The 215,242-nt window shown below is 47.7% G+C and carries 207 protein-coding genes, 1 pseudogene and 3 riboswitches (1 of these 211 only partly in view); of the genes and pseudogenes, 29 read left to right on the top strand and 179 right to left on the bottom strand.

Going from position 1 to position 215,242, the window contains the following annotated elements:
• Positions 1 to 41 precede the first annotated feature (41 nt).
• The 54 genes from C7R93_RS16045 to C7R93_RS15780 all read right to left on the bottom strand — a co-directional run bounded on the left by C7R93_RS16045 (position 42) and on the right by C7R93_RS15780 (position 50,748).
• The gene (locus C7R93_RS16045) at positions 42 to 1,142 is read right to left on the bottom strand and encodes a glycosyltransferase family 4 protein (protein WP_106839741.1); all 1,101 of its coding nucleotides are present in this window, start codon (positions 1,140 to 1,142) and stop codon (positions 42 to 44) included.
• 27 nt (positions 1,143 to 1,169) lie between these two features.
• Complete coding sequence (locus tag C7R93_RS16040; RefSeq protein WP_106839740.1) at positions 1,170 to 1,907, bottom strand: WecB/TagA/CpsF family glycosyltransferase; 738 nt, start codon at positions 1,905 to 1,907, stop codon at positions 1,170 to 1,172.
• A gap of 125 nt (positions 1,908 to 2,032) precedes the next feature.
• On the bottom strand, positions 2,033 to 2,491 hold the full coding sequence (fabZ, locus tag C7R93_RS16035; protein ID WP_106839739.1) for a 3-hydroxyacyl-ACP dehydratase FabZ: 459 nt from the start codon (positions 2,489 to 2,491) through the stop codon (positions 2,033 to 2,035).
• 167 nt (positions 2,492 to 2,658) lie between these two features.
• Positions 2,659 to 3,180, bottom strand: a complete 522-nt coding sequence (locus C7R93_RS16030) for a CDP-alcohol phosphatidyltransferase family protein (RefSeq protein WP_039960720.1) — start codon at positions 3,178 to 3,180, stop codon at positions 2,659 to 2,661.
• A 127-nt stretch (positions 3,181 to 3,307) separates the two neighbouring features.
• Complete coding sequence (locus tag C7R93_RS16025; RefSeq protein WP_106839738.1) at positions 3,308 to 3,565, bottom strand: DNA-directed RNA polymerase subunit beta; 258 nt, start codon at positions 3,563 to 3,565, stop codon at positions 3,308 to 3,310.
• 33 nt (positions 3,566 to 3,598) lie between these two features.
• Complete coding sequence (locus C7R93_RS16020) at positions 3,599 to 4,432, bottom strand: flagellar hook-basal body protein (protein WP_106839737.1); 834 nt, start codon at positions 4,430 to 4,432, stop codon at positions 3,599 to 3,601.
• Positions 4,433 to 4,447: 15 nt separating this feature from the next.
• A complete protein-coding gene (locus tag C7R93_RS16015; protein WP_106839736.1) occupies positions 4,448 to 5,437 on the bottom strand; it encodes a flagellar hook-basal body protein in 990 nt (329 codons plus the stop codon).
• Between the two features lie 6 nt (positions 5,438 to 5,443).
• The gene (gene mreB, locus C7R93_RS16010) at positions 5,444 to 6,460 is read right to left on the bottom strand and encodes a rod shape-determining protein (protein ID WP_017252335.1); all 1,017 of its coding nucleotides are present in this window, start codon (positions 6,458 to 6,460) and stop codon (positions 5,444 to 5,446) included.
• Between the two features lie 81 nt (positions 6,461 to 6,541).
• Entirely contained in the window at positions 6,542 to 6,826 is a 285-nt protein-coding gene (spoIIID, locus tag C7R93_RS16005; protein WP_003388385.1) for a sporulation transcriptional regulator SpoIIID, read from the bottom strand.
• Between the two features lie 180 nt (positions 6,827 to 7,006).
• A complete protein-coding gene (locus tag C7R93_RS16000; protein WP_106839735.1) occupies positions 7,007 to 7,735 on the bottom strand; it encodes a M23 family metallopeptidase in 729 nt (242 codons plus the stop codon).
• 87 nt (positions 7,736 to 7,822) lie between these two features.
• The gene (spoIID, locus tag C7R93_RS15995; RefSeq protein ID WP_106839734.1) at positions 7,823 to 8,839 is read right to left on the bottom strand and encodes a stage II sporulation protein D; all 1,017 of its coding nucleotides are present in this window, start codon (positions 8,837 to 8,839) and stop codon (positions 7,823 to 7,825) included.
• 172 nt (positions 8,840 to 9,011) lie between these two features.
• Positions 9,012 to 10,337: a UDP-N-acetylglucosamine 1-carboxyvinyltransferase gene (murA, locus tag C7R93_RS15990; protein WP_106839733.1), complete on the bottom strand. Its 1,326-nt coding sequence runs from the start codon at positions 10,335 to 10,337 to the stop codon at positions 9,012 to 9,014.
• 18 nt (positions 10,338 to 10,355) lie between these two features.
• Entirely contained in the window at positions 10,356 to 11,099 is a 744-nt protein-coding gene (locus C7R93_RS15985; protein WP_106839732.1) for a YwmB family TATA-box binding protein, read from the bottom strand.
• 98 nt (positions 11,100 to 11,197) lie between these two features.
• Positions 11,198 to 11,428, bottom strand: coding sequence for a DUF1146 family protein (locus tag C7R93_RS15980; RefSeq protein WP_106839731.1), 231 nt, complete (start codon positions 11,426 to 11,428; stop codon positions 11,198 to 11,200).
• A gap of 104 nt (positions 11,429 to 11,532) precedes the next feature.
• Positions 11,533 to 13,065, bottom strand: a complete 1,533-nt coding sequence (nuoN, locus tag C7R93_RS15975) for an NADH-quinone oxidoreductase subunit NuoN (RefSeq protein WP_106839730.1) — start codon at positions 13,063 to 13,065, stop codon at positions 11,533 to 11,535.
• 3 nt (positions 13,066 to 13,068) lie between these two features.
• Positions 13,069 to 14,601, bottom strand: coding sequence for a complex I subunit 4 family protein (locus C7R93_RS15970; protein ID WP_106839729.1), 1,533 nt, complete (start codon positions 14,599 to 14,601; stop codon positions 13,069 to 13,071).
• Complete coding sequence (gene nuoL, locus C7R93_RS15965) at positions 14,594 to 16,507, bottom strand: NADH-quinone oxidoreductase subunit L (RefSeq protein WP_106839728.1); 1,914 nt, start codon at positions 16,505 to 16,507, stop codon at positions 14,594 to 14,596. Before nuoL ends, C7R93_RS15970 begins: the two co-directional genes overlap by 8 nt.
• 27 nt (positions 16,508 to 16,534) lie before the next feature.
• Positions 16,535 to 16,846, bottom strand: a complete 312-nt coding sequence (nuoK, locus tag C7R93_RS15960; RefSeq protein ID WP_007722089.1) for an NADH-quinone oxidoreductase subunit NuoK — start codon at positions 16,844 to 16,846, stop codon at positions 16,535 to 16,537.
• Positions 16,843 to 17,352 carry an NADH-quinone oxidoreductase subunit J gene (locus C7R93_RS15955; protein WP_106839727.1) on the bottom strand — a complete coding sequence of 170 codons (510 nt, stop codon included), beginning with the start codon at positions 17,350 to 17,352 and terminating at the stop codon, positions 16,843 to 16,845. The genes nuoK and C7R93_RS15955 overlap by 4 nt, the downstream gene beginning before the upstream one ends.
• A gap of 1 nt (position 17,353) precedes the next feature.
• Complete coding sequence (gene nuoI / locus C7R93_RS15950) at positions 17,354 to 17,767, bottom strand: NADH-quinone oxidoreductase subunit NuoI (protein WP_007722093.1); 414 nt, start codon at positions 17,765 to 17,767, stop codon at positions 17,354 to 17,356.
• 102 nt (positions 17,768 to 17,869) lie between these two features.
• Complete coding sequence (gene nuoH, locus C7R93_RS15945) at positions 17,870 to 18,880, bottom strand: NADH-quinone oxidoreductase subunit NuoH (RefSeq protein ID WP_208637827.1); 1,011 nt, start codon at positions 18,878 to 18,880, stop codon at positions 17,870 to 17,872.
• Complete coding sequence (locus tag C7R93_RS15940) at positions 18,877 to 20,025, bottom strand: NADH-quinone oxidoreductase subunit D (protein ID WP_106839725.1); 1,149 nt, start codon at positions 20,023 to 20,025, stop codon at positions 18,877 to 18,879. Before C7R93_RS15940 ends, nuoH begins: the two co-directional genes overlap by 4 nt.
• A gap of 3 nt (positions 20,026 to 20,028) precedes the next feature.
• Positions 20,029 to 21,318: an NADH-quinone oxidoreductase subunit C gene (locus C7R93_RS15935; RefSeq protein ID WP_106839724.1), complete on the bottom strand. Its 1,290-nt coding sequence runs from the start codon at positions 21,316 to 21,318 to the stop codon at positions 20,029 to 20,031.
• Positions 21,315 to 21,833 carry a NuoB/complex I 20 kDa subunit family protein gene (locus C7R93_RS15930; protein WP_007725455.1) on the bottom strand — a complete coding sequence of 173 codons (519 nt, stop codon included), beginning with the start codon at positions 21,831 to 21,833 and terminating at the stop codon, positions 21,315 to 21,317. Before C7R93_RS15930 ends, C7R93_RS15935 begins: the two co-directional genes overlap by 4 nt.
• A complete protein-coding gene (locus tag C7R93_RS15925; RefSeq protein WP_007725457.1) occupies positions 21,824 to 22,195 on the bottom strand; it encodes an NADH-quinone oxidoreductase subunit A in 372 nt (123 codons plus the stop codon). Before C7R93_RS15925 ends, C7R93_RS15930 begins: the two co-directional genes overlap by 10 nt.
• 302 nt (positions 22,196 to 22,497) lie before the next feature.
• Positions 22,498 to 23,238 carry a DUF6042 family protein gene (locus C7R93_RS15920; protein WP_106839723.1) on the bottom strand — a complete coding sequence of 247 codons (741 nt, stop codon included), beginning with the start codon at positions 23,236 to 23,238 and terminating at the stop codon, positions 22,498 to 22,500.
• A 221-nt stretch (positions 23,239 to 23,459) separates the two neighbouring features.
• The gene (locus C7R93_RS15915; protein WP_017252349.1) at positions 23,460 to 23,858 is read right to left on the bottom strand and encodes a F0F1 ATP synthase subunit epsilon; all 399 of its coding nucleotides are present in this window, start codon (positions 23,856 to 23,858) and stop codon (positions 23,460 to 23,462) included.
• Between the two features lie 27 nt (positions 23,859 to 23,885).
• Positions 23,886 to 25,295 (bottom strand): F0F1 ATP synthase subunit beta, encoded by a 1,410-nt coding sequence (gene atpD / locus C7R93_RS15910; protein ID WP_007725462.1) that lies wholly within the window; start codon positions 25,293 to 25,295, stop codon positions 23,886 to 23,888.
• A 48-nt stretch (positions 25,296 to 25,343) separates the two neighbouring features.
• Complete coding sequence (gene atpG, locus C7R93_RS15905) at positions 25,344 to 26,207, bottom strand: ATP synthase F1 subunit gamma (protein WP_106839722.1); 864 nt, start codon at positions 26,205 to 26,207, stop codon at positions 25,344 to 25,346.
• 74 nt (positions 26,208 to 26,281) lie between these two features.
• Positions 26,282 to 27,793, bottom strand: a complete 1,512-nt coding sequence (atpA, locus tag C7R93_RS15900) for a F0F1 ATP synthase subunit alpha (RefSeq protein ID WP_106839721.1) — start codon at positions 27,791 to 27,793, stop codon at positions 26,282 to 26,284.
• Between the two features lie 44 nt (positions 27,794 to 27,837).
• Positions 27,838 to 28,365: a F0F1 ATP synthase subunit delta gene (locus tag C7R93_RS15895; RefSeq protein WP_106839720.1), complete on the bottom strand. Its 528-nt coding sequence runs from the start codon at positions 28,363 to 28,365 to the stop codon at positions 27,838 to 27,840.
• On the bottom strand, positions 28,362 to 28,865 hold the full coding sequence (gene atpF, locus C7R93_RS15890; RefSeq protein ID WP_106839719.1) for a F0F1 ATP synthase subunit B: 504 nt from the start codon (positions 28,863 to 28,865) through the stop codon (positions 28,362 to 28,364). Before atpF ends, C7R93_RS15895 begins: the two co-directional genes overlap by 4 nt.
• A gap of 175 nt (positions 28,866 to 29,040) precedes the next feature.
• Positions 29,041 to 29,271 (bottom strand): F0F1 ATP synthase subunit C, encoded by a 231-nt coding sequence (atpE, locus tag C7R93_RS15885; protein ID WP_017252354.1) that lies wholly within the window; start codon positions 29,269 to 29,271, stop codon positions 29,041 to 29,043.
• A 44-nt stretch (positions 29,272 to 29,315) separates the two neighbouring features.
• The gene (gene atpB, locus C7R93_RS15880) at positions 29,316 to 30,110 is read right to left on the bottom strand and encodes a F0F1 ATP synthase subunit A (protein WP_106839718.1); all 795 of its coding nucleotides are present in this window, start codon (positions 30,108 to 30,110) and stop codon (positions 29,316 to 29,318) included.
• A gap of 113 nt (positions 30,111 to 30,223) precedes the next feature.
• Positions 30,224 to 30,592 (bottom strand): ATP synthase subunit I, encoded by a 369-nt coding sequence (locus C7R93_RS15875; protein WP_007725476.1) that lies wholly within the window; start codon positions 30,590 to 30,592, stop codon positions 30,224 to 30,226.
• 13 nt (positions 30,593 to 30,605) lie between these two features.
• Complete coding sequence (locus C7R93_RS15870) at positions 30,606 to 30,779, bottom strand: AtpZ/AtpI family protein (RefSeq protein WP_307724157.1); 174 nt, start codon at positions 30,777 to 30,779, stop codon at positions 30,606 to 30,608.
• A 165-nt stretch (positions 30,780 to 30,944) separates the two neighbouring features.
• On the bottom strand, positions 30,945 to 32,135 hold the full coding sequence (locus tag C7R93_RS15865; RefSeq protein ID WP_106839717.1) for an acetyl-CoA C-acetyltransferase: 1,191 nt from the start codon (positions 32,133 to 32,135) through the stop codon (positions 30,945 to 30,947).
• A gap of 148 nt (positions 32,136 to 32,283) precedes the next feature.
• A complete protein-coding gene (locus C7R93_RS30685; RefSeq protein ID WP_244191559.1) occupies positions 32,284 to 32,946 on the bottom strand; it encodes an ABC transporter substrate-binding protein in 663 nt (220 codons plus the stop codon).
• Between the two features lie 47 nt (positions 32,947 to 32,993).
• Positions 32,994 to 34,271 (bottom strand): AraC family transcriptional regulator, encoded by a 1,278-nt coding sequence (locus tag C7R93_RS30680; protein WP_244191558.1) that lies wholly within the window; start codon positions 34,269 to 34,271, stop codon positions 32,994 to 32,996.
• A 99-nt stretch (positions 34,272 to 34,370) separates the two neighbouring features.
• Positions 34,371 to 35,189 carry a malonyl-ACP O-methyltransferase BioC gene (gene bioC / locus C7R93_RS15855; protein WP_106839716.1) on the bottom strand — a complete coding sequence of 273 codons (819 nt, stop codon included), beginning with the start codon at positions 35,187 to 35,189 and terminating at the stop codon, positions 34,371 to 34,373.
• The gene (locus tag C7R93_RS15850; protein ID WP_106839715.1) at positions 35,170 to 35,895 is read right to left on the bottom strand and encodes an alpha/beta fold hydrolase; all 726 of its coding nucleotides are present in this window, start codon (positions 35,893 to 35,895) and stop codon (positions 35,170 to 35,172) included. Before C7R93_RS15850 ends, bioC begins: the two co-directional genes overlap by 20 nt.
• Before the next feature lies 1 nt (position 35,896).
• Positions 35,897 to 37,090 carry an 8-amino-7-oxononanoate synthase gene (gene bioF, locus C7R93_RS15845; RefSeq protein ID WP_106839714.1) on the bottom strand — a complete coding sequence of 398 codons (1,194 nt, stop codon included), beginning with the start codon at positions 37,088 to 37,090 and terminating at the stop codon, positions 35,897 to 35,899.
• A gap of 15 nt (positions 37,091 to 37,105) precedes the next feature.
• Complete coding sequence (gene bioB / locus C7R93_RS15840) at positions 37,106 to 38,101, bottom strand: biotin synthase BioB (RefSeq protein WP_106839713.1); 996 nt, start codon at positions 38,099 to 38,101, stop codon at positions 37,106 to 37,108.
• Positions 38,102 to 38,120: 19 nt separating this feature from the next.
• The gene (gene bioD, locus C7R93_RS15835; RefSeq protein ID WP_106839712.1) at positions 38,121 to 38,843 is read right to left on the bottom strand and encodes a dethiobiotin synthase; all 723 of its coding nucleotides are present in this window, start codon (positions 38,841 to 38,843) and stop codon (positions 38,121 to 38,123) included.
• A gap of 5 nt (positions 38,844 to 38,848) precedes the next feature.
• Positions 38,849 to 40,222 (bottom strand): adenosylmethionine--8-amino-7-oxononanoate transaminase, encoded by a 1,374-nt coding sequence (gene bioA, locus C7R93_RS15830; RefSeq protein ID WP_106839711.1) that lies wholly within the window; start codon positions 40,220 to 40,222, stop codon positions 38,849 to 38,851.
• Between the two features lie 481 nt (positions 40,223 to 40,703).
• Entirely contained in the window at positions 40,704 to 43,868 is a 3,165-nt protein-coding gene (locus C7R93_RS15820) for a phosphodiester glycosidase family protein (RefSeq protein ID WP_106839709.1), read from the bottom strand.
• A 225-nt stretch (positions 43,869 to 44,093) separates the two neighbouring features.
• Complete coding sequence (gene wecB / locus C7R93_RS15815; protein ID WP_106839708.1) at positions 44,094 to 45,242, bottom strand: non-hydrolyzing UDP-N-acetylglucosamine 2-epimerase; 1,149 nt, start codon at positions 45,240 to 45,242, stop codon at positions 44,094 to 44,096.
• Positions 45,243 to 45,260: 18 nt separating this feature from the next.
• Complete coding sequence (upp, locus tag C7R93_RS15810) at positions 45,261 to 45,890, bottom strand: uracil phosphoribosyltransferase (protein WP_106839707.1); 630 nt, start codon at positions 45,888 to 45,890, stop codon at positions 45,261 to 45,263.
• Positions 45,891 to 46,072: 182 nt separating this feature from the next.
• Positions 46,073 to 47,323 (bottom strand): serine hydroxymethyltransferase, encoded by a 1,251-nt coding sequence (locus C7R93_RS15805; protein WP_106839706.1) that lies wholly within the window; start codon positions 47,321 to 47,323, stop codon positions 46,073 to 46,075.
• Positions 47,324 to 47,381: 58 nt separating this feature from the next.
• Complete coding sequence (locus tag C7R93_RS15800) at positions 47,382 to 47,951, bottom strand: TIGR01440 family protein (protein WP_106839705.1); 570 nt, start codon at positions 47,949 to 47,951, stop codon at positions 47,382 to 47,384.
• A complete protein-coding gene (gene rpiB, locus C7R93_RS15795) occupies positions 47,952 to 48,407 on the bottom strand; it encodes a ribose 5-phosphate isomerase B (RefSeq protein ID WP_007725502.1) in 456 nt (151 codons plus the stop codon).
• Between the two features lie 140 nt (positions 48,408 to 48,547).
• Positions 48,548 to 49,018: a low molecular weight protein arginine phosphatase gene (locus tag C7R93_RS15790; protein ID WP_106839704.1), complete on the bottom strand. Its 471-nt coding sequence runs from the start codon at positions 49,016 to 49,018 to the stop codon at positions 48,548 to 48,550.
• A gap of 33 nt (positions 49,019 to 49,051) precedes the next feature.
• Entirely contained in the window at positions 49,052 to 49,612 is a 561-nt protein-coding gene (locus tag C7R93_RS15785; protein WP_106839703.1) for a manganese efflux pump MntP, read from the bottom strand.
• Positions 49,613 to 49,668: 56 nt separating this feature from the next.
• Entirely contained in the window at positions 49,669 to 50,748 is a 1,080-nt protein-coding gene (locus C7R93_RS15780; protein ID WP_106839702.1) for an L-threonylcarbamoyladenylate synthase, read from the bottom strand.
• A 230-nt stretch (positions 50,749 to 50,978) separates the two neighbouring features.
• Here C7R93_RS15780 and C7R93_RS15775 point away from each other — a divergent pair, with 230 nt between their 5' ends.
• On the top strand, positions 50,979 to 51,776 hold the full coding sequence (locus C7R93_RS15775) for a DUF3298 and DUF4163 domain-containing protein (RefSeq protein WP_106839701.1): 798 nt from the start codon (positions 50,979 to 50,981) through the stop codon (positions 51,774 to 51,776).
• A 58-nt stretch (positions 51,777 to 51,834) separates the two neighbouring features.
• Here C7R93_RS15775 and spoIIR read toward each other — a convergent pair whose 3' ends face one another.
• From spoIIR to C7R93_RS15700, 16 genes are all read right to left on the bottom strand, one after another.
• Positions 51,835 to 52,617: a stage II sporulation protein R gene (gene spoIIR, locus C7R93_RS15770; protein WP_106839700.1), complete on the bottom strand. Its 783-nt coding sequence runs from the start codon at positions 52,615 to 52,617 to the stop codon at positions 51,835 to 51,837.
• Between the two features lie 111 nt (positions 52,618 to 52,728).
• Entirely contained in the window at positions 52,729 to 53,619 is an 891-nt protein-coding gene (gene prmC / locus C7R93_RS15765) for a peptide chain release factor N(5)-glutamine methyltransferase (RefSeq protein ID WP_106839699.1), read from the bottom strand.
• On the bottom strand, positions 53,603 to 54,679 hold the full coding sequence (prfA, locus tag C7R93_RS15760) for a peptide chain release factor 1 (protein WP_106839698.1): 1,077 nt from the start codon (positions 54,677 to 54,679) through the stop codon (positions 53,603 to 53,605). The genes prmC and prfA overlap by 17 nt, the downstream gene beginning before the upstream one ends.
• A 235-nt stretch (positions 54,680 to 54,914) precedes the next feature.
• Positions 54,915 to 55,412 carry a sporulation protein gene (locus C7R93_RS15755; RefSeq protein ID WP_106839697.1) on the bottom strand — a complete coding sequence of 166 codons (498 nt, stop codon included), beginning with the start codon at positions 55,410 to 55,412 and terminating at the stop codon, positions 54,915 to 54,917.
• A gap of 86 nt (positions 55,413 to 55,498) precedes the next feature.
• Entirely contained in the window at positions 55,499 to 56,074 is a 576-nt protein-coding gene (locus C7R93_RS15750; protein WP_106839696.1) for a thymidine kinase, read from the bottom strand.
• 28 nt (positions 56,075 to 56,102) lie between these two features.
• The gene (locus C7R93_RS30675; RefSeq protein ID WP_244191563.1) at positions 56,103 to 56,384 is read right to left on the bottom strand and encodes an FAD-binding domain-containing protein; all 282 of its coding nucleotides are present in this window, start codon (positions 56,382 to 56,384) and stop codon (positions 56,103 to 56,105) included.
• On the bottom strand, positions 56,377 to 56,502 hold the full coding sequence (locus C7R93_RS30670) for a deoxyribodipyrimidine photo-lyase/cryptochrome family protein (RefSeq protein WP_244191557.1): 126 nt from the start codon (positions 56,500 to 56,502) through the stop codon (positions 56,377 to 56,379). The genes C7R93_RS30675 and C7R93_RS30670 overlap by 8 nt, the downstream gene beginning before the upstream one ends.
• Before the next feature lie 223 nt (positions 56,503 to 56,725).
• Positions 56,726 to 56,923: a 50S ribosomal protein L31 gene (rpmE, locus tag C7R93_RS15740; RefSeq protein ID WP_007725524.1), complete on the bottom strand. Its 198-nt coding sequence runs from the start codon at positions 56,921 to 56,923 to the stop codon at positions 56,726 to 56,728.
• A 105-nt stretch (positions 56,924 to 57,028) separates the two neighbouring features.
• The gene (locus C7R93_RS15735) at positions 57,029 to 58,294 is read right to left on the bottom strand and encodes a radical SAM family protein (protein WP_106839753.1); all 1,266 of its coding nucleotides are present in this window, start codon (positions 58,292 to 58,294) and stop codon (positions 57,029 to 57,031) included.
• A gap of 70 nt (positions 58,295 to 58,364) precedes the next feature.
• Positions 58,365 to 59,267 carry a M23 family metallopeptidase gene (locus tag C7R93_RS15730; protein WP_106839695.1) on the bottom strand — a complete coding sequence of 301 codons (903 nt, stop codon included), beginning with the start codon at positions 59,265 to 59,267 and terminating at the stop codon, positions 58,365 to 58,367.
• Positions 59,268 to 59,343: 76 nt separating this feature from the next.
• Positions 59,344 to 60,624, bottom strand: coding sequence for a transcription termination factor Rho (rho, locus tag C7R93_RS15725; RefSeq protein WP_017252384.1), 1,281 nt, complete (start codon positions 60,622 to 60,624; stop codon positions 59,344 to 59,346).
• Between the two features lie 67 nt (positions 60,625 to 60,691).
• Positions 60,692 to 61,654: a class II fructose-bisphosphatase gene (gene glpX, locus C7R93_RS15720; RefSeq protein WP_106839694.1), complete on the bottom strand. Its 963-nt coding sequence runs from the start codon at positions 61,652 to 61,654 to the stop codon at positions 60,692 to 60,694.
• Positions 61,655 to 61,682: 28 nt separating this feature from the next.
• Positions 61,683 to 62,966: a UDP-N-acetylglucosamine 1-carboxyvinyltransferase gene (locus C7R93_RS15715; protein ID WP_106839693.1), complete on the bottom strand. Its 1,284-nt coding sequence runs from the start codon at positions 62,964 to 62,966 to the stop codon at positions 61,683 to 61,685.
• 79 nt (positions 62,967 to 63,045) lie between these two features.
• The gene (gene fsa / locus C7R93_RS15710; RefSeq protein WP_007725535.1) at positions 63,046 to 63,690 is read right to left on the bottom strand and encodes a fructose-6-phosphate aldolase; all 645 of its coding nucleotides are present in this window, start codon (positions 63,688 to 63,690) and stop codon (positions 63,046 to 63,048) included.
• A 14-nt stretch (positions 63,691 to 63,704) separates the two neighbouring features.
• Positions 63,705 to 64,559: a class II fructose-1,6-bisphosphate aldolase gene (fba, locus tag C7R93_RS15705; protein WP_106839692.1), complete on the bottom strand. Its 855-nt coding sequence runs from the start codon at positions 64,557 to 64,559 to the stop codon at positions 63,705 to 63,707.
• A 103-nt stretch (positions 64,560 to 64,662) separates the two neighbouring features.
• Positions 64,663 to 65,037: a response regulator gene (locus tag C7R93_RS15700; RefSeq protein WP_007725537.1), complete on the bottom strand. Its 375-nt coding sequence runs from the start codon at positions 65,035 to 65,037 to the stop codon at positions 64,663 to 64,665.
• A 171-nt stretch (positions 65,038 to 65,208) separates the two neighbouring features.
• On the opposite strand from C7R93_RS15700, the gene C7R93_RS15695 reads away from it, so the two are divergent.
• Positions 65,209 to 66,003 (top strand): lipid II flippase Amj family protein, encoded by a 795-nt coding sequence (locus C7R93_RS15695; RefSeq protein WP_106839691.1) that lies wholly within the window; start codon positions 65,209 to 65,211, stop codon positions 66,001 to 66,003.
• A gap of 72 nt (positions 66,004 to 66,075) precedes the next feature.
• Here the strand turns inward: C7R93_RS15695 and C7R93_RS15690 are convergent, their stop codons facing one another.
• The 18 genes from C7R93_RS15690 to speE form a co-directional block, all read right to left on the bottom strand.
• A complete protein-coding gene (locus C7R93_RS15690) occupies positions 66,076 to 67,671 on the bottom strand; it encodes a CTP synthase (protein ID WP_106839690.1) in 1,596 nt (531 codons plus the stop codon).
• Between the two features lie 206 nt (positions 67,672 to 67,877).
• Positions 67,878 to 68,438: a DNA-directed RNA polymerase subunit delta gene (gene rpoE / locus C7R93_RS15685; RefSeq protein ID WP_106839689.1), complete on the bottom strand. Its 561-nt coding sequence runs from the start codon at positions 68,436 to 68,438 to the stop codon at positions 67,878 to 67,880.
• 256 nt (positions 68,439 to 68,694) lie between these two features.
• The gene (gene icmF, locus C7R93_RS15680; RefSeq protein WP_106839688.1) at positions 68,695 to 71,946 is read right to left on the bottom strand and encodes a fused isobutyryl-CoA mutase/GTPase IcmF; all 3,252 of its coding nucleotides are present in this window, start codon (positions 71,944 to 71,946) and stop codon (positions 68,695 to 68,697) included.
• Positions 71,947 to 72,066: 120 nt separating this feature from the next.
• Positions 72,067 to 72,699 carry a TetR/AcrR family transcriptional regulator gene (locus C7R93_RS15675; RefSeq protein ID WP_106839687.1) on the bottom strand — a complete coding sequence of 211 codons (633 nt, stop codon included), beginning with the start codon at positions 72,697 to 72,699 and terminating at the stop codon, positions 72,067 to 72,069.
• Positions 72,700 to 72,870: 171 nt separating this feature from the next.
• Entirely contained in the window at positions 72,871 to 74,013 is a 1,143-nt protein-coding gene (locus tag C7R93_RS15670; RefSeq protein ID WP_106839686.1) for an acyl-CoA dehydrogenase, read from the bottom strand.
• Between the two features lie 36 nt (positions 74,014 to 74,049).
• Positions 74,050 to 75,192, bottom strand: a complete 1,143-nt coding sequence (locus tag C7R93_RS15665) for an acyl-CoA dehydrogenase (protein WP_106839685.1) — start codon at positions 75,190 to 75,192, stop codon at positions 74,050 to 74,052.
• 31 nt (positions 75,193 to 75,223) lie between these two features.
• Positions 75,224 to 76,075, bottom strand: coding sequence for a 3-hydroxybutyryl-CoA dehydrogenase (locus C7R93_RS15660; RefSeq protein ID WP_106839684.1), 852 nt, complete (start codon positions 76,073 to 76,075; stop codon positions 75,224 to 75,226).
• A 15-nt stretch (positions 76,076 to 76,090) separates the two neighbouring features.
• Positions 76,091 to 77,269, bottom strand: a complete 1,179-nt coding sequence (locus tag C7R93_RS15655) for an acetyl-CoA C-acetyltransferase (protein ID WP_106839683.1) — start codon at positions 77,267 to 77,269, stop codon at positions 76,091 to 76,093.
• A gap of 161 nt (positions 77,270 to 77,430) precedes the next feature.
• On the bottom strand, positions 77,431 to 78,546 hold the full coding sequence (locus C7R93_RS15650) for a hypothetical protein (RefSeq protein ID WP_106839682.1): 1,116 nt from the start codon (positions 78,544 to 78,546) through the stop codon (positions 77,431 to 77,433).
• Complete coding sequence (locus C7R93_RS15645) at positions 78,543 to 79,082, bottom strand: sigma-70 family RNA polymerase sigma factor (RefSeq protein WP_106839681.1); 540 nt, start codon at positions 79,080 to 79,082, stop codon at positions 78,543 to 78,545. Before C7R93_RS15645 ends, C7R93_RS15650 begins: the two co-directional genes overlap by 4 nt.
• A 113-nt stretch (positions 79,083 to 79,195) precedes the next feature.
• Positions 79,196 to 81,271, bottom strand: a complete 2,076-nt coding sequence (locus C7R93_RS15640) for a heterodisulfide reductase-related iron-sulfur binding cluster (RefSeq protein ID WP_106839680.1) — start codon at positions 81,269 to 81,271, stop codon at positions 79,196 to 79,198.
• A gap of 268 nt (positions 81,272 to 81,539) precedes the next feature.
• A complete protein-coding gene (gene kamA / locus C7R93_RS15635) occupies positions 81,540 to 82,904 on the bottom strand; it encodes a lysine 2,3-aminomutase (protein ID WP_106839679.1) in 1,365 nt (454 codons plus the stop codon).
• A gap of 164 nt (positions 82,905 to 83,068) precedes the next feature.
• Positions 83,069 to 84,487, bottom strand: a complete 1,419-nt coding sequence (locus tag C7R93_RS15630) for a sigma-54 interaction domain-containing protein (RefSeq protein ID WP_106839678.1) — start codon at positions 84,485 to 84,487, stop codon at positions 83,069 to 83,071.
• Between the two features lie 75 nt (positions 84,488 to 84,562).
• Complete coding sequence (locus tag C7R93_RS15625) at positions 84,563 to 84,955, bottom strand: hypothetical protein (RefSeq protein ID WP_106839677.1); 393 nt, start codon at positions 84,953 to 84,955, stop codon at positions 84,563 to 84,565.
• A 75-nt stretch (positions 84,956 to 85,030) separates the two neighbouring features.
• On the bottom strand, positions 85,031 to 85,444 hold the full coding sequence (locus C7R93_RS15620; RefSeq protein WP_106839676.1) for a YwiB family protein: 414 nt from the start codon (positions 85,442 to 85,444) through the stop codon (positions 85,031 to 85,033).
• Positions 85,445 to 85,502: 58 nt separating this feature from the next.
• On the bottom strand, positions 85,503 to 86,744 hold the full coding sequence (locus C7R93_RS15615; RefSeq protein ID WP_106839675.1) for an MFS transporter: 1,242 nt from the start codon (positions 86,742 to 86,744) through the stop codon (positions 85,503 to 85,505).
• A gap of 174 nt (positions 86,745 to 86,918) precedes the next feature.
• Positions 86,919 to 87,788: an agmatinase gene (speB, locus tag C7R93_RS15610; RefSeq protein WP_106839674.1), complete on the bottom strand. Its 870-nt coding sequence runs from the start codon at positions 87,786 to 87,788 to the stop codon at positions 86,919 to 86,921.
• Between the two features lie 19 nt (positions 87,789 to 87,807).
• The gene (gene speE, locus C7R93_RS15605) at positions 87,808 to 88,641 is read right to left on the bottom strand and encodes a polyamine aminopropyltransferase (RefSeq protein ID WP_039960982.1); all 834 of its coding nucleotides are present in this window, start codon (positions 88,639 to 88,641) and stop codon (positions 87,808 to 87,810) included.
• A gap of 196 nt (positions 88,642 to 88,837) precedes the next feature.
• Here speE and C7R93_RS15600 point away from each other — a divergent pair, with 196 nt between their 5' ends.
• The gene (locus tag C7R93_RS15600; RefSeq protein ID WP_106839673.1) at positions 88,838 to 90,889 is read left to right on the top strand and encodes a transglycosylase domain-containing protein; all 2,052 of its coding nucleotides are present in this window, start codon (positions 88,838 to 88,840) and stop codon (positions 90,887 to 90,889) included.
• A gap of 52 nt (positions 90,890 to 90,941) precedes the next feature.
• Here the strand turns inward: C7R93_RS15600 and C7R93_RS15595 are convergent, their stop codons facing one another.
• The 16 genes from C7R93_RS15595 to C7R93_RS15515 all read right to left on the bottom strand — a co-directional run bounded on the left by C7R93_RS15595 (position 90,942) and on the right by C7R93_RS15515 (position 111,894).
• Positions 90,942 to 91,199 carry a hypothetical protein gene (locus tag C7R93_RS15595; protein ID WP_106839672.1) on the bottom strand — a complete coding sequence of 86 codons (258 nt, stop codon included), beginning with the start codon at positions 91,197 to 91,199 and terminating at the stop codon, positions 90,942 to 90,944.
• Between the two features lie 238 nt (positions 91,200 to 91,437).
• Complete coding sequence (locus tag C7R93_RS15590; RefSeq protein ID WP_106839671.1) at positions 91,438 to 91,935, bottom strand: YwhD family protein; 498 nt, start codon at positions 91,933 to 91,935, stop codon at positions 91,438 to 91,440.
• 81 nt (positions 91,936 to 92,016) lie between these two features.
• Complete coding sequence (locus C7R93_RS15585; RefSeq protein WP_106839670.1) at positions 92,017 to 92,349, bottom strand: hypothetical protein; 333 nt, start codon at positions 92,347 to 92,349, stop codon at positions 92,017 to 92,019.
• A gap of 26 nt (positions 92,350 to 92,375) precedes the next feature.
• Complete coding sequence (locus C7R93_RS15580) at positions 92,376 to 95,156, bottom strand: lipase/acyltransferase domain-containing protein (protein WP_106839669.1); 2,781 nt, start codon at positions 95,154 to 95,156, stop codon at positions 92,376 to 92,378.
• A 66-nt stretch (positions 95,157 to 95,222) separates the two neighbouring features.
• Positions 95,223 to 99,134: an ABC transporter permease gene (locus tag C7R93_RS15575; protein WP_244191556.1), complete on the bottom strand. Its 3,912-nt coding sequence runs from the start codon at positions 99,132 to 99,134 to the stop codon at positions 95,223 to 95,225.
• 92 nt (positions 99,135 to 99,226) lie between these two features.
• On the bottom strand, positions 99,227 to 100,111 hold the full coding sequence (locus C7R93_RS15570; protein ID WP_106839667.1) for an S-layer homology domain-containing protein: 885 nt from the start codon (positions 100,109 to 100,111) through the stop codon (positions 99,227 to 99,229).
• Positions 100,112 to 100,156: 45 nt separating this feature from the next.
• Positions 100,157 to 100,537: a thioredoxin family protein gene (locus tag C7R93_RS15565; RefSeq protein ID WP_106839752.1), complete on the bottom strand. Its 381-nt coding sequence runs from the start codon at positions 100,535 to 100,537 to the stop codon at positions 100,157 to 100,159.
• A gap of 183 nt (positions 100,538 to 100,720) precedes the next feature.
• Positions 100,721 to 101,251, bottom strand: coding sequence for a YwgA family protein (locus tag C7R93_RS15560; protein ID WP_106839666.1), 531 nt, complete (start codon positions 101,249 to 101,251; stop codon positions 100,721 to 100,723).
• Positions 101,244 to 102,539, bottom strand: coding sequence for an HD domain-containing protein (locus C7R93_RS15555; RefSeq protein WP_106839665.1), 1,296 nt, complete (start codon positions 102,537 to 102,539; stop codon positions 101,244 to 101,246). Before C7R93_RS15555 ends, C7R93_RS15560 begins: the two co-directional genes overlap by 8 nt.
• A gap of 135 nt (positions 102,540 to 102,674) precedes the next feature.
• Positions 102,675 to 105,785, bottom strand: a complete 3,111-nt coding sequence (locus tag C7R93_RS15550) for an efflux RND transporter permease subunit (RefSeq protein ID WP_106839664.1) — start codon at positions 105,783 to 105,785, stop codon at positions 102,675 to 102,677.
• Positions 105,782 to 107,014: an efflux RND transporter periplasmic adaptor subunit gene (locus C7R93_RS15545; protein WP_106839663.1), complete on the bottom strand. Its 1,233-nt coding sequence runs from the start codon at positions 107,012 to 107,014 to the stop codon at positions 105,782 to 105,784. The genes C7R93_RS15550 and C7R93_RS15545 overlap by 4 nt, the downstream gene beginning before the upstream one ends.
• A gap of 34 nt (positions 107,015 to 107,048) precedes the next feature.
• The gene (locus C7R93_RS15540; protein ID WP_106839662.1) at positions 107,049 to 107,672 is read right to left on the bottom strand and encodes a TetR/AcrR family transcriptional regulator; all 624 of its coding nucleotides are present in this window, start codon (positions 107,670 to 107,672) and stop codon (positions 107,049 to 107,051) included.
• Between the two features lie 127 nt (positions 107,673 to 107,799).
• Positions 107,800 to 108,528, bottom strand: coding sequence for a bactofilin family protein (locus tag C7R93_RS15535; RefSeq protein WP_106839661.1), 729 nt, complete (start codon positions 108,526 to 108,528; stop codon positions 107,800 to 107,802).
• 14 nt (positions 108,529 to 108,542) lie between these two features.
• The gene (locus C7R93_RS15530) at positions 108,543 to 109,166 is read right to left on the bottom strand and encodes a YhbD family protein (protein WP_106839660.1); all 624 of its coding nucleotides are present in this window, start codon (positions 109,164 to 109,166) and stop codon (positions 108,543 to 108,545) included.
• Positions 109,167 to 109,291: 125 nt separating this feature from the next.
• Entirely contained in the window at positions 109,292 to 110,224 is a 933-nt protein-coding gene (locus C7R93_RS15525; protein WP_106839659.1) for an RluA family pseudouridine synthase, read from the bottom strand.
• 557 nt (positions 110,225 to 110,781) lie between these two features.
• Complete coding sequence (locus tag C7R93_RS15515) at positions 110,782 to 111,894, bottom strand: aminopeptidase (RefSeq protein WP_106839658.1); 1,113 nt, start codon at positions 111,892 to 111,894, stop codon at positions 110,782 to 110,784.
• Between the two features lie 573 nt (positions 111,895 to 112,467).
• Here C7R93_RS15515 and C7R93_RS15510 point away from each other — a divergent pair.
• Both C7R93_RS15510 and C7R93_RS15505 read left to right on the top strand, forming a co-directional pair.
• Positions 112,468 to 113,715, top strand: coding sequence for an MDR family MFS transporter (locus C7R93_RS15510; protein ID WP_106839657.1), 1,248 nt, complete (start codon positions 112,468 to 112,470; stop codon positions 113,713 to 113,715).
• A gap of 79 nt (positions 113,716 to 113,794) precedes the next feature.
• Positions 113,795 to 114,442, top strand: a complete 648-nt coding sequence (locus C7R93_RS15505) for a hypothetical protein (RefSeq protein WP_106839656.1) — start codon at positions 113,795 to 113,797, stop codon at positions 114,440 to 114,442.
• A gap of 55 nt (positions 114,443 to 114,497) precedes the next feature.
• On the opposite strand, the gene C7R93_RS15500 is transcribed toward C7R93_RS15505, so the two are convergent.
• On the bottom strand, positions 114,498 to 117,233 hold the full coding sequence (locus C7R93_RS15500; RefSeq protein ID WP_106839655.1) for a DUF4855 domain-containing protein: 2,736 nt from the start codon (positions 117,231 to 117,233) through the stop codon (positions 114,498 to 114,500).
• A gap of 75 nt (positions 117,234 to 117,308) precedes the next feature.
• The gene (locus C7R93_RS15495; RefSeq protein ID WP_106839654.1) at positions 117,309 to 118,466 is read right to left on the bottom strand and encodes a THUMP domain-containing class I SAM-dependent RNA methyltransferase; all 1,158 of its coding nucleotides are present in this window, start codon (positions 118,464 to 118,466) and stop codon (positions 117,309 to 117,311) included.
• A 202-nt stretch (positions 118,467 to 118,668) separates the two neighbouring features.
• On the opposite strand from C7R93_RS15495, the gene C7R93_RS15490 reads away from it, so the two are divergent.
• Positions 118,669 to 119,475, top strand: coding sequence for an Fpg/Nei family DNA glycosylase (locus C7R93_RS15490; RefSeq protein WP_106839653.1), 807 nt, complete (start codon positions 118,669 to 118,671; stop codon positions 119,473 to 119,475).
• An 18-nt stretch (positions 119,476 to 119,493) separates the two neighbouring features.
• On the opposite strand, the gene C7R93_RS15485 is transcribed toward C7R93_RS15490, so the two are convergent.
• The gene (locus tag C7R93_RS15485) at positions 119,494 to 120,402 is read right to left on the bottom strand and encodes a GNAT family N-acetyltransferase (protein WP_106839652.1); all 909 of its coding nucleotides are present in this window, start codon (positions 120,400 to 120,402) and stop codon (positions 119,494 to 119,496) included.
• A gap of 144 nt (positions 120,403 to 120,546) precedes the next feature.
• On the opposite strand from C7R93_RS15485, the gene C7R93_RS15480 reads away from it, so the two are divergent.
• Positions 120,547 to 120,951 carry a 2Fe-2S iron-sulfur cluster binding domain-containing protein gene (locus tag C7R93_RS15480; protein ID WP_106839651.1) on the top strand — a complete coding sequence of 135 codons (405 nt, stop codon included), beginning with the start codon at positions 120,547 to 120,549 and terminating at the stop codon, positions 120,949 to 120,951.
• Positions 120,952 to 120,998: 47 nt separating this feature from the next.
• A complete protein-coding gene (locus C7R93_RS15475) occupies positions 120,999 to 121,640 on the top strand; it encodes a thiamine diphosphokinase (RefSeq protein ID WP_106839751.1) in 642 nt (213 codons plus the stop codon).
• 67 nt (positions 121,641 to 121,707) lie between these two features.
• Here C7R93_RS15475 and C7R93_RS15470 read toward each other — a convergent pair whose 3' ends face one another.
• Positions 121,708 to 122,397 carry a uracil-DNA glycosylase gene (locus C7R93_RS15470; protein WP_106839650.1) on the bottom strand — a complete coding sequence of 230 codons (690 nt, stop codon included), beginning with the start codon at positions 122,395 to 122,397 and terminating at the stop codon, positions 121,708 to 121,710.
• Between the two features lie 223 nt (positions 122,398 to 122,620).
• Between C7R93_RS15470 and C7R93_RS15465 the strand changes: the two genes are divergently transcribed.
• The 5 genes from C7R93_RS15465 to C7R93_RS15445 all read left to right on the top strand — a co-directional run bounded on the left by C7R93_RS15465 (position 122,621) and on the right by C7R93_RS15445 (position 126,760).
• The gene (locus C7R93_RS15465; RefSeq protein ID WP_106839649.1) at positions 122,621 to 123,136 is read left to right on the top strand and encodes a stalk domain-containing protein; all 516 of its coding nucleotides are present in this window, start codon (positions 122,621 to 122,623) and stop codon (positions 123,134 to 123,136) included.
• Positions 123,137 to 123,339: 203 nt separating this feature from the next.
• On the top strand, positions 123,340 to 124,236 hold the full coding sequence (locus tag C7R93_RS15460) for an arylamine N-acetyltransferase (protein ID WP_106839648.1): 897 nt from the start codon (positions 123,340 to 123,342) through the stop codon (positions 124,234 to 124,236).
• Between the two features lie 370 nt (positions 124,237 to 124,606).
• Positions 124,607 to 125,437 (top strand): hypothetical protein, encoded by an 831-nt coding sequence (locus tag C7R93_RS15455; RefSeq protein ID WP_106839647.1) that lies wholly within the window; start codon positions 124,607 to 124,609, stop codon positions 125,435 to 125,437.
• A 72-nt stretch (positions 125,438 to 125,509) separates the two neighbouring features.
• Positions 125,510 to 126,034, top strand: a complete 525-nt coding sequence (locus tag C7R93_RS15450) for a hypothetical protein (RefSeq protein WP_106839646.1) — start codon at positions 125,510 to 125,512, stop codon at positions 126,032 to 126,034.
• Positions 126,035 to 126,436: 402 nt separating this feature from the next.
• Positions 126,437 to 126,760: an antibiotic biosynthesis monooxygenase family protein gene (locus C7R93_RS15445; RefSeq protein ID WP_106839645.1), complete on the top strand. Its 324-nt coding sequence runs from the start codon at positions 126,437 to 126,439 to the stop codon at positions 126,758 to 126,760.
• 56 nt (positions 126,761 to 126,816) lie between these two features.
• On the opposite strand, the gene C7R93_RS15440 is transcribed toward C7R93_RS15445, so the two are convergent.
• From C7R93_RS15440 to C7R93_RS15425, 4 genes are all read right to left on the bottom strand, one after another.
• Positions 126,817 to 128,268 (bottom strand): sigma-54 interaction domain-containing protein, encoded by a 1,452-nt coding sequence (locus C7R93_RS15440; protein WP_106839644.1) that lies wholly within the window; start codon positions 128,266 to 128,268, stop codon positions 126,817 to 126,819.
• 26 nt (positions 128,269 to 128,294) lie between these two features.
• Positions 128,295 to 129,503, bottom strand: coding sequence for a trans-sulfuration enzyme family protein (locus C7R93_RS15435; protein WP_106839643.1), 1,209 nt, complete (start codon positions 129,501 to 129,503; stop codon positions 128,295 to 128,297).
• Between the two features lie 219 nt (positions 129,504 to 129,722).
• A complete protein-coding gene (locus C7R93_RS15430) occupies positions 129,723 to 131,444 on the bottom strand; it encodes a GMC family oxidoreductase (RefSeq protein ID WP_106839642.1) in 1,722 nt (573 codons plus the stop codon).
• A gap of 15 nt (positions 131,445 to 131,459) precedes the next feature.
• Positions 131,460 to 132,203: a gluconate 2-dehydrogenase subunit 3 family protein gene (locus C7R93_RS15425; RefSeq protein ID WP_208637826.1), complete on the bottom strand. Its 744-nt coding sequence runs from the start codon at positions 132,201 to 132,203 to the stop codon at positions 131,460 to 131,462.
• A gap of 156 nt (positions 132,204 to 132,359) precedes the next feature.
• On the opposite strand from C7R93_RS15425, the gene C7R93_RS15420 reads away from it, so the two are divergent.
• Positions 132,360 to 133,055, top strand: a complete 696-nt coding sequence (locus tag C7R93_RS15420) for a hypothetical protein (protein ID WP_106839640.1) — start codon at positions 132,360 to 132,362, stop codon at positions 133,053 to 133,055.
• A 40-nt stretch (positions 133,056 to 133,095) separates the two neighbouring features.
• Here the strand turns inward: C7R93_RS15420 and C7R93_RS15415 are convergent, their stop codons facing one another.
• The 8 genes from C7R93_RS15415 to C7R93_RS15375 all read right to left on the bottom strand — a co-directional run bounded on the left by C7R93_RS15415 (position 133,096) and on the right by C7R93_RS15375 (position 141,314).
• The gene (locus C7R93_RS15415; RefSeq protein WP_106839639.1) at positions 133,096 to 133,947 is read right to left on the bottom strand and encodes an alpha/beta fold hydrolase; all 852 of its coding nucleotides are present in this window, start codon (positions 133,945 to 133,947) and stop codon (positions 133,096 to 133,098) included.
• A gap of 16 nt (positions 133,948 to 133,963) precedes the next feature.
• Positions 133,964 to 134,752: an energy-coupling factor transporter transmembrane component T gene (locus C7R93_RS15410; RefSeq protein ID WP_106839638.1), complete on the bottom strand. Its 789-nt coding sequence runs from the start codon at positions 134,750 to 134,752 to the stop codon at positions 133,964 to 133,966.
• 1 nt (position 134,753) lies between these two features.
• Positions 134,754 to 135,569 carry an energy-coupling factor ABC transporter ATP-binding protein gene (locus C7R93_RS15405; RefSeq protein WP_106839637.1) on the bottom strand — a complete coding sequence of 272 codons (816 nt, stop codon included), beginning with the start codon at positions 135,567 to 135,569 and terminating at the stop codon, positions 134,754 to 134,756.
• Positions 135,566 to 136,408, bottom strand: coding sequence for an energy-coupling factor ABC transporter ATP-binding protein (locus C7R93_RS31215; RefSeq protein WP_106839636.1), 843 nt, complete (start codon positions 136,406 to 136,408; stop codon positions 135,566 to 135,568). The genes C7R93_RS15405 and C7R93_RS31215 overlap by 4 nt, the downstream gene beginning before the upstream one ends.
• Positions 136,405 to 137,010, bottom strand: coding sequence for a QueT transporter family protein (locus C7R93_RS15395; RefSeq protein ID WP_106839635.1), 606 nt, complete (start codon positions 137,008 to 137,010; stop codon positions 136,405 to 136,407). The genes C7R93_RS31215 and C7R93_RS15395 overlap by 4 nt, the downstream gene beginning before the upstream one ends.
• Before the next feature lie 483 nt (positions 137,011 to 137,493).
• Positions 137,494 to 138,828: an APC family permease gene (locus tag C7R93_RS15385; protein ID WP_106839633.1), complete on the bottom strand. Its 1,335-nt coding sequence runs from the start codon at positions 138,826 to 138,828 to the stop codon at positions 137,494 to 137,496.
• 121 nt (positions 138,829 to 138,949) lie between these two features.
• Positions 138,950 to 140,617: a glutamine--tRNA ligase/YqeY domain fusion protein gene (locus C7R93_RS15380; protein ID WP_106839632.1), complete on the bottom strand. Its 1,668-nt coding sequence runs from the start codon at positions 140,615 to 140,617 to the stop codon at positions 138,950 to 138,952.
• A gap of 79 nt (positions 140,618 to 140,696) precedes the next feature.
• Positions 140,697 to 141,314: an SET domain-containing protein gene (locus C7R93_RS15375; protein WP_106839631.1), complete on the bottom strand. Its 618-nt coding sequence runs from the start codon at positions 141,312 to 141,314 to the stop codon at positions 140,697 to 140,699.
• Between the two features lie 253 nt (positions 141,315 to 141,567).
• Positions 141,568 to 141,656: riboswitch (cyclic di-GMP riboswitch) on the top strand.
• A 181-nt stretch (positions 141,657 to 141,837) separates the two neighbouring features.
• Between C7R93_RS15375 and ggt the strand changes: the two genes are divergently transcribed.
• Both ggt and C7R93_RS15365 read left to right on the top strand, forming a co-directional pair.
• Positions 141,838 to 143,556, top strand: coding sequence for a gamma-glutamyltransferase (gene ggt, locus C7R93_RS15370; RefSeq protein ID WP_106839630.1), 1,719 nt, complete (start codon positions 141,838 to 141,840; stop codon positions 143,554 to 143,556).
• Between the two features lie 91 nt (positions 143,557 to 143,647).
• Positions 143,648 to 145,636 (top strand): methyl-accepting chemotaxis protein, encoded by a 1,989-nt coding sequence (locus tag C7R93_RS15365; protein ID WP_106839629.1) that lies wholly within the window; start codon positions 143,648 to 143,650, stop codon positions 145,634 to 145,636.
• Positions 145,637 to 145,700: 64 nt separating this feature from the next.
• Here C7R93_RS15365 and C7R93_RS15360 read toward each other — a convergent pair whose 3' ends face one another.
• From C7R93_RS15360 to C7R93_RS15295, 14 genes are all read right to left on the bottom strand, one after another.
• Positions 145,701 to 146,420, bottom strand: coding sequence for a glycerophosphodiester phosphodiesterase (locus C7R93_RS15360; RefSeq protein ID WP_106839628.1), 720 nt, complete (start codon positions 146,418 to 146,420; stop codon positions 145,701 to 145,703).
• Positions 146,421 to 146,450: 30 nt separating this feature from the next.
• Positions 146,451 to 147,779, bottom strand: a complete 1,329-nt coding sequence (locus C7R93_RS15355; RefSeq protein ID WP_106839627.1) for an ABC transporter substrate-binding protein — start codon at positions 147,777 to 147,779, stop codon at positions 146,451 to 146,453.
• A 31-nt stretch (positions 147,780 to 147,810) separates the two neighbouring features.
• Entirely contained in the window at positions 147,811 to 148,638 is an 828-nt protein-coding gene (locus C7R93_RS15350; protein WP_007720517.1) for a carbohydrate ABC transporter permease, read from the bottom strand.
• A gap of 26 nt (positions 148,639 to 148,664) precedes the next feature.
• Positions 148,665 to 149,621: a carbohydrate ABC transporter permease gene (locus C7R93_RS15345; protein WP_106839626.1), complete on the bottom strand. Its 957-nt coding sequence runs from the start codon at positions 149,619 to 149,621 to the stop codon at positions 148,665 to 148,667.
• Complete coding sequence (locus tag C7R93_RS15340) at positions 149,621 to 150,688, bottom strand: ABC transporter ATP-binding protein (RefSeq protein ID WP_106839625.1); 1,068 nt, start codon at positions 150,686 to 150,688, stop codon at positions 149,621 to 149,623. Before C7R93_RS15340 ends, C7R93_RS15345 begins: the two co-directional genes overlap by 1 nt.
• A gap of 6 nt (positions 150,689 to 150,694) precedes the next feature.
• The gene (locus tag C7R93_RS15335; protein WP_106839624.1) at positions 150,695 to 151,357 is read right to left on the bottom strand and encodes an HAD family hydrolase; all 663 of its coding nucleotides are present in this window, start codon (positions 151,355 to 151,357) and stop codon (positions 150,695 to 150,697) included.
• Positions 151,335 to 151,934, bottom strand: coding sequence for a glycerol-3-phosphate responsive antiterminator (locus tag C7R93_RS15330; protein WP_106839623.1), 600 nt, complete (start codon positions 151,932 to 151,934; stop codon positions 151,335 to 151,337). The genes C7R93_RS15335 and C7R93_RS15330 overlap by 23 nt, the downstream gene beginning before the upstream one ends.
• A 528-nt stretch (positions 151,935 to 152,462) precedes the next feature.
• Complete coding sequence (locus C7R93_RS15325) at positions 152,463 to 153,185, bottom strand: nucleoside phosphorylase (RefSeq protein ID WP_106839622.1); 723 nt, start codon at positions 153,183 to 153,185, stop codon at positions 152,463 to 152,465.
• Position 153,186: 1 nt separating this feature from the next.
• The gene (locus C7R93_RS15320) at positions 153,187 to 153,855 is read right to left on the bottom strand and encodes a sulfite oxidase-like oxidoreductase (RefSeq protein WP_106839621.1); all 669 of its coding nucleotides are present in this window, start codon (positions 153,853 to 153,855) and stop codon (positions 153,187 to 153,189) included.
• Between the two features lie 40 nt (positions 153,856 to 153,895).
• Entirely contained in the window at positions 153,896 to 154,810 is a 915-nt protein-coding gene (locus C7R93_RS15315; protein ID WP_106839620.1) for an ABC transporter permease, read from the bottom strand.
• Entirely contained in the window at positions 154,797 to 155,867 is a 1,071-nt protein-coding gene (locus tag C7R93_RS15310) for an ABC transporter permease (RefSeq protein WP_106839619.1), read from the bottom strand. Before C7R93_RS15310 ends, C7R93_RS15315 begins: the two co-directional genes overlap by 14 nt.
• Positions 155,842 to 157,371, bottom strand: a complete 1,530-nt coding sequence (locus C7R93_RS15305; protein ID WP_106839618.1) for an ABC transporter ATP-binding protein — start codon at positions 157,369 to 157,371, stop codon at positions 155,842 to 155,844. Before C7R93_RS15305 ends, C7R93_RS15310 begins: the two co-directional genes overlap by 26 nt.
• Before the next feature lie 106 nt (positions 157,372 to 157,477).
• Positions 157,478 to 158,506 carry a BMP family lipoprotein gene (locus tag C7R93_RS15300; protein ID WP_106839617.1) on the bottom strand — a complete coding sequence of 343 codons (1,029 nt, stop codon included), beginning with the start codon at positions 158,504 to 158,506 and terminating at the stop codon, positions 157,478 to 157,480.
• Between the two features lie 200 nt (positions 158,507 to 158,706).
• Positions 158,707 to 158,829: riboswitch (SAM riboswitch) on the bottom strand.
• A gap of 110 nt (positions 158,830 to 158,939) precedes the next feature.
• Entirely contained in the window at positions 158,940 to 160,415 is a 1,476-nt protein-coding gene (locus C7R93_RS15295; RefSeq protein ID WP_106839616.1) for a methyl-accepting chemotaxis protein, read from the bottom strand.
• Between the two features lie 155 nt (positions 160,416 to 160,570).
• Between C7R93_RS15295 and C7R93_RS15290 the strand changes: the two genes are divergently transcribed.
• Positions 160,571 to 161,188, top strand: a complete 618-nt coding sequence (locus C7R93_RS15290) for a DUF3298 and DUF4163 domain-containing protein (protein ID WP_106839615.1) — start codon at positions 160,571 to 160,573, stop codon at positions 161,186 to 161,188.
• A 201-nt stretch (positions 161,189 to 161,389) separates the two neighbouring features.
• Complete coding sequence (locus tag C7R93_RS15285) at positions 161,390 to 161,803, top strand: MarR family winged helix-turn-helix transcriptional regulator (RefSeq protein WP_106839614.1); 414 nt, start codon at positions 161,390 to 161,392, stop codon at positions 161,801 to 161,803.
• Between the two features lie 49 nt (positions 161,804 to 161,852).
• Here the strand turns inward: C7R93_RS15285 and C7R93_RS15280 are convergent, their stop codons facing one another.
• The 3 genes from C7R93_RS15280 to C7R93_RS15270 form a co-directional block, all read right to left on the bottom strand.
• Complete coding sequence (locus C7R93_RS15280) at positions 161,853 to 162,128, bottom strand: hypothetical protein (protein ID WP_106839613.1); 276 nt, start codon at positions 162,126 to 162,128, stop codon at positions 161,853 to 161,855.
• Positions 162,103 to 162,555 carry a hypothetical protein gene (locus C7R93_RS15275; RefSeq protein ID WP_244191555.1) on the bottom strand — a complete coding sequence of 151 codons (453 nt, stop codon included), beginning with the start codon at positions 162,553 to 162,555 and terminating at the stop codon, positions 162,103 to 162,105. The genes C7R93_RS15280 and C7R93_RS15275 overlap by 26 nt, the downstream gene beginning before the upstream one ends.
• A 67-nt stretch (positions 162,556 to 162,622) precedes the next feature.
• Complete coding sequence (locus tag C7R93_RS15270) at positions 162,623 to 164,056, bottom strand: NAD(P)/FAD-dependent oxidoreductase (protein ID WP_106839612.1); 1,434 nt, start codon at positions 164,054 to 164,056, stop codon at positions 162,623 to 162,625.
• A gap of 52 nt (positions 164,057 to 164,108) precedes the next feature.
• Positions 164,109 to 164,208, bottom strand: a riboswitch (purine riboswitch).
• Positions 164,209 to 164,497: 289 nt separating this feature from the next.
• Here C7R93_RS15270 and C7R93_RS15265 point away from each other — a divergent pair.
• Together C7R93_RS15265 and C7R93_RS15260 are read left to right on the top strand one after the other, a co-directional pair.
• Entirely contained in the window at positions 164,498 to 165,685 is a 1,188-nt protein-coding gene (locus C7R93_RS15265; RefSeq protein ID WP_106839611.1) for an amino acid deaminase/aldolase, read from the top strand.
• On the top strand, positions 165,673 to 166,989 hold the full coding sequence (locus tag C7R93_RS15260; RefSeq protein ID WP_106839610.1) for a D-arabinono-1,4-lactone oxidase: 1,317 nt from the start codon (positions 165,673 to 165,675) through the stop codon (positions 166,987 to 166,989). The genes C7R93_RS15265 and C7R93_RS15260 overlap by 13 nt, the downstream gene beginning before the upstream one ends.
• Positions 166,990 to 167,064: 75 nt before the next feature.
• On the opposite strand, the gene C7R93_RS15255 is transcribed toward C7R93_RS15260, so the two are convergent.
• Positions 167,065 to 168,474 (bottom strand): amino acid permease, encoded by a 1,410-nt coding sequence (locus C7R93_RS15255; protein ID WP_106839609.1) that lies wholly within the window; start codon positions 168,472 to 168,474, stop codon positions 167,065 to 167,067.
• A gap of 72 nt (positions 168,475 to 168,546) precedes the next feature.
• On the bottom strand, positions 168,547 to 169,311 hold the full coding sequence (locus tag C7R93_RS15250; protein WP_106839608.1) for a dimethylarginine dimethylaminohydrolase family protein: 765 nt from the start codon (positions 169,309 to 169,311) through the stop codon (positions 168,547 to 168,549).
• A gap of 346 nt (positions 169,312 to 169,657) precedes the next feature.
• On the opposite strand from C7R93_RS15250, the gene C7R93_RS15245 reads away from it, so the two are divergent.
• The 3 genes from C7R93_RS15245 to C7R93_RS15235 all read left to right on the top strand — a co-directional run bounded on the left by C7R93_RS15245 (position 169,658) and on the right by C7R93_RS15235 (position 172,568).
• A complete protein-coding gene (locus tag C7R93_RS15245) occupies positions 169,658 to 170,398 on the top strand; it encodes an IclR family transcriptional regulator (protein WP_106839607.1) in 741 nt (246 codons plus the stop codon).
• A gap of 58 nt (positions 170,399 to 170,456) precedes the next feature.
• Positions 170,457 to 172,091, top strand: a complete 1,635-nt coding sequence (locus tag C7R93_RS15240; protein WP_106839606.1) for a M20/M25/M40 family metallo-hydrolase — start codon at positions 170,457 to 170,459, stop codon at positions 172,089 to 172,091.
• A 90-nt stretch (positions 172,092 to 172,181) separates the two neighbouring features.
• Positions 172,182 to 172,568, top strand: a complete 387-nt coding sequence (locus C7R93_RS15235) for an OsmC family protein (protein ID WP_106839605.1) — start codon at positions 172,182 to 172,184, stop codon at positions 172,566 to 172,568.
• 261 nt (positions 172,569 to 172,829) lie between these two features.
• On the opposite strand, the gene cls is transcribed toward C7R93_RS15235, so the two are convergent.
• Positions 172,830 to 174,278 (bottom strand): cardiolipin synthase, encoded by a 1,449-nt coding sequence (gene cls / locus C7R93_RS15225; protein ID WP_106839749.1) that lies wholly within the window; start codon positions 174,276 to 174,278, stop codon positions 172,830 to 172,832.
• An 82-nt stretch (positions 174,279 to 174,360) separates the two neighbouring features.
• Complete coding sequence (locus tag C7R93_RS15220) at positions 174,361 to 175,305, bottom strand: aminopeptidase (protein ID WP_106839604.1); 945 nt, start codon at positions 175,303 to 175,305, stop codon at positions 174,361 to 174,363.
• A 293-nt stretch (positions 175,306 to 175,598) separates the two neighbouring features.
• Between C7R93_RS15220 and C7R93_RS15215 the strand changes: the two genes are divergently transcribed.
• Entirely contained in the window at positions 175,599 to 176,882 is a 1,284-nt protein-coding gene (locus C7R93_RS15215; protein WP_106839748.1) for a haloacid dehalogenase-like hydrolase, read from the top strand.
• Between the two features lie 39 nt (positions 176,883 to 176,921).
• Here C7R93_RS15215 and C7R93_RS30660 read toward each other — a convergent pair whose 3' ends face one another.
• The 5 genes from C7R93_RS30660 to C7R93_RS15190 all read right to left on the bottom strand — a co-directional run bounded on the left by C7R93_RS30660 (position 176,922) and on the right by C7R93_RS15190 (position 180,642).
• On the bottom strand, positions 176,922 to 177,290 hold the full coding sequence (locus C7R93_RS30660; RefSeq protein WP_244191554.1) for a hypothetical protein: 369 nt from the start codon (positions 177,288 to 177,290) through the stop codon (positions 176,922 to 176,924).
• A 6-nt stretch (positions 177,291 to 177,296) separates the two neighbouring features.
• A complete protein-coding gene (locus C7R93_RS15210) occupies positions 177,297 to 178,379 on the bottom strand; it encodes a DUF4179 domain-containing protein (protein ID WP_244191553.1) in 1,083 nt (360 codons plus the stop codon).
• Complete coding sequence (locus C7R93_RS15205; protein WP_106839603.1) at positions 178,372 to 178,944, bottom strand: RNA polymerase sigma factor; 573 nt, start codon at positions 178,942 to 178,944, stop codon at positions 178,372 to 178,374. Before C7R93_RS15205 ends, C7R93_RS15210 begins: the two co-directional genes overlap by 8 nt.
• Positions 178,945 to 179,090: 146 nt before the next feature.
• Positions 179,091 to 179,498: a hypothetical protein gene (locus C7R93_RS15200; protein WP_106839602.1), complete on the bottom strand. Its 408-nt coding sequence runs from the start codon at positions 179,496 to 179,498 to the stop codon at positions 179,091 to 179,093.
• A gap of 424 nt (positions 179,499 to 179,922) precedes the next feature.
• A complete protein-coding gene (locus C7R93_RS15190) occupies positions 179,923 to 180,642 on the bottom strand; it encodes a hypothetical protein (RefSeq protein ID WP_106839600.1) in 720 nt (239 codons plus the stop codon).
• Between the two features lie 198 nt (positions 180,643 to 180,840).
• Here C7R93_RS15190 and C7R93_RS15185 point away from each other — a divergent pair, with 198 nt between their 5' ends.
• On the top strand, positions 180,841 to 181,791 hold the full coding sequence (locus C7R93_RS15185) for a hypothetical protein (RefSeq protein ID WP_106839599.1): 951 nt from the start codon (positions 180,841 to 180,843) through the stop codon (positions 181,789 to 181,791).
• A 344-nt stretch (positions 181,792 to 182,135) separates the two neighbouring features.
• Here C7R93_RS15185 and C7R93_RS15180 read toward each other — a convergent pair whose 3' ends face one another.
• The 7 genes from C7R93_RS15180 to C7R93_RS15150 form a co-directional block, all read right to left on the bottom strand.
• Positions 182,136 to 182,540, bottom strand: coding sequence for a hypothetical protein (locus C7R93_RS15180; protein WP_106839598.1), 405 nt, complete (start codon positions 182,538 to 182,540; stop codon positions 182,136 to 182,138).
• Between the two features lie 271 nt (positions 182,541 to 182,811).
• A complete protein-coding gene (locus C7R93_RS15175) occupies positions 182,812 to 183,354 on the bottom strand; it encodes a DUF4309 domain-containing protein (protein WP_106839597.1) in 543 nt (180 codons plus the stop codon).
• A 565-nt stretch (positions 183,355 to 183,919) separates the two neighbouring features.
• A complete protein-coding gene (locus C7R93_RS15170; protein ID WP_106839596.1) occupies positions 183,920 to 185,173 on the bottom strand; it encodes a hypothetical protein in 1,254 nt (417 codons plus the stop codon).
• Positions 185,174 to 185,261: 88 nt separating this feature from the next.
• Positions 185,262 to 186,014, bottom strand: coding sequence for a C39 family peptidase (locus C7R93_RS15165; RefSeq protein WP_244191552.1), 753 nt, complete (start codon positions 186,012 to 186,014; stop codon positions 185,262 to 185,264).
• 487 nt (positions 186,015 to 186,501) lie between these two features.
• A complete protein-coding gene (locus tag C7R93_RS15160) occupies positions 186,502 to 186,813 on the bottom strand; it encodes an aspartyl-phosphate phosphatase Spo0E family protein (RefSeq protein WP_106839595.1) in 312 nt (103 codons plus the stop codon).
• A gap of 506 nt (positions 186,814 to 187,319) precedes the next feature.
• Positions 187,320 to 187,979 carry a hypothetical protein gene (locus C7R93_RS15155; RefSeq protein WP_106839594.1) on the bottom strand — a complete coding sequence of 220 codons (660 nt, stop codon included), beginning with the start codon at positions 187,977 to 187,979 and terminating at the stop codon, positions 187,320 to 187,322.
• Between the two features lie 11 nt (positions 187,980 to 187,990).
• On the bottom strand, positions 187,991 to 188,233 hold the full coding sequence (locus C7R93_RS15150; protein WP_327951463.1) for a matrixin family metalloprotease: 243 nt from the start codon (positions 188,231 to 188,233) through the stop codon (positions 187,991 to 187,993).
• 210 nt (positions 188,234 to 188,443) lie between these two features.
• Here C7R93_RS15150 and C7R93_RS15145 point away from each other — a divergent pair, with 210 nt between their 5' ends.
• Positions 188,444 to 188,944, top strand: coding sequence for a hypothetical protein (locus C7R93_RS15145; protein WP_069849758.1), 501 nt, complete (start codon positions 188,444 to 188,446; stop codon positions 188,942 to 188,944).
• Between the two features lie 77 nt (positions 188,945 to 189,021).
• On the opposite strand, the gene C7R93_RS15140 is transcribed toward C7R93_RS15145, so the two are convergent.
• From C7R93_RS15140 to eutL, 26 genes and pseudogenes are all read right to left on the bottom strand, one after another.
• Positions 189,022 to 189,321: a hypothetical protein gene (locus tag C7R93_RS15140; protein ID WP_069849760.1), complete on the bottom strand. Its 300-nt coding sequence runs from the start codon at positions 189,319 to 189,321 to the stop codon at positions 189,022 to 189,024.
• A gap of 97 nt (positions 189,322 to 189,418) precedes the next feature.
• Positions 189,419 to 189,901: pseudogene (locus C7R93_RS15135) on the bottom strand (ISL3 family transposase); the annotation flags it as partial.
• A 996-nt stretch (positions 189,902 to 190,897) separates the two neighbouring features.
• Positions 190,898 to 191,362 carry a hypothetical protein gene (locus C7R93_RS15125; protein WP_106839591.1) on the bottom strand — a complete coding sequence of 155 codons (465 nt, stop codon included), beginning with the start codon at positions 191,360 to 191,362 and terminating at the stop codon, positions 190,898 to 190,900.
• A gap of 189 nt (positions 191,363 to 191,551) precedes the next feature.
• Positions 191,552 to 192,055: an SMI1/KNR4 family protein gene (locus tag C7R93_RS15120; protein ID WP_106839590.1), complete on the bottom strand. Its 504-nt coding sequence runs from the start codon at positions 192,053 to 192,055 to the stop codon at positions 191,552 to 191,554.
• 717 nt (positions 192,056 to 192,772) lie between these two features.
• Entirely contained in the window at positions 192,773 to 193,354 is a 582-nt protein-coding gene (locus C7R93_RS15110; protein WP_106839588.1) for a hypothetical protein, read from the bottom strand.
• A 96-nt stretch (positions 193,355 to 193,450) separates the two neighbouring features.
• On the bottom strand, positions 193,451 to 193,753 hold the full coding sequence (locus C7R93_RS15105; RefSeq protein WP_106839587.1) for an aspartyl-phosphate phosphatase Spo0E family protein: 303 nt from the start codon (positions 193,751 to 193,753) through the stop codon (positions 193,451 to 193,453).
• 248 nt (positions 193,754 to 194,001) lie between these two features.
• Positions 194,002 to 195,354 carry a helix-turn-helix domain-containing protein gene (locus C7R93_RS15100; RefSeq protein ID WP_106839586.1) on the bottom strand — a complete coding sequence of 451 codons (1,353 nt, stop codon included), beginning with the start codon at positions 195,352 to 195,354 and terminating at the stop codon, positions 194,002 to 194,004.
• Between the two features lie 172 nt (positions 195,355 to 195,526).
• Positions 195,527 to 196,858 (bottom strand): helix-turn-helix domain-containing protein, encoded by a 1,332-nt coding sequence (locus C7R93_RS15095; protein ID WP_106839585.1) that lies wholly within the window; start codon positions 196,856 to 196,858, stop codon positions 195,527 to 195,529.
• A 192-nt stretch (positions 196,859 to 197,050) separates the two neighbouring features.
• A complete protein-coding gene (locus C7R93_RS30655) occupies positions 197,051 to 197,227 on the bottom strand; it encodes an aspartyl-phosphate phosphatase Spo0E family protein (RefSeq protein ID WP_244191550.1) in 177 nt (58 codons plus the stop codon).
• 272 nt (positions 197,228 to 197,499) lie between these two features.
• Positions 197,500 to 197,625, bottom strand: coding sequence for a hypothetical protein (locus C7R93_RS30930; protein WP_279629448.1), 126 nt, complete (start codon positions 197,623 to 197,625; stop codon positions 197,500 to 197,502).
• Between the two features lie 156 nt (positions 197,626 to 197,781).
• Positions 197,782 to 199,155, bottom strand: a complete 1,374-nt coding sequence (locus tag C7R93_RS15085; protein WP_106839583.1) for a helix-turn-helix domain-containing protein — start codon at positions 199,153 to 199,155, stop codon at positions 197,782 to 197,784.
• Positions 199,156 to 199,633: 478 nt separating this feature from the next.
• A complete protein-coding gene (mdh, locus tag C7R93_RS15080; protein ID WP_106839582.1) occupies positions 199,634 to 200,575 on the bottom strand; it encodes a malate dehydrogenase in 942 nt (313 codons plus the stop codon).
• 20 nt (positions 200,576 to 200,595) lie between these two features.
• Positions 200,596 to 201,537, bottom strand: coding sequence for an ethanolamine ammonia-lyase subunit EutC (gene eutC / locus C7R93_RS15075; protein ID WP_106839581.1), 942 nt, complete (start codon positions 201,535 to 201,537; stop codon positions 200,596 to 200,598).
• Positions 201,538 to 201,557: 20 nt separating this feature from the next.
• Positions 201,558 to 202,919: an ethanolamine ammonia-lyase subunit EutB gene (locus tag C7R93_RS15070; protein WP_106839580.1), complete on the bottom strand. Its 1,362-nt coding sequence runs from the start codon at positions 202,917 to 202,919 to the stop codon at positions 201,558 to 201,560.
• 20 nt (positions 202,920 to 202,939) lie between these two features.
• Complete coding sequence (locus C7R93_RS15065; RefSeq protein WP_106839746.1) at positions 202,940 to 204,400, bottom strand: ethanolamine ammonia-lyase reactivating factor EutA; 1,461 nt, start codon at positions 204,398 to 204,400, stop codon at positions 202,940 to 202,942.
• A 142-nt stretch (positions 204,401 to 204,542) separates the two neighbouring features.
• Entirely contained in the window at positions 204,543 to 205,139 is a 597-nt protein-coding gene (locus C7R93_RS15060; RefSeq protein ID WP_425266735.1) for an ANTAR domain-containing response regulator, read from the bottom strand.
• The gene (locus C7R93_RS15055) at positions 205,105 to 206,565 is read right to left on the bottom strand and encodes a sensor histidine kinase (RefSeq protein ID WP_106839578.1); all 1,461 of its coding nucleotides are present in this window, start codon (positions 206,563 to 206,565) and stop codon (positions 205,105 to 205,107) included. The genes C7R93_RS15060 and C7R93_RS15055 overlap by 35 nt, the downstream gene beginning before the upstream one ends.
• Positions 206,566 to 206,658: 93 nt before the next feature.
• Entirely contained in the window at positions 206,659 to 207,102 is a 444-nt protein-coding gene (locus tag C7R93_RS15050) for a EutP/PduV family microcompartment system protein (protein WP_106839577.1), read from the bottom strand.
• Entirely contained in the window at positions 207,099 to 207,440 is a 342-nt protein-coding gene (eutS, locus tag C7R93_RS15045) for an ethanolamine utilization microcompartment protein EutS (RefSeq protein ID WP_007720097.1), read from the bottom strand. The genes C7R93_RS15050 and eutS overlap by 4 nt, the downstream gene beginning before the upstream one ends.
• A gap of 2 nt (positions 207,441 to 207,442) precedes the next feature.
• Positions 207,443 to 207,730, bottom strand: coding sequence for a EutN/CcmL family microcompartment protein (locus tag C7R93_RS15040; RefSeq protein ID WP_007720099.1), 288 nt, complete (start codon positions 207,728 to 207,730; stop codon positions 207,443 to 207,445).
• 4 nt (positions 207,731 to 207,734) lie between these two features.
• Positions 207,735 to 208,559: a hypothetical protein gene (locus tag C7R93_RS15035; RefSeq protein ID WP_106839576.1), complete on the bottom strand. Its 825-nt coding sequence runs from the start codon at positions 208,557 to 208,559 to the stop codon at positions 207,735 to 207,737.
• 15 nt (positions 208,560 to 208,574) lie between these two features.
• Positions 208,575 to 209,351 carry a phosphate propanoyltransferase gene (gene pduL, locus C7R93_RS15030; protein WP_106839575.1) on the bottom strand — a complete coding sequence of 259 codons (777 nt, stop codon included), beginning with the start codon at positions 209,349 to 209,351 and terminating at the stop codon, positions 208,575 to 208,577.
• A 9-nt stretch (positions 209,352 to 209,360) separates the two neighbouring features.
• Positions 209,361 to 209,648, bottom strand: coding sequence for an ethanolamine utilization microcompartment protein EutM (gene eutM, locus C7R93_RS15025; RefSeq protein WP_007720104.1), 288 nt, complete (start codon positions 209,646 to 209,648; stop codon positions 209,361 to 209,363).
• 49 nt (positions 209,649 to 209,697) lie between these two features.
• Positions 209,698 to 211,191, bottom strand: a complete 1,494-nt coding sequence (locus tag C7R93_RS15020; protein ID WP_106839574.1) for an acetaldehyde dehydrogenase (acetylating) — start codon at positions 211,189 to 211,191, stop codon at positions 209,698 to 209,700.
• On the bottom strand, positions 211,191 to 211,676 hold the full coding sequence (locus tag C7R93_RS15015) for a BMC domain-containing protein (protein WP_106839573.1): 486 nt from the start codon (positions 211,674 to 211,676) through the stop codon (positions 211,191 to 211,193). The genes C7R93_RS15020 and C7R93_RS15015 overlap by 1 nt, the downstream gene beginning before the upstream one ends.
• 35 nt (positions 211,677 to 211,711) lie before the next feature.
• Positions 211,712 to 212,362: an ethanolamine utilization microcompartment protein EutL gene (eutL, locus tag C7R93_RS15010; RefSeq protein ID WP_106839572.1), complete on the bottom strand. Its 651-nt coding sequence runs from the start codon at positions 212,360 to 212,362 to the stop codon at positions 211,712 to 211,714.
• 328 nt (positions 212,363 to 212,690) lie between these two features.
• Here eutL and C7R93_RS15005 point away from each other — a divergent pair, with 328 nt between their 5' ends.
• The 3 genes from C7R93_RS15005 to C7R93_RS14995 all read left to right on the top strand — a co-directional run.
• Positions 212,691 to 213,551, top strand: coding sequence for a hypothetical protein (locus tag C7R93_RS15005; RefSeq protein WP_106839571.1), 861 nt, complete (start codon positions 212,691 to 212,693; stop codon positions 213,549 to 213,551).
• 283 nt (positions 213,552 to 213,834) lie between these two features.
• Positions 213,835 to 214,245, top strand: a complete 411-nt coding sequence (locus C7R93_RS15000) for a hypothetical protein (RefSeq protein WP_106839570.1) — start codon at positions 213,835 to 213,837, stop codon at positions 214,243 to 214,245.
• A 281-nt stretch (positions 214,246 to 214,526) separates the two neighbouring features.
• On the top strand, positions 214,527 to 215,242 hold the 5' portion of the coding sequence (locus C7R93_RS14995) for a hypothetical protein (protein ID WP_106839569.1). The gene runs 136 nt beyond the window's last position; the window shows 716 of its 852 coding nt (coding positions 1-716); its start codon is at positions 214,527 to 214,529; its stop codon lies beyond the right edge, outside the window.

Below are 215,242 nucleotides of genomic sequence, written 5' to 3'. Positions count from 1 at the left end.
TTTCTTGGGTAACAGTTCAGATGCTAGGGTTCTGTTTATTTCTAATTCGTCCGACGCTGTTGATCGGTCTGTTTAATTTTAATCCGTCGATACGTATTGATCAGTGGACGGTGACGGCGGCTAACGAGTCCAACAATCTCCGTTCCAAGATGAATGACGATCAACAACGCAACCATGACGATAATCGTAGTCCACTTCGTCGTCTTCGTCAGCAGAATCGCCATCATTCCAAAGAAAATGCTGATCGAGTAAATCGTGAGTACAGTCGAGCGGTGCGACAGCCCCATGTTCAGCAAACAGTGATGCAAATGCCCTTTGTCTGGGCTCGAAATCGGCTTTTTGTTCACGATCCTGCGCACGATGGCGAAGAACGTATCCCAAAGCGGTACACCCAGCACGACGATTGGAATGATAAAGGAAACGAACAACGCTTCTTTAAAGCCCATGATCGACAGAGCTGCCAGGTTGAAGCCCAAGAATAGCGAACCAGTGTCGCCCATGAACAGACGAGCCGGATGAAAGTTAAAGTAGAGAAAGCCCAGGATCGCTCCGAGGAGCACGAAACAGTAGGTCGCTACCTTGTAATCATCCATCAACAAGGCCATGACACCCATTGTCCCTGCAGCAATCGCAGACACACCTGCTGATAGGCCATCGAGACCGTCAATCAGGTTCACTGCATTCGTTACACCGACAATCCAAAACATCGTGATCGGAATCGCGAGCCAGAAGAGCCAGCCACTACTGAAATCAATACTTCCGCTATACGGCAGATTCACGACGCCGATTTTCAAACCAAAAGGAACGACGACAATCGCTGTTGCGACTAGCTGTCCAAGCAGCTTCCACTTCGGCGAGAGCTGGTATTTGTCATCGAGCATGCCAACGACCATAACGATCGTACTTCCGATGAAAATTCCCAACATTTCCGATAGGCTTGTATACGGGACAAAAAGGAAGAACGCAACCAAGTAACCGATATAAATAGCCAAGCCACCCATACGTGGCATGATTCGCGTGTGTACCTTGCGCTGGTTCGGGGCATCCACTGCTCCTACTTTTACAGCCAGGTTTTTTACATACGGTGTTGCAATAAACGATATGATCAGCGAAGTCAGAAATCCGAGGATTAGTGTAGACATCGACTGTTCTCCTCTCTACGGATGCATCTAGGAACGGCTACTCCATTTTTCTTTCAATACGGTTAGAACAAACCGGGGAATAGCCAGTTGACGCTTCCAGCGAGAAGGCTCGGAAGCAAGTCGATAAAACCATTCCAAATGCAGTTTTTGCCAGATCTCGGGAGCGCGCTTCACTTTCCCGGAAATGACGTCAAAGCTTCCGCCTACCCCCATCATCAGGGAGGCATTTAACTGATCGCGATACTTCGCCATCCATTCATCCTGTCTGGGCGCACCCAGTGCCGCGAACAGAAGCTGCGGTTTCGCTTCGGCAATTTCTTGTACAATTTGAGTTTCTTCCTCTGGGCGAAAATAGCCATCCCGACATCCGACGATTCGGGCGTTCGGATAACGAGCACTCAGTATGTCTTTTGCCAAATGAATGACATCTGGCTTGGCACCGAGTAAATACACGCCCCATTGATGTTGATCGGCTTTCGCCATGAATGCTTCCAGAAGCTCTACACCGGTAACGCGCTCGTAAATCGGCTGATTCGTCCATTTGGCGGCGTATACGATTCCGATTCCATCTGGAACAACATAGGCTTGTTCTACAATAGAACGGAAAGCGCGATTCTCTCTCGCTACCATGACGATTTCCGGATTGGCGGTTACCACGTGGGTCTTTTGACCGCTTTGTATTCGCTCTGTTATATGATCGACAGTCTCACGGAAACCGCGAGTCGTAAATGGCACATCTAATATGGTTGCGACCTGTTTGGTCATTTCTTCACCTTCAAGTGCTTGTTAGTAAATGAATGTTTAAAAAGTCGACTTTTTAAACTACCTATTCAATGCATGGAGTTGCCCATTAGCCATTTTACCCGAAAAGAAAGGCACATTCAAGATGATCATGAATGTGCCTTATTTCCTGCCGTCAGGGCAAACATCAATCCACCCTCTGCTACTACTTTCCCATTTACCAGTGCTTTTCCATGTCCTTTGCCGACGGTACCACGCACACGAGTAAGCTCAACCTCAAGCACCAACGTATCTCCCGGCTTCACTTGATCTTTGAAACGGAATTCATCAATACCTGCGAACAGTCCAATTTTTCCTTGATGTTCCTCCATACTGAGCATCGCTACTGCTCCAACCTGCGCCAAAGCTTCCACAATAAGGACACCTGGCATAACTGGATAACCCGGAAAATGACCTTGGAAAAATGGTTCATTTACTGTTACATTTTTAATCCCTACCGCTTTTTTGCCTAGCTCCAGCTCTTCAATTCTGTCGATCAACAAAAACGGGTAACGGTGCGGTATGATTTCCTGAATTTGCATAATATCCAAAGGCGCTTTGATTTCCATTATGTATCGCTCCATTTCCATACTTAACTAGACTTGTCTATGCATGAATACCCTTTGACCTACGAAACAATATACATAACTCCCGCCACGTCTAAACGGACAAGCGGGGTTAAGATAAAAGGGGCACTTCCTTCCTCCCCAATGAGCGGGAAGTGCTCTTTTTCCCCTTACACGCGGTTCAATAGTCGAGCCTTTGCCAGATAAATCGCGCTCACGATAAATGAGAACGCTATAACTGACCAAAGTATCGCTTCACTGTACTCATAGCGATACATAACCAGTGGGATGACAACATACAAAAGAACGGTTGTCAGCTTGCCGTAGGCGTTTGCCGGAACGGTTTTTTTCCCGCGGAAGTGATAAACAGCTCCTGCTACTATCATTGCCAGATCGCGCACAAAGAAAAACAGGGCGGCCCATATACTGATTCGATCAGTCAAAAATAATGAGGCGATGACCGCCAACATCATTAACTTATCTGCCAGAGGATCTAACATCATTCCGATGGTGGTCACAAGCTTATGCTTCCGCGCGATGTACCCGTCGGCAATATCGGTCACTCCCGCCAAAATTAAAATGCCTAAAGCAATTTCAACATGATACGGAAACTCCGAAAAAAAGACGTACAGGTACAAAGGGATGAGCACGATGCGAAAGATCGTAAGCAAATTAGGAAGATTCACGGACATCCCTCCGTATTCCAATCGTCACTTCCTTTTTCAACCACTCGCCCTATTATACTCTGTGGACAAACACCACAACAAGTCCTCGAAAAAATAGGAGCCCCAACCATAGGTTCGGGCTTGTCCTGCTTCGTTATTTCGTTTCTTCAAACATTAAATCCCACATATGTTTGTAGGTTCCCAGCTCGAATACGTCAGACATCGGCTTTTTGCCAACCCCACCGTATCCGATCATCAGACCAATGACCAGTGAGAAAAACAGCAGGAGTGGGACCAGCACCATCTTGGCAACTCTCAGTCGCCAATTCTTGCCGCTCCGTTCCCGCTCTTTTCCTTTTGTCTTAACTTCTTCGGTCTGACGCGGGAAACGTTTGCTCTTCCCTTGTTCCATGCTCCTCTCCTCCGTCATGTTGATTAATATGGGTTATCTGCTTCTCAGTTGGTTGGCAATGCCCATCATTTGATCACTGATGCCGATTGCGCGTGAGTTCAATTGATACGCGCGTTGAATGTTCACCAGTTGGGACATTTCCTCTGTCATGTTGACGTTGGATGATTCGAGAGCACCTTGGCGCAATGTTACACCATTATCATATGCACTGGTGTATTTAGTTTGTGGTCCTACCCGGAAAGCCAATTCGGCATCAAACAGATTCTCACCGACTTGCTTTAGCTGATCAGGGTTTTCTACATTCCATACACCAATTTTTACAGGGGCCGGCATTCCATCCGCACTGAAAGTACCATCAGGAGAAATCTCAATGTTTTTTACTGGCTCCGGGAATACGATATTCGCTCCATCTTCGTCTGTCAAAATATGACCCGAACTGGTGTGCAATACATATCCATTATCATCAGCATCAAAACTGAGCTTAAAAGAGCCATTACGAGTAAATCGGCTTTCTTCATCAACGGTAATGTTATTCGCATCTTTGATTTTACGAGTGACCAAAAAATAGCCATCTCCTTCAATCAAAACGTCTGTCGGCACATCTGTCTGCTTGAGACTGCCTTGACCGAGATCCAGCTTGGTCATAGCAAGATGGGCTCCACTACCTACTCTCAGCCCCACTGGTGAATTACGATTTTGGTTGTCCGCTGCCGGCTGCTCGTTCATTGAGTCTGTGAGGAGCTCGGAAAACGATGCGACCCTGCGCTTGTACCCAATCGTATCAATGTTCGACAGGTTGTTGGCTGTATTGTCCAACGCTTGCTGAATACCGCGCATAGCTGATGTGGAAATATTAAGCGACTGCATCCTTCCTACCTCCTATTATCCATTAACTCGACCAATTTCATTAGCAGCCTTTTCTAGCGTACCATCAATCGTGGTAATCACCCGTTGGTTCGCTTCATAGGCGCGAAGCACACTCATCATACTCGTCATGGTTTGACCTGGGTCTACATTCGAACGTTCACGCCAGCCCTGTTGTGTACCGAAACGTCCTTCGACCATAGGAGTATTGTATGTACCTGCTGCTATGGCAGCCTGATCGTTGGCTTCAGCCAAGTCAATCCCTTCTACCGCTATGTCGCCTTCGAATCGAAAAACATTCGTTCCTTCTCGTACGAGCTTCAGCGGATCGGTTACCACAGCAAGTCCCAATCTAGCATGAGTAGGAAGCGCCGTATACTGTTCTACTTTTGTAAGTGGATCAATGGTAACTTGCATTAATTCGCCACGCTCGGTAATTTTCAGGTTTTGCCCGACATTGGTACCGAGTGCGGGATCATGGTTGATACGAATCGCCTGATTAGAACTATCCAGTACATAATACCCTTCCGCTGTCACCAGATAACCTTCCGCATTCACGCTCCAGTTACCATTTCTCGTATAGCGGATATCCTCTTGCTGCACTGGCGTTGCTAAATTTGCTTGTTCAATCCGAGCCACACTGTAAAACAACCGCCGCTCATTCCCATTCTGATCCGGCTGAATATTGTCCATCAGCGCAAGATCATACGGATTGCGTGTCTCTTCAATATCCCCCTGCGCAAAATTCGGTAGCGCTTCCGACATGTATACCCCTGTGTTCAAACGCCCGATCATGGCAGGCTGTCCAGGCATAGTAGGGATACCGGGAACATCCAGTCCTTCCTGATCATTCATGCGGGAGAGCAATTGCTCCGGAAATGCACGCATGACACCCACGTCCTGTTTGAACCCGGGTGTATTGATATTTGCTAAATTGTTCGCCAGCGATTCTTGCCTGTTCTGCAAAGCCAGCATGCCAGATGCAGACGTATACAAGCCTCTGATCACGTAATCTTACCCCCTGAATAATCGCTTATTCGAGTGAGCCGGCATCTTGTCCAAATAGTCCAGCATCATTCCTGTTCCTTTTGCAACGCACATCATTGGCTCTTCCGCTACCAGCACAGGAACCTTCAGCTCCTCTGCCAGAATCTCGTCAATCCCGTGCAATAATGCGCCGCCACCGGTCAGGAAAACACCCTTATCAATTATATCGGCAGAAAGCTCCGGAGGTGTTCGTTCTAAAACAGATTTTGAGGCTTGTACAATCGCACTCACCGACTCAGCCAGGGCTTCCTGGACTTCAGTGGAGCGAATGGTAATCGTTTGCGGCAAGCCGCTTACCATGTCTCGACCCCGAATGTCCATTTCGTCCTGGCGTCCGCCGGATACGGTTCCAATCTGAACCTTGATATCTTCAGCCGTACGCTCTCCAATCAGCAATTTGTATTTATTTTTTATGTAACGCATAATAGCCACATCGAATGTATCGCCTGCTATTTTAATGGAGGAAGACGTGACAATATCGCCCATCGACAATACCGCTACATCGGTCGTTCCCCCACCGATATCCACTACCATATTACCGGACGGCTGAAAAATGTCCATTCCTGCCCCAACTGCGGCAACTTTCGGTTCTTCTTCGATAAATACTTCTCTTGCTCCACCGCTGCGCTCAGCTGCTTCGCGAATTGCTTTTTGCTCAACAGACGTGATGTTGGTCGGGCAGCAAATCAAAATGCGCGGACGGGCGAACATGCTCTTTCCACCAATTTTGTTCAAAAAGTGCTTCAGCATAGCCTCTGTGATTTCAAAATCCGCGATAACCCCTTCTCGCAAAGGTCGGATCGCTACGATATTTCCTGGGGTGCGGCCTACCATGCGATAGGCTTCATTTCCTACGGCCAAAACTTTTCTGGTTTTACTATCTATTGCCACGACAGATGGTTCGTCTAGGACAATTCCCTTGCCTTTTACAAAAACCAAGACATTGGCCGTGCCCAAGTCGATTCCGATATCTTTGCCAAACATGAAAGGTCCTCCCTGATTACCAGTTACATTTCTACCTAATATCATAGGCTCTTCTACGTGAGAGGACAAGGAAATTCTTTCTTACACACTCTCCTCCTGTTCTACTCGTACTTTTTTACTACGCCTTTTGTACTTGATCTTGGTCGCTTCGCCTCCTCGAAGATGTCTGATGGCTTTGTGATATTCCAAAATTTCCTTAACCTGGTTCGCCAACTCCGGATTTATCTCAGGTAGCCGCTCAGTCAAGTCCTTGTGCACTGTACTTTTCGAAACACCGAACTCTTTGGCGATCATCCGAACCGTATTTCTTGTCTCTACAATATATCGGCCGATTTTGATGGTCCGCTCTTTGATGTAGTCGTGCACATTACTCGCCTCCTTGTATCTACATTGTCTGATACAATATATGGGTGCGTAGGGACACATATTCTACGTTTCCAAGCCTGACAAGCCAGCACGGCCGCATCTTTTTTCAACAGGTTGTACCACACGCAAAAAAACACCCGCAATTGTTGTATTTTGCAGGTGTTTTTCTAAATTCATTGGTTATTGATTTTTTACTTCCGATTCAGCCTGAATCAAGTATTGCTCTGGATTGACAGGCTGGTTATCGATCCGAACTTCGAAGTGAAGATGTGCGCCAGCGTCTTTTTCAAAGGTGTTGCGCCCAGCAGACCCGATTACTTGACCTTGTGTTACTTCATCGCCCGGTTTGACAGTTACGCTTTCCAGGCTTTGATAGACGGTAATCATTTTGTCTGCGTGCTCGATCTCAATCTCGTTGCCGACAAGTGGATCGTTCACCACTTTTACTACTTTACCCGCAAGAGCTGCAATCACATCAAAGCTCTTTCCATCCGTGGATACGAGGTCGATACCTGTGTGCGGATAGAAGGTGTTGTCGAAGCTCACCAATGCTTTTTGCTGGTTGTCCTTGGAGGCTTTCTCATCGTAGTAGTTCATGCCCACATTGTACTGTACGCCTTTTCCTACTGGCCAAGCGAGTGGTTTTACGCCACTTGTAGCAGGTACCGCTTCTTCGTTTTGCGGTGTAGTCGTCTCAGGAGCTGCAGGAGTTGTCACTGCCACGCCATCTGTGCCATTAGTCATTTTGGATACCGTGTTCATGACATTGCCCTGATACCACATCACAAAAGCGAGAATGATTGCTGCGGTGCCGATGTAGATTGCAGGAAACGCCCATTTCTTGCCCAAAACTTTTTTCCAAGAACTTGCCTTCTTGAATGGAATTGGTTGATTTTTTTGATCTTCCATTTTATTCATCACCTCATCCCTCAGTATCGCCAGAATTTTGGCGTATAAACCTGAGAGAGTAGGGAAAAGTAAAAATTTGCTTTTCTTTTAAGCTGGGATCACTTTTATATACGCTTGCAGACTTATCCCTTGGTAGAAGTGCTTGACGATTTGCTCCGCGCTTTTGCCGCTTTTGGCCATTCCATTTGCCCCCCACTGGCTCATCCCGACACCATGACCGTACCCTTTGGTCGTAATAAAAACCTGATTGCCGCGCAAGTCCAATGTAAAGGAGGAAGAGTTCAGGTTGAGCTTTTCACGAAATTCTCGTCCGGAAAATTCCTTGCCACTTATGGTGATCGTTCCTACGCGATTTCCGGTTGTACGTGATTCGATCCGATACCAGGAACCATTGGAGGAGGCCTCCTGCGTGAGCTTGACGCCCAAATTCTTTTCTAGTTCCCCCGTGGACATGACGACGGTTTCCTCATAGCGAGGAGATTGAATATCCCACGGACTCGCAACACTCTTCAAATAAGGAATGGGTTTTTCCCAATATTCATCCGAGTTTTCTGTAAAACCATTACTGGTGGAAAAAAACGTCGCGTCAATGGGCTCGTTCTGGTAGGTCAGGATTATCCCTGCTGTCGCCATAACTGCTTGCTGAATGCGTTTGTTTTTCCATTCATACTGATCTCCCCAACGCTCACGCCGCTGCTTTTCATCCATATAGACTTGATGCTGCACTGTATCCAAGACCTCACCGCCTGATGGGACATCATCAAACTTGCCCTCTTTTAATCGGCGCACAATATAGGTCCTGGCCGCCAACGCCTGTGCTTTTAAAGCCTCCAGCTCAAACTCGGCTGGCATTTCCGCCGCTACCACTCCGGTAATATACATTTCTAGCGGAAATGTTTCCACGACCTTTTTTTCTGTACGGTACACCTTTACCGGCAGAGAGGAAGCTGCTTCTTTCATCGCCGGTATGGAGGGTTCCGAGACGGTCACAGTAGGCTGACTGACAGGGCTCATTGCTGGTGAAAACCAAAAGACCAAAGCTGCAGGCATCATGACGAGCAAGATCGGCAAAGCGATAAACCACATAAGTAGATAGCGTTTCATGCAAGAGATCCTCCCCGTTACGTACTAGACACGAAAAGTCTGAATAACCTACTAAAGTCTATGTACTGTAACAGAGCGGTAGAACGAGAGAATGAGAGAGTCGAGAGAACGAAAAAAAGACCCCCTGCATACGCAGAGAATCTTTCGTTTTGCCATATGGTTGACGCATTTATCAAGCAAAATTAGGAGAGAAGCTTACTTTGATGGTTTCGGAAACTGCTTTTTCACGAGCCTTTTCTTCTGGAACCACGCGTTCTACATCTGCTCCCAAAGCCAGCAGCTTTTCCGTAAAGTTCACGTAGCCACGGTCAATATGGTGCAGGGCAGAAACCTCAGTCTCTCCCTCAGATACGAGCCCAGCCAGTACAAGTGCTGCACCCGCACGCAAGTCAGTTGCTGCTACCTTGCTTCCTGTCAGCTTGGAACCGCCTTCGACAATGGCACTGCGGCCTTCGATCTTGATATTCGCATTTATGCGACGGAACTCTTCCACGTGCATGAAGCGGTTCTCAAATACCGTTTCGGTCACGATGCTCGTTCCTTCCGAAACAAGCAAAAGCGCCATCATTTGCGACTGCATATCCGTTGGGAAGCCAGGATATGGCAACGTTTTGAGGTCAACTGCTTTCAATGCGCCTGTGCGGCGTACACGAATGCCGTTTTCTTGCTCCTCAATGTCCACGCCCATTTCACGAAGCTTGGCGGTCACGGATTTGAGATGATCGCAAATCGCACCTTCCACAAAGACATCCCCACCGGTAATCGCTGCAGCCACCATGAAAGTTCCTGCTTCAATACGGTCAGGAATGACACAATGTGTGCAGCCCTTCATCTTTTCCACGCCTTCGATGCGGATTGAGCCTGTACCCGCTCCGCGGATTTTTGCTCCCATCCTGTTCAGGAAGTTCGCCAAATCAACGATCTCCGGCTCTTCTGCCGCATTTTCGATCAATGTGGTTCCCTCTGCCAAAGCAGCGGCCATCATAATATTTTCTGTTGCACCAACGCTAGCAATATCCAGGTAGATTTTCGCACCCTTCAATCGTCCTTCTACCGTCGCTTCAATAAACCCTTGTCCGATTTCGATTTTGGCTCCCATAGCCTCAAACCCTTTTAGGTGCTGGTCGATTGGGCGCGTACCAATGGCACAGCCACCCGGAAGAGCGACACGAGCTTGTCCTTTTCTGGCTAAAAGCGGCCCCATCACGAGGAAGGATGCGCGCATTTTGCGGACCAGTTCATAGGACGCTTCAACACTCGTAAGCTTGGAAGCATCGATCGTCAGCACTTCGTGATCATATGTAAGGGAGATTCCCATCGATTTCAAGAGGTCGCATATCGTCCGGACATCGTCAAGGCCTGGTACGTCTGAGATGACGCAAGTCCCTTCTTCTGCCAAGATAGATGCTGCAATAATAGGGAGTACGGCATTTTTGGCGCCAGATACTTTTACATTTCCAGCCAATGCCTTACCACCACGGACAATAATTTTATCCAATGTGTACCCCTCCGCGTGCTAATATTCCACAGTGATGATTGGTGTACCTACCGTAATCCATGTCCCAGAATGGCTATCACGATGCGTAGCCACCTGTAGATTCATCTTTTGACCGTTTAACGCGATGAATGATTCCCACATAGGGGTATACCCTGAAATACTGACAACCGTTTCATCTTGCAAACGTTCCAATTCTGTCGCCTGGAGAGTACCAAAAATCGACAATATTTTACCCTCCTGTTGGTCAACACCCATCTTAACATTGTACAATCCGCGAATACAAGTGCTAATTTGCGGAATAAAGTCGGCGCTTTGCAGGGCATTCGTGAAGGTTTCCTGTACTTGTCCAATATATAGTAGCGAATCACGGTTTCCAGATAACTGAAGTACTAGATATACAGAAAATGCTCCATTTTTAGGAACTCCTGTCACCTCGTAGCTCAGATCCACGCCGTTTTTTGTGTATGTAGTCCTATATGCGAACATGTTGTGTTTACGCGATTGTTCGCTTGGGGAAAACGGAATCTCAAGTTGTTGTGCCCATTTCGTCGCCAACTCTTTTACTTGTTCAGGTCGCAGGCCTTCCCCTATCGCCGTACGCATACGTACCTGAACCGATACACCCGTTGCGCCGGTTTCTTCTAGTACTTTCATCATTTCGGTCGCAACCGGCTGTTCTTCCTTTGCTTGTGCAGGCATCCAATACACGGCTCCCATCACGAGCAATAGAGCCAGCACGAACCAACCAGACCATTTCCCCATTGATACCCTCTCCCTATGCTTACATGTATCTCTTTGTACTTCTCATTTTGTACATGTAGCTGGGTGGATATACCAGCGAATCGTCGTCTTTCTCGTATTTAGTTGAACAAATTCCCGAATGTCAGGGACCAGCCCAAGTAATCAAGGAAAAAGCGGGACAGTTCATATCCAATCACAATGGAAAGAAAAATTTGCAACAGCTTCGCCTGAGCACCATTTGGTTTTTTCAAAATCTTATCAAAGCGAAAAGATTGCAACGCCCACCAAGCGAGCGCAATAAACGCAATCGATAAAATGATGCTCAACAAGCCATATACTTCTTGTGGCATGCTAGTTACCTCCTCATTACCCATCCGAGAATCATAGAAAAAGGGACGGCCCGATCACGAGCCATCCCTTCTATTGTACCTGATGTGCTATTCAGTTACGAGTATCACTGAGAGCTGGGAGAGAGCATGTTCCCAAAATCAAAGGACGGATTGAAATGAATCTGGATATAGTCGGTGACCAGACCCGGAAAAGCACCGAAGAATACAGTAGCGATTGCCATGATGAGAATAAACGTCCAGATGCCTTTGGGCACAACCATAGGTGCTTCGGTTGTCCCAGTACGCATGTACATCTGACGAATAATCCCAAAGTAGTAGTAGTAGGAAATGACGCTGGTGATGATCATGATCGCCGCCAGCCAGTAGTTTTCTACCACTAATGTACCCATGAACAGATAGAACTTCCCGAAGAAACCAACCGTAATCGGGATACCTGCCAAGGACAAGAGGAAGATGCTCATCGCGATTGCCATCACTGGTGAGCGATGATACAATCCGGCAAATCCTTTCAAATCCTCTGTCTCTTGCTCACGAGATACTACCATGATCACAGCGAAAGCACCAAAGCTGACGAGCAAGTAACCGAACAGATAGAAGATCACTTCACTGAAAAAGAGAGAAGTCGGCGGTACAAACGGTACGAGCAAATAGCCCGCTTGCGCAATACCTGAGTAAGCCATCATACGCTTGACGTTTGTCTGTCTGAGCGCCATCGTGTTCCCGATAATCATCGAGGCCGCTGCCATCAGCCCCAGATAGAGGCTTCCCTCTTCGAAAAAGAACCGTCCTGATCCTGTTCCATCGGAAACGTTGAAAAACGAGATCATCATCACTCGAAAGATCAGCGCGAACCCTGCTGCTTTTGACACAACTGCCAAGAAAGCAGTGACCGGGGTAGGAGCACCCTGATAGACATCTGGCGCCCACATGTGGTTAGGCGCTGCAGATATTTTGAAGGCAAGACCTACTGCGAGAAACGCAAACGCCGTATAGACGAGGAACTGGTAGCCCGCCATTCCCGCTTCTGCCAATCGGAACGAGATTTCATAAATATGTGTGGTTCCCGTGAGTCCGTACACGTACGACATCCCAAACAGGAGCACAGCCGTGGCAATACTTCCCGAAACGACGTATTTGAACGCCGACTCGTTGGAGAGCTGCGATTTTTTTCGTAAACCGACCAGTACATAGGACGAGAGAGACAATAGCTCCAGTCCCACAAACAAGGTAATCAAGTCAGCTGACGAAGCCATGACCATAGCCCCGAGAAGCCCGGTCAGCAGCAAATAATAATATTCGCCTCTGTCCTGAATTTCCCCTGATTTTAGATAAGACAGGGAGATGAGAATAGCAAAAGCTGTCCCTGCCAGAAAAATCAGCTTGAACGCATTGCCGTAATCATCGATTCGGATCATGTCAATCATGTAGCTGTATGGCTTATCGAGAGCATTCATATTGATGATCACAAAGATCGCCGCTATGACGGTTCCCAGGAAGGATAGCCAACCGATGACCTGCTTGCCGAGACGCTTGCCCGCAAAAAGATCCAACAGTGATAAAAAGGTAGCAAAGCCAAGAATGATAAACTCGGGCAGAAGGTAGCTCCAGTCATATGAGAAAATATCTTTAACTTCCATGGATTACCCTCCTATTCCCGTTACGATAGGTACGATCGTTTTCAGCGCCTGCTGCATCGGATTCCCCAGAACTGCCGGATAAACCCCGATGAGAATAATACATCCCAACAGGACCACCATCGGAATGACTTCCATCGGCTGTGCATCAGCAAGTCCTGTACATCTACCAGGAGTAGGGCCAAAAGTTGTTTTCATGATCGCTCTGAGCAAATAAACCGCGGTGAGGACAATCCCGATCGCACCCACTGCTGCCAATACTGGCAAACGACCAAACAGACCGAGGAAGGCAAAGAACTCACTAATGAATCCGGACATGCCCGGAAGTCCGAGTGAAGCCATCCCGCCTGCCAACAATACGCCGCTGACAAACGGCATGGACTTGGATAAACCGCCCAAATCGTCGAGCATCGATGTCTGCGTCCGATCCCAAATGACACCGATCAAGAAAAAGAGCAGTGCCGAGATAAAGCCGTGGGATACCACCTGGAACATCGCTCCCTGAAACCCGATCGTGTTCATCGATGCGAAACCGAGCAAGACGATGCCCATATGGCTGATACTGGAGTAAGCCAGCACCATTTTCAAATCCTTCTGTACAAAAGCCAATACCGCTCCGTACAAAATGTTGATGATCCCTAAAACTGCCATTGTTGTAGAGAATTCATTGGCCTGCTCTGGGAAGAAGCCGACTCCCATCCGCAAAAGACCGTAAGCCCCCATCTTCAGCAAAATACCAGAGTGAATCATGACGATAGAAGGTGGAGCCTGTACGTGTACGCGTAGCATCCACGTGTGGAACGGAAATACTGGCAGCTTGATCGCAAAAGCGATAAATAGCGCTAGGAAGATTCCAAAACGCATTTCCGGTGTAAGGATTTCGGTAATCGGATGCCCTGGTGTCGTCAAGATCGCCGTGATTTCATCCATATTGAGCGTCCGCATGATGACAAAGATAACGATGAAAGCAAGCAGCATGATCCCTGAACCGATTCCGTTATACAAAAGGAATTTGTTCGCCGCCTGCTCACGCTCCCCATATCCCCAAATCCCGATGAGGAAGTACATCGGTACGAGTGTCAACTCGAAGAAAATGAAGAACAGAAACAGATTGTCTGCAGCAAAGACTCCCAACATGCCAATCAACAGCAGGTGAAACAGGATAAAATACTCCTTCTGCCTCTTCTTGATCTGCCACGAAGCAATTGCCGCGAGGGTACCGATAATCGCCGTCAATAATATCAATGGCATCGAAATACCATCTACGCCGAGTTCGTAGTTGATCTCAAAAGCAAAGACGGAACCTGCCTGAGCCATTCCAATCGGAATCGAAATCCAACTGTACTTTTCCACGAACTGCAAGTTGGCTGTCTCGTAATCAAACATGCCGAACATCCAACCTGCCAAGATAAGTGCCGGCAACGTTCCAAAAATCCCGACCTGCTTGATCACACCTGCCTGTCGACTGGGAATAAAAGCCATGACGAGAATCGCCAGCAGCGGAGAGAACACCAGTGATGACAAAAGGATATTACCCAAAGAGTCCACCTCCCTTGGCCGTCAAACTGATGGCGATGATTAATAGCAACAGACCGAATATGACCATTGCCCCATAGGACTGAATCTGCCCACTTTGTACTCTTGCGTGCAAATAGCCGATTCCTTGGGTGATTTTTGCTGTCAATCCAACCAGACCATCCACAATATACTTGTCAAATACATCCAGAACAAATCCAAGCCAGCCTAATGGACGAACAATGACGTTGTGATACAGCTCATCGATGTAGTACTTCTTATATGAGAGCTGATAGAGCCACGGCATTGCTTTTGGAATACTGTCCGAGGAGATTGATTTCTTGCCGTACATCAAGTAAGCCAGTACGACTCCAAGAATGGAGATCAACAGTGCCACAATCTGCAACCAAGCAGCCGCGTGCTCTGTGCCTTCCCCAAAAATGCTCGTGATTGCCGTCCCTGTGTTCGTTGACAATAACCAATCAGAGAGTAACGGCGCGTATGGCGTATTCACAAAGCCTGCGACAACCGCAAGCAATGCCAAGACCAAAAGCGGACCTGTCATGACACTTGGAGATTCGTGTGCTTCGTGCTTACCACGTGCCTTCCCTGCAAATGTCAGGAAGAACAAACGGAACATATAGAATGCAGTAAAGAATGCTGCTAGTAGCGCGATGAACAGCAAGTCGTAGCGGTGCGCTCCGTAAACAGCCCCCAGGATAGCTTCTTTCGACCAGAAACCAGCGAACGGAAAGATCCCTGCAATAGCCAAGCAACCGATCAAGAAAGTCAAAGCGGTGATCGGCATCTTTTTCCACAAGCCACCCATTTCGAATACATCCTGCGTATGTACAGCATGGATGACACTACCTGCTCCAAGGAAGAGCAGTGCTTTGAAAAAGGCGTGCGTCATCAAATGGAAGGAACCTGCTACATAACCTGCAGCACCCGCTACACCCAATGCCAGCATCATGTACCCGAGCTGACTGACTGTGGAATAAGCCAAGACACGCTTGATATCCCGTTGGGTCAAACCAATGGAAGCTGCAAATATGGCGGTGAATCCTCCTACATACGCTACGACTGTCAAAGCGGTATCGGAAGCGATGAACAGCGGATAGGTAGCAGCGACCAAATAAACACCAGCCGCGACCATCGTAGCCGCGTGAATTAATGCAGATACAGGTGTTGGACCTTCCATAGCATCAGGCAGCCACGTATGAAGCGGAAATTGACCTGATTTTCCCATGGCCCCGACGAAAATGAGGATCGCCGCAAGCGTAATCATCCATGGTTCCAGACGTCCGAGCGCGATACTCTCAAAAATAGCTCCGTACTCGAAACTTCCGGTCCACCAGAACAAAAGACATATCCCAATGAACAGACCAAGGTCCCCGATGCGTGTAACGATAAAAGCCTTTTTGGCGGCCGCTTTTGCCTCTGACTTGAAGTAATAGTAGCCGACGAGCAGGAAGGAGCATACCCCTACCAGCTCCCAGAAAATATACACTTGTAACAAATTTGGCGAGATAACTAATCCCAGCATGGAGAACGAAAACAGTGCCAGATATTGATAAAACACCGGAAAGCGTTCATCCCCATGCATGTAGCCCTTGGAATAGATTTGAACCAATAGACTGACCAATGTCACAATGACGAGCATCATAGCATTCAGCGGATTCACTTCGAATCCCATGTTGATCACGATATCGCCAATATGCAGCCAATCTATCACATAATTGTAATCGGTACCCCCACCCTGGAATCTCTCCCAAAAGATGAGCACTGCGATTCCAAAAGAAACAGCCGTCAGGGTAATGCCCACTATGGCCGCTCCTTCTTTCAATTGGCGACCAAATGAGACGATCACGATGAAAGCAAGAAGCGGAAACAGAGGGATCAGCCAGGCATAGTGCATTAGAGTATCCATCTTTGTCCTCCTTTTCAGGTTTCCCTCTTATCGTTTCATTTGGTCCATTTCATCTACATTCACAGTCTCCTTGTTGCGGTACAGCGCAATCAGAATTGCCAACCCTACGGCAACTTCGGCAGCTGCAACCGTCATCGTGAACAAGGTAAAGATTTGTCCTGTCACGGATGGATACAGTCCGAATTTGGAAAAGGCGACCAGGTTAATATTTACAGCATTCAGCATCAGCTCGATTGATAACAAGACGACGACTGCATTTCGCTTCGTCAATGCGCCGTACAAGCCTACACAAAAGAGAATCAGAGCGACCATTAAGTAGGAGGAAATGCTTACTGTCATTCGTTATCCCCCTCCTTTTTCGCCATGATGATCGCACCGACCAACGCGACCAACAACAGAACAGACAACAGCTCAAATGGTATGACGAATTTGGTGAACACTTCGATACCAATTTCTTTTGCATTGTCTACAGGAGCCTCTGCAGGTGGCGGTGGCGCAGGCCACGGTGTATTTTGCACACCCCAGAACAATAATCCAAACAGAACGATTACGAAGAGCAGGACAAAACGGTTTTTCCATGTCCGGCCTGTTCCTTCATCGTTCGCATCGTGCTTGGTCAGCATGATTCCAAAGAGCATCAGAATGGAGATAGCCCCTGAATAAACCAAAATTTGCGCAACCCCGACAAACTCCGCTCCCAGCAAAACAAACAGACCTGCAATGCTGATAAACGTAACACCCAATGAGATGACCATATGGACGACGCGCGTAAAGCTGATCATAAACACCGCGCCACCGATCGTCAGGAGGGACAGGATAAAAAAGGCAACAAATTCGCCTGTCATATTAATTCTCCTCCCTGACGTTCGTATTGTTGTCGTCCAGCCATTTCAAGTTCTTGTACAATTCGTCCCGGCTATAGGCAGCCAGTTCGAAGTTGTTTGTCATCACAATCGCTTCTGTCGGACAAACCTCTGTGCATAGATCGCATAAAATGCACAGCTCAAAATTGATATCGTACGTATCGATAATCTTTCCTTTTTTCTCCGGATCAGGATGGGGCTTCCCTGTCAGTTGAATACACTCTGTCGGACAAATGCGTGCGCATTGGTTACAGACGATGCATTTTTCAGGAGAAAAGTGCTGAATACCGCGAAAGCGAGGCGGCATTGGAAAGGGCACATCCGGATAGAAGTGGGTTACTTTTTTCTCCGTGAGCTTTTTAAATGTATACCCCAGGCCTTTGGCCAGTCCTAGCATGTGTGTCACCCCTCAGGATTTGAGAACTTGGCTGCACCACGTTTTTGGCGAAGCCTGCGCTATGGAAACAATGGGACGTAGTCGTTTTCGATCAACTCGCTACTAGAACATGCCATTTTGGTAAGAAACCACTACGGCTGTGAGCAGGATGTTGAACAATGCCACGGGCAACAGCACTTTCCAGGCAAACGACATCAGTTGATCGACACGTAAGCGCGGCATCGTGGCGCGAATCCAAAACTGGAGGAAGACGTAAAGAGAAAACTTAAGGATAAACCAGACGATTCCCGGAATGAAATCCAGCGATGGATGAATCGGCAACCATCCACCAAAAAAGAGAATCGTGATCAAGGCACCCATCCCGAACATGTACACATACTCCGCCAACATGAACATCGCAAAACGGAAACCGGAGTACTCGACGTGGTAACCGCCAACAAGCTCCGACTCTGCTTCCGGCAAGTCAAACGGCGTTCGATTTAGCTCAGCTTGGGCAGCAATGATAAATACAGCAAATCCGATAAACTGCGGAACAATATTCCAGACATCCCGCTGCGCCTCGACAATATCTTTGAGATTCATGCTGCCCGTCAATAGAACGATACCCACCACGGACATGACCAGCGGTACTTCATAGCTGATCATCTGCGCAGCGGAGCGGAGACCCCCGATCAGCGAGTACTTGTTATTCGAGGCCCAGCCAGCCGTGATCACGCCTAGTACTGTGATCCCAGACAAGGCGATATAGTACAGCAGTCCTATTCCCAGATCAGCGAACTGAATGCTTTCCGTAAAAGGCATGACCGCCAATACGGCAAAAGCAGGGGCATAGGCCAATATAGGCGCTAAAGTGAACAACGCTTTGTCAGCGTGCTGCGGACGAATATCTTCCTTTAATAGCAGCTTGGCAACATCCGCAACCGTCTGGAGAAGTCCCAATGGTCCTACTCGATTCGGCCCGATGCGCAGCTGCATCCACCCAATCACTTTACGCTCAAAGTAAATGGCGTACGTAACGAATCCCAACACGACTGCAAGCAGTAAAACTGCCGCAACGATAAACCAAAGCGTGGACCCCCATGAGGGGGCTTGCTGCAAGAGAGTATTCATCAACAATCAACCTCCCCGAGCACGATGTCGATACTGCCCAGGATTGCAACCATGTTCGAGAGGTTTTCCCCTTGCAACAGCTTAGGCAGAATTTGCAGATTGGTAAACGACGGTCGTCTAAACTTCAATCTCCACGGTTTATCCTTACCCTGACTGGCAATGTAGCAGCCAATTTCTCCGCGAGGTGACTCGATTCGCACATAAGTCTCCCCAGCAGGCGGGCGAATCACACGTGGCACTTTCCCCATTACTTCGCCTTCGCTCGGAAATTGCTCTAATGCCTGCTCAAGAATCCGCAGCGATTGCTCGATTTCTGCCATACGTAGGTGATAGCGCGCCATACAATCGCCCTCAGTTGCTGTCGGCACATCAAATTCAAAACGATCGTAGATGCAATACGGCTCATCCTTGCGCAGGTCCCACTTGACTCCAGTCGAGCGGAGCATCACGCCAGATAACGAGTAATCCAACGCAGTTTTTGTATCGAACTTGCCAATTCCATTGAGTCGGCTAATAAAAATCTCGTTACCCGTCACCAGCTGGTGGTAGTTATTCAATTCTTTCTTCATGTACTGGACAAATTCTTTGGCTTTGTCGATCCAGCCTGGAGGTGCATCCCATTTCACTCCGCCTACGCGCATGTAGTTAAAGGTCATCCGCGCCCCGCATAGCTCATTAAACAAATCCAGTATCGTCTCCCGATCACGGAACGCATACAGGAAGGGCCCCATCGCTCCAATGTCCAAAAGAAACGTGCCCCACCAGACCAAATGACTCGCCACCCGATTCAGCTCCATCGCAATCAGTCGCAAAAACTGAGCTCGCTCTGGAATCTCCAACCCCATCATCGTTTCTACTGCGTGACAGAGAACGTAGTTGTTGGTCATGGCGGAAACGTAGTCCATACGGTCTGTATAGGGAATAATTTGTGTATAGGTCAAGTTTTCTGCCAGCTTCTCTGTTCCTCGATGCAAGTAGCCCATCACCGGAATGGCTTCTTTAATGGTTTCCCCATCGATTTTTACTACCAGGCGAAATACCCCGTGTGTACTTGGATGCTGTGGACCTACGTTTAATAACATCTCTTCCGTACGAAGTCCTGTTTCAGAAGAGGTATCAACATGAGTCGTGAGGATGTTATGGTTCATCTGCTAAACCTCCTCGTCGTATTGCACATAATCTTTGCGCAGCGGATACCCTACCCAATCATCCGGTAACAGGATTCGACGTAAATCCTTATGTCCCGGGAAATGAATACCCAAAAGGTCAAAAGTCTCTCTTTCATTCCAATTTGCGCCATGCCAGAGGTCCATTACAGAAGCAACTTTTGAATCTTCTCTGCTCGTTTTGACCTTTACTGCCAAGCTTTGGCGATTTTTGTAGGAATAAAAGTGGTAGTATACCTCCAGGCGATCCTCGTAATCGACACCGTGAAGATCGGACAGGTACTCAAAGCTCAATTGCTCGTCATCTTTTAAAAATTGGGCAATCTGGTGCCAACGTTCGTTTTGAATGGTGAGGGTCGGCACTTCCTTTGCCAGCTCGTTAATATACGAGGCCTCGATGACTTCCTGTCCAAATGCTTCTGATATTCGTGACACGTATTTATCAAGATAGGGCTGGTTTTTGGAAGGTGCTTTTGGCGCTTCCTCTGCCGGAGCCTCATCTCCAGTCGCCTGCGATGCTTTTGCCTTCGCTGCAGCAGCGGCGGCTGCTTTGGCTTTTGCTGCGGCAGCTGCCTTTGCCTTGGCATCGTCATCACCGGATTCATCGCCGCCTGCTTCCCGTGCGGCTTTTGCTTTTGCAGCGGCGGCTGCGGCAGCCTTGGCTTTTGCGGCAGCTGCGGCCTTCGCCTTGGCATCCGCATCTGGAGCTGAATCCGCTGTATCGGCACCATTTTCCGCAGCTTCTTTTACTTCCTTCGCTGCTTTTGCCTTTGCAAGAGCTTCTGCGGCAGCTGCTTTCTTGGCTGCGGCTTTTTCCTCAGGTGTCATTTCGGATACAGGCTTTGCTGGTGGTGGAGAAGCTTCTGCCTGTTCCTTTGCTGCCTTTGCCTTGGCGATTGCTTCAGCCGCTGCTGCTTTCTTCGCTGCGGCTTTTTCCTCTGGCGTCATTTCAGATACAGGCTTTGCTGGTAGAGCAACTGCTTCTGATTGTTGCTCGGCAACTGGAGTTTCCACTTCCGCAGCCTCTTTTGCTTCCTTCGCCGCTTTTGCCTTGGCAATTGCTTCAGCTGCAGCTGCTTTCTTCGCTGCGGCTTTTTCCTCTGGCGTCATTTCAGACACAGGTTTTACTTCCAGAGCAGAGACTTCCTCTTGTGGCTCTTGAGATGCCTGTGCTTCCTGTTCTCTTAATTTTCGCAAAGATTCAGCCTTGGCACGGGCTTCAGCCGCTGCCGCTGCCTTTTCCTCCGGCGTCGGCTTGCGTTTCTCGTCGCTCATAGATTGGTCACCTGCTTCCCAGTCTTCGCTTCGTAACGGATTTTTTCTTGGAGCTTATTGATTCCGTAGATCAAAGCGGCAGGGTTAGGTGGACAACCCGGAATATATACGTCGACAGGTACAATCTGGTCTACACCTTTTACTACGCTGTACGAGCGCACGTATGGACCTCCCGCTGTCGCACAGGAGCCCATGGCAATCACCCACTTTGGTTCAGGCATTTGATCATATAGCCTGCGCAGTAGTGGTGCCATCTTTTTCGTGACGGTTCCGGCCACGATCATGACATCAGATTGTCTTGGGGATGCTCGAAAAATAACGCCAAACCGGTCGAGGTCATAACGCGCTCCACCCGTTCCCATCATCTCGATCGCGCAACAGGCCAAGCCAAAGGTTAATGGCCACAACGAGTTGCTGCGAACCCATCCCTTCACTGTTTCCAATGTCGTGAACATGACGTTGCGATTCAATTCCTCTTGTAATTCAGGCGCAATGCTTGTCAGGTCTAGTTCCATTCCAGCACCTTCTTTCTCCACGCGTAAATCAATCCTACGATGAGCAAGGATATAAAGATGACCATCTCAACTAAGGCGAAAAGCCCCAGTTCTTTGTAAGCGACGGCCCACGGATACAGAAAGAGTGTTTCTACATCAAAGATGACAAACATGAGGGCAAAGATGTAATACTTCACGTTGAAACGCACCCAACTGTCACCAACAGGAATGTTACCGCTTTCATAAGTAGTTTGCTTCTCCCGTGTCGGTTTCTTTGGACGAAGCAATGGACCAACAAAACTGACTGTAGCCACGGGCAACAACACACCTAAAATCAAAAAGATCGCGACAATCACATAATTGTTGGTATAGATGTCACTCACCCACGTTCCCTCCGCTCTTGAGAAAGGTATGAATCGTCTTGCGCTGTCCTCCAGAAGAAGTCGAGACTCCCTCAAAAGGGTACTGCTCGCAGCATCAAAGGTGTAGGTATGAACGCTGTCGCATATCGACACTGCTAGAAAAAAATACCTTTATCATTATAGCAAATTGCCAATAGGGTGTCTAACGAAAGCCTTCCTTTTATCCCATATAAAGGGAAAAACTCAGAGATTTCTCCCTGAGTTTTTCCAGCATAGTATGATGACCAAACGAATATGCCCGTCTGGACCTCTCATTCTCTTAATTATTGAACGTTCTTAGAAAATTGCTGTCCGAGGAAATCCTCGTAAATGCGCTCCCATACAATCGTAAAGTTCATCTTCTCGTCTTCTGGGATCTCCAGCATATTTTCAATCGCTTCTTCCATATATGGAGTCAGCTTGATCAGAACCTCTGCCAGCATCTGGTCATTGGTGTTCAGTAATTGCTTCATTTCTGCTTTGGATATGCTAAACGTATTTTCTTCTTGCTCGTGCAGCTTCATCACGAGGCGGCTAAACATCGGATGAACCAATGCTTCCAGTTTAACATGAGCCAATGCAAGAGATTCTGCTTCACTCAGCTTGAACAGCTCGGATGCATCTGGGAATGGATAAACCGGTACATCCCAAGCATCTCCATTATCAATTACCAGACCCCACTTCACGAAAAGCTCAATAGCCTCGTCAAGAGATGTCGGATATGCATAATCGGAACGGCTCATGAATGCTTTGAATCTGTTCAAGAGGTTCACGTAGCCTTTGAAATCCTCTTCAGACTTAAAGCCTTCTTGAACAGGCTCAGTGAATGTGCTCTTCAATGCATCGAATTCGTTCAGAGCTTTTCTCATTTCTTCTTTTGTCTCATGCTTGGTTACTACATAGCACATTGCCTGGAACAGAACATTCATTTCATGAGATAGCACGCTTGTCCAGCCATTAGCCGCAAAGCTGCTAGGAATCACTACGCCATCTTGATTGTGGCGGATATCGCGAACGGTTTGCATCAATTACACTCTCCTTTAATCCCAATAGCCAATGCCGCTTTTTCCCGCTGTTTTTCATGCTAACGTAGCTCGTCGGCAGGGCATTAGGTCTATTATACACAGAAACATTAGGCAATTACCAACTGGAAATATCATGCCCGATTACCATGGCTCATCATTCATCCCATATAACCGAAAAATCCCCGCAGCCACATGGGCGCGGGGATATCTAAGCTTACGCTTTACTTCGCTACGTCGAGACGTGCCATCGCACGTTGCAGCGCGCGTTCTGCACGCTTGACGTCGAGCTCGGCATATTTCTCAGCCAAACGCTTTTCAGCACGCTCTTTCGCTGCCTTCGCGCGTTCAACATCGATGTCTCCCGGCAATTCAGCCGTTTCAGCAAGGATGGTCACTTTATCGCCGCGAACTTCCATGAAGCCGCCGCTAACAGCCATCTTTACTTCTTTATCGCCTTCTGTCTTAATCCGAACTGGCGCTGTTTTCAGCGGGGTTACCAACGGCACGTGGTTCGGCATAATACCGATTTCCCCTTGCAAGCCGCGAGCAATCACCATTTCAGCCTGACCGCTGTAGACAACCCGTTCAGGAGTTACGACTTCAACTGTCATCTTACTCACTTACTCGTCTCCCCTTTCCAGGGTGTCTTACGCCATTTTCTTCGCTTTTTCTACCGCTTCTTCAATTGTACCTACGTACAGGAATGCGCCCTCTGGCAGGTGGTCATGCTTACCTTCGAGGATTTCCTTGAAGCTGCGAACAGTTTCTTTCAATGGCACGTATTGGCCTGGGTTACCAGTGAACTGCTCGGCAACGTGGAAGGACTGGGACAAGAAACGTTGAATACGGCGTGCGCGTCCAACTACTTGCTTGTCGTCGTCGCTCAACTCGTCCATACCGAGAATCGCGATGATATCTTGCAGTTCTTTGTAACGTTGCAGGATTTTTTGAACGCTACGAGCCACATCATAGTGTTCTTGTCCTACTACATCAGGAGCCAGAGCACGGGAAGTGGATGCGAGTGGGTCTACCGCAGGGAAGATACCCAACTCAGCGATGGAACGCTCCAAGTTCGTTGTAGCGTCCAAGTGAGCAAACGTAGTAGCAGGAGCCGGGTCAGTGTAGTCATCCGCTGGTACGTAGATCGCTTGAATGGACGTTACGGAACCTTTTTTCGTAGAAGTAATACGCTCTTGCAGCTGACCCATTTCGGTAGCCAATGTTGGCTGGTAACCTACCGCAGATGGCATACGGCCCAAGAGAGCAGATACCTCAGAACCCGCTTGAGTAAAGCGGAAGATGTTATCAACAAAGAGAAGAACGTCGCGGCCTTCTTCATCACGGAAGTATTCCGCCATAGTCAGACCAGTCAACGCTACACGAAGACGTGCACCAGGCGGTTCGTTCATCTGACCGAATACCATCGCGGTTTTCGGCAGTACGCCTGCGTCTTTCATCTCGTGGTACAGGTCGTTACCTTCACGGGTACGCTCACCTACACCTGCGAATACGGAAATACCACCGTGCTCTTGCGCGATGTTGTTGATCAGCTCTTGAATAGTAACGGTTTTACCTACACCCGCACCACCAAACAGACCGATCTTACCACCCTTGATGTACGGAGCCAAGAGGTCAATAACTTTGATACCTGTTTCCAGGATCTCAACAGTCGTTGCTTGGTCTACGAACTCAGGAGCTTTACGGTGAATTGGGTCGCGACGATCTACTTGACCAAGTTCTTGCAGGTCGATCGGCTCACCCAATACGTTAAATACGCGTCCAAGTGTAATTGCACCCACTGGAACGGAGATAGCTGCACCGGTATCTACTGCTTCCATGCCACGAACCAAACCGTCAGTGGAAGACATCGCAACGGTACGAACCAAGTTATCGCCCAAATGAGTAGCAACCTCAACAGTCAAGTTGATGTCGCGCTCACCAGCGCTTTGTGCTTTATGTTGAATCTTGATCGCATTGTAAATGGCAGGCAGGTGTCCGCGGTCGAACTCGACGTCAACAACCGGACCCATTACCTGAACCACGCGTCCATTCGCCATCTTACTTCTTCCCTCCTGTAAAGCTAAATTGGGAGCTATTCGCTGCCACTAAGCCTGTGCGTTTGCACCTGCAACGATCTCGGAAATCTCTTGTGTAATGGCTGCCTGACGAGCACGGTTGTAGCTCAACGTTAAACGGTTGATCATATCCGTAGCATTGTCTGTCGCGCTGCCCATTGCCGTCATACGGGAACCTTCTTCGGAAGCTTTTGCTTCGAGGAGTGCACTGTAAACCAGTGTTTCCGCATATTTCGGCAACAGATCCGCCAATACTTCTTCCGAGGACGGCTCATATTCGTAATTCAATTCGCGCGCATTGTTGCTCTCGGGAGCTTCCAATGGCAGTAATTGTTTTACGGTAGGTATTTGCGAAATTGCACTTTGAAACTTGTTGTAGCACAGGTACAGTTCGTCAATCTGCTCGTTCTCGAACATTTGGACTGCTGCACCGGCAATTTTCTTGATATCAGCAAAGGCTGGGCTGGCTGGCAGACCTGTAACTTCCTCCAAAAGCGGGTAGTTCCGTTTGCTGAAGAAGTCACGACCTTTGCGGCCAATCACAAAAATACCGTACTCATCCTTGGACTTGTGCTTCTCGTTAATGGTATTTACCACTTTACGGAGAATGTTGGCATTGTAACCCCCAGCAAGTCCACGGTCGGAAGTGATGACAATATAACCAGTCTTTTTCACCGGACGATTTTGCAACATTGGATGTTTGGAACTAGAGTTCCCACTCGCGATGCTTGCGATCACTTCTTGGATCTTGTCAGCATACGGGCGTGCCGCCTCAGCTTTATCCTGGTTACGGCGAAGCTTTGCAGCCGCCACCATTTTCATCGCTTTCGTGATTTGGCGCATATCTTTTTTACTTTTGATACTGCGTCGAATCTCACGTATTCCTTTAGCCACTCGTTTTCACCACCTTGAGGACGCATGCACGGGCAAATGGCCCGGCATGCATCTGATGTCTATCAGGTTAACGATTAGCGAGTTACCGAAAAGCCTTTTTTGAACTCTTCGATCGCTGCGTTGAATTCTTTTTCATCTGGAAGGTCTTTCGTTGTGCGGATGTGCTCCAACAGTTGCGGTTTGTTGGAATCCAAGAAAGACAACATCTCTTTCTCAAAGCGGCGCACTTCTGCAATTGGAATGTCATCCAGGAAACCTCTTGTAGCGCTATAGATAGAAGCAACTTGCTTCTCAACAGACATTGGATCGAACTGACCTTGTTTCATGATTTCCATCAAGCGCTCACCACGGGTCAGACGAGCTTGGGTCGCTTTGTCCAGATCGGAACCGAACTGAGCAAACGCAGCCAACTCACGGTATTGAGCCAACTCGAGCTTGAGTGGACCTGCTACCTTTTTCATCGCCTTGATTTGCGCGGAACCACCTACACGGGATACAGAAAGACCGGTGTTAACCGCTGGACGTTGACCTGCGTTGAACAAGTCTGTCTCCAGGAAGATCTGACCGTCCGTGATGGAGATCACGTTGGTTGGAATGTACGCGGAAATGTCACCCGCTTGGGTTTCGATGAATGGCAGAGCCGTAATGGAACCCGCACCCAACTCATCAGACAGTTTCGCAGCGCGCTCCAGCAAGCGGGAGTGCAAGTAGAATACGTCACCAGGATATGCTTCGCGACCTGGAGGACGGCGGAGCAAGAGGGACATTTCGCGGTATGCAGAAGCCTGTTTGGACAGGTCATCGTATACGCACAGAACGTGTCCGCCTTTGTACATGAAGTACTCAGCCATTGTTACACCAGTATAAGGAGCTAGGTACAACATTGGAGCTGGGTCAGACGCAGTTGCAGAAACGATGATGGTGTAATCTAGAGCACCTGCTTTACGCAGTGTTTCTACGATGTTTGCAACGGTGGATTGCTTTTGACCGATTGCAACGTAGATACAAATCATGTCTTTACCTTTTTGGTTGATGATCGTGTCGAGCGCCACTGCTGTTTTACCAGTTTGGCGGTCACCAATGATCAACTCACGCTGTCCACGACCAACTGGGATCATCGCGTCAATCGCTTTGATACCTGTTTGGAGTGGCTCGTGTACGGATTTACGCGCCATAACGCCAGGAGCTGGGCTCTCGATTGGGCGGAAACCGTCATTTGCAATAGGGCCTTGACCATCGATTGGTTGACCCAGTGGGTTTACAACGCGGCCGAGCAGCGCTTCCCCTACTGGAACTTCCATAACGCGGCCGGTACGTTTTACAGTGTCGCCTTCCTTAATGTCGCGGAAAGGTCCCATAATAACGACACCCACGTTATCTTCTTCCAAGTTGAGTACCATACCCATTACGCCATTTTGGAACTCGAGAAGCTCCCCTTGCATGGCCTTTTCCAAACCGTGAACACGAGCAATACCGTCACCTACTTGGATGACTGTGCCTACATCCACAACTTCGATTTCAGATTTAAAGTTAGCGATCCGCTCTTTAATGAGGGAGCTAATCTCTTCTGGTCTGATTGCACTCACGAAAATTCACCCCATTCATCCAACTTCTTAAAAGCCATCGAACTTTACGCCTTTTGCGCAAAGGTTTCCAACTTCGTTTTCAGACTGCCATCATACAGACGGTCGCCAATTTTGATAATAATGCCGCCGAGAATCGCTGGATCTACAACTGCTGTCATACGCAGCTTTTTGTTCAGCGTTTGACCGAACTTCTCAGCCAGCTCATTTTGTTCTTCAACAGAAAGCGGCTTTGCACTTGTCAAAATTGCATCTGCGAATCCACGAGCTTCGTTCGCCAATTGTACAAAAGAACGGTAGATATCAACCAGGTCAACTTCGCGTCCGTTCTCAATCAGGACGTTCAGGAAATTGAAGGTTTCTTCCCCTACATGGCTTTTGAACAATTCGTCAGCGAGCTGGCTTTTCGCATCTGCTGCGATGTGCGGGTGCAACATGATCTTTTTCAGATCTTCATTGCCTTCAACCGCTTCCACGATCGCACTCAGGTCTTTCTCCACCTGATCAATCTTGCTACGCTCACTCGCTACTTCAAAGAGAGCGCGAGCATAACGTTTCCCTACTGCGCTACTCATAGGCGATCTCCCACTTGTGCGAGAAATTTGTCAACAGTAGACTTTTGAGCTGCTTCGTCCAGTTCTTTCTCGATGATCTTGGAAGCCAAGAGCACAGAAAGACCAGTCATTTGCTCACGCAGTTCGAGTTTTGCTTTTTCTACTTCACGAGCCAGTTCAGCGCTTGCATCTGCTTTCATGCGCTCAGAAGCTGCTTGTGCTTCAGCAACGATTTTGCTTGCTTCATCAGACGCTTGCTTTGCAGCACGGTCGATGATCGCTTTGGATTCAGCGCGAGCTTCATCCAAAAGACGGCGTTGTTCAGCCAAAAGCTTTTCGGATTCCTTGTGGTTGCGTTCCGCAGTAGCGAGCTCGTTCTCAACATGAGCACGGCGCTTTTCCAATACGCTCGCAATCGGTCCTGTTGCATATTTGGAAACAACGATCAACAGCAAAACGAAAATAATCACCTGGAGTAGTAATGTGCCCCATTCCAGGGATACGGCTCCAAACTCAACCATTTTTAGTTCACTCCTTCCTGACAAACGAAAGATTCTGCAATAAGTTCTTTGCGTACTTACCAGAATTATTACTAGAAGACTTCATTGCCAAGCTTTGGCCGAAGCCTGATTTTTCCCTACTAAAAGATAGGCGAAGGTGACCCCTCCGCCTATTTAATACTGTTCAACTGTTCGCTTAGCCCAGACGTCCCATCAAGATGAAACCTACAGCTACCGCGATAATTGGAATCGCCTCTACGAGACCCATACCGAGGAACATGATACCCATCAGGTTACCACGAGCTTCAGGTTGACGAGCAACACCTTCAATTGTTTTAGAGATTACGTTACTTGCACCAAAAGCACCACCAAGTGCTGCCAAACCGAAAATAAGACCCATAGCAATAGCTACACCCATAACTTCCATGTTAAAAATACCTCCCTAAATTGTTGTTAACAAAAAACTAGATTTTAGTGTTCATCATTCACAAGTTGTGAAATGTAAACCATAGAAAGAGTCAAGAAAATGAACGCCTGAATTGCACCTACGAAGACGGAGTAGCCGAGCCAAATAAACAATGGTGCCGCGGCCAAAATCCCCCCACTCAATAGGAAGGCAATCATGATCTCTTTTGCAAAGAGGTTACCGAACAAACGCAAAGGAAGCGTCAGTGGCTTAATGATAAACTCCTCAAGAATGTGGATCGGGTTGAGGAATACGTGTTTAAACCAACCACCTGGACTTTTCTTGATGCCGAGGTAGTGGGAGTAGAGCAACACTACCAATGCCAAACCAAATGTTACGCTTGGTGTAGCAGTTGGAGACTTCCACCAGATTACATGAGCTCCTTTATCACCCAGCTCGTGCTCAACGGTTGCGCGCTTCTTCGCTTCGGCTTCTGGCGTAGGAGCAATCGTCAGCATCTTCATAACACTTTCGCTGATTTCACCTTTGTGCACTGTGGTGACGTTGGCGATAACACCTAGCTGGTTCCCAATGAAGATGTAGAGAAACAACGTAATACCAAGCGTCATCATCATCATGACTTTCTTGTGATCCATGTATCCTGAAGTAACATTCTTGACAAAGTCAAAAATCCACTCAACTGCATTTTGCTTAGCACCAGGAACTCCGGTTTCCAGCTTTCGTGTCATTACAAACAGGAAGATAAACACAAGCAGTGCGGTAAGAACCATCATGAGAATCGTAGCGATGTCAAATACCATGCCGCCTAACTCAAATCGTAACGTATAATGATGACCCATCTTTTCACCCCTTTCCATCGATAGATAGAGGTTGTCCGAAACTATGTCTACACATTGCTATCGAACGCTCTCTGGTTAATCACTTCATTAATAAGGAAATGCTGGTAACAAATCTATTTTGAATTGCGGAATACGAGTAGATAGCTGATCCCTTGGATCAAAAACAGCCCAAGTAGAACCCCTGATAATGTGAACATATGAGGGAAAAGAAAAGTAGTATAGGCGGCTAGCCCGGCAATCATGAACCGAAGCATCGTGCCCGTTCCTTTTGGTCTGACATTAGGGTCATCTGCCATTTGCCCAACAACCCAGACCTTACTTGCGAGAACGCTGGTATTAATAATTCCTGTCACTGTTCCAAGCAACAAGCTCTGCAAGAAAACCTTGTGTTCAGGCAATACAACCATCAGTATCACAAACAATGCCATACACCATAAAGAATAGCGAAAAGTCTTTCGCATCGCTAAAGCAAACGCTTCCATCGTTCGTCACCCCCTACAAATATGGGCGAATGAGTCGATAGACAGTGTATACACCAACAGCAATCCCTGTAATCAAGCCAATGAGCAAGAACCAAGGATCAGTCGCTAGTAGGCGATCCGCGTATCTGCCGATCATAAAACCGGCAACCACACAAATGGCAAAGTCAAGACCAAGTACGCTGACCAAACCAAGTGCTCGCCATGGATTGTCAAGTTTCGCCAGTTTATCCTTCTCCTTTCACATAAGGAGAGGGCACACAATTTCCAAATGCCCTCATCCATATTAACGAAGATTTATTCCCTTTGTCAACGCAAGCGTTTCTGTGTACACAAAGCGTTCACAATTTAAAAATTAAATTTTCTCGACAATTGTGGAGACCCCTTGTCCACCGCCGATGCAAAGAGTTGCTAACCCATATTTTGCCCCTTCACGCTTTTGCAATTCATGCACCAGCGTGACCAAAATTCTCGCGCCACTCGCACCGATTGGGTGACCCAAAGCAATGGCTCCGCCGTTGACATTCAGCTTCTCGCGATCAAAGCCTAGTGCTTTGCCAACAGACAGTGATTGAACGGCAAACGCTTCGTTCGCTTCGATCAAATCGATGTCAGCAATCGACAGACCCGCTTTTTCCAGTACGCGTTTGGTCGCAGGAACAGGACCGTACCCCATGATGCTCGGATCGACACCGGCACTCGCATTGGCTACGATACGGGCGAGAGGCTTCACTCCCAGCTCTTCCGCTTTCTCGCGTGTCATGATTAAGAGAGCTGCTGCTCCATCGTTGATGCCGGATGCATTTCCTGCTGTCACGGTTCCATCCTTTTTAAATGCAGCCTTCAGCTTGCCTAGAGCTTCAGCTGTCACGCCAGCACGCGGGAATTCGTCCACAGCAAACAGCACCGGGTCACCCTTTCGCTGCGGGATCGGAACCGGCACGATTTCTTCTTGAAAACGACCACTAGCGAGCGCTTGCTGAGCCTTTTCCTGGCTCCACGCTGAAAATTCATCCTGCTCTTCGCGTCCGATTTCATATTTGGTGCAAAGATTCTCCGCTGTGATGCCCATGTGATAGTCGTTGAAAGCACACCACAGTCCGTCGCGAATCATAGAGTCCACGACTTTTTGATCGCCCATGCGATACCCTGAGCGAGCACCTTCCATTAAGTATGGTGCCTGGCTCATATTTTCCATCCCACCGGCCAAGACAACTTCTGCCTCGCCAGCAAGGATTGACTGAACAGCCAGATGAACGGCTTTGAGACCTGAACCACAAACCTTATTGATTGTCAGGGAGGGAACTTCATGAGCAAGGCCCGCGTGAATAGAAGCCTGACGCGCTGGGTTTTGACCCAAGCCTGCTGACAGTACGTTCCCCATAATCACTTCATCGACCGCATCCTTGGAAACACCTGCACGCGTAAGCGCTGCTTCCAGTACAATCCCGCCCAGCTTTGTCGCGCTGACACCTGCAAGCGTTCCTTGAAAGCTACCTATAGCAGTGCGTACAGCACTCGCAATGACGATTTCTCTTTGACTCATCTTCCACACACCCCTTGAATACACAGGATAGGCAACCCTCTTAAGATTCCATCTTTTCATGATAATTCCTGCCAGGAAATCGCTTTCTTTTCCAGTTCATGAAAAACCGTCACGGCTCTTGGGAGAAGAGGGTGACGGTCTGTATGATTTATAGCAGTACTTCTGCAATTTCATCGACGATATTGTTGATGGCAATCGGGCCGTAGTAGGCGATCCACACGGTTGTGTTTACCTCGTACACCTTATTTTCCTTGGCGGCTTTTAGCCCTTTCCAAATGGAGCTATTTTTGTACTCGTCCGTTAATGCTTGATTCGCTTTGTCTGTTACGACAAATATGTGATCGGCATTTACCTCTGGCAATACTTCCAAAGAAATCATCGTAGCTGTATCTGATTTATCCATCGCTGGCTTGGGAGGAGTCAGGCCCAAATCGGAATACAATATTGCAGCCGTACGGTGTTCAACTGTGTGCAGTCGAATGGCATTGTCACGAGGACGAATAAGTGCAACGGACTCACCCTTGAGCTTGTTTGCGAGTTCTGCTTTCAATTTGTTCGTTTTCTCTTGGTAGTCTTTTACGATTTGCTCAGCTTCTTGTTCTTTTTCGAGAATTTTTCCGAAGGTAATTAGCGTCTCTCGCCAGTCTTCGTTTCGGTCAAACATGATGGTTGGAGCGATTTTGTTCAAATTATCATAGATTTTATCCTGGAACTCCGTGCATATGATCAAGTCAGGCTCCATAGCAACTACCGCTTCTGAATTCGGCTCGTCTTTTGTTCCGAGCACGTGAACATCTTTTAGCTTGTCCATGAGATACTCTGGAAATTTCGAACCGTCCCCCGTTGTAATGACACTACCTACAGGCAATCGCCCAAGGCAATCATTTGATCTACATATTGCGTATCAAGCACAGCGATTCTGACTGGTTTAAAATCAAGCGTCAGCTCGCCTTTCATATGCTTGATCGTACGTGTCTCGCTTTTCTTCACTTCTTGATCCGCACTAGATTGCGTTGTATTCGACTGCGTCGCTACCTGATTCGAAGCGCCTGTTGCTGTACTTCCCGAATTACTAGAATTTGTTCCGCCCGCTGAGCAGGCTCCGAGCAGCAAGGTAAGGCTAAGCATCAGATTCAGCGCCAGCATCGCTTTTGTACTCTTATACATCGGTACGGCTCCCCCATCTCTTGATCGCAAATGATTTTGATTTTCATTTTCAATGTGATCATTATATTTCCACAGCTTTTGACCAGCAATGGAATATCGCGACAAGAGTAATGGACTTTGGCGACGAATTTCCGATGTCAGCGGATTTTCCTTATAAGCAGACGGGGGGAAGCCTGTATATTTTTTAAAAATACGACTGAAATAATAGCTGTCTGTATAACCTACTGATTCCGCTACCTCTTTTAGCCCCATGTTCGTTTGACGCAGCAATTCCTGCGCTTTTTGAATGCGCACCTGGATCAGATAGTCGATAGGGCCGACCTCCAGCTTGGTTTTAAAGGTGCGTTGCAGGGATCGGGGGCTACAGTTTAATAGCGTGGCAAGATCATCGAGTGTGAAAGCCTCTGCGTAGTGCTCCTCGATATACCGAACGGCCTGCACGACCAAATTCGGTACCGTTACCCCGATTCCTTGCGACTGCATCTGTGCCATCAGCTCACATACCAGTTGATAAAGCAGGGCTTTGGCTCGAAGCTTGTCCAGGTTGCCGTTCTGATTCCACACTTGCTGCATACGTGATATTGCGACAAATACATTAGCCTGATACATGGGAGTAAAGCCGTATTGGATGTGAAAAGGTTGTGTTTTATCCAGTAAACGCAGCTGCTCCTGCCGACAAGGCAACGGCAAATGAGCTTTGTACAAAATCAAATAGTATTCCAGCTCATCCTTTATTTCCTCGATATCCACATAAGTACCTTTGCCAGCATGGGTCATATAACAATTCTTGATAGCATGCACATTCCCATCAAGACGAATCAGTCCACTTCCTCTCACCGAAAAAAGAAAGGCGCTTGCTGGCAATTGATAGGATCGCAGCTGCTCTCCGGCTCGCATGACGATATGCCGTACATCATGTAGTCGTACAGTTGCCTGATTCCATAACAAAATATGATCATCCACGTTCATTGTCTGGCGCTCAACTCCTTGTTAGCCCTCCCATCTTTCTTCTCTTCATTCTATTTGATAATCATTCTCATATCTATAGCAAAAATCAATTCAAGCACACTACATGGATGAAATCGCGCGAACGTAAATAGCTTCGTAGGTGACAGGGATGCCCGTTTCTCTTTTATGCGTTTGCTCATAGTAACGTATCATTTCTGCAAGTAGCTTTCTGCGCCCAAGACCGCTCCCCTGCTCCATACTTGCACTAGCGCCCACAGCTTTTACGGCATGCAGAAAATCCCTTACACTCGGGTAAGTAAGCCTTTCATACTTTCTAATTACCTCGATATCCGTAAACTCTGCTTGCTCCAACAGCTCGTACCAATCACGTGCAGAGAGAAACTCCAAGCCATGGCGTACTCCCTTCTCCCCCAAAATCGCATGAGCATTCGCAAACGAATCATGCAGCTCCCAAAAAGTATCGGGGCCAAATGTTGAAAAAACCAAAGGTGCTCCGGGCTTCAGAATTCTTCCCAGTCCTTTTAGCGTATGCGCTGGCTTGGCAAACCACTGAAAACACGCTCCTGAAACCATCAAATCCTTTGACTTTGCCGGTTGTTCCCAAACCCATTCTTCGGCATCGGCTTGAAAAAATGAGCAAATCATGCCGTCCTTCTCCAGATTGTTCTTCGCCTGCTCCAGCATGCCTGACGCAATCTCTACCGCTTCGTAATGGGCAACAGAAAAACGGCTGCGAATGACGCGGGTTAATCTCCCTGTCCCACAGCCAATCTCCAAGATGTTTCGCACCTCGTTCTCGTTCGTTATTTCTGTAATCATTTGACTCAAATGATCGACCATCTTCTTTTGCACGAGTGCGTATTTTTCGTATGAGGCAGCCTTTTCACTGAATCGGCTGCTAATTGCCCTCTTCTGCAAGCTGCTCCACCATCCTCTTTAGCGAATCTCCTACAGCCTCCGGAACAAATACATGCGGGGCATGACCACAGTCAGGAATTCGCACGAAATTCGCACCTACAAGCCTACTCGCTAGTTCTTCCCCGGCTGCGAGCGAACAAATAGCATCCTCTGTTCCATGAATGACGAGAGTAGGAGCTGTCAGGGAAGACAGGAACGGGCGGCAATCCTCTTCTTCTAAATAGGTCAAGCCCGCGATCAACGCTGCCGTACTCCACTTCTGGCTGTCCATCCCCACGTGCAAGCCTATTTGCTCACGCTCTCCTGGTGTTAGCATCTGTTCGACAAATGCGTCCATCACCCGCTCGCGTGCTACGGAAAGCTGCCTTTTCATCCTTTGCAAAACAACAGGATGCCACCCTTTGCGAAGGTCAGGCTGTTCGCAGGTAAAGCGTGCTGTGGTGCCTATCAGAACAAGTCCTGAGACCGGGTACTGGGCAGCGAGGCGCATTCCGAGCATCCCTCCCATGGACCACCCCACCACAATCAGTTCCTGAGCGGAAAGAGAGCGAAGTTCCCCCTCTACCTTCTCGAAAAATTGCATGGGCACAGTGACGTCCGAAAAATCGGGCGTGATATGCTCATAGGAAGGAAATTGTGAACGTACAGCATCCCAAGAGCTATCCGACATCCCCCAGCCTGTTAGCCACAACATTACTTTTCTCACGTTACCGTCCCTCCCTTTGAAGCTCGTTCCTGATTTCGCTCACTTGCTCGCAAGCCCACTCCAGCTCTTCGCGCGTATGGTCAGCCATCACCGCAAAACGGATACGAGCGGTTCCTGCTGGTACAGTAGGCGGTCGAATAGCAACTGCTGCAATCCCTCGCTGCCGAAGCCTTCTGCTAAATTGCAACGTCCAATCATTCTCTCCTAACGTAAGCGGGATGATTGGCGTATCTTCTTCGTCTACGGTAAACCCGTGTGAGCGAAGCAACTGGCGAAACACGAGCGCATTCTGCCTCACCGCTCTTCTGCGCCAAGACTCTGTTTGCACCAAAGACAAGGACGCCAGATTCGAACCAATCACAGCAGGGGGCAGGGCAGTCGAATACACGAGCGAGCGTGCTTTTGTCATCAAATAACGAATGATGATCTCATCTGCACATACGTATGCCCCATAAACACCAAATGCCTTGCTGAAGGTTCCCATCAAAACATCGACTTTTCCGGAGATGCCCAGCTCATGGCACAAACCCTGCCCTTCTTCCCCACGCACTCCCCCTGCATGGGCTTCGTCAACCATCAGCATGGCATCGTAGCGATCTCGCAGTTGTACTAATTCAAGAAGGGGAGCTTTATCTCCATCCATGGAGAATATGCTGTCCGTGACAATCCACTTCCGTCTTGCATCCTGATGCTTTTTTAGCAAAAATTCCAGATGCTCCATGTCGTTATGCCTGTACCGAAAATGCTCCGCCCGACTGAGCACGATCCCATCGACGATGCTGGCGTGATTCAATCGATCACTAAAAACAGCGTCGCCCCTTCCGGCAAGCGCTGCAATTACCCCCGTATTTGCCTGATAGCCGTTTGCAAAGACAAGCGCACCTTCTCTCTGCTTCCACGCCGCCAATTGTTGTTCCAACTCGTCATATAACGCGTAGTTGCCATGGACAAGACGAGAGGCAGTTGCTCCTGCCCCCCACTCCGCTGCCGCCTTCTTGCCAGCTTCCACGATTCGTTGATCGTGGGCCAAGCCCAAATAATTGTTCGACGACAGGTTTAATAATGGTTTCCCTTCGACTTGAATCCACGTGCCTGCACGATCACAGACTGACTCTACGGTGTTCCATTGTCTTGCCAGCGATTGTTTCCGCAGTGAATCATATTCTTCTTCCAACCATGTGTATCGTTTGTTCATGGCAGACCTACTGTCCTACAGCGCACACAGCTCGATTTCAAACCCGAGGTCTTCAATCATCTGATGGTCTGTCGTGATTTCCTGCCCAGGCGTCGTCAAATAGTCGCCCACGAACAATGAGTTAGCCGCATACAAGGAAAGCGGCTGCAAGGTACGCAAATTCACTTCGCGACCACCTGCAACGCGAATTTCTTTGTCCGGGCAAATAAATCGGAACAAGGCGAGAACACGTAGAGCCTTCATTGCCGGGGTGCGTCCTTTATCCTCCAATGGGGTTCCTGGAATCGCATTTAAAAAATTGATCGGAATAGAATCTGCGTCGAGATTGCGAAGGGCAAATGCCATGTCAACGATCTCCTCATCACTCTCCCCCATGCCGATGATCACGCCTGCGCATGGCGACATCCCTGCTCTTTTCACGGTGTCTACTGTCTGTACACGTTGATCGTACGTGTGCGTCGTCGTTATCGATTCGTAATGGTTGCGACTCGTATTGAGATTGTGATTGTAGCGGTGGACGCCTGAATCTTTTAAGCGGGTTGCTTGTTCGTCGCTTAATATCCCTAAGCAAGCGCAAATTTTCAGTGGCATCGTCTCACGGATTTCTTTGACCGCCTCTATGACCTGCCCCAGCTCTTTTTCAGTGGGACCGCGTCCTGAGGCGACGATACAGTATGTACCTGCTTGCCGATTCATGGCTTCTCGCGCACCTGCGAGCAATGTTTCCTTGTCCAGCATCGTGTACTTGGATACGGGAGCATTCGAAACAATCGATTGCGAGCAGTAACCGCAATCCTCTGGGCATAGGCCACTCTTGGCGTTAATGATCATGTTCAGTTTGACCTTTTTTCCGAAAAAGTGCTTCCTGACGCGGAAAGCTTCGTTCATGACCAGCAGCAGCTCATCATCTGGCGCTTGCAACACCTTCATTGCCTCTTCCTGGGTAAACAGTTCTTTGCCAATCGCCTTATGAGAGTATCCCTTCCAATCCAGACAGGTGCTTTGCTCCATTTTCTCGTCTCCTCTTTTTTTATGATTTATGGCTCCACTGACACAACTGTCCGATGTCTACACATTCATGGATCAGCTTTGTCAATTGCTGGCGCTCTAACGGTTGGTTTATCCATGGAAGTACGCCCCATACGGGAACTCCCCCATAGCTCTCAATCATGCTCGCGTTTGTTTTGACACTCTCATCGGTGACACCAGCTGAGTTGCTTTGATTCAGGATGACACCTACCACCTCGATCCCGAGTTCCCGAGCATACCAAACGGACAAGAGCGTATGATTAATTGTGCCGAGCCCAGCCCGAGCCACGATGAGCATGGGCAGATTCAATCGAACAGCGAGATCGGCCATCGTTTCGGTTCGAGTCAATGGTACAATCAGACCACCGGCTCCTTCGACAAGAAGTGCCGGATAACGTTCCATCAGAGGTCGCCCTGCAGCGATTACTTCCTCCACGGTCAAGCTTTTCCCCTCTGCTTCAGCAGCGAGAAGAGGGGTAAGCGGCGCCTCAAAACAGAGCGGGGCTATCTCCTCACACGAGTCAGGCACTCCGCTCCACGATCTCAAGTGCCTAGCGTCACTGTTTTCATCATGCGCTCGTGCACCTGACTGGACTGGCTTCCAAACCCCTATGTTCACTCCAGTCTCACGCAACACGGATGCGATTCCGGCAGTCACAACCGTTTTGCCTACCCCTGTATCTGTTCCTGTGACGAACAATCCGCAAAAGGGGCGCTCCGACATGCCTATCACTCCCCTGTCGTTACATCCTGAATTGATTCAGCCAAAATCCGAACCATGTCAGCCAATTCTTCGGTTGTAGATACGAGCGGCGGGATAAAAACGATGACGTTGCCCAACGGTCGTGTCAAAAGTCCTTTTTCTCTCGCTACCTGACAGACACGCACACCGATGCGCTCATTCCAGTGATAAGGCTCCTTCGTCTCTTTATCCCGAACCAGCTCGATTCCCGCCATCAAGCCTTTTTGCCGGATTTCTCCTACATGGGGCAGGTCGTACAGTGGCCCTAGCAATTGATCCAGATCGATTGCTTTTTGTGCTACATGTTGAACGACTCCGCGCTCCTCCATCAGCCGCAGATTGGCGAGAGCAACTGCACAGCCAAGTGGATTTCCCGTGAACGAATGTCCGTGGAAAAAGGTTTTCTGTTCCTCGTAGTCGGCGAAAAAGGCATCGTAAATCTGCTCAGTTACTAAGGTAGCGGCTACAGGCAAATACCCTCCCGTAAGCCCTTTGGCAACTGCCATGATGTCTGGCACGACCCTGTCATGCTCACAAGCGAACATTTTGCCCGTGCGTCCAAATCCTGTCGCTACTTCGTCTGCGATCAAGAGTACATCATGAGCGCGCAAAAGCTCTGCGATTTTTTTCAAGCAGCCATCCGGCATGATAATCATGCCGCTTGCTCCCTGCACGACAGGCTCCACGATCATCGCCGCAATCTCATGAGCTCTTTCCGCAAGCAAACTTTCCAGACTGCTCAATGTAGCCTGAACGGCTGCTTCTTCGCCGCCTTGCCTGTATGGATACGGGTATGGAATGGCATGTGGAGAAAAGAGCAGCGGTTTGTAGACCTGATGGTAGAGAGGAATTGCTCCAACACTGGTAGCTCCGATCGTATCCCCGTGATAGGCATTGTTCATCGTGATAAACGAATGCTTGCCGGTCTGCCCTCGATTTTGCCAGTATTGGAACGCCATTTTCAGCGAGATCTCGACCGCCGTTGCCCCGTTGTCAGAATAGAAGACTTTGCTCAATCCTTTTGGAGCAAGGTGGATCAGCTTTTCCGCCAATAGAATGGATGGCACATTTGCCATGCCTAGCAAGGTAGAATGGGCAATCTGGTCGAGCTGCTCTGTGATCGCCTGATTCAGCTCGGGAACGTTGTGGCCATGGACGTTCAACCACACAGAGGAAAAACCGTCGTAGTAAGCCTTGCCGTTCACATCGAACAGCTTGATCCCTTCTCCTCTCGCAATAATTAACGGCTCCTGTGCGACGTAGTCTTTCATCTGGGTGAAGGGATGCCAAACGTATTGCTTGTTTTTGGCGGAGAGCTCTGCATAATTATTTAACAACCAAATCACAACCTTGGTTAACATATATTTGTTAACTGTTATTTTAAATTGGTTAACTCATTTTAGCAAAGCTTTTTTCTCGACCTTGAAAAATTAAGATCTAAGATGGTTCTTTTGGTTTGAGTCAGCATTGTGGAGGAGAAGAAAAAGCACAGTTCTCTTCGACTCTGACACGCCAGCATCGGGGATTGACTGTCCGTCTCCACTTCAAAAAGGGGACCGTCGAGCCAAAGCCACCCTACGGGCGGAAGTTTCTCAAGGAAGAAGTGTTCGACAAGCGTGGTCCCCTTTTTGAAGTTCCGACTGGGTAGGCGTTGTCAAGGTCTGCGAGCCCTGTGCTTTTTCTTCTCAGCAGCTTTGTCAGTTCATCGATACCTTCCAAAACTTAGGAAGACCATCCATAAATCACTGGCTCAAACTAATAAACGGCTTTATAAATTCTTATAGACAAAAAAAGGTCAAGCTCCTCTGTGTTAAAGAAGCTTGACCTTTCATACTGATATTCTTATTTGTCTTGATGCAGGATGCGATACAGTGCAACGACACACACTGCTCTCGTCGTCGGTTTATTCGGCTGATAATTTCCTCCGACTGGATCAATCAGACCGAGTCCGACCATGTTGTTGATGGATGTAGATGCCCAGGATGGCCAGGTCCCTTTATCAGAGACCGTTTTCGTCGCTCCCTTTTTATTCACGAGGCGATCGAGAATGACTGCGGCCTCTGCGCGAGTCACCGGCTGATCCGGACGGAAGGTGTTATCGTTATACCCCTTCACCAGGCCTTTGGAAACAGCAACCTGTACGGCACCTTGCGCATAGGAAGGCACCTTATCCTTGAAATTCAGCTTTGGTGAGGAAGGGAGCTCCCATTCAAAAGTGCGCGCGAGCAGTGTGACGAATTGTGCTCTTGTCAAGGAAACCTCTGGACCGAACGTCGTCTCCGTCAAACCCTTCACGTAGCCCTTTTCCGCCATGTATGTGATTTCTGCCTTGGCTGAATGCTTTGCAATATCTGTGAATCCAGCGCTGCTCGTGCCTGCATTGTCCAGGTAGTACGGAATATACTTGCCGTAGCTGTTGACTTCATATACCCACTGACCTTGTGCATTCACGGTTCCCATAAGCGGATCCAATGTATTGTTTACTTCGTTTACGTACAAGAGTCCAACGCCTTTTCCAGCGAGCCATTGCTTCGGTGCCAAGGTCAATTGAATCGAAGAAGTGGATATCGCGTCCTCTTGTCCTGCTTTTAGTTCGCCCGGCTTAATCGCAAACGAATAATCAGCAGGCACATAACCTGGCATTGGCTGGGTCACGATCGACTCCACATCAATCAGCGCACTATCTAGGTACGATGCGGTATTTTCAAAGGAATAATGGAGATCGAGCTCCGCTCCGAGTGACATGCTGCCTGGCAGTTCAGGAACAACGGTCGCATCGCTCGGTTGACCTGTCTGGTTGCCCAAGAGGAGCGAGAATTCGTCGAAGTACAGTGTCCCTTTGTCGTGTGTAATACCATCATTGGCTTGGTCAACGACATACACACTCTTCAGTTGCAACGGATACGCAACATTGCTCGGGAAGTAGCCTTTGACCTGCTTCCAGCCTGTCCAATTGATCTCTTTTGCCAGATCGACATAAACTGCTTTTCCGTTCGCATCCACTACTTCGGCACGGAGCCAATGTCCGCTGTTGTCACCATTGACCCACAAGCCCAACCCGAGCGGCTTGCCAGGAATGGTCACAGGTTTCGCTCCCATAACACCGTACGAAATCCGCATGTTGTTTGCTGGAGCTCCAGAGAAGTTATACACCAGCTTCGCTGCCTTTTTCGTGCGGAATGTCTGATCGGAGACAAGCGCGAACGAACCTGCGGAACTAATGCTGGTTGGATTGGCTGCATGGTACAAGCCAGCCTGATTATCAAAGGTGAGCCATGGCTGTTCAAATTGTCCGACGGCAAATGGTACGGTTGTCGCCACGCCATCATACGTAATCGTCAGGTTTCCGGTGCCCGGCTCATTGCCTGCTACCAGTTGCAGATTGTCGTTGATCGTCGCTACAGAAGAATCGACACTCGCTTTTACGCTAAGTGGCGTCGCTTGTACGGTAGAGCCCTTCTTCGTTTTGATTTTGACATCGAGATTAATGGATTGTCCCGGTGCAATCGTAATTGGATTCGGGGAAACGACGATTTGCTGGACATCATTGCCGGAAATGACTTGAATGTCTTTATTTTGCGTCACATTGCCCAATCGCGCAGTCAATGTGATCTTGCCGGAGCGAGCTGGTGTGAATTGCTTGCCATTTACGGTTCCTGCTTCGGACTGACTGCCATCCCAACTCACATCGCCTGCATTGATCGCGTACGGTTGGTAATGAACGTCATATCCTTTGGATGCGCTGAGCGAGATGGTTTGTCCGATAAGCACATCTGCTGGTACATCGATTTGGAAGCCTCTCAATTCTCCAGCAGGTGCCGTGTTGTATACGGCCAGTCCAGTAGGCACTCGACGCTCAGCACCGCCGCTCGGCTTATTCGACAGATTCGCGTGTGTCTCACCCAGCATGCGAGCTGACATGGTCGTAGAGCCGCCACCGTCAAAGTTTACAGCCCGATAAGAGCCGAGCTCCGCCATGATTTTTGCCAGTTCGTCCAAATAAACACCTTGGCTCGCATCGATTGTGACCATGTACAAGGTCTTCCCATCCTGGGAAACACCGACCGCTGTGCGCGCCGTTTTGTTCGTGATGGACTTGTCCGCCTGAAAGGACGACAGTGCTTTCCCTTGATCGACTAAAAGGACATTACCACCCACCGCATGGTTTAAATCGAGTGTTTGCGGTGTCGTTTGATACTCAACTGTTGCAGTAGCGCCTACTGGGAAGTTTTGTTTGAGAAATGCTCCTGCTGCTCCATGTCCCCAAAGGACATAGCCGTTGTAAGGTATGTATACGCCAGGTTGATTCAAACGAACTTCCTTGGCTACGTTGTCTACAAACAGAATCTCGACGACATCTTTGTAGCCCGATATCGTCCCTAAACTGGTTTTGCCAAAGGAAGGGGTATAGACATTCAGCTGATTTTGGTGACTTTTTCGTCCATCACTTGGGTTGTACTCTTCCTTGTTGACTCCCTGAATCGAATAGGTAGCGCCATTAGGAGCAGTAACCTTGCCGCCAAAACCAAACTTATCGACGATGGCCATCTTGTCTCCCGTCAAGCCCAGCGCGTACCAGTAAGAGACCAAGCCCATGGATGAAATGAGTTCGTCGTCTTTCATGACAATGCCAAACGGCGCTCCCCGCTTCGACATGTTAAAAAAGTCGGCATTGATCGCTGCTACAGCTCCTGTTTCACGCGCCATTTGTGTAACCGTCTGCCTGTCTGTCAGCTTGCCTTTCGTTCCGTATACCGGTTTGACCTCAACGTAAGGATTATTCATGTCAACCTTAGTCACCATGATCGTGACTACTTGGTTGGCAAATGATTTCGTATATTTCTGCAAAGTGGTCCCCTCACCAATTGGGGTTTGCCACATCATATTCAATGCACTGGTTTCCGCTCTGGCGTGTGCGACATTGGTCGCAAACGGCACAAACGGAACAAAAGCTCCCCAGGCCATGGTCGTGGCCGTGAGCAGCGTCACTATCCTTTGCGCTCTCATGTTGGTAACTCCTCTCCGTATTCCAAACTCTGTCTTTCTATCATCTAAGCTCAGCAACTAAATATTAGACGCAAAAGGTCATGGATAGTTTCGCCAATTCTCTCGATTCTCTATTAGAAAAACATACCAAATCGTCAGTCTTCGAAACCTAAAACTTCCCCGCTTCCAACAAGAAACCCGCCCGGTTTTGACGAACGGTACCTGGCGGGTTTTCCTAGCTGTATGTTACTGACCTGGTTGGAAAGGCTCTGGTTGTTCAGCTCGCAAACCAAAATGATAGAGGATTGCTTCTACGATACGACGGGAAGCCTCGCCATCCCCGTATGGGTTGACAGCGTGCGCCATTGCATCGTAAGCCGCTTGATTGGTCAGCAGTTCTTTTGCCATTGCATAAACTTGCTCTTCGTCGGTTCCTACGAGCTTCAACGTGCCTGCTTCAATCCCCTCAGGACGTTCTGTCGTATCGCGCAGAACCAGTACTGGTACGCCAAGAGACGGCGCTTCCTCCTGCACCCCGCCAGAATCGGTCAGGATGAGATGGGCACGACGAGCGAAGTTGTGGAAATCAAGTGCATCCATTGGTTCGATCAACGAAATGCGATCGTGGTTTCCGAGAATCTCCTGCGCCACTTCTTGTACGGCCGGATTCAAGTGAACCGGATACACAACAGCAATCTCAGGATGCTCATCTACCAGTCTTCGAACAGCACGGAAAATACGGCGCATCGGCTCGCCCAAATTTTCGCGACGGTGAGCCGTCATCAGCACCAGCTTCTGACCAGCTACGCGATCAAGCACCGGATGCGTGTAATCCTCGCGAACCGTTGTTTTCAGCGCATCAATCGCTGTGTTTCCTGTCACGTAGATGCTCTTTTCCGGCTTTGCTTCGCGACGAAGATTGTCAGCCGATCCATCTGTCGGAGAGAAGTGAAGGTCAGCCATTACACCTGTCAACTGACGGTTCATTTCTTCCGGAAACGGCGAGTACTTGTCCCAAGTGCGTAGACCCGCTTCCACATGTCCGATCGCAACTTGATTATAAAAAGCAGCCAGACTCGCAACAAAAGTGGTTGTCGTATCCCCGTGTACGAGGACAATGTCCGGTTTTACTTCCTTCATTGTTTCGTCCAGACTCTCCAATGCGCGAGTGGTCACACCCACCAGCGTTTGGCGATCCTTCATGATGTTCAGATCAATGTCTGGTTGAATATCAAAAATGTCCAAAACCTGATCGAGCATTTGACGATGTTGGGCAGTCACGCAAACGATCGATTCGATCTGTTCGCTGTGCTTGTTCAATTCATGGACAAGCGGCGCCATTTTGATCGCTTCCGGACGTGTGCCGAAGACCGTCATTACTTTTACAGTTTTCATCCGTTTTTCCCTCTCCGACTACTTCGTGCCGTACAAGCGGTCACCCGCATCGCCCAAGCCTGGCACGATGTATCCATGGTCGTTTAAATATTCATCAACAGCTGCTACGTAAATATCTACATCAGGATGCTCGTCCTGAACCAGCTTGATGCCTTCTGGAGCAGCGATGAGGCACATCAGCTTCAAGTTTTTCGCTCCACGTTTTTTTAAAGCGGTAATAGCAGCAACAGCAGAGCCACCAGTCGCCAACATTGGGTCAGTTACGATCAACTCACGCTCAGCAACATCGGATGGCAGTTTCACATAATACTCAACAGGCTGCAGGGTTTCCGGATCACGGTAAAGACCTACGTGTCCTACTTTGGCAGCAGGGATCAGCCTCATCAGCCCATCCACCATACCAAGACCAGCGCGCAGAATCGGTACCAGCCCTACTTTTTTACCGGCAATTACATTCGACTGACAGGTAGCCACTGGCGTTTCGATGGTGGTTTCCTCCAACGGCATATCACGGGTAATTTCATAGCCCATCAGAGTGGTCACTTCATCTACCAGTTCGCGAAATTCCTTGGTCCCTGTATTCTTGTCACGAATATACGTAACTTTATGCTGAATCAGCGGATGGTCAAACACATATACACGGCTCATGTCATTTCCTCCGTTTCCCTATCAATACATCCTTTCTATAATAGCTGGTGAGAGTGGTGCCGTCAATTTGCCTAATCTTCGCACTTTTATTGCATCCTCGATCCCTGTCAACAGCGAAGAAGTGGAAAAAAAGCAGACCCGTATGGGAAAAATTCCACTGGGTCTGCTTCTCGTTGCCTGGATTAAATATTCAAGCCTTCATACATCGGGAAACGTTGGCACAAAGCTGCCACACGTTGGCGTGCTTCCTCGTGCTTCGCAGCATCCTCTGGGTTTTTCAATGTCAGAGCGATAATCGCTGCTACTTCTTTCATTGCTTCCTCATCAAAACCGCGGCTTGTTACTGCTGGCGTACCCATGCGCACACCGCTTGTGACAAACGGGCTTTGTGTATCGTAAGGAATCGTATTTTTGTTCGTGGTAATGCTTACTTCGTCCAACAGATGCTCGGCTACTTTACCTGTCAGGCCGATTTTGCTTACATCAATCAATACGAGGTGGTTATCCGTTCCGCCGGAAACGAGCGTCAGACCTTCAGCAGTCAGCGCTTCAGCAAATGCACGTGCATTCTTGATGATGCGAGCTGCGTAATCCTTGAAATCTGGTTGCAGGTTTTCGCCGAAGGCAACTGCTTTCGCTGCGATGACATGCATCAACGGACCACCTTGAACGCCTGGGAACACGGATTTGTCGATGCCTTTCGCAAATTCTTCTTTGCACAAAATCAAACCGCCGCGTGGTCCACGCAAAGTCTTGTGCGTCGTAGAAGTAACGAAATGCGCGTGCGGTACTGGGTTTGGATGCAGACCTGCCGCAACCAGACCAGCGATGTGCGCCATGTCCACCATGAAGTAAGCGCCCACTTCATCCGCGATTTCACGGAACTTGGCAAAATCAATCGTACGCGGATAAGCACTCGCACCAGCAACAATCAGCTTTGGCTTGTGCTCCAACGCTTTTGCACGAACATCCTCATAGTTGATCAGGTGAGAGTTTTCGTCTACACCGTAATCAACGAAATTGTACAGCGTACCGGAGAAGTTCACTGCACTACCATGCGTCAAGTGACCACCGTGGGACAGGTTCATTCCCAGTACGGTATCGCCTGGCTGAAGAATAGTGAAGTATACAGCCATGTTCGCCTGAGCACCGGAGTGTGGTTGTACGTTTGCATGCTCAGCGCCGAAAATTTCTTTTACGCGGTCGCGCGCGATGTTTTCCACGATATCCACATACTCGCAACCACCGTAATAGCGGCGGCCTGGATATCCTTCTGCATATTTGTTCGTCAGAACGGTTCCCATTGCTTCCATAACTGCGCGGCTTACGAAGTTCTCAGAGGCAATCAGCTCAATCTTGTCGCGTTGTCTTCCGAGCTCCAATTGAACGGCTTCCAATACTTGCGGGTCTTGTTTACGTAAAAAATCTAGCATAATAGTTTCTCCTCCTTAAAAGTTCGTGATCAAAAAGTGGGCTTGTCCCACATTCTTTTTACGTACAGCTTTCATTCGGTGGTGTCTTCTCATACACGGCACGCGGCCCGCCAATCAGCTTGGGACGTGTTCGCGCTGCCGTAACATGTGCTTGTCCAACGAGGCGCTGTGTCGGACGCACAGGTACTGCCACATGCTTCAAATGCATGCCGATAAGGGTATGACCGATATCAATGCCTGCATGCGCACGGATTTGTTCTACAACGGCTGCATCCGAGAACTGTGTAAATGCATGCGCGGCCATCGCCCCTCCAGCAGTTGGAACCGGAACAACCGAGACCTCTTCCAGTCCGTACCGCAATGCGACATCACGCTCAACGACCAGAGCCCTGTTCAAATGTTCACAACATTGAAAGGCAACAGCAAAGCCGCGCTTCTCTGCAATAGATTGGATCCCACGATACAGAGCTATCGCTACATCTTGGCTGCCAGCTTTACCGATATGCTCCCCAAGTACTTCGCTGGTACTGCAGCCGATCACCATGAGTTGTCCGGCCCCAAGCTCTGCCAAATCGGCTACTTCTTCGACAATTTCACTGATTTGTTTTTCGATAGCGGATAAATCCACTTACTTCACTCCCGCATGCTTCGCTTCAATTTGGGAAATTTTTTCCACACGACGCTCGTGGCGACCACCTTGAAACTCTGTTTCCAACCAAATTTTCACGATATCAAGCGCAAGACCCGGTCCAATAACCCGCTCCCCCATCGCCAACACATTGGTGTTGTTATGCTCACGGGTAGCGCGTGCAGAAAACGTATCATGCACAAGTGCACAACGGATGCCGGGAACCTTGTTGGCTGCGATCGACATGCCGATACCTGTTCCGCAAACGAGAATGCCTCGATCAAACTCCCCCGCTGCCACCTTTTCCGCTACTGGCAAAGCATAATCGGGATAATCAACCGATTCCTCGCAGGTGCAGCCGAAGTCTTCCGTCTGGATGTTCATGGAGGCCAGCAGAGTCTTGATCTCCTCTTTTAGCTTGTATCCACCGTGATCAGCAGCAAGTGCTACTTTCATCTGTCATCCCTCGCTTGTCTCATAATCTTCGTCTAGTATACATCAAAAAACGATAAGTAAAAAGTGAACATTTTTATCAAATCACTAAAAAATCGTTCGTACTCTCGCAAAAAACAAGGCCCCGGCTATACACCAGCACCTTATTCATCCACTGATTTACGAAGGCCCGGGTCCTTCAGCATCATGGAAAGCCTTTCGAGTGATTCATCGATTTCTTCGGCACACCTGCGATAATCCATCAGTGATCCCCCATACGGATCAGCAATATCACTAAAGCCTTCTATCCCAACGAACTCTTGTAGGGTATGCACCTTTTCAGCCGCTGAGGGGAAATACGTCAAGATCGCGCGCTTGTGACCGTGCGTCATCGTCAAAATGACATCAGACCATTCAATCAGCCCTTCGTCTACCTTGCTGGCCTTATGATCGTGGGTAATCCCTCGCTCTTCTAATACTTGTTTGGCGTGCAAAGAGGCATCTTGACCGGCGAATGCCGCCACTCCCGCTGAGCGTATTTCAAGCCCCTGCCCGTCTGTCTTCACACGAAACATCGCTTCTGCCATTGGGCTTCGGCACGTATTTCCCGTACAGACGAAAAGTATCCGTTTCACGTATCGTTCCTCCTCTCCTATTAATTAGTCAGGTTATATCATAAATTTTAACCCAAAACCAAACAAAATAAGTCCACCTACTAATTCGCTATAATCCCCAAGCCACCCTCCCACACTCCTGCCTAACAATAAACCGAAGTAGGACATGGTGGCACCCATTATTCCAAAAAGAGAGATGGCCAAAATTCTATTGACCTCGATCAAGCCGAACGAGAAGCCGACGGTGAAAGCATCCAGGCTGACACTTAATGCGAAGAGCATAAGTCCGAACCCTTTTGTCTTCAAAACACTTTTTTGATCCCCTTGAATGAAGCCATTCCATAGCATATGCAAGCCGATGATCATCAGGACTCCGCCGCCAATGAACACGGCTATATCTCCAACCAAATCGGACAAATACGCTCCAACGACAATCCCGATGATCGGCATCATAATATGAAACAGTCCGATGGTGATACTTACTTTAATAATCTCTCGTAACCGAATCCCAACCATTCCTACGCCAATTCCCAACGAAAAGGCATCCATGCTTAAGGCGAACGCAATAATGAGCAGCGTCAAAAATTGCCCCCATTGGAATAACACCTGGTCCAAGCAGCTCCCCTCCCGTCTCTTCACCTTATGCGGACAAGGGGGAGTTTAGGACAGGTTTACACGGACAAGACACGGCCTCCAGCAGCCTTTTCCAAACGATTCATCACAGCCATACCCAACCCGTTTCGCGGGAAAGTCTCCCCGACAATATACTGCACCTCTTGATCGTCGAATTCCCGCAGCACTGCATACAGCTGTTGAGCAACTACTTCCAGATCCGATTGAGATCCGACCACAAGAACGACATCTGCCGCCGTGTGGCTTTGCCAAAAGGGAGCTGTTTCTTCCGTTGCCAGCACACCCGTTTTTTGACCATGCTGCTTCGCGTGTTGCAGCATATCTTCCATTTTCGCCCGAACTTTTTCACTCTTTCCTGACACTAACCACATTTCCCCTTCTGGGGCGTAGTGCGTATATTTCATCCCTGGAGAGCGCGGTGCCTCGGCTGCTCCCACTTGAAAAGAAGGGTCCAGCTCTACGCAGCCAATCACTGGTTCCATTTGCTCCCGAGTAATGCCGCCTGGGCGCAGAATCATGGGCGGGTCCTGCGTAACATCAATAACAGTAGACTCTACCCCAACACCTGTTGCCCCACCATCGACCACACCTGCTACTCGTCCATCCAAATCAGCCAATACATGCGCCGCTGTCGTTGGACTCGGACGACCAGAGCGATTGGCACTCGGTGCTGCAATCGGCACTCCTGCTTCCTTGATCAAAGCCAAGGCAATCGGATGGTCAGGCATGCGAACCCCGACTGAATCCAGTCCTGCCGTTACCAGCGAAGCTACCTGATCTGTTTTTGGCAAAATCACCGTCAAGGGACCTGGCCAAAACGCCTCCATCAGCTTTTTCCCTTTCTCCGGAACTTCACTTGCTACCGTGGACAACTGGTCCCATGCTCCAATATGTACAATCAGCGGATTATCGCTGGGTCTGCCTTTTGCTGTAAATATTTTTTCCACTGCTTCATTTGATAATGCATTCGCTCCCAAGCCGTAAACCGTCTCCGTGGGAAACGCGACAACTGCCCCTTCTCGAAGAAAACGGGCTGCATCCACAATCTGTGCACAACTATGCTGATTTTCCACATCGTTATCCACAGACCAGACTTGTGTCACAAAATTCATTTCCATCGTTAAAAAATCCTTTCTCTAGCTCGTTTCTTTGTAAGGAGTGCCTTAAGTATAGATGTGCACCAAAAAGTTTTCAACAGGCTGTGGGTAACTTGTGAATAACTTTTCTGAACAGCGTGGAAAACGGAACATTGTTACCTTTTTTTAACTTCATCCGTCTCAACCTTGTAGTAGAATGAACACGAAAACAAAACAATAACTTTCCCTTTATCGAAAGGACCGTGAATGATATGTCATCTTTTAAATCCTTAGCTTCCAGCCTGCTTGGCACAGCTGTATTGTTAACAGCTGTCGCTGCTCCAGTATTTGCAGCACCTGCTTCACCTGCAACCTCCACAAAGCCTGCTGTACAAGCGCCAAAGCCACAAGCTAACGGTGTGGTGTTCACACCAAAAACCATTACGGTCAATACAAAGGAATTTCAAGGAAAAGTATCCATCCCAGTGATTAGCGGGATGAAGGATAAAGCTTTTGAAGCAAAACTGAACGCTACTCTGTTGAAAGAAGCGCAAACAGGCTTGGCGGAAGGGCAAAAAGCCGGCAAAGAAGATGCGGCAGAAGCGAAAAAACACGGATGGGAACCCCGCCCTCATGCACTCGACATCTCCTATGAGGTACACAATGCTGGCAAGCTCGTTTCTTTCTCCGCACAGACATACATTTATACAGGCGGAGCACATGGCATGACGGATGTTACGTATTACACCATCGATAATCAAGCCAAGGCAAAAGAGCTGAAGCTGGCTGACCTGTTCCAGCCTGGCTATGACTACCGTACTATTCTCAATCAAATCATTTCGCAACAAATTAAAGCGGAGACCCAGGCAGACGGATTTAATCCTTATGATGGATTCGAAAGCATCAGAGAAGACCAAGGCTTCTCCTTTAAAGACGGCAACCTGGTGATTCATTTTGGTCAATACGAAATTGCCGCTTATGCAGCAGGAATGCCAGAGTTCGCGATCCCTGCACATCGTTATCAAGGTCTGTTGAAGCCTGAGATTCGTGAGGCTTTGTTCAAAAAGTAATCGCAGCAATTCAAAACGACACCTGCACATGCGGCGGGTGTCGTTTTTTATGTCCAGCTTAGGAGAGCCAGCTCTCGATTTTTTCCCATAAGTAAAATCGTACTTCTACCTCAGGAACAGAGGCAGTTGCTTCTTCTGCTTTTTCTACCTCTTCGGACTCTTCTACCTCTACTTTTGTTTGCTCAGCGTCCACCTTATTTGACTCAGAAATTAGCCCTACTTCGTTCTCTTCTGGGGTTAAGACCGCTACCTGCTCTCGATCCAATCGATCATAGTCTTCTTCCTGCTCAGATATGGATGCTGTCTTTTGCTCTGATTCTTCAGGCTCTGGAGTTGGCTCGGCTTGTACAGCATCACCATTGGACATGTCAATAAAGCAGAGCGGCGGGAAAAGGACACACCACCAGTTTTGACCTTTTGCTCCTCCAATTTGTACGCGGACCGCTCGGTAATTACCCGCAGGATACACATAGGAACCGTACAGCTTCGTCGGAAAAGGGACTTCTCCGAAATCGACTACAGCGTTGTACGAAAAACCGCGTTCCTTAATCGTCTTGTCTACGACTTGTTGAAGGACAGGCAATTGTGCTTGAATCACTTGCTCTGCTTCCTCCAAAGACTCGATATCATCCGCCCACGTATTCATCTGAGCGATAATCGCATCTCTGACTTCTCGTTTTAACCATTGATCTTGGACAGAATCGCTGTTCGCAATAATGCGCAAGCGAACGGATTCCTGAGGGATCGGCCCATTATCCAACACATTGGCCGAAGTAAGCTGCCCCTCCCAGCTCATCATTAGCATAAACAGGCTAAATGCCATTAACATGATTCGTTTCATCGTTATCCGTCTCCCTCTATACTGATCTTCTCTCTTTAGCAATCAGTATGGACGGATTCACACGATTTCAAACATTCATTCCATATATAAAAAAGGCGAGACGAACAAGTGCTATCGTCTCACACCGATAACGACTCGCTCGATCCCCGCCAAATCCGGAACAATCTCTACATCATCCATGACACCAGATGCCCTCATCAATGCCGCTACATCCCCAGCCTGATAAATGCCTACCTCAAACGCTACGACTGCTCTTTCTTTCAATAGATTCGGCAGCGCCTCACACAGTCGACGATAGCAATCCAGACCATCTTCGCCGCCATCCAAAGCCAAGCGAGGTTCGTGTACGCGCACTTCATCGTCCAGCTTCTCGACATCGCGACTCGGGATATAAGGTGGATTGGATACGAGGATATCTACCTTTTCGCCTGCGTTCAAAAGTGGCTGCACCAAATCCCCTTGTAGAAAGCGGATGTCTGCACCAAGACGACTTGCATTTTCTCGAGCGATTGCCGTTGCCTCAGGAGACAAATCTACCGTAGTCACGCGCCATTGCGGTTTTTCTAACGCGAGTGTAATGCAGATGGCTCCACTCCCTGTTCCGATATCCACTACGGCTAGTTCTTCACGCTCAGGCCAGAGCTTCACAGCAGCATCCATCACTTGCTCCACCAGTATTTCCGTCTCTGGCCTTGGAATCAGCACACCTGGTCGCACCGTAAAGGGACGCCCGTAAAACTCCTGTTCGCCAAACATATATTGCAAAGGCTCGTTATTCGCCCTGCGCATGCACAGTCCGTCGAGCTTCACCAATGTTTCTGCATCGATTGAATCTGTCATCGCCATTAAAAAGCGCGTCCGATCCCAGTCGAGACAATGGCGGATCATTAGCTCCGCTTCGAACAAAGGATCCTTTGTCCCTTTTTCCCGCAAAAAGGAAGAAGCCCGTAATAGGGCTTCTCGAATCGTCGTGACATCAGACCAATCAAGCTGAGTGTGCATGGCTTTTCAAAAGCTCCGTTTGTTCATGCATGATCAGGTTGTCGATCACTTCATCCAATTCGCCTTCCAATACCGATTCCAGTCGGTGCAGGGTCAGACCGATGCGGTGGTCGGTCACGCGGCTTTGTGGATAGTTGTACGTGCGGATGCGCTCGCTTCGGTCACCAGTACCCACCAAGCTTTTGCGCGTAGCATCTGCTTCCGCATTTTGTTGTTGCATGTAGAAATCATAGAGACGAGCGCGCAATACACGCAGCGCTTTGTCTTTGTTGGAATGCTGGGATTTCTCATCCTGACAAGAAACCATGATGCCTGTAGGAATATGCGTTACGCGAACCGCCGACTTGGTCGTGTTAACGCTCTGACCGCCCGCACCACTGGAGCAGAACGTATCGATGCGGATATCTTTTTCATGTACTTCTACTTCCACGTCTTCTGCTTCTGGCAGAACCAGTACAGTCGCAGTAGAGGTATGGATGCGCCCGCCGGATTCAGTAGCTGGAATGCGTTGTACACGATGCGCGCCGCTTTCGAATTTCATTTTGCTGTAAGCACCACGGCCGGACAGTGAGAAGACAATTTCCTTGTATCCACCGATATCGGTTGGGCTTGCCTCTAGTACTTCAATTTTAAAAGCGTTGCGCTCTGCAAAACGTGTGTACATACGGAAAAGTACAGCGGCAAACAGTGCAGCTTCATCACCGCCCGCAGCACCGCGGATTTCCACAATCACGTTTTTCTCATCGTTCGGGTCTTTTGGAAGCAACAGGATCTTCAAGCGTTCTTCCAGTTGCTCCTTGCGTGCTGACAATTCATTGAGCTCGAGCTTGACCATTTCACGCATCTCGTCATCCAGCTTCTCTTCCAGCATCGCTTTGGCGTCATCGATTTGACTCACCACTGATTTATATTCACGGTATGTCGTTACCGTCTCTTCCAACGAAGATTGTTCCTTGGACAGTTCACGCAAGCGTTTAGTATCACTAATGACGTCGGGGTCACATAGGAGATTGGTTACTTCTTCAAAACGCTCTTCAACTGCAGATAAGCGTGTAAACATTTGTATTTCACCCCATCGCAAAGAATAATAGCCTTTTGGCGCAGGCGAAGCCTTGGTAGCATTTATGTCGATATGAATTGCGATAAATTATGTTCTACCAAAAAAACGGTTATAACAGATAAATTATAGGAGGAATGGCGCAAGAAGTCAAAGTACAATATTACTGGAAATGTTTTACGTGATGCCAAACAGGCCCGGCAATGCCGAGCCTTGCTACATACGTCCTGCTCACCTGTCAGCGATGGTAACCATCATGCGAGGTTAAGTGAAAATCGTAGTTTGGAATTCTTTCTCGAAGAAGCGAAATCACCTGCTGCTCGATGGTACGCGCTTGATTCGCAGTGATGTTATGCACAAGGTCAAGAGTAACATATGCATTGGCATCGCTGAGTGTGATGCGCGCATTTTCCACACCTTTCACCGACATGGCGATCCTCTCCATATTGGTCACTTCGACGGGCGTATTGCGTACATTCAATTGACCGGTAACCATATTCGGATTTTGATTGCGCCCCATCAACGAATCACGATCCATGGCGACAGGTGCGCGTCCTTGCAATGTGTCGCCACTTTGATCCCCTTTTATCGTAGCACGGTGCTGCGTGTTTCTCATATCTGTACCATAGCTTTGTTGCTTCGTTGTGTTTCCACCGCAGCCGACGGTGAGGGCAGAAGTCAGTGCCACCAAGCCCAGTATGACCAACGAGCTTCGCCAAATAGGCTGTGTCCGCATGAAAAAGCCACCTCCTGTTTTGCTTAGTCTGTGCATCGCCTCTTGGGCTCATGCACGGGACAAACAGGGGGTGGCTTACACTTTCTTTATTCGGAAGCTGGAGGCGTATAGTAATGCTTGCGACAGACGCTGCTGTATGTATCATTTCCAGCAATTTCAATGGTCTCCCCGGAGTAGACGGGTTGTCCATTTTTGAACTTGAGAATATGCGTCGCCTTTTTATTACAGTAAACGCAAACGGTTTTAATCTCTTCTACCTTGTCAGCCTCACACAACAGGGCGGCGCTGCCAGGGAAGAGCTCATTCTTGAAGTTTTTCAACAAGCCATAGACGATTACAGGGATGCCCAGCTTGTCTACAATTCTGACGAGCTGATCTACATGGTGGCGGCTAATGAACTGAGCCTCGTCAACCAATACGCAATGCGGCTTAACTGACTCTGCCTCTACGATTTGATACAGATCGGTCTCTTCGCTAATCGGAATGGCTTCCCGGCTAATCCCAACACGCGAAGCAACTTTTCCCACGCCATAGCGATCATCCACTGCTGGAGTAAACACTACTACTTTTTTCCCCGATTGCTCGTAGTTGTGAGCAACGGTCAATAATTGAATGGATTTGGAAGCGTTCATCGCTCCATACCGAAAATATAGTTGTGCCACGTCTCTATCTCCCTTTGCCTAAAAGTCGTTACTCAGTCTTTGCATGGCGGTCTTTTGCCTCCTGAAACAAGGCCATGGTCAGCTTTCTTCTTTGTGCATGGTCCACACAAGGAATCGGGTAGTCGAAGCCAATCTTGCAGCCTGCTTGCTCTTGGATATGCTCCGGCATGTCCCACGGTTTATGAATATATTGTAGAGGTACTTCACGCAATACGGGAAGATATTTTTTGACGAATGCACCGTCTGGATCAAACTTTTCCCCTTGTGTGACAGGATTAAAAATCCGAAAGTACGGTTGCGCATCAGTCATTGACAATCGGGTAGCCCGTCTCCCCTTCATACCAGCGGGCAAAAGACAGCCGGGAGGTCGCATTCATCCCTGGCATGTCGCGTTTTTCTTTATAAGAATAAATAATTGCTGCAATCATTTACGTGCCGACAGCTCCCCGAACTGCTCCCTTTCCCACTCGGTGCCGATCGGTCGTTTTCGTCCAAACGCTTCCACAGTAGGAACTGGCTCAATCGCCAACTCAGATCCCGACGGAACCAGATTACGGCAGTCATCGTTTAGTCATCCCGAAAAAATCAGTGCCAGAAAAAGACAAAACCAGGCAGATTGCTCTACCTGGTTGTTCCCATACACTCTGATTATTACAGATTGTATTTGCGTTTGAAACGGTCTACACGGCCGCCTGCATCAACGAATTTTTGTTTTCCTGTGAAGAAAGGATGGCAGTTGGAGCAGATCTCCACTTTCAGCACTTGTTTCACGGAACCGGATTCAAATTCGTTACCACATGCGCAGCTAACAGTTACTACGTTGTACTTAGGATGAATGTTTTGTTTCATCTTATCTACACCTCTTTCCGCCCTGAATCGTTTGCCGAAACAGAGTTATATCAACACATATCAGATAGTAGCATGCCCACTGCCGAAATGCAACAGGTTGGCTGATTACGCCATGTTTTTCCTACGTTGGAGCTGATCTGGAGGAATGTGTGTAAACGAACCGATCACCACATCTGGCAGCTCCTGCTGATAAATTTCGATGGCTTGCTTCATGCCGAAGACTTCGCCTTGCGCTTTTGGAATCATCGACAAGTAGCTCTCTGGATCGATATTCAGATTCCGCAGCTGAATCAGCTTGATGCCTGTTCTGCGGATGAACTCGATCATCGCTTCCATTTCCTCTTCGCGGTCAAACACGCCAGGGAAGCACAAGTAGTTAATGGACGTATACACACCCTTGGATGCAGCGTACTCAGCAGAACTCGCTACATTCTCCAACGTGTAGTTGCGCGGACGGTAGTAGGCATTATAGTGTTCGTCAATCGCACTGATGATACTCACGCGCATCAGATCAAGTCCCGCGTCGACAATGCCTTTGATATGATCCGTCAAACCCGCATTCGTATTGATGTTGATAAAGCCCAAATCTGTCGTTTCCCGTACACGACGCATTGCCGGAACGATAATGGATGCCATCGTAGAAGGCTCACCCTCACAGCCCTGTCCGAAGCTGATGATGCTCTCCGGTGTCTTCAAGTGGTGCAGCATGACTTCCACCAGCTCGTCCTCTGTCGGCTTGAAGTTCATCCGCGTCTGTGGAGAAGGGAATCCACTGTCATCTGGTTGCTCGGAAATACAGCCGTAACAACCCGCATTACAGGTATAGGAAACAGGCAAGCTGCCTTCCCAGCGGTTGAAAAAGTTATTGGAGGCCGTCAAGCATTCGTACTCCAACGCACAGTGGGACAAGTGGTTCAAAATGCGGTTTTGCGGAAACGTCTCCAACGTCTTTGCCACTCGCTGGCGCAGTTCATCCATCGGAAAGTTCAACGGGTCCCATTTGTAGATATCGTCACTCGCTCGACCCGTTACCCAGAAACGGTTATCCTTCCAAACAACTGCGGAATAGCCGAACAACGGCAGCTTGCTTTCCTTGTTCGTTTTCACGTAGCCTGGCAGCAAGAGCCTTGTAATTCCTTGTGGAACCAGTGCACCAACTGCCGTACAGCCATCTAACTTAACCATTTCACCTGTGTCAGGGTCCATCCCGATCGGCTCAGTGTCCGGCAAACTGACCAACGTCGAGCCTTCCGGGAGCGGGATCAGTTCTTCTTCCAGAATTTCTGTCAATATATCTCCGTTACGAGCCACTGCAAAAAGACCTGGGTGGTCGTATACATTGCCTTTTTCATCTGCGTAAACTAAATACATGGGAAAATCGCCTCGCTTCTTTGCTTTGCCCATTGTATCGCATTGAAAAAGCAATGTAAATTGTATAGGGTTACCTACCAAGATAGGGAAGCGGATTGATCGGCACATCATCCTGTCGCACTTCAAAGTGCAAATGGTAGCCCGTAGAGTTACCTGTTTGCCCCATGTATCCGAGCATCTCACCAGCTTCTACGGTTTGACCTGGAGACACTAGCAGCAGACGCATATGGGCATAAAAGGTTTGCAAGCCGTCTCCGTGATCGATCACGACCATCCGACCGTACCCAGAGCGATTGGCACCTGCCTCCACTACGACGCCTGCCCTCGCTGCCAAAATCGGTGCCTTCGATTCCTGTTCATTCCACAAATCCACGCCCTTGTGTGTTTTCCCCCACCGTGCACCAAAGCCACTTGTAATCGTAGCCTCTCTGACAGGCCAATCTAATCCGCCGCGAATCCTCGCGACGACTTGCCGACTAGCTGCTTGCACGGCACCTCGTTTCTGCTGCGGATCGTTACCCAACATCGGATTGCCTTTTGCGATAGGGACATACACGACCTGTCCTACATACAGGTTGTCCGACAGCCATTTTAGTAGCGGATTTCGTTCGATTAACGATTCCCGACTCACACCGTACCGCCTTGCTATGTAATCCAATGTTTCTCCTCGTTTCACCATATGTCCAACTTCATCACGCTTGATGATTAACTTCATGCCTACGCTTAACAAGTGGGGATTCGTAATGCTATTTGCCTCTACCAGTTTTTTTAAAGTAAGACCGTAGCGCTGGGCAATACTGGATAGCGTATCCCCTTGGCGAACAGCGTACACGACTGAATTTGCTTTTGTTGCTGGTGCAGGTGAAGCCAGACTGGCATACGGATTAAACGCTTGAAATAGCGCTTGCTCCACGACCGCTTTTTTCGCTTCCATCTGTGACTCCACCGGAGCGCTAACTTGCACGTACTCCACGAAGCATCTCCTCCTTCTTTTCCAGCTCCCCTTCCTAACGGTATGCCAACGCCACAAAAAAAATGACGGTGAGTCATCATGAACTCACCGTCGTGCTAGCTGCTTTCCCTCTGCCCTGTTGCTTGGACTCAAGGGTTTGCAAAAATTCTTCGTTTGTTTTTGTATCAGCAAGCTTTTTAATAAAGGAGTCTACAAACTCATTTGTTTCATTCATGTTCTTCCGGATCATCCACAGCTTATCCAGCTCTTCTTTCGTGAGGAGAAGCTCTTCGCGGCGCGTACCCGAACGGCGGATATCGATCGCCGGAAAAATTCTGCGCTCCGCCAGCTTGCGATCCAAATGAAGCTCCATGTTTCCGGTACCTTTGAACTCCTCATAGATCACATCATCCATACGGGAGCCGGTCTCTACCAAAGCAGTCGCCAAAATGGTCAAGCTGCCGCCTTCTTCAATATTCCGCGCTGAACCAAAAAAGCGCTTCGGACGATGGAAAGCTGCCGGATCAATACCACCGGACAATGTTCGACCACTTGGAGGAATAACCAGGTTGTAGGCACGAGCCAGACGTGTAATGGAATCCAGCAGGATCACCACGTCTTTTTTGTGCTCAACCAGTCGCTTTGCGCGCTCCAAAACAAGCTCAGCAACTTTGATGTGATTCTCAGGCAACTCGTCAAAAGTTGAGGCAACTACCTCTCCTTTGACAGATCGCTGCATATCCGTTACCTCTTCCGGACGCTCATCAATGAGCAGGACAAACAAGTGGATATCCGGACGGCTTTCGGTAATGCTGTTGGCGATCTCTTTGATCAGCATAGTTTTCCCCGCTTTTGGCGGAGCCACAATCAATCCACGCTGACCAAGTCCAACAGGAGAGAGAAGATCCATCAGGCGAGTGGAAACACGCGCAGGGGCTGTCTCCAGTACTAGCTTGGTTTGAGGATACAACGGTGTCAATGCGGGGAAATGAAGACGCTCTGCGGCTGTCTCAGGGTCTTCTCCGTTCACTGCCTCTACTTGAAGGAGTCCAAAATAACGTTCATTCTCCTTAGGTGGTCTTGCTTTTCCTGATACCACATCCCCCATCCGCAGATCAAAACGGCGAATCTGCGACTGGGAGATGTAGATATCTTCCGAGCTAGGGAGATAGTTAATGGGACGGAGGAAGCCGTATCCCTCCGGCAATATTTCGAGAACCCCCTCCATAAACATGAGGCCATCCCGCTCCGCCCGCGCTCGAAGAATCGCAAAAATCAATTCCTTCTTCTTCAGCTGGGAGTAGTACGGGATATGGTATTCCTTGGCCAGCTTATAGAGGTCGGTCAGCTTCTTTTCTTCTAGTTCAGAAAGTAACATACATCCACCACTCTTTATTTACTCTTGAAAAAACCTAGTTCAACAAATAAATGCGAAAATTGTTTTCTTACAAACCGTTCATCGGATTGCGTTCTAAGCGGTGGTTCCCTTCAATGAAGCGTACCGTTCCGGTTTTTGCACGCATGACAACGGAATTGGTCGTCGCACGAGTTCCTTGGAAGCGTACCCCTTTGAGCAACTCCCCATCCGTCACACCTGTCGCTGCAAAAATGGCGTCATCACCTTTCACCAAGTCATCCATGAACAGTACTTGATGAGGGTTAGTCAATCCCATTTTGACACAGCGTTTAATCTCTTCTTCATTTTGCGGTAAGAGCTTACCCTGAATCTCTCCCCCGAGGCATTTCAAGGCAACAGCTGCCAGAACACCTTCAGGAGCTCCACCAGAGCCGAACAAAATGTCCACACCTGTATCCGGGAAAGCGGTATTGATCGCAGCAGCTACGTCTCCGTCTGAAATGAGGCGAATGCGAGCACCTGCCTCACGAATTTCATGAATGACCTTAGAGTGACGATCACGGTCAAGCACAATAGCGACCAAATCACTGATATCTTTCCCCTGTGCTTGCGCTACCGCTTTCAGGTTATCGCGAACCGGTGCGTTGATGTCAACCTTGCCCACGGCTTGTGGTCCTACTGCCATTTTCTCCATATACATGTCAGGAGCATGCAACAAATTTCCCCGGTCTGCAATGGCAATGACCGAAATCGCTCCCCACGTACCTTTTGCAAGGATATTTGTTCCCTCCAAAGGGTCAACAGCAACATCGACTGCTGGAGCTACTCCTTGTCCAAGACGCTCACCGATATACAGCATTGGCGCTTCGTCCATTTCGCCCTCGCCAATTACTACGACGCCATCCATCGGCACTTTCATAAATTCATTACGCATTGCGGTCGTTGCCGCATCGTCAGCCTCATCTTTTTTTCCGAGACCCATCCAACTGGCAGAAGCCAAAGCAGCGGCTTCGGTCACACGTACCAGTTCAAGTGTTAAACTGCGTTCCATTCTGGAAGACTCCTCTCCTGGTGATTGGTTAACGCTGGTGGTTTTCCATGCTCTGCAAGCCCATCCGAGTAATATCGGCTCCCAATGCTTGCAGTTTGCCCACCAAGTTTTCGTAGCCACGATCTATATGTTCAAGTCCTTCTAATTCTGTGGTGCCATTCGTTGCCAAACCGGCAATGAACAAAGCTGCTCCCGCACGCAAATCCGAAGCTACCACCTTGGCACCATTCAGTTTGCTTCCGCCTTCAATGACAGCGGATCTTCCTTCAATCTTCAAGGAAGCTCCCATACGGCGCAGTTCATCTACATGTCGAAAACGCGAGCTGTAAATATTGTCGGTCACGATGCTTGAGCCTTTGGCAAGAGTCAGCAAGGTCGTGATCGGCTGCTGTAAATCCGTTGGGAAACCCGGATACGGACTCGTTTTCACGTCAATCGATCGATAAGAATCATGTCCAATGACTTGAATACTGTCATCCTGTTCGACCACTTGCGCACCGATTTCGCGCAACTTGGCCGTTACAGACTCCAAATGCTTTGGAATGACATTCTCCACCATCACATTGCCGTTCGTAGCCGCTGCCGCAATCATGTACGTCCCCGCTTCGATCCGATCGGGGATGATCGTATGACGGCATCCGCGCAAGCGCTCTACGCCTTTAATGCGGATCATGTCTGTTCCAGCGTCTTTGATGTTTGCTCCCATATTGTTGAGCAAAGTCGCTACATCGACGATCTCAGGCTCACGTGCAGCGTTTTCAATAATCGTCACACCATCTGCTTTGGCAGCAGCCAGCATGATGTTAATGGTCGCACCGACACTGACCAGATCGAGATAAATTCGCGCACCCTGCAAACGTCCATTTTGGGCACGAATGGTCATGACGCCGTTTTTGTTCTCCACCTCGGCGCCCATCGCTTCAAAGCCCTTGATATGCAAATCTACTGGACGCGGGCCCAAATCACAGCCACCTGGCAAACCAACCTGCGCTTCACCGAACTTGGCGAGCAAGGCTCCCCATAAATAGTACGAGGCACGAAGCTTTTTGATACGACCATTTGGCATGAGCATCAGCTGCATCATGCGTCCATCAATTTCCATCCAATCTTCTTCAAACAGCACGTCAGCTCCCATTTCCTGCAAGAGCTCGTGATAAATACCTACATCCTGAATACGGGGGAGATTCTCAATAACAACGGGTCCATCTGCCAGCAACGCGGCTGGGATGAGTGCGACTGCGCTGTTTTTTGCTCCGCTGATGGTCACCGTCCCCGCGAGCGGTTTTCCACCGTTGATGATCAGCTTATCCATGCTTTGCTCTCCTCAGGCTTAATCGGGAAAGAAGCACCTTCCCCAATGGAAAAGGTGCTTGGACTTTCAACACGTGTCCTTATTTTTGCATGCTTGCCCAGTCAGCGAGGAATTTCTCCAAGCCACTGTCCGTCAGTGGATGGGCAATGAGTTGTTTGAACACTTTTGCTGGAATGGTAGCGAAGTGAGAACCACGGCGAGCTGCCTCCGTTACGTGAACGGGGTGGCGCACAGATGCCGCAATGATTTCGGTATCGATACCATGCACAGAAAAGATTTCTGCAATATCTTCGATCAGTTGCATGCCGTCTTGGCCAATATCATCCAAGCGTCCCAAGAACGGAGACACGAAGCTAGCGCCTGCGCGCGCAGCCAAAAGTGCCTGGTTCGCAGAGAATACCAGCGTTACGTTTGTTCTGATTTTGCGCTTAGCAAAATACTTGGTTGCCTTCAAACCTTCTGCAGTCATCGGCAGCTTGATGACGATATTTTTGGAGAGAGCAGCGAGCTTCTCACCCTCTTCGATCATGCCTTTTGCATCTGTGCTGATGACTTCGGCACTGATCGGACCGTCAACAATATCAAGAATTTCTTTCAGCGTTTCTACAAAATCACGCCCTTCTTTGGCAACCAAGGACGGATTTGTTGTTACTCCCGCTACAACTCCCCATTCGTGAATCTCGCGGATTTCTTCAACGTTTGCTGTATCGATCAAAAAACGCATGATTAGCCTCCCAGTTACGCGCGGTTGCTGCTTCCGAACAAGCGCATTTTTCCTTTAACAACTTCCTTGATCGCATCGCGAGCAGGGCTCAGGTATTTGCGTGGGTCGATCTCATTCGGCTTGGCAGCCAATACTTTGCGAACCGTTTCCGTGCATGCGACTTGGCTTTCTGTATTTACATTGATTTTTCCTACGCCCAAGCGAATCGATTCGATAATCGCATCGTCTGGTACGCCGGAACCACCATGAAGAACGATTGGCGCTCCAATGTTGCTCGCTACTTTTTCGATGATGTCGTAGCGAATTTTTGGAACTCCTTTGTACATACCGTGTGCTGTACCTACAGCAATCGCTACGTAGTCTACTTTAGTTTCGTCCCAGAAGCGGATTGCTTCCTCAGGATTTGCCAGGGTAGCATCTTCCTCGTCAACAGACAGGTCGTCTTCCACCCCACCGATGGTACCGAGTTCACCTTCTACCGATACGCCAACAGCGTGAGCAGCCTCTACAACCTGTTTGGTCAGGCGAAGGTTATCTTCAAACGAATGATGGGAACCATCGAACATAACAGAAGAGAACCCAGCGCGAATGCACTTCATTACCATGTCGAAGTTGCTACCATGGTCAAGATGCAAAGCAACAGGAACTCCTGCGCGTTCAGCAGCCACTTTTGCAATCGCTACTGTATAATCGATCCCCATGTATTTCAGTGCTCCCTCAGAAACACCAAAGATCACAGGCGATTTTTCTTCCATCGCAGCTTCAGTAATCGCTTGAGTAAACTCCAGATTGTTCAGGTTAAATTGTCCGACGGCGTATTTATGCTTTTTGACGTCTTCGGTAAAAGCGGTCATAGGTACCAGTGGCATTTTGTAAATCCTCCTCTAGCAGACTTCAGTCATGTGGCTTATTATACCACAGACAAGCATTTGTTAACAGGGACGCTTGTACCCTGACCTTAGCAGTCAGTTCCTAGCAAGCTAATTGCTGATGCACTGCCATTCGTAGTTCATCGATATCAAATGGCTTCGTAAAATGAGTCAAAGCTCCCAGTTGTGTTGCTTCTTTGATCATGTCCAGCTCTCCGTAAGCTGTCATCATGATGACTTTGATTTCCTGATTGATCTTCTTGATGTGTTTCAAGATCTCAATACCATCCATCCCAGGGATCTTCATGTCGAGGATAACCAAATCTGGCGATTCTTTTTCCACGATTTCTAATGCCATTTTCCCGTTTGCCGCCTGAAAGGTCTTGTACCCTTCTTTTCCTAGCACCTCATACAGTAAAATGCGAATCCCATACTGGTCATCCACAACCAGTACCTTTTTATCTTGTTTGTCGAACATTCTGATTCCCCCCTGACGAATGCGTTTTCTTAATTACTATGGGTTCGCCTAAAATCAGGAAACTCCTTCACCTTTTTTACTTAACGTCCGCTTAAAATTTCCCATAGGCCTTATTTCGAGTATAATGGGAAAAACCAATTTCCCCTACACACAAGGAGTCAGATACTCAATATGGATGCTCTGTGGCTGATTTGCTTGTTAACATTTATTATCCATACGACAGAGACACTTACCTACGGAATCCGTTTTGCAGGGGTACAAACGGGCAGGATTGCTGTAGCAATGTCTCTGGTCGGAATCGTATTGCTCCTGTCCCGTACTTCCAACCTGATTCAAGGGCCATTCACTGGGGGTTTGATGGATCAAGCCGCTATTGAGCACTTTGATCCTAGCACGCAATTGCATGTGATCATTGCCGCGTCCTCGCTTGGAACCTTAGCGGCTATTGTATTGTTTCCCACTTTTGTCCAAATATCGAAACGGTTGATCTCGCACTTAGAAATAGCGGGCTCGATTCCGCAAATGATTCGCACGGCGGTTACCGTCGAAAGCATCCGACGTGTCCATCATCATGTCCGGATTCCTAGCTGGCAAGCCATCTCTCGGTTTCGAATCAAAGGAGTTCCCAAACGATTACTGCTATTAAATGCATTTGGGACAGCTATCTACACAAGCAGCGTACTGTCCGTATTGTATGCGACATTGCTAGCCCCGGATTACAAAGCAACCGTTTTGATGTCTTCCGGGTTAATCAACGGTTTTGCCACGATTTTCATGACGATTCTGGTAGACCCGCAAATTGCCCTTTTGACAGAAAAAGCAATGCAAGGGAAAACCTCGCAGGAATCGATTCGTGACATGTACCTGTGGCTGATGCTTTCACGTTTTATCGGAACGATTTTGGCTCAATTCCTGCTCATTCCCGCCGCCTACTGGGTAGCCTGGCTCTCGCCCTTGTTTCACTGATCTGTTTTTAATAGCACAAGACGCACCAGCGACTCTACATCGCGGGTGCGTCTTTCTATTTATCGACCTATGTTATTTGTTCAGGGAAGCCTTCACGAAGTCACGGAACAGTGGCTGTGGACGGTTCGGACGGGATGTGAACTCTGGATGGAACTGTGTCGCTACATACCATGGATGTTCTGGAACTTCCACGATTTCAACCAGACGACCATCTGGAGTTGTACCCGCAAAACGCAAGCCCATTTGCGCCAATTGATCACGGTATTGGTTATTTACTTCATAACGATGACGATGACGCTCATAGACCAAGGTACTTCCGTATGCAACCTCAGTCAGCGTGCCCTCTTCCACTTTGGTTGGACCGAGACCAAGACGCATTGTACCGCCCTTGTCCTCGATATCTTTTTGCTCTGGCAAGAGGTCAATCACCGGATACGCTGTATTCGGGTTGATCTCGGAGCTGTTTGCGCCGTCCATACCCGCTACGTGGCGAGCGAACTCGATCACAGCGATTTGCATACCCAGACAAATTCCGAGGAATGGTACTTTATTTTCACGAGCATAGCGCGTAGCGATGATTTTACCTTCGATACCACGATCGCCAAAGCCGCCTGGTACGAGGATACCATTTACATCACCGAGCAGTTCGCCAACATTTTCTGGCGTAACTTCTTCCGCGTGCACCCATTTGATTTCTACTTTGGAGTCGTTCGCATAGCCACCATGGTACAGCGCTTCTGCTACAGACAAGTACGCATCATGCAATTCTACATATTTACCAACGATTGCAATGGTAGTCGTTTTGGACAGATTTTTGATTTTCGATACGAGCGATTTCCACTCGGTCATATCCGCTTCCTGGCAATTCAGACCCAAGTGGCGGCATACATAATCGTCCAAGCCTTGTGCTTGCAATTGCAGTGGTACATCGTAAAGACTATCAGCGTCTACACATTCCACTACCGCATTTTTATCGATATCACAGAACAGAGCCAACTTGTCTTTCATGTCTTGCGTCATCGGTTGCTCCGTACGTGTCACGATCACATTTGGTTGAATACCCAAGCTGCGCAGTTCTTTCACGCTGTGTTGCGTAGGCTTGGTTTTCATTTCACCTGCTGCCTTGATATATGGTACCAGGGTTACGTGAATGTACATGACGTTTTCACGACCGATGTCACTTTTGATCTGGCGGATGGATTCAAGGAATGGCAAGCTCTCGATATCCCCAACAGTTCCACCGATCTCGGTAATCACTACATCTGCACCGGTTTCGCGACCTGCACGGAAAATGCGATCTTTGATTTCGTTCGTGATGTGAGGAATAACTTGAACGGTTCCTCCCAAATAGTCGCCACGGCGTTCTTTGGCGATGACTGTAGAGTAAATTCTACCCGTTGTCATATTGGAGTTCGCGCTCAGGTTGATATCGATAAAGCGCTCATAGTGGCCCAAGTCCAGGTCTGTTTCCGCACCATCGTCCGTTACGAAAACTTCCCCGTGCTGATACGGACTCATCGTTCCCGGGTCAACGTTGATGTATGGGTCACACTTCTGGATGGTTACTTTCAGACCCCTATTTTTCAAGAGTCGGCCCAGAGAAGCCGCTGTAATTCCTTTTCCCAACGAGGATACAACCCCGCCTGTCACAAAAATATACTTCGTCATCGTTAACGTCCCCTCTTTCCCTCACCCTTAAGTTGTTATAAAAATCGAATGAAGACGGCTCCAAAAAAAAGAAAAACAAAAGCGAGTCCTATCCCGTTAAAGAAATGGGGTAGGGGCACTTTTGTTTTATAGTTTCCCATATTTGATCCTTCTTCATGTGAAGCCCAAGGAGTATTTTATCTGTCCCTCAGGCGGAAGTCAAGAACCTATTTCTCTTCTTCGTCGTCGATCTCTTCGTCAGATTCCTCTTCCGCAAGCTCTTCGTCCTCTTCGAACATCTCATCATCTTCGTCTTCGAGTTCTTCCTCTTCGATTTCTCCATCGATTTCTTCTTCTTCGATTTCAGAATCTTCGTCGACGAATTCCTCTTCGTCCTCAAAGATGACCACATCGTCGTCCTCGTATTCTTCGACACCTTCGTCTTCGGAATCGTAATCGTCGAAGTCGTCTTCCGTGACGATTTTCTTCTTCTTCGTTCCGCCACCCTCTTGGGTTTCTTCCACGGTGTCGGTTGGGTACCAGCGTTTCAATCCCCATACATTGTCACCGAGGCACACGAAACGGCCATCAATGTTAATTTCTGTGTATACTTGCGCGATGATTGCCATGAGTTGTTCATCTGTCAGCTTGCGCACTGCAACCAGTTCATTCATCAGCTCGCGGAAGTTGTAAGTGCGGTTAGTTTCACGCAAAATTTCATACGCAATGTCAACTAACGCCATCTCACTCAGTTTCTCGGAATCAATATGAGCAAACAATTGACTCACTCAGGGCACGTCCTTTCCATATAAAAACGATTGATTTGAATACTGACCCGGTGCCCTGTTCGGGGACGCAGGCTTGTATAAGTCATTCATAAATGATATCGATTTCTTCGATTGTACATCGTACAACATAAGAAGGCTATCATACAGTATTCCTTATTTTAGACGAAAATGCAAGGCTTTCAAACAGGGGCTGACTAATTCTTGTCGACACCAAAACCAAAGACATCCCTCGGCAATCGCTACCGAGGGATTTGTCTTACATATTTCTACGGTACTGGCCGCCTACTTCATACAAGGCAGCACTGATTTGTCCAAGCGATGCTACTTTGACCGTCTCCATCAGTTCGGCAAAGATGTTCTCCCCCGCCATAGCCACTTCCTGAAGACGTCGCAGAGCAGCCGTAGACACATCCTTGTGGCACTCCTGGAAGGCTCGCAGGTTCACGATTTGCTGTTCTTTTTCCTCTTCGGTTGCCCGAGCCAATTCAATCTCGTAATCGTCCTCGGACGCATTCGGATTAATAAAGGTGTTTACCCCAATAATTGGCAGCTCACCTGTATGCTTTTTCATTTCGTAATACATGGACTCATCTTGAATTTTTCCGCGCTGGTATTGGGTCTCCATCGCCCCCAGAACGCCTCCACGAGAACTGATACGCTCGAACTCTTGCATGACAGCTTCTTCCACCAGATCGGTCAGCTCATCGATGATAAATGCACCTTGCAGCGGGTTCTCATTTTTGGCGAGTCCCATTTCCTTGTTGATGATCATCTGAATCGCCATGGCGCGTCGCACAGAGTTCTCTGTCGGGGTCGTAATCGCTTCATCGAACGCATTCGTATGAAGAGAATTACAGTTGTCATAAATCGCAATCAAGGCCTGCAAAGTCGTTCTGATATCGTTGAAATCCATCTCCTGCGCGTGCAAGGAACGGCCGGATGTCTGGATGTGGTACTTCAGCTTTTGACTGCGGTCATTAGCACTATAACGGTTTTTCATCACGGTTGCCCAAATCCGACGAGCCACTCGTCCAATCACGGTGTATTCTGGATCGAGACCATTGGAGAAGAAGAAAGACAGGTTGGGCGCAAAGTCATCGATGTTCATTCCGCGGCTCAAATAGTACTCTACATAGGTAAATCCGTTAGACAGCGTAAACGCAAGCTGCGTAATCGGATTCGCCCCCGCCTCCGCAATATGATAACCGGAAATCGACACGGAGTAGTAGTTCCGCACCTTCTGGTCGATAAAATACTGCTGGATATCCCCCATCATTCGCAAGGCAAATTCTGTCGAGAAGATACACGTGTTTTGCCCCTGATCCTCTTTCAAAATATCTGCCTGAACGGTTCCGCGAACAGTCGACAGCGTGTACGCTCTGATTTGCTTCGCTTCGTCCTCGGTAGGCTGACGCCCTTCTTTTTGGACAAAAGCACCCAGTTGCTGCTCGATCGCCGTATTCATGAACATGGCCAAAATCATGGGTGCAGGACCATTGATCGTCATGGACACCGAAGTGCTGGGTGCACAAAGATCAAAGCCGGCGTACAGCTTTTTCATGTCATCCAGGGTGCAAATGCTGACCCCACTCGTACCGATTTTCCCGTAAATATCAGGACGGTAGTCAGGGTCCTCACCATACAGCGTAACCGAGTCAAAAGCCGTGCTGAGTCGCTTCGCCTCATCATTTTGAGACAGGAAGTGAAAGCGCCTGTTCGTCCGCTCGGGAGTACCTTCGCCTGCAAATTGTCGCTTGGGATCTTCTCCCTCGCGTTTAAATGGAAATACTCCTGCCGTATACGGGAATTCACCAGGGACATTTTCTTTTAACGACCACTTTAAAATTTCGCCCCAATCCTCGTAATCTGGGACGGCGACTTTTGAAATGCGTGTCCCCGACAACGATTCGCTGAAAAGCTTGGTGATCAATTCTTTATCGCGAATTTTCGTAACGAATTGATCCTTCCGATACGCTTCCTTGAGCTTCGGCCAATTATCGAGGATACGCCGGCACTCCGGATGCAGCTTTTCTTCAAAGAGAACGATTTGTTTATCAAGCACCACCGCCAGCTCGGCAGCTACAGAATCGCCCGAGGCAAGCACCGTCTCCTTTGCGCCCTGCAATTGAAACAGTTTGCGTGCAATCACCGACTGCTCTTCGGCATAGACCCGGTATTGCCGGACAGTATTGGCAATGTCTTGCAAATAATTGATTTTCTCTGTCGGAATCAACGAAGTTTTATGAATATGAACCGGAGTCGTATCCAAATGATTTACAGACCAGTCAACGCCAGTCTTTTCTACAATTCGATGCATCAGGGCAGCAAACAACACATTCGTTCCCGGATCGTTAAACTGGCTCGCAATCGTACCATATACAGGAACCTTCTCATCCGGCAGCTCAAAAAGCTGGTGATTGCGTCGATATTGCTTACGAACCTCGCGAAGAGCGTCCTCCGAGCCTTTGCGCTCAAATTTGTTGATCGCGATCACATCAGCAAAGTCCAGCATATCAATCTTTTCTAGCTGGGATGGTGCCCCGAATTCACTGGTCATGACGTACATGGAGACGTCGCACACTTCAGTGACCTGCGCATCCCCCTGACCGATCCCGCTCGTTTCCACAATAATCAGATCGAAGTGGGCAGATCGCGTTACTTGAATCGCGTCTTTTAAGGCCGCTGACAGCTCCATTCCCGATTTGCGGGTGGCGAGACTGCGCATGTAAACGCGCGGCGTCGAATTGGCATTCATGCGGATGCGGTCACCTAGTAACGCTCCGCCTGACTTTTGCTTGGACGGATCGACAGACAAGATCGCGACCGTCTTCTCAGGATAATTGCGAATAAAACGACGAACAAGCTCATCAGTCAATGAGCTTTTGCCCGCTCCACCCGTACCCGTAATTCCTAATACCGGAATGGTTGAATCGGCTTCCACTAAACTTGTGCGGAGAGGTTCTGTCCATTCGGGCTGGTCCACTGTATACTCTGCAACGGAAATAAGCCGGGCAATCGCCTGGTGGTTTTGCTCGCGCAAGCCTGCTACTTCTTCCTCCAACTGCTTGACGGTCGGGAAATCGCTATGTCTGATCATATCGTTTATCATGCCCTGCAAGCCCAATCGTCTGCCGTCATCCGGCGAGTAAATTTTACAGACTCCGTACTCTTCTAATTCCCGAATCTCGCGTGGAACGATAACGCCGCCACCGCCGCCAAAAACACGGATATGCTCTGCTCCCCGCTCGCGTAATAAATCAATTACGTATTTGAAATACTCCACATGACCGCCTTGGTAGGAGCTGATGGCAATCCCTTGCACATCCTCCTGGACAGCGGCTGTTACAATATCGTCAACAGAGCGGTTGTGTCCGAGATGGATCACTTCTACTCCCGACGATTGTAAAATACGGCGCATGATATTAATCGAGGCATCGTGACCGTCATACAGACTGGCTGCGGTCACAAAGCGAACCTTGTTTTGCGGACGATACACTTCCGTTTCCATCGTTCCACTCTCCTTTTCATAAGCTTAAAAAGAGGAAAAACAGGGCCAAGCAGATCAAGGCGCGGTAGACGCGAGGCATGCTTGGCACCCTATGTTTTCCAGACTTTTTAAACTCTCTTCTTAATCGGAGACACTGATTTCGCGCAGCAGAAGCGCGATCTGCTTCTCTGTGTACTCCTCAATGGTATAGTGCTTTTTCAATGCCCAGCGGCGGAAGACCCACATTTCGCCCAGCACCATGATATTGTCCGCCATCAGCTTGACGTTCTTTTCGTCTATGCGCAGCGAACCGTCAGCAATCCCTTTTTCCAGAATTTCGACGAAAATATGCGAAATGGCTTCTTCACGCCCCAACACGTAGCGGAGTGTTTCTTTTGGCAATGATTTGGCTTCCTGATAAATAAGCAAGACGCGGTCGCTCATCTGATCCATCACGCGGATCAGGCTCTTTAGTGCTACCTTTAATGTTTTCAAACCAGTTCCGTTGAAGTTGATCGCTTCACGCAAGCGCGTCTCCATCTCCGCATGAATGGCATCACAAACAAGATAGAGCACGTCTTCTTTTGACTCGATATACTCATACAGCGTACCAATACTAAACCCAGACGCCCGGGCAATTTCCCTTGTCGTCGTTTTATGAAAGCCTTTATTAATGAAGAGATGAACGGCAGCCTCAATAATCTGCTCTCGTCTTCTCTCGATCAGTTTTGGGTCCTTTACTAGGGACGGTATCGCTTTTCTCTTATCAGACACTCCAAAATCCACCTTTCCAACCGACTGAGCGTTTGGTCAGACGCCTCATAGAAAAGAAGGCGCAAACACTCTACTTTTGTATCATTCGCAGATCATTATACGCGAGTAAGAGCACAAAGCCAAACTTTTCTTTTCTACGTTTTCAACCGTGTTGGAAGACTGGACCACTTCCTACTCTTTTAGTAGGAAGTTGCTGATCACGACACGCTGGATTTCATTTGTTCCTTCATATATTTGTGTAATTTTGGCATCGCGCATGAAGCGCTCCACAGGATACTCACGCGTATAACCGTAGCCACCAAAAACTTGAACTGCCTCGGTAGTCACTTCCATCGCTGTGTCCCCGGCGAAAACCTTGGACATGGCCGATGCTTTACCATAAGGAAGACCTTGATCCTCCAACCACGCTGCTTGGTAAGTGAGCAAACGGGATGCTTCGATCTTGGTTGCCATGTCTGCAAGCTTGAACTGAATTGCCTGCAAGGAAGCGATTGGTTTGCCGAACTGGTTGCGTTCTTTGGCATAGTTCCGCGCATGCTCGTATGCACCTTGTGCAATTCCCAATGCTTGAGCGGCGATACCGTTTCTTCCACCGTCCAACGTCATCATCGCGATCTTGAAGCCTTGGCCTTCTTCGCCCAGTCTATTTTCTACCGGCACGCGCACATCTTCAAAATTGACCGCAAGTGTTGGCGAGGAACGGATACCCAGCTTTTTCTCCTTTTTCCCCATTGTGAAGCCGTCCATGCCTTTTTCTACGATGAAGGCCGTGATGCCTTTATGCTGCAACTCTGGTTGAGTGACCGCGAATACGATGTAGATTTCGGCTTCGCCCGCATTGGTAATGAAAATTTTGGTGCCATTTATAATATAGTGATCACCATCGCGTACGGCTGTCGTGCGCATTCCAGCAGAATCAGAGCCAGAACCCGCCTCGGTCAAACAGTACGCGCCCATCTTCTTACCTTCTGCTAATGGACGCAAAAACTTTTGTTTTTGCTCCTCTGTCCCGAACTTGTAAATCGGCCAGCTCGCCAAGGAAACATGTGCGGACAGTGTCACACCGATGGAAGCATCCACACGGGAGAGTTCTTCCACTGCAATAACGTAGCTCAGGTAATCTGCACCTGCACCTCCGTATTGTTCCGACCAAGGAATTCCTGTCAGTCCAAGCTCAGCCATTTGCTCAAAAATGGAACGATCAAAGCACTCTTCTTCGTCGCGCTCGGCTGCTGTCGGAGCTACTTGATTCTCTGCAAAGTCGCGAATCATTTTGCGCATCATGTCATGTTCTTCCGTCAGTTGGAAATTCATATGGCTCACTCCCCCATGTCTTTTTCATCTGTCTATTTAATCAGCAAGCAAATGCTTGGCGATAACGATTCGTTGAATTTCGTTGGTGCCCTCATAGATTTGCGTTACTTTCGCATCCCGGAATAGACGCTCCACCGGATATTCTCTGGTGTAGCCATAGCCCCCAAAGATTTGCACGGCTTCAGTGGCAAGCTCCATCGCGGAGTCTGTGGCAAAACGCTTTGCCATCGAGGCTTCCATTCCACAAGCGATTCCTTGACTGCGCAGCCACGCCGCTCGGTATACCAGCAACCGGGCTACTTCTGCTTTCGTCGCCATGTCAGCCAGCTTAAAAGCGATGGCTTGCTGCTTGGCAATCGATTGCCCGAACTGCTTGCGTTCCCGCGCGTACTCTGTCGCGTACTGGACTGCGGCCTCGGCAATACCAAGGGCTTGTGCAGCAATCCCGATTCGACCGGAATCCAGATTCGCCATCGCGATACAGAAGCCTTCCCCCTCCTGACCTAGGAGGTTGGCAGCCGGTACACGCGCATTGTCGAATACAAGCTCTGTCGTATAGGAACCGTGAAGCCCCATCTTCTTTTCCTTTTTCCCAACCGTGAAGCCCGGCGTATTCTTGTCTACGATAAAGGCGGATATTCCTTTCGTTCCTTTCGTCGAGTCGGTAACCGCAAACGCGATATACGTATCTGCCTCCCCACCGTTTGTGATGAACACCTTGTTTCCGTTCAGGATGTACTCATCACCTTTTTTCACGGCTGTGGTTCGGATACTGCTCGCGTCAGAACCTGCATGCGGCTCGGTCAAGGCAAAAGCTCCGAGGTATTCCCCACTCGCTAGCTTGGTCACGTATTTGCGTTTTTGCTCCTCGGTACCGAAGTAGAGAATCGGGTTCGTGCCGACTGAGGTATGCACGGACAAAATGACGCCTACAGTCGCACTCACCTTGGAAATCTCGTGAATGGCCAAAATGTAGGAAATAAAGTCCGCTCCTGCTCCTCCCCACTCCTCGGCGACCGGAATGCCCATGAGTCCCATCTCGCCCATCTTTTTGAGGATCTGACGCGGGAACTGGTCCGTCTCTTCCATCACCGGTACGAAAGGTGCGATCTCTTTCTGGGCAAAGTCTCGCACCATGCGGCGCATCATCTCTTGCTCTTCGTTCAATCGAAAATCCATGTCCGTCCTACCTTTCTGCAAAATTCCACTGTTAGTTATACACGTAGAAACCACGACCGGATTTTTTGCCTAGCCATCCTGCTTTGACGTACTTACGCAGCAACGGGCATGGGCGGTATTTCGAATCACCGAACCCTTCGTGCAGTACCTCCATAATGTAGAGGCAAGTGTCCAGCCCGATGAAATCAGCCAGCTGAAGCGGCCCCATTGGATGGTTCATGCCCAGCTTCATGACTTCATCGATCGCTTCCGGTGTTGCAACTCCTTCGTACACACAATAAATCGCTTCATTAAGCATGGGCATCAGTACCCGATTGGACACAAACCCTGGGAAATCGTTTACGCTCACGGGCACTTTGCTCATTTGTTTGGACAAATCTTCTGTCAGTTGATAAACCTCATCGGCTGTTTGCAGGCCGCGGATGATCTCAACCAGCTTCATCACGGGAACTGGGTTCATGAAGTGCATGCCGATTACTTTTTCCGGCCGCTTCGTAACTGCTGCGATCTCGGTGATCGGCAGGGAGGATGTATTGCTCGCAAGCACCGTATGCGGCGGACATACCTCGTCCAGCTTGGAAAAGATTTGCGTTTTGACGGCCATGTTTTCCGTCACCGCTTCTACCACAAAATCTGCATCAGACGCATCTGCCAGATCAGTAGACAGTGTCAAACGACCGAGAATCGATTCCTTTTCCGCTTCGCTGAGCTTGCCTTTTTCCACGTTGCGCGACAAGTTTTTTGCAATCGTAGCCAGACCGCGTTCCACAAACGCCTGCTGGACGTCATTCAAATAAACACGAAAGCCAGCCTGCGCCGCTACTTGGGCAATCCCGCTGCCCATCTGTCCTGCTCCGATGACCATAATGGTTTGTACGTTCATGCAAAAAGGCCTCCCTTACTCCACTTTAATCAAGATGGCGTCACCCTGTGCGGCACCACTGCAAATTGCCGCGATTCCCAAACCGCCGCCTCGTCTCTTCAATTCATAGGCGAGGTGCATAATAATCCGAGCCCCACTCGCCCCAATCGGGTGTCCAAACGCGATCGCTCCGCCGTTCACATTCACTTTCTCCGCGTCCCAGCCGACAATTTTTCCACTGGTCAAAATCACCGCAGCAAACGCTTCGTTCACCTCGAACAAATCGATGTCAGAAAGAGCTACTCCTGTCTTCTCCAGGAGCTTGTTAATGGCAAGCCCCGGAGTTGTCGCGATATAAGGTGCATCTGCGCCGACCTCGGCGTGACCAAGAATCGTCGCAAGCGGCTTGATACCTAGTTGCTGCGCTTTTGCATCCGACATCAACACCATCGCTGCCGCTCCGTCGTTAATTCCTGGAGCATTGCCTGCCGTGATCGTCCCGTCCTTTTTGTACACGGGAGGCAGCTTCGCCAATCCTTCCTCGGTGGTATCTGGACGCGGTCCTTCATCCACGATTACTTGCAGCGGCTCCCCTTTTCTTTGCGGAATGGAAACCGATACTAGCTCTTCGGCAAAAAGTCCTTTTTCCATCGCTTGAGCAGCTCTCTGCTGACTGCGCAGTGCCCACGCATCCTGCTCTTCCCGCGTAATCCCGTTCTCTTCCGCCACATTGCTACCGTGGACAGCCATCGCCACTTGATGAAACGGGCAAGTGAGGCCGTCATACATCATGAGATCGCGAACCGTCGCATCTCCCATCCTCATCCCGTTGCGTGCATCTGGCAGTGCGTACGGTGCGTTGCTCATGCTCTCCATGCCGCCAGCGACGATGATTTCTCCGTCTCCTGCGCGAATGATCTGGTCCCCCAACGTCACTGCACGCATCCCGGACGCACATACCTTGTTAATCGTCTCGCTCGCTACATTCCATGGCAAACCAGCCTTACGAGCCGCCTGGCGTGAGGGCACCTGACCCGCACCTGCCTGCAAGACCATGCCCATAATCACTTCGTCTACCTGTTCTCCAGAAATGCCAGCGCGCTCTACGGCTTCCTGGATCACGATGGAGCCGAGCTCAACTGCCGATAGCGCTTTCAAAGATCCGCCAAACTTACCAAACGGGGTACGCGCTGCCCCTACAATGACTGTTTTCATCGAATGACCTCCATTCGGATGATAATTCACATCAACAATAACTCAATCGATCGAGCGTTCGTTCATTTTGCATGCTTTTATTTTGCCGTCTTCCGTACGAATAGTCAATCAATAATGAAAAAAAGAAGAGCCTGACTTTATTGAGAGTCAGGCTCTTCTTGCTATTGTCGTGCCATCCAGTTTAGTTTCCAGATGCCTTGTTTGTTTTTCTGCATTTTATATCCAACCTTATCACTGTTGTCCTTGAAGGTCACCCATACAACCGCTTCCTTTTCAGACGTTTGCTCAAGCGTTATGTCACTTGCCAATTCTCGCATCTTTTTCAACTGCTTCCAGCTATTTCGTGCTCCAACCGGATCTTTCTTCATATCTTCCAAGTATTGCTCCGGTGTTGGCTTCTCTGATCCATCGTCCTCGATATGCAAAGCGTACTGCATTTCGAGTTGACCCTCTTGCTGTGCTTTCACATACAGCTTCAATACATCGATTGGAGATAAACCACGCAAAAGATCATCTTTTTTCTCATACATGTAATTGTAATAACGATCCTGTTCCTCTGGCTTTAAATCAAATACGGACGTAGCTACTGGTGTTTGTGTGCCATTCTGGGGGACATCTACGACATCCTCATTAACGGTACCGTTACTGTTCATTTTGAAAAGATAGACGTCTTTGCCTTGGACATAGCTTAGGGTATACCAATGAAGCTTTTTATCCTTCCATCCAACTAACAGCTCCAAGCCCACGTCTCTTTTTAACAGACCTTCTGTTTCGATCATCGCCCAATCTTTTCGTTTATACCCTTCTTTTGCGAAAATCGAATAGCCCCAATACTCATCTGCACCATCGTCCCCGCCACCTCCGTAATCATCCATGGCTGTGTAAGTCATCGAAACTTTGTCTTTGATTTGATCTTGTGTCATCCCAACACGCAAGACACCGACGATTTCATCCACCGTTTCCATAATCGCCTGATCATCAGAAGCAGGGTGCGCCTTTGGATCGGGCTTTTGATGGGTACCTGGCTCGGCAGACGTTCCGTTCGGCGTATGTGTACTCGTGCCTTCCTTTTGCAGTAGATAAGGGGTAAACCCAATGACAAGCACAACCGCAACAAGTGCTGCGCTTAAAGGGTAGGTGAACCGAAACCTTTTCTTGCCTTTCTTCTCCATATTCATGCGAATCCGCTCCTCCAAGTCAGTGGTATCTTCCATTCCGCGCAACAACGTTCGGTCAGCCGTTTCCTTGAATTCCTCCAGCAATTTATCCAGGTTCATTCGATCCCCTCCTTTTCCAGGAGCGCTTTGAGCTTTTGACGTGCACGGTGCATTTTCGTATAAATCGCTCCTGCGGACGTGTCCATAATCACCGCAATCTCCTCGACGGACAACTCCTCGTAGTAGTGAAGAACAATCAACTGACGATAGCTATGCGGCAGCTTCATGACGAGATGAGCAAAACGAGCGCGAAGGTCATTTTGTAAAACAGCCGACTCTGCTCCCTCGACTACCTCTATGTCCACTTCTGGCTTGAAAAACAGATGACGAAACGACCACGAGCGAAGGTGCTTTTTCGCTTCGTTGACGGCAATTCGGTACACCCATGTTTGCATCGAGCTTTCTTGGCGGAATTTCCCCAAGTTTTTGTAAGCTATCAGGAACACATCCTGAGCGATATCTTCTGCCACGCTGCGGTCCTTGACTATCAAGTACACAAGTCGCAGCACCTTTTTCAAATAATGCCGGATTAATTCATCAAATATTGCTTCTGTTGTTTTGGTTAAGCTTTTCTCTGTAAGGTCCAGCTTCCTCACTCCCTTCCCACTCCTTTAGATTCAGCTAGCTCCTCTATCTTACAGTTTTTTTTAAAAAAATAATGCGCAAGCCTCGTCGCTTGATCAGCATGAGGCTTGCGCATGGTATGAACCTAGATGGCGTCTGCGAGAATTTCCGCGACGTCGCGTGTTTTGACGTGATCTTCCTGCTCTTTGGTCTTGATTCCGTCGTTCATCATCGTTAGGCAGTACGGGCATGCACTGGCGATTTCCGTCGGGTTGACCTCCAGAGCTTGCTCTGTACGTGTGACGTTGACACGGGAACCTTCGTGCTCCTCCATCCACATCAAGCCGCCGCCCGCTCCGCAGCACATACTGTCGCAGCCGCTGCGCTTCATCTCGACCACCTCTACGCCTGGAATGGCTTCGAGGATCACGCGTGGCTTGTCGTAAATTTCGTTGTAGCGGCCCAAGTAGCAGGAATCGTGGTAGGTGATGCGCTCTTTGACTTCCTTGGTTGGCTTCAATTTGCCTTCCTTCACCCACTCCGCCAACAGCTCGGAGTGGTGATACACCTCTGCATTTAACCCAAACTCCGGATACTCGTTCTTAAACGTATTGAACGCATGCGGGTCGCAGGTGACGATTTTTTTGACTTCATACGCTTCAAACAAAGCGATATTTTCTTGGGCGAGCTGCTGGAACAAGAACTCGTTACCAATGCGGCGAGCGGTATCGCCAGAGTTCTTTTCCTCATTGCCCAGGATGGCGAACTTCACGCCTGCTTCGTGCATGAGCTTCACAAATGCCTGTGAAATTTTTTGACTGCGCAAGTCAAACGATCCCATCGAGCCTACCCAGAACAAGTACTCGAATTCCTCGACCTGTTTTACCGTCGGCACCTCGTACTCATCATTCAGACCTTCAATCCATTTCGTCCGGTCTTTGCGGTTGATTCCCCATGGGTTACCTTGACGCTCGATATTGTTCAAGGCACGCTGCGCTTCGGCTGGCATGCTGCCTTCCGTCATGACCAAATAACGGCGCATGTCGATGATTTTATCTACGTGCTCGTTCATCACCGGGCATTGGTCTTCGCAGTTACGACAGGTCGTACAAGCCCATAGCTCCTGCTCGGTAATGACATCGCCGATCAAGTTTTTCTCATAGACCGCGGTTGCTCCTTCCGCCGTCGCCGCTACTTCAGATGCTTGGATCGCAATCTGGTTGGCAGTCGTCTGCGAAAAGGCGAAGTTCGGCATCCATGGTGTACGTGATGTCACCGACGCACCTTTTTCGGTCAAATGATCGCGCATTTTCGTAATCAGATCCATCGGGGAGAGCATTTTTCCCGTTCCCGAGGCTGGGCACATATTCGTGCAGCGACCGCACTCCACACAAGCGTACAGGTCGATAAGCTGCGTTTGTGTAAAATCCTCGATCTTGCCGACACCGAATACTTCCTGCGTCTCGTCCTCGAAGTTGATGCTGGTCAGCTTGCCTGGCGGGTCCAGCTTCTTGAACCACACGTTGACGGGCGCAAACAGCAAGTGCGCGTGCTTGGACTGCGGCACATATATCGCGAAGCCGAGCAAGATGATCAGATGCAGCCACCAGAAAACGTAAAAGCCTACCGCTGCACCGGTTGTCCCTACCCCAATCGCGGAGAATACGATTGCGAAAACAGAAGAGATCGGAGCAAAGCCGGAGGGTTCGTGTCCGAGCCAAATTTGTTCAAAAGCAAGCGAGAGCAACACGGTCGCCATCAAGGAGGAGATCAGCAAGAGGACGAGTCCTGATTTGAAGCCGCGCTTCAGACGCTTGAGCTTTTCAATATAGCGGCGGTAGAAAGCGTAGCCGACCGCTGCCAAAATGAGAAACGTGGTGATCTCCTGCATGACGGAGAAGTATTTGTGCGCGCTACCAAAAGGGAGCTCGTAGCCTTTCGAAAGCCCTTTGATAATCAGCTCGATGGCTCCGAATTGCAGAGTGATAAAACCGTAAAACATGACGACGTGCATCACGCCGCTCTTTTTGTCCTTCAGCAGCTTCTTGTGGAAAATGACGTTGTCCAGCATCAGATTGATGCGTGCCCCAAAGTCATTTTTCACATCTGGCTTTTTCCCCAGCTTGATGAACAAGTATCTGCTGTATACGACATGCCCAGCTAAATACAGCCCGTAAGCGAGAACCAGGAAAAAGGCGATCAAATTAATGAGTGCCAGCATAATTTCTACTCCCCTCTAATGCGAGTTTGTCTTTGGACGTGAAAATCGTTTTTTTCTATCTTATCAGAATCATGGAAATAAATGAATGAGTATTCAGTCAGTTTGTTTATTTTTTTCGAAAAATGAAACGATACTGAGCGACCGCTCATATTAGGTACAACTCGATCTTATCACACAAGTTGCGAATCATCCATCCTCTTCAAAGAGTTGGAAATATTCTTACGAAAAAAGAAACAGCTACCTTCATACGGGTAGCTGTTGATCCTGCTTATTTTCCTGAGGCTTCCTTCGTCTCGGCAGTGGTCTGTTCTTTTTTGGTCTTTTGCTCCGACCGCACATCTGCGAGTGATTTGACCTTGGTCGCCTTGATCCGCTTGTTGCGCGGCAGATCAGTCGGCTCCAGATTGTCTACCTCGTCTTGCATGAGTGCTGCGATACCAACCGCTTTGCCTTTTGCAGCCATGCAGTATTCGCAGTTTTCCTCGTCGTGCTCGTGGTATTGCTTCGGCTCTGGATAGGACGTGATAACGCCTTCAAAATTACGCAGCACAACTTTATCAGATGCTTGCGAGATGATGTAGTTCGGGCTGACTGGAATTTTGCCTCCGCCGTGGGGAGCGTCTACTACAAAGGTCGGAACTGCATAGCCGGAAGTATGACCGCGTAGGTGCTCAATGATTTCGATCCCTTTGCTGACAGGCGCGCGGAAGTGTCCGATTCCTTCTGACAGGTCGCATTGATAGATGTAATACGGGCGGACACGGATTTTGACCAGGTCCTGCACCAGCTTTTTCATCGTATTCGCACAATCGTTAATGCCAGCCAAAATAACTGCCTGATTGCCGAGCGGAACACCAGCGTTGGCGAGCATTTCGCAAGCCAGCTTCGCTTCCGGCGTAATTTCTTTTGGATGGTTAAAGTGTGTATTGAGCCAGACTGGATGGTATTTTTTCAGAATATTACACAGGTTTTCGGTAATGCGCTGCGGGAATACAACTGGTGCACGCGTACCGATTCGAATAATTTCAACATGCGGGATGTCGCGCAGGCTGCTGATGATGTATTCCAATACGCGGTCGTTGATCAACAGACCATCTCCACCGGAGAGCAGTACATCGCGGACTTCTGGTCTGCTGCGGATGTAATCGATACAGGCATCCAGCTGTTTCTTTGGCACGCCCATGCCGATCTGGCCGGAAAAGCGACGGCGCGTACAGTAACGGCAATACATGGAGCATTGGTTCGTTACCAGGAAAAGCACACGATCTGGATAACGATGCGTCAGACCAGGTACGGGAGAATCGGTGTCCTCGTGGAGTGGATCTTCCATGTCGTATTTCGTACGAACCATCTCAGAGGACAAAGGTACAGACTGCATGCGAACCGGATCGCTTGGATCATCTGGATCCATCAGATGAGCATAGTACGGTGTGATGTTGAGTGGAATGGTTTGCGTAGAAATCCGTACGCCCTCTTCCTCTTCCGGTGTCAGGTTGATTACCTGCTTCAAATCATCGACCGTCTTGATGGTGTGCGTAAGCTGCCACATCCAGTCATTCCATTGCTCGTCCGTGACATCCTTCCAAAGTTCTATCGAACGCCAATCGCGTTTTGTCGCTACTGTCATGTGCATCCCGTCTCCTCTCGTCTTATGGTGAACCTCTGCGTTTCACTCAACCAACAAGAGATGCAAGTGTCATGCCAACAAATCAAAAGATTTAGAAAATAAGGAATAGAGCGTTTTGTGAGCGCTCCATCCTGACTTGTGCCTATGTGAGTCTGCCGAATTTTCGGCACTCAACAGGGAGGGATCATCCGTTGCGAGAGCTTGTATTGCAGTGTTTGTCTTGGGATTCCCAAGAGCTTGGCGGCACGAAGGACATTACCGTCCGTTTGCTGCATCGCATCTTTGATCACCTTTTCCTCCACCTCACGCAAAATATCGGGCAGCGTACAGCCTTCCTTTGACAGGAGTTGCGCCGAAATAGGCGCTTCTTTTTTCTCTGACTGCGAGCGTTCCAGCAAATGAGCTGGAAGATGATCTAGCAAAATGATGTCAGACTCCACCATATTCATGGCTGCTTCTATGACATGCTCCAGTTCACGTACGTTGCCCGGCCAATCATACGCAGCAAACAAACGCGCTACTTCACTGCTGATTCCACGCACATTCATCTCGAAAATCCGATTGAACTTTTGCAAGAAATGATCGATCAGCATATCTACATCTTCTCTGCGCTCGCGCAATGGCGGCAATTCAAAAGAGACGACGTTGATCCGGTAGTACAGGTCGGTTCGCATGACTCCCCGCTCCACGAGTGACTGTGGTGCTTCGTTGACTGCGGCAATTACCCGTACGTCCACTTTAGTCGATTGGCTCCCGCCGATTCGTCTGATCTGACCGTCCTGGAGGACTCGCAACAGCTTTGCCTGCAAATCGAGCTGCATACTGTTCAGTTCATCTAGAAATAAAGTACCGCCGTCCGCCAGCTCGAATAACCCTGGTCGATCATCGGCTCCCGTGAAGCTTCCTTTTGTCGTGCCAAAGAGCAAGCTTTCGAGCAGCGTAGCCGGCAGCGCGGCACAGTTTTGCGCGATGAATGGCTTATTGCTGCGTACGGAAGCCTGATGGATAGATTGGACAAACAGTTCTTTTCCCGTCCCAGTCTCGCCATATATCAACACGGGAGAGGTTGTCCGAGCAGCTTTTCGAGCACGTTCTTTGAGGCGCTTCATTTTTTCACTCATCGTCAAAATGTCTTCGAAATGGAAAGTCGTCTCATCTACCGTGCGTTTTGTTCGTTTCGGCTTGCTAATCTTGGCCTGAAGATCGACCAAGCGCTCCGACAGTTCTTTTAGCTTGCCGATATCCTTCGCCACCTCGACTGCACCGACTAACCGTTTGCCTACCCTCACCGGAAGTGTCGTGTTGATTGTCTCTACTCGCATTCCCTTCCAGTTCTTATATGTCTGTGTCTGGTTGTAGATTGATTCGCCACTATCGATGACACGAAGCAGGGTACTCGACTGTCGATCAAGTGAAGGAAAAACCTCCAATAACGGCTTCCCCAATACCTCTTCTGAGGTCAGCCCATCGAGCTTGGCTGCGACGTGATTGTAAAAAATGGTAATTCCATTTGCGTCCACAACGTGAATTCCTTCATCGATGGCACCCAAGATCGCCTGCAACATTTCTACCGTATCTGACAACGGCATCCTGGCTTTCACTCCTTCCTTCCACATGCTGCCAAAAAATCATCACTTCGCCGAATATTCGGCACTTTTACGATATTATCGATTACGCCCTACCTGAATAGCAAGCATTCCGGTATACAGTAAATGTCCCAATACCCAGATGAGAAACGCTGTCAAACTCATCGCAGATTGACTCAACAGGCTAAATGGGAAAAACGCGACAGAGAAACCGAGCATCCAGTACAGCAAGTATCGTACCGATTGGGCTTTTCGTTCCCGCGGATAAAAATGCATGAGAAAAAAGGCTACGATCACACTGAGCAGCAAGTGAATCAAAAGCTCTACAATAGAGGGCAGGTTTTCCATGCCCGGTACATAGCTGACATCAATTAAAACGGGAAAGGTATTGGTATCAAACAATCCATCTCCGAGCGCCAAAAAAGCAGCAAGACCCAGACCGGCTAATAGTCCATTTACAAGTACAAACATGCTGTATCCCCCTTTCACATCCAGCCGCAAGTACTCCTATTGTACGTGCAAAAAACCGCCCTTGCAAAGGGCGGCTTATTTTCCTAGCTCTATTTTCAGCTCATGCTCACCAGCGTACTGCTCATTCATCCATAGCTGGTACGCGATTTCTACCTGTATAGGCACCTCTTCCTCGTAGCGGATTCGCAGCTTGTTCGTATGCGTCTCCATCGCAAACGGGCCATAGGGACTTTGATAGGTAGAATGGGTGCTAGCTCCTTTTTCGAATTGCTGTCTGGTTGAAACACCGCCCTGACGAACCAGCGTAATGGACGTATCTGTCAGCTTCAGAGTCGTGCTTACTTCGCCTGCGCCTTCCATCTGCTCTTTGTAGGTCAAGTACCAGGCGGATGCTTTTTGCACTCGCTTACCCTCATAGCTGTGGGTCGTTTCTTCCCAGTTGCCTTCGACATGATGCCGTGCCGTCAATTTCACTTGTATGTCTTGCATGCTGCTTCCACACTCCACTTTCTTTCGCTTCCCATTTATCCCTACATTCTACCCTTCATCACTCTTGTGTGGCAACCGCCGCCTCTGCTTTGGCATCCGCCAGCAAGTATCTCATGGTAGCGGCAATTCCGATCGCCGCAAGCAACAGCAGACCTGCCAACACTAAGTACCCGACTCCTGCCCCCGTATAATCGATCATAGCCGTAAACATACCGATAAGAACCAAACGCATCATCATGCCGATTGAGTTGAAAAAGCTCATCACCCGCCCCATCTGATTCTTCGGCACAACTGTCATATAGAGCGATTGCCGAATCAAGCGGACAGAAGCGTTACTCCACCCGTAAAACGTGTACGCCGCAATCAGCGCCCAGCCATACGGCAAAGCAATCATGACGACAATGGCAATCGCGAACAACAACGTATTGCCGATCATGGCTGCCAGTTGTCCCATCTTGCGAACGACGACAGCAACGAGTAAACCTGCCGCTACCGCACCCAGTGCATACGTGACCTCTCCTAGTGAATAAACCGAGACACCTGCCTGCAACGTTTGACTTATGTAAACAGGCTTCAATAAGTTCGTCGCCATAACAGCAATGAAGGGCATGAGTGCCGATATGCCAAACAGGAGGAAGCCTTTCTTTTGCCGAATGTACCGCCAGCTTTCCATCAGCTGCTCCGTCCAGGCGACACCCTGATTTTGCTTCGCTTCTTTTTCCAGCGTGAATGTATACGTCATGGTAGACAGCAAGGTAAAGGCGAACAAGTACGTAATAGCATTAAAAATAATGACCACATGCAGCCCGTAGGAGCTAAGTAAAATTCCCGCAAACGCGCCAGCAAGAACGGATGCCGTCTGTCCTTCGATTTCGAGCAGACTGTTGATGCTGTTGTAATGCTTGGGCTCGAACGTCTCCTGAACCAGTGCGGACTGTGTCGGATAATGAATCTGGTACATAAAGGTCGTCGTCAAATAGATAACGATCAGCATCCACTCGGTGTACTCTCCGAAAAAGCCCCAGATCGCAAGCATGCCAAGTACGCCAAATCCGATCAAGTTTTCTACCAGCAGCATTTTTTTGCGGGAATAACGATCGATGAGTGTACCAATATACGGACCGATGAAAAACATCAGTACCGCTGAAGTAAACATGGTGGAGCCTAGCAACTGAGCCGAGCCTGTCGTTTCCACGAGGAACCAGGCAATCCCGATCATCGTCATGCCTTGCCCAAAACCGGAGAAAAGATTAGAAAAAAACAGTTTTCGAAATGGAGCGTAGGCAAATACTTCTCTCATAAAAACAACTCCTTCTTCCTCCGTCACTAAGAATCATTTCACTATTATGATTGTACTGACTATTTTATACTTTGTAAACTATAATGTTTATTAATTATAAAGGAACGTCTCCGCCTAAAATGAAAAGCCCCCGGTTCTAATACAAAACCGGAGGCTTATTCAAAAGAAGTACACTTATTTTACAAAGCTCAAGAGCAGCTCACGAACAATTTTAGATGCCGCGATTTGCGTCATTTCACTGTGGTCATACACAGGAGCAACCTCCACCAGGTCACAACCGATGACATTCGCACCGTTGTTAGCCATGAAGTGAATGGTATCGAGCAGCTCACGAGACGTGATGCCGCCTGCTTCTGTTGTACCTGTTCCTGGAGCGTGCGCAGGGTCCAATACATCGATGTCAATCGACAGGTAGATCGGACGGTTGCCGATAGTAGGCAGCACTTGCTTCACTGGCTCCAGTACATCGTATTTGTACAAATGCATGTTTTCTTTTGCCCACTCAAATTCGTCTTTCATCCCGCTGCGGATACCGAAAGAGTAAACATTTTTGCCGCCGATCAGGTTGCATACCTTTTTGATCGGGGTGGAGTGGGAGTATTCGTATCCCTCGTAGTTGTCACGCAGGTCTGTATGCGCGTCAAAGTGGAACACGACCATGTCTTTGTACTTTTCATAAACAGCTTGGAATACTGGCCAGGAAACCAAGTGCTCCCCGCCCATACCCAATGGGAACTTGCCATCAGCCAATACTTTTGCCACGAATGTACGGATCGCATCCAGGCTTCCTTCCACGTTTCCAAAAGGAAGTGGAATATCGCCAGCATCAAAGTATTTGATGTCTTCCAACAGCCTGTCCAAGTACGGGCTGTACTCTTCCAGACCGATGGATACCTCACGAATACGGGAAGGGCCAAAACGAGAGCCCGGACGGAAGCTCACTGTCCAGTCCATTGGCATACCGTAAATAACCGCTTGGCTTTCTTCATAATTCCCGTGACTACGGATAAAGACATTTCCAGAGTATGCTTCGTCAAAACGCATAGATGTTGTTCTCCTCCGACTAGTCGCGGGTCAGCTCAGCCACAAAGTTAGGCAGTTTGAAAGCAGCCTGGTGAACTTCCGCATTGTAGTATTTGGTGCCCAAATCTTTGATTTTCGCTGGATCTACTTCCAACGGATCATGTTGCTTGGAAGCAATAGTGAAGCTCCACAGTCCGGATGGATAAGTAGGGATGCTGCAAGTGTAGAGACGAGTAACCGGGAAAATCGATTTCAGGTCTTTGAACACGCGCTTGATCAGTTCACGGTTGAACCAAGGAGATTCCGTTTGAGCAACCATGATACCGTCTGGTTTCAAAGCATCGTGAATGCCTTGGTAGAAACCTTTTTCGAACAGACCTACAGCAGGTCCTACTGGCTCTGTAGAGTCTACCATGATCACATCGTACTCACCTTTGTGGTCATGGATATGTTTAATACCATCGATAACTTGTACATCTACACGCGGATTGCCTGTCAATGCACTCGCAATCTCAGGGAAATATTTTTTGCAAGATTCAATGACGCCACCGTCGATTTCAGCCAGAACTGCTTTTTCTACAGACGCGTGCTTTACGATTTCACGAATAGCACCGCCATCGCCGCCGCCTACAACCAGAACCTTTTTCGGGTTTGGATGCGTATTCAACGCGATATGAGAAATCATTTCATGGTAGACAAACTCATCGACATCGGTAGTCATAACCATGCCGTCGAGCACTAACATGCGACCAAACTGCTTCGTATTAATTACGTCGATTTGTTGAAACTCGGATTTCTCACTGTATAGGGTTTCTGTAATTTTCGTTGTTATCCCGTGATTTTCCGTCTGTTTTTCGGTGTACCACAATTCCATGTTCATGGCTATGTAACCTCCTTCAATTAACCGCATGAAAATACAATATAACAAGAAAATTATAGTAGCTGTCTTCCAAATTGCAAGATATTTTTCTGACGAGGAAAGTTTAACCAGCTTGCAAGCGACACATACTACTAGTAACGTAGTATGTCCTATTTTATTGATTCAACCGCAGAAAGGAGGAGAGGCACACATGGAAGTCATTCGCGAAGCCCCATTGCTGCGCTATTTACGTTGGGCTAAGAAATTCGTAAAATTTGTCATTCTCAGCCTATTATGTTTCTCTTTTGCTATCTTGCTACTCATTTTGTACTTACGCTCACAACCACTCCCGGAAACGTTCGTGAAGCAAACCACGACGATCTACGCTTCCAATGGAGAGGTTTTGGATACGATGCACCGTGGCGAGAACCGGATTTCTGTGCCACTTGCAGAGATTTCACCAGCATTGCTTGATGCGACCATCGCGATCGAGGATCGTTCGTTCCGCGAGCATTTCGGCTTCGATTGGAAGCGATTGGCCATGGCCGCTTATGTCGATGTCATTAACATGGACATGCGTCAGGGTGCTAGCACCATTACCCAACAATTGGCAAGAAATCTGTACCTCAGTTTGGACAAGACGTGGGAGCGAAAAATCAAAGAAGCCTTGCTTGCGATTCAGCTTGAACTGAATTACAGCAAGGATGAAATATTAGAGATGTACGTCAATCAGATTTATTACGGTCATTCAGCCTATGGCATACAAGCTGCTGCCCAAACCTATTTCGGCAAGGACGCCAAAGATTTGACCGTTGCAGAAAGCGCCATGCTTGCAGGCATCCCTAAGGGTCCTACTTATTATTCACCATTTGTCGATGTGGAACGCGCCAAAGCCAGACAAAAGCTCATTTTGAATGCCATGGAGCGCGACAACCTACTATCATCGAAGGAAGTAGAGCAAGCCTACGCGGAACCAATCAAGCTGAAACAGCGAACAAACGAGAATGTAACCGAGCCAGCTCCGTATTTCCGCGATTACATCGCCAATTTGGTAAAAAACAAATATGGGATTGAAGAAGAAAAATTTATTCATGGCGGTCTGAAAATCCACACGACTCTTGATCCAGTCATACAAAAAAAGGCCGAGGATATTGTTGCCTCCGTCTTGCCGAAGAAGAATCCGAATTTGCAGGTAGCCCTCGTCGCCATGGACCCTGCTACCGGCTATATTAAAGCGATGGTAGGAGGACGCGACTACAAGGTGAGCCAGTTCAACCGCGTGCTTGGCAAGCGGCAGCCCGGTTCCTCTTTCAAGCCGATCATGTATTTGTCCGCCTTGCAAAACGGCTATATACCACTCACTTTGATGAAAAGCGAACCGACTGTTTTTACGTACGATAACAATAAGCAGTACATTCCCGGCAATTTTGGTGGAAAATATCCAAACGCCATGATCAACATGCGCGAAGCGATCAAAACCTCCGACAACATTTATGCCGTCAAGACCATTGATTTTCTCGGGCCGCAAAAAGTGGTTGATCAGGCAAAGCAATTAGGTATTTCCAGCTCGATGCAAGCAGTTCCCTCTCTGGCACTGGGAACTTCACCTGTTTCTCCCCTCGAGTTAAACGCAGCTTATGCAACAATCGTGAACAAGGGACAAGCAGTGAAGCCCATTGCCATTACCTCTATCGAGGACAGCGAGGGCAATATTTTAGCCGAAGAAAAACCAGAGAAAACACAGGTAGCTGATCCTGTCGCGTCTGCTCTTCTCGTGAATATGATGCAAAGCGTATTCGAACAAGGCGGCACGGGATATCGCGTTGCAGGTGAAATGAACAGACCTGTAGCAGGGAAAACAGGATCAACGGACTATGACGCTTGGCTGAGTGGATTCACTCCGCAGCTGGTTTCGACCGTATGGGTAGGTTACGACAAAAATCAAAAGGTCGATGATGTAAAGGAAGGCTATCTGTCCAAAAAAATCTGGGCCCAGTTCATGGAAAGTGCGCTCAAAGGTCAGCCTCCAGCACTCTTTGACATGCCAGCTGGTGTTGTTTCTGTCTATATTGATCCCGCTTCTGGAAAATTGGCGACTGAGCATTGTCCGAATCCACAGCTCTTTTATTTCGCCAGTGGCACAGAGCCACAAGATTACTGCACGGATCACATCCCGACGAATGAGACACCGACACCTTTGAAGCCGCCAGATTCTTCAACCTTCTGGCAGCGCATGGGCAGTTGGTGGAAACCCAATCAGTAAAGAAAAAAGGACGTTTCTCCTAAGCGAGAGTACGTCCTTTTTCGTATACCTATTAACCTTGCGTGCTCTGATTGTCCCCGCCGCCCACGACTCCATCTCCATCGGCAAAAACATGGTCGTTGACGATCGTAATCAGACCGGCATTATCAAGCTGTTCCAATACTTCAAACAAGCTGTCCCTTTTTCCAGCAGGGAGCTTGCGTACAAAGTTGTTTATCTCGGTCGGAGTCACGTGTGTGCGGAAATGGACGCCACCGTGCTTCACAAAATGATCATGCGATTGTTCATTACCACGGAGATCTTCTCCCAATGGGTACCGCCCCTTCCGTCAAACAGTTTGGTTCAATCCTCATTAGTGTTCCGCGATATCCCAAAAACTATGATCAATAAAAGAAAATATATACACAAACAGGGAAAGAGTGACGGCTCTCTCCCTGTTTGTTGACCTAGTGTACATGTACACAGATATGGAAATAAGTTTACCTGACTTCAATTGTGTGAACAATTGATTTCACGATTTGTTCACAGACCGTTCACGATTTCCAACTTTAGGACAAATTTTGCTTTAATTCCTCAGTGGAGTTCTCAAACATGTCCGCGTTATTATCAATCAAAAGCTTTTTCAGAGCGGCTTTTTCCTTCTCGGACAAATCAGAAAGCATAATACGTCTCTTCATAGAGTAATCCATGCGATTCACGTGATCTGCCAAAATTTTGTATCCCCGACGAGCTTCCCGATCGATTTCCATGTAGCACGCAGTTGCCCCTGCATAGTAAGGACCAGCTTCATTGCGATCGACTGTTACCCAAACGAGCCAATAAGGCTTTCCATTTGGTACTTCTTCTTTATTCATCGTCCATTTGATGCCCTTTTCAACTGCACTTTTGGCATGCAAAGCACCCATGTCAATGTACGCTTCGTCCCCATCGATAATGACTGAGGACACAGCATTCAGGTCGAGTACACCTTGACCAAAGCCACCGTGTACATCGGTTTTTCCACTCATGATGGTAAAGCCGCCTTTTTTATTATCAAAAATATCCATTTGAATAACCTCCAGAATCATTCTCCTTCCTTTTATTCTACTCGAAATACGTGCAGGGACGCAATTTTCCTATGTGCCCAGTTATTTATCCATGGGCTTTTGGGTGTTTTGTTTTTTGTTTACAAATCGGATGGCTTTTTCGACTCCCCATATGATCAGGATCGTTACGACTGCTGTGTTGACCGCCATGGCTGCTTTCATGACTAACAGTTCACCTAGCATCGTGTCAGAGGGAACGATAAACAGGTAGTACACGAAGCTGATAAAAAGGACACTCAGAAAGATCAACCAGCCTCGAAAGCCTAGCGTGAAGCGAATGAAAGCGGCGATGAGCAAACCGATCAAAGGTCCCGCAAACATCAATGAGAATACGAAAGGACCGAGTATGAACCAGACAAACCAATTATCATCCATTGTCTTACTCCCTTTGCTTTTGATGGCTACTCATCATGGGAATCCGTAGATTCTTCTACCTCTGCCAGTCCATGCTCATCGAGCACGTAGCGTCTGCCTGTTTCTTTGTAACGCTCCGAATCATCTGAAGAGAAACGTTTGATCAGATAGCGCGCTGGCTCCTCTCCCTCTACAGCTACAGGCGGCTGGAATTGCAGGTCTTCACCATCTCGCACATGGATGACAACGATGCGATCGTGATATTCAATAGACAGGTCTTCCCGTACTTCTTTTTTATTGGCATCGAGCGTAAAGTTCTGGCCCGATTTTTGTATCGCCACTTCAGGAAAGCTTTTGTCATCTTGTGCAATGATGTAGTACAGGTAGTCAGCATTTTGATCCGGGGCATTGCGCAATCCTGGTTGTGATTCCTCATCTCCCTGTAGTAGCCGCGTTACTTGTTCGATGACTTCTGGTATGGTCGGCAGCTTGGCGTGTTCGCCTTTCACGTAGTAGCGTTTTTTCATATCCTTTTGGGCGTAATTGGCACTCATATACGGAACGGTACCGTCCCCAACGCCAGGATCGAGAATCGGGGACCATTCGTTATAAAACGAATCATAAAAGTAACCGAGTAGTGTTACCTGACCTGTACCTACGATGGAATACTGTGGAACATTGATCGTTTTGTTATCCCACTTTTCATGCATCTTGCCGCCATGTCTGACGAGCGGCGCGTAGTCGAGGCGAATATTTTTGTCCTTTAAAAATTCATCGTAGGTGTAGTACTGGATGTTACTCTTTTTCAGGAAGCCAACCGTTTCAAAGTATTTTTTGGAGGGTAACAGCTCGTAAACGGCAGGTGCATAAGAAGAAATCACTTTCCCTGTTTCCTCATCCAGCCAAGGGATCGAAAAATTGTATCCGTGTTTAAGAGCCTGATAGGCCCGTGGAGAGCCAAGGAAGGGTGTGCCCATATACACGACACGATTCACTTTGCGCTGGTAGGAGACATTAGATAAGAGTGTTTCTTTTACCAGGAGCCCACCCATGCTATGTGCCACTAAATGCACTTGATTTGCTCCGCTTGCCTTCAGGGCAGCATCGATTTCTTCTTTTAGAAGTTGGGCATTTTTGGTGCTGCTGTATCGCCAATCGTACGGCAGTGCAAATAAGCTGCGATGCTTTTTGTATCCCGCTTTCTCCAGTTCCTTTACCATGCTGTAATACTGTTCGGTAAGTTCTTTTAAAAACGGCGCATAGGACAGATATTCGATCGCGTAAAAATCGTCTTTTTCGGGGTGAATCGTCGCATCACGGACGACTGGCTGTACTTCTACACTATTTGGCTTGATCGGCTCCAAGGAGAGTAGCCTGCGGTGTTTGGGATCATTAATTCCAATGAGACTATCGCCAAGTCCCAACCAGATTTCCGATCTCTTTCCATTCTCCTCCACTTCGAGTCGCGATCCACCCACTCCCGGGATTAAGATGACCGGGATCGTTCTGTCACCTATATAAAGACTGTACGAGTTCGCGGTAAATCCCGAGCGTTTACTGGCCATAACCTTGACTTTGTAAGTTCCAGGATAGGCATTGAAGATAATATGTTCATCTGAGTTCTTCGCTTTCTCGGATCTAGCGACTACTTTTCCTGCCTCGTCTAGCAGAAATACGTCCATATCCATTCCAGTAGGGATATCCTTTAGAGAGACCTCTACAGTAGAGGAGAGCTTAAAGGATAAGCTGTAAAAATCCACATCCGTCTTTGAATGAAGATTTCCTACGATATTTCGGTTATACGCATCAAGCTCGTAGGCCTCTTCCATTGTGTTATTCGGCTCGTATCCATCTGCCTTGCCCCCTCCTTGATCCGCATGAAAATCGGCTCGCAAACGGTAGTAGTAATCTTTCGAAAACGAGCCCTGCTTTCCAACGACCTTGATGTAGTACCATTTGTCTTTTTCCAGTGCGAGTCCTTCGATTAACTCAGGCTCATTTCCAGGCTGATCAGAACGAGCAAGTTCCCGCTCCTCCTCATCATACACATACAAATCGTAGTCCTCGTTTGCCCGAATATCTCTAAGGGATATACTCATCTGCCCATTTGTTGTTCCTCTGATTTTCCAAAAATCAACATCATCTTTACTGCTAATCTTTCCATGGCTATCCTTTCCATCAAATAGCCAGTCCGATTTGCTGCCCAACGTATCATTCGGTTCTACCTCAAAGCGAGCTTCTCTACTGCGCAGTTCCGCTTCTTCTGGCTTATTCTCGCCTGCAAAATGCGCATAAAATTCCTCTGCCAACCGCGAAAGCTCTTCATCGTTGGTATCCTGTTCTTGTTCTGTCTCTTCTGGCGGAGCTTCGTTTTGGTCTTCGATCTCTATTTCGATCAACTCTAATAGTTCTTCCTGATCGGCAGCCATTTCGTCCCAAGCTGCCTTTTTGATTTTTATTTTCTCTTCAGTCAGCTCTATCTGTTCAGGCAACGTAAGCTCCCAGCTACTTAACGGCTCCTCTGAATCATCTATGAACATAGTTATCTGGATAGGACTATCATCCATCGGCATCACTGCGAGGGATATCTGGGACTCCTCGTGAAAAGAACGGGTTTTGCTGTCGCTGTCCTGATTGACAGACAGCTCGACTTTATCTGGAGTACCCGATAATTGTGCCTGAAAGCGCACCTCTCCCTCTTCGATCCAGGCCCACGCCTCCTCTATGAATATCTCCCGTTCTTTTGCCCAGCCCTGTTCCACTGTATTTCCCAAGCATAATGCGAATAGGAGAAGTGCACATAGCAAGCGCCGCGTGATTATTCCCACAAAAATCCCCCTCATCCTTTTTCTTTCTTTACAGTAGAAAAAGACAGAGAGGGGGTGCAAATATATTTACTGAGTCGTATGGTTGCGGATTCCTTGTCGTTCCCAAGCATTCGCAATGATACGGAAGGGTAAATGATAATCTTTTAGCTCGTGCCCTTGCCCGGAAGCTTTATTTTGATATGGAAAGCCTTTGTTCACGTCAAAACGAAAGGAAACAGAGTAATAGACTGCGTAGCTCGCATCCTTTTGGAAACCATGCTGTTTATCCCCCATCAAAGGCGTATCTACGCCCACTTCACGAGTTCCTAGCTTCGAAGCGGAATAGGAAGGTCCTCTCCAGAACTGGGGAGTTGCTAGTTGCAAGGCTAACAACGACTGTAACGGCGTTTGGCGTAAACCAGTTTCTGAAATCCACGCCCGCGCAGATGTCATTACGGGAAACTGATTGCTCACGGGATGGCGGTGTCGTTCCTGTAGCTCTACTTGTGTCAAGATGCGTTCCCCCGCGTAATAATCGTTGGGCTGGCTGTTTGGATACCGATCTCTGGCATGATACGCCGCCCACTCGTCTGTATGGCGAATCGCGCCTGTTGCATTTGGCTCAAATACTTCAAAGGGGCGCTCTCCCCCTTTTACCGTAATGGTATAGCGTCCTGCCATCGTTTTGGATATGTTCTGTGGTTCGCACACCTCTTCATCTTCGTCGTTCATAGCACAGCTCTCGTAGGACAGTTCAAAATCGACTTGATAATCCATCACGATGACAAAGCCGTTGATTTCCGCTTTGTACTTTTGCGATTGCAGTACTTGGCGCCAAGTCGTCTGCGTTGGGACAGTGGTTCCCGTGTACACGACCTCTGTGCCTGTAGATGCACTGCTTACCTGCCATTGCATCGGTGCCCCAGGGCCTGTCAGCTTCAGATCAAGCTGCGGCGGTGTATATACTGCCATACTCTTAGCATCTGAAATCCACCCAGGATTCGCAGTGACGATTACGTTTTTATTATTTTCCCCGCTAACTGAGCTCTCTAATTGTGCTTTGAATTCCGTTATCTTCTGATTGAGCTCCTGCTCTGCTTTTTGGAAGCCTTCGTTTATTTTCGTCTGATCAATGACCACGCGAATCGTAGCAGGCTCTCGTTCCCACACGCCATCTACATGTAGCGGCAGTTTTTGTAGCTGTCGACGATCACTGTCATAAATCTCTAAGCCAATTTCACCGCCATCGAAATCGCCTCCACCACCAGGCGGATCGGGAACTTCGCCACCGACAATCTTCACTGGCCAAGTCGCACGATTGTCCGTCCAGATCGTCTCATTTTCCGGCATCGATTTCGCAGGGTTGATATGGGCGATAAAATCCTCGGATTTTTGCGGATACTTCGTCGGAACCGTGATCTTACGTACCTCACCCGGCTTGAATTCATTCACGTCCAAACTGGTTTCCTTTTCTGAGCTAGCCCAGCGAACAGCCAATTTCGTATCATGCATGAATTTCCCGGCATTCTTCACGTTGAATGTAATTTTCGCATCGGTTCCTGCCGCTTGAGGGCTCTTCGGATCAATTTGAAAGCTCGATTTCACAATAAGCAAATTCTCTCCATCCGGTTTTGGATCGCCTTTGCCGATTTGCACAAAAAAATGACCATCGCATCCGTCACTCTGTGTTGAATAAAATTGCACCTTGTACAGCCCTTCTAAAAGAAGATCATTTTCGTCCCTGGGGAAATACACCCAGTGACTATTTGTGGAGTTGTTTGAGCTATCGAGTGATTTTCCGTTTCGCTTTCTTTCCCAGGAGCCGGTCGCTGGGTCGAACCATCTCATAGAAAAGTGACTATCATCCGACAAAAACATCCGAAACCGATGCTTGTCTGGAATCTCATCTGCTGCTATTTCAATTGTTTCACCACGTTGAATATCCTTACTCCACTTTTGGTTGTTTCGATCGATTTCTACTGACGCTAGAATATCCCAACATTTTTGGTCAGATTCAATGGTGAATCGTACCTCACCCGTGCAGCCCGTCTCAGACTCGAACAGCAGTACGATTTCATCACCAACATCTACGCTTGCTGGCAACATGAGCCTGAATTGCTCGCCCGCCGCAAGCTTGTCCGTTAACGCTGTTTTTCCTCTAGAGCTCTTCCAATACCAAGTACCAGATACCTTCGAGGAAAACGATAGATTGGTATCGTATTGATCTCCAGTCTCCGTAAAGTACTTGATGTATATGGGGTCTTTCAGTGTAAATCCTGAGCTGGCTGATCCATTCATGCCCTCCCCTTCAGGAGAAAATGGCAGAGGTGGTTCGCTATGCACCAAAAACGCCACCTTTTTTTGATCAGCAATTGTGCAGGAAGCATCTTTTACGACGATCGTGATTTCCCAATTGCATTCAGGTCGCTCCCTCCACTTTGTCCCATCAAAGTTTAGCTTCAGTTTGTACGTTTTTCCGCGCTCGAATTGAAAATGATACGGGTTATGAACATTCTCGTACGGAAGCTTTAAGCTGGAGGAAGGATAGGGACCCCATCTGCCATTGTCATTTTCCTGAACCGGCAAGGTATAGATTTTTCCGTTCGGAAGAGATACGTCCCACTTGAGCAACGCTTCCGAGCTATCACCGGATTTGGTCTTGTATTTGGCTCGAAACGTAAGTGTGTCGAACGGCATAATCTCAATTGTTTCACCGTTTCTTACTGCAGATGCCGACAGGGTAACGATGGGGCATGAGTCTTCACCGTCTGGCGACTCGACTCTCAAATATTTCTCCCAGCATTCAGTTCCATCATCACTGATGTAGACGACTTTTACCCGTCCGGAGCTACCCACACTTCCTGTTGCGACCTTCCGATTCCCATCCGCTCCAGGCTTCAAGTCATAGCCATTCATTGTGTATTTTCCTGGTTTATTGGCATAAAGAGTGATTTCGGCATTTTTTTCGACAGGGATATCTGAACCTCCGCTTGCAACAGCATTGTGGTCTTTTATATCCTTATCGCCAACGACTTGAATGTTCAGTTTGGTTTTTGTCGACCCAATTGAACATGCTGGACCTGGGTCAGGCTTTTCGGGGTCTGGCTTTTCCGGTGGGGTTACATCGCCTACCGTGAATTGTGCTGTGTACGGTGTGGAAACGCTTATGCTGCTTGATCCTTGGCGGCTCCTTTGATGCAGGTCAGTGACTGTTAGCGACACCTCATAGACGCCCGGTTCCGTTGGTTTATATGCTGTATTCGTATAGGTCCACTTGTAGCCTGGGGGACTGCTTGTCTCGCTTACCTTGGGAATTGCCGTGCTTGGATCGTTGAATTTTTGATTAGATAAGATGCTTTTGTATCCACGTCCTGTTGTCTTGTTGATCACATTTAAAGACCATACAAAAATGCCGCGGTCATAGTAAGAAAAGTCCGTGGCATTTGCATGGATCTCAACTGTTTCGTTGAGGTTGTATTTGGTTTTGTCGGTGGTGATGCTGCCGGTGGGCTGTGGGGTTGTGCGTACATGTCCTACGGATTTATATCCACCAATTCCATCTGGGACAAGGTTGTCTCCTTTTGTATAGCCTGCACCACCTGATGTGGCAGCCAATTCTGCGAGATTGTAGGATTGGTATGGTGGACTACTATGATTAGTTAGATTAGCAACTTCTTTACTGTACACATTAGCAGAACCACCGAGAATAAAGTTGGGGTTTCCTCCAAAACGATTGATCCAATAATAAGCTTCGGACTTATCTACGAAGTACCACCCTTTATCTGCATTTTCATCTACATCAGAAAATAACAATACTTTCTGTCCATCAATACTTCTATCAACCTCTATTTGGGCTATTGACGCCCCCAGTCTTCCAGGTATCGTTTGGATATAAACTGTGTCGAACCCGTTTTTAGGCGCAAGTCGCTTGTAGGAATCAATACTCGCGATTTTGATTCCATGTAAATTGGGTGCAGCCTCAGTAGTCAGTGGATGCATACCGATCAATCCTATCAAAAGGCAGAAAGAGAGCACAGAAAAAAAAGCTTTTCTGTGCTTGTACATTTTATTATTCATATTAGTACCCTCAACTAGCGATAGAATTTTTGTGTTCTATTTTCACGGTCAAGCTTAGGGAGTTGGGGATACCAATACCCACCTGCTATTCCTGAGTCTTTTGAGTTGATTACTTCGAAAGAAAGGGAATTTACTGTACTAACAGGAACTGAGAACGACTCATTATTTAAGAATCCATTTCTTCCATCACCGTTAGTAATAAACATTGCTCTAATCATAAAGTTACCGTCCCCTTTTGGGACTTTTCCTGTAATTTTTCCATTTACCACTTTCAAACTTTTATGGAATTCATCTGCATATTGTCTACCTTGCTCGAGTTGCCATTTATCCTGCCACATGAATTGCAAAATTTCAGCAGCATCACTTCGAAGTAGTGGTAAATCCTCGCGGAACTTTGGTTGTCCTTTTGGTGCTGGCTTCATCCATCCCCAAGTAACCAACGCACCAGTATTAGTTAGATTCGGGCTTTTTTCACCTCTATATGGCTTCCACGTATTAAAAACAAGCAATGCTGTTTCTTCTTTAGTCAGTAAACGGTTTGGATCAATCTTCACATTATCCAAAATCCCCGCTTTCTGCGCCTTCTCATAGCTCGTCTTCGCCCAGTGCCCTGCTGGGAGCTGCGGTACGGGGGCTCCCTCCTTCAAACCGCGAATGGCTACTAAACTCGCGATAAACTGCCCTTGCGTCATTTGACTATTCGGATAAAAGTTCCCCTTGCTATCCAGCCATAAATATTTCTTCTGTACACCAAATTCAATGGCTGCCTTTGCTGGATGTGATGCGTAATCCTTCTCTGGTGCAGCAGCTTGCACGATATGATTGTCAGCAACTCCAGTAAACCCTGCCATTGCAAGGACAGATGCTAGTAGGTATGACATCATTGCACGTTTGTTCATGGAACGACCCCCTCTTTACCGGATATTTTACCTATATTATCCATTTTAAGATAGAGTCTGTTCTAGGTTCCTTTGCAAAAAACTTCGCAACATATTCTCGGGAACGGCTCCTTCCAGCTTGTCGACCACCTTACCTTTTTCGACGACAAAAACAGTGGGGGTTGCCTCTGCACCGAGGCGCGATGCTTCATCCAGCTCTTTCTGCTTATGGATATTCAGTCGTTGGATCATTTCCGGTGGATACGCCTTCACGACTCTCTCGAAGGTCGGGCCAAACTCCGTACAATATCCGCAGCTATCACTATAGACGTACACCACTCTTACTTCATGCGCACTGGCTGTACCCCACGCACTTATACCGACGGCAAAAATAACAGCACCGAGAGCGATCCACAGCCACCATTGCTTGATTCTACTCAAGTCCATCTCCCTTTCGCTAATCAAAATGTTTCATACCTATGTACTTGTCAAAGAACGATGCCCGTATTATGCAGCTCCAATCTGAGACAAAAAAAGCCAGCCCCATTGGACTGGCTGACATGGATAAAAAAAAGACGTACCACAACTCTTGCAAGTTCGTACGCCGTGCTTGTTCTCGTATGATGTTCCCTATTGCTCAAGTGCAGTGCCGCCGTCTTCCTTCATCAGCGCACGCAGTTCTTCAATAAACGCCTGACCTTTTTGAATCTCCTCTTCAGTGTAGCGCTGCTTGCTCTTAAACGTAAAGATTTTGCCCTTCATTTCCTCATACGGCAGGTGGTTGAAATACAGAATCGTAGACACCAGCTCGAGAAAACGGGAATTCTCCTCGTTCATACGCAAAATCGCACGTTCTCCACTACCGAAGTCAACCTCATGAAACTTGAGAAAATCATGACCGGTTTCGTTCAAAGAATAACGATACATATGAATGGCACCTTTACTCTCCATTTGCTCATCCAGAAGCCCCATGTTGCACAGCTCATCGACTCTGAGCGTCAGTTCCTCCGAATATGGGCCGTACATGTGAAACTCGTAGCGCTCATCGAAATCCATCTCCAGATGTTTTCCTATGTACACCATCTTCTGCAATTTTTTTCGCCCGCTCACTTCGCCGACTATCTCAATCAGGCGTATGATCTTGGCGTGACGATTAAGCATCCTCCATCACTCCCAGACGTTCTCGAATCTTACGGGAGAGATCCCCCGGCAAAGCCATGATTTTATCCAATGGAAAGTACAGCTTGTAATCAAAACGCCGCTTTCCGCTAATGGCCTGTACAATCTCTGACTTCTGTGACAGCTCGACCAGTTCGCCTGAAGGCATTTGGAGCATAATCGGAATGCGCTCCTCTTCTTCTCCGGCACGGTAAAAATCATACGGAAGATCGGAGGTCGTGTCTACCTCCAAATAATACATCGGATCAATTCCGGCAGATTGAAATAGTTCTTTGAGCTCAGACAGCAAGCGAAAATCCCTCGGATTATATTCGACGTATTTAAAGAGATTCCTGTCCAAAAAACGGCCGCACAAATCTTTCAACACCGGATCTTGCTCTCTGCGCCATAGCTGCATATAGAAAAGAATAATCGACTCATCGAGCGCCAAATAGTCAGCGAGCTCTACCTTTTCTTGCAAGAAAGGAAGCAGCATGACAGGCTCCTGCATGAACGGATAGCCTTGAGAGAACAAAAGCTTCGCCCGTTGAAAAATTTTGCACAAGATTACTTCGGCACTGCGTGTCACGGGATGAAAATAGACCTGCCAGTACATTTGATAGCGGGACATGATGTAGTCCTCGACGGCATGCATCCCGCTGAACTTAAACACAATGCCATCCTCCTGCGGCCGCATGACACGCAAGATTCGCTCAATCTCAAAATTGCCGTAATTGACGCCCGTATAGTAGGCATCGCGCAGCAAGTAATCCATCCGATCAGCATCGAGCTGGCTGGAGATCAGGCTGACGATCAGTTTATTGTCATATGTCTTATTAATCACTTCTGCCAATTTCTTCGGGAAGCTCTCATCAAAACGACGAAGAATTCGGTTGATTTGCGTATCTCCGAGCAAAATGGCGCGCGTCCAATCCTCGTGGTGGTACTTGAACACCTTTTCAAACGAATGGGAAAACGGACCGTGGCCCACATCGTGGAGCAAAGCCGCACATAGGCACAGCAGCTTTTCCTCATAGGTCAACTGAATACGGCCTTCGAACGTCTCCAAAATCCTGCGCATCAGTTCATACACGCCAAGCGAGTGGTTAAAGCGGCTATGCTCCCCACCGTGAAACGTAAAAAAGCTGGTGCCCAGTTGCCTGACTCTGCGCAAACGTTGGAATTCTGCCGAGTTGATCAAATCCCAAATGAATTTGTCCCGCACATGGACATAGCGGTGAACAGGGTCTTTGAATACCTTTTCTTCATGAAGAAGCTGTGGCTGTTGCATCCTGGACACTCCCTTCCTGTACTGCGTTCTCTCTATTACTGACAGTGAATTTTGATTCTATCATATCATACGACAGGGTAGAGAGAAAAAAGTAACAGCGACGAACCTCCTAAAAGGTCGTCGCTGCTCTCAAACCTACAAAGTTTCCGCCTCCGGTCCATACAAATCCGGGCGCTTGGCTGCTTTTTTCGCCAGCTTTTTGATCTTGCGCTGCGTCAGTACCGTATAGAAGGACGGTACGACGATCAAGGTCAACAGCGTCGAAAACGCCAAACCGGAAATAATAGTGACCGCCAGCGGTTTGAACAAGACATCACCAGAAATGGCCAGCGGCATCATACCTGCAATGGCTGTGAGCGAGGTCAAGAGAATCGGCCGCAGTCGCGCCTCGCACGCAGAAATAACCGCCTGCTTGAGCTCCATGCCTGTATGGCGTGCCTCCTCGATGAACTCGATCAAAACGATCCCGTTACGCACCACGATACCCGCCAAAGCAATAATCCCCATCATCGTCATAAAGCCAAGCGGCGTCTGCGTAACGAATAAGCCAATCAAGCTACCCGCTACGGCGAGGTAAATCGTACTCGTAACCAGTACAGGAATGGTTAAGGAGTAGAATTGCATCGCAATCAAAATCAGGATCAGGAATACGACAAGGATCGAGAGTTTGCCCATGTCGATAAAAATATCGGTCTGCTCGGAAGTCTCGCCACCAATTTCATAGCGATAGCCTTCCGGCAAGGACATGCTATCGAGCATCGGCTTGATCTCTGCCATCACTTCTGTCGCAGTTCGGTCTTTCAAATCACTGGTAACTGTCACGCTCCGCGACAAGTCACGGTGCGGGATCGTCTGTGTGCTGAAGGTCGGTTTTACTTCCGCGAGCTGTGACAGCGGAATTAGCTCACCCCGTGCATTTGCGATACTGAGTCGTTGGAACAGCAAGGCAGGGTCTTCCTCGCCTTTTTGTAAGAACAGCTTCATATCTACTAGCTCTGAACCTGTGTCAAACTCGCTGACGGTGATGCCTTCACTCACCAGACGCAATGTCGTGGACAAGTCCGTGTAATTGACGAGCTTTTGCTCCATCAGTTCTTTATTGACGACAAATTCCAAGGTGTAGCGCTCTACCCCGAAATCGTCTTGCACATTGTACGTTCCTGCTAAACCAGCAACCTTGTCTTTCACTTGTGCGGAAAGAGAGCGCAGTGTCTCAATATCCTCTCCGTACAAACGAATCACGACTGGTTTGCCTACCGGAGGACCTGCCTCCAGCTGCTTCGGTAGGATACTCGCTTCCGGAAACAGCTTTTTGAATTCCTCCGTCCACGGCTCCAGCATATTTTCGAGTGTTGTCTCTTTTTCATTATAGCGAACGACGAGTTGGCCGACGGTAATGCCACTTCCGGCACCTGTATCGCCCCCAAACATTTTCGGAGCGCTGTTACCCGCATACGCAGATACCGTCTCGATCCCTGGCTGCTTCAATACCCAATCCGATGTCCCACGCACCACTCTGTCTGTTGCCTCCAGACTGTTGCCCACTGGGAGACGAATATCGATGAGAAACTGAGGACGATCATCGTTCGGGAACAATTCCACCGGAGTGAGCGGTATCAATCCATATGCCGCCGTTCCGATCAATACCCCAATCATTCCCGCCAAGAGCGGACGCTTCAAAATTCTCGGCATGAGCTTGCTCGCATACCACTTGGTCAGCTGGAGCAATTGTTTCCCCAACAGTCCAGCGGGCTTGCGATAACCCTCTACGCCAGCTTTTCTCCGTTGCTCATACCACTGGCGAAAGATCGGGATGATCGTCAGTGACATGACCATCGACGCCAGCATCGTCATGGAAATAATCGCTGGAACTGGGCGAATGAACTGACCAACGTTGCCGCTAAGAAACATCAACGGGGCGAACGACGCAATCGTAGCCAGCGTAGCCGTCGTGATCGAAATCGATACTTCCTTGGCGCCATTAACGGCCGCAGCTAGCGGTTTTTCGCCCAGTACAGACAGTCTCCGCTCAATGTTGTCATTCACTACCACAGCGTCATCGACCAAAATACCAAGCACAATAATCAAGGAAACGATCGAGATCATGTTGAGTGAAATACCCAGAGAAGGCAGGAACATGAGTCCCACTGCCAAAGAAATCGGAATCGCCATCGCTACTACCAGCGATGTGATCAGGTTCAATCCAAGCGCGCACACCACCAAAACAGCGACGATAGCAATCATCATTTCCCGGGTAAGGTCGCTAAAAAGCTCATCCACGCGTTCATTTTGACTATAAATCGAGTGTCTCTCGGCCCCTGCCGGAAGTGTTTTATCCAAGGTGACCATCATCTCGTCTACACGCTTCTGCAAGGACGGCACATCACTGCCCGTCTCCGCATTGACGCTGATCGTAATCGAAGGCTTTCCATTGAAATACGAAGTCGTTTTAACCGTCTCCGTCGCCATTTTGACCGATCCGATGTCCTTCAAATAAATCGGGAAGCCCTCTTTTGAACGGGAGATGATGACTTTGTTCAGTTCTTCAACATCTGTATTTTCCGCCAGCTTGAGCTGGTAGGTCCGTTTTTCTGTGGTCAGGTCGCCAAGCGGAATTTTTTCATTTTCCTTTTTGACGGCCATCATCACCTGGCTCCACGTGATCCCGTACTGGCTCAGCTTTTGCGTATCCACCTCGATGTGGACTTCCTGCTCCGGAAGTCCTTCCACCAATACATCCGCTACGTTCGGAATCGTTCGCAGCTGTTCTTTCCACGATTTCAGCATGGTACGCATGCTGTACAATTCCTCACGCGTGTCAGCGGTAACCGCAAACGATTGGACAAATGTACGGTTTAAATCATCATTAATAATCGGCTGTTTCGCATCGGCTGGCAGATCTGCTTCTGCGTCCTTTACCTTCTTCCGCAATTCATCCCATTTTTGCTTCGGGTCTACATCGCTCTTTGTTTCCACCATGATAAAAGAGACCCCGAGGGAAGACGAAGAAGAAATATAATTGAGTCCCTGTAATTCATTGATTTTTTCTTCCAGCTTTTTCGTAACGGCCTGCTCGACCTTTTCCGGCGAAGCTCCCGGGTAAATTGTCGTAATCGTCGCCAGGTTAATGATGATATCTGGCGACTCTTGCTTGGGCTGCTGAAAAAAGCTGAGGGAGCCTACAAGTACAATCATGGTGAAAAACAGGAGCGTGATTTTGCGTTTTTGTACGATGTACTTGATCACGGTTGTGTACCTCCTGCCGCCTCGATTGGGTCACCGTCAAACAAACGGTCCACCCCTTTGACGATCAGTTGGTCTCCTTCTTTTAGTCCATTCTTAATCTCGAGCTTGTCACTGGCAATCTGTCCGACGACTACGCTTGTTTTGACAGCCTTTCCGCCTGCATTGACGAAGACATGCGCGTCATCTTTTCCTCTGCTGATGACTGCTTCTACTGGTACGTAGACACCTTCCTGCCCTGTTACCGTTTTGGTCGCTTTCACCACCTGTCCAGCAAACCAGTCACGAGCTTGGTTGGCGATTTGGACCTCTACGCCAATCGTTCCGGTGCTTTGGTTCGTGGCAGGAAATATTTTTGTCACTTTGCCATCCCGTTTTTGTCCATACAGGTCAAGGGAAATCGTCTCGCCAACTTTCCATGAAGAGATTTCACGGTCAGGAACGGGCAATACGACTTTTAAAGTGTCGATGTTGCCGACTTGATAGACAGGGGTACCTGAGCCGACCAAATTGCCCGCAGACGAGAGCTTGGCGATGATCGTCCCGTTAATCGGCGAGCGAAGCTGCGTTTTTGCGAGCGTATTGGCTGCCACTTCTTTAGCGATAACGGTCTGATTGAACACAGCCTGCGTCAACTGTTTGTCTTCGGCACGAGCCCCTTGGGTAACCAGCGAATAGGACTGCTGGGCATTTTGCAAATCTTTTTGTGCAATCGTCAGTCCATTTTGTGCACTTTCATACTCACTCTTGGAGATGGCGTTTTGCTGGTAGAGCTTTTCAATCCGGTTGAAATCATCCTGCATTTTTTGCAGACCCACCGTTGCCTTCTCCACCAGCAATCGCGCCTGCGTCACTTCTTGCTCTCTCGCCCCATTGTTTACCTTGCTAAGATTTGCTGCACTCTGCTGCATGGCAGCGTTGGACGAAGCAACCTGGAGCGAGTAATCTGTGGCGTTCACGCGGGCGAGTACATCACCTGCTTTGACCTTGTCTCCTTCTTTACGGCTCATCTCCACGATACGACCGCCGACTTCAAAAGAGACGAGTGCTTCCTCCAAAGGAGCCAGCGTACCAGACAGCTCCGTGACGGTTACGGCTTGCTCCTTCTTCACTTGTGCAACGACGACATGCTTCACTTCCTTCTGGGGTGCCGCAGCAGGTTGTTGCTCGCTGCAAGCCGTCGTTGCCAATAGTCCGATCATCATTACAGATACAAGCCATTTTCTCCTCATGACTTCCTCCGCCCCTATGTAGCTATGCTGTTATTTAAAGTCCCTTGATGCCTTGTAGCAAGATTTCAGAAGCATTTTCAAAAAGCTCTTCTTCTACCATTTCGAGATCGAGATTGACCCGATACTTCGCCATGAAGGCATAGAAGAAAGTGGAGACGAACATAAGAGCTGCCGTGAACGGATCTACCTTTGGCAAATGCCCTTGCTCTTGAAACGCTAGGAGCTTGTTGGACAATACCTCGACTGCAGTCATCGGCAGGCTGCTGAACATCTGCACGACTTCCGGGTGGTTATCCGCTTCAATCATGCAGATCATGAAAATTTCTTTGCGCTCGACCAATAAGCCGTAATACGTGCGTGCGTAGCTGACTAGCATTTGCTTGAGATCAGAAAACTCGCCTTGCAGCCCTTGCTCCAGCTGCTCTCGGACATCCATGATTTCTTTCAGGAGCTCTGTCAAGATGCCTACCTTGTTCTTGAAGTGACGAAATACCGTCACCTCATTAACCCCTGCAAGCTCAGAAATCTTGCGTGTAGTCGCTCCCTTGTATCCCTTTTGTGCCATTAGCTGACGTGCGGCCGATAAAATTCGCTCACGGGTTTCCTGTTCCTCTTCGCCTCTCCCCCCCAGCTTCTGTTCTATATCTGGGTGATCCATAACGCACCTCCGTGCCAAGCAAGCAATTACTTGCATTTTCATTTTTTTCCAAACTCATTATATAAAGGAACTGCATGCATGTAAATACTTGCATACAGTTCCGAATGTTAATTTTTCCTTGTCAGCCTTAACGTTGTGTCTTCGTCTTAATCTGCGAGCTTGGGTCTTGCTTGCATTCTGTGCTGTATTCGACCAGATCGATTTCGCAGTCGGGCCCAATCTCGATCTTGTTGCCGCGAACGACCTTGGCCTTTGTGTTTTCCAGATAGATTTCGTCTCCTTCAATCGTCTCTACGGACAAGGTATTGTTGAGAAAATGCTTCAACAACTTGCCCAAGGTGCTGTTGCCTGTTCGGCGCACCTCGATGTGCTCTCCGCCCATTTCTTTTGCTTCACAGCTACCATGCAGAAGCACCTCGATTCGTCCCGCATTTAGCAGTCCCCCGATACTAAACGCACCGTTTGCCCGAAACACTTCCGCTTCGCAATCCCCTGCGGTTTTCAATGAACCGAGAACCTTTACGTCCTCGCCTGTCATATTGCCCTGTACTTTGACGTTGCCACCGACCTTTAGACTCGTAAAATTCAAGTCATCCGCAACATCAAGCTGACCGTATACGGACAATGTATCCATTTTCACTTTGCCTTTAATCGACGCGTTGCCTTCTACTCTTGCCGTAGAGCCAGTGAGATCTCCCGTGATACTGACATGTCCTGCACAATGAAGCGACTCGCACTCTACGTCGCCATTGATCTTGCCGTAACCCTGCACATCTACTTTGTTGTATACGCCACCCGTCGCATTCACTGCCCCATGAAAGATCAAATCTGGCTTGTTATTATTCTCGTTTTGCATGGTATGGTCTCCCCCTACATAAATTTTGCTTTTAATTCTTCGATGCAATTGGCTAGAATGAGCCGCGTCACTACCTTTACACCGCTGTCAAAATACATATCGGTAGAGCCAGGCACCAACACGAATGTGGAAATCCCCATCTTGCGCATAAAGATCAACTCACAAGGCTTCCCTTCGAATTTGGGATAGTGGCTAGCCAGTACCTGCAGTAATCCGCCGCCTTCTTCCACACTCAGGTCTCCTGCGGCCAAAAGCTTTTCCAACACATAGACGTATAGCGCCTGCTGGAAAGTAAAGGTCCTTAGACTCCCGAGAAAAACGTTAAACACTTCTAAAGAGGTAGTCGAAACAATGTTTCGTGCCAATAATTCATCTGTGGACAACGACGTTTCACTCATATTCGGTGAAAACATATCCGCCAATTCATCTAGCGACAAGTCGTCTTTCATGTTGAGGATCTTGTCGATTCGAGCTAAAATCTGTTCGCGCGGGAAAAAGGTTTCTTGCCCTGTAAAAGTCGCTCGGCGAATGAACCACTCCTCTGGAATCAAATTCTTTCGTTTCCAACGGTATAACTGTCCGTACGAAATGCCTGTCAGCTCCAGCAGGTCCTTCTTCGAGATTACATTTGTGTCCAAGTGAAGCACCTCCAAAAACAATGTAACATAACACTGTTACGTTATTCAACTGCGGACTGTTTGACACTCGGAGGACTTTTGCACAGAAAAAAGGACTTCTGTCTTAGAAGTCCCTGTGGCCGTTCTTATTTAAACTCCGCTTGCATCAAGCGTTTCATATCAGATGGTATCGGTGCCTCAATCACGATCTCTTTTTCGAGTAGCGGGTGCAAAAAAGACAACTTAGAAGCATGCAGAGCCTGTCGGCGTAACAAACCTCTCGCTCCCCCGTACATCGTATCGCCAGCAAGCGGGTGTCCAATGTGGGCAAAGTGAACGCGAATCTGATGGGTACGACCCGTCTCCAGCCAGACGCGAGCGAGCGTCATTCCCTCAGAGGTCTGTTGTACCTCGTAATGCGTGATGGCAGGATCGCCACTCTCCACGACACGGCGCTTAGTCGGATGACGCGCATCTCGGCCGATTGGCGCATCAATCGTTGCAGCTCGCTCTGACAGTACGCCACTGGCAACCGCTAGATACTCCCGGTGAATGCCTCCTTCGCGCAGCAGCCTGTCAGCCAATTGATGACCATAGCTGCTTTTGGCTACGAGGATAGCACCTGATGTATCTTTGTCCAGCCGATGCACAGGATGTACGCTCGCTTGCTCACCGCGTGCCGCCAGTACGGCAGCAAGTGCATGTACCAACGTGTCGGTCTCCTGTTTAATCGGGTGCACCATCATGCCTGCCGGTTTGTTTGCAATCAAGAGATGATCGTCCTCGTACAAAATGTCGATGGACGGCATTGGTGTGGTCGGTCCCTCGGGCTTCGTATCATGCTGGGGCTGCCTAGACGGTTGCTCTTGTCGCTCGATGACCCGCACAGCGATTGTATCTCCTGCTTTTACTTGTTTTTGCAGGAAGGGCTGCTTGCGATTGAGCAAAATCCCTTTGCTTCTCGTCAGCCGCTGCATCATACGACCCGACACGTTGAGCTTTTGCCGGACGATTTGTTCCACGTTCATTCCCGTGTCTTGTTCATTGACGATGTATTCGATCCAATCTTTGCGGCTCACGTCTAATCCCTCTGTTCCATGCTTTTTTCTTATTGTAGCAAAAGGATGCTAGAGATGCTCGTTTGTAGTCGTCCTCTTACGTTTGGGGGCGGGGAAGCCCTGCCACATGTCTTCCAGTCGCCTGTATCCTCTCTGCGTTCGGGTGGTCTCCTTCCAGACATGTGACAGTGCTTGCGGACAGCTTGTTTCTACTTCGTGCTTTTAGAGCGTTTTGATTGTTATACAAGGGAGGTTTAGAACTTTCATCAACATGAATCAACTTACAAGAAGTTAACCAACAGCCACGTAGAAGAAGCGCATTTCCAGTCCAAGCGCCTCTGGAGCCCAACCCAGCTCCGGAATAAATGGCGGGGAATTTAAGCTTCACTTATGAAATCCTTCCCCGAAACGTCTACGTTTGAAGCGCTCCCGCCATTTATTCCGGAGCGAACAGTCAATCCCCCCTTGCGGGGCGTAGGCCGAAGCGTAGACTGGAAATGCGCTTCTTCCCTCATCGACAGCTACTTGAAAATGTAAAAAAACCACCATGCTAAGCATGATGGCCATCTTACACGATCTTACCCTTTTAAGTTTTCCGGATTGAGTCCTTGCAGCTCTGGCAAAACGAATAAACCGTCTTTGCGAATCAGCACATCATCAAACCAGATTTCGCCGCCGCCGTACTCAGGGCGCTGAATGTTTACCATATCCCAGTGGATTTGGCTGCGGTTGCCGTTATCGGCGTTGTCGTATGCACGACCTGGCGTGAAGTGGAAGCTGCCAGCAATTTTCTCATCGAACAAGATATCATTCATTGGGTGCAGGATGTACGGATGCACGCCGATTGCGAATTCCCCGATGTAGCGCGCTCCTTCGTCCGTATCGAAAATTTGGTTAAGTCTCTCTGTGTTGTTAGAAGTCGCCTCGACGATTTTTCCGTCTACAAACTTTAGACACACATTTTCGAATTTCGTGCCCATGTAGCTTGTTGCTGCGTTGTACGTAATCGTTCCATTCACGGAGTCACGCACAGGGGCTGTAAAAATCTCGCCATCTGGAATGTTGCGAAGCCCGGAGCAAATGATACTAGGGATGTCCTTAATCGAGAATTGAAGATCCGTTCCCGGTCCAACAAGGCGCACTTTGTCCGTGCGATCCATCAATTGCTGCAAAGGTAAAAAGGCTTCGTGCATCTTTTTATAGTCAACAGAACATACGTCAAAATAAAAGTCTTCAAAAGCAACGGTAGACATGTTGGCATTTTGCGCCAATGCAGTTGTCGGGTAGTTGAGCAGTGTCCAGCGTACATTGTTGGTCAGGTAGTCATTCAATTCTTGCATCACACTCTGGTGTGCACGACGACGCTCTACCGGAACATCGGCCATCTCGCTGTCGTTGGATGGACCATTGATGACGATATATGTATCCAAATCTTTGTACATTGGCTCTTCCCATTTTGCCAAATGAGTCGCGCGCTCTGCACTTGCACCGAGCATCAGCTCACGTTGGATAGACGGGTCAATAATCCGTACGAACGGATACGCTCCCAAATCGTACGCCTGCTTAACCAATTCTTTCGCCAAAGCGTGACCCTCGCCACGAACTTCAATCAACAAGCTTTCTTTTTCCTTCAGGCGTACAGAATGGCTCAGCAAATTTGTAGCCAACTTGACGATGCGTGCATCCAGCATGCGATATCCCCCACATTTCTAGCATGATTTGGTTATTGTTAAAAAATATTTTACCGAATGCAAGCCCCTTTTTCAATTATCGATGTTCTTGGTACTATTCAAAAAAAACCAAAAAATTATCTTGCATAAATTCAACTCTTTCGAGTATTCTAATCAACAAGAGTTTACCTATGTAAAAAATTTGAAAGACGGGAGTGCTGAGTTCATGGTGTTTTCTGTAGTTATCTTCGCTTAGGTGGGGCCTCTGATAAGGGGCACTGCCTCTTACAACCCTATCCAAAAGCTAGAAGCTGCAGGATGCCTGAACCGCTTCCGTCTTTTTCCCGATATGAATTGCGGGCCTTGTTTTACGGGTGAGCAGTCGGTTTAATGTACCTAAAATCAGTTGGTATATAAACCGTCTCTCTTTTGTCCACCGTTGAACGGGTTATTTCCCGCCACCCTTGTATCGTCTGATAAAGCGCAAGCGGAAGAGCACCGTCTCTATCCCGTTTGCGCTTTTTTATATGCCATTTATCCAAGAAGGCAATCGAGGTCAAGGCACCTGCAGAAAAGAATGGAGGAATTTGTGTCATGATTTGGCGTTCGTGGGATCTTAACTTGAAGGTACGTCTGTTTGGCGAATTGATCACGCACACCTTCTTTTGGATGTACTTTCCGTTTATGGCGATTTATTTTAGCGATACGTTTGGAAAGGATGTAGCGGGACTTCTGTTGATGGTACCACCGCTGCTCGGGATGCTGTCCAACCTGTTTGGCGGATATTTGGCTGACCGGGTAGGGCGCAGATTCACCATGCTGCTCTCGCTCTGTACATCGACGGTGATGTTCGCGCTGTTTGCGTTCTCTCCGTCTCCTTGGATCGACTACATTGCCTTCATCGGGATCGGAATCGCCGGGGCTCTCTACTGGCCTGCCAGCTCCGCCATGGTGGCTGATTTGACGACAGAAGAAGATCGAAGAATTGTCTTTGCCACCTTTTACACAGCGATGAACATCGGGGTGGTCGCGGGTCCTGTATTGGGTTCTGTCTTTTTTGTTCATTATCGCCCACAGCTTTTGATGTTCTGTACTATCGTTGAGCTGCTTTTTGCGGTCGCCGTCTTTTTCCTGCTCAAAGAAACGCTGCCTGAACACGTCCGTCAGGAGAAGGCAAAGGAGCGTTTTTCTCTGATTCAGCAATTCAAGAGTTACGCCATTATTTTCCGAGACAAAGCATTTGCCCTGTACATTGGCGCAGGAGTTTTGATCGCCATTGGGTTCATGCAATTGGATATTTACATGGCGTTGTATGTCAAAGAGCATGTCATGCAGCAACCATTATTTTCATGGGGCAATTGGAGTTATTCGGTCGGCGGAACCAGCGCATTCGGCTGGCTCATGGCCTTAAATGGTTTTTTGGTGGTTCTGTTTACACTGCCAGTCACACGCTGGTTTGAAAACTGGAGCGATCGTAACAGCCTCGTCATTTCCTCGGTCTTATTCGGTGTCGGTCTGTTCTTGATGGCCTTTACGACAAATATCTGGCTCCTGTTCGGCTGTATGGCGATTTTGACATTCGGCGAGCTGATGCGCACGCCAGTCGCCCAGAGCTTCATCAGTAAATATTCGCCGGAGGATGCACGCGGTCAGTACATGGGAGCTTCTTCGCTCCAGTTCTCGATTGGTCGCTTCATCGCTCCTCTGACGATCGGTCTATCCCAATGGCTCGCTCCTGTTGGCGTATTCGGTGTCATTCTGGGCTTAACCTTAGTCAGTGCGTATCTGTATATCATTTTGTTCCGGTTGATTGGTGCCAATGAAGTTAGCAAGAGTAGCTAGAGTAGAGCATGTCCGTTCTACCAAATCCCCTCCTCTCATATAAATGGGTCATAGATAGCTTGACCAGGAGGGGATCGTCATGCATCAGCCGAATGCCTTTGCTACATTTAGAGAACATCGAGGGGTCGTCTACCGGACTTCTACCTATCTTCAATGGGGACCGAACTCAGAGGGCAATCATTCTCTGGGGAGCTGTCTCTTACTCAATCCTGGTAGTGCCAAGCTTTTTCGTGAAAGACCTGCATCCGGTCATAGCATGATGGGTCAAACGACACTCGATCCTACGATGCGACAATTGATCCGGTTGGTAGAGGCGATCTACGGACAAAGGGCATTGGTAGGCAGATTTCACATATACAACCTGTTTTCCGTACAAAATGCTGCTGCCGTGAATGCCATTTCTCATTTCGAGCAACTCATTCATGAGAAAGAGACGACGCTCGAGTCTCAGCTCGTATCTACGCAGGAACTGCAAAAGCATCCGTGGCTCCTGCTCGGTTGGGGGCTTTCCCACCACCATTCCTGGCAGCATTTTTCTTCGCTCAAGAAACTGTGGAAACAACGGATCGCAACAGCAGGAGTACCGACTTTTGGCAAGCCATGTCCCAAGGGAATCGATTACTACCATCCGAGTCCCCCTCTACATTCGTCGAAAGAAATGATCGTGGAGGAACTGGTGGAGATCTATAGGAAAACGATTGGGCGAAAGTCTGCTCATCCGCTTTAGCATAAAAAAAGAGTCTGTCTCCCCACAAAGCGGGAAACAGACTCTTTTCCTTTCACTACGGCATCTCGCTGCCCTCGAAAAATTCGGTTCTGTCATAACGACCGCGCATCCATTTGTACGTATCATCATAGATGGCGCGCTTGACAGGGTCCGTACTCTTGACAGACTCTAGCAATGTCTTGGAGCCGAAGTAGTAAGCGTGTACGTTGTTTTTATCCATTCCCAGCTTGTGGGTAGCTACTAGCTGATTATAGTAGGTCTGATAGAACTTCGGATCGTTGTACATCTTCCAGTCGCCTTCGATCTCGATGTCCATGTCGTACTTGTTGACGACGTCCAGTACCCCTTGAATACGGTCAATTCCCACTGGCTTGTCGCTGTAATAGCTCGGCTGCAGGAACGCCTTATCGAAATAAAGAGATTTCCACTCGGACACTCCCGGTGCACCGAAATACGGAATCCAATAGTAGCGCAACGCCTCGTCATGCACCATACTACCCATGTCACGAATCAGTTGGCGTTCTTTCGGTGCACTATCCTCCACCAGCTCATGGAACCAATAGATTCCTTCCAGCTTCAGATAGGCGTATCCTTCCTTGTTCCAGCGCTTCATGAGCTCCTGGAAGTACCATTCCAGCGCAGCTTTGCGGTTCAGATACGCTTGCTCTTCCCCGATTCCCGCAGGACTGAAGGAAAGGGATGGTTTCTTTTCATCCAGCTGGCCAAAATTGGTCTGACTGGCATTCGGATACGGCAGCGCCAGCACGACATTTTCCTGCGTCGGTGTCGAGTACAGCGTTCCGCGCAGGCGGTTGTACTCCCGCATAGCCTGGTTGAGAGCGTCGAGCTGCTTATTCGAGCCGAACAAATCATTCATATATTTTGTCCAGCTTTCCTTCGTAGCAGGAATGGTCTGATACGGCAGGAACAGAATCGTGTCAAACATCTGGTCACGCATATAACCATCTACAGTGCGGTAGCCAACCATCGGGAGGAAATCCTCTTTGGTCCATGTCCCGAGTTCGCCATGCTCCCCAGAATAAGCGAGCAGCATATTTTCCACACGACGCCCTGCTTGTTTGGCTTCTTCCAGCTTCGCCGGGTTTGGTGGCGGCAACAAGACAGCGCCGTTGTTCCACTCGCTATCCGATTTTGCCCATACCTCCAGCTGGCGAGCGAACGTAAATACTTTTACCGGGAAGGATACCCGGACATAGCGAGTGTTGACGTCAGGCAAGGTTACGCTCAATGTGCGTGTAACGAGCTTGTCCTCTTTGGCGGAAACATCGTGAACGGATCTTCCCGCATATGACCACACTTTCCCGTCGCGAGATACCTCGACTTCCATATATTCTGGCATCGTGATGCCCGAGGTCTTCTGCTGCTTAAACGATAGCGCAACTCTCTCCAACGGCTTCGCCTCAGCGAGCTCAACGGTCACCTTGCGCCCAAACTGACGGTGATACCCCGTCCAATCTTCCGTAGGCGTTACAAGCCCGCCTACCGGGCCCGGGTACTGCTTCTCCAGCTCTTGGAAATATGAGTCTGGCGCTCCAAAAGTAGTAACAGATGTATAACTGCCTGGTGCGATATTGACCAGTTCGTCCTTCTCTGCTGGCTCCTTTGCCTCTTCTTCTGGATCAGCAGGCTTCGTTGCATCCGTTTCTGTTGTGGCCTTGTCTGCGTCTGGCTTTTCTCCCTCTACTCCCGTCTTGCTTTCATCGACTTTCGTTGCCGAGTCATTGGAGGAAGTCACCGGTGCAGTCTTTGGCGTGTCCTCTGTCTTTTCGGCAGCTGGCTTACCAGCATCCTTGATTTCAACCGGAATCGTCGTCGTTTTGTAGCCGACTGTCACCGTGAGATTTCCTTTTCCTGCTGTAGAACCAGCAACAAAGGTTCCGTCAGCTGAAACAGATCCCAGCTCGGGACGATCAAAAGCGAAAATTGGTGTAAATGGCAGTTCATCTCCGCCGGCACTGCTTACCTTCAAGCGTTGGCTCGTGCCAGCAGCCAAACTCAGCCGCTCTACATCTACCTTGTATTTCACCTGTTCTGCTTGCTGATAGCGCGCATCCAAGACGCGCTCAGCGATCACGGCAGCCTCCGCACGCGTGACGGTTCCTGTCGGATTAAACTCGCCGCCTGCACCTTGCATCCAGCGCTGATTCGTCACTTCTTCCACTGCCGTTTTGGCGTAGTCGGCGATTTCTTCTTCATCGCTGTAGGCAACAGCAGTCTGACCTGCCACTTTAGTCACAGCGCTCTCTTTCATCAAGCGAGACAGCATGACAGCCAGCTCTTGTCGTGTAAGCGGGTCTAGAGCACCCATGGTATGCTCACTTCTACCGTTCATCACACCCAACTCAGAGAGTCCATATACGTACGGTGCATAAGGACTTTCCAACGGTACATCTTCAAAAGCTGCATCCTCAATTTCTGTTGGTTGAAGACCGATTACTTTTGTCAAAAGCACCGCAATATCCTGTCGAGAAATCGTGTTTTGCGGATAGAAGCGGTTATCTCCCTGACCACTGATCATATGAAGGGATGCGAGCCTGTTTACGGCTTTACTGGCGTAGCTGTTACCCATATCCGTAAACTCCGTGCGCGCTTCTTCTTGTTTTTTGAACTGATCTTCCAGCTTCTTGGTCTCGTCTGCTGGTTTCTCACTCTCCACCGCCGGTTTCTCTGGCTCTGTCGCAGCATGAGTCAACGGCGTGCTTTGGACCAGTAATGTAGTCGCTGCCAATAGAGCGGCCAGCATTCTGCTCCCGAATCGTTTCTTGCTCATTGCATTTTCTCCTCCAATTATGCCCCTTCTTTATGAGGTGGTTCAATCAGTCAACTGTTGAACACACTCCTTTGTCTACTCGGTCGGGGTAACCATTGGCCCGCGCGGCGGTCTAGGTCCGAAAAACTGATAGTAATCTACCTTGATATTTCCGTTGTAGAGCTTGCGCTTTTTGCTTGCTGTACGGCCAAAATGCTCCTCAAACTGTTCGTCGGAAGTAATAATGTAGAAAGACCACGTATCCATGGCAGCAAAGGTTTTCCCCATTTCGCCATACATCTTGGCAACCTGCTTCCATTCTCCCAAGCGCTCCCCATAAGGTGGGTTGCAAATCAAGTAACCGTACTTGCGCGAGGTTCGCACATCCCGCACATCCATGCGCTGAAAGTGAATCAGGTCATCTACACCAGCCTCGGTCGCGTTGCGGCGGGCAATTTTTAGGATCTCGTCATCCATATCTGTCCCGATAATCTCCAGCTTTTGATCATACCGCGCCAAATCATGCGTTTCTGCGCGAGCTTCACGCCAAGCTGTTTTCGGAATAATAGGCCACGACTCCGAGACGAATTCGCGGTTCATCCCCGGAGCAATGTTTTGCCCGATCAGCGCCGCCTCAATCGGAATTGTTCCCGATCCACAGAATGGGTCCATGAATACGCGATCCGGCTTCCAGCGAGACAACATAATCATTGCTGCCGCCATCGTTTCTTTCAAAGGCGCTTGCCCGATCAATTCCCGGTAGCCACGCTTGTGCAGGCCCGGTCCTGACGTATCAATGGTCAGTGTTGCCACGTCCTTGAGAAGTGCCACCTCGATCTTGTACATTGGACCTTGCTCATCGAACCATTCGCTCTTGTAGGTCTTTTTCAGACTTTCTACCACAGCCTTTTTCACGATAGCTTGGCAATCCGGCACACTGAACAAGGTCGATTTGACCGATTTCCCTTCCACAGGAAACGTCCCGTCCTCTGTGATCCAATCGGCCCACGGCAGTGCTTTTGTCTTTTCAAACAGCTCGTCAAACGTAGTCGCTTTGAACTCCCCTATCTTAAGACGCACGCGATCGGCAGTTCGTAACCACAAATTTGTGCGGGGAATGGCAGAAATATCTGCGGTGAACGTTACCTTGCCGTTTTCCACCTGTACCGGACCGTATCCGAGTGCCTTCACTTCTTCTGCTACTACTGATTCCAAACCAAAAGTCGCCGTAGCGATCAATTCTACTTTTTGCATATGTAATCTCCTGTCCGTCCAATAATCCTTCGGGCGATGCCCTGGTCCTACTACCTATATTATATTACCCCATTTGATAATAGGGTTGGTAAACTTGTCTAAATTGAAACGACCCCTCACCGAAAAACAGTGAAGGGTACGGCATGCGAATCATTCATATGGGAAATCCTACGAAAAACTTTGCGTACGGGAGGGAGTCAGCATGCCGGAATTGCCTGAGATGGAGACCTATCGTCGATTGCTGCAGGAGAAAATCGGTGGCGGAACGATTACAGCCGCACACGTTCAGCGGGAAAAAACGATCAATCTGCCACCTGCGGAATTTGCTCGTCTTTTGCAAGGCAACCGTCTGACACTTGTCGACCGACGCGGCAAGCATCTTCTCTTCCATCTGGAAAGTGGACATATCCTGCTGCTTCATTTGATGCTCGGCGGCTTTTTATACGTGGGCTCTGTAGAAGACAAACTGAAGCGAACGGCCCAAGTGACGCTTTCCTTTGGGGAACGCATCTTATATTTTCACGGCCTCCGCTTAGGCTACCTGCACTTGCTCACCAACGTTCAGATCGACGAACGGCTAGCTCCTCTTGGGCCAGAGCCATTGGACCCGCTGTTTACCTTCACCCGATTTACAGAGCTGCTCGCTGACAAGCGCAGTGTCCTCAAAACCGCATTAGTCAATCAGCATTGGCTAGCAGGCATCGGTAACTGCTATGCGGACGAAATCTGCTTTCATGCCGCCATCCTGCCTACCCGGACGATCCCGACGCTTTCTTACGAGGAACAAAAACGTCTGTATCATTCGATGCAAACCGTACTCAACGAAGCGATTCGATTCGGAGGTTACATGCAGCCGCTCTTTTCTGGCGATTCTCTGACAGGTGGCTTCGATGAGCGTTGCCAGGTGTACGATCGCGGCGGAGAGCCTTGCCTGCGCTGTGGACAGCCTATCGAAAAAAGCGAGCTCTCCTCCCGCAAAGTATTCGCCTGCACGAACTGCCAGCAATGACAGAGACGTTTCCACTCCCTAGACGACAGGGGTCTGTGCAGCTTCCATCTGCTTGACCATATAGACCTGCTCCGTCTCGGAAGGACCGAATCCCGCCGCTTGCAGTATTTCGACGAGCATGGTATCAGCCGCGCGCAAATTAAACGTAGACCGGCGACAATCGTGCGCAATCGGCCCATATACATGAGCGAGGGCTGTTTTCAAAATGTCTTGCGCCTCAGGATGCTCTGGCTGCGCTACACATTGACGCAGCACGATCCCACTCACTTTTCCCTCTTCGTTTATCGAACACTTGTACATCGCATAGCCGACCGCCTGACCCTCTTTGTCTTCTACGAGCACAGCCTGCGCATCTCGCAAGTTCAGCCAATAATTTTGCCAAGGGACGTCGGTCACATAAAACGGGAGCATGGCAGCTTCTGGGGCCAAAATGCGTCGAACCCGATAATCAGCCTGTAAATTTGTCTGAAAAGCATTCTCTGCCAGCGGTCCACTCTGCTGCAAAAACAACAACCGATCCACGACGTCATAGCCTTTTTGCTCATATAAGGCAATCGCTTTTGTATTTTGGCTCAATGCTTCCAAGGTAGCTACATCCACCCCAGCTTCCCGGTATAAATCCAATGTCGCCTCAATCAGTTGCTTTCCTACCCCTTGTCGACGATATTCCGTGGCGACACCCGTTCCACCATTCCATGCGACTTTTTGCCCGGCAATGGTCCTCATACCGCTGGCAACTACGCCAATCGGCTCTGTGCCGTCAAAAGCAACCACAGACAGGGACAGCACGTATCCCTCGCCCCCCAGTCGCTGAACAAGCATCTCTTCTGTCATCGTAAACTCGATAAAATAGCCTTCAAATCCTCTGTTCCACGCTTTGGTCACTTCTGCAAAGGTACAGTCGCTCATCCGTTTGATGGTAATCATGGTATCACCTTCCTGATTTTTGATAAAATTATTTTAATTGATAAAATCTAAAAATTCAATTATTTACGAACGCTTTCTCCAGCTTTGTCACCTACTCGCCCGGCATGGTAATATGAAAAAAAATCACTTACCCGGGAGGTTCCTATGCGCAAACAGCTTACGGTCGGCTCGCTCATTCCTGGACGATCTGACGTACAGATGTCGAGTCCAGCTCCCGTTCCCGTGTACACGCCGTTAAAAAAAACAGAAATGAGCCCGGCTCGCCCCAAATCAGAGCAGAAGCTCGTACAGGTGAAGCAACGCTCACAAACGATGCCAGTCCAGTACACTCCCTCTCAGACACTATTACAAGCTGCACTCACGCAAGATCAACCCATCGCTTACAAATGTCAACAAGGGCATTGCGGCAAGTGCAGTGTACAAATCGTAGCTGGTGCATCATTACTCGACACCCCAACCGGACAGGAAAAAGCAAAGCTGGGAGAAAAACTCGCTACAGGCTATCGCCTCGCTTGTCAGAGCACATTCCGCTCTTCGATTACTTCATAAGAGGTTGTTCCATGGAACACTCACTCATAGAAAAAGGTGGCCGTAGCATGAATCCTACACGCATCCTACTATTCGCTGGGGGCAATCTGGGCAACTGGGCGATACGAGAAATACGCGAAGATGATTGGCTCGTCGGTGTTGACAGAGGTGCCTTGTTCCTCGTTCGCAACGGTCTTGTGCCGAGATTGTCTATCGGTGACTTCGATTCTGTTAGCACCACGGAAATGGCAGAAATTGAACGCCACAGTATGCACGTCTCCTCCTGCGATCCCGTTATGAAAGATTTAACCGATACAGAGATGGCCCTTACTTGGGCAGTCGAGCAACAGCCGGAGGAAATCGTGCTGCTCGGTGTGCTCGGCTCTCGTTTTGACCATATGCTGGCAAACGTACACTTGCTGAACAAAGCGTTGCAGACTGGCATCAGCTGCCGTATCCTCGATGATACGAATGAAATCCGTCTGATTGACCGCCATACCACGATAGAGCAGGATCATTTTGATCACATCTCCCTGCTTCCTTTTACACCGGAAGTCACAGGGATTACCTTAACCGGATTCCTCTATCCGTTGAAAGACGCCACCCTGCGCATTGGCGACACGCTTGGCATCAGCAATCTACTAACGGCACAGACGGGAACGATCACGATTCAAACGGGCAAGCTGCTCGTTGTCAAAAGCAAAGACTAATAAGAAAGGATCTCCCAAATGATGCAAACAATGGAGATCCTTTTCCTTTTACATGCACAAATCCAGGTTACTCTTCCTCTACCTGCATCGGCAACTGCCAATCAATCTCTTCGATCCCACGCGAACGTAAAAACTCATTTGTCCGCGAAAAAGGACGGCTGCCAAAAAAGCCGCGATTCGCTGAAAACGGGCTCGGATGCGGGGAGGCGATGACGAAATGCTTGTTTCGATCAATGAATGCCGCCTTCTCCTGCGCATGCTTTCCCCACAGGACGAAAACCAGCGGTGTCTCCCGGTCGTTCAACAAATGAATAATTCGATCCGTAAAAGTCTCCCACCCAATGTCCTTGTGCGAATTCGGAGTGCCACGACGAACCGTCAGAACGGTGTTCAGCATCATGACGCCTTGTTTGGCCCAATGGTTCAGGTATCCATGCTGGGGAATTTCAAAACCGACATCGCTTTTCAGTTCTTTGTAGATGTTGACCAGAGATGGCGGCGGCTTGATTCCCGGCTTGACCGAAAAGCTCAATCCATGTGCTTGTCCCGGTCCGTGATACGGGTCCTGTCCCAGAATCACAACCTTTGCTTTCTCATATTCAGTCAGGTGCAGCGCTGTGAATATATGATACATATCTGGGTAGATTGTCTGCGCCTGATACTCTTCTTTCAACGTCTGACGAAGCTTTACATAATAGGGCTTCTCGAATTCATCGGCCAATACGGGGGCCCAGTCATTTTGCAATATGGTAGTCATGTTCCTCACCTTGTCCGCTGTTTTTTTCTACCTTACCACAAACCTTTCAATCACTGAACCACTGATTCGAGAACTAGGACTATTCTGATTTAGTCCTATCTTTCCCATGATTCCTAGTCTTTGTTTCCTAGTACCCTCGTTTGATAGCTTTTCTCCTATGATCTTTGACATAATGATTGCTGGGAAGATTTAGAGAAAAGAGAAAGGGAGAGGGTTTCACATCATGAAATGGGACATCAAGTCATTTTTGGGGGGCATTGTTGTAGGTTCGGTGCTCTTCTCCGGAATTGCAATTGCAGCACCCGCTTTTCCAGATGCGGAAGAAGGAATGAAAACACCGTTTACCTACTACTTTGACGGGTTGCCGAAATCACCAAATAGTGACGTACAAGGCATTATGTACAAAAACTCCGTCTATGTGCCAATCCGCTTCGTAGCAGAGAACCTGAACAAACCGGTCATTTACGATGCGAGAACCAAATCGATTTTCATCGGTAAAATTCCAACAGCAAAAATGTACTCCAAAATGGAAGCGATCGAGCTGGTGAAAAAGAAATTCGCTGGCAAACTCTCGCCGACACATGTAGTCGAGTACGCTCATGACGACGAAAAAGGGCACTATGTCATTCAAGTGTACCAAACAGTCGTGAACAACTTCCAATCTGGCGACAGCTACACCAGTACGTATGGCTGGTTCGTAGTGAACCCAAATAACGGGGAAATTAAGTCGTTGCTATAATTTATTTGCACTTATCTATTCGTACAAAAAAAGACAGCGGACTAGGGACCCGCCAGCACCGAAGGAACTATCTTCGGTGCCTTTTTTGTTTCTTGGAAAAATTTTGATTGATTACCACTTGTCCGTTGTGATACTATCTCCATACCGCTAATTAATAAACATTTTTATTTACTATTTATTTTATATAAGGAGTGAACTTGTTTATGTCTACCTTACCAAACTGGGCGAGTTTATACCTGCAACGTCTACAGCTAGACCATAAGTCCCCTAGCCTCTCTTATCTTAGCCAGCTCTGTCGCGCGCATCTGCAGACCTTCCCTTATGAAAATGTAAGCAAGCTGCTCTTCTTCCAAGCTGGGAAACACGTGGTACCTACCCCTGAGGAATATGTGCACAATGCGACCCACTATCACTTCGGTGGCACATGCTACGCCAACAATCACAGCTTTCTCTCTCTGCTTCGTGCTCTCGGATTCTTCGGTCAGCTCATCTTGCCAGGCGGCGGGCATGCTGCCATCCTGATCGATGGTCCGAACACGGGTGAGACACCCGTCTATGTAGATACGGGGGCTACCGCTCCGATCTTTGAACCCATTCACTTTCTGGAAGATGGGAACCATGCCAGGATTTTTGGATCTCTTTCCATGGACTTGACCAAGAGTCCCGATCATCCTGAACACTATCGCTTTACTCGGTATGAAAATGGAAAAGTGGCACTTCCGCCATGGGATTTTCATCCGAGTGAAAGAAAAGAACTGTCTGACTTGTCGGAAGTCATCCGCTCCTCTTTTTCACCAGACGCCTTCTTTTTGAATCGACTTCACATTCATCGTTTTCAGCTGGAGCAAGATCGCTTCGTGGTCCTCAAAAACAACACTCTCCATTTCGGTTATTCAGATGGCACAAACCAGATAACACCCCTCCACACTGTCTCTGATATAGAAGCTGCTGTAGCCGATGAAATGCAACTGCCATTTCTTCCTGTTCGCAAAGCGGTAGAAATCCTACTCGAACGCGGTATTGATATTTTCACTGCGCCAAAAAAAGAAGAAGTTCCACATTTAGGATGCCGCCAGCAAAACTCAGATTTACAACTTTAGAGGAAGCCTTGACACAAATTCAAATGCACAAATGGAAAACTATTGGTTGAATGTTTAATATACGCACCTAAACATATGAAGATGTTCAACACAAATTATTATAAAAAGAAGGGAAATTTGTTCGTTCGGTTCTCCGCTTTGTTGACACTGATTTAATAGAAGCTTAGCTATCTACTTAAGCTTATGGTAACGTTCTAATAAGAGTTCTAGTCGAGATGGGATTTAGAATCTTCGATGAGCCGGGTGGTGCATCAACGTATAAAAAGACTTTTTCATCTGAGTAATTTTAAAAATTTTGATTATTTTTTATATACAAGATCATTGATGTATAGTTATAATTTGGATATAAATTTATGGGAGTCATTTACATATGAGGAAATTTTATTCAAGTGTTTTGGCTGTGATTTTACTTTTTAGTGCAACAAATATTTCCTATGCTGCCGAGAAAAACAATAATGAGAAAGTCAAAACCAACATGAAAATTTCAAAGGAAGCTACTGAAGAAGAAAGAGAATTGGCAGAGCAAATAAAAAAATTAAAAGACAAATCTAAGAATCGCGAAGAATACATTAAAGGTCTTGAAGAACTCGGAACTACGCCTGAGAAGACGATTGTCTTCAGATACAATCAAGTTACTGATGAGAATGGGAAAAAGTCCTTAGAACTGATTGATAAAGAAGAACACGAAGGGAATTTCGATCCAAGTAATGCAGAGAGTGACGAGATGACCACATTGGGAGGGGAAAAAACAGACCTTACTATGTGGGTTGATGTTTTACCAGGTGAAGACGAAATTCGAGGTTTACAGTGGATCACTCTCGATTATTATTTTGAATGGTCTGACACTGAATGGGTGAATGGATCAGAAGATGGATGGGCAGTAAACTGGGATACTACAGAAGCTTATGCTACGGCAACTGGTGCAGACGGTGATATGACAATTGAAGAAGAAGCCATTGGTGGTATGGGAATCACCACTGACGATGATAATGAGCAAGGAAACGCTTATGTTATCCTTAAACCGAGAAAAGGATACGATCAACATAGCGCGGATGGTGAAATTACATTTGAATATGCGCACACCTGGGGTTATGATGCACCTCCAATTACTTTCAGCGTTGCTAAAGGGGTAGTATCTATCGGTTCAGAAATCGATCTTGAAGAAAGTGCATGGACAAAGTCTGGCCGAGATAACTACTAAAGTAATGAAATCGGGGGATTCTTCCCCCTTTTTTTGCTTTATACTTTATTTTACCAATTAGGAGGTGAAGGTTTGTTCAAATTGAAGTGTGTATTGCTATTGTTAGTAGTTTCAATACTTTTCCTATCAGGGTGTACAGCTGAAACGGACGAAATTTCAAAGCAAGTATCTATTGATCAAATAATAAAGAAAGCAAGAAACGACGCAAAAGAATTAGAAGATTTTCAAAATAAACTTTATGAACAAGGATTTGCTATGGATGATTCAACTACATTGAATAAACTTGGAGATGATGTCACATTTAATTACTCCGTTTTCAGAAAGGGCACAGTTGGTTATATACACATTGAATTCATCGAAGAAAGTAAAAAAAATGATGAGTTAACGTTGGGATTTGATGCAAATGAAACAAACAATCCGATTATTATTCATTCAGATGGCTTAAATTCGCCCACTGACTATTTTCAGTTTAAAGTATCATCTGGGTTAGATAAGCAATGGGTTGGAATATATTTTGAAGGTAAAAAGACAGATAGTAGCCCAAATGGAGAAATTGTGCTGAATTATGGAAGTGATAGCTGGAGAAGCCATTATTAAACATTAGTAGTTCCAAATCTATGATTATTAACAATGCAAAAACTAAATGAAAAATATTAGACCCCAAAATCGATAAAAGTATTTATCAGAAAAAATAACAATTAAATATACCAATATTTATTGGATAATACTGAAAACTGAGTGTTTGTCTAAGCAATCGATCTATAAACATTAGAGATGAAAGACGATAACCTCCAAATACTTTGATCTCTAGTTAAATACGCCGATTAAGCGTTAGTATGGTGATAATCGGGTATTTTTATAGTCAGAACTCTTTTATTGGTAAACTCGTGTTTTGCAGACAGTACCCCAAAACCATTTGCTAATATCTGGTTGACAATGATAATATTTCTCACTAATATGGAAAAGTAGGGAAATGGGATATAAGGAGTGTCGCACTTCATGATGATGGAGATAAAAACATACGTCGTTCAGGAAGGTCATTCTGACAAAATCGTACAAGGCTTTAGCGAGCCTGGTGCTGTTGAGAAGGCTCCTGGTTTTGTAGATTTGAGCGTGCTGGTACAGAAGCCACGCAAAGGTGAAGAAGAAGTGGTCGTCATGATCCGCTGGGAATCAAAAGAGGCTTGGAAACAGTGGGAGCTAAGTGATGTTCACCTGAAAGGTCACCGCGAAGCACGTGAAGAAAAAACTCCTGAGTGGTACATTAGCGGCAAAACCGGCCATTACGAGCTGAAAGCAAAAAAAGAACCGCAACCTTCGTAAATACAAACAAACCAGCCCAGACCTCGGAAAAACTCCGATCCATCCAGGCTGGTTTTTTATTTTTCCAATCCGTACTTCTCCATCTTCCGGTACAAGGTCGACAAGCTGATTTGCAGCTCATTGGCAATCGCGGCTTTGTCCTGCCCATACTTGCCTGCGTTCAAGTAGCGCTGGAGAATGGAGCGTTCATAGTCTGCTACCAACTTTTCCAATCCCAAATCGCTGCTTACTGTCGTCGGCCCATCCTCGAACAGCAGATATTCAGGAAGCTCCTCGTTGCCGATGACTTGCCCTTCTGCCATGTTGACCATATACTCGACGGCATTTTCCAGCTGACGAATATTCCCCGGCCATTCGTATGCTTGTAAACGCTGGACGAGCTGGGCTTCGAGCTCCAGTCTGCCTTTTTGCAGCAACGTCCCGTACCGATACAAAAAGTGCTGCAGGTAAAGCGCGATATCCTCCGTGCGTTCACGCAACGGCTTTAACCGCAGGGGGATGACGTTGAGTCGATAATACAAATCCTCGCGAAACGTCCCTTCCTTGACCATGCTCTCCAAATCTCTGTGTGTAGCAGCAATAACACGTACATCGACACCCAGCGTTTTTACGCCGCCTACCCGATCTACTGTTTTCTCTTGAAGGACGCGCAATAGCTTGGGCTGGAGAGACAACGGAATATCCCCTACTTCATCCAGAAAAATCGTCCCCTTGTGGGCCAATTCAAACTTCCCCGGCTTTCCTTCCCGTCTGGAGCCTGTGAATGCGCCTCCTTCGTACCCGAACAATTCGCTCTCCAACAAGGTCTCGGGAATCGCCGCGCAATTGACAGCGACAAATGGCCGTCTGCTGCGTCCACTCTCGCAGTGAATGGCTTTTGCCAACAGCTCCTTGCCCGTTCCGCTCTCCCCCCGGATCAAAACAGTGGAAATGCTGTTCGTCACTTTTTTCGCTTTGGCAATCACATCGCGCAAGCCTGTTTCTGCACCAATCAGCTGGGCGAAATACACCGGATGAACCGAGGCCTGCGGCATTTCCTCCTGAATGTTACAGCTCTTCTCCCGCTCCGCATCCAGCTCCAGCAGCTTGTGCTCAATCAAGGAACTCGTATGCTGCAAAAACGGCATCCATTTTTCCGAATGATGCAGCATTTTTTCTTTTTGTTCAGGGGAAAAACCGATAATTCCGATAACCCCTACCGTCTTCTCCCGTTTGTGCACTGGAAATCCAATCGTCGCCAGCTCCCGGCATTGCTGCAAGAACTTGCAATTCCCACACTCGGACTCGTTCTTTTTCATGTCAAAAATCATTCCCGGCTGTCCGGTTTGCAGGATCATTCGAAAAAACGATCCCTCCGGTGCAGGCAATCCAATCAGCTCCTGATAGTAGCCGGTTCCGCTCACACGTATCCCTTGTTCATCCAGGATGGTGACATCGAGTCCCAGTACCTTGGAAATATTGTCGGCGTACGATTGAATGAATTCCTCAATCCGGGAAAACTCTGTCATGCCCCATCCTCCAGTTTCACGTTCCTTTATCCCCTGGACGCTGCCGCCATTGGCAGACTAGCTAGCGCCTGCTCCAAATCCGCGATGATATCCTCCACATCCTCCAAGCCAGTCGATAAGCGAATCAAACCGTCCGTAATGTTGAACTTGATCCGCTCGCAGGCTGGGATCGAGGAATGCGTCATCGAGGCAGGATGCTGTACCAGTGTCTCGGGATCTCCTAAACTAAACGATATCATAGCCAAGCCCAGAGCGTTAATGAAAGATTTGGCTGCCTCGTAGCCGCCCTTTACTTCAAAGGAAACGATCCCGCCCATTCCAGCCATTTGCCGTTTAGCCAGCTCATGCTGTGGATGCGAAGGCAGACCAGGGTAGTAGACGTGCGAGATTGCCGGGTGCTGCGCCAAAAACTCCGCCACTGCCTGCGCGTTGTGCCCATGCTGTCTGACGCGCAAGCCGAGTGTCTTCAGCCCGCGCAGGATTAAGAAAGCATCCCATGCATTCAAATTTTGTCCCAAGTCTCCCATGACGTTTTTGCGCATGAATTGGATATGTTCCTGTTTCCCGACGATGAAGCCTGCGATGACATCGCCATGTCCATTCAAATATTTGGTGGCGCTATGCACGACGACATCCGCCCCTAGCTCAAGCGGTCGCTGCAAATACGGCGTGAGGAAGGTGTTGTCGACGATTACCACAATGCCGTGTGCATGCGCCAAACGTGACAACGCTGCGATATCTAAAACAGTCAAACACGGGTTCGAGGGTGTTTCGATGTACAGGACTTTTGTATTTGGCAAAAAAGCTCTCTCGACTACCTGCAAATCGGTACAATCGACGAAGTCCGTCGTGATGCCATAACGCGGGGCCATCGTTGTTAGAAACTTGTAGCTGCCTCCGTACACATCTCGCGTACACACGACATGATCACCCTGTTTCAAAAATGCGAGCAAAGCTCCCGAAATAGCTGCCATCCCACTGCTCACACCCAAGGCAGCTTCGCCATTTTCCAATGCGGCGATTTTTTGCTCCAAGGTGGTGATCGTAGGGTTGCCATATCTTCCGTAGTACGTTCCTTCCCGCTCCCCAGCCACGCAAGCCGCTGCGGAGTCTGCATCTGGAAACGCGTAGGCCACGGCAGGGACCACCGCGGATACGACTGCTCCTGTTTTTTGGCAAGGCTTTTGTGCGGTATGAATAATGGAGGTGTCCATCTTCCACTTGTTGTTTGTCATTTCTCGTCTCTCCCTTTGGCTTTTGCTGTTACCAATAGATATAGCAAGGAGCATGCCAACATGAGAAACCGCATCATTCCAGCGCTCTTCCCGTTTTGTACACGCAGACATTCGCAAACATGCAAATGGACTTTTTCAGATCCACGAGAAAAAGCCGTTAGTTGCCCCAACGACTTTTCGCATAGTTGCAATTGTGTTTTGCATAACTAGAAAAACATCTTATACAAGCATGCCGCCCGCGCTTTTCCTGTATTTCAAAATGCCTTCTGCCGCTCGATAGGAGAGAGCACCCATCGTTCCGGTTGGATTGTAGCCGCTATTGTGCGCAAAGGCAGAAGCTCCGACGACAAATACGTTTTCCGCATCCCACATCTGCAAGTAGTTGTTAACTGCTGAGGTTTCTGGAGAGGCTCCCATGATGACGCCACCTGTATTATGCGTCGATTGGTATGGTGTGATATCGTAGGGTCCGAGCTTGCGGTTGATTTCGAGCTTTTCGTTCGCTCCCATTTCTTTCACAATCTCCGCGCACTTATCTGCACAAAAAGCCGCCAGCTCCCTGTCCTGATCGACGAAATCATACGTAATGCGCATCAACGGATCGCCAAATGCGTCCTTGTACGTCGGGTCAAGATCAAGGAAGTGCTGTCGAAATGGCATGGAGGCTCCTTGTGCGCCTACGGATATGAACCGATTCGTATATTTGATCGATGCACCCTTGAAATCCTTGCCCCAGCTAGGCGTTCCCGGTGGCACCTTGTTCGTCCCGATTGGTCGGAAGCCGGTTTGTGTGACAGCGATATTCGCCCCATGGATAAATTTCAAATCGGAGTGATCGAAGTTATCACCATTGTAGTCATCCAAACACATTCCCAACGAGCCTGCGCCTGCAAAATTGTTAAACTCCTTGTCGTCGAAGAAGCCGACTGCGCCTCCTCTCATGACCTGGTAGGCGTAGTTTTTACCGATTACGCCTTTTCCTGTAGCTGGATCATACGGTTTCCCCAGCTTGGACATGAGCAGGATTCGCGCGTTGTTGAATACATAGCTGGTCATCACCACAATATCGGCGGGCTGTTCGAATTCCTCCCCTGTCGTGACATCCGTATACAAGACGCCTGTCGCCTTGTTCCCTGCATGTAAAATTCTGCGGACATGGGAATGCGTGCGAATTTCAAACTTCCCAGTCTTCTTCGCTACCGGGATCACCGTCACCACTGGATCGGCTTTTGCTCCGTACTCGCAACCAAACCTTTCACAGAAGCCGCAGTACTGACAAGCTGCCCGAGCCACCCCGTCTGGATTGGTATACGCCTGCGAGAGATTTGCTGATGGAAGGATGTATGGATGCAGGTTTTTCTTTTTCGCCGCATCCCCAAACATTTTCATACTCGGTGTCGTACGCATCGGAGGTATCGGATAAGGACTGGAGCGTTTTCCCCCCAACGGATTCTCCTCGCCTGCGATTCCCGCCATCTTTTCAAACTTATCGAAGTACGGCTCCAGTTGATCGTAGGTAATGCCCCAATCCTGGATCGTCATCCCCTCTGGAATTTTCTTTGCCCCATACCGTTCAATCGTCTTGGAGCGGATTTCGAAATCATACGGCAGGAAGCGGAAGGTCTGTCCGTTCCAGTGGATACCAGCTCCCCCGAGTCCTGTCCCGATCAAAAAGGAACCGTATGACCGCATGGGAAGCGCGCGAACGTTCATTTGACTGCGAAACGTAATCGTTTCCTTGGACAAATCTTGCATCATCTCGTAACGAAGAGCGTAACGCAATTCGTCGTGTACCATGAAGTAATCTTCGGTTTTGCGCTCCTTGCCTCGCTCTAATCCCACTACCGTCAGACCTTGCTTGGTAAGCTCGGAAGCAATAATACCTCCACCCCAGCCCACCCCCACGATCACGACGTCAACCTTGGGCAGCTTTTTGGCCATATGTACAGTCCCCCCTCAATGTTGTTGATGATCCCGCAGACTTAAGGGAGCCATCTTTACAAACTCAGGCTTATCAATCAGCTGTGTATACGCCATCTGATTACCTGGGAAATTCTTCATTTTCCAGCCAGCCATATTTTTATTGCCTCCGTACAGAGGGTCTGCGTAAACACCTTCGATCGTACTGGCCCGCAGCATATTGAAAAAAGTACTCGCCGAAATGGTCGTCAATTTTACTTCATCGGTTTCAAAAGCCTTTAAAACAGCGTCCTGCTGTTCCGCGGGAAGTTCATAAAACCGTTTTCCATGGGTACTGTTGCTGTAGTTGTTCATCTCTTGAAGACCGATATCGAATATTTCCCTTCGTTTCAACCGACCTTGATAGCCCTGTGTAATCTCACCCGGAAAAAAGGGCGCTTGCATGTATTCACGCGCGTTAAAGCCCCAATCACCTGCTAGCTGATGGTCAATGAAATAAGCTGCGCCGAGTGCCTTGGCGCCAGGGCCCAGCTCATCCTCAGGAAAAATGCGCTCACAGGCGGCATCCGCCACCTTAAATTGCTCAGGGGTAAAAAACATGAGCGCCTGGTTGTAATCGGCAGCAGGGGGCGGTGCTGCTGGCGGCGTCGGAGGTTCCGGTTTGCGGAGCAAGCTCCCTGCTACGCCACCCACGACCAAGCCACCGAGCACCAAGCCGGAGTTTTTCAAGAAGTTCCTTCGGGATACTGGCTGCTCGTTCACATTGTTTGAATCTGCCAAATCTACCACCTCCAGTGATTTCCTTTCTTTGGTTTGTGCATTTTTTCCCCAAGATACTCGTGATCACCGGAATTTTTTCCAACATGCTCCACTCATAACTTCATGCCGCGAACAAAGGATAAGTTTATCTAGGTAGGAAGACTTGGAGGGATCGTGATGAAGCACTTCCATACATGGGTAGGAACCGCAGGGTTAGGGGCTGTACTTCTAATGACAGCTTGTATGAATCAGGCTGCTCCGCCTACGAAGCCGCATCCGCCAGCACACACACAGTCCACCGTGCAGACGCCCAAAGGCGCAACTGTTATTCCAAGCGTGGATCGTGATAAGAAATTCACGACAAACGCGCAAGGCCATACGAATAGCGGAATGGGCAATGCTCTTTACAGCTCCATGGGCAGCTCACACCTTCATACGGGTGGTCCTTCTACAAAGCTGGAAGCCCAACTGAAGGCGGCGGGCGTTCACGGCGTTCAGGCATTGATCGTAAATGATGCTATCTACTTGGCCCCTTCTACTGCCAATGCACAATCGATCAATCAAATGGACCCGATGCAGTCCCATCTCATCAGCAATTACTCCGGTAGCTCCAGTCGAGGGCATGATGCTGCCCGTACAAAATCAGGGAGCGGAACCGCAGGGACATTGGGGACGAGCGATCATCAAAACACATTCGCACAAGCACGCGCCCAAATCGAGCGCATCTACGGAGCGGATACAACCGTGAAGGTCGTGAGTTCAAAAAAAGGCATCAAAGCGCTAGAAACGGTTAAAAAGCAAATGAAGGATCAAAAGAATAAGCAAGCCATGGCAGAACAGCTGAGCGTGCTTATGAGCGAAGCAAAGCGGTAAACAAAAGAAAAAGGGACAAGCATTTTCGCTTGTCCCTTCCTTATTTCGATAAAAAATCATGGATGGCGTTCACTGTCTCTTGCGGATGCGTCACCATCAGCAAATGTTGTGCTTCCGGTATCATTTTCACCTTGGCCTGCTTCACAATCCCCTGATAATGGGCGACTGCCTGGCGATGAAACTGCTGCTCTTCTTTTGACAACAAGCTGTCGTCAGCCAGCAGTAAAAGCACGGGGCATGTCAGCTGTTTGAACAATTCCGGTTGGCTATGGACGCTGTACTCTTGGAAATAAGCAGAGAACGCTTCCCTCGGCAAACGATACGCGTAGCTGCCGTCTTCCCTTTTCAAAAGCTCCTCTCGCATCCAGCCCTCTGGCATCACTCTCGTACTATACCGCTCTGCGAACTGCCTTTCCGCTTCCTCCACGGAAGAAAATCGCGTGGCAGCCAGCCGCTCGACAGCCTTCTCCCTATTGAATCCCGGCACTTCTCCCAAGGAATAATAGCCTCCATCCAGCAAAACGAGCGAAGCTACACGCTTGGGCTCGCGAATCGCAAGCATCTGGGCAGGCACAGCAGAAAAAGACGCTGCGACAATCGTCACTTGTTCGAGCTGTTCTTTCTCCAAGAGTTGAATCAAGTCCGTTACGATCTGCTCAAACGAATAGGAGTTATCCTGGCTCTCAGAATTACCGTGACCACGAATATCTACCGCAATCACCCGATATCGCTCTGTCAATGCTGGCAAAATGGGCGCAAACAGTAGCTTGGTAGTGCGAATGCCATGTAAAAGCAGAAGTGCGGGTGCACGTGACTTTCCTGTTACGCCGTACTCCAGCGTGCCCCCTTCTACCTGTAAACGATTGACATGCGAAAACAATGCTTCGTCCATTTTGCTCGCCTCCTTACTAAATACGCCCCGGAATCAGCACGCCAATATGATCTGGATGTAGCCTGGCGATGTAAAATAGTGCAACGACGATACATACACCAGCCACTAGTTTGATGACTTCTGTTTTTTTCCATCGCTTACTGCGGTAAAACCGGTGCTGACTATTTCGCATGCGAAAGCCTTTGGCATCCAATGCATTGGCGATCAATTGCACGCGCTTGAGTGAGTTGAATATGAGCGGTACGAGCAAGTAGCTGTACTTCCTGATGCGCTCTGGCATGTTCCCTTCACTCGTCGACATCCCCCGTACCATCTGTGCCTCCCGAATGATCGCCAAATCATTTTTGACGAGTGGGATAAATCGAAAAATGAGCGAGAGCAAATAGCTTATCGAAAACGGAACGCCAATCCCGCGAAGTCCCATTGCTATTTCTCTGGGCGTTGTCGAAAACAAATAGTACATCGACAATAACGCTACATTTGCCAGTCGTAGTCCCATGCCCAATGCCCATAAGACACCGACATCAGTAATTTGCACGGGATAGTGAATCAAAGGAATTGTGCTACTCCAGTACGGAGTGCCTACATTGGTAAACGGTAGCCACGTAATCACAGCAAAGCACGAACCGATTCCACCAACCAATACATACGCCTTAATCATGGAGCGCTCCCAGCCCAGCTTGGCAATCAACGCGATGTTTATCGCCAACAGAATGATAAGCGCACGCGGGTCCTGGAATAAAAAAGGGAGCAAGCCCAGTAGCATAAATACAAGCAGCGTGTAGCTCGGATGGGCATTTTTCATCTTAGTTCCCCTCTCCCAGCAGCTGTTTTTTCATCGCTGTCAGCGTGAGTGGAATCGGATCATCGACCTGCACAGCCTTCCCGAAACGATAAATGGCAGGCGCTTCTACCTGGGCAGCTGCTAATACTTGTGGCTGCGAAAATACGTGCTGTGGGTCCCCGTCGCATAGCAGCTTTCCTTTATGCATAACGATCACTCGCTGGGCGTACTCCGCTACCAGCCGCATATCATGCGTGATGACGATGATCGTATGACCTTCCGCTTGCAACTGCCGCACCAACTCCATCATTTCTTGCATGCCTCGGTAATCGAGACCGGTCGTTGGTTCGTCCAACACGATCACTTGCGGCTTCATCGCCAGGATCGAAGCCACCGCAATCTTTTGCCGCGTGCCTTTGCTCGAAAAATGGGGCTCTTCGTCACCCTTGTCGGATAACCCCACTGCTTCCAACGCCTCCGCGACAGCTTGCTCTATTTTTTCAGGCGGCCAGCCCATGTTTTTGGGGCCAAATGCTACCTCCGCCTTTGCGGTCGAATGAAAGATTTGATGATCAGGATTTTGATAGCAATACGCCACGATTCTCGATAGTTGGGCAACGTTCATCGTCTTGGTATCGAGACCACTCACTTTGACGGTACCTTGTGTCGGCTTGTATAGACCGTTACAATGCTTGGCCAACGTCGTTTTTCCGGAACCGTTTCCCCCGATGATGGCGACGAATTCTCCCTGTTTGATTTGGAGCGAAACGCCATGCAGCACGGGCTTTTCCTTTTCATAGCCATACCAGACATCATTGAAATCAATGACGACACTCACAGACTTCCCTCCCGAACAAGCCGCGCTTCCTTGTAGAGGAGTGCCAGCTCCTCAACAGTCAGAGGCACCCCAGCAGAGGACGCCGACATGACGCCTTCCTGGCATAGCATGTGATAAAACCGGATGACATCTGGGACCAATATGCCATGCTCGTCCAACACGTCCACTTGGGCAAAAAATTGGCGAGTCGGCAGGTCCAAAATGATTTTCCCCTCTGCAATCAGAATCATTCGGTCGCAAAAGGCAGCGAGCTCTTCTGTCGCATGGGACGATACGACAATCGTCATGTCTTTTTCCTGCTTGAGTCGTGAAAGAAGAGAGAAGACCTCCCGCGCTCCCACCGGGTCCAGCTCAGAAGTAGGCTCATCCAAAATGAGTAACTCTGGACTGTGGGAGAGAGCAGATGCAATCGCTACTCGCTGCTTTTCTCCTCCCGACAGCTCAAGAGGTGAACGATCAGTAAAACCGTTCAATCCGATCAGGTCCAGCACCTCTACCATACGTTGTTCAATGCGTTCATCCGACCACCCGGCATTCTCAAGCGAGAAGGCTAGCTCCTCCTCAACTGTCAGCCCTATGAACTGGGTTTCCGGGTCCTGAAAGACGATACCCTGCTCGCTGTTGGACTCAACGCTCCCCACGAAATGTCCACCGTAGTTAGATGGAATCAGGCCTGACATCGTTAACAGCAGGGTTGTTTTCCCTGCGGCAGCAGGCCCGACAACTCCGACCACTTCCCCTGGATAAAGCGCCAGATGAATGTCCGCTAGCGCTGGCTGTGCTCCCTCTTCATAGTGCCAATAGACTCCGCTTACTCGCAGCAATGGTTCTGTTTTCACCTTGCGAGCCTGCTTTCATTCCCGAGATAGTTGTAATCCTGCAAGGGACGGCCCCGGTATAGTCCAGAGCGCTTCACGAATGGGTACAACAGCTTCAAGATGATTGGCCCTAGAATCGCTGTTGATATCGCTTGGTTCAAGAACACCGTCGGGATGAATACAGCAACTACCTCTTTCGGAGTCAAGCCCAGTGCAAAATTAACGAGAATCCCGCATGCTACTACTGCTGAGCTAATGAAAACGACAAACACAATGTATTGAAGAACGCTTCGTTTTGTTTTCAGGGCAGGGTGACTCACAGCAAGCAGCCCGATAAAGCCCCCCATAAAATTAGAAAAGAAACCGACTGCGATCGCATGAGGCGGTGCGCTTCCGGTTAACAAATCACTTACCATATTTCCAAAGGCAAGGCCTATGCATCCCGGTAAGCCGAATAACATGCCAAATACAGGCTGAAGGGCATTGGCCGGACGGATTGGTACGGATGGAATGAGCTTGATATTGGCAAGCATAATAATAGCAACAGCGTAGAGCGCGGCGGTGACGACAATCAGGACGTAATCTACTGTTGTCCACTTCCGCCGGAACAGATTCGAAAGCATAAGAATAACCCCTCCTTGTGTCAAGTGTTAATGTTTGGAATATTCCTGTAGCCAGTTTACTCTCTCTTCTCTAGAACGTCTAGCAGGGGATGGGGGAACACTTTGATCTGGCTGTAGTGGTGGGGAGGAAACAGGAGAAAACGCTCAGCTTCTAGGGCCACCCCCTGGGGGATTGACTGCACGACTCCATGCAAAAAGCGAAACCGCGTCCAAAGTGGTCCAATCAGGATGTATCTCAGAGGTGGACGCTTAAGGGCGTGTTTCGCTTTTTGCATTCCGTCTCGGTCGGTGTCCCTAAGATCTTCGCTTATTTCTCCTGTTTCCTCTGCGAAGCTGCTTGCTGTTCTCCTGCTTTGATTGGGGAAAAAACAAAATGAATAAAAAAAGAGAGAGAATCACTATTCTCCCCCTCCGAATTCACCTTCAAATATTGTTATCAAAGCCACGTAAGAAGAAGTGCACTTCTTCTCCACTACAGCGACTCTACTCCTCAAACTTCATCATTTCCAAATTGCTTTTCTTGATTTTCACCAAATACAACAAATAAATCAGTCCGATAAAGCTCCACAGCAAGCCGAGCATCATGGACGTTGCTTCCAGGTTGACCCATAGGAAGGCAATGAACATCGTCCCGATGAACGGCGACAGCACGAAGCCCCACCAGTCCTTAATATGCTTGTTCTTTTGTTTGCGGAAATAGTACGCCATTACGCTGATGTTCACAAAACTAAAGGCGATCAGCGCGCCAAAGTTAATAAAGGAAGTTGCCGTTAACAAATCCATGTACAAAGCGAACAGCATCAATGCTCCAACCAGTAAGACGTTAAGCAAAGGTGTTCTCAGCTTCGGATGTACATAACCGAACCAACGTCGCGGCAAAAATCCATCCCGTCCCATTGCGTACAGCAAGCGCGTGACACTCGTGACGGATACGAGCCCGGACGCCAGTGTCGAAGACAAAGCTGCCGCCAAAAACACCAATTGAAAGATCGTCCCTCCGATAAACAGAGCAATCTCCGCAGAGGCCGCTTCTGGATCAGACAATACCGAAACATCTGGAAATAATGATTGCATGAAATAAGAGGCCGTAATAAATAACGCTCCCCCTGCAAGTGCCACGAGCATAATCCCGCGAGGAATCGTCTTTTTCGCATCGACGGTTTCTTCTGTAAGCGTGGTTACTGCATCAAAGCCAAGGAAGGAAAAGCAAAGAATCGACGCACCGGAAAGCAGTGCAATTACAGACATGTCCGGTGACAAAAATGGACGAAGGTTGAATACTTGTCCAAGCCCATCGCCTTGCATAAGACCGCGGATTGCCAATCCCGCAAACAACACGACGACCACGACTTGAAACAGCACCAGAAGCGAGTTGACGGATGCGGTCACCGTTACGCGAAATACGTTTAGCCCTGTCACCAAAACAATGAAGCCAATAATCCACCACGCCGTCGACACGTCAGGAAACACAGACGATAGGTATACCCCCGTCAACAAGGCGTTAATCATCGGTAAAAACAAATAATCCAGCAAGGACGCCCAGCCTACCAAAAATCCTGCATAGGGATGAATCGTTTGCTGCGTATACGTATACGCAGTTCCTGCTGAAGGGAATAGCCGTACCATCTTTCCGTAGCTTGCCGCCGTAAACAGGATCGCCAGAAGTGTGACTGCATAAGCAGCAGGAACGTGCCCCCCCGTTTCTCCAGAAACAATGCCAAAGGTGTCAAAAACGGCCATTGGGGCCATGTAGCCCAGTCCAATTACGACAATATGCCGCAACTTCAAACTACGTGTAAGTTCTGCTCTCCCGTTCACTACTCGTCCCCCTTTTTGTAACAGAATAATTATACACGCCAATTTATAATGACGAAAGAAAAAAGCACTGCTGCACACGGGTTCTCCATGCACAACAGCGCTTGATTTATGTGAGTATTTCCTATGCTTTTGGCAGTTCAAAGGAACTCTTCAACGATACAATCCGGTTGAATACGAGCTTATCATCTGTCGTATGCTTTGGATCGACATTGAAATAGCCATGACGGAAAAATTGATACTTGTCTTGTGGCTTGGTTTCTTTCATATTTGGCTCCACATATCCTTGCACGACTTCCAACGAATTTGGGTTGATGTTGTCGAGGAAAGTACCCTCCGCATCTTCATCATCCATAATCAATGGCTCATACAAACGGAATTCAGCTGGAACTGCGTTGGTCGCATCCACCCAGTGAATCGTACCTTTTACCTTGCGACCTGTAAAACCGCTGCCACTCTTGGTCTCAACATCATATGTGCAGTGCAGCTCGATCACGTTGCCGTCCGCATCCTTCACGACGTCATTGCATTTGATGAAATACGCGTGCTTCAGACGCACTTCATTTCCCGGGAACAGGCGGAAATACTTGCTCGGAGGGTTTTCCATGAAGTCGTCCTGCTCGATGTAGATTTCGCGTGAGAATGGAATTTGACGATTGCCCATTTCCGGGTTCTCTGGATTGATTTCCGCTTCAAGCATCTCGACTTGTCCTTCTGGATAGTTCGTGATGACGACCTTCAACGGATTCAAAACAGCCATCGTACGTGGTGCCTTCAGCTTCAGGTCCTCACGGATGAAATACTCCAGCATTTTCTCGTCAACCGTGCTGTTGGCGCGCGCTACCCCTACCTCACGAGCGAATGTACGAATCGCTTCCGGTGTATAGCCGCGACGACGGAAGCCTGCGATGGTTGGCATGCGCGGGTCATCCCAGCCGTCTACGACATTCTCATCGACGAGCTGTTTCAGCTTGCGTTTACTCATAACGGTGTTGGTCAGGTTCAAGCGGGCGAATTCGTACTGGCGTGGTACATTCTCCATTTCGCACTCGCGGACTACCCAGTCGTACAACGGACGATGATCCTCGAATTCCAGTGAGCACAGGGAGTGTGTCACGCCCTCAATCGCATCCTCCAGCGGATGAGCGAAGTCGTACATCGGATAGATGCACCATTTGTCGCCCGTGTTGTGATGCGTTGCATGGGATATCCGATACAGAACTGGATCACGCATGTTGAAGTTCTGAGAGGCCATATCGATTTTCGCACGCAGCACCTTTTCCCCGTCCTTGAATTCTCCTTGGCGCATCCGTGCAAGCAGGTCCAGGTTTTCCTCCACAGATCGGCTGCGGAACGGACTATCTGTACCTGGCTCTGTCCATGTTCCACGCATTTTACGCATGTCTTCGGCAGACAGATCGTCTACGTAAGCCAGACCTTTTTTAATCAACAGCACCGCACGGTTGTACATCTCTTCAAAGTAATCAGATGCAAAAAACAGCCCGTCCCATTCGAAGCCAAGCCATTGAACGTCCCGCTTGATTGCTTCTACGTATTCGATGTCTTCCTTCACTGGGTTGGTATCGTCAAAACGCAGGTTGGCCTTGCCGGAAAATTCCCGTGCCAACTCAAAGTTGAGGCAGATCGCTTTCGCATGTCCAATATGAAGATACCCGTTCGGTTCTGGGGGAAAGCGGGTAATGATTTCCTTTACTTTGCCCTCTTGCAAGTCATCAATCATGATATTGCGGATAAAATTGGATGCCGCTACCTTGTTTTCCAATGAAATCAACCTTTCACTTCACCTTTACATTCCATAATACTGATTCTCTACCCAGAGTTCAACAAAATCGGGTCGTTGACCGACCCGCTCACGTCTTCCATTGCTGCCTCGTTTGCCATTGTGGCCTGCAATACAGATGAATGACAGAATCAATCGCTAAGCGCTGTTCTGTGATCCCTCGAATCGTTTCGAGATGCTTTGGGGAAATCAGATGCAGCAAGGGCTGTTCAACATGATTGAAACGTTGGAATGCTTCCACTGCAATTCGATCCCACTGTGGATAATATCGAAGCAAGTCATCAGGCATCACCCTGGAGCGGTCTGTGTCGGACTCTGGCAAACAATCAAAAGGTTCATCCAGATTCAACGTCCCATAATCATCAGTCAGCTCTTCACCCGGCAAAATATCCCGTGCAGCCAATTCCAGATCATACATGGTAGGCACACAATTCGCGTGAAAGCTGTGGTTCACGTACCTTGCCTTATCCCAACAAAGAATGTACTTTCCGAACTGGTTCTTGAATGAATATTTTTGTACGTCCTGTTTTCGTAATGAGTCAAGTCTTTCCACAAATGCCGGGTCCAATACCTGATCCAGATCGTCTTGTGCCCATACAATGGTTCCTTTGGGAATCAGCTTTGTCGCAAACACACCGTACCCGATCTGAGCGTTCCTGTAGCGCAATTCTGTATCGGGATGTATCATGGCTGATGTTTCACTCCTTGGCAATTACAATGCCTTTTTACTATCATAAGCAGTTCAGCCCCAGGAGGTGTGTGAATGTCTGCGAAAAACAACCTTTCCCATATTATTCTTCTTATTTTCTGGATGAAAAAAATTTTTCTTATTTACCCCAAATGTTAAATAGTCTATATTATTGGCAAACGGAGTTTTATTAGGAACATTCTCCCACAACGATCGAATCAGTATATGTGTCAATTTTCTACTTCATCCATTGATATCGAAACGGCATACCCGGGGAAATCCGGCGACGCAAAGCTATAGGGGCTACCTCCGCAACAGCGGACACGCTTGCCAGCTACCGAAGTATTGATGTAGGACGAGACCAATGATCCTATATCATTGGTCTTTTTTTGCGCTCATTATGTCTATTTTTGTCTATTTTTGTATGTTTGTGTATTTTTAGCTTTTAAAGGAGGTGAGGCAACAGCGGATAGCCGGTTTAATGAATCATTATTCTATTCATCATGAAGGAGGTTTCATAGGAATGTCATTCTTGAAGAAACTCTCGACCGTCGCGCTGACTGCTGTCATCGGGTTATCAACATTCTCTGGGGCACAAGCTGCTAACCGTCCAACATCGATGTCACCGAACGCAATGGTGACGACTCCTCACTATCTGGCTACGGCTGCGGCCCTGAAGACATTGGAGGACGGTGGAAATGCAGTAGATGCTGCTATTACAGCCGCTTCCACATTAGCTGTCGTCTATCCTCATTACACAACCATTGGCGGAGATAACTTCTGGCTCATCTACAATGCCAAAACAAAAGAGCTGAAGGCGTTAAACGGCAGTGGTCGCTCAGGCGAAAAGGCAACCATCGACTATTACAAAAACAAAGGCTACGAAAAAATCCCGTCCCGCGGTTATGAATCGGCAAACACTGTCCCTGGTGTCGTCTCCGGCTGGTGGGAGGCGTACAACTACGCCCATAAAAGCATGGGCAAGAGTAAGCTTCAATGGAACAGACTGCTGGAGCCTGCTATTGGATACGCCGAGAACGGATATCCAGTCTCCCCCAACCAAGTATATTGGACGAAATACGCGACAGATCCAACTGACAATGTCCTGAAGAATCTTCAACGTTTTGATGGATTCCGTAAAACATTCCTGAAGCCCAACGGCGATCCCTATGCAGCAGGCGACATCCTCAAACAAAAGGATCTTGCCAATACTTTGCGAATCATTGCAAAAAAAGGCGCTGACGGTTTTTATAAAGGAGAAGTTGCTAAAAAAATCGTAGCAGACATGCAAGCCAACGGCGGGTTGCTCACGTTGAAAGATTTTGAGAAGCACACCTCCACTTGGGCAGATCCAATTTCGGTAGACTACCGCGGTTATAAGGCGTACAACGTTCCACCTAACTCCCAAGGCATGGCATCGCTCTCTATTCTTAATGTTTTGAATAACTATGACATCAAGAGCATGGGTGAAGGAACACCCGATTACTATCACACGATTGTGGAAGCTACCAAACAGGCTTTTGCTGACCGCGACAAATGGCTGACTGACCCTGCCTTTGTGGATATCCCTGTGGATGATCTGTTGTCCAAGCAGCACGGGAAAGATTTAGCTGCGCGCATTGATATGAAACAAGCCGCCAAATCCGTAAAACCGCTTGATCCAAAAGGCGATACAACCTGGTTCGGGATCGTCGACAAAGATGGAAATGCAGTGTCCATCATTCAGAGTCACTATTTTGACTGGGGTTCCGGCATCGTAGCGAAAGATACGGGCATCCTTCTGCAAAACCGCGGAAGCTATTTCTCTTTGGATCCCAAACACATCAATCACTTGGAACCAGGAAAACGCACCTTCCACACAATTAACCCAGCTATGCTCTTTAAAGGGGACAAGCCTTATCTTCTCTACGGAACACAAGGGGGAGAAGGACAGCCGCAAACGCAAGCCGCTCTCGTCACGCGTATCATCGACTTTGGTTTCAGCGTGCAAGACGCAATCGAAGCGCCAAGATGGCTGCATGGACGCAACTGGGGATCTGATTCCAACAATCTCAAGGTGGAAAGCCGCATCCCTCAAGAAGTCCTGGACGAGTTAATTAAACGTGGGCATCCAGTCGAAAAGCTGGAAGCAGCCTATACCGATACGATGGGACAGTCCGGCGCAATCCTGATTGACCCGCAAACCAATGTAAAATTTGGCGGTGCCGACCCTCGCGGTGAAGGCGCAGCAATGGGATATTGATATTTTGTCAGACTGCTGAGTTACTCTCAGCGGTCTACCTTTTTTATATTTCCGTGTGGCAGACAATCACGGATTAGGAGTGGAAAAACCTATGTTTTTATTCAACAAACTCAGGAACAAAATGATCCTTTGGTTTCTCGTTGTGGCCGTCATTCCACTTATTGCCGTTTCTTTGTTTATCACGAACAGCTTTTCATCCATTCTGATTGATAAACAAAAATCATCCTATGTTGATCTTACTTCCAGTACAGCCATAGCTATGGATCAATATCTAGACCGGCGTATGACAGAAATTCAGGTTTTAGCCCGTACCTCGGATATTCAATCCGATGATGCAGCGGCAAAAAATGAATTCATCCGCAAGTTTACCGAGGAAATGAAACTGTATGACGGAAATACGTTTATCGCAAGCGATGGAAAAGTAACGGCTGATACGTTCCCCAAAAGCGTTGGAATCAATCTTGGCGAGCGCCAATTCTTCAAAGACGGTATGCAGGACAAGCCCAGCTTCTCCGATGTTCTTGTTGCGAAGACAACCGGTAATCGCTCTATCATCGTCGCTTCCCCTGTAAAAGCGAAAAACAATGAGAAGCTTGGTGTCTTGACCGGGCTCGTCAATGTAGATAACTTCACATCTACATTCCTCAAGGATTTGAAAGTAGGCAACGATGGTTATCCGATTCTCGTTGATAACAAGGACAACATTCAGTACCATCCTACCCAGGATCTGATCGGAAAACCGCTTGCGGAATCCGCTCTGCCGCAACCATTAATGGAAATCCTTAAATCAGGAAAAACGGAAAAGGGCTCATACAGCTACTCGGACAATGGCAAGGAATACGTTGTCACCTACTCCCCCATTCCCAAGACCAACTTTGGTTTGTATCTGCATATCCCTGTCGAATCCATAACATCTGCGGTTTCATCCGTTACCACCATGGTTACCATCATTGTCATCATTGTTGTTGCTGTCGTGATCGCAATCGCATACGCTGTTTCCCGGCAAATCACACGCCCTATTGCGGCAGTTGCCTCCGTGGCTAACCGCATTTCCGAGGGTGAACTGACTGTACAACCCTTGCAAATTCGAACCAAGGATGAGGTTGGACAGCTATCCCAATCAGTAAACACAATGGTGCTCAACCTGCGAACGATTATTCAACAAGTAAATGATACAGCTTCAGATCTTGCTTCTTCAGCAGAGGAATTGTCGGTCAACGCCGATCATACGAGCAAGGCTACCGAGCAAATCGCAATAACGATTCAGGAAGTAGCTTACGGTGCGGAAAAGCAAGTGAAGAGTGTAGAGGAAAGTGTCAACGCAATTCAAGGCGTATCGACAGGGGCTCAGCAGGTTGCCACGAATGCACAGCAAGCTGCCGAATCGGCTTTGGGCGCTTCCCAAATTGCAGTGGAAGGCAATCAGGCCCTTCAGGTCGTTATCAGCCAGATGCAATCGATCGAGAACACTGTCGGCAACATTGCCGATATCGTCAAACGATTAGGAAACAGCTCGCAGGAAATCGGACAAATCGTACAAGTCATCACAGCCATAGCTGAACAAACAAATCTGTTAGCGCTTAACGCAGCTATTGAAGCGGCGAGAGCTGGTGAACAGGGGCGCGGATTCGCCGTTGTGGCAGACGAAGTGCGCAAATTGGCTGAGCAGTCCGCGCAATCCGCGCAACAGATCAAACTGTTGATTACGACGATTCAGCTCGAATCAAACCAGGCTGTCCTTTCGATGGAACAGGGCACCAAAGAGGTCGCTACTGGACTTACGGTCGTTAACAATGCAGGCAAGTCCTTCGAACAGATTCAAGATGCTGTCACGCAGGTGGCCAGCCAAATTCAAGAAGTAAAGGCTTATTCTGAGCAAATGTCTTTTGGCACCAAACAGGTGGTAGAATTGGTCAGTGTCATTGAAGAAGTAGCGGAGAATTCTGCTGACGGAACACAAAGCGTGTCGGCCGCCACAGAAGAACAGCTGGCAGCTATGGAAGAAGTCAATTCATCAGCTACTTCTCTGGCAAGAATAGCCGAAGAACTGCAATCTCATGTAAGCAAATTCAAGATATAGTCCAAACAATGAAAACAAGGAAAGCCGCCTTGCATGTTGCCCGGCGGCTTTTTCTTGCTCTCGCTTATACAAACTCCCACATCCGGTCAGGATGGTTCGTGCAAATTTGAACCTGGGGATGCCACGAAATGACTTCGCGGATATGCTTCGGATCATCCAGCGTCCACGCGATGACTTTGAAGCCTTTTTCGATCGCGGCTACCGCTAGCTCACGAGTCAGGAACGGATAGCCCATGGAGAGAATCGTCGCACCTGCTGCCTCCATCTGTTCCAGCATGAGTACAGGGCGACCATATACAATGAGACCTGTCTGCACTTCTTGATCGAGTGTGCGAACGTGACGGATCAAATCGTGGTCAAATGAAGTCAGGTACACCTCTTGCTTCATTCCATGCTTTTCTACAAGCGCGAGCACCTTTTCTGCGATACCAGGATACATGTCGCTTGTTGCCTTCAACTCGATATTTAGCGTGCAACGACCTTTTACTGCGATCAGCACTTCCTCCAGTGTAGGGATTCGCTCGCCAGCAAACTTGTCGCCAAACCAGCTCCCTGCATCCAGCTCTCGCAGCTCTGCCAAGGTATGATCCATGACCAGACCGTGGCCATTGGTCGTGCGTTCCAGCGTAAAGTCATGAATCAGCACCGGAACACCGTCACGCGTCAGCTGTACATCAATTTCCATTCCTTTGATAGCTGGCTCTGCCAAAGCCAGTCGAATCGCTGTCATTGTATTCTCCGGGGCTTTGCCTGACCACCCGCGATGTGCCATACAAATGTTCATTTCGCCAGCTCCTCTATCGTTTCGTTTCTGTTATTTTTTCAAAAGCTTGCTGCCTTTTTCCGTTGCCGCCTGCATCGCTTCATCTACAGTCGCTTGACCAAGCATAGCACGCTGGAGTTCTTTTTGAATCACATCCTGCAATTCTTTGTAGCCTGGAGCCATTGGACGAGGATAGCCGTATTGCAGCTGATCTACTGCGACCTTGAAGTTTGGCTCTTTTTCATAGAATGCCTTCATTTCAGCCGAATCGATTGCTTCTGTTGTGACAGGCATATAACCGGAAGCGATCGACCAAGGAACCGTTTGCTCGGTATCGGTCATCCACTTCATGAATTCCCACGCTGCTTTTTTCTCCGCATCTGTCGACTTCGCCAGCATTACGAGATTCGCACCGCCCGTTGGCGTACCCGACGTTTTATTGGCTGGCAAAAAGGCTGCACCCATGTCAAATTTGGCATTTTTCTTCAATTCCGTCAAGGAACCTGTCGAGGTAAAAATCATGCCTACTTTTTGATTCAAGAAGTCTTGCTCCGCTACATCCCACGCGTTGTAGTTCTCCCCAGGAGGGTTTTTCATAATGCCTTCCTTCACCATTTTGGACCAGAGCTCAAGCGGTGCTTTTCCTGCTTCGTTGTTGATGGTTAGCTCCTTGCCGTTCTCGCTCAGGATGTTGCCCCCGCCTTGGAAAACAAGCGCTTCGTAGAACCAGATATCGACAGGCGTCGAGAAGCCGTATCGGGTAATTTTGTCCCCTTCTTTTTTGCTCAGCTTTTGCGAGAAGCTGACGAGCTCATCCCATGTTTTCGGACCGTTTGAATCAAGTCCTGCTTCTTTTAACATATCGCGGTTGATGTACAACAGTGGAGTGGAGCGGTTAAATGGCACTGCGTACAGTTTGTCATTCCAATAAGAGTTTTTCATGAGACCTGGAATGTATTTCTTTTCATCCCCTTGCGAGTAGGGCGTCAAATCTTCCAAAACCTTCGCATCAGCAAATGCCGCGATAGAAGCGATCTCGACCATCGTAACATCAGGATTGTTGCCCGCTGCTACAGATGCCAGTACTTTGGAGTGGTTCTCTTGATACGCACCTTGGTAGGCTGGTTTGACGATAATATCTTTATGTATTTCATTGAATTTTTTGACCATATCCTCGATGGTTTTCCCACGGACGCCACCCAACGCATACCAGAAATCAATTTCGACAGGACCACTGGATGCTGTAGACGCTGCAGGCTGAGAAGTGCTGCCTGTACTAGCAGACTGTTCTTTTCCAGATGATCCGCATCCAGCCAATACTCCTGACAAACCGATAGTCAATGCACATAGAATCGTTCCAGTCTTTTTCATTGAAAACATGGTTTGATTTCCTCCCTAAGAGCTATCTTTTTTATTTGGATTGGTAGATAAACGCTTTGATAATATGCCGTTGTGCCACGAAGAAAATCACGAGAATCGGTAGAATGAGGATCATGTTGCCCGCCATCATGACGTTCCACAAGGTTCCGCCGTCGGACATATGCAAGCTGGATATTCCAATCGGCAAGGTACGCACCTCGTCACTGTTGGTCATAATCAGCGGCCAGAAATAGTCGTTCCAGTGGTAAATAAAGCTGAATAGTCCGAAAGTGACCAGCACAGGTTTTGCCATCGGGACCATGATCGTCCACATGATCTTCCATTCGGACGCGTTATCCAGACGTGCCGCCTCGATCACTTCATCGGGCACCTGCATGAATGCTTGCCGCAGCAGGAAGATTCCGAAAGCACTGGCAGCGTACGGCAGGATAAGCGACCACAGCGTGTTGACGAGTCCCCAGCCACTCAATTGCACGTAAATCGGCAAAAAGATGACTTGTCCAGGAATCATCAAGACAATCAAGACAAGACCAAACAGCAGATTGCGACCGGGAAACTTGTAGCGGGCAAAAGCGTAAGCCGCAGGCACCGCCGTCAAAAATTGTAGGATCAAAATCCCTACCGCAACCAGAATGCTGTTCCACGTATACATAAGGAACGGACCTGATTCCCACGCTTGGGCGAAGTTGCTCCACTCCCACGTCTCAGGCAATAGCGTCGGGGGAAATTGTCGGACCTCTGGCATCGTTTTGAAAGCCGTCGAGGCCATCCATAGAAACGGGAACACAAACAGGAAAGCCACGATCAAAAGCCCAATCCATTCCACGGTCTTGCGTGAAGCCAAAACCACTCGATACATGCTGCTCCTCCTTTCTCACGAGTTCATCAGCGATAATGCACGCGCTTGGACATCACCAGAAAATGCAAAGCTGTTAAAATCCCTACCAGGATCAGCAAAATGACAGAGGCAGCCGAAGCAATCCCGCCATTGTAGAAGTCCATACCTTGCTCGTAAATGTAGTAGACAAGCATGTTCGTACTATTGATGGGACCACCCTGCGTCATAATGGCAATCGTGTCAAACGCTTGAAAGGATGAGATCGTATTGATAATGAGCAAAAAGAAAATCGTCGGCGACAGCATCGGGATGGTAATGCGCCTCAGCGTCCGCCACCACGGCGATTGATCGAGCGCCGCTGCCTCGTAAATATCACTCGGAATGCTTTGCAGTCCTGCGATGAAAATGAGTGTGTTATAGCCGACACCTTTCCAAATGCTGACGATAATGAGTGACAGCAAGGAACTTTTCGGGTCAGTCAGCCACGTATACGCAGGCAACCCGACCGCTTCCAACGCTGCGTTCAACAGACCAAACTGCGGGTCCATCAGCCACATCCACAACATCGAGACAGATACCAGCGAAATGATGTGAGGACTGAAGACAGTCGCCTGAATAATGCCGTACACCTTTGCCTTTTTGTTCAGCCATAGTGCGAGCAGGAAGGATAGCGTCAGGCCGATCCCTACTGTCGCGAAGGTAAAGACCGCGGTATTTCCCAATACTTGATGAAAATCTCCGTCCTGCATCAAGTCCTGATAGTTTTGCAAACCGACCCATTCCATTTGCTCCAGATTGATCAATGACCAGTCCTGAAAGCTCAAATAAATGATCGAGCCAATCGGGTAAAAGAAGAACAAGACAAAGCAAATCAATGCGGGTGCCAGATACAAGTACGGACGCAGCCGGGACGCGAGCTCAGACCATGTAAATGCCGACGGACGCACTTCTGTTTTCGACTGGCTTACACCCGGCAACTCCTGTACAGTTGCCGCTTTTCGCATCAGCTATCCCCTCCTGCACGTGTCGATACAGGCTCTCGTCCACTTATGCGACCCACTCGTTTTCCGCTACCCTTTTCGAACACATACATGTACTCCCACGGCACAGTGACCGTGACCGAGGAGCCGACCTGCATCGCTACCTCCGAGTCCGCTTTGACGATGACCCTGCCTTTTTCCGTGTCTACATGAAGGAGCATGTCTGAGCCGAGAATTTCCCTGGATACGACCTGACCTCGTGCGTTCCACATCTCTTCGCTCGTGATGGCAGAGACAGCAGCAGGCAGCAACACTGCTTTTTCCGGGCGGAATCCCCATACGTGCTCACTCCTGCCCTCCGCTGAAACAATGTTCATCGCCGGAGAACCGATAAATTGGGCGACAAACAGATTTTCCGGCTCCTGATACAAGTCCATCGGGGCCGCTACTTGCATAATGTGACCGTCATTCATGACAACGATCTGATCGCCCATGGTCATCGCCTCTACCTGATCATGTGTCACGTAGATGAAGGTGCTGCCGAGTTGCTTATGTAAGCTGGTCAATTCCACGCGCATCTGATTTCGCAGCTTCGCATCGAGATTGGAGAGCGGTTCGTCCATCAGAAAGACCTTTGGCTTTTTCACCATGGCCCTAGCAAGTGCGACACGCTGCCGTTGACCACCAGAGAGCTGAGAAGGCTTGCGTTTGAGATAGTCGGATAAGCCGACGATTTCAGCGATCTCCTCTACCAGAACCTGACATTCCTTTTTCGACGTTCCGCGGTTTCTCAAGCCATAGGCGATATTGTCGTACACGTTCATGGTTGGGTAGAGGGCGTAATTTTGAAAAACCATCGCAATATCACGCTTGCCAGGTGGCAATTGGTTTACCGTTTGATCACCGATCATGATTTTGCCATCCGTCACTGTTTCCAAGCCAGCGATCATCCTGAGTGTGGTTGATTTCCCACAGCCGGACGGACCTACCAGAACCGTAAAGGAGCCGTCTGGAATGACCAAATCCAATCCTTTGACCACGCTTTGATTCTGAAAGGATTTCGTTACCTGCTCCAACACCACACGTGCCATCTTTTTTTATTTCCCTCCTTGTGCCTTTGCGGCCAGCAATTCCGTAACAAATGTCTCGAAATCGGCGTAACGGTAATCCGGAGAAGCGTAGAGCCAGTTCTCTTGTCCGTACCACTCCAACACGACAGATTGCACACCCGCTCCTACAGCAGCAAGTACATCATAGCGACTGTCACCGATCATCATGGCTTGCTCGGGACGTTTGCCCAGCGCCCCCAGTGCTTTTTGTACAGGCTCAGCTGACGGCTTGCCTCGTGATACATCATCGACGGTGACGATTGCCTCAAACAGATGCTCAATCCCTGCCATCTCCAGACCAGCCAATGTAAACTCCCGTTGCTTGTTCGTGACGATTGCGAGCGAATAGCCTGCCGCCTTCAGCTTCTCCAGCCCTTCGCGAACAAACGGAAACAGTCTGACATGATCTTCATGATGCTCCCGAACGTAGGCGAAATATCTTTGCAGCACTTCCTTTTTGTTAGGAACTCCTGCTGCGTTGGCCACAGCCGCCAAAAAATCATCAAACGATTCGCCAAAACGCGCGAGCAGCTCTTCCCTGCTAAAATGTCCCGGTGCGTACTGCTCAGCCGTAAAAGCAACCGCATCCACAACCGCATCCCGACTGTCCAGCAAGGTCCCGTCCAAATCAAATAACAATGCTTGAATCACGGTTCATACACTCCTTCCACAGCAGGGGACTTCCGACTGAAACAGCTGTCGCTCCATGCTGCAATACTTCCTCCATCTGTTCCCGCTTACGAATCAGCCCGCCAGAAATGATCGGGGTATCGATAACCCTTCGAAATTCTTCGATAAACTCTGGCAGCAAAGCAGGCATCAGCTCGACGGCGTCAGGCTGTGTATCCTGTAGGGAGGTTAGGCCTGTTTTAATCGAGTCGCTATCGACCAAAAACAAGCGCTGAATGGTCAGCAGTCCTTGCTTTTTCGCCAGCTTGACCAGTGTGTTGCGCGTAGTGACGATCCCGTCTGGCTTGACGTAATGCGCCAAAAATGCGATGCCTTCCCGGTCATGGCTGATTCCGCCAATCCGCTCCAAATGAAGAAATACAGGGATATTCTTTGACTTGAAATAATCCACGTAGCCTTTGATCACACCAATGTTGCCGATCGAGAGTACCGCAGCACTCAAGTCTGCCTCTGCCGCTTTTTCCAGGTACTTCACTTCTTTTACGGAAGCGATCAGCTTGTATTGTGCCAGTCTTGCATGAAATTGTTCCTGGTTCACTCGCTTAAGCCTCCTTTGCCCAAGACAAAAAACCCTGCGACATGACAATGCCAAAGAACTCTCGATGAAAGTGCTTGGAAAGGCTGTCGGGGGTTTCTCCATGGCTCCAACCGAAGGGATGTGTTCACTTGTTACTTAGAATGGTACTGCATGAGCGTTAAGGGATCTTAAAGGGAATGTTAAAAATGGGAAAAGATGTGGTTTACAATCGTTGATCGGACTTTAGTGGAGGAGAGGAAAAAGGAGAAACCACTCAGGCTTCTTGGCCCACCTGCTGTGGGGTATGACTGGCCGGTTCCATGGAAAAAGCGAAACCCGCGTCCAAAGTAGTCCACTCAGGAAGCAGGTTCAGAGGTGGACGCTAAAATCGGTTTCGCTTTTTCCATTCCACCTTGGTCGGTGTTCCAAAGATCCTTCGTCGGTTTCTCCTTTTTCCTCTCTACAGCCTCTACTTCTCTATCAAGCCTCCTAAATACAAATAAAAACACCCAGAACTACAATCAGTTCCGGGTGTTCCTGTAAATGAATTTACGAAACTGTAATGACTGCATCCAATGCGATCAATGATTCCGCTTCAATGGCTTTTGCCATCACATCGGTGTGGGGGTTATACGATTCGAGCAGGTCTGCATCTGCATACCCATCAATCGCCAAAATAGAGCCTGCTTTCATACCGCGAAGTGCCGCAATCACGAACAGGGCGGTGTTTTCCATCTCGACTGCCAAAACGCCAGCTTTTTGGTACTGCTTGTGCGGGAACTCCAACACTCCACTGTAAAAGACATCGAGTGTCAGCGTGATTCCTTCGAATACCTTCAAGTCTGATGCGTTTGCTCCCGATGCTTGTACAAGCGCGTCCACAACATGACGATTGGCAACAGCCGGGAAACCCGCTGGAACCAATTGACTGGTCAAGCCGTCTTGGCGAACCGCTGCGGAGCTGATGACGAGGCTGCCCGTCTCGATTTCTTTTTGGTATGACCCGGCAGTTCCTACGCGAATGATGACCTGAACGCCGCCCTTCGCTAGCTCCTCGAAACATACGGCTGCTCCCGGAGCACCTACACCATGGCTCACTACCGCTACCTCGACGCCTTTCCATGTACCCGCATAGCTGTGATACTCGCGGTTTTCCCCGATTTGACGCTGATCGTCGAGTTTCGAAGCAATCAAGGCAGCACGTTTTGGATCACCGCATACGATGACGCGCTTTGGCAGTTGTTCTGGATCTACCTTTAGATTCGTCAACATCTTAATCGAACTCCTTTTTCTCCCACTCATCCTCTGGTATCGGCAATGCTTCACCGGAGAACCGCTCTTCGCGGAACGGGTCTGCGATCAAGTGAAAACCATTTTGCTCCCAGAAGCCGGGCTTGTTTTCCGTCATAAATTCAATTCCTCTGAGCCACTTCACGCTTTTCCAGAAATACAGATGAGGAACGACCAGGCGAAGCGGCCAGCCGTGCTTGTCCGTCAGTCGCTCTCCATCAAAGGAGTGCGCCAGCAACACATCATCACGCTCCAGATCAGCGAGCGGCACATTGGCGGTATAATCGTGATCACCGTGCAGCATGACGAAGCTCGCTCGCGGAGTCACGCCAATCGCCTGTAGAAAATCACGAAAACGCACACCTGTAAACGCATTGTCAAAACGAGACCAGCGCGTCACGCAGTGAATGTCGCTCGTCACTGTCACCTGCGGCATCGCCATGATCTCTTCGTAGGTGAGCGTTACTTCCCGGTCTACCACTCCGAAAACGCGCAGTGACCATTCGTTCATGTCATACACCGGCACGTCTCCCTCATGCAAAATGGGAAAACGCTCTGTCAGGATTTGTCCGGGCGGAAGTCGTCTGGCGAGTCCCGGTCCCACTGGGGCGGGTACCTTCATTCTTTTGATCCGATCTGCCTTGTTGTTCATCTCGCATTTCCCCTGTCTTCGCTGTCTAAATGGCTTGTGATTAACGGGTGCTCTGCTGGTTGTTGCTTCCGATCTGACTCTTGTTCTTCAAGAAGAACATCGCGGCAATCGTCAGCACGTATGGCAGCATGGCCGTGAATTGCGTCGGAAGCGAAAAGCCCTGCAAACGAATACTAAGGGCATCCATCAGCCCGAACAAAAAGCTCGAAGCCAAAATACCGAGTGGATGCGACTGCCCCATCATCATCGCTACCAATGCGATAAAGCCCCGACCAGCCGTCATCCCTTCTGTAAACATCGTGACTTGCCCCAGTGAAAGCTGTGCCCCTGCAATCCCGCACAAAGCGCCACTCATCACAATCGCCAGCACTTGAAGTCCCGTCACTTTCAGACCGATACTGCGTGCTGCAACTGGATTGAGGCCCACTGCGAGGACGCGGAAGCCCGTAACCGTCCGATAAAAGAACACATACAGCAGAATGGCGGCCAAAAACGCAAAATACACAAGCGGCGAATGACCAGAGACAATGCCTCCGATGACAGGGATATCGTGAATGATCGGAATCTCGACGGTTGGCAAGCCAGCCATATCCTTATCGTAAAACGCCCCTTTGACACCGAAGATCGCCCGCAGTGCAAATGTCGTCAACCCCAACGCGAGAAAGTTGATCGCTACACCGACGACGATTTCATTCGCCCTAAGCTTGATCGTCATGTAGGCGAATAAGAGAGAAAAGACAATGCTGACCAGCGCTGCAATCAAAACGGCCAGAAAGAGATTCCCGGTAAAGTGATTGCCGACAATCGCGGAAAAGGCACCCACCAGTACCAATCCCTCTAGGCCAACATTAAAAATTCCGACACGTGCGCAGAGCGCTCCACCCAAAGCTGCCAACAAGATCGGCGTGACCATCCGAATGGTAGAACTGAGGAGGGACCAATCAAAGAGCTCCATGCGTTTCCCCTCCTTTTGCCTTCCGCTTTTTCCACCAGTCGTAGCTGAACTTGGCAGAGATGAACAAAATCAGTACGGCTTGTATAACACTTGCCAGCTCCAGCGGCACGTCCGTATTGCGCTCCACTCCCATAGCTCCTGTCTGAAAAGCAGCAAGCAGGATCGAAGTCACAATGATGCCAAGCGGGTGCGAGTTCGCAAGCAGAGCTGCCATCAGGCCCGTCCAGGCGAACCCTGGTACAGTCAGGGCACCGTCAACAAAGCGATAGTGCGCCCCCATTACCTCGACGGTTCCCGCCAAGCCAGCCAGTCCACCGCTGGCAAACATCCCGGTCAGCATCACCCGGGTCCGATTAATTCCTCCGTATTGAGCAAACAGCGAGTTTTGACCCAGCATCTTCACTTCATAGCCAAAAGGCGTAAAGCGAAGTACCCAGAACAACAACAGTGCTGCAACGATCGCAAACAAAAACCCTGCATGTACGCTCATCCCGGCAAACAGCTTCGGAAGCCAAGCGCTTTTCTCCAGCATGACGGTCTGTGCCAGTGCCGCAGAACCCGAGCGATCCCGGAATGGCTCAGTCACGAGATAGCTCGCAAACAATACCGCAATATAGTTGAAGAGCAGCGTAGAGATGAGCAACGGAATACGAAAGCGGGCTTCCATAAAGCCAGGTAACAACGCCCAGAACCCGCCGACTGCCATTCCTGTGCAAATACCCGCCACAATCTTGATCATTCCCGGTGCAGGCAAATAGATCGCGACTAACGCAGCACTGACGGCACCTAGCACCATCTGCCCTTCCGCCCCCAGGTTGAATACCCCTGCCCGAAATGCGAGGGATAGACCCAAGGCAATCAGCATGATAGGCGTGGCTCTCGCTAATGTAGACGTAAAGAAATAAAAACTGCCAAAGGCGCCTTTCCACATTTCCTGATAGGTGCCCAAGATCGATTCGCCAACTGCGGCAATGACCAGCGCACCGGTCAACAAACCGATGACGACAGCCAATAACGGCTGAACCAATGACTTAGATAGCTCTTTGATTGCTGCCATGAATGCTTCCTCCCGCCATGATCACGCTGATTTTTTCTTCGGTTGCCTCCAGGCGTGAAAGCTCTCCCGCGATTCGCCCTTTATACATGACCAAAATCCTGTCAGACAAGGCGAGAATTTCGGACAACTCAGAGGAGACTAGCAAAATCCCGTCTCCCTGATTGCGCTTTTCGATCAGTGCCTGATGGATGTACTCCATGGCACCGATATCCACCCCTCGCGTAGGCTCTGCCGCAATCAAAAATGGGGTTTCATGTCCCAGCTCCCTTGCGACGATCAGCTTTTGCAAATTTCCGCCTGACAGATTCCCCGCGAGCTCCTGCAATTGTCGGGAGCCTGTCTTGATGGCAAACTGCTCAACCCAGCCTTTTACGACTTGGCGGAATTTCTCCCGCAAAACGACGCCGCGGCGATTGTAAGCAGGCTTTCGCTGATAGCCCATCAACGCATTTTCCTCGACGCTTGAGAGTTTTGCCGTCCCCCACAGGTAGCGATCCTCCGGGATATGCGCCAAGCCGGCATCCCGAATGATGGCAACTGATTTGTTCGTCACATCCTTGCCGCCTAACCGCACCGTGCCCTCCTGCGCTGCCCGCAAGCCGCTGATCGCTTGCAGCAGCTCGGATTGACCATTCCCGGAAACACCGGCGATCCCTACGATTTCCCCGTGGTGCACGGTAAAGCTGACTTGATCGAGCAGCGTCTGCTTATCTCGAACCGTAAGCTTTTCCACCTGCAAGAGCGGTAGAGGTTCCAGAGGGATACGCTCAGAAAGCTCCTGCAATTCACGGCCGACCATCAGTCGTGCCAAATCGTCCGCGTTCGTCTCGTCCCGAGAAACGGTTCCCGTCACCTTGCCTCCGCGCAGTACCGTAATACGATCAGCTACCTCCATGACCTCCTGTAGCTTATGTGTAATCAAAATTACGCTTTTGCCACTCTCCGCCAGGTTTCGAATCGTTTGCAGCAGGTCGCGTACCTCCAACGGGGTAAGTACAGCGGTCGGCTCGTCCAGCACGATAATATCCGCTCCCTGATACAGGACCTTAAGAATTTCGACCCGTTGCTGTTCCCCAATCGAGCAACTCGCTACCTTGGCCTGCGGATTAATGGGAATGCGATACTGCTCACTAAGCGCCCGCACCTTGTCATTTGCGTCATTTCTTTTGAAAAAACCCGCTTGCTTCGGCTCGTATCCGATCACAATATTTTCAGTCACACTGAATTCTCCGAAGAGCATAAAGTGCTGGTGAACCATCCCGATTCCATTTCGAATCGCGTCCTCTGGTCCGCGAAAAACGACTAGCTTACCATTTAACACGATCTCTCCCGACGTCGGCTGCTCCATCCCGTACAGCATCCGCATCAGTGTCGTTTTGCCCGCTCCATTTTCCCCGACAATCGCGTGGACTTCTCCTGCTGCCAGTGAGAACGACACCTTGTCGTTGGCGGTAAAATCTCCGTATTTCTTGGTCATGGCCCTCATTTCCAAGCGATCGGTCATTCCCACTCCCTCATTTCTGTACGTCCTATTATGAAAATGGAAGACCGACTACACAGCCGTAGTCGGTCACATCCATCACTGTGCACAAGCTCTATTACGTGCGTGTTTAGAATTTGTCTGGTACTTGGCGGGTACCCGCTACAATCTCATCGTTGATCGCTTTCACTTTATCCACCACTTCTTGTCCAATAAAAGCGTTCAGAGGCGTTTTGCTTTCATGCGTTACATAGGTTACGCCTACGCCTTTTTCTTTCAAGCCATACGCAACCACACCTGGTTTGAACGTTCCTTCTACAAAGGTCTTCACCGTTTCATAAGCGGCAGCGTCGGTCCCTTTCAATTGGGACAGAACAATATGCTCTGGATCAATCGACGTACGGTCAACGTCCTGCCCTGCTGTGAAGAAGCCTTTTTCCTTCGCCGCTTCGAAAACGCCGAGGTCGCCTACTGCTGCTGCACCGTTAATGAAGTCAGCACCTTTAGAAGCCTGGAGCAAAGCCAATTCCTTCGCTTTTGCCGGGTCAGTGAAGCTTCCTACATAGTTGACCATCAGCTCTGCTTTTGGATTCGTCGCTTTCAAGCCCTCTTCGAAGCCAACTGTCCATTTTTTCAACTGCGGAATATCAAGAGCGACAACCATACCGACTTTGTTCGTTTTCGTTGCCAGACCTGCTGCAGCTCCCACCAGGTAAGCCGCTTCCTGCTCGCGGAAGGTAACACTGCGAACGTTTGGCAAATCGACGACGGTATCAATAATCGCAAAATTGCGGTCAGGATTTTCGGTAGCTACTTTTTTCAATGCATCCTCTGATGTAAAGGAAGAAGTGATGATCAAATCATAATTTTCTGCAACAGCCACGCGCAGATTCTCTTCAATCGCTCCATGGTCCGTAGATTCAATCGTTTTCACTTCTGCGCCCAGCTCTTGCGCGGCTTTCTTTGCACCTTCATCCATTTGTTGGAAGAATGGATTCACACCGATTTTCTCGGGCAAAATCAAGGCAATTCGCTTTTTGCCCGCGCCCTCTTGTCCTGCTGCTTGTCCTCCTGGCTGATCTGCAGGTGCATTTGTGCCAGTCGAGCACCCTGTTGCCAATACTACGAATGTCGTTAATGCCAGCAATAACTTCTTCATGATGTATCTCTCCCCATCCGAACTTTGCGTTTTTCTTTATCCTATTAGGTAATGTACGGCTTTTTACCCATTTTTTCAATACCATTTACGAATATTCTCTTATAAAATTAATTTATCGTTCGTTTATTCCCTCCTTCCCTTTGCAAATACAACAAAAAAACTCTTCCCGGAGGAAGAGTTTGCGTACGAAGCCGGTCTCTTCCTCATCTGTCAAAACCATGGTACAGGTTTTGCAGGAATTGGCACCTTTCTGTTCATGCATACACATGTCCAGTGGTTGCCGGGCATCATCGGGCCAGTCCCTCCGCCGCTCTTGATAAGGTAGGTAAATATGTTTAGTTACAATGGAATTCATTCTAGCAGAACGGTTCAAAAAATCAATTCTTTTTTCTCAATTCCAAACACTTCTAAAAGTGAATCGAGGTTCCTTTCACTAATTTACGTGAAAGGTTTGCTGGAGGCGATGAGACAACGTATTCAGCTCGCCCAGCTCTTCCGTAATCTCACGCACTTTTTGATGCTGGTTTTCTGCTGTCGCAAACAGCTCTTCTAAGTTGGCTACGGATTCCTCGGTTACGGCTGTAATGGTCGACATCTCGATAGCAACCTCTCCGGAACGCACTTTTACCCGGTCCATGCTGGAGCTTACTTGATCAGCCGCTTCCAAGAACGCCATCATCCCAGCGCGTACCGCTTCGATTGACGCCACTGTTTTCACTGCCAACTCTCGACCTTTTGCAACGGAATTCTCACCATTGCTCATATGCTGAACCGCATTTTCGCTTTCCTGGTGCAGAGACTTGAGAATGTCGGTAATTTCCTGCGTAGCTGTTGCGCTTTGTTCTGCCAGCTTGCGTACCTCATCCGCTACCACAGCAAACCCTCTGCCATGCTCGCCTGCACGCGCCGATTCAATCGCCGCATTCAGTGCCAAGAGATTCGTTTGTGTCGCGATCTGATTAATAGCGCCGACAATTTCCTCTACGCGATTCGCCTGCCGATTGAGCTGATGAATCGTAGAGGCTGCTACATTGACTGCCTGCACAATTTGCTCCATCTGCGAGGAGAGCTCGTTCATCATCTGAACACTATCTGCCAGACGACGGTTGTTTTGTTGCGATTCTGTTTTCATCGCGTTGGTCTGTGTTGTGACCGCTTCGATTTCCTGATCGATGGATTGAACCTCTTCTTCGATCTTCACCGTAGAATTCGCTTGCGATTCCATACCTGTGGCGACTTCCTTGAAGGCTACCATCATTTCATCTGTATTGCGCTTCGTGCCTTCCGCATGCTCATGCACATGATCGCTTGTACGATCCAGTTGCTCCGTCATTTGCTGGATGTTCAAAAGCATCTCTCCCAGACGGCGTTCCTTCTCTTCCGCTTCCTGCCTTGCGTCATGAGCTTTTCGCAAGGAGGCTTGTCCGGCGAGACATAGATACGTGACGGCTCCCATCATCATGAGAATCGTGACAATACGCATAAGCAAATTGAGCTCCGAAAAATCACCCTCGAAAATCTCGTAGGTTCCCGTATAAAACCCGACAATCGTAACGATGATTTGGGCAATTCCCGCTGTAACTACCAGCTTCCAGTCCAAATAGGCTGCCAAAAAGCCCATGACGATAAAGGCGAGGAAGGTGACCTCCTGATAATCGGTAAAGTGATCGAATGAAATCGCATAAAACATGAGTCCAATTGCTACCAGATAACGAATCACATGACTATCTTTGCGAATGAAATAATACGGCGAAACAATTAGAGTGACCAGCAATCCCAAGGACGTCACTTTCCAGAAGTTCACATCCACTTGGTAGGCAATGAGTCCCGCCATCCACAAATGATTCCATAGGATGAAAATCATAAAGCCTTCTTTGTCAGTCAAGGTATTGCGAACCAATTGAATCATAATTGCCCCCCTTTTCCTTATTACTTATGTATCGGATTCTTTCCCCATTATATAGCCAAACCTTTGCCAAATTTGTGAAAAAAGTGAGAACAGCCAAAAACAATTTCGAATAGGCTATTACACAACTCACACGTACAGGAGGCAAACGGAGAAAAGTGGAACTCAATCAATTGCCAGCTACCGTGCTGACACGGACGATTAGCCGTCCGAACACCACGATCTACTATCCGCAATTGGCGGGTCTAGCCAATCAGCAAGCGGAAAAAGATATCAACCGGGCCATTCATCAAACGGTTCAAGGCTTAATTCACGAGCAGCAACGGGTCCAAGTGCCGGGAAATACACAAATGCAAGGAAGCTATGAAATCAAGACAAACGAACGCGGCATTTTCAGTGTCGTGTTGAACAACTACGCCTACACACCGCAAATGGCTCACGGCATGACCTTCCTCGGGTCGATCACCGCAGATATCCAAACAGGCAAGCTGTATACGCTGCGTGAATTATTCAAGCCAGGAAGCGATTACGTCAAGGTGATTTCCGAAAACATCAAGCGTCAAATCAAAGAAAGAAGCATCCCCACACTAAACGGCTTTACTTCGATTAAGCCCGATCAGGATTATTACCTCGCTGACAAAGCACTGGTCATCTACTTCCAGTTGTACGAAATTACGCCTTACTACGTCGGTTTCCCCATGTTCCCCATTTCGGTCTATGAGCTAGAGCCGCTCATCAATGAAAAAGGACCGCTCGCCATCTTGTCCGCAGATTAATGCATTATCGTATTTTTCAGCCAGGTGAGTGTCTTTTTCCATGACACTTCCCTGGTTCTATTTGTGTCAGAAAATCCATTATTTCGCCATCGAATAAACGTTTACTTATATGTCAAGAACTGCTAGTATGTTATTGTACATATTTACTTAAGCAATAAAGTGTACGATATATCGGACCAGCTTTCCTGGAGGTATATATTTATGCAATATTATGGTCATCGAATTAGCCAAACCGCAAGAATATTCAGTAAATCTTTAAATGGGACCATGGCTCCCATGGGATTATACAGCTCGCAATGGGGTATTATCCTTTGCTTGCATTATCGCGAATCGCTCACCCAGGTTCAATTGAGCAACTACCTGAATGTAGAAGCGCCGACGATTACCCGGACACTAACCCGATTGGAAGAGATGGGCTGGATTATTCGCTCAGAAGGTGATGACAAGCGTGAACGCTATGTGTCCTTGTCCCCGCAAGCAGTCGAGCGGTTCCCGGAATGGCTGGAGGCTGCCAAAGAGCAAGAGGAACTGGCACTCCGCGGCCTTGACGAAGCAGAACTCGCTATCTTCAACCGCGTATTGAAGAAAATGAACGATAATATGCAGCCGTCGTAGTAAGTAAAAATGACTTCGCCCAAAAGCAGTTCGGTGAAGTCATTTTTTGTTAGCCATTTTTCCTTGTGGTATTGATGATGGTATTGAGCTCTTGTTCCAATTGAATCAGTTCAATCTGTATCTGTTGCTTTTGCAATTGTTTTTTCTGTTGCAGCACTTGTTTTTTCAAATCATTTGATTCTTTGCCATTGGATTGATTGTCTGTAGACGTATCCTGATCCGGTTCCACCTGTCCAGTCGAGCCTATAGCCGCTAGGAAGGCCCCCAGAACCGCGATCCACCCGCCTACCGCTACCAGCTCATTCGCCAGATTTTTTTCGATCATCCTTCTTCCCTCCGTTCTTGGATGGACTCTCCTGCAAATTCTTCTTTATATCTTGAATACTGTCTCGTAATTGAGAAATTTGCTGTTCAATTCGTTTGAATTGCATATCTTCATCGTCGTCATTGCCATTCTTATTCTTCCCATTGACTTGCTTGTTTAATTGAATGAGGGGCTGTATCAACTTCTCATTGTCGCAGGCAGGCTTTTGACTTAATCTGGTTGTTTTATCAATGGCCAGTATGACAAAGCCAATCGAAATAATCCAAAGTGCTATCACAGCGGTATCGTCATCATCATCACAAAAAAACATAGATACCTCCCTGCCAACAAAAGGTCGTGGTTTGATTATTGGCCCTTTTATACAATACGCTTCTGCCCAATTCCTCGTGACATCGGGACCATTACTTTCCTGATGCTGTTTTGTCATGAAAAAAAGCTCCCCACCAAGCACAAGCGTGCCTGGCAAGAAGCCTATTTCCTTCTGATCGTTTTCGTTATTGCATGCGCTTCGCGATATTGCGAGCCATCCAGACACCAGCAGCTCCGGCCTGTGCCAGACCACGCGTAATTCCGGCACCATCCCCGCCACAGAACAATCCCTTGATTTCTGTTTCGAATTCCTCAGTCAGTTTCGGGCGTGCCGAGTAGAACTTCGCTTCCACTCCGTAGAATAATGTGTGCTCGGAGGCGATTCCCGGCGTTACCTTGTCCAGTGCTTCCACCATCTCGATCAGACTTTTCATCGTATTGTAAGGCAACACGAGTCCCAAGTCACCCGGCACCGCTTCCTTCAGAGTAGGCTCAAGGAAGCCTTCCTTAATACGCGACTCTGTGGATCGGCGACCGCGCAAAATATCTCCGTACTTTTGCACGATAACCCCACCGTTTGACAGGTCGTTCGCCCGCTTGCAAATTTCTCTCGCGTACTCATTCGGCTTGTCAAACGGCTCTGTAAACGTATGCGATACCAAAAGCGCAAAGTTCGTATTCTTCGAGCCCAGCGCCGGGTCTTTGTAAGAGTGCCCGTTTGCCGCCATGACCCCACTGTGGTTTTCTACGACCACGTGACCGGATGGATTGCTGCAAAACGTCCGTACACGCGTTCCGACAGATGTATTGAAAATGAATTTTCCTTCGTACAGGTGTTCATTGATTTCGCGCATGACGACATCGGACGTCTCCACACGTACGCCTACGTCGACTTGATTGTTGTACATTTTCAGACGGCGTTTTTTTAGGATATCGGTCAACCATGCGGAGCCATCGCGGCCCGGTCCGATTACCACGTAATCAGCTTCATACGATTGGCCGTTTTTCAAGACCACACCTTTTACTTGATGTCCGTCTGCTTCTTTAACCGTAAGGATGTCCTCGACCTCTGTCTTGAACATCATGTCGATGTGCTTCTTCAAATGTTCGAAGATCGACTGGAGAATCTCCAGGTTTTGCTCCGTTCCCAAGTGACGCACCTGCGCTCGCAACAGCTTGAGTCCAGCCGCATAGCCGCGCTGCTCGATGCTCTTGATCGTCTCTGTAGTCGGGTCCGTAATCGATTGAGTAGCCCCATGCTCCAAATTGATTTCATCCACGTATTTGATCAGCCCGAGCACAGTGGAAGGGCTAAGGTAGTCTGTCATCCAACCACCAAATTCGGTGGTAATGTTAAATTTACCATCGCTATAGGCGCCTGCTCCACCAAAACCACTGGTAATCGAGCAAGCCGGCAAACAGCCTGCGAATTCTTTTTTTCCTGCTGGCGGCGGACAGAGTTTGATCTTTTCCTCCAAGATCGGACAGCGTCTGCTATAGATGTCATGCCCTTTATCAATCAACAGCACCTTGGCATTCGGTGCTTTTCTCATTACCTCGTAGCATGTAAAAATCCCTGCTGGTCCTGCTCCTACAACGATTACGTCATACTGATTCATGTCGTTCCCTCCCCGAAAGAATGCAAAAAATTCCCGACCGACGAATAGGGTATACCAAAACTGCCCTATTCGTAGCCGGGAATTTACGGTTCCCTGTAGAGACCCTCAAACCATATTTCTGAGGATATACGAATACAAATCACTATTTCATTCGTCAAGCCTGTGTTGTTCTTCACAACAATATGTATAGTAGCTCATAAGCTGAATCAAGTCAACCGTAACCAGCCTATTTATTCGTCTTTTAAAGTTATTTTTATTGTTAACACGCCTTTACAATCACTGAAAACACCAAAACACGAACATTAAAACGCGAGCATTCGCTTTTTCTGTACATGTCGCTTATCTGTTCAGGAAGGAATCGATCACAAATGAGTAGAATAGAAAGAATTTTATGAAATATTTCTCGTTCATTATATCTCTTAAAAAGGATGAGGCCTGTACATGCGGGATTATCGCTATTATCAGTCTGCCTTTGCCGGTGTTCCAAAGCCGTTTGCTTTCGTCGACCTAGATCTTCTGGAGGAAAATGCGGAGCAAATCTGTTTGCAAAGCAATGGAAAACCCGTTCGAATCGCGAGCAAGTCGATCCGAAGCGTTGCCATTCTCAAACATGTATTGCAGTTGGACGATTGCTTTCGTGGTCTCATGTGCTATTCCGCTCCTGAGGTGCTTCACCTGTGCGAGGCAGGCTTCGATGACCTGCTACTCGGCTATCCGCTCTGGGAAAAAAGCTGGCTTTTGTCAATCGCCTTTGAGATTAAAAACGGACGCTCCATTACTTTGATGATCGACTCTCTCCCTCATGTCGAACAGCTCGAACAAATCGCCCGAGAAACGGGAACCAGGCTGCCTGTCTGTCTCGATATTGACATGTCGTCTGATGTGCTGGGGCTGCATTTCGGCGTCTGGCGCTCCCCTCTTCGCTCTCTTGAGACGTCCCTCTCCCTTGCCAACCGCGTTGCTTCCTCCGATCATCTTTACCTAGATGGTGTCATGGGGTACGAAGCTCAGATTGCCGGCGTGGGTGATCGGTACCCTCGTCAATTCCTGAAAAACAGCATTATTCGTCTTCTCAAACAGTATTCCGTGAAAGAAGTGGCACAGCGACGCGCCACACTGGTGCATGCCATTCGCGAGCTAGGCATTTCTCTTCGCTTCGTAAACGGTGGGGGAACAGGCAGCTTGCACTTGACCGGGAAAGAAGACGCCGTTACAGAGGTTACAGCAGGCTCCGGATTTTTTTCGCCTGGGCTGTTTGACTACTTTCAAGATTTCAGCTTTCATCCTGCTGCTGGATTTGCCCTGGAGATTATCCGCAAACCCACTCCGCATATTTATACCTGTGCGGGTGGTGGCTACATTGCCTCTGGTTCTGCGGGGCAGGACAGACTCCCCAAGCCTTACTTGCCAGCGAGAGCAAAGCTGTTCCGCAACGAAGGAGCAGGTGAGGTCCAGACACCGATCCACTATCAAGGCATGGAAACGCTGGAGTTGGGAGATCCGATCTTTTTTCGCCATGCGAAAGCAGGAGAGCTCTGCGAACGTTTTACCAGGCTGTATTGCATCTCTGGTGGCAAAATTATCGAGGAAGTGACGACCTATCGGGGGGATGGATTATGCTCACTGTAAGGAAACACGCGAATCACTGGACCAATTGGACAGGAAATGTACAAAGTCAGCCGAAACAAATCGCGATGCCAGAGTCCGTGGATGAGGTCGTGCAGCTTGTCCTTGCTTGCAAGAAGGCAGGTACACGAATTCGAGTCGTCGGCTCAGGTCATTCCTTCACGCGGCTCGTTCAGACAGAAGACTGCTTGCTATCCTTGGATCATCTCCAAGGAATCGTAAGTGTAGACCCTGCCGATCATACCGTTGAAGTCTGGGCAGGCACCAAGCTCAAGACACTCGGACACCTTTTGCATGAAGCGGGCTACTCCCAAGAAAATCTCGGAGACATTAACGCCCAGTCCATTGCAGGGGCCGTCAGCACCGGAACCCACGGCACAGGCATTCATTTTGGCAGCATCTCCACGCAAGTCGTTGGGCTGACAGTCGTGACCGCATCTGGGGAGGTTTTGGAAGTATCCGAGCAAGCCAGACCGGAGCTGTTTAAAGCCATGCAAGTCTCTCTTGGTCTCTTGGGCATCATCGTACGCGTCAAGCTGCGTGTCCTCCCAGCCTATCGCCTGCGCTACCAAAGCCGTCGTATGCAACTAGAGGAGTGCCTGACCTCACTGGAGACGTTTAAAACCGAGCATCGGCATTTCGAATTTTTTATCTTCCCGTATTCGGACACCGTTCAAGTGAAATTCATGAACGAGACCAGCGATCCCCCCAGCGGCAATCAACGATGGAGCTATTTGAAGAAAATGGTGGTGGAAAATGGGCTGTTTTGGCTCTTGTCGGAGAGCTGCCGATTGCGCCCTTCTCTCTCCAAAAGCGTCAGCAGGCTGTCCGCCCAAAGCGTTCCCTCTGTCCATGAGAGCGGCTACAGCCATCAGCTTTTCGCCACTCCTCGCCTTGTTCGTTTTTACGAAATGGAATACTGCTTACCCGCTGAACATATGGGCGATGCCATACTGGAGCTGCGTCAGGCGATTGAGCAGGAGGGCTTTGCCGTTCATTTTCCGCTGGAATGCCGATACGTCAAAAAGGACGACATCTGGCTCAGTCCCGCTTACGAACGGGATAGTGCCTTCATTGCCATCCATATGTACAAGGGCATGCCTTACGAAGCGTACTTTGCCCGGATGGAGGAGATTTTCGCCCGATATGGCGGACGTCCACACTGGGGGAAAATGCACAGCATGACCGCCGAGAAGCTCCATCGGGTTTATCCGCGCTTGCCCGAGTTCCTCGCCATTCGCTCTGAGCTCGACCCTGACGGCTTGTTCGTGAACCCGTATTTGGCCGATCTGTTCGGCATCTCCTGAAGATAATCCTTACACCACAAAAATGCCCCGACCACATCATCATGGCAGGGGCATTTTTCTATCGAGCAAGAAGGCTTAGCCTTGCGTTGGGAGATTCGGTTTATGCACCTTTTTGCGTCCATACCGCACATAATAGAACGTATAGAATAGCACTAACGCACCTATTCCGTAGAAGAGTCCAATACGCTGTGTCGGGTCAAACGCTGGGAAGATGAGAATGAATGTGCAAATAGCCAGACACAGGAGCGGCATCACCGGGTAAAACGGTGCTACGAATTGTAAATCTTCTATTTTCCCACCCTCACGCAAGTATTGACGGCGGAAATTGAATTGAGAGAGAGCAATCCCCATCCAAGTGAAGGTAACCGCAATACCGGATACAGACATGAGCAGCACGTATACAGTATCCGCTGCAACCACGCTGGTCAACAACGACAAAAGCGAGAACGCCAACGTCGCCAAGAGCGCGTTCAGGGGCACTTTACGCTTGGTCAATTTTCCAAAAACAGGATGTGCCATATTGCTATGGGAAAGTGACCACAACAAGCGAGTTGCTGCATACAAGCATGAGTTACCAACAGACAACAGAGCCGTCAAAATGACGAAGTTCATGATATCCGCTGCAAAAGGAATCCCCACTGAATCAAATACTGTCACAAACGGGCTTTCCAAGAGTCCAAGCTCACTCGATGGAAAGAGTGCGGACAAGATCGTAACCGACGCCACATAGAACACGAGAATACGAAACACAACGTTGCGAATCGCCCGCGGAATGGTCTTCTGCGGGTTTTCTGCTTCCCCCGCTGCAATTCCGATCAGTTCAGAGCCTTGATAAGAGAATACGACGTTCATCATCGTCACAAAGACGATCATAATGCCAAACGGGAATAGTCCCCCATCTGCCGAGAAGTTGGAGAGAAACGGAGCGGGTCTTCCTTCCATACTGACAATACCGAATATAGCACCTAGTCCGACAATAATAAAAATAAGGACAGCTAATACTTTAATTCCGGCAAACCAGTATTCGGTTTCTGCAAACCCTTTTGTCGTTAACGCATTGAAAGCAAAGAGCAAAACGATAAAGAGCGCGCACCAAATCCAGATCGGCGTATCCGGGAACCATCGTTGCATGACCATGCCTGCGGCAGTGAACTCTACCCCGGCCGTTGTAGCTGACCCTAGCCAATACATCCATCCCAGTGTAAACCCACTCGCTGGACCAATATACTTGCTGGCATAGGCTTGGAAAGAGCCTGTTACTGGCATTTTTACAGAAAGCTCACCCAGACACGTCATGACCAGATACAGCAAAATCCCGCCGACGATATAAGCGACAAGCGCTCCGCCTGGTCCAGCCTGATTGATGGTGAAGCCAGCATTGAGGAAGAGCCCTGTCCCGATCACACCACCTAAGGACAGCATAAACAAGTGGCGACTTTTCATGGAGCGTTGTAGCTCTGTATCTCTTTCATTCCCAGTGTTCATATGATTCCTCTCTTTCACCAGCTTTTTAAGAGGCCTATCAGAGGGCGATAAACGAAGAGAGAACTGCCTGCGTTAGAAGCGCAGGGACAGGCAGCTCAATCCTCCGTCTTGTTTACGGAATTCAGACATATCCAGCTCAATCACATTGTAACCCGCGTCCGTGATTTGTTTTTTCGTGCTCTCAAAGCCTTTTGGAATAATGACGTAGTCGTTGATATGGATGCAGTTCGCGGAGTATTCTACTTCTTTTTCCACGACCAGATGCTTGTATTTGCTAAATAACTCAGAATCGATGAACTCCCCTGCCAGGACAAGCAGGTCATTGCCAAGGTAGGCGATTCCTGTTTTCAGGTGGAAAAACTCTTTCAGTGGAACAATGGTGACTTCATATCCGTATTTGGAGAGAATCTCGCGGAACTGGATAGCTCCTTCTTCATTCGTACGAGTAGAGAGACCGACATAGAAATGGTTGTCTACCTGCATGACGTCTCCACCGTCGAGGAAGCCAGGGGCCTGAATATATTCAATCGTGTCATAAAAACGAGGAAGCACCAATTTCATATCCTCAATTTCACCATTGCGGCTTTCTGCACCGGGATTGGTGATGACGGCGCACTTTTCCGTGAGGACCGCTGTATCTTCGACAAATGTAGAATCCGGGAAACGCTCGTCCGCTTCCAAAACGGTTACATCCAGACCTGTCTGTTTCAGTGCTTCTACGTATGCGGCATGCTGCTCAAGAGCAAGTTCAAAATCCGGTGTACCCAAATCAGAAGTCGTCAAACCATTTACATAACTGTTTCCCGGTTTTCTTACAATCGCACGTGAAAATTTCATGATGATAGATCTCCCTTCTGTTTTCGAATCTTACTTTTTACATTAGGCGACGAGAAACAAGCATGTAAACGCTTCCTCTTCTGCTACTTTTGCATGTTCTTCGCCACCATGTTGCATTCATTCTCCTCTGAGCAATCACTCAGAAATATTCCGCATTGTGGAATCGCTTCTGCCATACAAAATTACACTCTTAATGTAAAATAGTTTCAAATTTTTTGTCAACAAGTTTTATCTAGTCTAAATTATATTGATTCGGCTGAAAAATTCTGATAGATTGAGGTCATATTAAGCTGGCGTGACATTCGATGAGCAGTCACTATGCAACAAGGCCAGGAGGTAACCTACGTTGGTACAATCGATTGACCGGGCGATGAGCATCATCTCCGTCCTGGTATCAGACCCAAACAGGCAGCATTGGTCCATCTCGGAAATTGCTGAACAAACGAACCTACCACTGAGTACGGTACACCGTTTAATAAGCAGCCTCATCAAGCATGGACTCATCCTCCAGGTTCCTGAGAGCAAGCAGTACAAGGTCGGCTATTTATGGATGGAAATCGGGCTGCGCATCCTGGACAAGATGGATATGCGCGCTGTCGCCCGAGCTGTCATGGAACAATTGGCAGCAGATGTACGAGAAACGGTCTATCTGAACATTCCGCAAGGCTCTCATGCTATCGTACTCGAACGAGTGGAAGGTCCCATGTCTGTCAGAAGCATGGATAATCTGGGCGAGCGTATTCCGCTGCATATCGGTGCGGCAAACAAAACGATTCTCGCCAGCATGAACCCGACCGAAGCAGAGCAAAACGTGACCGCTTTAATCCCAAATGCACAAAAACGCGGCGAACTGTTAGAACGACTGCCAGAAATCAGACAAAACGGCTATGCAGTCAGCTACGGTGAGAAAACCGAGGGCACTGCATCCATTGCCGCTCCTATCTTCGGCGTTAACCAAAAAGTCATGGGCGCTTTGAGTATCGGCGTTCCGAGCTATCGGATCAACGATCAACTCTTGTCCTCACTAATTGAGCAAACACAACAAAGTGCCAAAGAAATTTCTCACAAGATCGGCGCCTTACCTTAATTTTTTTGCCCACTAACCGGAAACAGTTTTCACTATACGGAAAACGGAGGCGTTTTTAATGCAAAAATGGCAAACGAAGGAGCAACTCGTTGATCTCTTGTGCAATTTGGTAAGCATCCCAAGCATTACAGGGTCATCTGCCGAGAAGGATTTGCCTGGCTACGTCGTGGATCAGCTGCGCAGCCTGCCTTATTATCAAGCCAATCCTGATCATGTGCGTGCGAATCCGACCGGGGATGGGCGCCATTTTGTTACTGCTCTGATTAAAAAAGAAGGGGTACGGGACACCGTCATTCTCGTCAGCCATTTTGATGTGGTCGATGTCGAGGATTACGGTGCTTGGATGAAACATGCTTTTGATCCGAAGACCCTCACTCCTCTCTTCCAGCAAAACCAAGCAGATATGCCAGCCGACGTTCAGCAGGATATCCGCACTGGAAACTGGCTGTTTGGCCGTGGCACCATGGATATGAAGTGCGGACTGACGCTGCACATGTCGATGATTGAGCAAGCGATTGCCGGAGAGTTCGACGGCAACATTTTGCTTCTGACCGTCCCTGATGAAGAGGTGAATTCTGTCGGAATGCGGGCAGCGGTCCCAGCGCTGTTGAAAATCGCCGAAGAGTTCGACCTGAGCTACACCACCGTACTCAACTCCGAGCCGATGTTTACCCGCTATCCAGGGGATACGAATACGTACTTGTACACAGGCTCCATCGGAAAAGTGCTGCCAGGCTTCCTCTGCTACGGCAAAGAAACACATGTCGGCGAGCCTTTTGCTGGGCTAAACGGCAATTACATGGCCTCTCAAATTACATGTGAGCTGGAGCTGAACACATCCTTTTGCGAGGTCGTAGAAGGTGAAGCCTCTCCTCCGCCGACGAACCTGATTCAAAAGGATCTGAAAAAAGAGTACTCTGTGCAAATCCCGCACCGCGCTGTGACGCTGTTCAACCTGTTCCTGCTGGAGAAGCAAATGGAGGATGTCGTAGAGCCTCTGCTCGAAGCAGCACGAAATGTCGCAGAGAGTATGAAGCAAAACTACCTGAAGCACGCGAGCCAGTTTGCCAACTTCGCGCCGTTCAGCCCACGTGATCTGTCCATTTCCGTCATGACTTACGAAGAGCTGTATGCCTACGCGAAGAAAACGTACGGAGAAGAAAAGTTGCGCCAGCTGGAAGCAGATGTTATCGCCAACCGCGGCGACAAGGACGACCGCGACACCACGATCGAGCTGGTGGATCAATTAGCGATTCTGTGCAAAGAGCTGTCGCCGATGATGATCTTGTTCTTTGCTCCGCCATTTTACCCGGCAGTCAGCTCGCGCAATCATCCTCTGATCCAACAAACGATGGAAGAGATGAAAGCATACGCAAGAGATCAGCACCAGGTCAATTTGGTCAAACAAAACTACTTTGGCGGTATCTCTGACTTAAGCTACGTCGGACTTCAATATCCGGCGGCATCCATGAAGCCATTGGTAGCAAACATGCCTTTATGGGACAACGGCTACTCCATTCCGCTTCAGGAGCTCGAAGCTTTTGATGTACCTGTCATGAACCTCGGTCCAGTCGGACGTGACGCTCATCAGTGGACGGAGCGTCTGGACGTGGACTATGCATTCGATACGTTAAGAGACATGCTTCCTCGTTGCATCCAGTCTCTCTTGCAAAATGGGAAAGCATTGAAATAATTGCAAAAGGCTCTTGTACCGATAGATTACTGTCGCGCTGGAGCCTTTTTCCTTATAATGAAGAAAAGCAATCTCACGGGAGGGTTACGCATGGAATTTCAAGCGAAAGAAAATGGCTTTATCACTCAACTGTCCTACGGTGAGCTGCACGTATCGGGTGATGAACAGTATGGCTTTCGTCCCTACCAGCTCTTGGTCTCTTCCATCGCAGTTTGCAGTGGCGGCGTTTTGCGAAAAGTATTGGACAAGATGAGAATGCCGTGCACAGACATGAAGGTAACGGCAGATGTTCAGCGCAATGAGGCAGAAGCAAATCGGGTTGAAAAAATTCACCTGCACTTCATCATTACGGGAGAAAACATGAAAGCAGAAAAAGTGCAAAAAGCCATTGAAGCCGCGAGCAAAAACTGCCCGATGGTCCAATCCGTCAAAGGAAGCATCGTCGTAACCGAGTCCTTCGAATTGATATCATGCTAACAAGTACAGTGCTACCGCCCACTCCTTTGTTTCTTCTTCAAGACATACAGCAGATCACCTTGTCGCCAACGGAAGCATGGACGTTTAAATGCAAGTAGAGCTGTCCTTAAAATGCGACCGTGCGAGCATCGCTTACCGTCAATACTTGACGGAGATGGATGTTACGCTCGGTACGGCCTAAAGCGTAAACAGTAAAGGACCTGCCAGCCCGTGTTTGTTCACATAGGCTAACAGGTCCTCTTTTGCTTTCCCGTACTGCTTTTATAATAGCGGAGACAACAGCCGCGTCAGCGATTCCAACAAGCGTAAACGCAGTGGTCGGTTCACATACTCTCCCAATGTGATCTCCCTACAATCAGCCAGATCGGAGACAAACAGTTCCTCCAGCTCCTCTGCCATCTTCGAATCGTACATAAACGCATTCGTCTCGAAATTCAGCTTGAAGCTGCGAATATCCACATTGGCCGTTCCCACAGACGACAGCTGGGTATCGACCACGATTGTTTTGGCGTGCATAAAGCCTTTTTCGTAGAGGAAGCAGCGCACACCGCTCTTTAACAAATCACCGAGATAAGAATGAGTCGCCCAGAACACCATCAAATTATCAGGTTTTCCTGGGACCATTACCCGCACATCCACGCCGGACATCGCCGCCATTTTCAGTGCCGTCAGCATACCCTCATCGGGAACAAAATACGGTGTCTGCAAGTAGATCTTCTTCCGTGCCTTATAGATCATCTTTAAAAAGGCGTGCTTGATCTGCTGTTTCTCCGAATTTGGCCCGCTCGATACGATCTGAACGCCAATGGTTCCCTTGTCCTCACGCAACTCCGGGAAATACGATATCGACTCCTGCATTCGTTGGGGCGAAGACAAATTCCAGTCCAAGAAAAACCGGGCTTGCAGCATGTACACGGCTCGCCCTTCGACCAGCAAATGGGTATCGCGCCAATACCCCAACTTCTTATCCTTGCCCAAATACTCATCACCAATGTTGAAACCGCCAATATAGCCAATCTTTCCATCGATAATTGTCAGCTTGCGGTGATTGCGGAAGTTGACCCGAAAATTAAGAAAAGGAATCTTCGCCGGGAAAAAAGAAGCGACTTGTCCACCTGCTTCTACTAATGGTCGAAGGAACCGGGAAGAGATACCTGACGAGCCTACCGCATCATAAAGCAATCGAACTTCGACGCCTTCCTTTGCCTTCTTCGCCAACAGTTGAATGAGACGTTTCCCCAGTTCATCTTTATTGAGAATATAGTAGAGCAAATGAACATGCTCCCGTGCTTCCTCAATCTGTTTGAACATGAGATCAAACAGACTATGCCCTTCTGCAAACACACGAATCTTATTATCCTGCGTATAATACGCTCCGTCGCTCACCACGTTCATGTAAATCATGTCGCGGTGCCGCTCCATCTCAGGGTCATTCACTTGCATATCGCCATGCTCAAGCAGTTGCTTTTGTCTATCTACGGCAGCCCGAAAATGGGAAAACTCCCCTTCTCGAAGCCGATACAGCTTTCTTTTGCTTAATTTATGTCCAAAAATCAGGTAGATGAAAAACCCGATACCTGGCAAAAAGAGCAAAACCATCAACCATGCCCACGTTGCTGCAATGTTGCGCCTCTCCATAAAAATAAGGACCGCAGCCAAAATCAGGTTGCCTATCGAAATGAGAGCAAAAATTTGTTCGAACAACAAGATCACACCACATCCACCTCTAGGATATCTCCCATCTTACAACATTTCGTTTCGGGATTCATCCTGCCTGTCCATCTAGTTTGTCCTATGCTTCCAATAGCTTTCCGCTTTTCATGATACATTTGTCGTCCAAGTACACATCCGGCTCTTTGACAACCAGATCAATATGTACCCCCGCGACAATTGTCCCGCCAAAAGTATTGTTGCTGCCGAAGGCTACGTGGATCGTTCCGTACACCTTTTCGTCCTCTAAAACAACTCCCGTGATACGCGCCTTATCATTCGTTCCGATTCCGAATTCACCCAGCATCCTCCCGTCTTGGTCACCGAGCATTTGCAGGAGGCGTTCAGCCGCCGTTCCTTCTGCCTCTGTGATCCGACCATTTTGGACCGTCAGCAGCAAGGGCGAATCGATTTTTCCGATACCAGCGATAGAACCATCGACCATGATCTGTCCCTCTGCTGTCCCTTCCAGTGGGGCGATATACGCTTCTCCGGAAGGCAAGTTGCCCGATTCACCAGGATTGACGTACATGCCTGTGCTCGGCACCCCATTGCGGCCGTCGATAGAAAACGTCAATGATTTGCCCGCTTTTTCGATCCGTACGGTACTTGCCCGGGTCAGCATCTCGGTCACACGTTCGGTGAGAGCCTTTACTTGTGTATAGTCGGCAGAAATCGCTCCAGCAAGGAACATATCTTCCGTAATGGCTGGCATGGTAGCCAGTCTCGTACCATTTGCCGCCGCTTCTTTTCGTGCTTTTGTATGCGTCAAAGAGTGCTGGGTCACACACACCACCACATCTGCGCTCTTCATCGCCGCTGCAACAGCAGTAGGAGGCTCTTGTCCTGACTTTTCCCGCTCCTTCATGACCATCAGCATCGCTTCTGCCCCGAGCTGCTTCCCTGCTTCCCAGATTGCCTCCCCGATGTCCCGCTTCCGTTCATCGGCCACCACCAAAAATGTCTCATTCGCTTGTAATGCCAGGCAATTCATCAAAATGCCTTTGCTGGATTCTATCAATGTCACGTGAGCATCATCCTCTCATCTATCTTATGGTTAGATTATATCCACTTTTTTCTTGCAAACGCTTCTGTCTTCGCTAGATTAGATCGTTAGTCCTGCCCTTATCATGTTTATCGGAATCTTCTTGCTTTTGCTGTAAGATTTAGTATGATTAGAATACAAATGAAAACGCTTAAGACAATGAGGTCTTCTACCCGCGCTTTGCAAAAGGCGTGGGGAAGACCTTTTTCTTTTTAAAGGAAATGACAGCGTTTTCATTTGGAGGGATCGAGAAAAAGAAAAAGGGGATGACAACAATGTCACACAGAAAAGCACAACACAAAACGTGGTGGCTGACCATGCTGATGATCGTCGCTCTACTCGCGATGCAGATGCCAGCTCTGGCCAAAGACACCAACGTGCAGATGCTCGACAAGGGGAAATGGGCACCTGCTACTTATCAGGCCGTCCATGAATTAATTGAGAAAAACGGCATCAAGAGTGCCAACTATGATGCCAAGAAAAAGCCGTATGTCGTTTTTGACTGGGATAATACGAGCATCATGCATGACACAGAAGAAGCGCTGTTTGTCTATCAGATCAACCATTTGGCTTACAAGCTCACGCCAGAAGAATTCGGGAAGGTCATTCGCACGAATGTACCAGAGGGACCGTTTTCCGATTCGTATAAAAATGTCGACGGCAAGCCTGTCATACTCGATGCCATCGCGACTGATCTCGTAGCTGACTACACGTACTTATATCAAAATTATCAAGGTCTCAAAGGAACGAAGTCACTGGAAGAAGTGACAGCAACAGAGCAATTCGCAGATTTCAAAGCAAAGCTGTTTTTCTTGTATGAAGCAATCAACGATACGCACAGCAACACGATTGGCTATCCATGGATCCTCTACCTCTTCACGAACATGACCGTTGAAGACGTGCAACAGTTGGCGGAAGCATCCAATGATCATAGCCTAGGCATGGCGATTGAAAAAGTAACCTGGACGAGCCCGAAATCGTTGGCAGGTAAAACAGGCGTGGTGAAAGCATCTCACACAACGGGCCTTCGCCTCACCTCAGAAGTCGCGAATCTAATGAACACGCTGCGTGCCAATGGCATCGACGTGTATGTCGTGTCGGCCTCCTTGGAGGATGTCGTTCGTGTCTTTGCCACTCTCCCGAAATATGGCTACAATCTCCCAGCGGAGAACATCATCGGCATGCGTCTGAAAACAGAAAACGGACTGATCACGAATGTGTACCAGCCTGACTACCCGATCACGGTAGCCCACGGCAAGACTGTAGTGATCCAGGATGTATTGGTGAAAAAGTATGGTCATGGTCCTATCTTCATCGCGGGCGATAGCAATGGGGATTTTGAAATGATGACAGAACTCGACAGCGTGCAGCTCGTGCTCGTCGTAAACCGCGTCAAGGGCGGCAAAATTGGGCAACAAATTACCAAAGGTGCCGAACAAATGGGCAAAGCAAAACCTACGGTAGTCCTGCAAGGACGTGACGAGAACACAGGCATGTGGCTTCCGAATGAAGCGACGATCCGACTTGGGCAGAAAGAGCCGCAGTTGGTCGCGAAATAAACATGCAAAACCGCCCTTTGTACGGGGCGGTTTTCTTCCTTATTGATTGGTAAGCGGGATTCGCCATTCCATGGGATATTTTTTCGTCACGACATCTAGACGTAATGTGAGCTTCTCTGGGAGCTTGGTTGTTTCATATACCTCTCTGTTCCTGTACTCGTGCATCACTAGCGTGAAGGTGTTTCGCTTGCGTCCCAACTGATCTGGCTTTCCCGAGCTACGATTACTTTCTTCCCATCGGTAGGTTGTCCCTTGCTCATTCTGAAGCACCCACCATACCGGATTAATTTCGGTAATTTCTTTCGATAGAACCTCGATCTCCAGTTCGATTGCCTGTTTGTTCGTATCATCTTCTTTTACCAGCCTGCTGTTTTTTAAGATGATGGTATCCTCTCCTACCTGTTTCACCAATGGCTATTTGCTCAATTCAGCCGGATTGAATGTCACGCTCATATCGTACGGCTCAGCCCTGTAGAGACTGTCAATGACGAGTGTCACTGGTTTGCCTTTTTCTAACGGATCGTAATCCCATATCCAGCGGAAATGTCCGTACCGGTCAATGGAATTGGCAAACTCCAGCTTCTCTGCTTCTCTCTTACTGCCATCTGCCGCCTCGTAATGATAGGTCAATGAATATTGTTGATACGGGACAAATGGAGCGTAGTCGGGGGCCGCAGTCTTTCCTGCCAGTTTCCTCGCTTCTTGTTCTATCTGTTTTTTAGCGGAGTCTGTCCACTGTGTCTCCAGTTGGATGCGGGTAGTTGTTGGCGTGTTAATTAACTTGTGAACGGTCAGCTTTAACCCTTGCTTCGTCGTATGTGTTTGATTGACAGGCAGCTCAGTCGTTGCGGCAGCCGTTTTTGCCATCGTAATCGGCACTTGCAGCTTCCAGCTTCCTTTTGTGCCGCCTATTTCCTTGAAATGAATGGACAGTGTTTTTGGAATCGGCTCTTGTTCCTTCCTCCCAAGAGTAAATCCGATGAATCCGACTGTTTTGTCAAAGGATGCTCCCCAGCCGCTTGACATCACCTCACCGTTTCCGTCTAACAGTTCAATTTCATTTAAATGGGAGTTTTCACCTAGCAGCAATTCAGAGTTCAACACCTTGCCATCCGACTGCTTAATCACCAGAGCAGCAGTCACCTGAACGGGATCAGCAATCACTTCTTTTACCTCCAAGGTCAGCCCCTGATCCGTAACGGACAGATTCGGTGATTCGGAAAAGCCTTGTCTAGCGGCCTGTTGCAGCCCTCCTCCGTACTGTTCAAAGATCGATTGGACATAGGCTGCAAACGACGGGGATACCTGCATGCTTGTGAGCAGAGTGACAACCACTGCCGAAGCGATTGCAATTGATTTCCATTTTTTCTGACGGAAAAACGGTAGCCTTGCCACTTGCGAGGAGGAGTCTTTCCCTGGCATTTGAAATTCCGGTATCTCGACAGCTTCCGCTACTTTCGTGAGCGCCTCTCTGATTTGCCGCTCCTCGTTAGTCATGAGTCATTGCCCCTTCCCGCAAAAAATCAGATGGAATGCAATCCTTGTCCAATTGCTGTGCAATCAACTTCCTCGCCTTGTGCATGCGCGATTTGACCGTCCCCTCAAAGGAACCCGTAATTTTGGCGATCTCCGACACGCTGAAGCCTTCGTAATAGTAAAGAATAATAACCGCGCGATGCTCCGCCTTCATGCTGCGAATCGCCTGCCATATTTGCTGCTGCTCCTCCCGCTGGATCACGTTATCCAGCGGCGTTAGCGCCTCCTCCGGGATCAGCTCCTCATACTCCACCACAGGCTTCTGCTTGCGTACCAGATTCAGAGCCCGAAACGTAATGATCCGGTACAACCAATTGCGAAAGGCCACTCCCCGTTTTGGATCGAGTCGATCTATGTGCTGATACGCTTCGATGAGCCCTTCCTGAACGGCGTCCTGCGCCAGATGCTTGTCATGAATGATCAGATACGCTGTCCGGTATGCCATCGCCAGATAAGGCTTGACCAATTGTTCAAAGGCTTCAGGCTCGTCCTCTTGGCATTTGGCAATCAACTCCCACTCATCCACAGCGCGCCCCCCTTTCGTTTTTGCTCTACTGTATATTCACGAGAACGCGGAGTTTGGTTCACGTTACATAGGCGAAAAAATACTGAACATGGAAAAACCCGTCCCCTGAACAGAAACGGGTGAATCCTATTACAAGCACTTTCCACCTAAAGGCTAAGTTTCATTTTTTCCTCGACGTTTATTACGTCCCACTTATAAAACGAAGATTTCTGTAGGGTGAAAAGGAGATTTCCTGCATATACTTTTCGAATTCTATTATTTTCATCGTAATCTATCATTTGAAACGCTGCAATTAGCTGTATATGATCCCCAGTTCCTTCCACTTGCCTAATTGAAATTTCGGGTGATTTTAGATTATTCTTAGCGGCAAATTCAAAATGGGAACGAATTAATTCAATTTGGTCTTGTTCCATTTGCACGTGGTTTTGTGCGCCATTTGCTATATTGTCTATGACGGTCCTTACTGTATTTTCAGGAGAGTATATCGTTTTTAGAATAAACCATCCTGCAATAAATATTATGAAAATAGCGATGACTATTCGTATCTTTTTCACTTCGATACCTCCTCTATAACAGGTCGAGAGGGTACAGGGAATCGCTAAGGCTCTAAAATAAGAAATACAAAATTAAAGTGACTACATACAATTGCCATACTTTCATTTTGAATTTGATACATACCTTTTCCAATACGCCCGATAAGTATTCACAACATTTAAGTAATAGCCAAAAAACTCCCATACCAACGACTATAGCGAAATCGAGCGGGCTGAGTCTGCTCTCGATGAAATCATACACTTTTGTGATATGAAGGAAAAGCACAAAGACGAGGAATGAATAGTATTGCATTGAAAAAACCTCCCCCATGTAATTACAACGAAAACAGGGAGTACCTAAGCCCCCGATTTCCATTGTAATATCAGTTATCTTCTCTTCCTGTCTACTTCGTAATAATTTTGCGGTTGAGAGAGACTTTGGGTGCTAATTGGGAGAGGATGCAATGAGTTGTTCAACTTCGTTTCTAAGCTCAGAGATATTTTCTCCTGAATAATTTTCTTGCAGGAAATAAAGATTACTATGCTCTATTACTTCCAGTGAAACTTGGGATACAAGTGTGTTCTCGTCATTAATCTTTATTTTTCCTTGAACTGACCCTACTATGTTATAGATGTCATCTTTATCTTCTGTTAAGAAAACAAAATATTTATTTCCTTCTTTCATAGGAATACTTCCTTCAATCCCTACCGATGTCATTCTGGGTTCACCATTATCATCATTCACTAATTTAGATCCTGGCTTTCCTGCGAAATATTTGGCCACCTCTCTTTCATCGAATTCCCCTCCAGTTTCCAGTACAGATACTGTATCATCTATCTCTACATCACCTTTATAGACTTTCGTTAATCTTAATTCAGAGACTGTATACACATCTAGTCTTTCATAATTAGCGTTATTTTCTTGAGAAATAACTTCAGCTTCGGCTATGATATCTGCATTTTCAGCTAGACCCTCCACGTCAGTGAATGTCTCGGTAAACCATGCTTCACCAGAAACTATTCTATAATCTGAATCACTGGAATAAAGAAAACTCTGTTTTTTTAAGTCACCTATATAGTAAACAGCAAGTCCTGCAATTGTTAATAAACCAATAGTAGCCAATGCTATTTTCTTTGTGGATTTTAAATTCTTAATGCTAATCATTAGTATTCTCCTTCCTACAAAATGATAGACAAATTCCTTCGCTTGATGGGTATGGGGTCTGCTCACGATGCAAAAAAATAAGATATGAACCGAACCTTTTTCCGCTAAAGAGGCAATATAGTGTGTAAGCTGCTTATTCAGAGAACAAATAGAACAATCCTATCTCATTATTTACAACAAAAAAGGAGCGAATTAACTATGAAAAAACGATTAATTGGTGGAATGGTTGCTACTGCGATTTTGATTCCAGTTGCAGCATTTGCGGCTTCTGGCGTGATTGAAATGCCTACAAGAACAACGATGACTACTGAACAAGTCCAGGTGGATGAGGTTGGCAAATCATCGCTTGAAAAGCTGTATCTCGCATTTCCCGAAACAAAATCGTTTGAGATTATCGATGCAAGCAACGTTCAAGGTGATGTATCCAAAGGGGAAAATTTAATCAACGTGAACCAAACAAGCATCGTACTACAGGAAAAAGGAGGAACCGGCAAAAAGATTACCCTCCATACAAACGGTAATACGGGTGAGATTGAACACGTGATTCAAGAGAATTGGGAGCCTAAGGAAAAGTCACTCATTACTTTAACCGATCAGGAAATCAAGGCGAAGGTAAATCATCTTATTGATAAAATGTATGGCAACGTCGAACAGTACGAGGTTGCTATGGAGCAAATGGAGAATCCAAATCAAAAAACATGGATGTTGAATTACACCAATGAGATGTTTGACAAACCGGTCTACCAGGTTTTTGTTCAGGACAATACCATTAGTGTTACTAAGATCGTAGGTATTCCTACAGGTCCAAAACCTTCAAACATGAAAGTAGAAGGTCTATTCTCTTTAAATGGTAAGCCTGATTATACCGCTGATGCCTTTTTAAACGATGAAAAACTGTTTGCTTTACTAAAAATGAGCCCGACAGAATTAAAACAAGAATTAGCAAAAGGTAAAACTGTTGTGGAGATTGCAGCATCTAAGAATGTCTCGAAACAACAAGTGATTGATGTGATTGCAGAAACACAGGCTAGAGGACAACTTCAAGGTGATGGAGTACCGATCTCCGAGCATTCACTGAAACAAATGATGAAAGCAATTGAACCAAAATTATTGCCAGTCATTGAACACAAAACGGAAACGGAATGGTAGAAAAACAGAGTCAACTGGGTTACACAAGTAAAAGAGAAGAGGCGGGAGAACCGTCTCTTTTTTTATGGACTAATTTTTCAGACAGGTCGGTAACGCCATTTTTCCGAACATTCCAGTCAAATGTCAAAAGGTAGACTTTAAACCGTACTTTAATATGGACGCCGCAAGAATAACGAAAATGTGGGTTTACAAGGTTAAGGAGTTCTAGACACAAAAATAGCCGGTTACGCTGCTAGTGTTAACCGGCTATCTGGAAGCAAATTTAAATTATTCTTCCTTTTCGTAATCCCATGTTCCATTGTTTTCATTAATCTTGAATTAAAAATAACAACAAAATACTTTGATTATATTTTTTTGTTGTATGGTTTAAATTCAACTAATGTATTAGGCATATTTAATGGCCACATTCTTCCCTCAATGAAAATATAGCCAAAAACATACTTACCATTTTGTTCGATTTGATCATATGCCTCTTTAGCGCTAAGTGTTTTACTCTTTACAGGAGAGGAGCTTAACAAGCTTACCTCCTCTCCAATTCTAATTGTCTTCTCATTGCTACAAAATTCAGTTTCGTTATTTATACAAAAATGCTTGATACTAAGAAAATATTTGTCATTTTCTACCCATTTGTTTGTTACTACAACCCACCCATACGTTTTACCATGTGCCTGAAAATTCATATATAACCCAATCATACTAAGCAAAAACAGGAGCATAATACCTAGTACTACTTTTTTTTCATGATACATCCGCCCCTTACTAAAAATACACTAAGAAGGGAAGGAAGCCCTCCCTTCTTATTAATTATATTTATTATTCGGTCGATCATCACCAATTTCAAAACTATCATCCCATGTCCACTTATCACCAGCGTCGTCAAAATGCGAGAATAAGAGAGAACGACTCAAATTTTGAGGGGTTAATCCGGTTGAGAGTATACACAGAACATTTTACAGACTCGATAAATGCAGAATGTTGGCGAGATACCCTTGTTAGAAATAATAAGCCAGATAATCTAGCTTATTCGACTCGAAGGGTAACATACTTTACTGGACTTTCTTTTGAATCAAACGTAAATCTTAGTAGATTTTCATTATTTTCATATTCCAATATAAACGTATTATCACCTGAGTCATCCATAAACTCTCTAGAGGGTTCTCCTAAGTTTTTTTTGATTTCCTCAGGTTTTCCAGTCATTCCAACAGTCTTTGGTTCGGCATTCATTAGGACGACTTTACTAATATCCTTTACTTCATCAATTGAATTAGCATAGTCTTCGAATTGTAAATCATAACCCTCATAATATACTGTGAATCCATACTCAGAATTTCCACTCTTGACGGGGGTTCCGATTTTATCCAGAACCTCTTTCTTTGTTGCTCCAATGCCAATTAAGACACCTTCTAATTGCCCATTTTTTACCTTATCTAAAGTGTCCGATTGAGCAGAATTAACAGAAATATCTTCAGTTTTTTCAGACATATTGGAGCAGCCAAATAAAGTTATTGTGCTGAGAACTACAACAAGCAAAGCATTACGATATATTTTAGGCAGATCAATCACACTCCTTATAAAGCTTGACTTACCTTAAATTATATAAAATTCAATATAATAACCTAATTATTTGTTATTATAATTAGGGATGAGACTGTATTTGGCAAACGGAAAGTGCAGAGTTTGGCAATGAGCGATATTCACCGATATGTAGTTCAAATTCATAATTATGCAAGGTTTGACATGGAGCCTCTACGGGCATGATTTCTTGCAAAAAGGCGGTATACCAAGGTTTCGCAAGGGTACTAAGCCTATCATACCCGCCTCTCCATGTAAAACCTAATGAATTGCCATTGTATCAAAGTCGGTTGCCAAACTCTGCACTTTTATTTTGCCGTATACAGGGTGAGACATCATTTCAATGTGAAAAGGGGTAGAGCCAACATTCTGCACTTATCTTAACTCCAATGTGACAATCACTGTTAAATAAATCGTTGTGACATTGTTTACATGTATTCAAAGAATTTTTTTATGTCGTGAACACATTAAAAACGAAAATTATGGGTATTTTGAATGATTAGAGCGGTTTAATGCACCGCTAGTGAAGGATCATACCAAAATACAACTGTTTTATTCACTTTGATAAATCAATTACATGAAATTTGGCACGACCTGTACTTTCACTTGGCTCCCACTGACCAAAAAATAAGTAATCCTCTGAATTGAAAATCTTTGATGTGCTAGCAATATCTTTACTAAATTTCTGGCGTTTGCCCGTATTCAAATCAACAATATAAATCTGATTAATCCCATAACGATAGAACAAATAATGATCTACAATGTAAGGCGTGTCATTCGTTAATTTTTCACTTTCAGCAAAATATTGGTATTTTATCTTTCCGTCATGCATGCTTGCGACTGTGACTTTGCCTTCTTCTGTCCATACAAACCAGTTTTTGTTTATTACATAGTCAATAATTTCCTTACCGTCAAGTAAATAAATTGACGATGACATATCATACGGATAGAATTTAATCTGGTATGTTTTTTTAGATTCGTTAGCTGACGTTTTCGTGTAAACCGACTCGTGAATTAGCATTCCGTTGTCACTCGGACGTTGAATAGCAAAAAAATGTCCATTCCGTCCCTTCGTTTCATCCAATTTTGCCTCTGCTATAATTTTTGTTTCTTTTATAACAGGGTCATATAACATAGCCCTGCTCCACATGATTTGATTCTTTAATTCATACTCTATCCACGTTAAATACTTGTCTGTATTCGTCAATATAGGAACTGATGTACCATCATCGCTAATACCTTTTTTAACAAGATACGTTTTTTTATTTTTAAGATCATAGGACATTATCTTCCATGGTCTGTCTTTTTTTGTTTGTTTTTCATATTCAACCCAAAATAAAGTATCATTTATTCCAACTAAGGTATTAATTATAGTTTTTTTAGGGGAAAGATAGATTTTCTTATATTTTTTTGTTGTTCGATCAAATAATCCGATAGACGCTTGATTACTTCCACTTGGATTCATATCAAATATTATATAATCTTCGTTTACAAACTGAGGTGCAATTAGATCATGACGAAAATCTGGATGCTCTAATTGATATTCCTGAATAGAAAAAGGAACTTTAAAAGAGCTATTCGCGTCGTTTTCCGAGACTTTGTTTATTGTTGGGAGTTCAGAGGTATCTATGTATGTATCTTTAGCTTGCAATGCTGGAGCGGCTTTTTCTTGAATTAAAGGAGTAGTGTTTTGATTTAATTGAGGAATATTTGTTTTATTAGTTGATGAAATTTCTGTGGAAGAAGGCGCGCATCCTGAGCTAATTGTAAATGCTAGGATAGTCGCGAATACTGGCAGATACACTCTCATATTAATCCCTCCGCAGCTATTGAATACTAAGACAGAGTCCTTAGAGCAGTAACACTCATACTCTAAGGACTCTAATATCATACCTTCATTAATAAATGATCGCTTCACGGAAATGGGCTTGATTTGCTTTCCAAACACCATCGGCTGGATGCCATGTATTACCTAATGTAATACCACGATTCCCTTGGTCAAAAGGATCTGTCAATCGAATCTCATGGTCCTCCCAGTCATAACCAGATGTATTCAGAATGTGACCCTCAACTGATTCTCTATATTTTGGCATGTACTTAGAAGTAATTTTCAAATCCAAAATAGTTGGATAATTATTGTCAACTCCCCATTCAATTTTGCTCAGCCATTTATCTTTTTCATCTGAATTGAATGTTTTATAAACATAATTATTGTCGTTCTGATTATCGTTTAACACATTATCAACCATAGAAAAATCTGTACCATTATCGTCATGAGTCTTAAGTTCAGATGCATAATCATCTTGACTATTAGAATTACCGTTAATGTGATCTAGCACTTGCTTGACTGTTGCTGGCCCACAGTAATAGTAAGTTTCTTGCTCGAACTCTGGAACTCTTATTGTGTTTCGAGTTCCTCCGACACCAAGAACGCGAATACCTTTATTTTTTGTATATTTCTCTTCAATGTACTCACTAACCATTTTCTCTTTTTCTTCCATCCACTTCAAATCTTTTTCTGTCTTGATATCCTCAGAAAAGTTTGGATTATCTCCTGTACCTTGTGCCATAATTGTCTGAGGAATCGCTAGGACACAAACTAGTGCGCTTGTTGTCAAGAGAGCTTGTACATTGCCCAATTTTAAACTCACTTCGAAACATCTCCTTCCAATTATTGTTAATATTAACCATACATTACTATTTGCAAAAGCGCTAAGTCAAGTTATTTTCTACCTTTTTTGAAATCCATATATTTTCTGATTTATCTGTCGCGTGGAGCGTAAAGGTCTAAACTTACCACGTTCCACCTGATTGTTTTGTTGCCAGTTGTCAGATGTAACCGTCAAGTAAAAATGGACACTTTCTGCTGGTTAAGAGTGAAAAGTTTACTGGAAATTACTTCTGTTTGTATGACACTTGACATAGAGCCTCTACGAGCGCGCGCGAGTGCTTTAAACATTCTGATTAACGCAATTAGCGTTTGGAATACAGTGTATCTAGACAAAGTGACAGATATACATCGGAGTATTCAATAATGGGCATTACCTGTTGTGAAAGCTCCTCCTTTCGGTTTAACCCCTCAAAATTTGAGTATTCTCCCTTCGAAACGTGTGGAATTCCTCCTGAAACAAAAACACTTTATTTTCTATCTTTTTGCATCATTTTTGATTGAATTACCAGAATGTACTGATCCAATTGCTGGCTTAATGCCACGACTTCATCATCCAAGAAATCATTCTTCTCTAAATACATTTGCACCAATTGTTCTCGCAATTGTTCCACAATGCTTTTCAAATGATCAATATCGTGATAGGTTACTCCTTCCCGATCTAGAGGTAGCATGATACATTTACTTATAGGAGCTGTAACTGCTCCTCCTGCGGGCGTTCCTTTAACCTGTCGAAGGGGTGGAACGCCCTTTTTAAATGCAATTGCTGCTATAAGTCTCACCCTACTTCCTTTACCACCGGATTATTCACTTGCTTTTAGTGGCACCAGTGGCTCCTCTTTTTAGAGATGTTCTTAGATTTCTATTGCTTCATGGAAAATCCGTCACATCCTCCTTATTTTGAGATTTATTACATAATTAACCATAAGTTGTTATGCAGGTTTTTACCAACTGCAAAAAATGGAATAAAAAAACATCCTGGCAGAGGATGTTTCATCAATCTACGATATATTTACTATGACCTAACAGGATGCTAGCCACCTAACTCGTTTTGGTTACCTATTTGCTTATTCAAATTCCCTAACCATCCAAACAGTGTTATGTATGTAAGGGTCTCGTCTTAAAATGAAGTTGTAGACACAGACAGTCTACAACTTCATTTTTAATAACGGGAATCTAACATTTCTCCTTTTTTTCAGAAGAAACTGGCTATATTAAATTATGGCGTGCAAGACGAAGGGTGCACTTTTTGATTGGGCTATTGGCTCAGAATCTTACCGGTGCCCTTTTATTTTTCCAAATCTGGTTCGTCACTTTCTACTAATTGAGGTGGCAACGGATCGTTTTTGTGATCCTCAATTTTTTCGAGTAAATCTTCTAAGGACGAAACTTTTTTATCTGCATTTCCTTGAATAAACACTTTAGATTTCGAATCACTGACCTCATACTTTCCTTGGTAATTACCTAAGGTTACAAAGTAATTGGTTGAGCCCTCTTTATTTTTCAGGGAGTCGTCTTCAATTAAGAAAAGAACAACTTCTTCATCTTCTGTAAACGAAGCCTCATAGTCAGCTCTGATTACTGTATTGTTTATCTCACCACCATACATCCGAACGACGACTATATCACCTTTTTCCTGGTTTCCTTTAAGAACTTCGTCTATTTCTACAGAAACATCTTTGTAGATCGAATCAGAAACCCCAATTTCTTCCGGTAGTCCACCATCTTCAGTATTCCATTTATCCTTATCAATATCAACTATAGTACCTTTAATAATCAACTGACTTCCGGCGGCTAACTCTTCGATACTATATCTAGGGACAAGTCCATGTCTGTTGATTTCAGTTACGTTTCCACTGACTAAACTTTGTGAATAAATATTCAATCCGAACCCTAATGAAAAGCTGAAAGCTAATAGCCCGATAGCAATTGCTTTTTTATTAATCATTCTTATCCCCCCTACCAGGAAATGGCATGATAGCCATTTTCGTCGTCTTTACTAAGATTGTATCTAATTTCATTAGTTGATAATGATTCGTACATAACAGAGTCACCATATTTTAGCTTAGTTTCGTCATCCAACCCCACAACATGCCCCATTTCATGTGCCATAATAGATTTCAAGTCAAAGCTTGATTTTGAAGGAGATGTAGAAGATATATTATGAGAGACATTAATCATAATATCTGCCTCCTTTTTTATTCCTGATTTATTACCCCAAGAAGGCGTTACTGTTTTAGATTTGTTAGTTTTCCCTATGCTAAGAAACTAAGCACTTTTAACTTGCGCGAAACCTAAATGTGCAGATGATGCAATTTTTGTACTTTGAGATAGTGTGGTAGATTTCAACACTTCTACAAATGTGATATAATTCCAATATAAGGAATTTGTACTAAAAGGAGGGTTTTTCATTTGAGAATGATACTTTCAGCTATTTTGCTATTGTTCAGCTTGACCGCATGTTCATCTGGAATTTCAGAAGATGAGTTAAAAGAACAAACTAAGAAGCATTTGGTTGAATATACTAAAATTCTTTACGAAGTCAAAAAAGAAGAATATGTAAAAACCCCTGGAGATTTTACTGCATATATACCAGTGATCCAAGAAAAAGCAAAGCCCTATTTAACTAAAAAGGAAGAGCCTGAAAGTCTGATCAAATTAAATATTGGTTTTACAGCTGCTTATTTAGCTTATAACGATATATTTTTGAAGGTAGAAGATGTAAAAATTACAGACTTCAAGAGAGATGAAACCACCGGATCACTAAATATTAGTTATACAATATTTTTACAAGACTCTTCAAAAAGCGATGTTAAGCAACAATCAGGTAGGGTAACTTTAATACCTGAAAATGAAACTTTTAAAATTGATTATTATTGGGACGATATTAGAACAAAACAGTTTAAAAATTAATTCAATATTAATTCTTCGGAGAATATAAAGAGAAGTACTACATTTCACTGTAGCACTTCTCTATTTTGTTCATAAATTTACATGAAACTATGACCTGGAATCGTGTCGTCGGTAGTTGATTCAATATCACTTGGATCAACAAAGATTGTAATAATACCACTCATTCCCACACCATCCATGTAGTGGTTAGTTAAATAATCCATAACCGGTTCACCGAGTTGCGGAGCTCCACTGCAAGCAAACAAGTTTCCACATTTACATCTGTAATAACTCCAATGTGAATTGATTGTTTTGCCCGTGTTTTTGTTCTTAATGATAGCCCGCGAGACAATCTTCATTTTGTGAATCCCATACAAAGTGCAATCATCTACTCCCATAAATAAAACCTCCTTGTTAATAGTAGAGACAAAGTATTTTTATAGCTCTTCACCGTTAAACGTGCTTGATCTTCCTCTAACGTAGTTTTTCACTATTTTACATGGCTGGTTTACACTCCAGCCGAATTCGAATCTTGAATCGCTCAATGTTGCGATAGCCATAGGCTCGTCTCTTAATGACTTTCACTTTGTTGTGTGTCCCTTCAATCGGAGCATTCGTGACCCGAAACGAAAAATAATTCTGAATCGACTCGCGCCATTGGACAACCGTTTTTGCAATCGACCGAATGGCAGCGGTGGGGGAAGTGAGATGCTCAGCAATCCATTGTTGGAGTGCTTCTTTCCCTGATTCTTCTGTATGAGCTGCATACACCGTTCTCATGTGCTGAAGGGCGTTGTAAAGGCGTTCTGGATGGGGATCTTGGGCTAACCAGACTTTTAATTCGTCCTGTTCCTCAGCTTTCAGTTTATCAGGAGAGGTATGGAGCAGACGTTGTTCATGCCTCCCCCGGCGATGGGTTCCCCGCGAATGGGTACGTTTACAAGCAGATTCTAGCGATTTGGAGAAGAGCTGAATGACAAGGGGTGGAACGCCCTTTTTAAATGCAATTGCTGCTATAAGTCTCACCCTCCTTACTTTACCACCGGATTACGCACTTGGTTTTAGTGGCTCCTGTGGCTCCTCTTTTTAGAGCTGTTCTTAGATTTCTATTGCTTCATGGAACATCAATATTTGCCACCCCTTATTTTGAGATTTATTACATAATTAACCATAAGTTGTTATGCGGGTTTTTACCGACTGCAAAAAAAGGAATAAAAAAACATCCTGGCAGAGGATGTTTCATCAATCTACGATATATTCACAATGACCTTACAGGGGTCGATTTATCAAAATCAGGAAGATAGCGGTGGAACCTGATAGAGTAACTCCAATAAGTCTACACGAGTTATAAAGATTGATCGTTGGGATTAATAAATTGATTGGCATAGGGAGTGAGAATGAACCATTCTTCATTTCTCTATAAAAAGACCCGATATGGAAAGTGGCGAGGTATACAACTACCAAGATTATCTTACAATCCTAATTATCTTAACAATATTCAAGTATATTCCTAAGATTAATAATGGCAATAATACAAAGCTAATGTTCTCAAAGGCATTGTAATATTGGGTATAAAAAATAAAAATTAAGCCAATGAAAGTATTTAAGAGATAGAGCAATGCTGCACGCTTATTCCATTTTATGAATAAAACACTAAAGAAGAGAGTCATAAATAAAGTAACGAAAAATATTACGTAATAATTCATTTCATTATCCCCTTCTGTTAATCTCATAATAATAAATAATTATGTAAAGGTTACTTTTTATGCAAAAGCGTCCGTATTTGCGGTGTTGGACGCTACTTAACTGTTGAATTGGGATTCTCTTAAGTTCAACTCAAACTGTACATCAACGATTGATTACGATTAGAAAAGCAATAGGAGGTCATATGTGACTGTGCTGGAAACAAAAAAAGACGCGAGAAATCGCGTCCTTAACGCGGGCTTCTTGTTACCTTGTTGGATATGCCCCCTATTAAACCATTGGATACATGACGAAAACGGTACTGAAATATTGATTCCTTAGTCTATCCTCTTGGATTACTGGATCCAAATTTTTGAATTTTTCTGTCTCTAAATCTTCTTCATTTAAGACAACCTCTCGCCAAAAACCTAAACCTATCTCAGGAAAAGCGTACCTGTCGCCCCACTTTGCACCGTCATCCCGCGTATAATTTGATATCTTATCGATTTTTTCCGCTAATTGTGTCGCCTTCGTATGAACTACATCGATACCGTAAACAAAACAACTGAATCCTCCGCTGAAATTGTATGTATCTATAGGAACTTCGATAAAACTCACTTTGTTTTCCTCATACTGTATCAGAAATGTCACATATTTCAGCGGCCATTCTTGCTCATGAGCCTTTACTTCTTCCCTAGTCATTCCTAACTTTATTGGGCCAATCCCTATTCCCGGCTCTACGATAATGTCCTCCATCGCAATCCCTCCGTCTGTACAAATATGAAAGGTGCCCCTTGTAACTCTAACTCCGATAATTAATGAATCCTCGATTGGTGTGATGGTCGCAGATACAAAACAATTATAACCATCCTATCAAGGTTCGTATTCTACGGAAAACATTGGGACGTTCTTCATAAAAACAAACGCGATTTCTCGCGGCTGTAGCTATTCTTCGTAAGGTGGAATCCAGAATTCCTTCCCCTCATGCTCGATGAGCTTATCCAGCCATTCTGTAAATGTCAGGTCAATGTCAATTGGATTATCAGGGTCCCTCGATTCGATCCATGTGAGGTAGCCATTTCCGCTGTCTATTCTGTCTTGATCTACGCATACACAACCTAGTGAGTGGCTGCTCCATGCGATAGGATAATACGGATGATCGATACTGTATCCTTTCCAGTATTGAATAACGTGTTGAGGACTCAATATACTGCAACCACCGCCAAGTCTCAAAGTTCGAAATAAGACGGCACTATCGAACTCATGCAAAAATTTTACATAGTCTTCAGGAAGATCAAACGATTTCAGATTCGCCTCTATACTGGCATTAGGATCGATTGCTTTGTAAAAAATGGAGTCATGTTTTTCATTTCTAATTTGCAAGTTCCCATCCTGCTCTGTTCGACTTCCTCGGATCATACGGATACTGCCGTCAAATGGATTACTCACGCAACTCACATCCTCCAATGAAAGTAATGGACTGCCACCTGAATGACAGTCCATTTTTATGATTATTTCCGGTGATTTCTCCATTAGTCCGTTACTAGGCCCGCGAATGCAGCGACTTTACAGTTCGTCAGGTACCGACCCTGTTAAATTCTAGAGTAGTAGTTCCGCACCAATCGACACATTGAAGGAAGTAAAAAGTATCCTGACTAACGAGTTAGGCGAAATAAATCCCGATTTCGTCGAATCCGCAGTCACACATAGAATTGATCAAACCGCCCGCTGACCTGATGCCCAAGACGAAGGAGTTAATCAGGCAGAAAAATACTATCCAGTCTTAAGAATAGAAGATACTTTCGAGTGTGGGGAACCTGTTCACATTCATTTGATCAAAGTATGGTGCATAAGGAGCTAAAATAAAAAGTACAAAATTGTAGTGACTACATACAATTGCCATACTTTTATTTTGAACTTGATACAAAACTTCTCCAATACGCCAGATAACCATTCACAACATTTTAGTAACAACAAGAAAACTCCCATACCGACAACTAAGGCGAAATCTAGTGGGGTGAGTATACTCTCGATAAAGTTATAAACTTTCGTGATTACAAGGAAAAGCACAAAGACGAGAAATGAATAGTATGTCACTAAAGATACCTCCACTATGTAATTTCAACGAAAACAGGGAGCACTTAAGCTCCCCTTTGAAGTTATCAGCTATCTTCTTTTTCTGTCCACTTCGTAATATTGAACATCTAAAGTTCTCCTATAAGTATCATCTTTATAGTGGACAATGGTGTCGTAATAGATATCCCATTTGCCATCTGGAACTCGCCATTGCCATGCTCCAACGTGAGTATCTTTTATTGATGAATCTGCCCAACCACTCAATCTAGAAAATACCCATGAAAATGGCGCCGTTTTTGGACTCTTAGATGCCAAAAAAGCAATAATAATATGTGCGGCTTCTCGTGCAACTTGATTATTATAACTATGATACATAGGCCCTATAACTATTTCTGACCCAGGACCTCCTGGATCGACTTTATCAGAACCAACTTTCTGTGCGCTATTCTTCGTATTTATATGAAGAGCTTTAAACATTGATGCTAATTGTTCATCACTTAAAGGAGCGTTTCCTCTAAATGTTACTCCTTGATAATCATATACGTATTCATTTTCAAATTCACTTGATGTACTTGCTGTAGGAGAATTTAAAGCAAAAGCACTTACTGGTAACGCTGAAGCAGATAATAGTACGGTCGATAGGACTGAAACTGTTATTTTCCGAGCTAACAATTAAATCACTCACCTTCACTTGGAATATTATACCGAAAATAACGATAAGCGTAAATTTTACATCTTTTTATCTGGTAAATTTCTTCTCTTTTCATTTTAAATTGGCATCATTTTTGATTGAATTACCAGAATGTACTGATCCAATTGCTGGCTTAATGCCACAACGTCATCATCCAAAAAATCATTTTTCTCTAAATACAATTGCACCAGTTGTCCGCGCAATTGTTCCACAATGCTTTTCAAATGATCAATATCGTGATAGGTTACTCCTTCTCGATGTAGAGGTAACGTGATACATTTACTTATAGGAGCTGTAACTGCTCCTCCTGCGGGCGTTCCTTTAACCTGTCGAAGGGGTGGAACGCCCTTTTTAAATGCAATTGCTGCTATAAGTCTCACCCTACTTCCTTTACCACCGGATTATACACTTGCTTTTAGTGGCACCTGTGGCTCCTCTTTTTAGAGATGTTCTTAGATTTCTATTGCTTCATGGAACATCGTCACCTCCTCCTTATTTTGAGATTTATTACATAATTAACCATAAGTTGTTATGCAGGTTTTTACCGACTGCAAAAAATGGAATAAAAAAACATCCTAGCAGAGGATGTTTCATCAATCTACGATATTTTCAATGAACTAACAGGATACTAGCCACCTAACTCGTTTTGGTTACCTATTCGGTTATTCATATTCCCTAACCATCCAAACAGTGCTATGTATGTAAGGGTTTCGTCGTGTCGATTCATCAAATCCGCTAGAGAAAGGCAATATATCGTTTCTTCAATTCCTCTCTCTATCCTTCCCTTACCGAACTCATAAATAGCCATCTGATATCGAAACCGAAGATGTCGATCCAATCCAATTGCTTCTGTAAATTGATCGAAACTAGCAATTTGGGAGGCAAAGCGCTCTAAAATATCATCCACGCAAAAATGGTAGGTGTTAGCAGATTTCATAATGGCATTTAAACCAGCAAGAACTTCAATGGTGGGGAGAATGTCGAGATAATCTGCATACTCTTCAATGATGCTTGTATTGCCAGACAATACCTCCAATGTGTAGGAGTTCGCCCTTGCCCATACTTTGAATCTTTCTACATCTTTACGTCCGTTTTCATCAAGTAATTCAAACCATCCTAAATCAGCGTAAACTTGCACATACTGCTTCGCCTCTTCATACAGTCCTTGCATTTCCAGTGCTGCGCCTTTATATAAATGTCCCATTCCGTAATAATAGACAAGATGGCGCTCTGTTTTCAGGGGTTCCCCTTTTTTGTTTCTTTTCAACCTCTCCCATTCATGTATGCAAACAGTTTCTGCCAAAAGCCGTAACTCGTCACCGTACTCCCCTGATTTGTTCCACTTTTGCAAAGCATAACAAACCCGTGCTAATTGGAATAAAGCATCGAGTTGGTAGTTCTCTGGAAGCCGATTTCGATACGGAGAAAACCGAATTACATTCTCCCAATTTTCTTCTGCATTTGTCCCAAGTACAACACGAAATAACCGATACTGACTCATCACGAAGTGGTTCGAATAGCTATCTTTTTCATTCTCAATCACATATTCATAAAAGGGCACCGACTCTTTCAGTTGCCCTTTCTCATATAGTTGCTCTGCAAGGGCAAACAGAATCGAGATGTTTTTCGGATTCTCCAGCATAAGGGGAACAGCAGCCTCTATGCAATCCTTTCGCCCTACCTCTACGCATCGAATCAAGTACGGTATTAATCGGGGCCGCGATATTCTCTGCTCTGATAAACATTCTTCTGTATACAGTTCGTATAACCAACCCGGATCGTGACCAAATACCTTAGCTAGTACGTCTAATTGACCAATAGTAATGGCACGTGGCGGATTTCCATTAAGAATCTCACTCAAGCTTCCGGGGTTAATGCCCGTTAATTCACCCAGCTTGCTAAATGTATAACCATGCTTTCTCCGACATTTTTCAATTTCTGACCGCAGCGACCGATGCATTGCCTCTTGCAGCCCCCCCATAAAGGATTATACTTTCGTCTATTTCCTCTATTTTACAGTTTTGATCATTTTATTAAAATTCACTACTTTTCCTTCCTATCAATTCTTCATCCAGCTCGGAACTTTGACTCAGAATTGTTGGCTTACAGCTAAAACCTTCTACAATATATTTACAAGAAACTTTGACTAGATACTAGTCACCTAACTCGTTTTGGTTAGCTATTCGCTTATTCAAATTCCCTAACCATCCAAACAGTGCTATGTATGTAAGAGCCTCGTCATGTCGATTCATCAAATCTGCTAAGGAAAGGTAATATATACTTTCTTCAATCCCTCTCTCGATCCGCCCTTTACCAAACTCATAAATGGCTGTCTGATACCGAAACTGGAGATGTCGATCTAATCCTATTGCTTCTGTAAATTGATCGAAACTAGCAATTTGCGAAGAAAAGCGATCCAATATCTCATCTACACAAAAATGGTAAGTATTTGCGGATTTCATAATAGAAATCATACCAGCAAGTATTTCAATGGTGGGCAGACTTTCGAGATAGTCTGCATACTCTTCAATGATGCTTTTATTTCCAGACAATACCTCCAATGTGTAGGAGTTCGCCTTTGCCCATACCTTGAATCTTTCTACATCTTTACGTCCGACTTCATCAAGTAATTCAAACCATCCTAAATCAGCGTAACCTTGTACATGCTGCTTCGCCTCTTCATAAAGTCCTTGCATTTCCAGTGCAGCGCCTTTATATAAATGTCCCATTCCGTAATAATAGACAAGATGTCGCTCTGTTTTCAGGGATTCTCCCTTTTTGTTTCTTTTCAGCCTGTCCAATTCATGTATGTAAACAGTTTCTGCGAGAAGCCGTAATTCGTCACCGTACTCCCCGGACTTATTCCACTTTTGCAAAGCAAAACAAACCCGTGCTAATTGGAATAAAGCATCGAGTTGGTAGTTCTCTGGAAGCCTATTTCGATACGGAGAAAACCGAATTACATTCTCCCAATTTTCTTCTGCATTTGTCCCAAGTACAACACGAAATAACCGATACTGACTCATCACAAAGTGGTCAGAATAGCTATCCTTTTCATTCTCTATCACATATTCATAAAAGGGCACCGACTCTTGCAGTTGCCCTTTCTCATATAGCTGCTCTGCAAGGGCAAACAAAATTGAGATGTTTTTCGGATTCTCCATCATTTGGGGGACAATAGCTTCTATGCAATCCTTTCTCCCAACCTCAACGCATCGAATCAAGTATGGTATTAATCGGGGGCGCGATATTCTCCCCTCTGATATACATTCTTCCGGGTATAATTCATACAACCAACCCGGATCGTGACCAAACACCTTGGCTAGCGCGTCTAACTGACCAATGGTGATAGCACGCGGCGGATTACCATTGAGAATCTCGCTCAAACTCCCGGGGTTAATGCCCGTTAATTCACCCAATTTGCTTAATGTAAAACCGTGCTTTCTCCGGCATTTTTCAATTTCTGACCGTAGCGACCGATGCATTGTCCCTTGCAGCCCCCTATAAAGGATCTTCCTTTCTATTATTTCTTAATTTTATAATTTTCGTTGTTTTTTAAAATGCACTATATGACCTTCCTATCAATTCATCATCCAGTTCGGAACTTTGACTCAGATGTATCTTGAGTCGGTAAATACAGAGATAGTATTTGGGGGGCCTTGAGGTGTGAAAAGGACTTACTTTTCCGTTTTCAATCTGTTTTGAGCAATGACAATATATTTATCCAATTGTTCGCTTACAGCCAAAACCTTATCATGTGAGAGACCGTACTTCCCTGCCAATTCTATCATTTCCAATCGTAGCTGTTCGATTCTATTATCCAACTCTAAGTGGCAACCGATTTCCTTTACCATGCCCCGGATCGTACACCTACTTTTAGGGGCTGATGCTGCTCCTCTTTTTGGGGAGTTGCCAGGGTGCAAAGAAACATCCATATCTAAAATACTTGCGATAGCAGTAATATCCAACGCCCCCTCTCTTTTACAATTTATTACATATAATTACTATACAGGGATGTGCAGAAATTCACCGATTAAGAAAAATTGAATAGAAAAAAAACATCCCTCCGATGGGATGTTTTTGGGGGGTAACACTCTATTTAACAACCTGATTCCCAGTAAAATTCCTAAGCATCAGTTCCATGCTGATTGGCCTTGGCTGTATACATGTTGGAATGGCTTGAATCAAAATCAATCGGTATACCTGCGAGAAGTCCAAACGTAATAAAAAATGCAAGAATAAATCCCTTCATTTTTTAATCCCCCTCTTTCTACTTTATTACATTTTACAAGAACAATCCGGTTTTATTGCTGAGCCCTAGGTATCAGCGCCATTCTCTAACATAACTATAACTGTTGAAGTGCATCTTTGTGAATGTAATACTAGGTACCCCTATTAACTTTGATAATCAGATCGCTCTTTTACCCGTTACAATTGTTCGATACTGTTCCACTTGTGTTGTGGATGCATACTGCCGATATTCTTCAAATAATACTACGCATTTAAGAGTATCCTCATATCGATTCATCAAATCGGCTAGAGAAAGGCAAAGTAAAGTTTCTTCGATCCCTCTTTCTATCCGTCCTTTATCAAACTCATAAATGGCTGTCTGATATCGAAACTGGAGATGTCTGTCCAATCCAATAGCTTCTTTAAATTGACCGAAACTGGCAATATGCGAAGAAAAGCGTTCTAATATCTCATCCACACAAAATTGGTACGTATTAGCTGATTTCATAATAGAAATTAAACCAGCAAGTACTTCATTCGTAGGAAGACTTTCAAGATAGTCAGCATACTCCTCAATGATGCTTGTATTACCAGATAGTACCTCTAATGTGTATAAGTTAGCCTTTGCCCCTACCCGGAATTTTTCTACCTCTTGGTGCCCGACTTCATCCAGTAGTTCAAACCATCCTAAATCAGCGTAACCTAGTACATATGGTTTCGCCTGTTCATATAGCCCTTGCATTTCCAATGCTGCGCCTTTGAATAAGTGGCCTATTGCATAATAAAAGACCAAATGACGTTCTGTTTCCAAGGGTTCTCTTGTTTTGTTTCTTTTCACCCTGTCCAACTCATGTATGTAAATCGTTTCCGCAAGAAACCGTAATTCATCAGCATACTGTTCTGATTTCTTCCATTTCTGTAAAGCGAAACAAACCCGCGTTAATTGAAATAAGGCGTCCAACTGGTAGTTTTCAGGAAGCCTATTCCGATAGGGGGAAAACCGAATAACTGCCTCCCCATTTTCTTCAGAATTGGTCCCGAGTGCAGCTCGAAATAATCGATACTGACTCCTGACGAATTGGTCAGAATGTCCATCCTTCTCGCTATCAACGACAGCCTGATAAAAAGGTACGGACTCTTTTTGTTTCCCGCTTTCAAATAGTTGTTCCGCCACTAAAAAGAGAGTCGAAATATTTCTAGGGTTGTCCAACAATTTAGGAACAACCTCATCTATGCAATCCTGCCGCCCAAACTCTGCACATCGAATCAAATAAGGTATCAACCGAGGGCGCGATATTCTCCCCTCTGATATACATTCTTCCGTATACAATTCGTACAACCAACCCGGCTCGCGACCAAACACCGCAGCTAGCGCATCTAATTGACCAATGGTCATAGCCCGCGGTGGATTTCCGTTCAGAATCTCGCTCAAGCTCCCATGGTTGATGCCCGTTAATTCACCTAATTTACTCAAGGTATAGCCGCACTCTCTACGGTGTCTTTCAATCTCTGACCGCAGCGACCAGTGCAATGTCCCTTGCAGCCCCCCCATAAAGAATCATCCCCTAAATTTTTCCTTTATTTTACAATAAAATATATTTTTTTGGAAGATTCGGCTTTACATTTCTTCATATTTTTTAAACTAGTTCGTCACTTTTCGCACAATTCCTCCAATGTCTTACAGGTGTTTGCACTCCGTGACATTTACTCCCTCTTGAATCAGCTTTCATGCGAATACAGCCGCGTAGGAAGAAGCGGATTTCCAGTCCTAGCGCCTCTGGAGCCCTACCCAGCTCCGAAATAAATAGCGGGGGTTTTCAGCTTCAACCTCTGCAAATACATCCTCGAAACTCTACTTTTGAAGCGCTCCCGCTATTTATTTCGGAGCGAACAGTACCCGCCCTCAGCAGGGCGTAGGCCGAAGCGTAGACTGGAAATCCGCTTCTTCCCCACCACTACAGCTACTCTATCCACATTGTAAAAAAAGCTCCGCCAAAACATCTGGCGAAGCTTTCATTTTAAACCCGTGCTTATGGCATAGCCACTTTCATAACAGCACGAACGGAATCTGCGGATTTATCCAATGCAGCTTTCTCAGCAGCAGTCAGATCCAGCTCGATGACTTGCTCGATACCGTTTCCACCCAAGAGCGTTGGTACACCCAGGTAGATATCGTTGTAGCCATACTCGCCTTGGAGCAAAGCGATGGAAGGCAAGATGCGCTTCTTGTCTTTCAAGATCGCTTCTGCCATTTCTACCAGAGCTGCCGCAGGTGCATAGTAAGCGGAACCGTTACCCAAGAGAGCTACGATCTCGCCGCCGCCTTTGCGTGTACGCTCGACGATAGCATCCAGACGATCTTGTGGAATCAACTTTTCGAGTGGGATGCCACCTGCATAGGAGTAACGCAAGAGTGGTACCATGTCGTCACCGTGACCGCCCAATACGAAGCCTGTTACGTCATTTACGGATACATTCAGTTCCATCGCTACGAACGTACGGAAGCGAGCTGTATCCAGTACGCCGGATTGACCGATTACGCGGTGTTTCGGGAAGCCGGACGTTTTGTAGAATGTATATGTCATCGCATCTACCGGGTTGGACAGGATAAGTACGATGGAGTTTGGTGCATATGTTTTCACTTGCTCAGCAACCGAGCGCATGATGGCTGCATTCGTTGCTACCAAGTCGTCGCGGGACATACCTGGCTTACGAGCAATACCTGCTGTGATGATTACGATATCGGAGCCTTCGATGTCTTTGTAATCAGAAGTACCTGTAATGTTGGAATCGAAGCCGAGAACAGGAGAAGCCTCCATCATGTCCAGAGCTTTCCCTTTTGTTGGATTTTCCAGTTGCGGAATATCTACCAAAACGATGTCAGCCAGCTCTTTTTGCGCCATGATGAACGCAGTTGTCGCTCCAGTAAAACCACTACCAATAACGGCTACTTTTTTTCTGCGGAATGTCATGCTGAACCCTCCTCGTCATGTTACAAGACTAGTTTTACACCACTTGCTTTTTGCTCCAACATTTTGGAGAGGATTGTCCCAATGTGGGCCCCCGCCTCAACTGGAGATGTACCTTGACGATGAATATTCGAGATCACTGTACGCTCTGATTCTACCATACCTTTGCGTGGACGGTAGCACATGTATGCACTCATGGAATGCGCCGTAACCAATCCTGGACGCTCTCCGATCAGGAGCACCAATACTTCTGGCTCCAAAATCTCGCCGACGTGATCCATGCTGGCTACGCGTCCGCCTTTGATAAAAAACGGTGTGCCGCAAGTCAATCCGTAGCTTTTCAGAGAGTCCATCAGGGATGGAAGCACATCTTTCAGGTTCGCATCCACCGCAGCGGCACTCAAGCCGTCTGAAACGACGATTTGTACCTGTGGCTTCTTTTGGCCGCGCTCTTGCAGCGTGCGCACGCCTTCCTCGGTGAGGACGCGCCCCATATCCGGACGCTTTAGATAGTTTTCGGTGTTGTCATACTGTGTTTCCACTGTGAACAAGGAGAACTGATCGAGCACTGCTTGACTGACTTCACCGTATACGGCATCCACCGCAGCAGCATGGTCACGACGCAGTTCAAGCATCGTTTTGGTCAAAGGTCTCACACCTGCACGCCAAACTCCGATGCGCGCTGGCGTGCTGGACAGCAGTTCATCCAAGCCTTCCTTGTACTTCGGATTCGGTACATGTGATGTTCTCTCTGGTTCTGCTGATGGAGCATGCTGCTCATTCACCACAGGAGCTTGCGCTTGCGCCGTCGTTGCACTCACGACTGGCTCGGCCTTTGGCTCCGATCTCAGTTGGATCAAGCCTGTCTCTGTTTTTGGTGACGGAGCTTGTTCGCTAGCCTCACCCAGCTTCTTTTGCAGTTCTGCTACTACTTTATCTACCAAGAAATCTAATTGTTGTTCCATCCGTCTTTCACCTCCTGATCTTACATGAAGATTGTCGGATCGCCTGCTTTTGCAGTCAGCCTACCGTTTTCCATGATACCCATTTTCTCCAGCCATTTTTCAAAATCAGGAGCAGGTCGCAGTCCCATCACTTCACGGAATGCCGCAATATCATGGAAGCTCGTCGATTGATAGTTGAGCATGACATCGTCTGCCATGGCTACGCCGATAACAAAGTTAACGCCTGCCGACGAGAGCAAAATGCCGAGATTGTCCATGTCGTTTTGATCGACCTTCATGTGGTTCGTGTAGCATACGTCACAGCCCATCGGCAAGCCGTGCATTTTGCCCATGTAATGGTCTTCCAGGCCCGCGCGGATCACTTGACGGCTGTCGTACAAGTACTCAGGTCCAATGAAGCCAACTACCGTGTTTACGATAAACGGATTGTACTTGCGAGCAAGTCCGTAGCAGCGCGCTTCCATCGTTACCTGGTCCATGCCGTGATGCGCCTCGGAAGACAGCTCAGAGCCTTGGCCTGTCTCGAAGTACCAGAAGTTCGGTCCATAGGAAGTACCCTCTTTGCGCATCAGTTCATCTGCTTCATCCAGCAGTGCTACATCAATACCAAATGCCTTGTTTCCTTTTTCACTACCCGCCAAACTCTGGAAGATCAAGTCCGCTGGTGCCCCATTACGGATGGCACGCATTTGCGTGGATACGTGAGCCAATACGCAGTTTTGCGTCGGGATATCAAACTTGGTCATCACGTCTTTGGTCATGTTCAAAATATCCTTCACGCTATCCGCTGTATCGATAACCGGGTTAATTCCGATAACCGCATCGCCGATTCCGTAGCTCAGACCTTCGTACAGAGACGCTTTGATGCCTTGTACGTTGTCAGATGGATGGTTAGGCTGTACACGAGAAGCCAATACGCCTCTCTGACCGATTGCCGTGTTGGCATGCGTCACAACTTTAATCTTGGACGCAGCCGTAATCAAGTCCAGATTGCTCATGAGCTTGGCTGTCGCTGCGATCATCTCACTGGACAAGCCGCGGCTGATGCGCTTGAGTTCATTATCGCCAGCTTGATGGCTCAAAATGTACTCGCGCAGCTCAGCTACACTCCAGTTTTTGATTTCGTTGTAAATCTTTTCGTTGATGCCTTCTTCGATCACACGCGATACTTCGTCTTCTTCTGCCGGAACCATCGGATTGTTGCGGATATCCGCCAACGTCAGGTCAGCCAAAACCTGCTTGGCAGCTACACGTTCCCGGGAATCAGCAGCGGCGAGACCAGCCAGCTGGTCGCCTGATTTATCTTCATTAGCCTTCGCGAAAACTTCTTTCAAATCGCGAAATTGATAGGTATGTCCAAGCACAGTCGTTTTCGTGTTCATCACGTCCACCCCTTCTTACGTTACGGCCTCTCATCAAACGCGAGTGTTTTGACGACGACGGGAATGATTGTTCCCGAGATCGGCTCACCGAGATCGATGTAATCGCCGTATTCCACACGCACCTGATCGATGCAAATGATTTCCGGTGCCCCTTTGCAACGCAGCGCCAAGGCCTGCCCGAGCGCTTTGGCCATATCTGTTTCACAGATCACGACCATGGTTTGACTCTCGGGGAAACTTGCCCGGTATTGCTCCGACAGCTCCTGAGACAGCGTCTGTAGCAGAGCGTACGAGCAGTACCCGATGCCGGAGATCGCGAGTGCGAAAGGAATCCCTGTCGTTTTTTCAAACAGACGCTCACCCAGTTGGTAGATCGAAGCCACTTCCTGTCGCAGTCGTGTCGCATCTGCCAATTGTTCCTCGGTAAGCTCCAGCTTGAGGATCGGAATATTTTTGATCGGCAACAGCTCCGGTTTGATATGCACGGTTGAACCACTAATCTCCGTACTCTGCATCCCTGCGCCAATTACCGTTGCCCGTACCGTTTGATCCGGGTCTAGCCACTGTACCGGATACGTCCCTTTTTCGCGCTCCTGCTGGAGTACATATCCGAGCAGTGGACCAAAATCGCCATATCGGCTCGCATCCGAAATATTTCTTACGGGAGGTCCACTCATGAGCAGACCCACACCGCCAGATACAGTCAGTTCGTCAACAGGGATAGCATTACGCAAATGCGGTCCCAGGACGAGCAAGCCAGATACTTCGCGTTCTTTTCCTGTCAAATAATCGAGCATGCTGCGTCCCAACTGTTCGGCAACCTCTGTGAGCTGCGCGAATCCGATTTCCTGTCCGACTTGAATACGCAGTCCTTTTGCCGACAACCATTGCTGAATGTTCGGCGACACGTATTGAACAACACCTTGCGGACTGAGACGGATTAGTCTTCCTCCGACGTGGAAAGTAACTGTCGCAATTGCTCGGCCACGTTGGAAGTAGGCTGCATTCGCTGTTCCTCCGCCAATATCGACGTTGACGATCACACCTTGTATGGCTTGCGAGCGTTTTTCTGCGCCAGCGCCCTTGCCCGCCAGCACGCCTTCGAGGTCAGCACCTGCTGTCGCTACCACGAAATCCCCAGAGCGTTCAGCCAGCAGATGAACGATATGCTGTGCGTTCTTTTTGCTTGCTGTTTCTCCAGTAATGATGACCGCCCCGGACTTGATTTGGGACAAGCTGATTTGTGCCTTGTCGTACTCGGCTGCAAGAATCGCTCTGATTCCGTCAGCGTCGATTTCATCAAATCCGATGAGCGGTGTGGAATGTACTTCACTCGCATACAGCAATTGCCGCTCCACGATCTGATAACGCGGCAGCGAAAACGTGCTGGACATGCGACCCAATCGCAATCGGCTTACGATCATTTTGGTTGTGCTTGTTCCCACATCGATCCCGACGCTTTGGATCCATTGTTCATCCATATGAACCTCCTTGAACCATTGGCGTGCCAGACGGGCCTTACGAAAAAACGCTTGAATAGCCGGATCCTTGCTTCCGGTCTGATTCAAGCGCCTTTGCTCTCTTTGTATCTACTTGTCACTGCTTTTTATCATAACGTCACTACTAGCCTTGTGCGAAAATGGCCTGCTCGCCCGACAAAATCTCTTCTGCCAGCTTCACAAGTGGCATGCGCCGTTGCATGCTTACTTGCTGCATCCATTTGTAAGCCGCATCCTCTTCCATGGATAGGGCACTCATCAGCTTTCCTTTTGCCTTTTCCACTGCCTTGCGATCCTCGATCTTTTGCTTCAGATCGTTTATATCCTTCTTCAGTGAAACGACTTTTTCCTTTTGACTAAGGGCGATTTCTACTGCGGGAATCAAGTCATCCTCCGACACCGGCTTCACCAAGTAAGCCGTCACCCCCGCTTTTCTGGCATCCTGGACGAGTTCCTTTTGGCTATAAGCCGTCAAGAGAAGAATGGAACTGTCTGAAAAGGAACGAATGATACTGCTTGCCTTGATTCCATTCAAGACAGGCATTTTCACATCCATGATGATCAAATCGGGCTTGTGACGATGGGCCTGTTCGACTGCCTCTTCTCCGTTTTTCGCCTCGGCAACCACTAGATACCCTTCATTTTCGAGCATCTCGCGCAAATCCATGCGAATAATCGGCTCGTCATCAACCACCATAATCTTCGGCTGTGTCATCTTCATCCTCCTTTTGGATCGGATAGAGTATGGTAACCTCTGTTCCGTTCCCAGTATTGCGGAAATGCATCGTGCCTTCGAGGTCTTCCCTGACCAGCGTATCGACAATTTTCAGGCCGAGATGGCCCTTTTTGTGGATTTGCTCCATGTCCTCGATGCCTACCCCGTCGTCTGTCACGGACAAACTGACGAAGTCTTCCTTGGCGACAAGTGCGATGGAGATTTTCCCTTCTTGCTGCTCATGAAACCCGTGGATCATGCAATTTTGAATCAGCTCGGTGACAATCAAGGCAAACGATGTTGCTTTGTTGGACGGCAGATACACCGATTCGCCCGTCACCACGACGTGTATAGCTTGCTCAGAACGTCTCATCGAAGAGACGATTATTTTCGATATTTTGGTTAAAATCTCTTTGAAGTCAATCTGCTCCAGACCATCCTGTGCCAAGTATTCGTGAATAATGGCGATGCTGTTGATGCGATTGATGCTTTCCCGGTATACCTTCTCAATCTCGGTGGACTGCGATCGCCGCATTTGCAGGCGCAGCAGGCTAGAGATGGTTTGCAAATTGTTTTTGACCCGGTGGTGAATCTCTTTGATTACCGCCGATTTGATCATCAATTGCTTTTCTTTTTCCCGAATGTCCGATATGTCTCGCAGGAGAATGAATCCCCCGATGATGTCTAGCTTGCGGACGGACGAAACCGCTTTCATCATGATAAAATGCTTGCCTTTTGACAGCTCCTCCTGAATATAACCCCCGTTGCGCACAAAATTTTCCGGGGTAACTCTCCAGGAAAAAATACGTTCGATGCTCTCACCTTTTTCTGGCAGTTCAAAGCCGATCAAGGAGAGCAGCTTGTGGGCACGGCCATTGGCGTACGTGATAACCCCACTCTGATCAAACAAAATCATGCCCTCGTGCAAAAGTGACGAAATGGGCAGATCAGGCACTGCGAACTGGATGAGCGTCTCGCTTAGGTGCTCAGTCGTTTCCTTGAGCATTTCGACGTTCTTTTCCTGTTCCACCTGTTTGGATATATCTTGTTCGGTTATCAAGGTCCCGATTGTTTTTCCAGCCGCATTCGTGATGGGTACGACGCTTTGTCGCATCACGACCTGCTCCTGTGAAACGCCACGCGAACCGATGACGGGCTTGCCTGTAGTCAGGCAATACATGACGGCCGGCTCATTAATCGCCGTCGCCAAATGCCCTACGACCGATCCACTGTACATAGAGCGTGCCGTACTCGGTGCAGCTTGTGCGACTACCATCGCAGCGCTCCGATCTACTGTCGGACAATCGATAAACATGTCCGCTTGAGACAGATCGGCAAAAATCTGAAGCTTGGAAGCCAGCTCCTCCACAATCCGAATGTCGTCATCACTCAACGTCGTGGACGCTTTGCACACTTCTCGTATTGATTGCATGTGAACCTCTTTTCACCTGCTAGGAGTTGATATGACCTCATTTTCTCACAGACACGCTACGGCGGAAAGGGGTTTAATACTGGTTAATCACGCTTACTCGTTGACAATTTCTTGCAAATACGCTCGCAATTCTGGCACTCCCTCACTCGTGAGCGAGGAGGTCCGGAAAATTCTCGCATTGCCGAGCGATTGACGCAGGAATTGTTCTGCTCTCTCCACATTTGCATCAGGATGATCCATTTTGGTAATGACCCCTATGCATGATTGCGGAAACCCTTGTGAAAAGCCAGGTGGGAAATAATTCCGCACCCGTGTAGCATCCTGCACCATCAAAATGATTTTCGCCTCAAGAGAGGTAGCCATAAGCGTGCGGTAAAACATCGGGTTTTCGCTGTACTCACCCGGAGTGTCAATCGCCCAGTCCCGATATTCGAGCGCTTGTGTCTTCCTGGCAGGCTGTTCGTCATTGAACAGCGCCCGCACCAGAGAAGACTTGCCTGCTTCGATTGCACCGATAATCATTACTCGGCCGGTCATGATTTCGTCACCAACGCCGGAGTAAACCGCAGTTTTTCGCTCAACACCTGATTGACGGCTTCTACTGCCATCTCAACAGCAGATACATCTCCTACGACAATCAGTGAACCTGTAAAACGATCGAGAAACCCAAGCTCGACGCCAGCAGCCTTTGTCGCAATATCCGCGGCAATAATGGCTGTTTCGGTAGGCGTCAAAGTCAAAATGCCGATCGCACCGGCCTCATTGATACCTAGCTTGGTATAGAGCATTGGGTCAGGGTTTGCGATTACATGAGCCAACGTGACCTGTTTCCCTGGTACGAATTCCTGGATGACTCGTGAACGTTCCTGTTCCATTCCTATTCCTCTCTTCCTGCGGCACCCGGCACCTCAAACGAATCCACAATGCCTACGATAATCGCATCGATCGGCACACTGGTGCCGGAGAAAAGGATTCGGGCAGGCGTCCCACGAGAGACGATAACCTGCTCCCCGATTCCCGCACCGATCCTGTCCGCTGCGATAACGGTTTGTCCGCCTTCTTCGCCACGCCAATCAATCGGCTGAACCACCATGAGCTTGAGATTTTCCATGCCTGCTTCTTTTTGCGTGGCCCAGACGCTGCCGATCACTTTTCCCAAAAACATGCGATCACCCTTTTCCTAAATAGCTGACCGTAATGCCGCGTTCTCTCATGCTGTCATAAGCAAGTGGAGAAACAATTGCACCTTTTTTCACGATCAAAGTCGTATCGCGAAGCTCAGGCTGAGATCTGATCCAGTCTGCTGTCAACAGCTTCCCGGAAAAGACTGCTTCTTGCTCATCCAAAGGAGTCAATTTCGGTTGTTCTGTCTTGGTAGTAGTCTCCACTTTTTGCAGTTGAGACTTCAGCTTAGAAACCACACGATCAGCCAAACGGCGTTGCTCCGCAAACTCCACACCCAACTCTTTCATGCTCTCAACGTGACGGTTGAACAGCTTTTCATATGCAGGTGTCAGTGTCAATGTTTGCAGGGTACGACGGTCTGCGCGCTTGATCCCTGGCACATCGGAACCTGCGATGACGAATTTTCCCATCACCAATGCGGAAAAGACGATTTCCGCTTTAATCGTTCCTTTTAGGCCAGAAGCAATTCTCGCTGCATTATCCAAATCGATTTCAGGAATCACGATACCGACGTAATCTTTCGGCACTTCCAACGGGGCAGGAGCGTACTCATCTGCTGTGAGAATTTTGCCTGCTCCCCCACATTCGATCTTGTGCATTCCCAGCCAAGAGGAGGTTTCTCCGTCCAGGAAGAGAATGTCATGGCAGATCCCGTGGTTTTTCAGTTGGATAAAATGATCCTGAAACGCCTCATGAGCCTGGCTGTCGCAAAAAACGTACAGGACACGAGGCGCATCGCTTTTCTTTTCTGTATTCATCGATTGCAAAATTTCTTTTGTAATCGACGCCACCATTTCTCTGATGTCCATCAAGCTCAACCTCCGTTAGCCGGAGTAAAATTGCCCGTTCTTGCCGATCACTTTTACCCGGTCGCCCGTTTTCAAATTAGCGGCATTGCCTTCATCCGTATCAACGTGGAAATCAAGTGCGAATTGTGGATGTACACGAACGATTACATCTGGATAGATGATAGGACGATCGCTTTGCGTCGCCAGAATCAGCGAATCGCCATCCTTCACTTGATATTGCTCGGCATCTGCCGGAGACATATGAACGTGGCTCTTCGCTACGATTACGCCTTTGTCCATTACAACTGTCCCTTTTGCCGTTACAAGTACCATACCTGGTGTTCCTTCAATATCTCCAGACATACGCACAGGGGCATGAACACCTACTGCAAAGCCGTCTGTTCTGGAAATTTCCACTTGTGTCGCGCCACGAGCTGGTCCCAAAACACGAACCCCGTGAATGCTGCCTTTTGGTCCCACGATGGTGACTGTTTCTTGGCAAGCAAACTGTCCCGGTTGCGACAAATCACGCATTGGCGTCAATTGATGTCCGGCTCCGAAAAGCTTCTCGACATCTGCTTGCGACAAATGAATGTGACGGTTAGATACGCCCAAAGGAATTTCTCGCACTGCCTCGGCAGCTTGATTGGTGGAAGGCTGCTGGTTCTGATCAACTTGTTTCACTTGAATCCCTCTTCCTTTCAAGAAATCTGCCGCTGCTGGTGTTATTTTATCCCCTTTCTCAACGAGAAAGGGGTTTGGAATACCTGACTTATGCATCGCTCTCAAGGATGCTTCTGTAATCACTGCCATAGGGATTTATTATCCTTCGAGTTTAGGCAGGATCAGTTCAATGTCTCCATGAGGGCGTGGAATTACGTGAATAGATACGAGCTCTCCTACTTTTTCAGCAGCAGCGGCACCTGCGTCTGTGGAAGCTTTTACTGCACCTACGTCACCACGTACCATAACAGTCACGAGACCGCCACCTACGTGTACTTTACCGATCAGTTTTACGTTCGCTGCTTTTACCATTGCGTCAGCAGCTTCAACTGCTCCTACCAAACCTTTTGTTTCTACCATTCCCAATGCGGACATTTCTCCAGCCATTTTCATTTCCTCCTTAATTATATCTCCAAAATTTTAGTGTTTTACGACTCTAAGTCGTCATTTCTGTTAACACGGATTTGATAATGTTCTTGATCTCATCGCGGCTCAAGCCGACATTCATGGAAGAGACAGCTTGTAGAACAGCTTCTTCCGCTTGTGTCGCAGGTGCTGCTGGTGCTGGCGTTGATTGCGGCATTTCTTTGATGCCAAACGCAACACGTTTGATGTTAAACATATGCTTCGCACCGATGTTATCGGAAGTGATGTTGCCCCCATAGGAACCGCATCCAAGTGTAAACGCTGGTTGTACGCCAGTCGTTGCACCAATTCCCCCGAAGGTTGTACCAGTATTCACTGGTATTCTGGATGCTGGCATTGCTTGACCATACGCTGCGATGACATTGTCATCCTGCGCGTGAATACCCGCCGTATGTCCAAGTCCGCCGTGATCCAGCAATTCGCGGCAACGAGCAAATGCTTCGTTGTCACCTTGAACCGTGTAGAGAGCGAGAATCGGCGCCAGTTTTTCAACCGACATCGGGTACGCTTTACCTACATTGTTCTCCTCCGCAACCAGGACACGCGTATCAGCAGGGATGGTAATACCCGCCATTTGAGCGATCACATGTGGAGAGCGGCCAACGATCTTCGCGTTCAGCGAGCCGTTTATCGTGACGATGGCAGCTACCTTTTCCTTTTCTTGCTCGTTCAGGAAGTAGGCGCCTTCACGCTTCAAGGCTGCAATCAATTGGTGTTTGGTGGATTCCTCCACGACCAATGCTTGCTCAGAAGCGCAGATTGTACCATAGTCAAACGTCTTGCTCTGCACGATGCGTCTTGCAGCAGCAGCAAAGTCAGCAGTGTGGTGGATGTAAACTGGTACGTTACCAGGTCCCACACCGTAAGCAGGCTTACCGGAGCTGTATGCTGCGCGTACCATCGGAGTTCCGCCTGTCGCGAGAATCAGATTGGTCAGCTTGTGCTTCATCAGCTCATTCGTCCCAGGAAGCGTAGGCTTCGTAACGCAATGGATCAAGCCTTCTGGTGCTCCAGCCGCTACTGCCGCCTGTGCCATTAGTCGCGCTGCTTCCAGCGTGCATTTGGCTGCCGACGGATGCGGGCTGAAGACAATCGCATTTCTCGCCTTGAGGGAGACCATCGATTTATAAATAACCGTGGACGTCGGATTAGTGGAAGGTACAACCCCTGCTACGATACCAAATGGCTGCGCCACTTCCCACACCTTGTTCTCTTCGTCCTTACGGATGATGCCAACCGTTTTTACATCTTTTACAGATGCGTACACATCTTGTGCAGCAAACAAGTTTTTCATCCGCTTGTCAGCGACGTTACCAAAGCCTGTTTCCTCTACAGCCATTGCTGCCAGTCGATCAGCATTTTCTACGCCCACTTTGGACATGGCCTCGATGATCCGGTCAACTTGCTCTTGGCTGTAGGTAGCGAATTTGGCCTGTGCTTCCTTCGCTTGTGCGAGGTAGGTACGCACTTCCTGTATGGAATACAGATCAGCGTCGAGTGTCATTAGGCTTTGTCACCTCCGCCTTGTTTCTCTTCCAACAGACGGATGAGATCTTCTTTTTTCGCCATGTTGATTTCGTTCGTCGTCAGCGGGAAGTCCGCATACGAACGCGCCATTTTGCGCAGGTCATTGATGGATTGATCTTGCAATCCGGACACTGGCGCTTTAGCCGGCTCTGCCTTAACCTCTTCTTTTACTTCCGGTTTTAGTAGGTTTTTAATCATTCTTGGAACATTTTCGTCAGGACGTGGAATCACGTGTGAGTGCAGCAATCTTCCAACACGTCTCGCAGCGTCAGCGCCAGCATCTACTGCCGCCATAACCGAAGATACATCCCCGATCACGTATAAAGTGACGATTCCTGCGTCCGCTCCTTCATAAGAAACAACTTTGACGTCTGCCGCCTTGGCAGCAGCGTCTGCGGCAGCGATGAGAGCAGGCAAGCCCAGCGTCTCGATCATGCCAAGTGAATATGTTGTAGCGCGCATTTACATTACCTCCCCTTCAAGAGGAAAAATCCCTATTATCGTTTGACAGGCTGTTTGGCGACACTTCTTACGGCCTCGGCAAAAGCATCGGCGGCTGCCGTGCAGGCCGATTGGCTGCCAGTGAGTAGTGCTCCCCCAAAGTTCGTTTCTGTCGGTGGACCAAAAAATTGAACCATTTGTACATCTGCTGCCTTGAGGGCGGCATCAATACCATACATGGCCTCCAGCGGCGGAGCGATCAAGTAAGCAAGCGGCTCACCTTCGCGGATTCCGGCGGTTTGAGACAAGTAGCTGCCCGTCCGCGACACAACATGGGCGTAATACGCATGCGTCCCTTCATCATTCAAAGAGTAAAAGCATGCTCCGCTTTCCATAAATGCAACGGCTGCATCCAGTCCGCTCTGCACCTCCGATGGCGTCGCGCCCCCGATCATCCCGATGAACTCGCCGGACAACGGTCCAGACGCATGGCCTGAGCCTGCATAAAACGACTTGGCATACACAACTTCCACCGCTGCACTTTTGGTCGCTTCATCAATGGCCGTATACCCCACATCGTCAATCGTAGAGGTCAATAGCCCCAGACTTCGGATATGAGAAGGCAGGTTCAGCTTCTCCGCAAATTGTGGATCGACATTGGGAATCAGTCGGATCGCAAGCGGCGTCGCTCGAATTGGTTTTTCCATGCGTGTCACTCCTTTCAAGACAACATCCCTGATCAAAAGTAAAAAAAGGTGCCTAAACACGAAAAAAGCTCCGCGTTCAAGGGCACCTTTGCCTTTTGATATTCACTTGTGGGTAGAAGATTACACGCTATTTACGTGGTCTTTTACCTGTCTCTAATGTAGAACAAGGTACAGAAAAATGCAAGCGTTTTCGGCATTCCGTCACTTTTCCATATTCCGGTCATATTACGGACACACTCCCCCGTTAAATTTGTGTTGTAGCCGAGACGGGCAAGCCCGCAAACAAGGCTCACCACAATCTAAAGACCCCCCAAGGAGGAATTTTACAATGAAAAAGAAAATGGCAATGACAGTTATGGCTTTGGCAGTATCCGCAATGACAGGTTCCGCGTTTGCGGCAAATGAACCAGCGAAAACGACCGGTTCTTCTGCTCCACTGAAAATGGTGACAACAGATAATACAAATGCTCTTTCCAAACCGATTATTAGCCTGGAGCAAATGGCGAAAGAAAAAGGGATCACTGTGGAAGAGTTGATCAAGCAGCTTGAAAAAGAAGGAAAACTGATGAAAGGAGCAGCTATTAACACGAAAGACGGCGATCTGACAACTAGCTTCTCCTTCATTCCATCCGATGCCAACAGCGATTACAGTAAGACGATCAAGATCAACCTGGAAGAAATGGCGAAAGAAAAAGGCATCTCTGTAGAAGAGTTGATCGAGCAGCTTGAAAAAGAAGGCAAACTGACGAAAGCAACAGCTACCAGCAACCCAGACGGCACCATTCAGGGCTTCGCAGTCATTTCTCTCGATCCTGAAAACCAGGACGGCGGAGCATTCATCGCTCTGGACCCTGCTATGAATCTGGAAGAAATGGCGAAAGAAAAAGGCATCTCCGTAGAAGAGTTGATCGAGCAGCTTAAAGAAGAAGGCAAGCTGGCAACCACGGAATTTATCAATCTGGAAGAAGCAGCGAAAGAAAAAGGCATCTCTGTGGAAGAGTTGATCAAGCAACTTGAAAAAGAAGGCAAGATCGCCACTGGTGAAGCAGCTTCCTTTACTCACCCTGCAATCAGTTTGGAGCAAATGGCAAAAGAAAAGGGCATCTCCGTGGAAGAGTTGATCAAGCAGCTTGAAAAAGAAGGCAAAATCACACGCGGCGTAACAGTAGCACCTGCTTCCCAAAAATAAACCGTACGTCAATTGTGATACAGGCACACTATCAAATAAAGAAAACAAATACCTCTGACGCAATACTGTCAGAGGTATTTCTACATGCATTTCAATTTATAGCGTAAGTCCACCGTCTTCAGCCACTATTGTATCCAAGCGTTTTCGGCATTCCGTCATTTTTTCCATATTCTGGTCATACCCCGGACACACGCCCCCGTTATCTTTGAGTTGTAGCCGTGACGGGCAAGCCCGCAAGCATGGCTCACCACTATCTTACAAAACCCCAAGGAGGAATTTTTCAATGAAAAAGAAAATGGCAATGGCAGTAATGGCTCTGGCAGTATCCGCAATGGCAGGTTCCGCGTTTGCGGCAAGTGAACCAGCGAAGACGAAAGAAGTAATTTTCACGAAAGACGGCGATCTGACAACTAGCTTCTCCCTCATTCCATTCGATGCCAACAGCATTAACAGTAAGACGATCAGCCTGGAAGAAATGGCAAAAGAAAAGGGCATCTCCGTGGAAGAGTTGATCAAGCAGCTTGAAAAAGAAGGTAAAATCACACGGGGTAAGGCAGTTTCCTTTATTCAACCTGCAATCAGCTTGGAGCAAATGGCAAAAGAAAAGGGCATCTCCGTGGAAGAGTTGATCAGGCAGCTTGAAAAAGAAGGCATCACACGGGGCGAAACAGTAGTACCTGCCTCCCTAAAATAAACCGTACATCAATTGGGATAAGGGCACACTGTCAAATAACGAAAACAAATACCTCTGACGCGATGTTGTCAGAGGTATTCCTCATGTATTTCAATTTATAGCGTAAGTCCACCATCTTCAGCCACTATTGTATACAAGCATTTTCGGCATTCCGTCACTTTTCCATATTCCAGTCATATTACGGACACACGCCTCCATTATCTTTGAGTTGTAGCCGAGACGGGCAAGCCCACAAACATGGCTCACCACAATCTAAAGACCCCCCAAGGAGGAATTTTATAATGAAAAAGAAAATGGCAATGACAGTTATGGCTTTGGCAGTATCCGCAATGGCAGGTTCCGCGTTTGCGGCAAGTGAACCAGCGAAAACGACTGGTTCTTCTGCTCCACTGAAAATGGTGACCAAAGATGGTACAGATGCTCTTAACAAACCGATTTTTAACCTGGAGCAAATGGCAAAGGAAAAGGGCATCTCTGTGGAAGAGTTGATCAAGCAGCTTGAAAAAGAAGGAAAACTGACGAAAGGAGCAGCTACTATCACGAAAGACGGCGATCTGACAACTAGCTTTTCCTTCATGAAATTCGATGCCAACAGCGATAACATTAAGACGATGAACCTGGAAGAAATGGCGAAAGAAAAAGGCATCTCTGTAGAAGAGCTGATCGAGCAGCTTGAAAAAGAAGGCAAACTGATGAAAGCAACAGCTACCAGCAACCCAGACGGCACCATTCAGGGCTTCGCAGTCATTTCTCTCGATCCTGAAAACCAGGACGGCGGAGCATTCATCGCTCTGGACCCTGCTATGAATCTGGAAGAAATGGCGAAAGAAAAAGGCATCTCCGTAGAAGAGTTGATCGAGCAGCTTAAAGAAGAAGGCAAGCTGGTATCCACGGCAGTTATCAATCTGGAAGAAGCAGCGAAAGAAAAAGGCATCTCTGTGGAAGAGTTGACCAAGCAACTTGAAAAAGAAGGCAAGATCACCACTGGTGAAGCAGC

The organism is Brevibacillus fortis, from assembly GCF_003013395.1.
In the GTDB taxonomy this organism is placed as follows: Bacteria; Bacillota; Bacilli; order Brevibacillales; family Brevibacillaceae; genus Brevibacillus; species Brevibacillus fortis.
The sequence above is the reverse complement of the archived record's forward strand: the minus strand, read 5'-3'. Positions and strand labels throughout refer to the sequence as shown.

Coding starts and splice junctions, on each gene's coding strand:
- ggt (WP_106839630.1), top strand. CDS start 141,838: ATGTCATTCTTGAAGAAACTCTCGACCGTCGCGCTGACTGCTGTCATC.
- C7R93_RS15955 (WP_106839727.1), bottom strand. CDS start 17,352: ATGACAGGCGAATTTGTTGCCTTTTTTATCCTGTCCCTCCTGACGATC.
- C7R93_RS30930 (WP_279629448.1), bottom strand. CDS start 197,625: ATGAAGGGATTTATTCTTGCATTTTTTATTACGTTTGGACTTCTCGCA.
- C7R93_RS15920 (WP_106839723.1), bottom strand. CDS start 23,238: ATGCAAACCGTTCGCGATATCCGCCACAATCAAGATGGCGTAGTGATT.
- C7R93_RS15660 (WP_106839684.1), bottom strand. CDS start 76,075: ATGAACGTACAAACCATTATGGTCATCGGAGCAGGACAGATGGGCAGC.
- C7R93_RS15495 (WP_106839654.1), bottom strand. CDS start 118,466: ATGCAAAAAGTAGAATTGATCGCTACGGCGACTTTTGGTTTGGAATCA.
- C7R93_RS15320 (WP_106839621.1), bottom strand. CDS start 153,855: ATGAACAACAAGGCAGATCGGATCAAAAGAATGAAGGTACCCGCCCCA.
- C7R93_RS15180 (WP_106839598.1), bottom strand. CDS start 182,540: ATGTATCATGAAAAAAAAGTAGTACTAGGTATTATGCTCCTGTTTTTG.
- C7R93_RS15510 (WP_106839657.1), top strand. CDS start 112,468: ATGATTTGGCGTTCGTGGGATCTTAACTTGAAGGTACGTCTGTTTGGC.
- speB (WP_106839674.1), bottom strand. CDS start 87,788: ATGCGTTTTGACGAAGCATACTCTGGAAATGTCTTTATCCGTAGTCAC.
- C7R93_RS15005 (WP_106839571.1), top strand. CDS start 212,691: ATGAAAAAGAAAATGGCAATGACAGTTATGGCTTTGGCAGTATCCGCA.
- C7R93_RS15935 (WP_106839724.1), bottom strand. CDS start 21,318: ATGAGCGACGAGAAACGCAAGCCGACGCCGGAGGAAAAGGCAGCGGCA.
- icmF (WP_106839688.1), bottom strand. CDS start 71,946: ATGGAAACGGAAGTGTATCGTCCGCAAAACAAGGTTCGCTTTGTGACC.
- rpmE (WP_007725524.1), bottom strand. CDS start 56,923: ATGAAACAAAACATTCATCCTAAGTACAACGTAGTAACTGTTAGCTGC.
- C7R93_RS15255 (WP_106839609.1), bottom strand. CDS start 168,474: ATGAACACTGGGAATGAAAGAGATACAGAGCTACAACGCTCCATGAAA.
- C7R93_RS15470 (WP_106839650.1), bottom strand. CDS start 122,397: ATGACTACCATATTGCAAAATGACTGGGCCCCCGTATTGGCCGATGAA.
- C7R93_RS15140 (WP_069849760.1), bottom strand. CDS start 189,321: ATGGGAGTAGATGATTGCACTTTGTATGGGATTCACAAAATGAAGATT.
- C7R93_RS15170 (WP_106839596.1), bottom strand. CDS start 185,173: ATGAGAGTGTATCTGCCAGTATTCGCGACTATCCTAGCATTTACAATT.
- C7R93_RS15250 (WP_106839608.1), bottom strand. CDS start 169,311: ATGAAATTTTCACGTGCGATTGTAAGAAAACCGGGAAACAGTTATGTA.
- C7R93_RS15210 (WP_244191553.1), bottom strand. CDS start 178,379: ATGACTAACGAGGAGCGGCAAATCAGAGAGGCGCTCACGAAAGTAGCG.
- C7R93_RS15505 (WP_106839656.1), top strand. CDS start 113,795: ATGCATCAGCCGAATGCCTTTGCTACATTTAGAGAACATCGAGGGGTC.
- C7R93_RS15265 (WP_106839611.1), top strand. CDS start 164,498: ATGCGGGATTATCGCTATTATCAGTCTGCCTTTGCCGGTGTTCCAAAG.
- atpD (WP_007725462.1), bottom strand. CDS start 25,295: ATGGCGAATGGACGCGTGGTTCAGGTAATGGGTCCGGTTGTTGACGTC.
- spoIIR (WP_106839700.1), bottom strand. CDS start 52,617: ATGAAACGAATCATGTTAATGGCATTTAGCCTGTTTATGCTAATGATG.
- C7R93_RS15615 (WP_106839675.1), bottom strand. CDS start 86,744: ATGAGAGAAGTATTTGCCTACGCTCCATTTCGAAAACTGTTTTTTTCT.
- C7R93_RS15445 (WP_106839645.1), top strand. CDS start 126,437: ATGATGATGGAGATAAAAACATACGTCGTTCAGGAAGGTCATTCTGAC.
- C7R93_RS15435 (WP_106839643.1), bottom strand. CDS start 129,503: ATGACAAACAACAAGTGGAAGATGGACACCTCCATTATTCATACCGCA.
- C7R93_RS15065 (WP_106839746.1), bottom strand. CDS start 204,400: ATGGATGAACAATGGATCCAAAGCGTCGGGATCGATGTGGGAACAAGC.
- C7R93_RS15555 (WP_106839665.1), bottom strand. CDS start 102,539: ATGCAACAGCCACAGCTTCTTCATGAAGAAAAGGTATTCAAAGACCCT.
- C7R93_RS15155 (WP_106839594.1), bottom strand. CDS start 187,979: ATGATTAATAAAAAAGCAATTGCTATCGGGCTATTAGCTTTCAGCTTT.
- C7R93_RS15805 (WP_106839706.1), bottom strand. CDS start 47,323: ATGCTAGATTTTTTACGTAAACAAGACCCGCAAGTATTGGAAGCCGTT.
- speE (WP_039960982.1), bottom strand. CDS start 88,641: ATGGAATTGTGGTACACCGAAAAACAGACGGAAAATCACGGGATAACA.
- C7R93_RS15465 (WP_106839649.1), top strand. CDS start 122,621: ATGAAATGGGACATCAAGTCATTTTTGGGGGGCATTGTTGTAGGTTCG.
- kamA (WP_106839679.1), bottom strand. CDS start 82,904: ATGCACATGACAGTAGCGACAAAACGCGATTGGCGTTCGATAGAACTT.
- C7R93_RS30675 (WP_244191563.1), bottom strand. CDS start 56,384: ATGACTGATGCGCAACCGTACTTTCGGATTTTTAATCCTGTCACACAA.
- C7R93_RS15085 (WP_106839583.1), bottom strand. CDS start 199,155: ATGGGGGGGCTGCAAGGGACATTGCACTGGTCGCTGCGGTCAGAGATT.
- C7R93_RS15070 (WP_106839580.1), bottom strand. CDS start 202,919: ATGAACACGAAAACGACTGTGCTTGGACATACCTATCAATTTCGCGAT.
- pduL (WP_106839575.1), bottom strand. CDS start 209,351: ATGGCAGTGATTACAGAAGCATCCTTGAGAGCGATGCATAAGTCAGGT.
- bioA (WP_106839711.1), bottom strand. CDS start 40,222: ATGTTAACCAAGGTTGTGATTTGGTTGTTAAATAATTATGCAGAGCTC.
- C7R93_RS15575 (WP_244191556.1), bottom strand. CDS start 99,134: ATGCATCCACTGACTACTGAGGCTGCACCCAATTTACATGGAATCAAA.
- C7R93_RS15775 (WP_106839701.1), top strand. CDS start 50,979: ATGTCATCTTTTAAATCCTTAGCTTCCAGCCTGCTTGGCACAGCTGTA.
- C7R93_RS15485 (WP_106839652.1), bottom strand. CDS start 120,402: ATGATTACCATCAAACGGATGAGCGACTGTACCTTTGCAGAAGTGACC.
- C7R93_RS15035 (WP_106839576.1), bottom strand. CDS start 208,559: ATGGACATCAGAGAAATGGTGGCGTCGATTACAAAAGAAATTTTGCAA.
- C7R93_RS15275 (WP_244191555.1), bottom strand. CDS start 162,555: ATGACAAAACAGCATCAGGAAAGTAATGGTCCCGATGTCACGAGGAAT.
- C7R93_RS15980 (WP_106839731.1), bottom strand. CDS start 11,428: ATGCCACAAGAAGTATATGGCTTGTTGAGCATCATTTTATCGATTGCG.
- C7R93_RS15015 (WP_106839573.1), bottom strand. CDS start 211,676: ATGCGCGCTACAACATATTCACTTGGCATGATCGAGACGCTGGGCTTG.
- C7R93_RS15440 (WP_106839644.1), bottom strand. CDS start 128,268: ATGACAGAGTTTTCCCGGATTGAGGAATTCATTCAATCGTACGCCGAC.
- C7R93_RS15050 (WP_106839577.1), bottom strand. CDS start 207,102: ATGACCGGCCGAGTAATGATTATCGGTGCAATCGAAGCAGGCAAGTCT.
- C7R93_RS15545 (WP_106839663.1), bottom strand. CDS start 107,014: ATGAGGAGAAAATGGCTTGTATCTGTAATGATGATCGGACTATTGGCA.
- C7R93_RS16000 (WP_106839735.1), bottom strand. CDS start 7,735: ATGGAAGATCAAAAAAATCAACCAATTCCATTCAAGAAGGCAAGTTCT.
- atpB (WP_106839718.1), bottom strand. CDS start 30,110: ATGGGTCATCATTATACGTTACGATTTGAGTTAGGCGGCATGGTATTT.
- C7R93_RS15665 (WP_106839685.1), bottom strand. CDS start 75,192: ATGGATTTTCGATTGAACGAAGAGCAAGAGATGATGCGCCGCATGGTG.
- rpiB (WP_007725502.1), bottom strand. CDS start 48,407: ATGAAAGTAGCACTTGCTGCTGATCACGGTGGATACAAGCTAAAAGAG.
- C7R93_RS16025 (WP_106839738.1), bottom strand. CDS start 3,565: ATGGAACAAGGGAAGAGCAAACGTTTCCCGCGTCAGACCGAAGAAGTT.
- C7R93_RS15620 (WP_106839676.1), bottom strand. CDS start 85,444: ATGCAAGACATACAAGTGAAATTGACGGCACGGCATCATGTCGAAGGC.
- C7R93_RS15305 (WP_106839618.1), bottom strand. CDS start 157,371: ATGACCGATCGCTTGGAAATGAGGGCCATGACCAAGAAATACGGAGAT.
- C7R93_RS15300 (WP_106839617.1), bottom strand. CDS start 158,506: ATGAAGAAGTTATTGCTGGCATTAACGACATTCGTAGTATTGGCAACA.
- C7R93_RS15735 (WP_106839753.1), bottom strand. CDS start 58,294: ATGTATTTAGTTTACGCAGATGAAAAAGGCAATGTATACGACCACCCA.
- C7R93_RS15410 (WP_106839638.1), bottom strand. CDS start 134,752: ATGAAAAATGCCCATCCGAGCTACACGCTGCTTGTATTTATGCTACTG.
- C7R93_RS15670 (WP_106839686.1), bottom strand. CDS start 74,013: ATGAATTTCCAACTGACGGAAGAACATGACATGATGCGCAAAATGATT.
- C7R93_RS15985 (WP_106839732.1), bottom strand. CDS start 11,099: ATGGGGAAATGGTCTGGTTGGTTCGTGCTGGCTCTATTGCTCGTGATG.
- nuoL (WP_106839728.1), bottom strand. CDS start 16,507: ATGGATACTCTAATGCACTATGCCTGGCTGATCCCTCTGTTTCCGCTT.
- C7R93_RS15360 (WP_106839628.1), bottom strand. CDS start 146,420: ATGAACATTTGTATGGCACATCGCGGGTGGTCAGGCAAAGCCCCGGAG.
- C7R93_RS30685 (WP_244191559.1), bottom strand. CDS start 32,946: ATGGACAAGCTAAAAGATGTTCACGTGCTCGGAACAAAAGACGAGCCG.
- fba (WP_106839692.1), bottom strand. CDS start 64,559: ATGCCACTGGTACCTATGACCGCTTTTACCGAAGACGTCAAAAAGCAT.
- C7R93_RS15490 (WP_106839653.1), top strand. CDS start 118,669: ATGCCGGAATTGCCTGAGATGGAGACCTATCGTCGATTGCTGCAGGAG.
- eutL (WP_106839572.1), bottom strand. CDS start 212,362: ATGGAAAAACCAATTCGAGCGACGCCGCTTGCGATCCGACTGATTCCC.
- eutC (WP_106839581.1), bottom strand. CDS start 201,537: ATGGAACAACAATTAGATTTCTTGGTAGATAAAGTAGTAGCAGAACTG.
- C7R93_RS15585 (WP_106839670.1), bottom strand. CDS start 92,349: ATGGATGATAATTGGTTTGTCTGGTTCATACTCGGTCCTTTCGTATTC.
- C7R93_RS30680 (WP_244191558.1), bottom strand. CDS start 34,271: ATGAACGTGGATGATCATATTTTGTTATGGAATCAGGCAACTGTACGA.
- rho (WP_017252384.1), bottom strand. CDS start 60,624: ATGTTACTTTCTGAACTAGAAGAAAAGAAGCTGACCGACCTCTATAAG.
- C7R93_RS15345 (WP_106839626.1), bottom strand. CDS start 149,621: ATGCGAAAAGCGGCAACTGTACAGGAGTTGCCGGGTGTAAGCCAGTCG.
- C7R93_RS15700 (WP_007725537.1), bottom strand. CDS start 65,037: ATGTTCGACAAACAAGATAAAAAGGTACTGGTTGTGGATGACCAGTAT.
- prfA (WP_106839698.1), bottom strand. CDS start 54,679: ATGTTTACACGCTTATCTGCAGTTGAAGAGCGTTTTGAAGAAGTAACC.
- upp (WP_106839707.1), bottom strand. CDS start 45,890: ATGAGCCGTGTATATGTGTTTGACCATCCGCTGATTCAGCATAAAGTT.
- C7R93_RS15350 (WP_007720517.1), bottom strand. CDS start 148,638: ATGTATCGAGTGGTTTTGGCTTCACGCAAGACCGTGGAATGGATTGGG.
- C7R93_RS15235 (WP_106839605.1), top strand. CDS start 172,182: ATGGAATTTCAAGCGAAAGAAAATGGCTTTATCACTCAACTGTCCTAC.
- C7R93_RS15780 (WP_106839702.1), bottom strand. CDS start 50,748: ATGGAAATGAATTTTGTGACACAAGTCTGGTCTGTGGATAACGATGTG.
- C7R93_RS15355 (WP_106839627.1), bottom strand. CDS start 147,779: ATGTTTTCAATGAAAAAGACTGGAACGATTCTATGTGCATTGACTATC.
- C7R93_RS15340 (WP_106839625.1), bottom strand. CDS start 150,688: ATGGCACGTGTGGTGTTGGAGCAGGTAACGAAATCCTTTCAGAATCAA.
- C7R93_RS30670 (WP_244191557.1), bottom strand. CDS start 56,502: ATGATTGCAGCAATTATTTATTCTTATAAAGAAAAACGCGACATGCCA.
- C7R93_RS15325 (WP_106839622.1), bottom strand. CDS start 153,185: ATGTTGACGAATCTAAAGGTAGATCCAGAACAACTGCCAAAGCGCGTC.
- C7R93_RS15570 (WP_106839667.1), bottom strand. CDS start 100,111: ATGAACAAACGTGCAATGATGTCATACCTACTAGCATCTGTCCTTGCA.
- C7R93_RS15690 (WP_106839690.1), bottom strand. CDS start 67,671: ATGACGAAGTATATTTTTGTGACAGGCGGGGTTGTATCCTCGTTGGGA.
- atpE (WP_017252354.1), bottom strand. CDS start 29,271: ATGGAAGTTATGGGTGTAGCTATTGCTATGGGTCTTATTTTCGGTTTG.
- C7R93_RS15535 (WP_106839661.1), bottom strand. CDS start 108,528: ATGCAAAACGAGAATAATAACAAGCCAGATTTGATCTTTCATGGGGCA.
- C7R93_RS15185 (WP_106839599.1), top strand. CDS start 180,841: ATGAAAAAACGATTAATTGGTGGAATGGTTGCTACTGCGATTTTGATT.
- atpF (WP_106839719.1), bottom strand. CDS start 28,865: ATGGTTGAGTTTGGAGCCGTATCCCTGGAATGGGGCACATTACTACTC.
- C7R93_RS15630 (WP_106839678.1), bottom strand. CDS start 84,487: ATGCCGTTGTCAGATACGGTAGAAATGTTGCAGGCGATCTTGGGTGCC.
- C7R93_RS15895 (WP_106839720.1), bottom strand. CDS start 28,365: ATGAGTAGCGCAGTAGGGAAACGTTATGCTCGCGCTCTCTTTGAAGTA.
- C7R93_RS15455 (WP_106839647.1), top strand. CDS start 124,607: ATGAGGAAATTTTATTCAAGTGTTTTGGCTGTGATTTTACTTTTTAGT.
- bioD (WP_106839712.1), bottom strand. CDS start 38,843: ATGTCGGAGCGCCCCTTTTGCGGATTGTTCGTCACAGGAACAGATACA.
- C7R93_RS15875 (WP_007725476.1), bottom strand. CDS start 30,592: ATGGAAGCGTTTGCTTTAGCGATGCGAAAGACTTTTCGCTATTCTTTA.
- C7R93_RS15755 (WP_106839697.1), bottom strand. CDS start 55,412: ATGCGGACACAGCCTATTTGGCGAAGCTCGTTGGTCATACTGGGCTTG.
- C7R93_RS30655 (WP_244191550.1), bottom strand. CDS start 197,227: ATGGTAAAGGAAATCGGTTGCCACTTAGAGTTGGATAATAGAATCGAA.
- nuoN (WP_106839730.1), bottom strand. CDS start 13,065: ATGGAAGTTAAAGATATTTTCTCATATGACTGGAGCTACCTTCTGCCC.
- wecB (WP_106839708.1), bottom strand. CDS start 45,242: ATGAAAACTGTAAAAGTAATGACGGTCTTCGGCACACGTCCGGAAGCG.
- C7R93_RS15820 (WP_106839709.1), bottom strand. CDS start 43,868: ATGAGAGCGCAAAGGATAGTGACGCTGCTCACGGCCACGACCATGGCC.
- C7R93_RS15285 (WP_106839614.1), top strand. CDS start 161,390: ATGCAATATTATGGTCATCGAATTAGCCAAACCGCAAGAATATTCAGT.
- spoIID (WP_106839734.1), bottom strand. CDS start 8,839: ATGAAACGCTATCTACTTATGTGGTTTATCGCTTTGCCGATCTTGCTC.
- C7R93_RS15600 (WP_106839673.1), top strand. CDS start 88,838: ATGGAAGTCATTCGCGAAGCCCCATTGCTGCGCTATTTACGTTGGGCT.
- C7R93_RS15020 (WP_106839574.1), bottom strand. CDS start 211,191: ATGACACTCGACGCTGATCTGTATTCCATACAGGAAGTGCGTACCTAC.
- C7R93_RS15625 (WP_106839677.1), bottom strand. CDS start 84,955: ATGTTTGTACTTGTAAATGGACTATTAGCCGGTCTGGGTCTTGCTGCT.
- C7R93_RS15055 (WP_106839578.1), bottom strand. CDS start 206,565: ATGCAATCAATACGAGAAGTGTGCAAAGCGTCCACGACGTTGAGTGAT.
- C7R93_RS15640 (WP_106839680.1), bottom strand. CDS start 81,271: ATGCTGGCACTCATTAATTTGATCGCCTTTTTCCTGGTTCTCGCTTAC.
- C7R93_RS15420 (WP_106839640.1), top strand. CDS start 132,360: ATGAAGCACTTCCATACATGGGTAGGAACCGCAGGGTTAGGGGCTGTA.
- C7R93_RS16020 (WP_106839737.1), bottom strand. CDS start 4,432: ATGCAGTCGCTTAATATTTCCACATCAGCTATGCGCGGTATTCAGCAA.
- C7R93_RS15095 (WP_106839585.1), bottom strand. CDS start 196,858: ATGCATCGGTCGCTACGGTCAGAAATTGAAAAATGCCGGAGAAAGCAC.
- C7R93_RS15375 (WP_106839631.1), bottom strand. CDS start 141,314: ATGATACATCCCGATACAGAATTGCGCTACAGGAACGCTCAGATCGGG.
- C7R93_RS15930 (WP_007725455.1), bottom strand. CDS start 21,833: ATGGAACTAGACCTGACAAGCATTGCGCCTGAATTACAAGAGGAATTG.
- fabZ (WP_106839739.1), bottom strand. CDS start 2,491: ATGGAAATCAAAGCGCCTTTGGATATTATGCAAATTCAGGAAATCATA.
- fsa (WP_007725535.1), bottom strand. CDS start 63,690: ATGCGTTTTTTGATCGATACAGCAAACGTTGAAGAAATCCGCGAGATT.
- C7R93_RS15000 (WP_106839570.1), top strand. CDS start 213,835: ATGAAAAAGAAAATGGCAATGGCAGTAATGGCTCTGGCAGTATCCGCA.
- C7R93_RS15270 (WP_106839612.1), bottom strand. CDS start 164,056: ATGAATCAGTATGACGTAATCGTTGTAGGAGCAGGACCAGCAGGGATT.
- C7R93_RS15565 (WP_106839752.1), bottom strand. CDS start 100,537: ATGGACTTGAGTAGAATCAAGCAATGGTGGCTGTGGATCGCTCTCGGT.
- C7R93_RS15125 (WP_106839591.1), bottom strand. CDS start 191,362: ATGGAGGACATTATCGTAGAGCCGGGAATAGGGATTGGCCCAATAAAG.
- C7R93_RS15865 (WP_106839717.1), bottom strand. CDS start 32,135: ATGAGTCAAAGAGAAATCGTCATTGCGAGTGCTGTACGCACTGCTATA.
- C7R93_RS15475 (WP_106839751.1), top strand. CDS start 120,999: ATGAATCCTACACGCATCCTACTATTCGCTGGGGGCAATCTGGGCAAC.
- C7R93_RS15500 (WP_106839655.1), bottom strand. CDS start 117,233: ATGAGCAAGAAACGATTCGGGAGCAGAATGCTGGCCGCTCTATTGGCA.
- eutS (WP_007720097.1), bottom strand. CDS start 207,440: ATGGAACAGGAACGTTCACGAGTCATCCAGGAATTCGTACCAGGGAAA.
- C7R93_RS15430 (WP_106839642.1), bottom strand. CDS start 131,444: ATGGCCAAAAAGCTGCCCAAGGTTGACGTCGTGATCGTGGGGGTGGGC.
- C7R93_RS15695 (WP_106839691.1), top strand. CDS start 65,209: ATGGATGCTCTGTGGCTGATTTGCTTGTTAACATTTATTATCCATACG.
- C7R93_RS15060 (WP_425266735.1), bottom strand. CDS start 205,139: ATGAAGATGACACAGCCGAAGATTATGGTGGTTGATGACGAGCCGATT.
- C7R93_RS15415 (WP_106839639.1), bottom strand. CDS start 133,947: ATGGACGAAGCATTGTTTTCGCATGTCAATCGTTTACAGGTAGAAGGG.
- mreB (WP_017252335.1), bottom strand. CDS start 6,460: ATGTTTGGCAAAGATATCGGAATCGACTTGGGCACGGCCAATGTCTTG.
- C7R93_RS15515 (WP_106839658.1), bottom strand. CDS start 111,894: ATGCTGGATGCACGCATCGTCAAGTTGGCTACAAATTTGCTGAGCCAT.
- C7R93_RS15040 (WP_007720099.1), bottom strand. CDS start 207,730: ATGTTTTTGGGAAAAGTGATCGGCAGCGTCTGGGCCACGCAAAAAGAA.
- C7R93_RS15240 (WP_106839606.1), top strand. CDS start 170,457: ATGCAAAAATGGCAAACGAAGGAGCAACTCGTTGATCTCTTGTGCAAT.
- nuoI (WP_007722093.1), bottom strand. CDS start 17,767: ATGCTAGGACTGGCCAAAGGCCTGGGGTATACATTTAAAAAGCTCACG.
- bioF (WP_106839714.1), bottom strand. CDS start 37,090: ATGAACAAACGATACACATGGTTGGAAGAAGAATATGATTCACTGCGG.
- C7R93_RS15480 (WP_106839651.1), top strand. CDS start 120,547: ATGCGCAAACAGCTTACGGTCGGCTCGCTCATTCCTGGACGATCTGAC.
- C7R93_RS15650 (WP_106839682.1), bottom strand. CDS start 78,546: ATGAACCTGGATAAATTGCTGGAGGAATTCAAGGAAACGGCTGACCGA.
- C7R93_RS16030 (WP_039960720.1), bottom strand. CDS start 3,180: ATGTCCGTGAATCTTCCTAATTTGCTTACGATCTTTCGCATCGTGCTC.
- C7R93_RS16045 (WP_106839741.1), bottom strand. CDS start 1,142: ATGTCTACACTAATCCTCGGATTTCTGACTTCGCTGATCATATCGTTT.
- mdh (WP_106839582.1), bottom strand. CDS start 200,575: ATGACATTCCGCAGAAAAAAAGTAGCCGTTATTGGTAGTGGTTTTACT.
- prmC (WP_106839699.1), bottom strand. CDS start 53,619: ATGCACACTCAGCTTGATTGGTCTGATGTCACGACGATTCGAGAAGCC.
- C7R93_RS15190 (WP_106839600.1), bottom strand. CDS start 180,642: ATGATTAGCATTAAGAATTTAAAATCCACAAAGAAAATAGCATTGGCT.
- C7R93_RS15365 (WP_106839629.1), top strand. CDS start 143,648: ATGTTTTTATTCAACAAACTCAGGAACAAAATGATCCTTTGGTTTCTC.
- eutM (WP_007720104.1), bottom strand. CDS start 209,648: ATGGCTGGAGAAATGTCCGCATTGGGAATGGTAGAAACAAAAGGTTTG.
- nuoK (WP_007722089.1), bottom strand. CDS start 16,846: ATGACAGTAAGCATTTCCTCCTACTTAATGGTCGCTCTGATTCTCTTT.
- C7R93_RS15560 (WP_106839666.1), bottom strand. CDS start 101,251: ATGCTTAATCGTCACGCCAAGATCATACGCCTGATTGAGATAGTCGGC.
- C7R93_RS15310 (WP_106839619.1), bottom strand. CDS start 155,867: ATGGCAGCAATCAAAGAGCTATCTAAGTCATTGGTTCAGCCGTTATTG.
- C7R93_RS15295 (WP_106839616.1), bottom strand. CDS start 160,415: ATGATTCAATTGGTTCGCAATACCTTGACTGACAAAGAAGGCTTTATG.
- C7R93_RS15260 (WP_106839610.1), top strand. CDS start 165,673: ATGCTCACTGTAAGGAAACACGCGAATCACTGGACCAATTGGACAGGA.
- C7R93_RS15715 (WP_106839693.1), bottom strand. CDS start 62,966: ATGGATAAGCTGATCATCAACGGTGGAAAACCGCTCGCGGGGACGGTG.
- glpX (WP_106839694.1), bottom strand. CDS start 61,654: ATGGAACGCAGTTTAACACTTGAACTGGTACGTGTGACCGAAGCCGCT.
- C7R93_RS15215 (WP_106839748.1), top strand. CDS start 175,599: ATGTCACACAGAAAAGCACAACACAAAACGTGGTGGCTGACCATGCTG.
- C7R93_RS15590 (WP_106839671.1), bottom strand. CDS start 91,935: ATGGATATTTTTGATAATAAAAAAGGCGGCTTTACCATCATGAGTGGA.
- C7R93_RS15940 (WP_106839725.1), bottom strand. CDS start 20,025: ATGAACCATAACATCCTCACGACTCATGTTGATACCTCTTCTGAAACA.
- C7R93_RS15395 (WP_106839635.1), bottom strand. CDS start 137,010: ATGCTTTCGAATCTGTTCCGGCGGAAGTGGACAACAGTAGATTACGTC.
- C7R93_RS15655 (WP_106839683.1), bottom strand. CDS start 77,269: ATGAAAACAGTCATTGTAGGGGCAGCGCGTACCCCGTTTGGTAAGTTT.
- C7R93_RS15100 (WP_106839586.1), bottom strand. CDS start 195,354: ATGGGGGGGCTGCAAGAGGCAATGCATCGGTCGCTGCGGTCAGAAATT.
- bioB (WP_106839713.1), bottom strand. CDS start 38,101: ATGGAGCAAAGCACCTGTCTGGATTGGAAGGGATACTCTCATAAGGCG.
- C7R93_RS15460 (WP_106839648.1), top strand. CDS start 123,340: ATGTCTACCTTACCAAACTGGGCGAGTTTATACCTGCAACGTCTACAG.
- C7R93_RS16040 (WP_106839740.1), bottom strand. CDS start 1,907: ATGACCAAACAGGTCGCAACCATATTAGATGTGCCATTTACGACTCGC.
- C7R93_RS15280 (WP_106839613.1), bottom strand. CDS start 162,128: ATGATCGAAAAAAATCTGGCGAATGAGCTGGTAGCGGTAGGCGGGTGG.
- C7R93_RS15315 (WP_106839620.1), bottom strand. CDS start 154,810: ATGGAGCTCTTTGATTGGTCCCTCCTCAGTTCTACCATTCGGATGGTC.
- C7R93_RS15540 (WP_106839662.1), bottom strand. CDS start 107,672: ATGGATCACCCAGATATAGAACAGAAGCTGGGGGGGAGAGGCGAAGAG.